Source organism: Gardnerella sp. KA00127 (genome assembly GCF_049244125.1).
In the GTDB taxonomy this organism is placed as follows: Bacteria; Actinomycetota; Actinomycetes; order Actinomycetales; family Bifidobacteriaceae; genus Bifidobacterium; species Bifidobacterium swidsinskii.
This window is the reverse complement of sequence record NZ_CP058377.1, coordinates 576714-807399: the sequence shown is the minus strand read 5'-3', so window position 1 is coordinate 807399 and position 230686 is coordinate 576714. Positions and strand designations below refer to the sequence as shown.

The 230686-nt window shown below is 43.2% G+C and carries 200 protein-coding genes, 4 tRNA genes, 5 pseudogenes and 3 riboswitches (2 of these 212 only partly in view); of the genes and pseudogenes, 75 read left to right on the top strand and 134 right to left on the bottom strand.

Features of this window, described 5'->3' with window-relative positions:
* The 8 genes from tsf to uvrA form a co-directional block, all read right to left on the bottom strand.
* Positions 1 to 584, bottom strand: the 5' portion of a protein-coding gene (gene tsf / locus HXT48_RS03145; RefSeq protein WP_004106601.1) for a translation elongation factor Ts. 268 nt of this gene lie to the left of the window's left edge; only the first 584 of its 852 coding nucleotides appear in the window; its start codon is at positions 582 to 584; its stop codon lies beyond the left edge, outside the window.
* 100 nt (positions 585 to 684) lie between these two features.
* Positions 685 to 1503 (bottom strand): 30S ribosomal protein S2, encoded by an 819-nt coding sequence (rpsB, locus tag HXT48_RS03140; protein ID WP_032842488.1) that lies wholly within the window; start codon positions 1501 to 1503, stop codon positions 685 to 687.
* Positions 1504 to 1812: 309 nt separating this feature from the next.
* Positions 1813 to 2301 (bottom strand): peptide deformylase, encoded by a 489-nt coding sequence (locus HXT48_RS03135; RefSeq protein WP_004108893.1) that lies wholly within the window; start codon positions 2299 to 2301, stop codon positions 1813 to 1815.
* Between the two features lie 62 nt (positions 2302 to 2363).
* Positions 2364 to 4403: an AMP-dependent synthetase/ligase gene (locus tag HXT48_RS03130; protein ID WP_076002885.1), complete on the bottom strand. Its 2040-nt coding sequence runs from the start codon at positions 4401 to 4403 to the stop codon at positions 2364 to 2366.
* Positions 4404 to 4690: 287 nt separating this feature from the next.
* Positions 4691 to 5281: a hypothetical protein gene (locus tag HXT48_RS03125; protein ID WP_004108888.1), complete on the bottom strand. Its 591-nt coding sequence runs from the start codon at positions 5279 to 5281 to the stop codon at positions 4691 to 4693.
* Between the two features lie 363 nt (positions 5282 to 5644).
* Complete coding sequence (locus tag HXT48_RS03120; protein WP_004108887.1) at positions 5645 to 6775, bottom strand: GuaB3 family IMP dehydrogenase-related protein; 1131 nt, start codon at positions 6773 to 6775, stop codon at positions 5645 to 5647.
* Positions 6776 to 6830: 55 nt separating this feature from the next.
* Positions 6831 to 9170 carry an excinuclease ABC subunit UvrC gene (gene uvrC / locus HXT48_RS03115; RefSeq protein WP_421793178.1) on the bottom strand — a complete coding sequence of 780 codons (2340 nt, stop codon included), beginning with the start codon at positions 9168 to 9170 and terminating at the stop codon, positions 6831 to 6833.
* A 102-nt stretch (positions 9171 to 9272) separates the two neighbouring features.
* Positions 9273 to 12164: an excinuclease ABC subunit UvrA gene (gene uvrA, locus HXT48_RS03110; protein WP_421793194.1), complete on the bottom strand. Its 2892-nt coding sequence runs from the start codon at positions 12162 to 12164 to the stop codon at positions 9273 to 9275.
* Between the two features lie 283 nt (positions 12165 to 12447).
* Here uvrA and HXT48_RS03105 point away from each other — a divergent pair, with 283 nt between their 5' ends.
* Together HXT48_RS03105 and HXT48_RS03100 are read left to right on the top strand one after the other, a co-directional pair.
* Entirely contained in the window at positions 12448 to 14049 is a 1602-nt protein-coding gene (locus HXT48_RS03105) for an ABC-F family ATP-binding cassette domain-containing protein (protein ID WP_421793176.1), read from the top strand.
* 46 nt (positions 14050 to 14095) lie between these two features.
* Entirely contained in the window at positions 14096 to 16312 is a 2217-nt protein-coding gene (locus HXT48_RS03100; protein WP_421793175.1) for a beta-carotene 15,15'-monooxygenase, read from the top strand.
* A gap of 19 nt (positions 16313 to 16331) precedes the next feature.
* On the opposite strand, the gene HXT48_RS03095 is transcribed toward HXT48_RS03100, so the two are convergent.
* From HXT48_RS03095 to HXT48_RS03085, 3 genes are all read right to left on the bottom strand, one after another.
* Positions 16332 to 17519, bottom strand: coding sequence for a pyridoxal phosphate-dependent aminotransferase (locus HXT48_RS03095; RefSeq protein WP_004108878.1), 1188 nt, complete (start codon positions 17517 to 17519; stop codon positions 16332 to 16334).
* Between the two features lie 93 nt (positions 17520 to 17612).
* Positions 17613 to 18386: a polyphosphate--glucose phosphotransferase gene (gene ppgK, locus HXT48_RS03090; RefSeq protein WP_004108876.1), complete on the bottom strand. Its 774-nt coding sequence runs from the start codon at positions 18384 to 18386 to the stop codon at positions 17613 to 17615.
* A gap of 93 nt (positions 18387 to 18479) precedes the next feature.
* Entirely contained in the window at positions 18480 to 19514 is a 1035-nt protein-coding gene (locus HXT48_RS03085) for a glycosyltransferase family 2 protein (protein WP_064621409.1), read from the bottom strand.
* Positions 19515 to 19586: 72 nt separating this feature from the next.
* Positions 19587 to 19733, top strand: a riboswitch (FMN riboswitch).
* 6 nt (positions 19734 to 19739) lie between these two features.
* On the opposite strand from HXT48_RS03085, the gene HXT48_RS03080 reads away from it, so the two are divergent.
* The 3 genes from HXT48_RS03080 to HXT48_RS03070 all read left to right on the top strand — a co-directional run bounded on the left by HXT48_RS03080 (position 19740) and on the right by HXT48_RS03070 (position 23177).
* On the top strand, positions 19740 to 20309 hold the full coding sequence (locus tag HXT48_RS03080) for an ECF transporter S component (protein ID WP_064621408.1): 570 nt from the start codon (positions 19740 to 19742) through the stop codon (positions 20307 to 20309).
* A 47-nt stretch (positions 20310 to 20356) separates the two neighbouring features.
* A complete protein-coding gene (locus HXT48_RS03075; protein WP_119504446.1) occupies positions 20357 to 22681 on the top strand; it encodes an energy-coupling factor transporter ATPase in 2325 nt (774 codons plus the stop codon).
* Positions 22682 to 22871: 190 nt separating this feature from the next.
* Positions 22872 to 23177, top strand: coding sequence for a YhbY family RNA-binding protein (locus tag HXT48_RS03070; RefSeq protein ID WP_004108863.1), 306 nt, complete (start codon positions 22872 to 22874; stop codon positions 23175 to 23177).
* A 13-nt stretch (positions 23178 to 23190) separates the two neighbouring features.
* Here the strand turns inward: HXT48_RS03070 and HXT48_RS03065 are convergent, their stop codons facing one another.
* The 4 genes from HXT48_RS03065 to HXT48_RS03050 all read right to left on the bottom strand — a co-directional run bounded on the left by HXT48_RS03065 (position 23191) and on the right by HXT48_RS03050 (position 30220).
* Entirely contained in the window at positions 23191 to 24579 is a 1389-nt protein-coding gene (locus HXT48_RS03065; RefSeq protein ID WP_012914206.1) for a replication-associated recombination protein A, read from the bottom strand.
* 87 nt (positions 24580 to 24666) lie between these two features.
* Positions 24667 to 27195 carry a DEAD/DEAH box helicase gene (locus tag HXT48_RS03060; protein ID WP_012914207.1) on the bottom strand — a complete coding sequence of 843 codons (2529 nt, stop codon included), beginning with the start codon at positions 27193 to 27195 and terminating at the stop codon, positions 24667 to 24669.
* 50 nt (positions 27196 to 27245) lie between these two features.
* On the bottom strand, positions 27246 to 29450 hold the full coding sequence (der, locus tag HXT48_RS03055) for a bifunctional cytidylate kinase/GTPase Der (RefSeq protein ID WP_102155121.1): 2205 nt from the start codon (positions 29448 to 29450) through the stop codon (positions 27246 to 27248).
* Positions 29447 to 30220, bottom strand: a complete 774-nt coding sequence (locus HXT48_RS03050; RefSeq protein WP_041160499.1) for a pseudouridine synthase — start codon at positions 30218 to 30220, stop codon at positions 29447 to 29449. Before HXT48_RS03050 ends, der begins: the two co-directional genes overlap by 4 nt.
* A 246-nt stretch (positions 30221 to 30466) precedes the next feature.
* Between HXT48_RS03050 and HXT48_RS03045 the strand changes: the two genes are divergently transcribed.
* The gene (locus tag HXT48_RS03045) at positions 30467 to 31438 is read left to right on the top strand and encodes an MIP/aquaporin family protein (protein WP_004108851.1); all 972 of its coding nucleotides are present in this window, start codon (positions 30467 to 30469) and stop codon (positions 31436 to 31438) included.
* Between the two features lie 8 nt (positions 31439 to 31446).
* Here HXT48_RS03045 and HXT48_RS03040 read toward each other — a convergent pair whose 3' ends face one another.
* The 15 genes from HXT48_RS03040 to HXT48_RS02970 all read right to left on the bottom strand — a co-directional run bounded on the left by HXT48_RS03040 (position 31447) and on the right by HXT48_RS02970 (position 46439).
* Complete coding sequence (locus HXT48_RS03040; RefSeq protein ID WP_012914210.1) at positions 31447 to 31764, bottom strand: hypothetical protein; 318 nt, start codon at positions 31762 to 31764, stop codon at positions 31447 to 31449.
* 141 nt (positions 31765 to 31905) lie between these two features.
* Positions 31906 to 33576, bottom strand: a complete 1671-nt coding sequence (gene purH / locus HXT48_RS03035; protein WP_102704464.1) for a bifunctional phosphoribosylaminoimidazolecarboxamide formyltransferase/IMP cyclohydrolase — start codon at positions 33574 to 33576, stop codon at positions 31906 to 31908.
* Between the two features lie 33 nt (positions 33577 to 33609).
* A complete protein-coding gene (locus tag HXT48_RS03030; RefSeq protein WP_102703138.1) occupies positions 33610 to 34983 on the bottom strand; it encodes a DUF6350 family protein in 1374 nt (457 codons plus the stop codon).
* Positions 34984 to 35072: 89 nt separating this feature from the next.
* The gene (locus tag HXT48_RS03025; protein WP_012914213.1) at positions 35073 to 35654 is read right to left on the bottom strand and encodes an adenine phosphoribosyltransferase; all 582 of its coding nucleotides are present in this window, start codon (positions 35652 to 35654) and stop codon (positions 35073 to 35075) included.
* A 140-nt stretch (positions 35655 to 35794) separates the two neighbouring features.
* The gene (gene yajC, locus HXT48_RS03020; RefSeq protein ID WP_004108823.1) at positions 35795 to 36196 is read right to left on the bottom strand and encodes a preprotein translocase subunit YajC; all 402 of its coding nucleotides are present in this window, start codon (positions 36194 to 36196) and stop codon (positions 35795 to 35797) included.
* Positions 36197 to 36255: 59 nt separating this feature from the next.
* Entirely contained in the window at positions 36256 to 37260 is a 1005-nt protein-coding gene (ruvB, locus tag HXT48_RS03015; RefSeq protein ID WP_217431467.1) for a Holliday junction branch migration DNA helicase RuvB, read from the bottom strand.
* Positions 37261 to 37354: 94 nt separating this feature from the next.
* Positions 37355 to 37984 carry a Holliday junction branch migration protein RuvA gene (gene ruvA / locus HXT48_RS03010; protein WP_421793172.1) on the bottom strand — a complete coding sequence of 210 codons (630 nt, stop codon included), beginning with the start codon at positions 37982 to 37984 and terminating at the stop codon, positions 37355 to 37357.
* Between the two features lie 87 nt (positions 37985 to 38071).
* A complete protein-coding gene (ruvC, locus tag HXT48_RS03005) occupies positions 38072 to 38653 on the bottom strand; it encodes a crossover junction endodeoxyribonuclease RuvC (protein WP_012914216.1) in 582 nt (193 codons plus the stop codon).
* A gap of 6 nt (positions 38654 to 38659) precedes the next feature.
* Complete coding sequence (locus HXT48_RS03000) at positions 38660 to 39418, bottom strand: YebC/PmpR family DNA-binding transcriptional regulator (protein WP_004108813.1); 759 nt, start codon at positions 39416 to 39418, stop codon at positions 38660 to 38662.
* A gap of 62 nt (positions 39419 to 39480) precedes the next feature.
* Positions 39481 to 40137, bottom strand: a complete 657-nt coding sequence (locus HXT48_RS02995) for a CDP-alcohol phosphatidyltransferase family protein (protein WP_004108811.1) — start codon at positions 40135 to 40137, stop codon at positions 39481 to 39483.
* Positions 40138 to 40320: 183 nt separating this feature from the next.
* A complete protein-coding gene (thrS, locus tag HXT48_RS02990; protein ID WP_012914217.1) occupies positions 40321 to 42351 on the bottom strand; it encodes a threonine--tRNA ligase in 2031 nt (676 codons plus the stop codon).
* Positions 42352 to 42533: 182 nt separating this feature from the next.
* A complete protein-coding gene (locus HXT48_RS02985; RefSeq protein WP_004108805.1) occupies positions 42534 to 43427 on the bottom strand; it encodes a metal ABC transporter permease in 894 nt (297 codons plus the stop codon).
* Positions 43428 to 44384 (bottom strand): metal ABC transporter permease, encoded by a 957-nt coding sequence (locus HXT48_RS02980; protein WP_012914218.1) that lies wholly within the window; start codon positions 44382 to 44384, stop codon positions 43428 to 43430. It lies immediately after the preceding gene.
* 6 nt (positions 44385 to 44390) lie between these two features.
* A complete protein-coding gene (locus tag HXT48_RS02975) occupies positions 44391 to 45113 on the bottom strand; it encodes a metal ABC transporter ATP-binding protein (RefSeq protein WP_041160582.1) in 723 nt (240 codons plus the stop codon).
* 144 nt (positions 45114 to 45257) lie between these two features.
* Positions 45258 to 46439, bottom strand: coding sequence for a metal ABC transporter substrate-binding protein (locus tag HXT48_RS02970; RefSeq protein ID WP_004108796.1), 1182 nt, complete (start codon positions 46437 to 46439; stop codon positions 45258 to 45260).
* A 472-nt stretch (positions 46440 to 46911) separates the two neighbouring features.
* Between HXT48_RS02970 and HXT48_RS02965 the strand changes: the two genes are divergently transcribed.
* The 4 genes from HXT48_RS02965 (at position 46912) to HXT48_RS02950 (ending at position 50578) form a co-directional block, all read left to right on the top strand.
* Entirely contained in the window at positions 46912 to 48051 is a 1140-nt protein-coding gene (locus HXT48_RS02965; protein ID WP_081378937.1) for an ADP-dependent NAD(P)H-hydrate dehydratase, read from the top strand.
* Positions 48052 to 48149: 98 nt separating this feature from the next.
* Positions 48150 to 48800, top strand: a complete 651-nt coding sequence (locus tag HXT48_RS02960) for an HAD family hydrolase (RefSeq protein ID WP_012914222.1) — start codon at positions 48150 to 48152, stop codon at positions 48798 to 48800.
* Positions 48801 to 48980: 180 nt separating this feature from the next.
* Positions 48981 to 49913, top strand: a complete 933-nt coding sequence (locus HXT48_RS02955; protein WP_012914223.1) for a LysR family transcriptional regulator — start codon at positions 48981 to 48983, stop codon at positions 49911 to 49913.
* A gap of 215 nt (positions 49914 to 50128) precedes the next feature.
* Positions 50129 to 50578 carry a Panacea domain-containing protein gene (locus tag HXT48_RS02950; protein ID WP_012914224.1) on the top strand — a complete coding sequence of 150 codons (450 nt, stop codon included), beginning with the start codon at positions 50129 to 50131 and terminating at the stop codon, positions 50576 to 50578.
* Positions 50579 to 50776: 198 nt separating this feature from the next.
* Here HXT48_RS02950 and HXT48_RS02945 read toward each other — a convergent pair whose 3' ends face one another.
* The 3 genes from HXT48_RS02945 to lepA are packed head-to-tail and all read right to left on the bottom strand — an operon-like array spanning position 50777 to position 54489.
* Positions 50777 to 51232 (bottom strand): hypothetical protein, encoded by a 456-nt coding sequence (locus HXT48_RS02945; protein WP_012914225.1) that lies wholly within the window; start codon positions 51230 to 51232, stop codon positions 50777 to 50779.
* Positions 51233 to 51289: 57 nt separating this feature from the next.
* Positions 51290 to 52612, bottom strand: a complete 1323-nt coding sequence (gene hemW, locus HXT48_RS02940; protein WP_004108768.1) for a radical SAM family heme chaperone HemW — start codon at positions 52610 to 52612, stop codon at positions 51290 to 51292.
* Complete coding sequence (gene lepA / locus HXT48_RS02935) at positions 52609 to 54489, bottom strand: translation elongation factor 4 (protein ID WP_012914227.1); 1881 nt, start codon at positions 54487 to 54489, stop codon at positions 52609 to 52611. Before lepA ends, hemW begins: the two co-directional genes overlap by 4 nt.
* A gap of 262 nt (positions 54490 to 54751) precedes the next feature.
* On the opposite strand from lepA, the gene rpsT reads away from it, so the two are divergent.
* Positions 54752 to 55012 carry a 30S ribosomal protein S20 gene (gene rpsT, locus HXT48_RS02930; protein ID WP_004106518.1) on the top strand — a complete coding sequence of 87 codons (261 nt, stop codon included), beginning with the start codon at positions 54752 to 54754 and terminating at the stop codon, positions 55010 to 55012.
* 97 nt (positions 55013 to 55109) lie between these two features.
* Here the strand turns inward: rpsT and HXT48_RS02925 are convergent, their stop codons facing one another.
* The 6 genes and pseudogenes from HXT48_RS02925 to HXT48_RS02900 form a co-directional block, all read right to left on the bottom strand.
* A complete protein-coding gene (locus tag HXT48_RS02925) occupies positions 55110 to 55388 on the bottom strand; it encodes a hypothetical protein (RefSeq protein ID WP_033888441.1) in 279 nt (92 codons plus the stop codon).
* A gap of 1 nt (position 55389) precedes the next feature.
* Entirely contained in the window at positions 55390 to 55947 is a 558-nt protein-coding gene (locus HXT48_RS02920) for a hypothetical protein (RefSeq protein WP_012914229.1), read from the bottom strand.
* Positions 55948 to 56256: 309 nt separating this feature from the next.
* Positions 56257 to 56652, bottom strand: a pseudogene (locus HXT48_RS02915) (transposase-like zinc-binding domain-containing protein); the annotation flags it as partial.
* 154 nt (positions 56653 to 56806) lie between these two features.
* The gene (locus HXT48_RS02910) at positions 56807 to 57520 is read right to left on the bottom strand and encodes a trimeric intracellular cation channel family protein (protein ID WP_041160500.1); all 714 of its coding nucleotides are present in this window, start codon (positions 57518 to 57520) and stop codon (positions 56807 to 56809) included.
* A 140-nt stretch (positions 57521 to 57660) separates the two neighbouring features.
* Positions 57661 to 58830 carry a branched-chain amino acid aminotransferase gene (locus tag HXT48_RS02905; protein ID WP_004108753.1) on the bottom strand — a complete coding sequence of 390 codons (1170 nt, stop codon included), beginning with the start codon at positions 58828 to 58830 and terminating at the stop codon, positions 57661 to 57663.
* Positions 58831 to 59075: 245 nt separating this feature from the next.
* Entirely contained in the window at positions 59076 to 59699 is a 624-nt protein-coding gene (locus HXT48_RS02900; protein ID WP_012914231.1) for a 50S ribosomal protein L25/general stress protein Ctc, read from the bottom strand.
* Between the two features lie 326 nt (positions 59700 to 60025).
* On the opposite strand from HXT48_RS02900, the gene HXT48_RS02895 reads away from it, so the two are divergent.
* On the top strand, positions 60026 to 62074 hold the full coding sequence (locus HXT48_RS02895) for an AMP-dependent synthetase/ligase (protein ID WP_012914232.1): 2049 nt from the start codon (positions 60026 to 60028) through the stop codon (positions 62072 to 62074).
* A 180-nt stretch (positions 62075 to 62254) separates the two neighbouring features.
* On the opposite strand, the gene era is transcribed toward HXT48_RS02895, so the two are convergent.
* The 6 genes from era to HXT48_RS02865 all read right to left on the bottom strand — a co-directional run bounded on the left by era (position 62255) and on the right by HXT48_RS02865 (position 67892).
* A complete protein-coding gene (gene era / locus HXT48_RS02890) occupies positions 62255 to 63316 on the bottom strand; it encodes a GTPase Era (RefSeq protein ID WP_004108744.1) in 1062 nt (353 codons plus the stop codon).
* A 22-nt stretch (positions 63317 to 63338) separates the two neighbouring features.
* On the bottom strand, positions 63339 to 64838 hold the full coding sequence (locus tag HXT48_RS02885) for a hemolysin family protein (RefSeq protein WP_004108742.1): 1500 nt from the start codon (positions 64836 to 64838) through the stop codon (positions 63339 to 63341).
* Positions 64839 to 64858: 20 nt separating this feature from the next.
* A complete protein-coding gene (ybeY, locus tag HXT48_RS02880) occupies positions 64859 to 65419 on the bottom strand; it encodes an rRNA maturation RNase YbeY (protein WP_012914233.1) in 561 nt (186 codons plus the stop codon).
* 3 nt (positions 65420 to 65422) lie between these two features.
* Positions 65423 to 66616, bottom strand: a complete 1194-nt coding sequence (locus tag HXT48_RS02875; RefSeq protein WP_012914234.1) for a PhoH family protein — start codon at positions 66614 to 66616, stop codon at positions 65423 to 65425.
* Positions 66617 to 66619: 3 nt separating this feature from the next.
* Complete coding sequence (locus HXT48_RS02870) at positions 66620 to 66982, bottom strand: histidine triad nucleotide-binding protein (RefSeq protein ID WP_421793171.1); 363 nt, start codon at positions 66980 to 66982, stop codon at positions 66620 to 66622.
* 112 nt (positions 66983 to 67094) lie between these two features.
* Positions 67095 to 67892 carry a 16S rRNA (uracil(1498)-N(3))-methyltransferase gene (locus HXT48_RS02865; RefSeq protein WP_004108731.1) on the bottom strand — a complete coding sequence of 266 codons (798 nt, stop codon included), beginning with the start codon at positions 67890 to 67892 and terminating at the stop codon, positions 67095 to 67097.
* Positions 67893 to 67986: 94 nt separating this feature from the next.
* Here HXT48_RS02865 and HXT48_RS02860 point away from each other — a divergent pair, with 94 nt between their 5' ends.
* Positions 67987 to 69063 carry a succinate dehydrogenase/fumarate reductase iron-sulfur subunit gene (locus HXT48_RS02860; protein ID WP_012914235.1) on the top strand — a complete coding sequence of 359 codons (1077 nt, stop codon included), beginning with the start codon at positions 67987 to 67989 and terminating at the stop codon, positions 69061 to 69063.
* Between the two features lies 1 nt (position 69064).
* On the opposite strand, the gene HXT48_RS02855 is transcribed toward HXT48_RS02860, so the two are convergent.
* The 5 genes and pseudogenes from HXT48_RS02855 to HXT48_RS02835 all read right to left on the bottom strand — a co-directional run bounded on the left by HXT48_RS02855 (position 69065) and on the right by HXT48_RS02835 (position 72871).
* Complete coding sequence (locus HXT48_RS02855) at positions 69065 to 69865, bottom strand: TIGR00730 family Rossman fold protein (protein ID WP_012914236.1); 801 nt, start codon at positions 69863 to 69865, stop codon at positions 69065 to 69067.
* Between the two features lie 72 nt (positions 69866 to 69937).
* Positions 69938 to 71176, bottom strand: a pseudogene (locus HXT48_RS02850) (Na+/H+ antiporter NhaA); the annotation flags it as partial.
* Positions 71177 to 71355: 179 nt separating this feature from the next.
* A tRNA-Arg gene (locus tag HXT48_RS02845) sits at positions 71356 to 71429 on the bottom strand.
* A 153-nt stretch (positions 71430 to 71582) separates the two neighbouring features.
* Positions 71583 to 72257, bottom strand: a complete 675-nt coding sequence (locus HXT48_RS02840; protein WP_004106323.1) for an ATP-dependent Clp protease proteolytic subunit — start codon at positions 72255 to 72257, stop codon at positions 71583 to 71585.
* A 2-nt stretch (positions 72258 to 72259) separates the two neighbouring features.
* Entirely contained in the window at positions 72260 to 72871 is a 612-nt protein-coding gene (locus HXT48_RS02835; RefSeq protein ID WP_012914239.1) for an ATP-dependent Clp protease proteolytic subunit, read from the bottom strand.
* A 214-nt stretch (positions 72872 to 73085) separates the two neighbouring features.
* On the opposite strand from HXT48_RS02835, the gene HXT48_RS02830 reads away from it, so the two are divergent.
* Positions 73086 to 73658 (top strand): hypothetical protein, encoded by a 573-nt coding sequence (locus tag HXT48_RS02830; RefSeq protein WP_421793169.1) that lies wholly within the window; start codon positions 73086 to 73088, stop codon positions 73656 to 73658.
* Here HXT48_RS02830 and HXT48_RS02825 read toward each other — a convergent pair.
* Positions 73573 to 73782 (bottom strand): helix-turn-helix domain-containing protein, encoded by a 210-nt coding sequence (locus tag HXT48_RS02825; RefSeq protein ID WP_415685169.1) that lies wholly within the window; start codon positions 73780 to 73782, stop codon positions 73573 to 73575. The two genes, HXT48_RS02830 and HXT48_RS02825, sit on opposite strands and share 86 nt — an antisense overlap.
* The gene (locus HXT48_RS02820) at positions 73779 to 74201 is read right to left on the bottom strand and encodes a sigma-70 family RNA polymerase sigma factor (RefSeq protein ID WP_000804885.1); all 423 of its coding nucleotides are present in this window, start codon (positions 74199 to 74201) and stop codon (positions 73779 to 73781) included. The genes HXT48_RS02825 and HXT48_RS02820 overlap by 4 nt, the downstream gene beginning before the upstream one ends.
* Positions 74202 to 74704: 503 nt before the next feature.
* Here HXT48_RS02820 and HXT48_RS02815 point away from each other — a divergent pair.
* Positions 74705 to 75058, top strand: a complete 354-nt coding sequence (locus tag HXT48_RS02815; RefSeq protein ID WP_001227347.1) for a helix-turn-helix transcriptional regulator — start codon at positions 74705 to 74707, stop codon at positions 75056 to 75058.
* A gap of 59 nt (positions 75059 to 75117) precedes the next feature.
* On the opposite strand, the pseudogene HXT48_RS02810 reads toward HXT48_RS02815, so the two are convergent.
* The 12 genes and pseudogenes from HXT48_RS02810 to HXT48_RS02755 all read right to left on the bottom strand — a co-directional run bounded on the left by HXT48_RS02810 (position 75118) and on the right by HXT48_RS02755 (position 90048).
* Positions 75118 to 75284, bottom strand: a pseudogene (locus HXT48_RS02810) (cysteine-rich KTR domain-containing protein).
* 118 nt (positions 75285 to 75402) lie between these two features.
* On the bottom strand, positions 75403 to 77322 hold the full coding sequence (gene tet(M), locus HXT48_RS02805) for a tetracycline resistance ribosomal protection protein Tet(M) (RefSeq protein WP_000691736.1): 1920 nt from the start codon (positions 77320 to 77322) through the stop codon (positions 75403 to 75405).
* 15 nt (positions 77323 to 77337) lie between these two features.
* Positions 77338 to 77385 (bottom strand): annotated as a pseudogene (locus tag HXT48_RS02800) (hypothetical protein); the annotation flags it as partial.
* Positions 77386 to 77698: 313 nt separating this feature from the next.
* Positions 77699 to 78634, bottom strand: coding sequence for a conjugal transfer protein (locus tag HXT48_RS02795; RefSeq protein WP_001224320.1), 936 nt, complete (start codon positions 78632 to 78634; stop codon positions 77699 to 77701).
* Positions 78631 to 79398 (bottom strand): annotated as a pseudogene (locus HXT48_RS02790) (lysozyme family protein); the annotation flags it as partial. The pseudogene HXT48_RS02790 and the gene HXT48_RS02795, both read right to left, overlap by 4 nt.
* A gap of 382 nt (positions 79399 to 79780) precedes the next feature.
* Positions 79781 to 81175: a chloride channel protein gene (locus HXT48_RS02785; protein ID WP_415685168.1), complete on the bottom strand. Its 1395-nt coding sequence runs from the start codon at positions 81173 to 81175 to the stop codon at positions 79781 to 79783.
* A gap of 146 nt (positions 81176 to 81321) precedes the next feature.
* Positions 81322 to 82671: a trigger factor gene (tig, locus tag HXT48_RS02780; protein WP_004106328.1), complete on the bottom strand. Its 1350-nt coding sequence runs from the start codon at positions 82669 to 82671 to the stop codon at positions 81322 to 81324.
* A gap of 53 nt (positions 82672 to 82724) precedes the next feature.
* Complete coding sequence (locus tag HXT48_RS02775) at positions 82725 to 84155, bottom strand: HRDC domain-containing protein (RefSeq protein WP_076002909.1); 1431 nt, start codon at positions 84153 to 84155, stop codon at positions 82725 to 82727.
* Between the two features lie 203 nt (positions 84156 to 84358).
* The gene (locus tag HXT48_RS02770) at positions 84359 to 84706 is read right to left on the bottom strand and encodes a hypothetical protein (RefSeq protein WP_155760807.1); all 348 of its coding nucleotides are present in this window, start codon (positions 84704 to 84706) and stop codon (positions 84359 to 84361) included.
* Positions 84707 to 84850: 144 nt separating this feature from the next.
* A complete protein-coding gene (gene pflA / locus HXT48_RS02765; protein WP_016635604.1) occupies positions 84851 to 85732 on the bottom strand; it encodes a pyruvate formate-lyase-activating protein in 882 nt (293 codons plus the stop codon).
* A 110-nt stretch (positions 85733 to 85842) separates the two neighbouring features.
* Positions 85843 to 88218 (bottom strand): formate C-acetyltransferase, encoded by a 2376-nt coding sequence (gene pflB, locus HXT48_RS02760; RefSeq protein WP_076002910.1) that lies wholly within the window; start codon positions 88216 to 88218, stop codon positions 85843 to 85845.
* Between the two features lie 117 nt (positions 88219 to 88335).
* The gene (locus HXT48_RS02755) at positions 88336 to 90048 is read right to left on the bottom strand and encodes an NAD+ synthase (RefSeq protein ID WP_004108689.1); all 1713 of its coding nucleotides are present in this window, start codon (positions 90046 to 90048) and stop codon (positions 88336 to 88338) included.
* Positions 90049 to 90269: 221 nt separating this feature from the next.
* Between HXT48_RS02755 and HXT48_RS02750 the strand changes: the two genes are divergently transcribed.
* The 4 genes from HXT48_RS02750 (at position 90270) to thiC (ending at position 95652) form a co-directional block, all read left to right on the top strand.
* Positions 90270 to 91103, top strand: coding sequence for a MetQ/NlpA family ABC transporter substrate-binding protein (locus tag HXT48_RS02750; protein ID WP_004106340.1), 834 nt, complete (start codon positions 90270 to 90272; stop codon positions 91101 to 91103).
* A gap of 192 nt (positions 91104 to 91295) precedes the next feature.
* Positions 91296 to 92144 (top strand): methionine ABC transporter ATP-binding protein, encoded by an 849-nt coding sequence (locus HXT48_RS02745; protein ID WP_004108686.1) that lies wholly within the window; start codon positions 91296 to 91298, stop codon positions 92142 to 92144.
* 2 nt (positions 92145 to 92146) lie between these two features.
* Positions 92147 to 92827, top strand: a complete 681-nt coding sequence (locus tag HXT48_RS02740) for a methionine ABC transporter permease (protein WP_004108684.1) — start codon at positions 92147 to 92149, stop codon at positions 92825 to 92827.
* Between the two features lie 64 nt (positions 92828 to 92891).
* A riboswitch (TPP riboswitch) is annotated at positions 92892 to 92997 on the top strand.
* Positions 92995 to 95652: a phosphomethylpyrimidine synthase ThiC gene (thiC, locus tag HXT48_RS02735; protein WP_421793168.1), complete on the top strand. Its 2658-nt coding sequence runs from the start codon at positions 92995 to 92997 to the stop codon at positions 95650 to 95652. It overlaps the preceding riboswitch by 3 nt.
* A gap of 330 nt (positions 95653 to 95982) precedes the next feature.
* Here thiC and HXT48_RS02730 read toward each other — a convergent pair whose 3' ends face one another.
* From HXT48_RS02730 to hrcA, 8 genes are all read right to left on the bottom strand, one after another.
* Positions 95983 to 96519: a peptidylprolyl isomerase gene (locus HXT48_RS02730; protein ID WP_004108678.1), complete on the bottom strand. Its 537-nt coding sequence runs from the start codon at positions 96517 to 96519 to the stop codon at positions 95983 to 95985.
* Between the two features lie 235 nt (positions 96520 to 96754).
* Positions 96755 to 102409 carry a GA module gene (locus tag HXT48_RS02725; protein ID WP_421793167.1) on the bottom strand — a complete coding sequence of 1885 codons (5655 nt, stop codon included), beginning with the start codon at positions 102407 to 102409 and terminating at the stop codon, positions 96755 to 96757.
* Positions 102357 to 102530, bottom strand: coding sequence for a hypothetical protein (locus HXT48_RS02720; protein ID WP_174182567.1), 174 nt, complete (start codon positions 102528 to 102530; stop codon positions 102357 to 102359). The genes HXT48_RS02725 and HXT48_RS02720 overlap by 53 nt, the downstream gene beginning before the upstream one ends.
* A gap of 462 nt (positions 102531 to 102992) precedes the next feature.
* Positions 102993 to 103823 (bottom strand): inositol monophosphatase family protein, encoded by an 831-nt coding sequence (locus HXT48_RS02715; protein WP_004108666.1) that lies wholly within the window; start codon positions 103821 to 103823, stop codon positions 102993 to 102995.
* Positions 103824 to 104049: 226 nt separating this feature from the next.
* A complete protein-coding gene (gene serB, locus HXT48_RS02710; RefSeq protein WP_174182566.1) occupies positions 104050 to 104724 on the bottom strand; it encodes a phosphoserine phosphatase SerB in 675 nt (224 codons plus the stop codon).
* Positions 104725 to 104728: 4 nt separating this feature from the next.
* Positions 104729 to 105712 carry a methionyl-tRNA formyltransferase gene (fmt, locus tag HXT48_RS02705; protein ID WP_421793166.1) on the bottom strand — a complete coding sequence of 328 codons (984 nt, stop codon included), beginning with the start codon at positions 105710 to 105712 and terminating at the stop codon, positions 104729 to 104731.
* 69 nt (positions 105713 to 105781) lie between these two features.
* A complete protein-coding gene (dnaJ, locus tag HXT48_RS02700; protein WP_004108655.1) occupies positions 105782 to 106933 on the bottom strand; it encodes a molecular chaperone DnaJ in 1152 nt (383 codons plus the stop codon).
* Between the two features lie 90 nt (positions 106934 to 107023).
* The gene (hrcA, locus tag HXT48_RS02695) at positions 107024 to 108040 is read right to left on the bottom strand and encodes a heat-inducible transcriptional repressor HrcA (RefSeq protein WP_004108653.1); all 1017 of its coding nucleotides are present in this window, start codon (positions 108038 to 108040) and stop codon (positions 107024 to 107026) included.
* A 219-nt stretch (positions 108041 to 108259) separates the two neighbouring features.
* Between hrcA and tkt the strand changes: the two genes are divergently transcribed.
* Entirely contained in the window at positions 108260 to 110359 is a 2100-nt protein-coding gene (tkt, locus tag HXT48_RS02690; protein WP_415690025.1) for a transketolase, read from the top strand.
* A gap of 268 nt (positions 110360 to 110627) precedes the next feature.
* A complete protein-coding gene (tal, locus tag HXT48_RS02685; RefSeq protein ID WP_012914254.1) occupies positions 110628 to 111731 on the top strand; it encodes a transaldolase in 1104 nt (367 codons plus the stop codon).
* A gap of 259 nt (positions 111732 to 111990) precedes the next feature.
* On the opposite strand, the gene HXT48_RS02680 is transcribed toward tal, so the two are convergent.
* The 17 genes from HXT48_RS02680 to efp all read right to left on the bottom strand — a co-directional run bounded on the left by HXT48_RS02680 (position 111991) and on the right by efp (position 133633).
* Complete coding sequence (locus HXT48_RS02680; RefSeq protein ID WP_102155102.1) at positions 111991 to 113622, bottom strand: RNA-binding domain-containing protein; 1632 nt, start codon at positions 113620 to 113622, stop codon at positions 111991 to 111993.
* A 260-nt stretch (positions 113623 to 113882) separates the two neighbouring features.
* Positions 113883 to 114710 (bottom strand): HAD hydrolase family protein, encoded by an 828-nt coding sequence (locus HXT48_RS02675; RefSeq protein WP_076002913.1) that lies wholly within the window; start codon positions 114708 to 114710, stop codon positions 113883 to 113885.
* Positions 114711 to 114857: 147 nt separating this feature from the next.
* Entirely contained in the window at positions 114858 to 115106 is a 249-nt protein-coding gene (gene secG, locus HXT48_RS02670; protein WP_004119067.1) for a preprotein translocase subunit SecG, read from the bottom strand.
* Between the two features lie 61 nt (positions 115107 to 115167).
* The gene (tpiA, locus tag HXT48_RS02665; protein WP_421793165.1) at positions 115168 to 115974 is read right to left on the bottom strand and encodes a triose-phosphate isomerase; all 807 of its coding nucleotides are present in this window, start codon (positions 115972 to 115974) and stop codon (positions 115168 to 115170) included.
* Positions 115975 to 116137: 163 nt separating this feature from the next.
* Positions 116138 to 117343 (bottom strand): phosphoglycerate kinase, encoded by a 1206-nt coding sequence (locus HXT48_RS02660; RefSeq protein ID WP_102155099.1) that lies wholly within the window; start codon positions 117341 to 117343, stop codon positions 116138 to 116140.
* A 684-nt stretch (positions 117344 to 118027) separates the two neighbouring features.
* On the bottom strand, positions 118028 to 118975 hold the full coding sequence (gene whiA, locus HXT48_RS02655; protein WP_012914259.1) for a DNA-binding protein WhiA: 948 nt from the start codon (positions 118973 to 118975) through the stop codon (positions 118028 to 118030).
* Positions 118976 to 119248: 273 nt separating this feature from the next.
* A complete protein-coding gene (rapZ, locus tag HXT48_RS02650; RefSeq protein ID WP_100066708.1) occupies positions 119249 to 120124 on the bottom strand; it encodes an RNase adapter RapZ in 876 nt (291 codons plus the stop codon).
* Positions 120125 to 120204: 80 nt separating this feature from the next.
* A complete protein-coding gene (locus HXT48_RS02645) occupies positions 120205 to 121398 on the bottom strand; it encodes a shikimate dehydrogenase family protein (protein WP_076002916.1) in 1194 nt (397 codons plus the stop codon).
* A gap of 22 nt (positions 121399 to 121420) precedes the next feature.
* A complete protein-coding gene (locus tag HXT48_RS02640; protein WP_012914261.1) occupies positions 121421 to 123841 on the bottom strand; it encodes a primosomal protein N' in 2421 nt (806 codons plus the stop codon).
* A gap of 72 nt (positions 123842 to 123913) precedes the next feature.
* Entirely contained in the window at positions 123914 to 125131 is a 1218-nt protein-coding gene (metK, locus tag HXT48_RS02635; protein ID WP_012914262.1) for a methionine adenosyltransferase, read from the bottom strand.
* Positions 125132 to 125269: 138 nt separating this feature from the next.
* Positions 125270 to 125554, bottom strand: a complete 285-nt coding sequence (gene rpoZ / locus HXT48_RS02630; protein ID WP_004108619.1) for a DNA-directed RNA polymerase subunit omega — start codon at positions 125552 to 125554, stop codon at positions 125270 to 125272.
* 82 nt (positions 125555 to 125636) lie between these two features.
* Positions 125637 to 126245 (bottom strand): guanylate kinase, encoded by a 609-nt coding sequence (gene gmk / locus HXT48_RS02625; RefSeq protein ID WP_012914263.1) that lies wholly within the window; start codon positions 126243 to 126245, stop codon positions 125637 to 125639.
* A 15-nt stretch (positions 126246 to 126260) separates the two neighbouring features.
* Positions 126261 to 127172 (bottom strand): orotidine-5'-phosphate decarboxylase, encoded by a 912-nt coding sequence (gene pyrF, locus HXT48_RS02620; RefSeq protein ID WP_004106386.1) that lies wholly within the window; start codon positions 127170 to 127172, stop codon positions 126261 to 126263.
* A 3-nt stretch (positions 127173 to 127175) separates the two neighbouring features.
* On the bottom strand, positions 127176 to 130571 hold the full coding sequence (carB, locus tag HXT48_RS02615; protein WP_076002918.1) for a carbamoyl-phosphate synthase large subunit: 3396 nt from the start codon (positions 130569 to 130571) through the stop codon (positions 127176 to 127178).
* 32 nt (positions 130572 to 130603) lie between these two features.
* Entirely contained in the window at positions 130604 to 131815 is a 1212-nt protein-coding gene (gene carA / locus HXT48_RS02610) for a glutamine-hydrolyzing carbamoyl-phosphate synthase small subunit (protein WP_102155098.1), read from the bottom strand.
* A 607-nt stretch (positions 131816 to 132422) separates the two neighbouring features.
* Entirely contained in the window at positions 132423 to 132902 is a 480-nt protein-coding gene (gene nusB, locus HXT48_RS02605) for a transcription antitermination factor NusB (protein WP_102155096.1), read from the bottom strand.
* A 167-nt stretch (positions 132903 to 133069) separates the two neighbouring features.
* A complete protein-coding gene (gene efp / locus HXT48_RS02600) occupies positions 133070 to 133633 on the bottom strand; it encodes an elongation factor P (protein ID WP_004111770.1) in 564 nt (187 codons plus the stop codon).
* Positions 133634 to 133762: 129 nt separating this feature from the next.
* Here efp and HXT48_RS02595 point away from each other — a divergent pair, with 129 nt between their 5' ends.
* Complete coding sequence (locus tag HXT48_RS02595) at positions 133763 to 134152, top strand: YccF domain-containing protein (protein WP_421793164.1); 390 nt, start codon at positions 133763 to 133765, stop codon at positions 134150 to 134152.
* On the opposite strand, the gene pyrE is transcribed toward HXT48_RS02595, so the two are convergent.
* From pyrE to leuS, 22 genes are all read right to left on the bottom strand, one after another.
* Positions 134128 to 134820: an orotate phosphoribosyltransferase gene (pyrE, locus tag HXT48_RS02590; RefSeq protein ID WP_012914267.1), complete on the bottom strand. Its 693-nt coding sequence runs from the start codon at positions 134818 to 134820 to the stop codon at positions 134128 to 134130. The two genes, HXT48_RS02595 and pyrE, sit on opposite strands and share 25 nt — an antisense overlap.
* A 96-nt stretch (positions 134821 to 134916) precedes the next feature.
* The gene (locus tag HXT48_RS02585) at positions 134917 to 135918 is read right to left on the bottom strand and encodes a dihydroorotate dehydrogenase (RefSeq protein WP_421793163.1); all 1002 of its coding nucleotides are present in this window, start codon (positions 135916 to 135918) and stop codon (positions 134917 to 134919) included.
* A 5-nt stretch (positions 135919 to 135923) separates the two neighbouring features.
* Positions 135924 to 136820 (bottom strand): dihydroorotate dehydrogenase electron transfer subunit, encoded by an 897-nt coding sequence (locus HXT48_RS02580; RefSeq protein WP_012914269.1) that lies wholly within the window; start codon positions 136818 to 136820, stop codon positions 135924 to 135926.
* Between the two features lie 94 nt (positions 136821 to 136914).
* Entirely contained in the window at positions 136915 to 137958 is a 1044-nt protein-coding gene (gene pyrF, locus HXT48_RS02575) for an orotidine-5'-phosphate decarboxylase (protein WP_012914270.1), read from the bottom strand.
* 34 nt (positions 137959 to 137992) lie between these two features.
* Positions 137993 to 139405, bottom strand: a complete 1413-nt coding sequence (locus tag HXT48_RS02570; protein WP_012914271.1) for a dihydroorotase — start codon at positions 139403 to 139405, stop codon at positions 137993 to 137995.
* A 55-nt stretch (positions 139406 to 139460) separates the two neighbouring features.
* Positions 139461 to 140696, bottom strand: coding sequence for an aspartate carbamoyltransferase (gene pyrB, locus HXT48_RS02565; RefSeq protein ID WP_012914272.1), 1236 nt, complete (start codon positions 140694 to 140696; stop codon positions 139461 to 139463).
* A gap of 143 nt (positions 140697 to 140839) precedes the next feature.
* Entirely contained in the window at positions 140840 to 141037 is a 198-nt protein-coding gene (locus HXT48_RS02560) for a type II toxin-antitoxin system RelE/ParE family toxin (protein ID WP_231130979.1), read from the bottom strand.
* Between the two features lie 135 nt (positions 141038 to 141172).
* Positions 141173 to 141406 carry a hypothetical protein gene (locus HXT48_RS02555; RefSeq protein WP_004108587.1) on the bottom strand — a complete coding sequence of 78 codons (234 nt, stop codon included), beginning with the start codon at positions 141404 to 141406 and terminating at the stop codon, positions 141173 to 141175.
* An 80-nt stretch (positions 141407 to 141486) separates the two neighbouring features.
* On the bottom strand, positions 141487 to 144675 hold the full coding sequence (locus HXT48_RS02550; RefSeq protein ID WP_076002920.1) for a bifunctional [glutamine synthetase] adenylyltransferase/[glutamine synthetase]-adenylyl-L-tyrosine phosphorylase: 3189 nt from the start codon (positions 144673 to 144675) through the stop codon (positions 141487 to 141489).
* A gap of 846 nt (positions 144676 to 145521) precedes the next feature.
* Positions 145522 to 152439, bottom strand: coding sequence for a peptidase (locus HXT48_RS02545; protein ID WP_421793162.1), 6918 nt, complete (start codon positions 152437 to 152439; stop codon positions 145522 to 145524).
* Between the two features lie 714 nt (positions 152440 to 153153).
* Entirely contained in the window at positions 153154 to 154008 is an 855-nt protein-coding gene (gene metF / locus HXT48_RS02540) for a methylenetetrahydrofolate reductase [NAD(P)H] (protein WP_116440468.1), read from the bottom strand.
* Positions 154009 to 154011: 3 nt separating this feature from the next.
* Positions 154012 to 156366: a 5-methyltetrahydropteroyltriglutamate--homocysteine S-methyltransferase gene (metE, locus tag HXT48_RS02535; RefSeq protein WP_410310351.1), complete on the bottom strand. Its 2355-nt coding sequence runs from the start codon at positions 156364 to 156366 to the stop codon at positions 154012 to 154014.
* Between the two features lie 713 nt (positions 156367 to 157079).
* Positions 157080 to 157637, bottom strand: a complete 558-nt coding sequence (locus HXT48_RS02530) for a SixA phosphatase family protein (protein WP_410310350.1) — start codon at positions 157635 to 157637, stop codon at positions 157080 to 157082.
* Between the two features lie 9 nt (positions 157638 to 157646).
* Entirely contained in the window at positions 157647 to 158783 is a 1137-nt protein-coding gene (locus HXT48_RS02525) for a tRNA (adenine-N1)-methyltransferase (RefSeq protein ID WP_076002925.1), read from the bottom strand.
* Positions 158784 to 158843: 60 nt separating this feature from the next.
* A complete protein-coding gene (gene tsaD / locus HXT48_RS02520; protein WP_119522722.1) occupies positions 158844 to 159887 on the bottom strand; it encodes a tRNA (adenosine(37)-N6)-threonylcarbamoyltransferase complex transferase subunit TsaD in 1044 nt (347 codons plus the stop codon).
* 21 nt (positions 159888 to 159908) lie between these two features.
* Positions 159909 to 160439, bottom strand: coding sequence for a ribosomal protein S18-alanine N-acetyltransferase (gene rimI, locus HXT48_RS02515; protein WP_004108249.1), 531 nt, complete (start codon positions 160437 to 160439; stop codon positions 159909 to 159911).
* A gap of 25 nt (positions 160440 to 160464) precedes the next feature.
* The gene (tsaB, locus tag HXT48_RS02510) at positions 160465 to 161292 is read right to left on the bottom strand and encodes a tRNA (adenosine(37)-N6)-threonylcarbamoyltransferase complex dimerization subunit type 1 TsaB (protein ID WP_004108251.1); all 828 of its coding nucleotides are present in this window, start codon (positions 161290 to 161292) and stop codon (positions 160465 to 160467) included.
* Between the two features lie 113 nt (positions 161293 to 161405).
* Positions 161406 to 161978, bottom strand: coding sequence for a tRNA (adenosine(37)-N6)-threonylcarbamoyltransferase complex ATPase subunit type 1 TsaE (tsaE, locus tag HXT48_RS02505; RefSeq protein WP_102703169.1), 573 nt, complete (start codon positions 161976 to 161978; stop codon positions 161406 to 161408).
* A 111-nt stretch (positions 161979 to 162089) separates the two neighbouring features.
* Positions 162090 to 163088: a DNA polymerase III subunit delta gene (holA, locus tag HXT48_RS02500; protein WP_421793161.1), complete on the bottom strand. Its 999-nt coding sequence runs from the start codon at positions 163086 to 163088 to the stop codon at positions 162090 to 162092.
* Between the two features lie 66 nt (positions 163089 to 163154).
* Positions 163155 to 164846, bottom strand: a complete 1692-nt coding sequence (locus tag HXT48_RS02495; RefSeq protein ID WP_421793160.1) for a ComEC/Rec2 family competence protein — start codon at positions 164844 to 164846, stop codon at positions 163155 to 163157.
* A gap of 7 nt (positions 164847 to 164853) precedes the next feature.
* Entirely contained in the window at positions 164854 to 165669 is an 816-nt protein-coding gene (locus HXT48_RS02490) for a ComEA family DNA-binding protein (RefSeq protein ID WP_248893411.1), read from the bottom strand.
* A gap of 382 nt (positions 165670 to 166051) precedes the next feature.
* The gene (gene leuS, locus HXT48_RS02485; RefSeq protein ID WP_421793158.1) at positions 166052 to 169036 is read right to left on the bottom strand and encodes a leucine--tRNA ligase; all 2985 of its coding nucleotides are present in this window, start codon (positions 169034 to 169036) and stop codon (positions 166052 to 166054) included.
* A gap of 240 nt (positions 169037 to 169276) precedes the next feature.
* Here leuS and HXT48_RS02480 point away from each other — a divergent pair, with 240 nt between their 5' ends.
* The 4 genes from HXT48_RS02480 to HXT48_RS02465 all read left to right on the top strand — a co-directional run bounded on the left by HXT48_RS02480 (position 169277) and on the right by HXT48_RS02465 (position 172966).
* Positions 169277 to 169717 (top strand): hypothetical protein, encoded by a 441-nt coding sequence (locus HXT48_RS02480; RefSeq protein ID WP_012914287.1) that lies wholly within the window; start codon positions 169277 to 169279, stop codon positions 169715 to 169717.
* Positions 169718 to 169791: 74 nt separating this feature from the next.
* A complete protein-coding gene (locus HXT48_RS02475) occupies positions 169792 to 170235 on the top strand; it encodes a DUF2871 domain-containing protein (protein ID WP_012914288.1) in 444 nt (147 codons plus the stop codon).
* 82 nt (positions 170236 to 170317) lie between these two features.
* Entirely contained in the window at positions 170318 to 171133 is an 816-nt protein-coding gene (locus HXT48_RS02470; protein ID WP_076002930.1) for a fructosamine kinase family protein, read from the top strand.
* Between the two features lie 123 nt (positions 171134 to 171256).
* Positions 171257 to 172966, top strand: coding sequence for a hypothetical protein (locus tag HXT48_RS02465; RefSeq protein ID WP_421793156.1), 1710 nt, complete (start codon positions 171257 to 171259; stop codon positions 172964 to 172966).
* 122 nt (positions 172967 to 173088) lie between these two features.
* On the opposite strand, the gene HXT48_RS02460 is transcribed toward HXT48_RS02465, so the two are convergent.
* Positions 173089 to 174900 (bottom strand): AMP-dependent synthetase/ligase, encoded by a 1812-nt coding sequence (locus HXT48_RS02460; protein WP_421793155.1) that lies wholly within the window; start codon positions 174898 to 174900, stop codon positions 173089 to 173091.
* Between the two features lie 142 nt (positions 174901 to 175042).
* A complete protein-coding gene (locus HXT48_RS02455) occupies positions 175043 to 175660 on the bottom strand; it encodes a M23 family metallopeptidase (protein WP_234025927.1) in 618 nt (205 codons plus the stop codon).
* 206 nt (positions 175661 to 175866) lie between these two features.
* Here HXT48_RS02455 and HXT48_RS02450 point away from each other — a divergent pair.
* Both HXT48_RS02450 and HXT48_RS02445 read left to right on the top strand, forming a co-directional pair.
* A tRNA-Asn gene (locus HXT48_RS02450) sits at positions 175867 to 175942 on the top strand.
* 181 nt (positions 175943 to 176123) lie between these two features.
* On the top strand, positions 176124 to 176972 hold the full coding sequence (locus HXT48_RS02445) for an ATPase (RefSeq protein ID WP_416091155.1): 849 nt from the start codon (positions 176124 to 176126) through the stop codon (positions 176970 to 176972).
* A gap of 116 nt (positions 176973 to 177088) precedes the next feature.
* Here the strand turns inward: HXT48_RS02445 and HXT48_RS02440 are convergent, their stop codons facing one another.
* Positions 177089 to 178480 (bottom strand): amino acid permease, encoded by a 1392-nt coding sequence (locus HXT48_RS02440; protein WP_421793192.1) that lies wholly within the window; start codon positions 178478 to 178480, stop codon positions 177089 to 177091.
* Positions 178481 to 178629: 149 nt separating this feature from the next.
* A riboswitch (Lysine riboswitch) is annotated at positions 178630 to 178816 on the bottom strand.
* Positions 178817 to 179144: 328 nt separating this feature from the next.
* On the opposite strand from HXT48_RS02440, the gene HXT48_RS02435 reads away from it, so the two are divergent.
* Positions 179145 to 180323: a tyrosine-type recombinase/integrase gene (locus tag HXT48_RS02435; protein WP_041160504.1), complete on the top strand. Its 1179-nt coding sequence runs from the start codon at positions 179145 to 179147 to the stop codon at positions 180321 to 180323.
* Between the two features lie 237 nt (positions 180324 to 180560).
* On the opposite strand, the gene HXT48_RS02430 is transcribed toward HXT48_RS02435, so the two are convergent.
* Together HXT48_RS02430 and HXT48_RS02425 are read right to left on the bottom strand one after the other, a co-directional pair.
* A complete protein-coding gene (locus HXT48_RS02430) occupies positions 180561 to 181412 on the bottom strand; it encodes a hypothetical protein (RefSeq protein WP_421788785.1) in 852 nt (283 codons plus the stop codon).
* 307 nt (positions 181413 to 181719) lie between these two features.
* Positions 181720 to 181962, bottom strand: a complete 243-nt coding sequence (locus HXT48_RS02425) for a helix-turn-helix domain-containing protein (RefSeq protein ID WP_421793154.1) — start codon at positions 181960 to 181962, stop codon at positions 181720 to 181722.
* Between the two features lie 206 nt (positions 181963 to 182168).
* Here HXT48_RS02425 and HXT48_RS02420 point away from each other — a divergent pair, with 206 nt between their 5' ends.
* From HXT48_RS02420 to HXT48_RS02325, 20 genes are all read left to right on the top strand, one after another.
* Positions 182169 to 182402, top strand: coding sequence for a helix-turn-helix domain-containing protein (locus tag HXT48_RS02420; RefSeq protein ID WP_012914298.1), 234 nt, complete (start codon positions 182169 to 182171; stop codon positions 182400 to 182402).
* 118 nt (positions 182403 to 182520) lie between these two features.
* Positions 182521 to 182703 carry a hypothetical protein gene (locus tag HXT48_RS02415; RefSeq protein ID WP_119522692.1) on the top strand — a complete coding sequence of 61 codons (183 nt, stop codon included), beginning with the start codon at positions 182521 to 182523 and terminating at the stop codon, positions 182701 to 182703.
* Complete coding sequence (locus tag HXT48_RS02410) at positions 182687 to 183061, top strand: hypothetical protein (RefSeq protein ID WP_421793153.1); 375 nt, start codon at positions 182687 to 182689, stop codon at positions 183059 to 183061. The genes HXT48_RS02415 and HXT48_RS02410 overlap by 17 nt, the downstream gene beginning before the upstream one ends.
* 99 nt (positions 183062 to 183160) lie before the next feature.
* Entirely contained in the window at positions 183161 to 183436 is a 276-nt protein-coding gene (locus HXT48_RS02405) for a hypothetical protein (RefSeq protein ID WP_288231167.1), read from the top strand.
* Positions 183437 to 183808: 372 nt separating this feature from the next.
* Complete coding sequence (locus HXT48_RS02400) at positions 183809 to 184102, top strand: helix-turn-helix domain-containing protein (protein WP_288231166.1); 294 nt, start codon at positions 183809 to 183811, stop codon at positions 184100 to 184102.
* Between the two features lie 192 nt (positions 184103 to 184294).
* Positions 184295 to 184507 (top strand): DivIVA domain-containing protein, encoded by a 213-nt coding sequence (locus tag HXT48_RS02395; RefSeq protein WP_119522682.1) that lies wholly within the window; start codon positions 184295 to 184297, stop codon positions 184505 to 184507.
* A gap of 237 nt (positions 184508 to 184744) precedes the next feature.
* Positions 184745 to 185095: a hypothetical protein gene (locus HXT48_RS02390; RefSeq protein ID WP_421793152.1), complete on the top strand. Its 351-nt coding sequence runs from the start codon at positions 184745 to 184747 to the stop codon at positions 185093 to 185095.
* Positions 185085 to 185243 (top strand): hypothetical protein, encoded by a 159-nt coding sequence (locus tag HXT48_RS02385; protein ID WP_288231165.1) that lies wholly within the window; start codon positions 185085 to 185087, stop codon positions 185241 to 185243. The genes HXT48_RS02390 and HXT48_RS02385 overlap by 11 nt, the downstream gene beginning before the upstream one ends.
* Positions 185244 to 185254: 11 nt before the next feature.
* A complete protein-coding gene (locus tag HXT48_RS02380; protein WP_421793151.1) occupies positions 185255 to 185566 on the top strand; it encodes a hypothetical protein in 312 nt (103 codons plus the stop codon).
* Complete coding sequence (locus tag HXT48_RS02375; RefSeq protein WP_119522676.1) at positions 185559 to 186089, top strand: hypothetical protein; 531 nt, start codon at positions 185559 to 185561, stop codon at positions 186087 to 186089. Before HXT48_RS02380 ends, HXT48_RS02375 begins: the two co-directional genes overlap by 8 nt.
* The gene (gene bet, locus HXT48_RS02370) at positions 186082 to 186981 is read left to right on the top strand and encodes a phage recombination protein Bet (protein ID WP_119522674.1); all 900 of its coding nucleotides are present in this window, start codon (positions 186082 to 186084) and stop codon (positions 186979 to 186981) included. The genes HXT48_RS02375 and bet overlap by 8 nt, the downstream gene beginning before the upstream one ends.
* Positions 186981 to 187478: a single-stranded DNA-binding protein gene (locus HXT48_RS02365; protein ID WP_421793150.1), complete on the top strand. Its 498-nt coding sequence runs from the start codon at positions 186981 to 186983 to the stop codon at positions 187476 to 187478. The genes bet and HXT48_RS02365 overlap by 1 nt, the downstream gene beginning before the upstream one ends.
* A gap of 10 nt (positions 187479 to 187488) precedes the next feature.
* Entirely contained in the window at positions 187489 to 187833 is a 345-nt protein-coding gene (locus HXT48_RS02360; RefSeq protein ID WP_147396499.1) for a hypothetical protein, read from the top strand.
* Positions 187830 to 188159 (top strand): hypothetical protein, encoded by a 330-nt coding sequence (locus HXT48_RS02355; RefSeq protein WP_012914308.1) that lies wholly within the window; start codon positions 187830 to 187832, stop codon positions 188157 to 188159. Before HXT48_RS02360 ends, HXT48_RS02355 begins: the two co-directional genes overlap by 4 nt.
* Positions 188156 to 188560 (top strand): hypothetical protein, encoded by a 405-nt coding sequence (locus tag HXT48_RS02350; protein WP_012914309.1) that lies wholly within the window; start codon positions 188156 to 188158, stop codon positions 188558 to 188560. The genes HXT48_RS02355 and HXT48_RS02350 overlap by 4 nt, the downstream gene beginning before the upstream one ends.
* A 638-nt stretch (positions 188561 to 189198) precedes the next feature.
* Positions 189199 to 189915, top strand: a complete 717-nt coding sequence (locus HXT48_RS02345) for a hypothetical protein (RefSeq protein WP_421793149.1) — start codon at positions 189199 to 189201, stop codon at positions 189913 to 189915.
* A 108-nt stretch (positions 189916 to 190023) separates the two neighbouring features.
* Positions 190024 to 190233: a hypothetical protein gene (locus HXT48_RS02340; RefSeq protein ID WP_155104752.1), complete on the top strand. Its 210-nt coding sequence runs from the start codon at positions 190024 to 190026 to the stop codon at positions 190231 to 190233.
* A 9-nt stretch (positions 190234 to 190242) separates the two neighbouring features.
* Complete coding sequence (locus HXT48_RS02335; protein ID WP_012914311.1) at positions 190243 to 190620, top strand: DUF3310 domain-containing protein; 378 nt, start codon at positions 190243 to 190245, stop codon at positions 190618 to 190620.
* On the top strand, positions 190610 to 190876 hold the full coding sequence (locus HXT48_RS02330; protein ID WP_119522664.1) for a hypothetical protein: 267 nt from the start codon (positions 190610 to 190612) through the stop codon (positions 190874 to 190876). The genes HXT48_RS02335 and HXT48_RS02330 overlap by 11 nt, the downstream gene beginning before the upstream one ends.
* 179 nt (positions 190877 to 191055) lie before the next feature.
* Positions 191056 to 191676, top strand: a complete 621-nt coding sequence (locus HXT48_RS02325) for a hypothetical protein (protein WP_288231160.1) — start codon at positions 191056 to 191058, stop codon at positions 191674 to 191676.
* A gap of 95 nt (positions 191677 to 191771) precedes the next feature.
* Here the strand turns inward: HXT48_RS02325 and HXT48_RS02320 are convergent, their stop codons facing one another.
* The 5 genes from HXT48_RS02320 to HXT48_RS02300 form a co-directional block, all read right to left on the bottom strand.
* The gene (locus tag HXT48_RS02320) at positions 191772 to 191921 is read right to left on the bottom strand and encodes a hypothetical protein (RefSeq protein ID WP_012914315.1); all 150 of its coding nucleotides are present in this window, start codon (positions 191919 to 191921) and stop codon (positions 191772 to 191774) included.
* A 488-nt stretch (positions 191922 to 192409) separates the two neighbouring features.
* Positions 192410 to 192736 (bottom strand): hypothetical protein, encoded by a 327-nt coding sequence (locus HXT48_RS02315; protein WP_421793148.1) that lies wholly within the window; start codon positions 192734 to 192736, stop codon positions 192410 to 192412.
* Between the two features lie 388 nt (positions 192737 to 193124).
* Complete coding sequence (locus HXT48_RS02310) at positions 193125 to 193742, bottom strand: hypothetical protein (RefSeq protein WP_421793147.1); 618 nt, start codon at positions 193740 to 193742, stop codon at positions 193125 to 193127.
* Positions 193743 to 193756: 14 nt separating this feature from the next.
* Positions 193757 to 194041, bottom strand: a complete 285-nt coding sequence (locus tag HXT48_RS02305) for a transcriptional regulator (protein WP_421793146.1) — start codon at positions 194039 to 194041, stop codon at positions 193757 to 193759.
* A 177-nt stretch (positions 194042 to 194218) separates the two neighbouring features.
* Positions 194219 to 194938, bottom strand: a complete 720-nt coding sequence (locus tag HXT48_RS02300; RefSeq protein WP_421793145.1) for an ArdC-like ssDNA-binding domain-containing protein — start codon at positions 194936 to 194938, stop codon at positions 194219 to 194221.
* A 1059-nt stretch (positions 194939 to 195997) separates the two neighbouring features.
* On the opposite strand from HXT48_RS02300, the gene HXT48_RS02295 reads away from it, so the two are divergent.
* From HXT48_RS02295 to HXT48_RS02180, 24 genes are all read left to right on the top strand, one after another.
* Positions 195998 to 196522 carry a hypothetical protein gene (locus HXT48_RS02295; protein WP_012914320.1) on the top strand — a complete coding sequence of 175 codons (525 nt, stop codon included), beginning with the start codon at positions 195998 to 196000 and terminating at the stop codon, positions 196520 to 196522.
* On the top strand, positions 196512 to 197642 hold the full coding sequence (locus HXT48_RS02290; protein WP_244261705.1) for a terminase: 1131 nt from the start codon (positions 196512 to 196514) through the stop codon (positions 197640 to 197642). Before HXT48_RS02295 ends, HXT48_RS02290 begins: the two co-directional genes overlap by 11 nt.
* Positions 197639 to 198298: a terminase gene (locus HXT48_RS02285; RefSeq protein WP_041160517.1), complete on the top strand. Its 660-nt coding sequence runs from the start codon at positions 197639 to 197641 to the stop codon at positions 198296 to 198298. Before HXT48_RS02290 ends, HXT48_RS02285 begins: the two co-directional genes overlap by 4 nt.
* On the top strand, positions 198295 to 199671 hold the full coding sequence (locus HXT48_RS02280; protein WP_421793144.1) for a phage portal protein: 1377 nt from the start codon (positions 198295 to 198297) through the stop codon (positions 199669 to 199671). The genes HXT48_RS02285 and HXT48_RS02280 overlap by 4 nt, the downstream gene beginning before the upstream one ends.
* Positions 199661 to 200806: a hypothetical protein gene (locus tag HXT48_RS02275; RefSeq protein ID WP_421793143.1), complete on the top strand. Its 1146-nt coding sequence runs from the start codon at positions 199661 to 199663 to the stop codon at positions 200804 to 200806. Before HXT48_RS02280 ends, HXT48_RS02275 begins: the two co-directional genes overlap by 11 nt.
* A 27-nt stretch (positions 200807 to 200833) precedes the next feature.
* On the top strand, positions 200834 to 201460 hold the full coding sequence (locus HXT48_RS02270) for a hypothetical protein (protein ID WP_421793142.1): 627 nt from the start codon (positions 200834 to 200836) through the stop codon (positions 201458 to 201460).
* Positions 201461 to 201480: 20 nt separating this feature from the next.
* Positions 201481 to 202335: a P22 phage major capsid protein family protein gene (locus tag HXT48_RS02265; protein WP_421793141.1), complete on the top strand. Its 855-nt coding sequence runs from the start codon at positions 201481 to 201483 to the stop codon at positions 202333 to 202335.
* Between the two features lie 2 nt (positions 202336 to 202337).
* A complete protein-coding gene (locus tag HXT48_RS02260; protein ID WP_012914327.1) occupies positions 202338 to 202916 on the top strand; it encodes a hypothetical protein in 579 nt (192 codons plus the stop codon).
* On the top strand, positions 202913 to 203377 hold the full coding sequence (locus HXT48_RS02255) for a DUF6093 family protein (RefSeq protein ID WP_012914328.1): 465 nt from the start codon (positions 202913 to 202915) through the stop codon (positions 203375 to 203377). The genes HXT48_RS02260 and HXT48_RS02255 overlap by 4 nt, the downstream gene beginning before the upstream one ends.
* Entirely contained in the window at positions 203364 to 203735 is a 372-nt protein-coding gene (locus HXT48_RS02250) for a hypothetical protein (protein ID WP_421788794.1), read from the top strand. The genes HXT48_RS02255 and HXT48_RS02250 overlap by 14 nt, the downstream gene beginning before the upstream one ends.
* Complete coding sequence (locus HXT48_RS02245; RefSeq protein ID WP_119522521.1) at positions 203732 to 204133, top strand: hypothetical protein; 402 nt, start codon at positions 203732 to 203734, stop codon at positions 204131 to 204133. Before HXT48_RS02250 ends, HXT48_RS02245 begins: the two co-directional genes overlap by 4 nt.
* A gap of 8 nt (positions 204134 to 204141) precedes the next feature.
* A complete protein-coding gene (locus HXT48_RS02240) occupies positions 204142 to 204723 on the top strand; it encodes a hypothetical protein (RefSeq protein WP_421788795.1) in 582 nt (193 codons plus the stop codon).
* Positions 204724 to 204868: 145 nt separating this feature from the next.
* Complete coding sequence (locus tag HXT48_RS02235) at positions 204869 to 205369, top strand: hypothetical protein (protein WP_119522524.1); 501 nt, start codon at positions 204869 to 204871, stop codon at positions 205367 to 205369.
* A gap of 128 nt (positions 205370 to 205497) precedes the next feature.
* Positions 205498 to 205734 (top strand): hypothetical protein, encoded by a 237-nt coding sequence (locus tag HXT48_RS02230; RefSeq protein WP_049762331.1) that lies wholly within the window; start codon positions 205498 to 205500, stop codon positions 205732 to 205734.
* On the top strand, positions 205735 to 209256 hold the full coding sequence (locus HXT48_RS02225) for a phage tail tape measure protein (protein WP_421793140.1): 3522 nt from the start codon (positions 205735 to 205737) through the stop codon (positions 209254 to 209256).
* 3 nt (positions 209257 to 209259) lie between these two features.
* Positions 209260 to 210009, top strand: coding sequence for a phage distal tail protein (locus tag HXT48_RS02220; protein WP_012914334.1), 750 nt, complete (start codon positions 209260 to 209262; stop codon positions 210007 to 210009).
* A 3-nt stretch (positions 210010 to 210012) separates the two neighbouring features.
* On the top strand, positions 210013 to 210726 hold the full coding sequence (locus HXT48_RS02215; protein WP_041160520.1) for a phage tail spike protein: 714 nt from the start codon (positions 210013 to 210015) through the stop codon (positions 210724 to 210726).
* Positions 210723 to 212747, top strand: a complete 2025-nt coding sequence (locus tag HXT48_RS02210) for a hypothetical protein (protein WP_421793139.1) — start codon at positions 210723 to 210725, stop codon at positions 212745 to 212747. Before HXT48_RS02215 ends, HXT48_RS02210 begins: the two co-directional genes overlap by 4 nt.
* 12 nt (positions 212748 to 212759) lie before the next feature.
* Positions 212760 to 212960 carry a hypothetical protein gene (locus HXT48_RS02205; RefSeq protein WP_421793138.1) on the top strand — a complete coding sequence of 67 codons (201 nt, stop codon included), beginning with the start codon at positions 212760 to 212762 and terminating at the stop codon, positions 212958 to 212960.
* Positions 212950 to 213096 (top strand): hypothetical protein, encoded by a 147-nt coding sequence (locus tag HXT48_RS02200; protein WP_012914336.1) that lies wholly within the window; start codon positions 212950 to 212952, stop codon positions 213094 to 213096. Before HXT48_RS02205 ends, HXT48_RS02200 begins: the two co-directional genes overlap by 11 nt.
* Entirely contained in the window at positions 213089 to 215059 is a 1971-nt protein-coding gene (locus HXT48_RS02195) for an alanine-zipper protein (RefSeq protein WP_421793137.1), read from the top strand. Before HXT48_RS02200 ends, HXT48_RS02195 begins: the two co-directional genes overlap by 8 nt.
* 9 nt (positions 215060 to 215068) lie before the next feature.
* The gene (locus HXT48_RS02190) at positions 215069 to 215761 is read left to right on the top strand and encodes a DUF6273 domain-containing protein (RefSeq protein ID WP_421793136.1); all 693 of its coding nucleotides are present in this window, start codon (positions 215069 to 215071) and stop codon (positions 215759 to 215761) included.
* Positions 215762 to 216283: 522 nt separating this feature from the next.
* Positions 216284 to 217279 (top strand): GH25 family lysozyme, encoded by a 996-nt coding sequence (locus tag HXT48_RS02185; protein WP_012914339.1) that lies wholly within the window; start codon positions 216284 to 216286, stop codon positions 217277 to 217279.
* A 19-nt stretch (positions 217280 to 217298) separates the two neighbouring features.
* Positions 217299 to 217775: a phage holin family protein gene (locus HXT48_RS02180; RefSeq protein WP_119522535.1), complete on the top strand. Its 477-nt coding sequence runs from the start codon at positions 217299 to 217301 to the stop codon at positions 217773 to 217775.
* Positions 217776 to 218033: 258 nt separating this feature from the next.
* Here the strand turns inward: HXT48_RS02180 and HXT48_RS02175 are convergent.
* From HXT48_RS02175 to HXT48_RS02165, 3 genes are all read right to left on the bottom strand, one after another.
* Positions 218034 to 218106, bottom strand: a tRNA-Ala gene (locus tag HXT48_RS02175).
* A 166-nt stretch (positions 218107 to 218272) separates the two neighbouring features.
* Positions 218273 to 219349, bottom strand: a complete 1077-nt coding sequence (locus HXT48_RS02170) for an ATPase (protein ID WP_421793135.1) — start codon at positions 219347 to 219349, stop codon at positions 218273 to 218275.
* Between the two features lie 190 nt (positions 219350 to 219539).
* Positions 219540 to 220547, bottom strand: a complete 1008-nt coding sequence (locus HXT48_RS02165; RefSeq protein ID WP_004108292.1) for a DMT family transporter — start codon at positions 220545 to 220547, stop codon at positions 219540 to 219542.
* Positions 220548 to 220892: 345 nt separating this feature from the next.
* On the opposite strand from HXT48_RS02165, the gene HXT48_RS02160 reads away from it, so the two are divergent.
* Positions 220893 to 221297, top strand: coding sequence for a pyridoxamine 5'-phosphate oxidase family protein (locus HXT48_RS02160; protein WP_004108294.1), 405 nt, complete (start codon positions 220893 to 220895; stop codon positions 221295 to 221297).
* 315 nt (positions 221298 to 221612) lie between these two features.
* On the opposite strand, the gene HXT48_RS02155 is transcribed toward HXT48_RS02160, so the two are convergent.
* The 10 genes from HXT48_RS02155 to HXT48_RS02110 all read right to left on the bottom strand — a co-directional run bounded on the left by HXT48_RS02155 (position 221613) and on the right by HXT48_RS02110 (position 229537).
* Positions 221613 to 222062: a DUF3021 family protein gene (locus HXT48_RS02155; RefSeq protein WP_004108296.1), complete on the bottom strand. Its 450-nt coding sequence runs from the start codon at positions 222060 to 222062 to the stop codon at positions 221613 to 221615.
* Between the two features lie 90 nt (positions 222063 to 222152).
* Positions 222153 to 222662 (bottom strand): LytTR family DNA-binding domain-containing protein, encoded by a 510-nt coding sequence (locus tag HXT48_RS02150; protein ID WP_004108298.1) that lies wholly within the window; start codon positions 222660 to 222662, stop codon positions 222153 to 222155.
* 149 nt (positions 222663 to 222811) lie between these two features.
* Positions 222812 to 223630 (bottom strand): histidine phosphatase family protein, encoded by an 819-nt coding sequence (locus HXT48_RS02145; protein ID WP_064621533.1) that lies wholly within the window; start codon positions 223628 to 223630, stop codon positions 222812 to 222814.
* Positions 223631 to 223654: 24 nt separating this feature from the next.
* Positions 223655 to 224059 carry a ribosome silencing factor gene (gene rsfS / locus HXT48_RS02140; RefSeq protein WP_004108303.1) on the bottom strand — a complete coding sequence of 135 codons (405 nt, stop codon included), beginning with the start codon at positions 224057 to 224059 and terminating at the stop codon, positions 223655 to 223657.
* A 36-nt stretch (positions 224060 to 224095) separates the two neighbouring features.
* Complete coding sequence (glmU, locus tag HXT48_RS02135; protein ID WP_421793134.1) at positions 224096 to 225505, bottom strand: bifunctional UDP-N-acetylglucosamine diphosphorylase/glucosamine-1-phosphate N-acetyltransferase GlmU; 1410 nt, start codon at positions 225503 to 225505, stop codon at positions 224096 to 224098.
* A gap of 114 nt (positions 225506 to 225619) precedes the next feature.
* Positions 225620 to 225690: transfer RNA gene (locus tag HXT48_RS02130), tRNA-Gln, on the bottom strand.
* Between the two features lie 91 nt (positions 225691 to 225781).
* On the bottom strand, positions 225782 to 226804 hold the full coding sequence (locus HXT48_RS02125) for a ribose-phosphate diphosphokinase (RefSeq protein WP_032837849.1): 1023 nt from the start codon (positions 226802 to 226804) through the stop codon (positions 225782 to 225784).
* A gap of 96 nt (positions 226805 to 226900) precedes the next feature.
* Complete coding sequence (nadD, locus tag HXT48_RS02120; RefSeq protein ID WP_012914348.1) at positions 226901 to 227713, bottom strand: nicotinate-nucleotide adenylyltransferase; 813 nt, start codon at positions 227711 to 227713, stop codon at positions 226901 to 226903.
* Entirely contained in the window at positions 227703 to 228221 is a 519-nt protein-coding gene (locus HXT48_RS02115) for a phosphoribosylglycinamide synthetase (RefSeq protein ID WP_421793133.1), read from the bottom strand. Before HXT48_RS02115 ends, nadD begins: the two co-directional genes overlap by 11 nt.
* Before the next feature lie 38 nt (positions 228222 to 228259).
* Complete coding sequence (locus HXT48_RS02110; protein ID WP_064621530.1) at positions 228260 to 229537, bottom strand: glutamate-5-semialdehyde dehydrogenase; 1278 nt, start codon at positions 229535 to 229537, stop codon at positions 228260 to 228262.
* A gap of 200 nt (positions 229538 to 229737) precedes the next feature.
* On the opposite strand from HXT48_RS02110, the gene thrC reads away from it, so the two are divergent.
* Positions 229738 to 230686, top strand: the 5' portion of a protein-coding gene (gene thrC, locus HXT48_RS02105) for a threonine synthase (protein WP_421793132.1). 578 nt of this gene lie beyond the right edge of the window; only the first 949 of its 1527 coding nucleotides appear in the window; its start codon is at positions 229738 to 229740; its stop codon lies beyond the right edge, outside the window.

Below are 230686 nucleotides of genomic sequence, written 5' to 3'. Positions count from 1 at the left end.
TGCGCACCCATAGCGGAAATCTGCAAAGCAGCTTCGTGAGCAACCTTTGCACCAGCTTCGTCAGTAGCAATCATGGAAACGATGCTTGGAGGCAATTCCACAGACTTCTTGTGAGCGTAAATCTCAACGTGTGGACCGCTTACCTTAGCAACCTGACCAACCTTGACATGCTCGCCGAACAAAGCTGCTGCTTCTTCAACAGATTCCTTAACAGTTGCACCATCAGCTGGGGCTGCAAGTACTTCTTCAGCAGTAGAAGCATTAGCTTCAACAGCATGGTCAAGAACAGTGTTTGAGAATTCCACAAACTTTGGTGTCTTTGCCACAAAGTCAGTTTCAGAATTCAACTCAACTGCGTAACCAGTTTCGCCTTCAGCAGACTTAACAACCTTAGAAGCGATGGTACCTTCCTGAGCCTTACGACCTTCACGCTTACCAGCTGCCTGAATACCCTTAGCACGGATGATTTCCTTAGCGCGGGCAACGTCGCCTTCAGCTTCAGTAAGAGCCTTTTTAACGTCCATCATGCCGGCGCCAGTTTCTTCGCGCACCTGCTTAATCAACGCTGCAGTAATTGCTGCCATTTTGTTCTCCTCGTATCAATATGATTCTTAAAAGCTGCAAAAAGCAAAATCAATTGGATTTTGCAGCTTCTAAATAAGAATCTGGTTGCAAATTAGCTTATCAGGCGTTTGCCTCAGTATTTTCTTCCTTGGCAGGCTTAGCTTCAGCTTCGCCTTCCTTGGTGAGCAATTCCTTCTCCCAAGCTGCCATTGGCTGAGCATCATTACCTTCAGACTTAGCGCCCTTACCGGCATGCTCAAGCAAACCTTCAGCTACAGCATCAGCCATCAAGCTAGTCAATAACTCAATGCCACGAATAGCATCGTCGTTGGCAGGAATTGGATACTCAACAGCCTCAGGATCAGTGTTGGTATCAACAATTGCTACAACTGGGATACCAAGCTTATGAGCTTCTTCAACAGCCAAAGCTTCCTTGTTAATATCAACAACGAACATGGCGGATGGAGTGCGGTTCATGTTGCGAATACCACCGAGCTGCTTGGAAAGCTTGTCCTTCTCGCGCTCGAGAAGCAAAAGTTCCTTCTTAGTCAAGCCGGATCCACGAACATCGCTAAAGTCCATTTCCTCAAGTTCCTTCAAGCGCTTTACGCGAGTAGAAACAGTCTGGAAATTAGTCAACATACCACCAAGCCAACGCTCGCAAACATAAGGCATGTTTACGCGAGTTGCCTGATTCTGTACAGCTTCCTGAGCCTGCTTCTTAGTACCCACGAAGAGAACAGTGCCGTTGTGAGCAACAGTCTGCTTGATGAAGTCATAAGCCTTGTCGATCATGTCGAGAGACTTGAACAAATTGATGATATGAATACCATTGCGCTGGGTAAGAATGAACTGCTTCATCTTTGGGTTCCAGCGACGAGTCTGATGACCGAAGTGCAAACCAGCCTTCAGCATTTCGCTCATGGTAATCTGTGCCATATCTATATACCTTTCTTGTCGGTTATTTCCTGGCCATGTCTGTTCGCATGCAACTTGGTTAACACATGTCTAAATCCAAGCCGACCGACACGAACGGACGCGTACATGGCGCGTATTTGCGAATCCGTGTAGACAATAAAAAGCGAGCAATCATACAACGCGGCAATACTCATGCTCAAAATGGACACGCAAAGAGCGATTATATCAGATGCTCAATACTAAAAATCGGCATTCTTGTAGTGATAAAAGCAACAAAAACGCCGATAATTTTTAAAAAATTATTTACGCATAAAGCATAAAAACTAAAACTTAGTTACGCATATTATTGCGCAACTCACGCAACGCTTGACGGCGCACGTCCTTTTCAAGCCTATCTAAATAAATATGACCATCTAAATGATCACACTCATGCTGAATCATTCTAGCCATAAGACCTTCACCTTCAAGCACTACAGTCTTACCATCTAAATCAATTCCACAAGCTCTAGCATAATTTGCACGCCTAGTTTTGTACCATAATCCAGGAACAGAAAGGCAACCCTCGTCGTCGTACTGTTCACCTTTTAGCTCTTCAATTACGGGATTTAAAATATAGCCGATTCGACCATTTATATTGTAAGAAAAAGCTCTAAAACTTACACCAATCTGATTAGCAGACAATCCAGCTCTACCTGGGTCATTTACCGTTTCCAATAAATCATCAACTAAATGTTTCACAGCTGGCGTAATTTCACGAATCTCATCACAAGGAGTTCGCAATACGGGATCCGGAACAATACGAATTTTTCTAATAGACACTCGATTACTCTTTCTTTTATGTAAGTAGAAATAACGAAAACAACTACAAATATGTAAGCTTTTTACTCGACATGTTCATTATGATCACTATGCGATGTCGAAGAGGAATCTGATGAAGATTCTTCACCAAAACGCTTCAAATGATTCGCAGCTTGATCGATAGCTTGACGTACTCGAGGAGTTACAGCTTCCTGAGCTTGCTTAACAGTCTCCTGTGCTTGCTTAACAGTCTCAGTAGTTTTATCGAGAATCTTTACAGTTGCTGGCAAAGGACGAGTATTAGGCTTTGGAGCATACAATTGCGTTTCGATAATATCAGCATAGCGAGCAAGAATCTTCGGACGAACAATCTTCATACTTGGAGTCAAGGTTCCAGCATCTTGAGTAAATTCATCTTGCAAAATAACAAACTTACGAACAGACTCAGCGCGAGAAACAGTACTATTAGCTTGGTCAATAAATTGCTGAATTACTGAACGCACTGCTTCGTTAGTAGCAATCTCACTCATAGTAAGGTTAACATCCATACCCTTATTCTTTAGCCAAGAACGAACCATATCTGGATCAAGCTCAATTAAAGCAGAAACGAATGGCTTACCATCGCCCACTACTACAGCATGAGAAACTAATGGGCATTGAGCAATAATACCTTCCATAGGAGCAGGACTTATATTCTTGCCACCGGCAGTAATAATAATATCTTTTTTGCGACCAGTAATAGACAAGAATCCTTCATCATCTATTGAGCCAAGATCGCCTGAATGCAACCATCCATCTTCATCAATAACTTCTGCAGTGAGCTCAGGCTTATTGAAATATCCCATAAATACGTTAGGACCTTTAATAAGCACTTCATCGTCGTCAGCAAGACGGATAGCTATACCAGGACCAGGTCGACCTACAGATCCAACTTGATTTGCATGCTCAAAATTAACTACACAAGGAGCGGCAGTTTCAGTCATTCCATAGCCTTGAATAAAAGTAATGCCATCAAGACCATTAAAGAAATGAGCCAAATCAGCATCCATTGGAGCTCCACCGCAGGCCAACCATGAAAGATTAGGGCCTAAAGCTGAGCGAATAGACGAGCCAACTGTTTTCATATACATCGCATGATTCATGCGTGCAGCAAGAGAATGAGTTTTACCTTCAACATTGTCGCGAGACCATTGAATGAAATGTTTTACAGCTTTAGCAAAGATACGACCCTTTATACCAGCACCAGCTTTTTGTGACGCAGCATTATAAACTTTTTCAAAAACTCTAGGCACGCCAAGTAAATACGTAGGCTTAAAACTACGCAAATCAGCCAAAAGATGCTTAGCATTAGGCACATATCCAATAACACCGTGAGCACCAATAGCAACATATTGAATGTACCGAGCAAAACAATGCGCCAATGGAAGGAATAAAAGCAAACGATTTGGCTTGCATAACATATCGTTAAGAACATCATAACCAGCAAAAACAATATGCGTAAAATTACGATTTGAAAGCATTGCGCCTTTAGGTCTACCAGTCGAACCAGAAGTGTAAACAATAGTAGCTAAATCATCTGCCTTAACAGCATCAACAGCTTTATTAAGCTCATCATCAGTAGTAGATTTACCAAAATCAACAACGGCTTCCAAGCCACCAGCTTTGAAATTAAATACGGTTTTCAAAGTTATATGTTTATGATCCTGACGAACACGCTCTAAGCATTGAGCATGCGCATCGTCTCCAGCAAAAGCAATAACTGGCTTAACTTCATCGATAATGTCAGCTGCCTGCAATGCTGAATCTGTTTCATAAATAGGAATGCTTACAGCACCAATACATGCACAAGCAAAATCGACAACACCCCACTCATAGCATGTAGCAGAGTAAATAACAACTTTGGAGCCATGCTGAACTCCGAGCGCTATTAAGCCTCGAGCTACTGCACGAACTTTCGCGAGCATTTCAGATGAAGTAACATCATGCCAACGACGAGTTTCATCGTCTTGCCATTGAGCAACCAAGTCTTGTGGGCTACGCATAGCACGATTGGCAAGTAAGGAATAAATGGTATCACCGTCTTGAGTTGGGTGAATGGCTTCTACAGCAAATTCTCGGAGCATATTATTTATTGTACTTGATAACAGAATCGACACGACTGCACGAAGTACAAAAAATAATACTTAATATTGTCATTTACAAACAAACACTGGGAAAAAACTTAGATTCTACAAGTCGTACAAGTTAGAATGTTTAATCTTACAAAAGTGAACCCCTTTATTGCTAAAATTGTTGAAAAATCAGCAAATCAAGCAATAAGGGGCTCATATTTATTTGAATATATGTACATAAGTCTTCAAACGCATTATCATAGATGTCTTATTTCAGCTACCTACTATAAGCGACGATTTTATCCTAGATCTGCATACGTGCAAATCCAACGATTATTTTTCAATTCCAAAGATAACGACGCCCAGTATTTCACAGGTCCTGCACAAATGCGCACAACACCTTCAAAATGATTCGGGCTGACTAACATTCCATTAAACAAACTCGGAACTGCAGGAAAACTACGCACAGCAGAGCGAGTTTCCGAATCGTTATTATCAGTGAAATACTCATCCATCAGTTTCCACATGTTAGTTAATTTAGTAATACAACTTTTTGTTAGAAGCTGCGACATTGCTGGAGAAATAGGCCTACCTCTCGAAATATCTGCAGCTATACAAGCAATTTGACAAGTTTTTAAAGCTAAATTAACAAAAGCCTGCTCATCTCTACTGTCGAAATAACACATTCCAACATGGTATTTCAAGCATTCACGAGAAAAACCAACACTAACTTCACCCTCATATACAGGCAAGCTAATACGAGGTCTACAGAAAACATGTGGAGGATCCTCGTCATTGTTTTTCTTAGTCTTTGAGGACTTATCTTTCAGCTCATCATCACTGTAATCGTTATCATCCATGCCATAGGCATCAGCAAAATCTATCTTCATGTTTCTCTCCTGTTTTAACAATTATTTAAAACTGTTGTTATTTAAAACTTGTTAAGCTTATATTTCTACAAACTAAACGAGTTTAGATAAAAGCTTACAACGTAATTTTTCTCTAACTGCGTAATTAATAAAAATGTGGATAAATTACAAAATATTCGTCGTTTTCATTGAAAATAAACGATTTTATGCGTGTTGAATTATACACATTACGGTTTAAAAGAATAGCAAATATAGCTAAAAATCATATTTATACATGAATCAATAGAATGTTCATATAGATATATGCATTTTGAAAACAAAAATAGCGGTTCAGAACAAATTACTGAACCGCTATATTTCATGCAATAAGCATCATACTTAACACTAACGAATATCTTGATGGAATGGATTAAATACTACGCTACAACGCTGGAAGCTCTTAACATCAACATAACCTGTAGAAGCCATTGTTCTGCGCAATGCACCAACAAAGTTTGTAGTACCATCTGCTTCATGACTTGGGCCAAAAAGAATATTCTCTAACGGAGCCACAGTGCCAACATTTGAGCGCATCCCGCGAGGAAGCGATGAATGACGAGCCTCAGCACCCCAATGAGTGCCATGACCAGGAGCCTCAGTTGCGCGAGCTAATGGAGTACCAAGCATAACTGCGTCAGCTCCAACTGCAAGAGCCTTAATAAAGCTGCCGGAATTACCCATTCCTCCATCAGCAATAATTTGCACATAACGGCCGCCGGATTCATCCATATAATCCCTACGAGCTTCAGCAACATCCGCAATAGCAGTAGCCATAGGTGCTTGCACACCTAAAGTATTCATGGTTGCGGATACTGCTCCGCCGCCAAATCCAACTAAAATACCTGCAGCTCCAGTTCTCATCAAATGAAGAGCAGAAGTATAATCTGCGCAACCTCCAACAATAACAGGAACATCGAGATCGTAAATAAACTTCTTTAAATCAAGAGGTTCATGATCTTTAGAAACATGTTCCGCAGATACTGCTGTTCCGCGAATCACGAATAAATCAACACCAGCTTCTAGAACAGTGTTATATAATTCTTGCGTGCGTTGTGGAGAAAGAGCTCCTGCTACTGTCACTCCAGCATCTCTGATTGTATGCAAACGCTTTGCAATCAATTCTGGTTTGATTGGCTCAGTATAAATCTCCTGAATGCGGCGAGTTGCAATGTTTGACGGCAACTCAGCTATTTCTTTTAACAAAGGTTCTGGATTCTCATATCGAGTCCATAAACCTTCTAGATCAAGAACTCCAAGACCACCCATTTGACCAATTGCAATCGCGGTATCCGGACTAGTAACCGAATCCATCGGAGCAGCAATAATTGGGATATCAAACGTATAAGCATCTACTTGCCATGAAGTAGATACAGCTTGAGGGTCACGCGAGCGACGCGAAGGAACAATAGCAATATCGTCAAGCGAATATGCAACTCGGGCTTTTTTGCCCAAACCAATTTCAATTTCCTGAGACATACTTCTTAGGCTAGTGCCCTATGCTGACGAGTTGCGACTCATAGTAATTCAAAAGCTACTTATCATTATTTTTACGCAAAGCACTGTATATAGCTTTTGCTTTATTCTCACCAATTCCAGGCACTTTTTGCAAATCTTCTAATGAAGCATTTTTCAAAGATTTTATTGAACCAAAAAATGCAAACAAACGCTTGCGATACACTGCTCCAATTCCAGGAATTGCATCAAAAGTAGAATGCAATGAACCTTTTCTTCGCAATTTACGATGATACGAAATAGCAAAACGATGAGACTCGTCTCTAGCGCGCTGCAATAAATACAATCCTTCTGAGCTTCTCTTAAAAATGATTGGATAATCTTCGTCAGGAAGCCACACTTCTTCAAGCTTCTTAGCTAAACCACAAACAGTAATATCACTTACGCCAGCATCTTTCATAGCTCTTTTAGCAGCTTTTGCTTGTTCTTTTCCTCCATCGACAATAATTAATTGAGGTTTATAAGCAAAATGCCGCGCACTAGTCAATGAATTAGCTGAAAAATGCTTATTAGAAATACTGTTAGCATCGCAAATATTAATATCAGATGAGTCAGATATATCTGATGAATCTGATGCATTTGTATCAAGCCTATCTTCTACATAAACATCTTTATGCTTAAATCTTCGCAATAATGTTTCATAAACAGCACTTAAATCATCTGTTTTACCATCACCATGTTCACCTCGAACCGCAAAATGACGGTACTCACTAGGACGAGCAACACCATCTTCAAAAACAACCATAGAAGCAACTTGATAACTGCCATCAACTGTATTTGAGATATCATAACATTCAATTCGCAAAGGAGATTTACTCATTCCAAGCACTTTTGCTATTTCATTCATAGCTTCTGTTCTCATATCTATGCTGTTGATACGACTAGATTTTATTCGTTTCAATTCCTGACTAGCATTATCGTTTGCACGATCCATAAGAGCACGTTTTTCTCCGCGCTCTGCAACTCTAATACTTACTTGAGAACCACGAATATTGCTAAGCCACAATTCAAGCTCTTGCTTACGTTCATCAGAAATTTTAATTGGAACTATAATCTCACGAGGAACAGGCGAAATAGGAGCAAGTAAATCCTCACGACCTGTTCTCTCTTGACGTTCACGACGAGTTTTAGTAGCTTGCGCTCGCAATATTACATCAGTTGCAGTAGCTTGTTGCGTAGAGCTAACAGCGTCGCGAACTTTCTTAATGCTAATAGTATCTTCATGGTTTTGTGTGTAATTTTGTTCATATTCTGCGTATACGCGAGTTAATAAATCAGCTATAAGATCACTGTCACTAATATGCTCATTTCGTTCTACCGACCAATTTTTCTCTCCACGAATCATTCCAGCTCTGACAAAAAATACATGAATTGACGCTTCAAGCTCATCTCCGCAGAATCCAAAAACATCTGCTTCTACATCATTGTCAAACACAACTGCATTTTGTTGCAAAATAGTGTTCAAAACAGCAATTTCGTCACGCAATTTAGCTGCACGCTCAAATTCTAGCTCTTCACTTGCTTCTTTCATCTCATTCTTAATTTGTGAAATATAAGACTCTCCAACACTGCCTGTAAGTATGCCAACTACATGTTCTACCATCTTGCGATGTTCGCTAGGATCTATGTTTCCTATACAAGGAGCTGAACATTTACCAATCGAAGCAAATAAGCAAGGTCTACCAGTCCTATGAGCTTTGCTAAAAACAGAGGATGAGCATGTACGAATAGGAAAAGTTTTAAGTAAAGAATCTAAACTATGACGAAGAGACCACACTTTTGCATACGGACCAAAATATCTAGCATGCCGCGCACTACGATTTCTAGTAATCCATACTCTTGGAAAAGTTTCCTCTAGCGAAACTGCAACATAAGGATATGTTTTATCGTCACGAAAAACTACATTAAACCTAGGGTTAAAAGCTTTAATCCAAGTATATTCAAGTGTAAGAGCCTCAAATTCAGTGCTTACAACAGTCCATTCCAAACTGCGAGCTGTAAGAACCATAGATTGAGTTCTAGGATGAAGTTGGTAAAGAGGTTGAAAATAATTCGCTAAACGATTGCGTAAATTTTTTGCTTTTCCAACGTAAATAACTCGCCCCTCGCCATCACGCCACTTGTATACTCCAGGTTGCGCTGGAATATCACGAGAAGCTGGACGGAATAAATCACGAGTATCACCAAGCAATGGAGCTCCTAATGCATTTACTCTTTCATCATCAAATGATGAATCTTTCGAAAACTGTTCATCTATTATTGCTTGCGTTTTACGCCATTTTTCACTATCTCTCATCCTATTTTCTTCTTGCAAATCATATGCTTTATAAGAATTTTTATTAAGATTATTATCTTTCATTTTCACCTCCTTTCCTAAACAAGATTTATGCAACTATTCATAAGATTTGTCGAGTAAATTTCTCAGTTCAGCAAATTACAGATCGGTAACTTTTTTGAACTTTTAATGTAACATTTGCTTAAGGAATTTACCTGTCCAACTCTCGCCATTACGCGCTACGCTCTCAGGACTACCTTCTGCAACTAAGGTTCCGCCTTTATCTCCTCCTTCTGGACCTAAATCAATAATCCAATCTGCAGATTTCACAACATCAAGATTATGTTCAATTACAATAACACTGTTGCCTTTATCTACAAGAGATTGCAAAACCGCTAGAAGTTTCCTAACATCTTCAAAATGCAGTCCAGTAGTAGGTTCATCGAGAATATAAACTGTTTTACCAGTAGATCTTCTCTGCAGCTCTGTAGCAAGCTTTACTCGTTGAGACTCACCGCCAGAAAGTGTTGTTGCGCTTTGACCAAGACGAATATAGCCCAAGCCAACTTTTACTAAAGTATCTAAATATCGAGAAATAGAAGGATATGCTTTGAAAAATATTGCAGCTTCACAAATAGGCATATTAAGAACATCTGCAACAGACTTTCCGTTATATGTAACTTCCAAAGTTTCACGGTTATAACGTTTACCATGACAAACTTCACACTCTACGTATACGTCAGGCAAAAAGTTCATTTCTATTTTTAAAGTACCGTCGCCATGACATGCTTCACATCTGCCTCCTTTAACATTAAACGAGAAGCGACCAGGACCATAGCCACGAACTTTTGCTTCTGGAGTCTGAGCAAACAATGAACGTATTTTATCCCAAACACCAGTGTAAGTTGCTGGATTAGAACGAGGAGTTCTTCCTATAGGATTCTGATCGACATGCACTACTTTGTCACAAAGCTCAATACCATCAATACGTTTGTGCTTTCCTGAAACAATTCGAGCACCATTTAGTTTGTCTGCAAGAACAGGATACAAAATTGAGTTTATAAGTGTTGATTTACCAGATCCAGATACACCCGTTATGCATGTGAATACTCCCAAAGGTATGCTTACATCAATATTTTTTAAATTATGCTCATGGGCATTAATTATATGAAGCATACGATTTTCGTCTACACTACGACGTTGTTTTGGCACATCTATTGAGCGTCTGTGAGCAATATAATCTCCAGTAATTGAACGCTGAGCTTTAATAATTCCATCAGACGGACCTGAATATACTACTTCTCCTCCGTGCTCACCAGCTTCTGGACCAATATCAACAAGCCAATCAGACTGACGAATGGTATCTTCATCATGCTCAACAACAATAAGCGTATTACCAAGATTTCGCAGATGATGCAATGTTGCAATCAAACGCTCATTATCTCTTTGATGCAATCCAATAGACGGCTCATCAAGCACGTACATAACACCAACTAAACCTGATCCAATTTGAGTAGCTAAACGAATACGTTGAGCCTCTCCACCAGACAAAGTTTTTGCAGCTCTTGAAAGAGTAAGATAGCTTAAACCCACATCGTTCAAAAAACCAAGTCGAGCACGAATCTCTTTTAATATTTCTGTTGCAATTACTGCTTGAGAACCATCCAAATGCAAAGCATTTACCCACGCTAGACTTCGCTCTACTGGCATATCGCAAACTTCAGCTATGGAAGTATTAGATACTGTAACCGCAAGAACTTCTGGGCGTAAACGCTTTCCATTACATTTTTGGCATGGAACTTCACGCATATACGACTCATAATATTGACGCATTTGATCAGAATCAGTTTCGTCATGTTTGCGCATAAGCGTACGAACTACACCTTCAAAGCCAGTAGAATATTCACGCTGACGCCCCCACCTATTTGTGTAGGAAACTTGAACCGTGAAATCATGACCATACATGATGTCATATTTAACGTCTTCCGCTAGATCCTTCCACGGAGTATTCATATCAAAATGCAAATCTTTAGCAAGTCCTGAAAGTATGTGCTGATAATACATTCCAGCTGACTTATTCATTGCCCACGGCTCAATAGCTCCTTGCGCAAGAGATTTGTCTGGATCCGGAATAACAAGTTCAGGATCAATTTCGAGATTGTATCCAATACCAGAACATTCAGAGCAAGCACCATAAGGAGCATTGAATGAAAATGTTCTAGGCTCGATCTCATCAAGCTCTAATTGATGATTATTTGGACATGCACGATGTTCCGAAAATGATTTACGACGCGTTTGCGAGTCTTCTGGTTCGTCAACAAAATCAGCAATTACTACTCCTTTAGATAGTTTTAATGCTGTTTCAATCGAATCAGTTAATCGAACACGAATGCCATCTTTAATAACTAAACGATCTACTACTACTTCAATTGTATGTTTCTTCTGTTTAGTAAGAGTAATATCTTCAGAAAGCTCATGCATTTGCCCATCAATAATCGCACGAGCATAACCATCTGAGCGTAAAAGCTCAAGCGTATCTTTAAATTCTCCTTTACGTCCACGAACTACTGGAGCAAGAATTTGCAATCTCGTACGTTCTGGCATAGCAAGCAATGAATCTGTCATTTGCTGAGGAGTTTGAGAACTTACTATTTGACCACATTCAGGACAGTGAGGCACACCAATCCTAGCAAACAATAATCGCAAATAATCATATATTTCTGTAATAGTTCCAACAGTAGAACGAGGATTGCGATTCGTAGTTTTTTGATCAATAGAAACAGCAGGACTTAGACCCTCAATAAAATCAACATCAGGCTTATCCATACGCCCTAAAAATTGGCGAGCATAAGCACTAAGCGACTCAACATAGCGTCGCTGACCTTCTGCAAAAAGCGTATCAAACGCAAGCGAGGACTTACCAGATCCAGAAAGACCAGTAAAAACAACCATACGATTCCTAGGAATCGACAAACTTACATTTTTTAGATTGTGCTCTCTAGCACCCTGGATAGTTATTTTCCATTCAGAAGGAATACTAGATAAATCAGCTATAAAAGTACCGTTGTTAGCGCACATAGGAGCATTATCAAGCAATTCTTGCAACGAGTCGTTTTGTTCATTCGCCTGTTCTGACACAATTACCTCCACACTTCCCCATAATCACTTGAATATTCCCAACCAATACCAAATTTTATCACTAACAAGAAATTATAGAACAAGTGTTCGAAAAAGTAAAGTATTTGACTATCAACCACTTGCTGTATTCGTTACCAGTAAGCAGTATAATAGTGAGTTTGCTTATGACTTTTATAAGTAATAAATACTAACAGCCTAAATTTTGGGGAACGGAACAGACATTATGCCTATTGACGCACAAGCTTTAACCATTCAGATTGGTGCGCGAACGCTGTTAAATCCTACCGATTTTCACATCACAAAGGGAGATAAGATCGGTTTAGTCGGCAGAAACGGCGCAGGCAAAACTACGCTTACTCGCGTTATTACAGGAGACATGCTGCCAGCAGGAGGCTCGGTTAGAGTTAGTGGAGGTTTAGGCTACTTACCTCAAGACACACACGCAGCAGACCCAGAACAAAGCGTTATAGATCGCATTATGAGCGCTCGAGATATTGCTTCTATCGTTTCGCGTATTCGCAAAGCGGAAAAAGAAATGACAGATCCAGATCCAGACATAATGACTAAAGCTATGAACCGCTACGACAAAGCAATGCAAGATTTTGAAAAAGCAGGCGGTTATTCAGTGCAATCTGAAGCAATATCGATGGCAACAAGCTTGGGACTTCCACAAGAAGTTATGCAACAAGCTTTAGGCACACTTTCAGGTGGTCAACGTCGCCGCATAGAACTTGCTAGAATTCTGTTTTCTGACGCAGACACATTAATTCTCGATGAGCCTACAAACCACTTAGACGCAGACTCAATAATATGGCTTCGCAATTATCTTAAACGATTTGAAGGTGGTTTCCTAGTAATTTCTCACTCCACAGAATTACTAGACGAAGTAGTAAACAAAGTATGGCATTTAGATGCTCAACTTGCAAAAATAGACATGTACTCAATGGGCTGGAAAGCATACTTGCATCAGCGCGTAGTGGACGAAGAAAGACGTCGTCGCGAACGAGAAGTTGCAGAAAAGAAAGCTGAACGCCTTATGAAACAAGGCATTCGCTTGCACGCAAAAGCTACAAAAGCAGTTGCTGCTCAAAACATGATGCGAAGAGCTGAACGCTTATTAAGCGAAACAAGTGAAGCTCAAAAACAAGAAAAAGTTGCAGATATTCGTTTTCCAGAACCAGCTGCATGCGGAAAAACTCCAATTATGGCAAAAGATATTTCCAAAGCGTATGGTTCTAATATTGTTTTCGCTGGAATTAATCTTGCTATAGACAAAGGTTCACGTGTTGTCATTCTAGGCTATAACGGTGCTGGAAAAACAACAACATTACGAATTTTGGCAGGAGAAGAAACAGCAGATACTGGTGAAGTTCAATACGGACACGGATGCAAAATCGGTTATTTTGCACAGGAACACGATACATTAGACTTGGATTCTACAGTTTTGGAAAACCTTCAGCATGTTGCACCAAACCTGGATGACACACAAGCACGTTCTATGCTTGGCAGCTTCCTGTTTTCTGGCGACGACGCAATGAAGCCTGCCAGAGTGCTTTCAGGTGGCGAAAAAACACGTCTGGCACTTGCAACACTAGTAACTTCCAAAGCCAATGTGCTACTGCTGGACGAACCTACTAACAACTTGGACCCAGCATCTCGAGATGAAATACTTAAAGCTATTGCAAAATATGAGGGAGCAATCGTTCTTGTTACACACGATGAAGGTGCAGTTCAAGCCTTACAACCTGAGCGAGTGCTACTCATGCCTGATGGCGACGAAGACTTGTGGAATGACGAATATCTCGATTTAGTTGCCGAAGAGTAAAATGTTGAACTGAATTACTTGAATTGTACAATAGAATGGTTAAGCAGTGATTTCAACATACGCGTCTAAGACTTTGCCAAATACGACGAATAGTGCCAACAGCCGTATAAGCAATCAAATTGACAATCATTGCATAAAACGTGCGCTACATTTTTTGCGAACACCATTCATCGTAATAATTCTTATAACCTTATTTGAATGTTCTATTGGAAATCTGCCATTTTGGAGCAGTGTTACAGGAAGCACAGATAGCATTTCTGCGCACAACGATATAGGTTCTGGAATTAGACGCTTAGATTCTGGCGGCATTCTTATAACGGATCCTTCAGAAGCATATTTAGAAGTAACATCCGACGGAAGTTCGCCTTATATTCGCTTAGAGCCTGCAATTATTAAAAAGAAAAGCAAAAATAATAATCTTATTTCAAACATCAATGTTTTAGTTGAAGCAAACAAATACTTAAGCAAACCTCAAAGCACAAACACTGCTTCTTTAGACCCATCTTTGCTTAAACTTCCAAAACAAGCAGTAGGAAAATCTTGCATTGTAAGAGTATGGCTGCAACATCCAATAGGATCAATATTAAATATTGAAGACTCAAGAGCAAACGTTCGAGTGCCTTTTAGGTGGTCATGGGGTCGCGTATTAATACTTGCTATTTTTGCATTTCTTGTTACGCTTTGGAATCCTTGGTCCAAGCTTTGGAAAATTAAACTCAACACTCATAGTCTTATTCAACGTTGCTGCTTTGCTGCTTCTCTTCTTCCATTTATTGCTGTTGGTTTAATAACTATTTTTTGGAATTTACGAAACGCAACTCCTATGCATTTTTACACAAACGGTAATTATGCATATGATTTTGATCAATATGCCCACACTGCAGACGCATTGTTAAAAGGTCAAGTGCATTTAAATCTTCCTGTTCCTAATGAGTTAGAACACTTGCAAAATCCTTACGACCCTACGGCTAGAAATAATTTGTTAAACCACTCAGTACAGCATATGTATTGGGATTACGCATACTACAAAGGTCACTGGTACTCCTACTTTGGAGTTCTTCCAGCAATATTGCTATTTTTGCCTTATCGCATTATTTCAAGACTATGGACTCCTGAAGGCTCTATGCTTCCAACAACAGTAGCTACGATAATATTCTTAATTGGTTTTCTTATCGCAGGCTCCCTATTGGTTATTCGAATTATTGAGCAGACTTCAAAAAAAGTATCTTTAGGAACGACATCTATTGTTCTTGCTTTATTCTTCATTACTTCAAATACAGTGTATTTGTGGTTTAGAACGTCATTTTATTCCGTACCTATGGCAGCCTCACTTTTCTTCACATCTCTTGGATTGTGGTGCTACCTAGGTTTTAATAGAACACACTCTTTGCTAAATATTGTTTTAGGTTCTTTCTTTATTGCATTAAATTTAGGATGCAGACCTACTTTTTCTATAGCTGTTCTTTTTGCACTTCCTGCAATTTATTCACACATAGAAAAAGATTTACCAAATATTTTGCGCAACTGGAAACAAGTTTCTTCATGGTATAAGCCTTTTAAATATTTTGCAGCTTGGATACTACCATGCATAATTACTGCAATTCCATTTGGTATTTATAATCTTTTGCGCTTTGGCTCACCGTTAAATTTTGGCAATGAGTATCAAATAACTATTACTGACATGACGACTATGCGCTTGCCGTCACAAAATATTTTGCCGTCTATTTTTAGCTATATTGCGCTACCTTTGCGTTTTATTCCAACTTTTCCTTGGATTGGTATTCAGCCTATCGCATTTGACCGTTGGCAATATGCAGAGCCTATGATTGGCGGAATGCTTACACTTTCACCATTAGCATTGGTTGGCATAGTATGCGTATTTATTATGAAAAAACACTGCCGTACGCATATTGCTTGGCGCACAAGCGTAATAGCTATAATAGTTGGGCTTGTTCTTATTGTTTTTGACAGTTTAAAAGCTGGTATCGGATGGAGATATATTGCTGATTTTGCATGGGCTTTTGCCATAGCTGCCGCAATTGGAATTAGCTTGCTTTTAGAGTATGCGTCCACCTTGCAATCAGAAAATTCTTTACATAAAAAAACTATTGCTTACACAATACGCTTACTTGTAGCAGTATTGCTATTTGCTTCTATTGCTATTGCTGTACTCAGTTGGTTTGTTACAGGACGTGAAGACAGCACGCTTCGTTTTAATCCAAACTTATGGTTCGCGTTTAGAAGTTGGATGACATTGTTTTAAATAATTATTTATATAATTACTATTCTTCTAACAATGCATCTACAGTTCGAAGAAGCGCATGTAATCCGCTAATAAACTGTTGCGGCTCTGGCAATAATGACAATGCTAAATACCCATTAACTGGCATATCGAAATAATATCCAGGTTGAGAAACTAGATTATAATCTTTCATCAATCTCAAAGCTAATACATCATCGTCAATGCAAGATGGTACACGCAATAAAATATTCCATCCGCCTTCTGCACGCAACGCGCTAACACAGCATTTAGGCGTGGATACCAACGTTTCTCGAAGCGTATGCAGATTATTAATAACACGATTCCGTACAATAGCGCTTTGAGAAGATGCATATTGCAATAATTCTGGTATTCGCTCAGAAACAGTATTACCAATAGGCAAAAAATCATCCGCTATAACGTCAAGCCTTTTTTGTGCTTCATAAACATCATCTTTAGGACCTGAAACTTCAATCCAACCAACTTTGGCGTGAGGAGCAGCAAGCATTTTGGAGAATCCATCAAGCGCAAAAACTAAAGTAGAAGATTCTCCAGCAAAACGAGCATTGCCAGCAAAAGATTCAAGCGAATATTCATAAAATACTTCGTCTGCAATAATCGCAACACCATTATCACGACATAATTGCAATAGTATTTCACGTTCTTCAGGCTTGACATATGAGCCTGTAGGATTATTTGGATTAATAAGCACAAGAGCTTTAATACGCAAAGACGCATCTTCTAAAAGTTCTCTAACACGCGCAATATCAATAGTCCAAGAACCATCATAGTGCAAAGGATACGGTATTGCATTCACGCATTGCAAGCGTGCAATAGACTCTATAAGAGGATATCCAGGAGTTGGTCCCATAACAGCATCCCCTGCATCGCATAAAAGCATCATAAGCCATGCGTAAGCTTGAGAAGTTGAAGAAAGCACATAAAGCTGATCTGGATTAAGCTTTGGTGGAACAGACTTTTCAGTGCGGTTATCTCGCTTATTGATGAAGTTTGAAAGAATATCGCGAATTTCCTTAGGACCTCTAGGGTCTGCTGTGTAACATCCGCTTAAACATTGAGGAGCTAAGCCGTGAGACGTTGGATTGGAATCATTTAATTTAGTAAGCTTTACGCCATTAAAAATAGCTTTTCGCTGAGCTAAAATAATAGGATTTGGCTCACTCACATCTACTCTAGAAGAAAATCGCACGAAACTACCCTAACACTTGGCATAACAAAAGCTGGGCTGCAGTATAAACTGCTCACCCAGCTCAATAGATAATAAATAATATTTAGTTATTTTTTAGTTTTGCTGCATTTTTTGCATTGCATAGTAAGCTGCACCAATAATTCCAGCCTCATTATGCAATGTTGCAACAACAATAGGAGTTTTAATATCGATATGCGGCAAGAACTTTTCGCTTACGCGGCTAACGCCACCACCGACAACAAACAAATCTGGGTTGAAATACTTTTCCATCAAGCCGTAGTACTTAGTCAAACGCTTAGCCCACTTCTTATAGCCCATATCCAACTTTTCACGAACAGAAGAAGCAGCGTACTTTTCAGCATCGCCCTTACCTTTTTCAAGCTGAATATGACCAAGCTCAGTGTTTGGAATAAGCACACCGTTGTAAATCAAAGCCGTGCCGATACCAGTGCCAAGAGTAGTAGCAATAACCAAGCCATCCTTGTCTTTTGCCGCACCAAAACGCTGCTCAGCTAAACCAGCAGCATCAGCATCGTTAACTACTGTTACAGGACGACCACACGCCTCACTAAAGACTTCAGTAACATCAACACCAATCCAAGACTGGTCAAGATTTGCCATAAAATCGAGCTTCTTACCAGGCTTAATTGGAGCAGGGAACGCAATTCCAACAGGAACATCTGCAGGTACTTCAAAATGTTCAAGCTGCTGACGAACAATATCTGCAACTGCTTGAGGCGTAGAAACCGCAGGAGTGAGAATTTTGTATCGAGGTTCTGCGAACTCTCCCTTTTCCAAATTTACTGGAGCAGCCTTAATACCGGATCCACCAATATCGACGCCAAATGCTTGTGCAGTGTCAATCATTTCACTAACACTCCCCTCTGAATGTGTGCTGTATGGACAATTACCAGTATTCTATCGTATATTTGATACGACACGCTTACTGTTTACTAACTTCTACTTCAACGAAGGCATAGGTTTCCAGTCTTGATCGTGCAAAATTTTTCGAGAATCAATCCAGCCGGTAAACAATTTACCAATACCCGAAATAATATGCTCACGATCGACAGCAATCAAACGAATAATCTCTTTAGCAGCTGTTAAAGCAGTTCCAAGCGCAAACATAAACGGACGAAAATCGCCATGAACCATAAAGTAGCGAGCCATAAAGCCTCTATTTCGCATAATATGATAACGATTCATGTCAGATGTTGAATTTAGCTGACGCACTCCTGCAATATCCCAATTAGGAATATCACGAGTGCGACGAAGAATAATATCCGGAACAACAATAGGGTTCGTAACCTTACTCGCAAGATACCCGTAAGTAGTATCATCCCAGTAAATAAAGTAGCGCGAATCCGGGAAGCCGATTTTTTCAACTATATCTCGACGAATCAAGCCGCCCTCAAAACACATCGTATTCATAACTTTGTATCCAGCTCTGCCGAAAGCAGCAGGAGCAATAGGATTTGGAATACCAAGCGGAACCAAAAAATCATACTGCCAGTAGAAATTACCGCCGTCGTAATCTAAACGACTTCCTTGAACAACAGCGTGACGCTTAGTCCAAGGAGCAAGACGCTCAATAGATTCAGGCACTGTTTCAACATCGTCATCCATAACCCAGAACCACTTAGCTCCAAGTTCATAAGCTTTTTTAACACCAGCACTAAAACCGCCAGCACCACCAAGATTTTCATCTTGCGGAGCATACACAACATGAAGTTCATTGCCTTCACAATCTTTTTGAGCTTTACCCCAACGATTAGTTAAAGAAGCTTCAAGACGAGCAACCATTTCGCCGGTTGTGTCACTGCACTCATTGTCAACAACGACAATACGCCAAGGGCATTCTTTTAAACATTCAAACGAATGAAATAAATTCTCCAAAAGCTCTTGACGCTTATAAGTGACAACAACAATAGCTAATTTATCAATGCTAGTTGCGTTATTAGTACTAATTTTTTTTGATGCACTCGTATTGCTCATACTTGTATTCTCGCACCTACCCTCGCCACACAATTATCACAACAATGTTCTTAGCATGAGATACAAAAGAATAGTTAGTTTCAGGGAAGGTGAAAATCCTTACTGGCGGTAACAAAATACGTGTTTCATGCGTTTTTGAAGCCCGCGAGCAGCTTACAAGCTGCTGATTCGGTTAAATTCCGAAGCCAACGGTTACAGTCCGGATGAAAGAAACGGAGACCCATCATGGGCATTTCTAATACAAATAATCACCAAACTTATGCAAAGAACTCTAACTGGTCTAGCGAAAAAATAGCAAAATACGCTCTATTCGTGGCACTTTCAATGGCTGTAAGTTTCATAGAATTTCCACTTATTCCAGACCTCAGCTATCTTAAATACGATCCTTCTGGAATCGTGTGTCTCGTAGCAGGATTCGCGTATGGTCCTGCAGCTGCAGCAATCGTAAGCATACTCGGCTTTGCACCACACTTATTTACCAATCCACTCGGCACAGTTATGGCAGTGCTAGTATCTTTAGGAGCTAGCGTTACAGCAGCAATCGTATACAAAAAAATGCATACCAAAAAAGGCGCAATCATTGCACTTTTGGCAGGCTCGATTGCTGCTATTGCTCTTGCAATAGGTGGAAATCTTGTTATTACTCCTCTTTACGCTCACATAACTGTTTCGCAGGTTGCGGCTCTTATTCTTCCAGCATTACTGCCATTTAATATTATTAAACTTGCTTTGCACGTAGTAGTAACTTTGCTTATTTACAAACCAATTTCTAACCTGCTACACGAAAATAAATAATTATCCCAAACGGAATAGTTATGCATAATATCAGCACAAGTAATAGCATGAACGAAGCTAAGAAGCACATGATTGAAAACAATGCGCAAGTAGTGTTGCGAAATATTTGCTTTAGCTACGATGATGGAAAAACTTGGACGCTTAATAATTTAAGTCTTACAATTAATCCTGGCGAACGCGTGGCAATTGTGGGATTAAACGGTTCTGGTAAATCAACCTTAGCAAAAATTATTGCAGGTTTAACAGCTCCAGATAGCGGTTATGTTACATTGTGCGGCGAAAAAGTTTTTGAAAATACTACTGCTTGTGCTGAATCATATAAAAATGCACGAAAATATATTGGTGCACTTTTCCAAAGTCCTGAAGACCAGATTATTACCACAATTACTGAAGAAGATGTTGCTTTTGGACTAGAAAATTTGCAATTCCCTCAAAAAGCAATGTATGAGCGTATCAGTGAAGCTTTAAAAACTGTTCATATGGAAGATAAACGTTACGCTGACCCTAGCACTATGAGCGGCGGACAGCAGCAACGAGTAGCTTTAGCAAGTGCTATTGCTATGAATTCTAAACTGCTTGTTCTTGACGAACCTACTTCTATGCTCGACTCGTTCGCACGTAAAGACGTTGATGCTTTATTTGATAATTTGCACAAAAATGGCACTACTATCGTTCAAATTACACATAATTTTGAGGAATGCAAACGCGCAAATCGCATACTTTTACTAGAAAATGGTAACCTGAAAGAAATAAGCTTTAATGGTTTAAAAACTTACTTTTCTAATATTGAATTAGCAAATAATCATGTAACTAAAATTAGCGACAACAAGAACTTAACAGATAGCAGATTCAAAGAAAATAAGTCAGATATCGCTGTAGAAATTTCCGGACTAACTGTTCAATATGATAAAACTTCTCCAGCTGTTATTGACGATTATTCACTAACTGTTAAAAGCGGCGAAACAGTTGCAATAATGGGCGAAAACGGCTGCGGTAAATCAACTCTTGCTAAAACAATGTGTGGATTGTTAAAAGCCAATTCAGGAAATATAACAGTACATGGCATATCTGTTAAAGGTAAAACATCTAGAATAATACGACAAAAACTACATCAAACAATTGGCTACGTTATGCAACTGCCAGAACAACAGCTTTTTGCTGATACAGTACGGAACGATGTCGCTTATGGGCCAAAAAATTTTGGGCTAAAAGACAGTGCTCTTAAAGAACGTGTGGATGAAACACTACGCTTACTGAACCTTGAGAATTTGGCTGAAAAATCACCTTTTGCGCTTTCTGGAGGTCAGCAGCGTCTTGTTGCAATAGCTGGCGTTTTAGCTTGCAAGCCACGCGTACTCGTACTGGATGAGCCAACAGCTGGATTAGATTTTGAAGCTGCGTTACGTATCCGAAAAATTCTTGGAATGCTACATAATCAAGGCGTAACCATAATACTTATTACGCATAATCTTCAAGAAGCAGAAAATTTAGGCGCAAGACTAGTAACATTAAAAACAAGGAATAAAGCAAGCAATAAAGAATGCAGCACAGCAAAAAATATTGAAAATACCAAAAACAAAGAAAGTTCCACAAAAGCAAAAACAACTTCACTACTTAAATCTTTTGACCCACGCGCGACGCTTCTATCATGCTTTATTCTTATGCTAAGTGCTTTTAGTATTACTAACTACATACAGTTAGCTATTCTTGCTTTTGTAACATTTACTCTAACTGTTGCTGCAAAAATACCATTCGTTAAACTTATTGCTTCGCTGCACATGATTATTGCAATATTTGTTTTCTCCGGACTACTGAACATTCTCGCAGTGCGAACCGGCACAGTGCTAGCAAATATTGCAACTATTCCTATTACAACCGATGGAATTAACTATGCAATACTTTTTGCAACACGATTCTCGCTTGTTATTATCATTGGAGCAGTTCTAGTATTAACAATGAGTCAGACAACGCTTAACGAATCTTGCACACGATTACTATCACCACTTCGACATATTGGAATACCAACGCAAGAAATAGCACTTATTATGAGCCTAGCGCTACGGTTCTTGCCAACACTTAGTGCAGAAGCGCACTCTGTGGCACTAGCGCAAATCGCTCGAGGAAGTAGCATTCGAGATGGTTCTTTTAAACAACGAGTACACGCCATAACAGCTTTAATTGTGCCAGGTTTTGCAGGAGTAATTCGCCATGCTGACATTCTTGCGCTCGCATTAGATGCACGCTGCTACGCGCCTGGAGCTGAAAGAACTCACTTGCACTCATGGAAAATGCATATAAAAGATGTACTGCTATTAGTAGTTACTCTTTGTGTTGTAAGCGCGATTATTGTGTGCAAAATGCTACCTTTGTAATAAAAAATTTTGAAAATATTTCACCTTTTGCAGCAAGCGCAATAAATACGGAATAACTACGGAATAAATGCGCAATAAATAAATTTGTATTATCACATGCAACAATTCGCAATATACTGTATAATCCGTTAAGCACTATGTAATTTATGTAATATTTGCGTTATAAAACTTGCATTTGAAAGGACTCCTTATGGCATTGACAAAGAAGCAGATTAAGCAGCTTCGCGCGCTCGCTAATACGCTTAGCCCACTTTTATACGTTGGCAAGAACGATATTACTGATGCAGCTGTGAAGCAAGCAGACGAAACCATGCAGTACCACGAGCTCATGAAGTGTGCTGTGCAAGATGGTTCCGGATTAAGCGCCAAAGAAGCTGCTGATGCACTTGCTCAAAAGCTCGGTGCCGAAGTCGTGCAAGTAATCGGCAATCGTTTTGTTTTGTTCCGCGTATCCCCATTAGACAGCGTTGAACACATTATGCTTGTGCGTGAATAAATGAATAAAACATTTACGAATTAGTTTTATTATTTTTATTTTCAGAATTGTGAAGAATGGCACGGATTTGAGATAAGCGTTGAGTAAGCTCATGCTCGTAGCCACGATTCGACGGCTGATAGTATTCGCGACCAACTAGCTCATCTGGCATATACTGTTGCGATGCCACAGCACCCGGATAATCGTGAGCATACTTGTACCCGTCATGGTTTCCCCAACTTTTCATCAAAGCAGTCGGGGCGTTGCGTAAATGAAGAGGCACTTGACCAATATTTCCAGCATCAACGTCTTGCAAAGCCTTATTAATAGCGTTATAGCTTGCGTTTGATTTAGGAGCAGTTGCTACAGCAATCACAGCTTCAGAAAGAATAATGCGCGCTTCCGGCATTCCGATTAAAGCAACAGCTTGAGCTGCAGCAACAGTTACTTGCAAAATTTGCGGAGCTGCCATACCAACTTCTTCTGCAGCAGCAATCATAATTCGCCTTGCAATAAAACGCGGATCTTCACCAGCTCTAAGCATTCGCGCTAAGTAATGCAAAGAAGCGTCAACATCACTTCCGCGCATCGACTTAATAAAAGCAGAAATCACATCGTAATGATCGTCGCCATCTTTGTCGTAACGAACTGTAGTAGTATCCATTACGTTAGAAACAATATCATCAGTAATTACAGGCTTCTTTTTGCCATGCTGCAACGCAACATCTCCTGTTACTGCCCCTGCAGCCGCCTCTAAAATAGTGAGAGTTTTGCGAGCGTCCCCCCCGCTTAAGCGAATAATAGAATCTATTGCGTCATCGTCGATTTTAAGCTGATTATTAAGACCGTTTTCGCTAGTTAGCGCACGTTCAATAAGCGTATGCAAATCTTCAACGCTAAGCGACGCAAGTTTAACAACTACTGATCTGCTAAGTAACGGCTTAATGATTGAAAAGCTCGGGTTTTCGGTAGTAGCACCAATAAAAGTTACGTCGCGATTTTCAACGCTTGGAAGCAAAGCATCCTGCTGAGATTTAGAAAAACGGTGAACTTCGTCAATAAATAAAACTGTTTCTTGACCATTACTCACTAAACGCTCATGCGCGCGATCAAGTACCGCACGAACGTCTTTAACTCCGGACGTTACAGCAGAAAGCTCTTCAAACACTCGACCAGACTGACGAGCAACAATATAAGCGAGCGTAGTCTTACCGACTCCCGGAGGACCAAACAACACAACAGAACTTGGAGCAGTAAGAGAACCTTTAGATTGCGGATTTGCAAGCCTACGCAAAGGCGAACCTTCTTTTAGAGCATGCGACTGCCCTAGCACGTCTTCAATACTGCTCGGGCGCATACGCACTGCCAACGGACGAGTTACATTACTCGGTGCGCTGCTTGCTGCAAATAAATCCTGCTCCATAAATACCAGCTTACACTACATATAGAACAAACGTTCGATTGCATTTTGCGTCTTGCATTTCGCATTCTGTTAGCACATTTTTAAAAATCACACGTGCGAAACTTGGTAATCGAAGAACACAACTTCACCTTCATCTTGCGTTGTATCTAAATCGACAACGCCAGTAATAGCCCAATTATGATCCCCGTCTGAATCGTCGATTATCTGCCGAACTTTCCACGAATGTTCACTCTTCTCAAGCGAATCATCCAAAATAAACAAGTCGCCACTTCGAGCCTTGGCATCTATTCCAACATACTCGTGCTCGTCGTAGTAATCGTCAAGAACATCATTCCACTCGTGAACTCCGTAACCCCAAGCCTTGTCAAGCTCTCCTAAAGTATCCGCATCTTCCAAATCCATAAGCTGCACGCGACGAAACATTGCGTTTCTAATCAACACAATAAGTCCACGACGATCCTCAACTACAGACTCAGAAGTTGAAGGCGCAGCCGTAGTTACAGCGCTAGCTTCAGCATCCGATCCTCCAGCACTCTCCCACTCGTCAACAAGACTAGAATCAATAGAGCGCACAACAAGACGAAGCCACGAAATAATGTCACGCAATTCTTCGTTAAACATATCTTCTGGCACAGTGCGAGCAAGCGAACGGTAAGCGTCCGAAAGATAGCGAAGAAGCGTTCCCTCACTTCTAGCAATGCCATAGCGCGAAATATATCCAGTAAAATCGGAAGCAGTTTCAACCATGTCTCGAAGCACAGATTTAGGCTTAATCCAGTAGTCGTTTGCCCAAGGAACATCCTTGCGATATTGCGCAAAAGCAGGCTCAAGCAAATCTTCAAGAGGCTTAGGGTAACTGACTTCCGCCAAGCGTTCCATGCGCTCCTCGTAGTCAACGCCATCGTCTTTCATTCCAGCCATTGCAGCATCGCGAGCCTTACGCTCCTGCGCGCGAAGAACAGGCTTAGGGTCATCTAAAGTTGCTTCAACCATAGAAATTACGTCAAGCGCATAGCTTTGAGATTCTGGGTCAAGAAGTTCCAAAGCTGCGAGCAAGAACGGAGAAAGCGGCTGATCCAGCGCAAAGCCTTCAGGCATTGCAACATCAAGCTCATAATTGCAAGAACCGTTCGCGCGCTTTTTAGATTCAATAACTTGAGTATCGAGCAGAGTTTGGAAAATATCGTTGCAACGCTCAAGCAATTTCTCTTTATCTTGCGGCTTTTGCGCACTATCTTCAATAAGTTTTTCAACGCGTGCTCTAGCGTCTCCGCCTTGCGTAACTTCGTTCAAAATCATTGAATGCGTTACAACCATATGAGGATTCAAAGTTTCTGGAGCACTTTCAATAAGCTTAGTAAACGTTGGTTCGCCCCAAACAACAAAGCCCTCTGGAGCCTTCTTACGCTTAACTTTTTTAAGCTTCTTAGGGTCATTGCCAGCTTTTGCAACAGCGCGCGCGTTTTCAATCTCGAACTCTGGAGCCTCTGCAACTACTAAGCCCTCTGTATCAAACCCCATTCTGCCTGCACGACCTGCAATTTGATGAAACTCGCGAGCGCGAAGCTTGCGACTACGATTCCCATCAAACTTTGTTAGCGCTGTAAGCACAACAGAGTGAATTGGCACGTTAATACCAACGCCAAGAGTGTCTGTGCCGCAAATAACGGGCAACAATCCTTGCTGAGCTAGCTGTTCAACAAGCCTGCGGTAGCGCGGAAGCATGCCAGCGTGATGTACGCCAACGCCTGTGCGCAGTAGCCTTTGCAAAATTTTGCCGAAGCCTGTAGTAAATTTAGTGCCTTTAATCGCTTGAGCAATTTTGTCTCGCTGCTCTTTGCTAGAAACTCCCGTACTAGCTAGCGCTTGAGCTGTTTCTAGAGCTGCGTCTTGCGAAAAATGAACTACGTAGATTGGCGTTAAACCCTTGTTAAATAAGAGTTCTACAGTTGTGGCAAGTGGCTTATCTGTGTACTCATATTCGAGTGGGATTGGTCTTGGAGCGTCTGCAATAATATCGACGTTTCTTTTTGTTGATTTTTCTAAGCGTTCCGCAATATCCGTTACGTCTCCAAGAGTTGCACTCATAAGTAAGAATTGCGTATTTGGAAGTGTAAGCAGCGGAACTTGCCAAGCCCATCCACGCTCTGGATCACCATAGTAGTGGAATTCGTCCATTGCAACGCAATCAACTTCAGCATTTACGCCTTCACGTAAAGCTTGATTTGCTAAGATTTCCGCCGTGCAGCAGATTATTGGAGCATCCGCATTAATATGCGAGTCGCCTGTAATCATACCAACGTTGTCACGCCCAAAAATAGCTACTAAATCGAAGAATTTTTCGGATACGAGAGCTTTAATTGGCGCAGTATAGTAGGAGCGTCTGCCGGTGGCGAGTGCTGTGAAATGCATGCCGAGTGCTACTAGAGATTTTCCAGAACCTGTTGGAGTGTTTAAAATAACGTGGTCTCCTGCAAGCAAATCCATGATGGATTCTTCTTGATGCGGCCACAAATCTACATGTTTGTTATCTTTAACCCAATCAACAAATGCTTGAAAAATCTCATCTTCGCTAGCATGATGCAAATCGAAAGCTAACTCGCTCAAACCAGCCATATACGCTCCTACTTTACTTAACACCAACTTACTTGTGACTTAATCGCGCTTTATTTGCGCTTCTTCTTATCTCGTACTTTTACGGAGATTTGAATAGGAGTTCCCTCGAATCCAAATTCTTCTCGAAGTGATCGCTCAATAAAGCGACGGTATCCGTGCTCTAAGAAGCCAGTTGTAAATATTACAAAACGCGGTGGGCGCGTAGAAGCTTGCGTGGCAAACAAGATTCTCGCTTGCTTTCCGCCTCGCAAAGGATGCGGATGAGCAGACTGAATACGCCCTAAGAAAGCGTTGAGCTTGCCTGTAGGAATGCGCTTATCCCAGCTGTCTAAAGCTGTTCGCATAGCGCGCGCAAGACGATTCGTATGCCATCCTGTTTTTGCAGAAAGATTTACGCGCTCAGCCCAAGTTACGCGCTCAAACTCAGTTTTCCATAAGCGTTCCATGCGCTGTCTGGAAAATTCGTCCATCAAATCCCACTTGTTAAACACAAGTACGATTGCGCGACCTGCATCCACAGCCTGGCTCATAACTTTCAAATCCTGCTCTGCAATAGGCTGGGAAGAATCGAAAAGAATCAAAGCAAGTTCCGAGCGTTCAATCGCAGCTTGCGTACGAAGTGAAGAATAGTATTCAGCACCCGTAAGCTTGTGCTGCCTGCGCTTAATACCAGCAGTGTCAATAAACAGCCAATCCTCGCCGTCAACTCGCACAACCTCATCAACAGGGTCACGAGTAGTTCCAGCCAAATCGTTTACAACAGATCGCTCTTCATGAGCTAAATGATTCAAAAGCGAAGACTTACCAACGTTTGGACGACCCACTAAAGCAACTCTGCGAAGTCCTTCTGGAGTTAAGAATCCTGAAGTTTTATTCGCTTTCTTCAAAGAATTGAGAGCTGCATCAAGCAAATCTCCAACGCCTCTGCCGTGCATTGCAGAAATTCCGTAAGGCTCACCCATTCCGAGCTTCCAAAACTCTGCAGTCAAATACTCGCTTCTAGCATCGTCAACCTTGTTAACTGCCAGAGTAATAGGCTTACCTGCAGCACGAAGCATTGAAACAATACGCTCGTCTGTAGCTGTTAAACCAACTTGACCATCTACTAGGAAAATCACAGCATCGCTTAAACGCACTGCTATTTGCGCTTGTTGAGCAATAGAAGAATCAATGCCTTCAACATCTGCTTCCCAGCCGCCAGTGTCAACCAGCTTAAAGTTAGTTCCAGCCCACTCAGCGTCGTAGCTTACGCGATCTCTCGTAACACCTGGAGTATCTTCTACAACAGCTACACGATGGCCCAAAATACGATTGACAAGCGTTGATTTTCCAACGTTTGGTCGACCTATAATGGCGATTACTCCAACAGCTTTAGAGTCTTTTGCATCGTCTTGACTTACTTCGTCGCCTCGAAGAAGCGCACGGTCTTCATCGTCAAGATCGTAGCCTTCAAGATTAGCAGCATAGCGGTCGTACTCATCTTGCTCGATAGCAGCGTCAACCATTTCAACAAGAGCATCGAGAGTCTGCTCAAAAGTCAAATCAGAATTATCTAGCGTTGTAACACCGTCTGCTGCTTGAAGAAAATGCGTAACTTTAGCATCTTTAGCGTCACGAGCGTGAATATCGTCTTCTTCAGATTCATTATTTTTAGATTCATTATTTTGCAAATTTTCTTGCGCAATATTCTGCTTGTTTCTGCGAGCTTGACGCACTTCTTCGCGTGCAGTAAGAAGCACTCGAACTTGAGCATTAGGAGCAACAACAGTAGTAATATCGCGTCCTTCTGCAACTATTCCCTCTCCGCCTGAGAAAGAATCTTCATCTGACTCTGAAGCAATATACGCTCGCTGAGCAGCAATAAGCATACGGCGAACTGCAGGAATCGAAGATACAGTAGACACATGCGAAGAAACTTCGCTGGAACGCAATTCTTCGCTAATATCCTCACCTTCGACAGTCACTACAGGATTCTTAGGATCAACACTAAAGTCAGCGTCACTTTCAGTAAATAAGGCTCCAACAGCTTCAATAATTTGATTAAAACGTTCAGTATCCGCTGGATTTACAGGATTTCCTTCTTCATCCAATTCAAGCTTCGTGCTTAAATCAATACCTTGTTTCAAGCACCACCAAGCAGCAGCTCTATACATTGCACCCGTATCTAAATACGCAAAACCGTAGTATTGTGCTAAAGCACGAGAAGTAGAAGACTTACCTACTCCTGCTGGTCCATCAATTGCTACACAAATCACAGGCCAACCTCCTTAGAAAGCGAACGCACTTCTGTTTGAGAAAGCACGCGATACGATCCAGCTTTTAAGTCACCCAATTTAATAGGGCCAATTTGCGTACGAACAAGACGCTTTACAGGGAAACCAACGGCTCCAAAAATCCTGCGAACAATACGATTTTTGCCAGAATGCAACACAATTTTTACCATGGTTGTGTCGTGATTCTGGTCGATTATTGCGCAACGGTCGAGCTTAATCCAACCATCTTCAAGATTCACGCCTTGCGAAACCAAGCGGCGGCAAACCATACCGTTGATTTTGCCTTCAACAGTTGCAATATAAGTTTTCTCAACCTCATACTTTGGGTGCATTACGTGCTGGCTTAGCTCGCCATCGTTGGTCATTAAAATAAGACCTTCAGAATCGTAATCCAAGCGTCCCATGTGGAAAATTCGCTCGTACTTGTCTCCAACAATATCTCTTAAAGTAAAGCGACCTTTTGGATCGTCCATTGCGCTAAGAACTCGCTTAGGCTTATGCAATGCGAGCGTTACTAGCTTTGTGTTGAACTTTACGCGAGATCCATCAACGCGCACTTTTTGACGTTTTGGATCTACTCGAGTACCAAGTGTTGTAACCAATTCGTCGTCTACTTCAACACGCCCGTCAAGAATAATCTCTTCACACTTGCGTCTTGAACCAAATCCCGCTTCAGCAAGCAGCTTCTGCAGTCGAATGGCGTTGTTGTCATCTGAATGCGCCTGATTGGCGCGGGAATATGCGTTTGGCATCGTTCTCCCAACGTGACCTAAAGAATTACATACATACTTGCGCCAGAATTTACTCAAGAATACGCAGTATAAGCAATTCATTACTCATTAACTTACTAATGCATGTGGCAATTTATTAAATTTTCAATAAATCAAAAAACACCACGTCTTTCTATGTTACCGTATGGCATAGCCGTGATAATATAGCCTAGGTTTCATTGTGTTGCAATCATTAACAAAGCGGCACAACTAAAATTAAGGAAAGTTATGATTAAAACTACAGATACACCGTGCAGCACAACTAAAACTGCTGCGCCACTTATTGTTCGTATTGGTACTGAATTTATTGCTACAGCTTTAGCGATGTTCGTTGTTTACACTTTTTATTCTCTTACTACTGTAATGTACGGAATCAATGTTTTAATGATTGCCGCCGGCACTGGTATCGCTTATGCTGCAGCGACATATATTGCATCTAAAGTTTCTGGAGGCCACCTTAACCCTGCAGTAACAGTTGCTTCGATGCTTACTGGACGCACTTCATACACTGCAGGATTATGCTACATTGTTGCCCAAGTTCTTGGTGCTATTGCAGCTGCAGGATTGTTTATTCTTATTATTCCTCAGCAGAATTCAAGCATTAATCCATCACAAGTTGGCCAAGGCTCAGGTTTTGACAAAAAGTATTGGTTTGTTTCAATAGTAAACGGATTCGAAAAGGCATCTCTTTCTGCACGTCAACTAAAAGAAATAAACTTGTCTTTCGGAATAGTATCTGCGTTATTAGTTGAAGTTATTGCTGTTATTTTGATTGTTGCCACTGCATTGCGCAGCACAGACCATGAAGGTAATACTAAATGCGGTTATGCAACACACATCGGTATTGCATACGCAGCTGGTGCTTTCATTACATATCAAATTACAGGAGCTGGTTTGAATCCTGCTCGTTCTACCGGCATTGCATTATTCGCAAACTCTCATGATTTGGAAGTTAAACCACTAAGTCAATTGTGGGTATTCTGGATTGCTCCAATTTTTGCTGCAGCGCTTGTTAGCCTAGTTTTGCTATTAACAAAGCTTCTTTCAAACTCAGCACAAAAACCTGCTGTATCAAATGAAACAAATCCTGCACCAATACAAAACTTTGCAGACACAAAAGCAGATGCTCCTGTAGCACCAGATATGAGCTATGAATACGTTCAAAACGTATCTGACAATAACGTTGCGAACAATCTTTAAGAATAAAATTATAGCAAAAATATAATTGAAGCGTATGTTATAAGCAAACCTATGCCGAGCGTAATACTGATGAAAGAATCAAAGCCAACTGAGCGAACTTTCCAAGGGCTACGCTGACGCATAATTAAGCGCATAACTCCTAGAAGTACAGCCGTCACAGAAATAACAACTGTGGCGGCTTTTACATATCCTATAAATGCCAATAATGCGCAAAGTCCAATAATAATTGCTACAATCCATTCAGCATAAGGTTTACCCTCACGTTTTTCCGACACGTACGGATGTTCCGTTTTAGTGCTTCTAGTCTGATGCTCACTATCTGTCATACTTGTATCATACCTGCTCCGCGATAAGAAAACATGAGTTGTTTTAGGCACTAACACAAAGATGCAGCGCTTGAAGCACACAAACGCTGCATCCATAATATTGATTAATTTATTTGTCTATGAATCTTAGCTAAAGCAATTTTAGTGGAAGAAGTGACGAGTACCGGTAGTGTACATCGTTACACCAGCTTTGCGCGCAGCTTCGAACACTTCTTCGTCGCGAATAGAGCCACCAGGCTGCACGATTGCGCGAACGCCAGCTTCAATCAAAATTTGCGGACCGTCAGCGAATGGGAAGAAAGCATCCGAAGCCGCAACAGCTCCACGAGCACGTTCAGCACCATCAGCCAAAGTATTCGCACGTTCAACAGCCAAATGGCACGAATCCACGCGATTAACCTGCCCCATACCAATGCCAACAGTAGCATTATCATGCGCAAGTAGAATTGCGTTAGACTTTACACAACGAAGCGAACGCCAGGCAAATTGCAAATCGCGCAAAGTATCAGCATCAGCAGGATCTCCAGAAACAAGCGTCCAGTTTTCAGGATTATCACCAACTGCATCAATCTTATCTGCAGACTGAACTAAAGCACCGCCGTCAATAGGATGAACTTGCAAACCTAAAACTGGCGGAGTTGCAACCTTCAAAATGCGGAGGTTCTTTTTTTTAGTGCGAAGCAATTCCAAAGCTTCAGGCTCATAGTCTGGAGCCACAATAACCTCTGTGAAAATTGGACGCACACTTTCTGCCATTTCTAAAGTGACTGTAGTATTTGAAGCAATCACACCACCATAAGCACTTACAGGATCGCAAGCGTGAGCTTTCTTGTGAGCTTCAGCTGCATTAGTTCCAATAGCTAAACCGCATGGATTATTATGCTTGCAAACAGCAACTGCAATTTGTGGAGCAAAATCCCAAACCGCACGCCAAGCAGCATCCGCATCCACATAATTGTTGTAGCTCATAGGTTTTCCGCCAAGAAGCTCAGCTTGAGCTAAACCGCCCTTATGCAGAGGATCTAAATACAATCCTGCTTGCTGATGAGGGTTCTCGCCATATCGAAGCGTATGCTCTAAGCTCCAAGTGCGCGTGTAGTTTGCAGGAAGCTTCACAGATTCAGCATTTTTACTATCTTCTTCATCATTTGTGTTCAAACTTTCAGGCTTCTGCCATGCTTTACTTGTCCACTCAGATATAGAAGCATCGTAAGCTGCTGTATGAGCAAATGCTTTACCAGCCAAATATTCGCGCTCTTGCAAATTAAAGCCTTCACCTGAAACGATTCTATTAGCTAAAAGCTGGTAATCTGCAGGATCTGTAATAACGACAACAGACTTATGATTCTTTGCTGCAGCACGAATCATAGAAGGTCCACCAATATCAATTTTCTCAATAATTGCGTCACTATCAGCACCGCTCATTACAGTGTCTACGAACGGATACAAATTAACTACTACAGCATCAAACGGCTTTATGTTTAGCTTTTCAAGTTGCTTTACATGATCAGCATTACTCATATCTGCAAGAATTCCAGCGTGAATATGCGGATCTAAAGTCTTCACTCTTCCATCAAGACTTTCTGGGAAACCAGTAATGTCAGAAACTTCAATAACATGAACGCCAAGTTCCGCCAATTTAGCAGCAGTAGAGCCGGTTGAAACTACTTCAGTATCAGCCTTTCTAAATGCTTCAGCTAATATTTCAAGTCCTTCTTTATGAAAAACTGAAACAAGAACTCTACGAATTTGCTTTTCACCTGTGGTTATCAGCACATTTGCGTTTGATTCTTTGCTCTGTGTCTGTTGCACGGCGGCCTTCCTTCCCAAAATAGTAGTGAGGAATTATTTTCTTTTAGCCTTCGATGAAACCGTCCTAGGAGCGGCTTTTTTCAAAGGCAAAGGTTGATTATTTTTATTACTAGCCTTATTTTCGATTAATTCTGCAAATTTTACAGGTTTATTCGACTTACTAGCAGCAATAAGATTTAAGCAATATCTCGCACCACAAATAAGTAGAATACTAAAAATTGAAATAACCAATGCTACAGCAGAAGCGTATAGAGTAAGATGACCAACAGCTCTAGTACTTTCAATAATGTCAACTCCAATATAAGAAAGTCGACATTCCCCTAATGAACCATTTGCTATTGAAAAAACAACAGTCCACATAATTGTAATTAAAGCGGATACGCCAACACTATCAGTTGCAGCTTCTATAGCGTTCAACATAAAAGACTCACGCTCAGTTTTATCAATAATATTTTTTATGCGCAAGCCACAGCCGCTTTTATGCAATAAAGCTACAAGCATTACAATAAAGCATAAAGTTGGAACTATAGAGTAAAAAACAGTGCGATGCACAACGTCAATAACAGCATCAGGAAATATTCCAAAAACCGGAATAGGCGGCAAAGATTTACGTTGAGAAACTGTTAAAGTAAATTGTGCAACAGATCCAATATTAAATCCAGATCCACAAATCCAAGATAATGCCCAAATAGCAACATTAGGCAACCAAACTAAGCAAGCAATAGTTGTAAGAATACGCGAACCATTTTGCATGCCTAATTTATTGAAATATGAATTAACATAACCAAAATTTGTACAAGCCCAAACCACAACAGTTATTAGTGCAACAAAAGCATATAAACCGAACAAAATTACCGCAGTTCGCTTAGTAATACGAATATTTTTTTGAATATACTCAGGACATATTTGCTTATAACGCTGCTTAGCAGATACAAACAGTGAGCTGCTTGGAAAAACCGCTATAAGTAACGAAATTAAATAAACACAAGAAGATTTACAAGCAACAATAAAAGTAGAATCAAGTAAAGTAACATGCGTATTTTGAGAAAGTATCGCATTAATAGCAGCCCAGACTACAAGCCCAGTAAAATATGCTATATTCCCACCTTTAATACGACGAATTAAGCATACAAGCGTTGAAATAAGTAGAAAAGTAAGGCCTAAAGGAATAATCGTAAGAATGCAATTTCCAAAAGTAAGACCCACGCCTTGAGCAAACATAAACACAGCCCAAGTCATAGACATTGCAGATTCAGAAAGATTACCTGTTCCTTCTTCGATAGAAACCACAAGAAGTGTGAGAGATAAGAAAAGACCTATCGTAAGAGAAAAAATAAGAATAACAATAACAGGAGTTATTACACCTTTAGACATGTTTATTAAGGATGACTTAAGCTTTTCAACCATGCCTTTTCCTTTCAATTCTTTTAGGTGCAAAACCAATATATTGTTTTAAATAGGATATTACTTTAATAATAAGCGATAATAATAAACTTTTAAGCTGGCATAGTAATTAAACTGCTGCAAGGATAATCGCATAATTCACTCATTCCACTAATACCAGTAAGTTCAATAACAAAACTAAAACCTGCAACTATTCCTTGAGCGCGCTTGACAATATTTGCAGCAGCTTTTGCAGTGCCTCCAGTTGCAATAAGATCGTCAACAATAAGCACACGTTGACCTGGCTTAATAGCGTCGCTTTCAATTTCAATACTTGCCTGACCATACTCAAGCATGTATGACTCAGTAATAACTGGAGGAGGTAGCTTACCAGCTTTACGAATAGCAAGAAAACCTTTGCCTAACCGAGATGCCAATAATGGTCCAAAAAGAAAGCCTCGAGCTTCAAGCCCAGCAATCAAATCAATTGAATCAGCTGGCACAGGCAAGGCATCAATCAAAGAATCAATAAGAATTCGCGAAGAGCGCGCATTTGAAAATATAGGAAGAAAATCACGGAATATAATACTAGGATTGGGGAATCCTGGAACGGTACGAATCAAAGAAGCAAGATAAGCGGCATCATCGTTGCTTACTGTTTTCAACGTTTTCACTGTAATATCCGTTGCTGTCATAATCCTAACGTTCTTTTCTTCACAAGACTTGTTATTGGAATATGGAAAGAATGTCACATATTCGCGTGATGCGTGAGACATGTGCTGACTCACACATCACGACTTAAGTATTAAATTATAAATTTATGAGATAAAAGTTATTACTTTTCAGAAGCTGCAGATTCTGATACTGGCTCGTTATCTTCGTTTACAGATTTATTTGCATCATCTTGCTTAGCTTCTTCAGCTTGTGCAGCTTCTTCTGCTTCTTCATCGCTAATAAATGCTGGACGCACATACAATCTGTTCACAGCGCGGAAAGATACTCGCATCAAGCTACCTTCTGAATCGATAACAATCTCTTCATATTGAGTATCTACGCTTACAATCTTGCCGATAATGCCGCCGATTGTAATAATTTCAGTACCTGGTTCCAAAGATTCATGGAAGGAACGCATTTCAGCTTGACGCTTCTTAGCATTGCGAGTCTGGAACATCATCATGCAAACCATTGCTACAACGAGAATAATAAGCATGCCATACTGCTGGAAAAATTGAGGCAAAGTAAACTCCTTAAGTATCCAACCCTAAGACGGTCGAAATGCCGTCCAAGTTAATTATTTTAAGCTAGCTCACTGACATTACTAGGCTCTTTAAAGCCCAAATGTTTCCAAGCTTTACTAGTTGCAACACGACCTTTAGGAGTGCGAATTAAGAATCCTTCACGCACTAGATATGGTTCACATACTGTTTCAACAGTTTCAGCTTCTTCACCAACCATTGCAGCTAGATTATTAAGACCAACCGGTCCACCGTTAAACTGACAAACCATAGCCTTCAAAACTGCAATATCAAGTCGATCAAGACCTTGTGTATCAATCTGGTATAAAGCTAACGCTTCAACAACAGCTTCATGATTTACTTCTGACAAATCATGCACAATAGCCCAATCTCTGACACGTCTCAACAAGCGATTCGCTATACGAGGAGTGCCACGAGAGCGTAACGATAGCTCTTTAGCAGCTTGATCTATAAGGCGAATTCCTAAGACTTTAGCAGATCGCTCAATAAGTTTTTCAAGCTCTTCGTGAGGATAAAAATCAAGGTGAGCAGTAAAACCAAAACGAGCGCGCAATGGAGAAGGCAACATTCCTTCCCTAGTGGTAGCTCCAACTACAGTAAAACGAGGAAGAGTTAGCGGTATTGATGAGGCACCAGGACCTTTGCCGACCATAACGTCAACGCGAAAATCTTCCATAGCAATATAAAGCAACTCTTCTGCAGCACGAGGCAAACGATGGATTTCGTCAATAAACAACACCTCACCTGCGTCAAGCGCGCTTAGTATAGAAGCTAAATCTCCAGCATGCTGGATAGCAGGACCTGAAGTAATTCGAATAGGAACTTGCAATTCATTAGCAACAATCATTGCTAATGTAGTTTTTCCCAATCCAGGAGGGCCAGCCAATAACATATGGTCAGGCGCAACATCACGCTTTTTAGCAGCATCTAAAAACAGTTGCAATTGCGCTTTTAAAACTGGTTGACCAATAAAACCTTCTAATGCGCGAGGACGAAGTTCCTCATCACTGAGTTGCTCATTTCCTAAAGGCGTTGAAGAAACCATGCGTAAGGATTCTTCAGCAACACCAGTATTTAGCGCAGAAGTATACTCTTCACTCACTTCAACTCCCCCAATACTAGATTCTTTACAAACATGATTACCTACCCCTATCAAGTGAAGCTAATGCCATTCGTAAAACATTAGGCAAATCTGCATCAGATATAGGAATTGAAATATTATTCTCTGCACAAACTTGCTCAACTGCTCTTTGAGCGTCAACTTGTCTCCAACCCAATGAAACAAGACCCTCTATTACGCATTGCACGCTAGAATCAACAATCTGCTTATTAGATTGAGTAGAATCATTAGAACTATCTGCCAGTATTGAAGAATCAAGAGAACCCTTCAATTCCAAAATAATCTTCTGCGCACCCTTTTTCCCTAAACCAGGAGCAGAAGAAAGAGAAGTTACATCTCCCTCAGAAATAGCTTGTAAAAGACGATTAACATTCAAAGTTGAAAGCATAGAAAGAGCAACTTTAGGACCAATTCCACTAACTTTTTGCACTTGCAAAAACATTCGTTTAGCAGCTTGAGTTGTAAAACCATAAAGAGTTAAAGCATCTTGCGAAACTTGAAGCGACGTATAAACGCGAACTTCCTGGCCTTCATGCAAAGAAGACAAATCTTGAGAAGGCATATAAGTCTCATAGCCAACTCCAGAAACAACAATAAGAGCAGAACGAGCATCAATTGACGCAACTTGTCCAACAAGCATTCCAATCATAAACTCACTCCCACTTAACAAAAACTCATAGCTTAAAGCACATAAAGTCAAATACAATTATAATAGAACATCTGTTCTATTAATATCCTACATGCCTCGAACGACAGAAGAAGATTTACGCGCCTGAGCTTGAGCTAAAGCCCACTGTTTCTGCGCAGCAGTTAGATGCTGCTCGCGCTCGCCACCTTGTAAAGCACCAGAAGGACGAAGAGCATGACAAATAGCTTGAGCTAAAGCGTCGGCAGCATCAGCAGGAGTAGGCAAAACATTAAGTCCAAGTAGTCGCGCGACCATGCGCTCTACTTGAGGTTTTTGAGCTTTTCCGTTTCCAGCTACAGCAAGTTTAACTTCAGTAGGAGTGTGTAAAGCAACAGGAATATTGCGCTGAGCTGCAGCAAGCATTGCAATACCTGCAACCTGTGCAGTGCCAAGAACAGTATTTCGATTTTCTTGCGCAAAAACACGTTCAATAGACACAGTATCAGGCGAAAAACGCTCGATTTTTTCAACTAATCCATTATAAATCTTTAAAAGTCGCAAATCTTGCGAAAGATCAGGCTCAGACCTCAACACATCGACGTGAATAAAAGAAAGCCGACGCGAGACGCCGGCTTCAATCACGCCGACCCCGCAGCGAGTAAGCCCGGGGTCAACGCCCAAAATCATCATAGGAGACTACTCAGCTTCCTCAAGCTGAGCCATAACTTCATCTGAAGCGGTCCAGTTGCTGTAAATATTCTGAACATCGTCCAAGTCATCGAGATTATCGATTAAGCGAGAAACCTTTTGAGCATCTTCGAAGCTCAATTCAACCTCATTATTTGGATGCATAATAATATCTGCAGAATCATAGTCGAAACCAGCTTCCTGCAAAGCCTTACGCACAGTTACCAAATCACTGGAATTGGTGTAAACAGAATAAACATCGCCATCATCAGCAACATCTTCAGCTCCAGCTTCAGCTGCAACTTCGAAAAGCTTATCGTAGTCAACACCTTCGGATGGAACTTCAATCAAACCTTTACGTTCGAAGTTGAAGCTCACGGAACCGCTTGTTGCCAAAGAACCGTTGCCCTTAGTAAGAGTTGAACGCACATCAGCAGCAGCACGATTACGGTTATCAGTAAGGCATTCAATAATCAATCCAACACCTGCAGGAGCGTAACCTTCGTAAACAATCTCTTCATAGTTTGCGCCGCCAGCTTCTTCACCAGAACCACGCTTTACAGCGCGCTTGATATTGTCAGCAGGCATGGAAGCCTTCTTAGCTTTAACGATGGCATCGTACAGCGTAGGGTTACCATCAGGATCGCCACCACCCAAACGTGCAGCAATTTCAATGTTCTTAATAAGCTTGGCAAAAAGCTTGCCACGCTTTGCGTCGATAGCGGCCTTCTTGTGCTTTGTAGTCGCCCACTTGGAATGACCTGACATGATACTCCTAAAACGTACAGTTAATCAAACGAAACGATTTTATTGCGCTTTCGCGACAAATTTTATTTATCTTTTATATCAAGCCCATGCTTTACTTCAAAAATACGCTGGAAAACTGTAATAATACCGCCAATAGCAAGCAGAATCATAGCAAAACTTAACCAAAAAAGTTGATTTGTAAGACCAACAAGCCCCATAGCAACAAGAATCACAGCAACTCTATCTGCACGAGTTATTAAACCTTTTTTAGGATCTACATTTATTGACTGACCGCGAGCGCGAGTGTATGAAGTTACGAAAGCTGCCATAAGAGCAACCAAACAGCTTAATAATCCCACACACTTTATTGCATTGCCATTCAAAGTTGAAATCCAAGTGCACATATCTTTTTCGTGAGCTTCATACAAACAAATGCATACAGAGGAAAATAATGACCAGTCTGCAATGCGATCGAGAGTTGAGTCAAGAAATGCACCAAATTTTGTGCCGCCTGTTGTCAAAGCAGCAACAGAACCATCTAAACTGTCTGCAAGCACAAAAATAGTTAAAAATATAGTGCCAACAACAAACTGTTTAGTAAAAGCAGTAACAAAAGCAATAATAACTACAGCTATTGTGCCGACAATTGTTACACAGTTAGCACTTATGCCTAATCGGACTAGCAATTTTGCAATTGGAGAAATAGTGCGCTTAAACCCGCTGCGTAATGATTCCAACATTGAATGCAACCTTCCTAGCGTAATCAAGCAAATAAAACTTGGATTCAATAAACAATCCCATATTAGTCAACCATACTATCCAAGCGACTGTAAGAAGATAGTAAAAACCCACACAACGCTAAGAAGTGTGGGCTTTTTATTTACGATTCAGCTTACATTTAGATTTAGGCTAGCCAGCTTAAATCACTTAGTGTAACGCTCGAAATCTTCTGCAGTATTGACCTGAACGCGCTGCTTAATGATGGACAAAATCCACTCTTTAGCTTGCGAAACAGGAACGCCATTCAATTGGCTGCCATCGCGGAAGCGGAAGCTCACAGCATTGTTGTTCACATCCTCTTCTCCAGCAATCAAAGTGAATGGCACCTTAGACTTAGAAGCGTTACGAATCTTCTTGCCGAAGCGATCGTCAGAGTTGTCCATTTCGCAACGAACCATATTCTCTTCCAAATCGCTAATCAATTTTTGCAAGTGTGGAGCGAACTCGTCTGCAACAGGAACGCCAGTTACCTGAACTGGAGCCAACCATGCTGGGAACGCGCCCGCGTAATGCTCGAGCAAAATAGCGAAGAAACGCTCAATAGAGCCAAAGAGTGCGCGGTGAATCATCACAGGACGCTGGTGGCTACCGTCAGCCGCAATGTACTCCAACTTAAAGCGCTCAGGCAAGTTGAAGTCGAGCTGAATAGTAGAAACCTGCCAAGTGCGACCGATTGCGTCTCGAGCTTGCACGGAAATCTTCGGGCCGTAGAATGCAGCTCCACCTGGATCGTCCACGAGTTCCAAACCAGACTCTTTAGCAACCTCTGCCAAAGTATTAGTTGCTTCTTCCCAAATCTCGTCGGAACCGACGAACTTATGCTCATCCTTAGTGGAAAGCTCCAAGTAGAAGTCGTTCAAACCGAAGTCTTTAAGAAGACCAAGCACAAAGTTAAGCAAGCTCTTCAACTCATCGCGCATCTGCTCGCGAGTGCAATAAATGTGCGAATCATCCTGAGTCAATCCACGAACACGAGTTAAACCATGCACAACGCCAGACTTTTCGTAGCGATACACAGTACCAAACTCAAACAAGCGCAAAGGAAGCTCGCGATAAGAACGCTGGCGAGACTTGAAGATCAAGTTATGCATTGGGCAGTTCATTGGCTTCAAGTAGTAGTCAGCACCTTGGCGAGTTACGTTACCGTTTTCGTCGCGCTCTTCGTCAAGCTTCATTGGAGGATACATGCCATCCTTGTACCACTGCAAGTGGCCGGAAGTCTCATATAAGCCACCCTTAGTAATGTGCGGAGTTTGTACGAAGCTGTAGTGATGCTTTCTGTGCTGCTCGCGCGAATAATCTTCCATTGCGTTAATAATTGCAGCACCCTTTGGATGGAATACGGCTAAGCCTGGGCCAATCTCGTCTGGGAAGGAGAACAAATCCATCTCTTGACCAAGCTTGCGGTGATCGCGCTTAGCAGCTTCTTCCATGCGAGTTGTGTAAGCTTTAAGCTCTTCCTTGCTAGGCCAAGCAGTGCCGTAAATGCGCTGAAGCATAGGATTCTGCTCCGAGCCACGCCAGTAAGCTGCAGCCACACGCTCAAGCTTAAAAGCCTTAATGTAACGCGTGTTTGGAAGGTGAGGTCCGCGGCACAAATCGCTCCAAACCTTGTTTCCTTCGCGATCTACATTGTCGTACATGCTAAGCTCATGCTTGCTGATTTCGCCAGAGGCAGCAGGATCAAGAGCTGCTTCCTTATCCCCAATCAACTCCAACTTATAAGGTTGATTTGCTTCTTCTTCGCGCGCTTCGTCCTCTGTTACAACGCGACGACGGAAGCTTTGAGACTCTTTAATAATGTGCTGCATATGCTTTTCGATTTGCTTCAAATCGTCTGGCGTAAATGGAGTATCAACATCGAAATCGTAGTAGAAGCCGTCTTTAATTACAGGACCTACGCCCAACTTTGCGTCTGGTCGAATTTCTTGAACAGCTTGAGCCATCACGTGAGTAGCGGAATGACGCATGATTGCGATGCCATCTTCACTATCAAGGGCCACTGATTCCACGGTATCGCCGTCATGAAGAGACGTGTACAAATCACGCAACTCGCCATTTAAACGCACAGCAATAATATTCTTATCTTCCGCGAAAAGTTGGGCGCCAGTGAAGCTTGCATCCACCTCCTTGCGTTCCTCGTTTACGGTGATGGAGATGGTATTTTCAGCCATAATTGTCCTTTTCTATCGGGGTCTTGCGTTACTAATGTGCAGACCTGGACTTGTGTGGCGTCGATAAACTTACGCGATTAAACAATCAACAAAACGCGCAAAAACGACGTCAATCGCGCGCATTTTTCACGCGCAATTCGTTGACATTCTAGGACAACAGAGCGACTTTTAAAACTCTTTTGCTAAATAGCGTTTTCGGCTACTTTTTCTCGCCTTGCATGCAATCTTGATGAAAAATCATTAATTTTTATAAAAATGCTTTCGCCAATCTTGACTATTAAGAAGAAAGCTCCAGCGCAAATAGCAATAGTGCCACCGGCAGAAAGCTTCAGTATTACAGCTAAAGCTAGTCCAATTAAAGCAATTGAAACAGCAGTAATTACGCATGCAAGTACGAATTTATTTATAGAAGCAATTCTTCCCTTTAATGCTGCAGCAGGAGCAGCAATAAGAGATACTGAAACAACTGTACCAACTGCTGGAATAATAACGGAAACAGTAATAATAATCAAAGCAAGAACCATGCCCTGTATAAAACCTGATCTTCCGCCTGCAGCACGGTAATTAATAGGGTCAAACGAGCAATGCACAAGATTAGCAGAATTAAAAATCCATAATCCCAAAACAAGCAAGAAAGCAACAGAGGCTGAAATTACGTCTGCAGGAGTGCAATTAAGCAATGATCCAGTTAAAAATCCCTCAATACGCAATGGCAATGGAGCAAACCACTTATTTAAAAAGTATCCACTAGCAAAGCCAACAGTTAAAGTAATACCAGCTGCAGCTTGCGAAGAAATGCCTTTAAGATGCGAAAGTGCATACATTACTAAAGAAAGTACAACACACGCAACAGCAGCACCGACAAAAAGCCCAAGCGACAAAATATTTTGATCTATTGTATAAGCAGAAGTTAAAACTACACCTAATACTGCTCCAGGAAAAGCAGCATGAGTAATAGATTCAGTAAAGAATATTCGCTGATTAAGAAGCGCGAGAGAGCCAACAAAACCACATAGAGCACCTACAACAATTGCTTCAACTATAGGTAGAGCAATAATTTGCCAAATACTTACCATCTATTCCCTACCTTTACAAGATTTTGCTAAAACATGCATATCGGTACCGCTTGTATGAGTTTTATGCGCAAAAACTATAGATGAAATAACTTGGAATAGCCAGCGTACAATAAGCACAACTACGAACATTGCACACATGCTTAATGCAATTGCAGCTTGAGGAGAAATAGGATGATCAAGCTCCAAATTCATAACGTACATACCAAGAACAACTCCAGCAATACCAACAAAGATACCAACTGCAACCATGCGCCCAACTGTTCTAGACACTAAACGAGCACTAGCTCCTGGAATAATAAGGTACCCGATCACAAGAAGAACACCAACAGCTGAAGATGCAGAAACAACAACCGCAGCAATACCAACGTTAAGAACAATATCGACAAAAAGAGTATGCACTCCCATTAATGGAGCACTAGCTCGATCGAAAGCAACAATAATCTGCTGTTTCCAAGTTGCCAAAAGCACAATAATTGCAAACAAGCAAATCCACATTGCTTGAGTCATTCGCTCATCAGTGACATCGAGCAGCCTACCAAACATCAATGCCTCGAGCTGACCTGACATATCACCTTTTTTTAGTGAAATTACTACACCAAGAGCAAAGAAAGTAGTTAAAACAGTTGCGATAATTGATTCATTTATGCGAGTTGAACGAGAAGCCCACACTAATGCAGCAACTAAAAATACTGAACAAATTGCAGCACCAGGAATAATTTGATCTATGCCACCGTATAAAGCGCCTACAACAATTCCAGGAAATATGCCATGCACAATAGCTTCCGCATTAAATTCAGCACATCTCAAGTTCACAAATACACCAACGATTCCGCTAGCTATAGATAGAACTATAAGTAAGCAGAACGGGCGAAAAATATAAGGAGCAGAAGCAATAAAATCAAAACCAGGAATTGGTTCCAGAACTTTTCTTAATGACTCAACTAATTGGGCAAGCATTGAAAATCAGCCTTCCGCAATTTCCGAAAAAGTAAGACCTGCAGAAGCAGCAGGCATGCTTCCACCATATGCACGAGTAATATTTTCTTTAGTCATTACTTCTTTAAGCGCGCCAAAAGCAATCTGCTTGCCAGCTAAAAGTAGCGCTTTTTCACAAATAGCATCTGCAATAACTAAATCGTGCGTAGATACAACAAAAGCAATACCTTCTTGCTTTGCTGATTTCATAATATTAAGAAGTTCTCGGCGATTCGGTTCATCAAGACCATTAAAAGGTTCGTCGAGCAAAATAAGCGTTGGCTTTGCAACAATCGCGCGCGCAAGAAGAATGCGCTGGCGCTGACCGCCAGAAAGGTCACCAAATCGCACATCTGCGCGATTGAATAAACCAACATGATTAAGAGCATCCTCAACAGCTTTTTTCTGATCTTTTTTAAGCAATCCAAGAAAACCTGTCTGTCTACTTAAGCCCATTGCAACAACTTGCCGTGCAGTAATCGGGAACGTTAAATCCAAATCAACCTGCTGTGGAACATATCCAATAGACAAAGCCTTAGGCATTTTCAGTTCACCGCGACTTACGCGCACGATACCAATAATAGCCTGCAAAAACGTTGTTTTCCCAGAACCATTTGGACCTATTAAAGCCAAAGCTTCCCCGGCTTGCACACTGCCATTAATACCAGTCACTACAGTTTTATAACCGTATGCCAGGTCGCAATTTTTCATTGCAAGGACGCTCTTATTCACTATATTTCCAGTCTTTTCAGTTTATTAATAAGTATTCGTAACAGTAACTTCTTGCTTTCGCTATTAAACTTTCGCTACTAAAGTTACTGTTACGATACTATTATTTTTACTGTTATTTATATGTTACTTCTTCAATGCAGTCTTAACTGAATCTGGAAGTTCAGGAACATTACCATTCCAAGCTTTCACCAATGTTTCAACATTGTGAACAATGGAACCGATGTAAGTTTCGCCTGCAGATCCGACTGGTCCAAGCGAATCTCCATAAAGTGCGTCGTCGCCAATAACAGCCTTTACTCCTGCTGCTGCAGCAACAGCCTTGATAGACTTGGAATTGTTAGAATTCTCAGCAAAAATCGCAACAGCTCCGGACTTCTTGACATCTTCTGCAGCTTTCTGAATATGATCTGCAGTAGCATCCTGCTGGCTGTTGAAATCAGAAAGTGCTGCACCAATGAACTTCACATTGTAGTCACGAGAGAAGTAACCGAATGCATCGTGAGAAGTGAAGAGAACACGATGCTTTTGTGGCACACTATTCAAAGCTTTAGTTGCCCAAGCATCCAAATCAGTCAAAGACTTAACGAACTTTTCAACATGCTCATCGAAAATAGATTTGCTCTTAGGAAGAGCTTTTCCGAGGAAATAACCGATATTCTTAACCTGAATCATCGTGTTCTTCGTGCTGGTCCAAATATGTGGATCGTACTGGAATTCAGGCTCCTTCTCGCCTTCTTCTGGAGGGAATGGCCACTTTTCAGCATGCACCTTAGCGATACCGCGATCAACCTTGTATGGAAGATCCTTTTCCTTAGCAGTCTCAGCCTTTGGATCCTTGATTTCGTCAGCAGTGAGAATACCGGAAGTTACACCCATAGTGCCCTTAAAACCGGTAGCTTTCACAGCTTGATCCAAGAAGTGCTCGAGATCTACACCAGAAACAAGCATCAAATCAGCCTTAGAAAGAGCTTTAGATTGAGCTGGAGTCATTTCATGCTCATGAGCAGAAGCGTTTGGCGCAAGCAAGCAGGTCAAATTAATTGTTGACTTTGCTTTGTCTTGAGGAGCTCCGATTACAGACTTCTTGCCCTGAGAATCAGTCTTATTGAGGCTCAATCCAGATTTTGCGTCAGCAGTTGAAGCGATTTGAGTTACGTAATCGCAAATTTGAGTTGTAGTTGCCACTACATTTACTTGATTGCCCTTCGCCTTATTTTCGGCATTTTTTGCGGAGCCGCAAGCACCCATAGAAGTTGCTAATAATGCAACCGCAGCTGCAGTTGCGAAAATTCGTGAAGTTTTCACACTCGTTCCTTTCGGGAATCTTTAACTGTTATTGCATGGGTTGATTGTGAGAGGTACTCATGAAAGCTATTCATGAAAAAAATAATCATTCGCAATAACGCTTATAGCATAAGAAAAATATACGTGACGGTCAATAAAAAATGTGAAAAAATATAATTATTTTTGCAAAAATGCGTTTCGTGAATTTTTCATCTGCTATAATGCAAAATTTCAAAAAAGACCATGCTGCTTTCTGCTTTATCTTGCATTAAAAAACGTTAATATACCAACGAAAAAATAAATGTGATTATAACATTTGGACAAATTTATTAATCAGGCATTTTTGTTTATTTTTTACGCAAAACTAGTAGCGACACGCCATAATATTCACGACACGCAGAATAACAAAAAAATTACAAATATTTTCAAAATGTTTACAAATTGTAACAATACATAAGTTTAGACAGTAATACACATGTTTAGCCAACTCTGCATGTGCTTAATGACGATTACACTTAATACTATGTTTGGCAATACAGATGGTATGAATTACATTGCAAAACCTGACAGTTCGCACACTGACGCTAAAAACTCTGCAAATAATGAAATATCAGTAGATATTCATCTTGCTTCCACACCATTGCGCACGCCTCATGCAAGCGATAATAAATATTCAAGAGGCGTTCTAGGCGTAATTACCGGTTCAAACGACTATCCCGGAGCAGCAGTGTTAAGCACAAGCGCTGCAATACATGCAAATATTGGAATGGTCCGTTATTCAGGTCCTCTTCGTGCACAAAATTTAGTATTGCAAGCATCCCCTGAAGTAGTAGCATACGAACAATTAAACGGAAAAATCGACGCAATAACAGTTGGATGCGGCATACCAGACGAAAGCCATTGCAACGACGAAACGGCTTTATCTCAAAGAAAATACATTGCTAGCATACTTGCAAAATACTCCAACGAAAACGAAAACGACAACAAAAACGACAACGCTGAAACGCAATTAAATAACAATCTTCCGCCAATATGCGTAGATGCTGGAGCATTAGACTTACTACCAAAACAAGTTTGCGAAAAAGTAGTTCTCACACCTCACGCAGGAGAATTAAGCTCGCTTTTTACTAGATACGATTTAGAAGTAAGCGCACAACAAATAGCCAGCAACCCAACACACTACGCTCAAAAAGCAGCCGATCTTACTGGAGCAACTGTGTTAGTTAAAGGCGCAACAACAGCAGTTGCATCACCATCAAAATTGCACTCTCCTATTTATATTGCACAATACGCTCCATCCTGGCTAGCAACTGCAGGTTCAGGAGATGTTCTAGCAGGAATTTTAGGAGCATTGCTGGCTCAGCACGAAAAAGATAACGAAAACAACGCGAACAACAACGAGAAAAACAATGCGAACAACAAAAATTACGCACTTATTGCAGCGAGCGCAGCTGTGATTCATGGAGTTTGCGCAGTATTTGCGTCACGCAGTAGCGGAGGAAACAATTACACTCAACTAGTGCAAGACATAGTGAAATCAAAGCGTGCTTTAACTTTGGAACATCCAATTGTGGCAAGCGACATTATAAATGCATTACCGCATGTTCTTGGGATTCTTATTAATATAAAGTAGCGCGCGGAATAATATCAGCAGTGTACAAAATTAACGCATGAAACAAAATACGCGAATGTAAAATAACGTATGAAACAAAATAGAAGGAGTAGAAATAAATGACTAACGCACAAAATATTGAGATCCATGACGTCATGTTTGATTATTGCAGAGTTCTACTCGAATGGAATTGCCGAAACTGTTTGCAAAACCAGTTCCCGAATTTAGTTGATACTATTTGCCCTAATGGAAGCTTTGGAAAGAACGATTTAGCCGGGTTCTATGAATTTGAGGACCGCATGGATGGCGGCGAGCTTTTGAAAGATCTTATGCCTGAATACGAACGTCGCTTTGGAAGCGAACTTGCTGAAGCTTTCCGTTGGTATTGCGCTCATTATGACCAAGTTTTGACACGAATGATGCCTGGAATGGTTGATTTATTGCATGATTTACGTAAAGCTGGATACGGCGTATGGGGCTTAACAAATTGGTCTAAAGAAACTTTCCCACTTGCGTTACGCAAATTCCCAGAACTTTCTACTCTTTTGCAAGGAACCATTATTTCCGGTGTTGAGCATTTGCATAAGCCAGAACCGGAAATTTTTGAACTTGCTATAAGTAGATTTGGATTAAATCCGCAAACAACTGTTTTCTTCGACGATAAGCCAGCAAATATTGATGGAGCTCATAGAGTTGGCATGCATGGATTTGTTTTTACAACTGCAGAGCAAGCGCGTAAGGATTTAGCTTCAATAGGAGTAAATCTTTAATAATTGCTTAAATATTTAGCTTATACTACTAAGATTATATATAAAACTATGGTTATGTGGAACTATGGTTATGACAACTAAGAATTAGGTTATGCCTATACCTTTTGCTAGATTCGTTAGCGGCTCATTTATGTGATTTTTGATGATTATCGTAACTTTTAGCTCACGAAAGAAGCTCGTATGACTTTGCTACAACTGAAGTATATTGTAAAAATCGTTGACTGCGGTTCAATGAATGAAGCAGCACGAGCACTATATATTTCACAACCAGCATTGAGCTCTTCTGTAAAAGAGCTTGAAAGAGAACTTAACATTGAAATTTTCACTAGATCCACTCAAGGAATTGCATTAACAGCTGATGGAGCTGAGTTTTTGACGTACGCTCGACAAGTAATTGAGCAGGCGGATCTTCTTGAAGAACGATACAAAAGTACGAAGCCTCGCCCACAATTATGCAGCGTTGCAACACAACACTACATGTTTGCTGTTGAAGCATTCGTCGATATGATTCGCAGTATTCATTCTAACGAATACGAGTTTTCAATTCGCGAGACGCGCACAAAAAATATCATTAAGCAAGTAAGCGATATGCGCGCAGACCTTGGAATTCTTTATCTTTCTGACTACAACAAGGATGTAATCGGCAAGCTGCTTCGTGAAAAACATTTGGAATTCCACCCGCTTTTCCGAGCAAAATTGCATGTTTTTCTTTCTAGAAATAATCCGCTTGCAGTGCGAAAAAGCTTGAGCTTGGAAGATTTGAAACCGTATCCGTTTATTCAATACGAACAGGGAGAAGAAGGAAGTTTCTTCTTCGCAGAAGAAGCGGTTTGGCCTACTCGCCCACCGAAAAAGATCAACGTTTCTGACCGCGCTACCATTTTAAACTTTATTATTGGGTTGAATGGTTACACTGTTTGCACTGGAATAGATAACGGCGATTTAAACAATGAAAAAATTGTCACTATTCCGCTTGAATGTGATGACACTATGCTTGTTGGCTGGATTACCAACGAGCGCACGAAGCTTTCAAGAGCTTCACTCGCTTATCTTACGCAACTTAAATCTGTGCTTGTAAGACATGGTTACGCGCTTATAGATTCACGAAATTAGTTTATTAACTTACTCGCTTATTAACTTATTGCATGTTGAACTATTAAATGATTAGTTCGCAAAACAACAATCAAATAAGTTGAACTTGCAAAATAACACAAACTAAAAAATAACTCATAATACAAGTTGTCCACATTTCTTTAATCGAATTGACGCTCACTTTTTCCATTCATAAAATCGCTATTAATTTGTTGCAAAGAAAAAGGAGATGCGTGATGGGCATTATTAATGTAGCGGCAAAAATATTGGAAATTATGGGACCAATGACAACTATGAAGCTGCAGAAGCTTGTGTATTATTCTCAAGCGCACAGCTTAGCTACAACTGGATTGTCACTATTTCCGGAAGATTTTGAAGCTTGGACGAACGGTCCGGTTTCATTGGAACTATTTAACAGGCATCGAGGAAGATTCACAATTCGCAAAGAAGAACTACTGATTTCTCTTCCAGAAAGATGCGCAACTTTAGAATATGAGCAGGTCAAGATTATAGAGGAAGTGTGCGCAAAACTTGGAAATCTTACAGGAAATCAGCTCAGCGAAAGAACGCATAAAGAAGATCCGTGGATTCGCGCGAGAATCGGCATATCTGCAAATCAAGGCAGCGAGGAAATAATTTCCAAGAAGTCAATGCGAGATTATTATTTGAAACATCCGATTGCGTAGTAGCAAAATCCTTCTTGAAATAGCACTCGCTAAAAAGTACGTAATCGCAATAGACATAACAGGTAGAAAGTGCAACATACAAAAAGCAGAGAATACACAATGCACAAATTGTAACACACAAATAATTAAGGCGAGCACGTTGTTATTAGCAAGTGCCCACCTTAATCATTAAAAAACATTCTTATTTTATAAGTACATCTAAATCGCAGTGCCGTGCTCGTCAAGGCGCGGATTCTGCCTAGAATTACTAAAGCTAAAGAACAAGCCAAACACGCCTAATGCAAACAAAACGGAAACTACCACAACAAGCACAATAGGCTGGCTAGGAAGCCACATAATCACCAAGAAAGCAAGCGCGGAAAGCAAAATCACAGCCCAGGAAAACACTCCGACAACTTTACGAACAACATTCCAAGTATCATCGCCCAACTGAGATCGCTTAACATTGCGAGCCAGTCTCTCCTCCTCAGCTGTCACGTTAGAAGTTGGCTTCCAAGGACCAGTTCCCCTCTCTTGAAGTCTTCTAGAGCGTTCTTGTAAATTGTATTCGTCAATCATGCCTCCGCGAGCGCGACCTTTTGTTTCATCATATTGAGAAGGAATCCCCTTGCGGCTCTGCCTTTCCTTCGCGCGACGCTCTTTGCGGTTTGCCATGATTGTTCCTTTCTACATTGAATTTTCGTATATCAAGCATTTATGACACAATACGCACTATTTTAGCACGGTAAGGCCTTCTTCACACGCGTCGACAATTCTTTCTATTAATAAATCGTTGAGCAGCCTACCTTTGCGTGTTGCGATAATGCGATTTTCGTGCAACACTGCCAAATCTTCCTTACACACTTCGCGTAACACTTTTTGCAAATGCGAATCATCGAACACCTTATTAGTTTCGCGCATCTTTTCGCACAATTGCAAAATATTAAGACCTTCTTTAATGCGAAGCCCAAGCATTACTTCTTCAATAAGCGCATCTTCAGCATTTATACACTCGTAGTTTTGCCACGGCACATTTCCAAGATTTATAGCATGCGCCCATCGTTTTGGGTGCAAAATATCCCATGAGCGAAGGTTATAAAACTCGTTTGGATTAGCTAAAGAAGCACTATCATCCATGCTTTGTTTACTAATACGATTGGCAGCATTGTAGTGCGAATGTGCTCCAGGACCAATTCCAGCCCAATCAATATTTCGCCAGTAGCCAAGATTATGTTGAGATTCAAAACCCGGACGCGCCCAATTAGAAATCTCGTACCATTGTAATCCAGCAGAGTTAAAAAGTTCGTCTGCCAACTCGTATTTTTGAGCTTCATCATCGTCGTTTGGCGCTTGAATAGTGCCAGCAGCGATTTGACGACCCATTTTTGTGCGCGGCTCTACCGTTAGCGCATATGCAGAAATATGGTTAACACCTAGGCTTAAAGCCATTTCTACTGACTCTCGCCAATCGTCTAGACTCTCTCCCGGAGCGCCATAAATCAAGTCAACACTTGAACGCAAACCACATGCGTTTGCTGCTTTTACACCGCGAGTTACGTTTTCTGGAGTATGCGTGCGGTCAAGAGTTTTAAGAACATGCGGCACTGCTGATTGCATTCCGAAAGATATTCGCGTAAATCCGCCTTCTGCAAGCGTTTCAATATACTTTTCGTCTGCAGTATCCGGATTTGCTTCAGTAGTTATTTCCGCGTCTTTATTAAACCCCCACAAGTTGCGTATTTCTTGCAAAATTCGCACTAAATCTTGCGCTTTAAGAACTGTTGGAGTGCCTCCACCGAAGAAAACAGATTGCGCTTTAGGTTCGAAAATTCCGTGATATTCCTGCCATTTTTTTACAAGACGCATCTCTTGAATCGCAACATCCGCATAACCTTCGCGACTTGCACCTTCACCCAAATCGCGAGCAGTATACGTGTTAAAATCGCAATAACCGCAGCGGCGCAAGCAAAACGGCACGTGCACGTACACTTCAAAAGGCATACTTTCAGTTTGCATAGCTGATTTATTTAATTCAGCATCCAACTCTAAACTCATCCTTCAGACTTTTGCGCTGCGCGAATCTTATCTTTAGTATCGCGATCGTTTGCGCTCTCGTCTGTAGCCAAAGCCGCAACGAATGCTTCCTGCGGAACTTCAACATGTCCGAGCATCTTCATGCGCTTCTTACCAGCCTTCTGCTTTTCAAGAAGCTTACGTTTACGCGTAATATCGCCGCCGTAGCATTTAGCGAGCACGTCTTTTCGAAGAGCGCTAATAGTTTCACGAGCAATAATTCTAGAGCCAATTGCAGCCTGAATTGGAATTTCAAACTGCTGACGAGGAATAAGTCCACGAAGCTTCTTAGTCATCATAACGCCGTAAGAATAAGCCTTATCTCGGTGCACAATCGCACTAAAAGCGTCAACCTTATCTCCCTGAATAAGAATATCAACTTTCACTAAATCGGCAGCTTGCTCGCCATCTTCGTGGTAGTCAAGAGAAGCATAGCCTTTTGTGCGGCTTTTAAGCTGATCAAAGAAGTCAAAAACGATTTCTGCAAGAGGAATCCTGTAATGCATTTCCACGCGGTCTGCACTAATGTATTCCATTGTGCCCATTTCTCCGCGATGATCCTGGCACAAATCCATTACAGCACCAATAAATTCTTTCGGCGTAATAATATCTGCAGCAACCATTGGCTCAATAATGCGCTTAATCTTGCCTTCTGGAAACTCGCTAGGATTTGTTACGTGATGTTCTTTACCATCTTCGCTAGTGACGTCATAAGTTACGTTAGGAGCAGTGGAAATAAGATCCAAGCCAAACTCGCGGCTTAAGCGCTCTGAAACAATCTCCATGTGTAGAAGACCTAAGAATCCACAACGGAAACCAAAGCCCAACGCAACAGACGTTTCTGGCTCGTAAATAAGAGCTGCATCATTAAGTTTTAGCTTGTCGAGAGCATCTCGAAGATCTGGGAATTGAGCGTTATCAATTGGGAAAAGACCTGCGTAAACCATAGGTTTAGGGTCGCGGTAGCCATCCAAAGGCTCAGATGCAGGATTTACGGCGCTAGTAATAGTGTCGCCGACTTTAGATTGACTCACGTCTTTTGCGCCTGTAATTACGTAACCTACTTCCCCAGCTCCAAGCGCCTTTGTTGGAGTCATATCTGGGCTAATAACGCCGATTTCAATAGGATCGTGCGTCATGCCGATTCCCATCATATGCAATTTTTCGCGCGACTTAAGTTCGCCATCAACCATACGAATATAGGTGACAATTCCGCGATACGAATCATATACTGAATCAAAAATGAGCGCGCGAGCAGGAGAATCAGGATTTCCGCTTGGGGCTGGAACTTCCAGCACAATTTGATCAAGTAAGTCTTTAACACCTTCGCCGGTTTTACCAGAAACGCGCAACACGTCCTCCGGCTTGCAACCAATTAATCCAGCTATTTCTTCAGCATGCTTGTCTGGCTCTGCGCTTGGCAAGTCGATTTTGTTAAGCACAGGAATAATCGTCAAATTGTGGTCGATTGCCATATAAAGATTAGAAAGCGTTTGCGCTTCAATGCCCTGAGTTGCGTCAACAAGCAGCACCGCACCTTCGCATGCTGCCAGCGCGCGTGAAACCTCGTAAGTAAAATCGACGTGACCAGGAGTATCAATCATGCCAAGCGAATACTCTTTGCCTTCAAAAGTCCACGGCACTCGAACAGCCTGAGATTTAATAGTAATACCGCGCTCTTGCTCAATATCCATGCGATCCAAGAAACGGTCTCGCATTTCACGCTCTGGCACGATTCCTGAAAGTTGTAAAATGCGGTCAGCTACAGTAGACTTGCCGTGATCGATATGCGCAATAATGCAGAAATTGCGTATCAACGATTGATCCGTAAATCCTGGCTGGTTATGCGGTGTAATCAAGGCAAATATCTCCTTTTAAGAATGCGAATACATGAAAACATGCAAACATAAATCAAGCACTATAACTAATCAATATTAGCAAATCTACTACCTTAGCGTAAAGTGCAAAATACGAAAGTTATTTATTAAATAGCATATTCAATAAGTTTTTAATTAAACCAACAATAACAAATTAATTATATAAACTACTATATTTATCTAATAAGCATGATACACTTATCATTTGTATGTCCTTATATAGCAAACGTCGTTTGGAGTAACAGTGGCAAACATTAAGTCGCAGAAAAAGCGTGTTCTCACTAACGAGAAAGCACATAAGCGTAACGTAGCAGTAAAGTCTGCTTTGAAGACTGCTATTCGTGCTACTCGTGAAGCCATCACCGCTGGTGATAAGGCTGCAGCGCAGGCCGCTTTCGCAGTAGCCGCTAAGAAGCTTGACAAGGCTGCAGGTCGTGGCGTGATTCATAAGAATCAGGCTGCAAACCGCAAGTCTGGTCTTGCTGTAGCGATTAACGCTCTGTGAAGTTTGTGCAGGTAACTGCATAACACAGCATGTAAGGAAAATCCCCAGTACCAATCGGTGCTGGGGATTATTTATATCACTCTATCGGCAACGTAATTTAGACGATATACGCCAATACGAGTACCACTACGAGTATAACTGCCACGGCAGCAGCAAACACCACGTAATCCATCGGCTTCACATGGTGATGCTGCAACAATGCATGGCATACAAACGCTGCAATCAGCAAGATTACCCCTGAAATAGCATTGGCATACCAAGGTAAATGATTGATGCACGAGAAAACAACACTCGTCAGCCAAATGGTAGCAAACGAAGCAAGCCATGACCGATGCCCTGTTGTGGCATGCTTCTTCGAAATAGTTGCATCATCCATATTAACACCCCAATGCTGCTGTCAAAGTGCCACCTGCAGCGCTACAAGCTATATCAGCCGAAACACCAGCAATTGGTGACGCCAATCCAGAAATACCAAGTGATAATGGAGTACAAACTGTTGCATCCCATAAAACATTCCATCCCACACCAATCCATTTAGGAATACAATGATGTTTCTTTCCACCACGTTCTAAAGCTGTCTCTAAGGAAACAGTAGGAGCAATCCTATGAAGAACTTTGCTATAACCAAAATCAACATGCTGCCCGTCATGAACTGTTAAATTGATAGTTGCTATAGTATGATTTGTTGCATCTCTCCAAGTAGCTATATTATTCTTTACTACGATAGTATCACCAGCTAGCGTATGCACATTCAATCCTTGTCCAGATACTGGAACAATTGAACGTCGACCATCTGGAGAACGCAATCCTCTCATTTCAGACTTAAAATTCCCATATTGTGATGTTGATTGAACTGCAAAAGATGGAGTTGCAAACACCATACTTCCAAGTAATGATGCTGCAGCTATTAACAATGAACTAACTTTCTTCATCATAAGATGACCTCTCTAATATTGGCCTTATCAATTAGTGAGTAAGCGTATTCCAGTAAACAGCATGTTGGCCAAACATGTGGTGAGTGATTCACGTTGTTATGCTCACAAGGCGATAATATAATACTTGATTGATAGAAACGCCGTCATAATCAGGTAAGCGGCAAAAGTGTGTCTGTAAACGTGTTTATTCAGGCGTGTCGTTAGTGTAGTGTTCCTTTTCTAATTGATATATCTGGGTAGTAATCTGCCCTACATAAGTCAAAGCTTGTATCGAAACCCGAAGACCCAATTGATTGCTGGTCATCAATAATTTTCTTTGTTACACCATTGCAAAGCAATAACTTTACCCTTGCTTGCCGCGGTTAATAAACACCACCCGTATGGAAGGTATGTTCCATCGATTTGAACATAGTCATAAATTTCGCCTGTCTCGGGTAATTCTGGTTTAACATTCCAATACCATTCAATCCGATATCGCCATGTTCTATCAGAACCACTAGGACAGGCTTCACATTGAGTCTGGTTTCCCATAATCCAATGAATGAATTTATCAAATTGTGCTACATGTGTAATATCTTCACGTTTCCTTGTAAAAGACATTCCACATGCAGTACATCTCCAACGGATAGCACCTTTACGTGTTCTACCATTTCTCTTCATTGAATGAGAGCATATTGGGCAGCGTTTACTACTTAATCTAGGCATGTATTAAGCACATCGCACGCCTTATACCTCTATTTGTTTTCAATGTCAAGTAATACTAAATGTTAAGCTTTTTAGCTTAATGACAGCGAGCTTCCCTTGGTATTTCAACGAAAACTCGGGTTTTTAGACACACTTTTTTGCCGCTTACCCAATATTAACGATGACGACGATTATTAATACGACGAATACGAGGACGTCTAACCTTAATAGGTTCCGTGCGGTTCATTGCTCCAAATAAAGTTAAATCTAGTTTCACAGACAACAAACGCATTGCAACAACAAGAGCAACAATAAGGACATCAAGCAATATTTCAACAGTTAAACCAAAATAACCTGCATGCCTTGCTTTTACAACAAAAACGGTTAGTACACATCCCACTGAAGCAGGGAAAGCGTACCAATGCTTATCCCGCACAATAACAGGAACTTGGTTCAAAATCATGTCGCGAATCAAACCGCCTCCTAAAGCAGTTGCCATTCCTAAAAATACTGAAGCCATACCAGACATGTGGAAATCCAAGCCTTTTGCTGTGCCATTCACCGCAAACAAACCCAATGCCAAAGCATCAAGCGTAAGCATAAGCCAACGCCATTTATCAATCTCAGGGTGAGCAACAGCCACAATAACACCAGAAAGCAAACCTGTAATAACAAAACCACGATCAGCAATACCAACAGGCGGCAATGCTCCAAGCAACACATCACGAACAATACCGCCACCCAATGCAGTTATCCAAGACGTAGTAATAATCGCAAAAACATCATAATTCTTACGAATAGCCCACATGCCGCCAACCATGCCACAACATCCCATAGCAACATACTCAACTATAAGAAAAAAGATGTTATCCCCTAACGCACCTTCCAAAGCATTTCCCTTCAAATAAATTCACCAAAACACTGCGCGCATAACAAACAAACGCGTTGTACTCTATACGATATCTAAATATAGAGTACAACGCGCCATAAGCAACATTAGATTAGATAATATTAACTAACTTATATAAATCAGTCGCAAACTTTCCACATCCAGTTATGCTTATCTTCGACATCACCGAGTTGAATGCCAAGTAACTCATCGCGCAAAGCCTGAGTCAACTCACCAACACCACCATCGGCAACCTTAAGATCGAATTCATCGGACTTAAAGCGACCAATTGGCGTAATGATTGCAGCAGTACCGCAAGCAAAGACTTCAGTAACCTCGCCAGAACGAATGTCGTCAAGCAACCCTTGAAGAGGAATCATGGTTTCAACAACCTTATGTCCTGCTTCCTCAGCAAGCTGAATCAAAGAACGACGCGTAACGCCAGGAAGAATACTGCCAGTAAGAGATGGAGTTTCCAAATGGCCATCCTTGTGGAGTGCGAACATATTCATGCCACCAAGCTCTTCCAAATAAGTCTTAGTTGCAGCATCGACGAAGCACACCTGCTCGCAACCGTGCTCAATACCCTTGTATTCACCAAGCAAGGAAGCAGCGTAATTTCCACCGCACTTAGCAAAACCAGTACCACCAGGACCAGTACGGAACCACTGATCTTCAACCCAAATGCTAACAGGCTTCAAACCACCCTTGAAGTATGGGCCGGATGGAGAAGCGATAACACAGTATTCAACTTCGTGAGCTTCGCGCACACCGAGGAACGGCTCGGAAGCAAACATGAATGGACGCATGTAAAGCGTATACTCTCGACGGCTCGGAACCCATTGCTTATCTCGCTTTACCAAGGCTGCAACCGATCCAATAAAATCATCAATAGAGAGTTCCGGCAAATACAAACGCTTAGCAGAATTTTGGAAACGAGCAGCATTAATATCTGGGCGGAAAAGCCAAATAGAGCCGTCGGCGCGCTTATAAGCCTTCAAACCTTCAAAGCACTCCTGAGCATAGTGCAACACAGATGCACCTGGATCCATTTTCAATGGACCATAAGGCTCTACACGACGATCAGACCATCCTTCGCCTTTAGTCCAAGACATATGAACCATATTGTCGGAGAAAATCTGACCGAAAGCAGGCTTATCAATAAGTTCGTTGCGCTTTGCGTCCGAAACTGGATTATCATTCGGCAGAACTTCAAAGTTGCCAGCCAATTTGTTCAACAGAGTTGTATCGCTATGATCATAAGACTCATAAGCGTCAGAAAACTCTGGAGCTACTTCTAAATCAGCCATTATGTCTCTTTTCTATGTGGATTATTTCTACTTGCCTTTTACCGCAATTAACGTATAGAATAATACGATTCTTGTTTTTCGCAAAACTTACACGCCAAAATTTTTCAAAAAATATTTCAAGAAATACGCTTTAAACTAAAATTTATTTAGCAAATTCATTGATTTATACAAAAAGCCGCATAAGAACTGACTTATGCGGCTTAAAATTTTAAACTATTTTATAAGTTATAAGTGAATACGTTAACTTACTTTTCTTCTGCAGCAGGAGCAGCAGCTGGAGCGGCGGCAGCAGCATCTGCAGCAGGAGCAGCAGCTTCGGCTGTAGCAGCATCTTCAGGAACAGTGACGCTCACAACGGATTCTTCGCCATCCATATCGAGCTCAACACCCTCAGGAAGCTTGACATCCTTAGCAAACACCTTGATGCCGTCGGTCAAACCATCAACGTTAACAACCAAACGCTCTGGCAAGTTAGCAACGTCTGCGCGAACCTTGAGCTCCTGGACATCCACGAATGCAACTGCAGCACCCTTTGGAGTGCCTTCAACGAAGACTGGAACTTCAACGTCAATCTTTTCGCCAGCCTTAACTTCGTAGAAGTCAATGTGTTCTACAATGCGCTTAACAGGGTTACGCTGAACATCCTTAACAACTGCAATGCGAGATTCCTTGCCAAACTTAATAGTGAACAAAGCATTAGCGTGACGCAAAGCCAAAGTGGTTTCGCGCATTGGAAGAGTAACATGCACTGGTTCAGCACCGCCAGCATAAAGGCTTGCTGGAATCAGCTTAGCTACGCGCAAACGACGAGCAACACCCTTACCAAACTCAGTGCGCAATTCGCCTTCAAGAGTAATTTTTGTAGCCATATCGGTCTCCTTATGGTCTGGATAGTTTAGTTTGTTAATCCAGCTTCAGGCGCACCGACGCGCCGAAAACCATAAGAGGCTATCAGCCCAGTCGATAACGGAACTCTGCCACAAAGCTAGCGGCATATTCCCTCGCCAAAGCAACTTTGCTATTCTAACGACAGGCTACGACTTATGGCAAATACAAAATTATTACTAATCAAATCGAATATAACTGCTACTTGAGCATACGAACGATTATTATAGTTAATAGTATGCAAGTGCATAGCATGATACTATGATGTGCGCTTAATCCGCAAGCCGTTTGGCATAATGAAGGAGCAAATGTGTCCGTTTTTAATGCACTCCAACAGCAAGCGTTTAATCTTGCCCGTAAAGCATTGCGTATTGGCAGTAACTTCGCGCACCCAGTCAGCGATGACCGTGCAGGCGAACCAGACTACCTTAATACGGATCAAGAAAACACAAATACTTTACTTTCACAAAAGCAACGCCTTCCACACGTAGAAGAGTGGGGCGCGCAAATGCCAACAACGACGTTTATCGATCCGGAAACAGGCTTGCTGACCACAAAAACCGAAAGCGCAGCACCTCTTGACGAAGGCACAAGCATTTATGACTTATATGCAGATCGCGCAGCACGTATGGGTGACGATCCGCTTTACACTTATAAAGAAAACGATAAGTGGGTCACAAAAACAGCTAATCAGTTCCTTCAAGAAGTACGCGATGCTGCAAAAGGTTTGATGCACTACGGATTGCGCAAAGGCGACGCCGTTGCCCTTATGTGCAAAACATCATATGAGTGGGACGTCACCGACGCAGCAGTTATGGCTTGTGGTGGTGTTCTTGCAACTATTTATGACACGGATTCAGCTGAGCAAATTCGCAATATTGTGAATAATTCCGACTCGCGTTTCCTTATTGTTGAAACAACTGACATGCGAGATAAAGCTGATGGAGCTATTGAAGAATGCCCAAGCTTGGAACGCATTATTTGCATTGAAACAGGCGGTTTAGCAGAACTTCAAGCTTTCGGATACGCTGTTAGCGATGAGGAACTAGATGCTCGCATTGATTCTGTAAAGAAAACAGACTTGTGCTCTATTGTTTACACTTCTGGTTCCACAGCTGCACCTAAAGGCGTGGAAATGACTCACGAACACTATTGCACTACAGCGTTGAATTTGCCTGTTTACTTGCCAAATTTGCTTAGCGAAAAAGACGGTTCTGTGCTTTTGTTCCTTCCTCAAGCACACTCTTTTGCAAGAGCAATTAACTATATTGTTGTTGCAAGTACGTTGCGCATTTATATTGCTCAAGGTATTCCTACTTTGATTTCTGATTTGCAAGTTGCAAAACCTACGGTTATGATCGTTGTCCCTCGAGTTCTTGAGAAGGTTTATAACGCAGCTTCGCAGAAGGCTGGTCACGGTGCTAAAGGCTTGGCTTTCCAGGGTGCTGTTGTGACGGCTCAACAGTATATGAAGGAAGTTCAGGAATTTGGTGATGCTAAAGCTCTTACTAAAGCTCGCCGCACTGCTTACGATCCGCTTGTTTATCGTCCACTTCGTCAAGCTCTTGGCGGTCGCGCACGCTGGATTGTTGCAGGTGGAGCTCCTCTAGATCCTGAATTGCTTTCATTCTTCCGCGGAGCAGGAGTTCCTGTCTACGAAGGTTATGGTCTTACAGAAACTACTGCACCATGCGCGTTTACTCCTATTGGAGTTCCATTCCGAGAAGGTTCTGTTGGCATCGCATTCCCAGCTTTTACTTTGCGAATCGCATCCGACGGCGAAGTTCAAATTAAAGGCACTTGCGTATTCCATAAGTATCACAAAAACGATGAAGCAACAGAAACTTCATTTACTAAAGACGGATGGTATGCAACAGGCGATTTGGGACGAATTGACGACGATGGCATGCTTTATATTACCGGACGTAAGAAGGATTTGATTATTACTGCTGGCGGTAAGAATGTTGCTCCTGGACCTATTGAAGAGATGATTAAGAGATGCGAACTTGTGTCTCAAGCTCTCGTTCTTGGAGATAAGCGTCCGTTTATTTCTGCACTTGTTACTTTAGACGAAGAAACTTTACGAAATTGGCTTAAACTCAAGGGTCTTGACGCCACTATGAGCATGGAAGAGGCTGCTAATAATGCTGTTGTTCGTGCTGAAGTGCAAAAATTTATAGATCTTGCCAATGAAGGCGTGTCACGCGCAGAATCTGTGCGAAAGTTCATTATTTTGCCAGAAGAGTTTACGCAAGAAAACGGCTTAATGACTGCGTCTATGAAGATTATTCGTCCACGAGTTATTAAGCGTTACACTACTTTACTTAATACACAAATGTATACGACGCGCAAAAAGTAGTTTGTTTAAATTAACTTAACTAAGTGCATATCGCAAAACCGCGGCTTAACTTGTTTTATTCAACTTGCTCGCCGCGGTTTTGCATTAATTTACGACAATTTTGTGCAAACACATTAGGCTTAAGGCACAATAAAATTAAGTAATTGTCCAATAATATCGAAATAAGCAAAATATGCTCTACTAGAACCCTAAACGCTCAAGCTTCTTAGGGTCGCTCTGCCATCCTTTTGCAACTTTCACGTGCAATTCAAGCACAGCTTTTGTTCCAGTAATACGATTTACCGCCGTGCGCAAACGCTTCTTTACGCGCACTAAATGCTCCGCACGATGACCAATAATAATCGGCTTTTGAGAATCACGCTCAACATAAACAGATACAAGCACATGCGCTTTGTTGTCTTCGTATTGAGTATCTTCGCCATCCCCCGGATACACAATATCGTCAACTACAACAGCTAAAGAATGAGGCAACTCGTCGTCCAACTCTTCCAAAAATGCGCCGCGAATAAGCTCCGAAATCATGCTTTCTGTGCTTTCCTCACTAAGCTGATCCGCCGGATACATTTGCGGACCTTCCGGCAAGTTTTGAATCAAAACATTCTTAACTTCGTCAACATTGTCACGTTCCAACGCACTCACAGGCACAATATCCGTAAAATCAGCAAACTGCTGAATTTGAAGCAAATGCGTAACTAACTCACTGCGACTAAGCGTATCGATTTTCGTAACAATACCGATAAGCGGAACTTTCCAAGTCCAATTGCCCTTCTCATCTTTTTTAGCAAAATCAGAGCGAAGACGGCTTAAAATTCGCCTATCTCCTGGTCCTATTTCCTGGTCTGCTGGGAGCAAAAATGCAATCGCGTCAACATCTGCAAGCGACTCGTCAACAATATCGTTCAAACGCTGACCAAGAAGCGTACGAGGACGGTGAATACCAGGAGTATCAACCAACACCATTTGTGCATTATCGGTAGTAACAATCCCTCGAATAGCCTTACGCGTAGTTTCCGGACGAGAAGACGCAATAGCAATTTGCGTACCAATAAGAGCATTCATAAGCGTAGACTTACCAACGTTTGGTCTACCAACTACAGCTACGAAACCGGAACGATAACCGTGAAAATCAGGAGTAGAAATCGTTGCGCAAGTTGAAGCGTCTAGATTTGCAAACATCTCGTCGTCAAAGTCATCAGTGTCATCGAAGTCATCAGTATCGTCAAAGTTGTTAATATTATTCACGTTATTCTTACCGTCCAGTTCTTTATTTCAGCATATTCGTTTGTTTCATAGTACTAGCTTGCTTCAAAGCATTGGTTTGTTTGCTTTCAGCAGATTTTTCGGAAGAGCTAATGTCATTTTGATTATCCTTAGACTCTTCCAAAACTTGCGCATCTCGTTCTACTAAAATAGTAGATACTTTCTTTCGCCTACCAGCTGAATCTACAGCAGTTAATTTTAGTCCTCTTGTAATAGCACTGGAACCAACAATCGGCACATTACCAATCAACTTCGTAAGCAAACCAAACACAGTATCCACATCGTCTTCGTCAATATGAACTTCAAAAATATCTTCCAAATCTGCGATTGACGTTCGAGCAGGCATCTTCCACACGCCGTCACGTATTTCTTCCGGATCTGCATGCTGAGTGCGATCGTGCTCATCTTCCAACTCGCCAACAATTTGCTCAATAGCATCCTCAATAGTAACCAAACCAGCAATTCCACCATATTCGTCAACCACTACTGCCACATGCTGGCGAATTCGCTGCATTTCGTGGAATAAATCGTCAACCGGCTTCGACTCAGGAACAAGCATAGGGTCTCGGCTAATTGTTTCAACTGCTCTAGAAGATGCTGCAGGATTAAACACAGTAGCGCGTACAGCATCCTTCAAATAAGCAACACCTACTAAATCATCTACAGAATCTCCAATGACGGGAACTCGAGAAAATCCTGAGCGAGAGCATAATTTAAGGAAATTTTCCAGCGTTTCGTCGCTTTTTACGCAAATCATATCGGTTCTAGGTACCATTATTTCGCGAGTCAAAGTATCTGAAAGCGTGAGCACATTGCGCATCATTTCCGAAACTTCCGGATCGAAATCATTCGCTTCAACAAGTCGGTCAATACTAGCCTTTGCTTGATCCAGCTGAATATCTTCCAAAGCTTCATCATCTGACGGATCAACATGCTTTTTCCTAGAAGTGACGTCAACATCGCTAGCAATATGCACTAAAGGATTAATCGCAATAGCAATAGACACAATGCGAGAAAGCCGCATCAACTTTGCTACAGGTTGAGCCGCACCAACCGAACGTGGGCGAACAAGAATAGAAATCACAGCTACAACTACTGAAACAACAACACCAATAATAAGAGTTACCCATAAAGGCGAGCCGAAAAATGCAGCTAAAGAAGCAAACAAAACTCCATCTAAAACGTTACATAGCACACGCACAAAAGCGCATGCTCCAGAAGTTGTATAACGGTCAGCAATCAGTTTTTTTACACGATGGATTCTAGCAATTCGACGCATACGCACTATGGCACTAGTTTCATCATCATGCGTTTGCGCTTCAATCATAAGATTATTTAAGCTTGCACGAGTAACTCTAGGCACTGCACCTTCTGCAGCAGCCATCGCAAGCGAAAGCCATACAAGCAGCATTGCCAGCACAAGCAATGCGGCTAAACCAATCCAGACATGCAACGGCAATTGCGGAACTGATATGCTAGAAAATATTCGTTTAATATATTCCATAATTATGCTCTTAATGCGCTTTAATGCTGTTTTTTATTTTTATTTTTGACGCTACTCGCTTCATGCTCAGCATCGTAACGCTCAAGCTCGTTTATTGCACCTTCCGGCAACGTAGCATCATACAATTCTCCAGATCGAGCAGCGAAAAAAGTAAGCATTAGTTGACGTTGCAAACCAAACATTTGCTTTTCTTCTTCCGGAGTAGTGTGATCATAGCCAAGCAAATGCAAAATACCGTGAATAGTTAGCAACAACATTTCTTCCATAGTACTGTGCCCAGCTGCGAGCGCCTGCTGTTGAGCAACCCACGGGCAAATCACCAAGTCTCCAAGCATTCCTTCAGAAACTTTTTCATCGCTTCCAGGAGTAAGCTCGTCCATTGGAAAACTCATAACATCCGTTGGGCCTTCTAGGTTCATCCAACGTTCATGCAAACAGGCAATTGGCTCTGGATCAACAAAAGTAATCGATAAATCCGAATGCGTACTTACTTTCATTTGTTGAAGAACCCACATTCCAAGATCTGAGAAGATTTTAGCGTCAATATTCCACACTGTTTCATTCATGACTTCAATGCTCATGATTTATCTGTTATTCCTCTCAGTAGATTCTTTAGTACGTTCACGTTTTTTATGTTCAAGCATTGCATCGTAATTTTCGTATGCTTCCACAATACGACCAACCAAAGCATGACGCACAACGTCTTCTGCTTGCAAATGCACAAAAGCAATATCTTTAACTTCGCCCAAAATCTTCTCAATAGAAACAAGACCAGAACGCACAACTGCTAAATCAACCTGCGTACTATCTCCTGTAATCACCATGGTTGTATTAAAACCGAGTCGAGTTAGGAACATTTTTAATTGCTGAACAGTCGCATTTTGCGCTTCATCAAGAATAACAAAAGCATCGTTTAATGTGCGACCTCGCATATAAGCAAGAGGAGCAACTTCAACAACATTCTCGTCAAGATAGCGTTTTAGTTGTGCAGATCCAAGCATATCAGAAAGCGCATCATAGAGTGGACGCAAATATGGATCAACTTTATCGTTTAAAGTGCCAGGCAAGAATCCTAAGTTTTCGCCAGCTTCAACAGCAGGACGAGTAAGAACAATTCTGCGGACTCTTCCATCTTCCAATGCACGAACAGCTTTAGCAACTGCTAAATACGTTTTTCCAGTGCCAGCAGGACCAATTCCAAACGTTACAATATTGCAATCCATTGCTTGCACGTACGCCGTTTGACCAGCAGTTTTTGCGCGAACAGGATTTCCTCCAGCAAACGTAATCACGCCTTTACTCATTCGAGCTCTTCTGCTCATAGCACGGCGATGCGCTTCTTCACTAGAAGGCAACAGCTCACTTGAATCTCTTGAAAACTCATTTTCAGCGCGCGAAACAGAATTATTAATTGCATACGACGAAGAAATAATACTATTCCCAAGCACTCCACCATCATGACCGATACGGTTTATACGCACATTGTGTTCATCGTTATGCAAAATATCACGCTCAAGCATGCGTCTTACTTCGTACGCATCCATAGGTTGCTCGTAAGCTGCATCAATCATGCGCCTAAACGCATACTCAGCTTTAGCTGCATCTTCATCTGCTCTAGCTGAACGAGCAACAATTTGAACATCTTTGCCTCGCACAGTAATATCTGCTTCTGGAAAAGCATGTTCTACTTCACGCAAACCAGCATCTGCAGCACCTAAAACTGCAACCGAGCTTAATTCGCTAGGAATTTGCACAAAACGCGTAGTACTTTTCGTCACGGTTTACAAGCTACCTTCTACAAGTTTTTCGCCAGTCAATACATGAGCATGAACATGAAACACTGTTTGACCAGCATCAATACCAGTATTAAATACGAGTCGATAATCACCGTTGAATTCATCATCAGCAATTTTTTGCGCAACACCAGCAATATGAGCCAAAGTTTCAGGAGCCTTACTAGCAAGCTCAGCAACATTCTTATAGTGATTGCGCGGCACAATCAGCACATGCACTTTTGTTTGCGGATTAATATCTTTAAAAGCAACTACCGAATCGTCTTCATAAACTCTGCTGCTTGGTATTTCTCCAGCAACAATTTTACAAAAAATGCAATCAGCATCAGTATTGTAAGTGATACCACTCATGGTTTCTCCCCTATTTGTTACTAAATGAAATCAATGCCTTAAACCAAAAGCAATCGACATGCTTCTTACTATTTTACACAATTATGAGCACTTTTAGATACGATTTATGCGATTATTCGTAACGTCCTAAAGCGCGCGAAAGAAGAGAAAGAGCTACAGGTCCTGCAGTAGATGCGCGAAGAATATTACTGCCTAAAACGCAGCTTTTAGCACCAGCATCAATAAACATTGACACTTCGTCATCACTAATACCACCTTCTGGCCCAACTAAAACGTAAACAGTGCGCTCTTTACCATCCTCCAAACAGCGCTCGCTAAGAGTATTTACTGCTTGTTCTATTTGATTCCAGCAATCAGTTGCGTCTTGATGCAATACAATTACGAGATTTCCGTAAACGCACGCACGCCTACATATTGCCACTATTTGCTTGCTTGAAACACATTCTTGAAGTTCAGGCATCCATGCGCGACGAGATTGCTCTGTAGCAGACTGTAAAACTTGGCTCCAACGCTTATCTGTGCGACCAGGTTTCCACTTTGCAATTGAACGATCCGCGCACCAAGGGATTACTTCATCCACGCCAATTTGCGTAGCCATATCAATTGCTTGCTCATCGTGCCCTGTTTTTGCCAAAGCTTGAACAAGTGCAAGTCTAGTCATTCGCGGAGCTTCCCTAGTAAACGCTTCTACACGAACTAAGCCATTTTCAACATCCGTCACCTTTGCATGAATGCGCAAGCCTTTGCCGTCAGAAAGTTGCAAAGCATCGCCTTCTAATAGTCGCATGGCAGATATAGCGTGACGTTTTACTTGCGATGGAAGCGTAATCGTCCACCCTTCTTCGATTCCTTCTGCAAGCACAGGAGCATTATCGTGATCAGTATCAAGCAAAAATAAAGCGTCAGTCATAGTTCAAGCCTAACGTGAGGATGCGCCAAGTACTAAAAAATGTTTCTGTGCAAGTATTGTGGCAAACTAGAACAGTACGTATTGGAGGTTTGCAATGAGTAATGAGCTTGGTGATAACACTGCGCTTGTTACTTTGCGTATTTCACGCTTTACTCCATTTAATAAATCTGAAGATGATTCAAACAGTAAACAGACAGGGCGCAAGCGCAGAGAAAGTCCTTTTGCACGTAGAAAGCGCAGTAATCCTTTCGCAAAACTAGATTCTTCAGAAAATAACATAAATAATTCTTCCGAATCTAGTGAATCCAGTGAATCTTCCGGATCTTACGAATCTTCTCCAAAACGAATTCAAGGTAAGCATTGGGTTCAAGATTACAGTTTACGCGTTCATTCTACTGACACTATTCTTGACTGTTTACTAGCTATTAAACGCACAATCGACCCAACTTTAGCTTTCCGCTACTCGTGCGGTCACGGCGTTTGCGGTTCTGACGCTGCAAACGTAAATGGCATGCCAACCTTACTATGCAGTGCAACTATTGGCGCAAACGCACGTCCTGAAAGCACAAATAGCGTGCAATCTCGAGGCTTTAGAAAAACTGGCACTACTAGCAGCTCCGCACAGTCGACAAAATCGCCAACTTTACAGCAAAAATCTAAAGAAACTACCACTTTGCAAAATGGCACTTTTGGTGTTATTGAACTTGCTCCACTTTCAGGATTTGCAGTTCAGCGAGATCTTATTTGCGATATTTCGCCTATGATTTCGCAAATAAAACGCTTAGAACCTTATTTGCAAGCATCTAACGTTTCTACGAGAAATACTGAAGGGAAACTCCAGCTTATTGAGTTTTTGCAACATCCTGAGGAACTTAAAAAATTTGAGCTTTTGAGCAATTGCATTATGTGCGGTGCTTGCGAAGGAATTTGCCCAATTTATGCAGGCGGAGAAGCCTTTATTGGACCTGCAGCATTGGTTAACGCGGCTCGTTTTATTTATGATTCCAGAGACAACGCAACAGAGCATCGCCTTGATCTAATAGACAGCAGCGACGGTATTAGCGCATGCCAGTCAGTTAGAGCATGTTCAAGACAGTGCCCTCGCGGAATTGATATTGGCGAAGAAATTTGGCAGCTTACAACGCTTGTAAACGAGCGCAAGAACTCTTAGATTATTCAATTCCAGATGCTATTCGCACCGCCTCTATTGGGTCGTCTGTGACAGCAAATAAGTGCGGATCTAATGAAGAAATAAAACCTCGTTGAATTACTGTAGACTTCAGCCAGTCAATCAAACCATTCCAATACGAAGTACCGAAAAGAACAACAGGCACGCGCGCAACTTTATGCGTTTGCACTAGAGTCAAAGCTTCAAACATTTCATCCATCGTGCCAAAACCGCCAGGGCACACAATAATTCCAGAAGAATACTTCATAAACATTGTTTTACGCACGAAAAAATACCGAAATTGCATGCCAAGATTAATCCACTTATTCAAACCCTGCTCATGAGGAAGCTCAATCCCCAATCCTACAGACGTACCACCAGCTTCTGCAGCTCCACGGTTTGCAGCTTCCATAATTCCAGGACCGCCACCTGTAATAACAGCAAAACCACGTTTTGCAAGCTCTGAACCCATAGTACGAGCTAAAGAATACTCAGGATCATCTTCTTTTATTCGAGCAGAACCAAAAATACTAACAGCTTTACCTAACGATGCGAGCGCGTCAAAACCATCAACAAACTCAGCTTGAATACGAAGCGCACGCCACGGATCCGCGCTACGCCAATCCCATTTCTTATCTACTTCTACACCAACTCCAGAAACAAGCTGCTGATTGTTATCGTTACGAAGAAGCGTTTCTGTAGTGCTCTCCTTAGGAATCATAGAACCGCGCATTACAACAGAACCACGATGATACGTGTTATTCCAAGGTGGAACATCTACTGAAAAATCTTTACTATTAGACATGACTTCTCCTAGAAATTTACTTTCAAATATGTTGAAAATAATAATTAAAAACTATTCTTCAACCTCATCTAATTCTTCTTCCATATGCTTTGCTTGCATAGAAAGTAAGAAGCCAGAAACTCCTGCAGCAACAATAGAAGCAACAAGAACGCCAAAACGTGCTTCAGCAGACAAATCTGCGTCAGAATACGCAAGAGAAGCAATAAGAAGAGAAACAGTGAAACCAATTCCACACGCACATGCTGTAGGCATTAAGTCTACTACGCGAAGACCATCAGGAACTTTCAAACCTAGAACACGCTTTGATATCCAAGCAGTTACCATAATTCCAACAGGTTTACCAATAACAAGAGCAATAGTGATAGCAATCAAAATTGGCGAGAAGAACAACTCCCAAGTCAATGTTTCAAAATGCACTCCTGTAGCGAAAAGAGCGAAAATTGGAAGAGCCAGTAGCGCAGAAACAGGCTGAATTTTTTCGCGATAGCGTTCAGCACGAAGCGTTTTTTCGCCATGAACTAAATGCGCAGGAGTTAGCAAACCAACCATCACTCCAGCTAAAGTTGGATGCACGCCAGCTTCATACATCATAACCCAAGCCATAATTCCTACTATTGCAACCAACGGCCATGGGACGCGCTTCAAACGCACTAAAGTAGTCCAAATCAAACCGCAAGCAATTACTCCAGCAAACCAATACCACGCGTTAAGAGATGAGAAGAACACAGCAATAAGTGCTATTCCAAGCAAATCGTCTACTGTAGCAAGAGTCATAAGAAATGCACGCAAAGCGTGTGGCAAAGTTTTTGCAAATAAAGCAAGAACAGCAAGAGAGAAAGCTATATCTGTTGCCGTAGGTATTGCCCACCCGTCACGAACCATATCAAGCGAAGGTAAAGCACCAGAAGTAAGACGCATAATCTCCTGCCCGGCATGCAATTCAGAAAATACAGTTACTGTAGCAACAAACAGTAAAGGAGGCACAATCATTCCGCCAACAGCACAAATCATTGGCATTGCAGCTGCTCGAGGATCAGAAAGCGAACCAGCAATAAGTTCGTGTTTTAAATCTAAGCCAACTGACAGGAAGAAAATAGTGAGCACGCCGTCTTGCACCCAGTGACCAATTGACATGTGTATATTCGTCCACGGAATGCCTACATGAGTATGCGATACGGCTTCAAATATTGGCGCGGTTAAAGGAATGTTTGCAAGCAATAGGCCGGTAAGAGCAAAACCAAGCATAATTAATCCAGAAATTCGCTCATTATTTGCAATATTGCAAGCTATTCTCCAACTGCGTCGTATCATATTGTAAATATTTCCTCCACTAAATGCATTTATAGCGTTTATACGTTTATATAACGTTTATAACGTTTTATAGTGCAAAATATGTGATTCGCACTTTTAAGTATAACCGAGAGGCATAAACCGAGCGAGTTGCATACGAATTAAAAAAAACGCGGAGCAAAAGCTTCGCGTTTTGTTTGTGCGCCAGACAGGATTCGAACCTGCAACCTTCTGATCCGTAGTCAGATGCTCTAATCCGTTGGGCTACTGGCGCATGTTTCCAGCCTCAAGAACCATGTCCTTGTTTCCGGCAACTTGACTAATATACAACCATCCGCACTAAAACACAAACCCCGGCGTGTCGACCGGGGTTTGTTGTTAAGGAATGCAAGAATTGATAAATTCTCGCTAAGTTGTAAAGATTGAATTATGCTCTGCGCTCAAGCACTTCGTCAACCATTCCATAAGCTTTAGCTTCTGGAGCAGTCAAAATAGTATCCACTTCAATATCTTTACGGATGCGCTCAATATCTTGACCAGTATGCTTTGCAAGAGTTGATTCTAACCAAGAACGCAAACGCAACATTTCCTTAGCTTGAAGCTCAATTTCAGTAGCTTTACCAAAATCTTGACCCATTGCAGGCTGATGAATAAGCACACGCGCATTCGGCAAAATCATGCGTTTACCAGCAGCTCCAGCAGCAAGAATAATAGCAGCAGCAGAAGCAGCCTGACCTAAGCAAACAGTTTGAACATCTGGATTAATGTATTGCATTGTGTCATAAATCGCAGTCATAGCAGTCATCGAACCGCCAGGTGAATTAATGTACATCATCACATCGCGATCAGAATCCATGCTTTCTAAAACAAGCAACTGAGCCATAATGTCGTCAGCAGAAGTGTCATCTACTTGCACACCCATGAAAATAATGCGATCTTCAAACAGCTTAGTGTAAGGATCTTGCGTTTTCATGCCGTATGGAGTTTGCTCGCCAAATTGAGGCAACACGTAACGATTAGTAATGCGCTGGGCAGAAGTGACACCGCCAAAACCAGCTAAACGCTCAGCACGCGCAACAAACTTTGCTTCTTCACTTGCCATAATTACTCCTCACCGCGCATAGAAGCAGGAGTGGTCACAATCTTATCTACGAAACCATACTCCAAAGCTTGCTGAGCTGTAAACCAGTGATCATATTCGTTATCTCGGTAAATCTCCTCTACCGTATGACCAGTCTGCTTTGCAGTCAATTCAGAAAGCGTTTTTTTCATATCCATAATAAGCTCTGCGTTAATTCGCACATCCGTAGCAGTGCCACCGACACCGCCAGAAGGTTGATGCATAAGCACACGAGCATGTGAGGTAATATAACGCTTACCAGGAGTGCCAGAACTAAGCAAGAACTGGCCCATAGATGCAGCCATTCCAACAGCAATAGTCGCAACATCCGGCTCAATTAATTGCATAGTATCGTAAATTGCCATACCAGCAGTAATTGAACCTCCAGGCGAATTAATATACAACCAAATATCCTTCTTAGGATCTTCCGCAGCAAGCATTAACATTTGCGCGCAAATAACATTAGCATTCTCATCTTTTACTTCAGATCCCAACCAAATAATTCGATCTTTTAGCAACCGATTAAAAATAGGATCAGTTGATGTAGGTGCTTCAGCCTGTTCCATCACGGGAGAAGCTGTAAAAAGTTCAGTCACTATATCTCCTTGCTACCACGTAATTATTTCTACACTACATTGTGCGCATGACCGCATAGAAAATATTGCGAATATGATTTGATTTGAATGTTTTACACCAAATTTCTAAAATTTTATTTATATTAACAGATGTAATTTTTACTTATTACCTCACGTTAGTATGCATTATTGAGTATATTTTTATTGGATCATCAATTCATTATAAGGAGTAATTATGGATCCTAACCAATTGCCAGACAACAACTACTCGCCTGCTCCGATGCCAAATAACGAGTATCCAAATAATGGTTACCAAAATAATACATACCCTAATAATGTAAATCCAAACAATGGGTACCAAAATAATACATACCCAAATAATGTAAATTCAAATAATGGGTACCAAAACAATGGTTATGGAAACAATGTGTACCAGAACAATAATTACCCTAATAATGTAAATCCAAACAATGGTTATCAACCAAACATATATCAAAATAATCAACAACCAGTAAATAACTACCCAGCAAACGCTTATCCAAATCCAACAAATACAATTGCTCATAAGTCAAAATACATTTGGCTTATTACTGTCATAGTTGTAGCAATAGTTGCAGTAGGTGGATACGTAATTCTTAAACCGCATTACAATTGCTCTGCACTAAGAAGCGCAAATATTGAAGAATATGTACACTGCCATCCAGAAAAAATTGAAAAAGCAACTAGTGCATTAGCCAGTAACGGCTCACCATTCCACGTAAGACTTCATCAACGACCATACTTTGATTGCCATATTCATCTTTCATAAGTCGTAGGGAACGCTTCGTTATGTACCCTCTGTAATGATGTAGAATCTGGTTAATCGCTTCGGTATCGCCATCTGTTGCCTTTACAATGAGAGGAAAGGGAATCATAGGATATTGTGTTTTCATTCTTCAAATTCCTCCATAAACTTTTTAATTAAGGCTAGTCCACTGGTTCTATGCCGATAGACAGTAGAACGGTTCAATTTCAACAGGTCTGCAATTTCTGAATCGCTCATGTCCATAAAGTAAAACAGCAGTAGAATTTCACGTTTCTTGTCTGGCAACTCACGTAATGCTTCACTCAACAAATCATTTTCAACGCCTACTGATAACCCATTGAGTGTAAAAATCTGAAAGTCAGTTGAATAGTTATCTGTTGTCGCAAACTGGCTAACAAGATAATCGCCAACATCCGAAAAGGACACCTCACGCTTTGCAATCCTTGAAAGATAAAGCATATAATTCTTTCGCTCGTCTTCCATAGCACGTTTACAGATATAGTCAAACTGATTTTCTATTGTGGTCTGAAAAGAAGATGGTTTCATGTTTCTCACCCCCTTTCTGTCTAGGAAAGGAAGTGAGCCTTGCTCGTTTATCTCCTTTCACTCTTAGTCCCAATGTGAAAGGGGGATTTGTTGCATTACTGATAAATAAACTTTGTAAAAAAGTTCTGAATAGCCAAAAAAGCATATAAACAGATTTATTTCTCTGTTTACATGCTTCTGTTATTCTATCTATATGATTTATAAAACCACATTGGTGGACGTACTTATCTATTGCAGATAGACGACTTTTTTTGACAAGAACCCAATGTAAGGAAATTTATTGTATATGATGTACTTCATGGCGACGTTGACCTCCAACAAACCGCCATTTGGAAGTAATATACAATATTTTAACAGCGTAAATAGCACTACCATATAACGGTTTTTTTATTGGCGTTTAGTAGTGCTTTTTATTAAATATAAACCTATAAACCATATAACACGTTTTTCTATACCTGTTTTTAATTCAGTAGGAACAATAAAATGTATAGAGGTGGTCTACTATGCGTAAAAAAGAAGATAAATATGATTTTAGAGCCTTTGGTTTAGCCATTAAAGAAGCTCGATTGAAACGAGGTTTAACTCGTGAACAAGTGGGAGCATTGATTGAAATTGACCCACGGTACTTAACTAATATTGAAAATAAAGGGCAACACCCCAGCATACAAGTTCTTTATGACCTTGTATCGTTACTTCATGTTTCCGTTGATGAATTTTTCTTACCTGCTAATAACTTGGTAAAAAGCACCCGACGATTACAGATAGAGAAATACATGGATAGCTTTACAGACAAAGAACTATCCTTAATGGAATCTTTAGCCAGCGGTATCAACGAAGCAAGAAACATCGAAGACTAATTAAAAGAATCCATACATAACGGAAAGAGCCGATAAAATGAGATTGTATTAATCTCATTTTATCGGCTCTGCGTCTTTGCGTCTGGCTCTGTAATCACAGTTACTTTGAACTGCTTTATTTCAATTAAATTTTCTTGTCTGCATTTCGGACAATAGAGGGGGAATTTTTTAATTCAGTATCTTCCCTTATCTTTAATCGTGTTTTATTTCCACATACAGGACACAATATCCACTTGTAGTTTATAATAACTATCTCCTCCTTTACACTTTAATTCAAATCTTTATTAAAAAATATTTCATCTTATTTAACAAGAAACCATATTTATATAACAACATAAAATACACTAAGTTATTTTATTGAACATATATCGTACTTTATCTATCCGACTATTTGGACGACGGGGCTGGCAAACAGGTTCACCGGTAGTAACATGGTACCCTTTTAACTCTGTTAAACAAACACTACGTCCATTTGTAAAGAAAGTTAAATCACTACGATATTCTTGAATACACCGAGCAGGGATTTCTCCACTAAGAATGACCTCATTATTTTTCAATTGAGTGTCTACGATGTTCGCACAATATTTAGGAGCATCGTTGTATGCTCGTGAAAGATATTCCTGTGGCGCATAAATTTTAAAACTAAGATATGGCTCTAACAATTCTGTTCCAGCTTTTTTTAAGACTTGTTCCAATACAATAGGAGCAAGCATCCGAAAATCTGCTGGGGTACTAACAGGGCTATAGTATAAGCCATACTTAAAACAGATTTTACAGTCCGTCACATTCCAACCATATAATCCTTGTTCGCAACCATAGCGTATCCCTTCCATAACTGCATTTTGAAATGATTGATTTAAGTATCCAAGAGAAACCGAGCTCTCATACTGCATTCCACTTCCCAACGGAAGCGGTGATACAGATAAACCAATGGAAGCCCAGAAAGGATTTGGCGGCACTTCGATGTGAATGGTATATTCTGCATTTTTTAACGGTCTCTCCATATAAATGACTGTAGGCTCTTTTAGTTCTATCTCCACATGATACTTTTCTTGCAACAGTGCACTAATCACTTCCATTTGTACTTTCCCTAAGAAAGAAAGTATAATTTCATGTGTCGTAGAATCCACGTAATATCGTAGAAGCGGATCACTATCTGAGATTTCCAAAAGGGCATCAAGCAACATTTCTCTCTGTTCAGGTTTACTCGGTTCAACAGTTGTTTGTAGTAGAGGGTGCGGATTTTCAATCTTTTTTCTCTGTGGCAATAGTTTTGTATCTCCAAGAACACTATTTAACTTCAAAAACTCATTTTGCAAAATAACAATTTCTCCAGAATAAGCTCTATCAATCTTACATAATTCACCATTTATTGAAGTATACATTTCTGTAACTTTTATTTTTTCTTTTTCTGATACTCTAACCGAATCTCGTAAATGTAGTACTCCACTATAAAGGCGTATATATGCAAGACGTTGTCTTTTTTTTGTATATTCAATTTTGAAAACATTTCCGCAAAGTTCAGACGGACCTCGATGTGTTGATGAATAAAATTTATTAGTAATAACTTCTATAAGGTTATCAATCCCTATATTACTTTTTGCACTTCCATGATAAAGAGGGAACAGAGAACAATTCTGAAATCTTATGCTTTCCTCTTGTTCGAGTTCCAATGCTTCTAATGATTTACCGGACATATATTTCTCTAAAAGGTCATCGTTTCCCTCTATTACCGTATCCCATTGTTCAGATTCGGTAAAGTTCGTCACACACATATTAGGATACAGTTCTACCTTCTGTTTGATTACAATTTCGGCAGAAAGTTTCTCTTTAATATCCTGATAAACCGTTGATAAATCAATTCCATTTTGGTCAATCTTATTGATAAAAAAGATTGTGGGAATCCCCATTTTCCTAAGTGCATGAAATAATATACGAGTTTGTGCTTGTACGCCATCTTTTGCAGAAATCAGTAGAATTGCCCCATCTAAAACTGATAATGAACGATATACTTCTGCTAAGAAATCCATATGTCCTGGCGTGTCTATGATGTTCACCTTCGTATTTTCCCACTGAAAAGAGGTTATTCCTGTCTGAATTGTAATTCCTCTCTGACGTTCTAAAAGCGTATTATCCGTCCTCGTTGTACCTTTGTCCACGCTTCCTAATTCTGTAATCGCTCCACTGTTATATAATAAGCTTTCTGTTAAGGTAGTTTTTCCTGCATCAACATGAGCTAAAACTCCAATATTAATAATTTTCATGTGATTTTCCTCCATTCAAAAACCCAAAAGGGCATAAAAATCCCAGTGATAAATACTTTTATCACTGGGATTTTTATGCATAACCATAGGTATACAAAGCATACAGATATTCTCTGGATACTTTAGAATCACATGATAAAGGTATTCTTAAACTGGGTACAAAAAACTAAGCCCTCCTAAAAAAGGACATCCAATTATTTGTTCCCACTATCAAATTGACAGTTTATTTAAGAATACCTTGCCGCATATTTATTAACTCCTTTTAAATAGATACTTAAATAATAGCACGTAAGAGCATATTTGTAAAGGAATCTCCAATTTTTTATCAAAGAGAGTACGTGATTACAAAATAGCTGTAATAATGTACCAATATTTGTTATTCTATAATCTTCCAATTACTCCCGTTCTTTTCAAGTACCAAATCAAATTGAGATACCTGCGTTGCTTTGGTCTGCTGGTCGATATACTCCACTGTCAGCGATACCGTGACTTGATTATCCTTACGATTGTGAATAGGATTTACCAGTTCTTGAAAGATGTACTCTTTTCCGATTGGTTTTAATATCCCGTCATTCACATAGTAGGAAAGTTCACTGGCTGTCGCTGTAGGATAGAGCTTGAAGAACGTCGTTAAAAACTCATTGATTTCATTGGTTGTAATGGAATCAACCGTCCCCTCACTTTCAATGGCTTTTGGTTTATAACTTGATTTCTTAGGTATGTTGGTAATGGTCGGATTCTTAACCAGTACCATATTTCCAGAACCATCTACATAGACACTCACTATATAAGCAGAGTGGACGGTCTTTGTATTTTCTCCCTCTGTAATGAGCTGGTCTACACTGTAGGTTACATTAAACTCATTGTCGCCAGTTGGCTCTACCGTCCATATCTGAAATCCTCTTACAGAAGACGATACAGGAATATCTTTGCGTACTGTATCAACATTGAGAGCTTGAAGTTCATCTGTCAGATAGCCTTTTAGACTTTCCATTCGATTATCAATGGACTTATCGGATTGCTCCCATGAATAGTAGACTTTCGCAAAGTTCTCTACAAAATTTTCTACATGATGAGTATCAACGTATTCCTTTTCTATGATAGTTGTTTCGTGAATAGTATGAGTATCTATAGCTGTAAAGTGCTTGAATATCGCAAAGCTGAAACTAAGCCCTAAAAGTACCCACAAGGCAATCACAACCTTTTTATGAGGATTGACCTTATAGTAGACACGAGGTTTCTTTTCCTTTGGTATCTGTTTTTCTTTATTCTGATTTTTTCTAAATTTCATCATTAAATCTTCCTTTCTCATTGTTTGATTCGTCCTGCTCCCACTAAATGCTGTTGCCAGTAGGGGCTTGTTAAGTCGGCATAACCGATTGGGTCGCCTGCATGAAACATACGGTTATTGCCAAGGTATATCCCAACATGAGTAATATAAGAGCCAGCGTTATAGGTAGAATGAAAGAAAACCAAATCGCCAGCTTGTGCTTCCGATAGTGGGATATGCTGGGTCACATCATATTGCTGTTGTGCGGTTCGTGGTAAGTTAATTCCAGCTTTTCCATACGTCCATTGTGTCAGTCCGCTACAATCAAAAGAAGTAGTCGGGGAAGCTCCACCGTAAACGTATCGCCAGCCCTCATATTTCAGTGCTTCGTCCATGATGGCTTGTACCGTATCATCATCAAACTCTGTTGTGACAAGATACTGCGTTACCAGTTGCACATAAAACATATTGCCATAGTTGTATCGCCAGCCCCCATTGATAGGTATGGCTATGGGATTGGGGTAAGACACTTTTTCGCCACCTGAATACTCTTTTGAGAAACTTTGAGCCAGTTCAAAGGTATATTTATTTCCACGATTAGCCACATACCCTAAGAAACCACCACCATAATTGTAGGACTGGATAACCGATTCTAAATCTACACTGAGCCTTTCGCTACTGGCTAATAATTCACTGAAATACTTCACACCTTGCTTAATGGATTCTTCTGTACTCAATGAATTAGGTGGAAGACCGAGGGATTCCGAGGACTGCATAACATCTTCCGCAGTACCGCCCGATTCAACGTAACGTTTGATGCTAAAGGCGATCAGCTCAATATAAACGCAAAGTCAAAAAAACACCTATCTGATTGGGAAATTACAGAATTAAGGAATGGAATACAATCGTACGGCGATAGCTTATCGAGCATGATGTCACAATCAGCGAAGGATGAAATGAAAGAAAAAATTATTGCACCAGTACGAGTGCATTTCATCTTCTCAAACGATGATGGAACTTTTATAACAGATAAAGAATTCAGTTATAATAATTAATTAAAAAATAACTAAAATAATCAACATAACTAAAAAATATTTACTTACAATAAATGCGCCTTTGCTAATACTGAACTAGCATAGGCGCATTTATTTTGCACATATTGTATTTTCCATACTAAAAATTCAAACATTATTTGCGCATAAAAATTTTTGGTATTATCGCTATGCTTCTAGATACAGCACAAGAAACAGCCATCGGAATAATCATAATCATAGGCACATTCACTAATTGCGCTACCAAAAAAAGCGCAAACCACAATGACTTTCGGCTTGCAGTTAGCAGACTTGCAGCGCCAAAAATAGCAGCTATTATCAATAATTTTGGCTGACTTGATAACATGCTACCAACAAACGGAATGTTCATACTTATAAAACCTACGATTAGCCCTACGCAAGCTCCAGACGACATACTCGGCTGAAGCACACCACCACTTGCTCCAGCTCGAAGAGTGCAACTTGTTAAAATTATTTTTGCAACAAATAGTAGAAGCAAAGTTACCAAAGAGTTTTTGTCAATTGCAATACTTGTTGCAATGTTATATGCGTATTGTGCTAAAGCTCGACCGTTGCCCATAATTGCTGGATTCCACGATGCAACTAATCCCGTTACTAAGCCCATTAGCGGCAAAAAATATAAGATTTGGTAATTGTGAGCACACTTAGAGCGAGCCCAATGAATCATCTTATGGAAAAGAGTGCCAACAATACCGCAAGCAATGCCAACTATAATTGCAAGTAGCAACACAGTCGCGTTGACAATATGGATGTCATCAAGACTTGGCAAACAATAGTAAGGTTCATCCCCAAGCACAAAAATAGTAGTCAATGATGCAATTTCACTTATAAATAACGCAATAGCAAAAATACTAAATTTTTGTATAAGCCAATACCATTTCAAACGCTTTAAAGAAGATTTCGATTCGTTAGAAAAACGTGGAATTGCAACCAAACCTAGTGCCATAATCGCACCCGCTATTGGAGTACGATAAACTCCAGCTAAACCAGCACCAGCAGCACTTGCAACCAAAACGCGAGCTTGAAATTCACTGACTCGAATAAAGCGGAGTAACTTCTGAGTAAGCATTGCAGCTAATTCTCGAGGCGCAACTTCCCTACCTAAACTTGCGCCAGAAGCAACTATAAAAATTTGTAAACATACATGGATAATCGTCGTATTAAATGGCATCGATTGGCCACTAACAGCATGAGCTATATCGACAATATGATTAGAAGATTTTGTCCATAACCACATCCAAATAATTGCAGCAACAGACATCACAATTAATACAACAGCAACGTAGTGGAATATTGGCAATCCAACTGGCGAAGGTTTAAGAGCGGATTCTGAAAATCCGAACATTACGTTTTGCACAGCATGTAGTAACAGAGTTAATAATATTGCACCAACCCCAGCCATAACTGCAACAAAAAAAGCAATAAGACTTAATCGTAAACATGTAAAAACATAGTTCAAACACTTACCAGGTTTTTTACTGCCTACTATTTGCAAATTGCGTTTTTCCATTAGCAGCAGCCTTCCTTATGTATTTGTTTTTAATTTTATTTGTTTTTCCCTTATTTAAAGTATAACAACAACACAAAAACCCAGAGCAAAAGCCCTGGGTTTTAGCAAATATGAGAAAGTATAAACTTTCTCTTGTTTAAAAAATACTACTTAGAAAGTTCGTCAGCAACTTCTGCAGCAGCAGAAGCAGCCTTCACGCTTTCGTCTTCGTCATCATCCTCAGACAAGAATGCACTCAAGTCAAGAGCTTCTCCGCCGGAAACGAACTTTACAGCACGCATACCAGCAAGCAAGCCCTTAGAACGAGCAACTTCCTGCACAGCAGAACCAAGCTGACCGTTATTAACGATTGCGTTAATGAACTGGTTTGGATCCATGCCGTACTGCTGAGCAACGGAAACCAAGAAGTTGGTGACGTCAGCCTGGGAAACAGTCACATCCATCTGTTCAGCCAAAGCGTCAAGAACCATCTGGTCGCGAAGTTCCTTCTCAGCAGCCTGCTGAGCTTCGTCCTTCTGCTTCTTGGTAGCTTTTTCAGGATCAGGGGTCATGCCCTTCAAATGCTCTGAAACAGCCTTGTCCAAAACGCCCTTTGGCACAGGAATTTCAACTTCTTCCTGAAGCTTAACAAGGAATGCGTCACGGGCATTAGTTGCCTGACGACCTTCAGCAGCCTGCTCGCAAGCCTTGCGAATATCTGCCTTCAATTCCTTCAAAGTATCAAACTCGGAAGCTTCCTGAGCAAAATCATCATCAAGCTCTGGCAATTCCTGAGTCTTTACGGAATTAACCTTAACCTTGATCTGAGCCTTCTCGCCCTTGTGCTTGCCGGACTCGAGAGTACCTTCAAAGGTGGTTTCTTCACCGGCGGAAAGGCTATCCAAAGCCTCATCCAAACCGTCGAGCAACACACCGGAACCGATTTCGTAGCTTACGCCCTCTTGTGCATCAACTACTTCGTCATCGATACGAGCTTCCAAATCAATGTTAGTGTAATCACCCTTAGCTGCAGGACGGTCAACACCAACCAAAGTAGCAAAACGCTGACGGAGGCTTTCTAAGCGCTCCTTGACATCCTTGTCGGAAACCTTTGGCTTCTCAACTTCAATCTCAACGCCCTTGAACTTGTTCAACTTGAAATCTGGACGACGCTCAACTGTTGCTACAAACTTAAGACTTGCATCTGCATCAGTCGACGTTGGAACTTCCTGAACGTCAAATTCTGGCTGATCCATTGGGCGGATCTTCTTTTCTTCCAAAGCCTTGGAATAAAGCTCTGGTACAGCGGAATTTACGGCTTCGCCAGCAACAGCTGCGAAACCGACGCGCTGATCTACAATCTTGCCTGGCACATGTCCCTTACGGAAACCTGGCACGTTAATTTGCTTAGCAATCTCCTTACGAGCTTCTTCCAAGAATGGTTTGAAGTCTTCGAGATCTGCGGTAATGGTGAGCTTAACCTTAGTTGGCTCAAGATTCCTGACGCTGATTTTCACGCTTGCGCTCCTGAAATTACGTTTTTTCTAGCTTCTGCCGTATGGCACAACCGTTACATGATAGCGCGAGTTACGGACTCAGCTACCAATCGGGTTTGCCATTCGCGAGCGCCATGCTCACTTAGGAATGTTTTAACATCAATATCTTGCGCATCATCATGCCAGCAAAGATTACGAATAATCTGTGGTTTGATAATAATTTCTGCAGGAGTATGAGTGTATTCAGAAATTTGATTTAACTCAGCTTTTACTCTTTGTAAACGCTCGTAACGCTTAGGATGATGTTCTCTCCAATATTTCATAGATCTAGGAGCACTTTGGGAATCTTGCATATCCTGTAAATACTGCGAATCTGATGAATCATGGCAATCCTGACAATCGTTAGAACCTTGTGACTCGTCAGTATCTGTTGATTTAAGTACGCTCGTTTTACGAGATTCGCGCGAATTAAGTTGAATAGCTCCATTCGGTAATACTGGATGCACATCATCCATGGCTGTTTCACCAGATTTAGCGCGCAAAATAGCATTCTCTATAACGTTTTTCCAAATAGATGGTTTAATTTTGCGCTGAATTGGAGCGTAACGCTCGAACATTTTGTCTTGCTCACTGCCAGTGTGCACTCGCACTCGCTCATTCAAAGAACGAATAGCACGAAACGCGCGCGCATTACTAGGTTTACGCTTACCAGCTTCAATAATCGCAGCGTCAGAAAGTAGCAGAGTTGGCGCAATATCATATTCACGCGCTAAAGCATCTCGCTTTTGCCACAATGCTTTCGCAATAACTAAACCAACACGATCGTGCATAAGCACACTTATATGCGATATTTTAAGCCATGGACGCGGATGCGGAGCTTTCTTTTGTGCACCCTTACTAAGTAAGTGTTTAAATTCTTCTTCCGCCCAAGAAAGTTTACCTTGCTTTTTTAGCTCACCGCGCATTACTTCTTCTAATTCGATTAACAATTCAACATCTAAAGCTGCGTAATTTCGCCAATCCCTAGGAAGTGGGCGGTAAGACCAATCCGCTGCAGAATGTTCTTTTGCGAGCGTCAAACCCAAATAATATTCAGTTACAGAGCTTAAACCAAAGCGCTTTCTACCAAGTAATTTAGCCGCAATCTCGGTATCAAATAAAGCACGCGGGCGCAAACCAATATCAAAAAATCCTGGCAAATCTTGCATCGAATCGTGGATAATCCAAGGCGCATCTCCTACTGCCTTGTTAAATTCGTTCCAATCAGCTCCAAGTTTTGTAAGTTCTATTGGATCCAGTAACCCTATTCCTGCACCTTTGCGTTTAAACTGAATCAGCCAATCTTCATGACCATATCTAAAACCGGAAGCTCGCTCGGCATCTGCAGCTAAGGGACCAGAGCCTGCTGCCAACAAGCTGCAATAATCTTTATATGCTTCAAGCGTATCAATGACTTCTGGAACTCCTTCTCTCGGCTCTTTTAAAAGCTTTGGTTCCTCGTTCAAGTACGCCTCCCGATTTGCATGCTTTAGCCAAATTCTTACGTTTTTTGCAACTTATTCTGTACTTTTTGCAAAATATCCGTAAAAAATATTTAAGCCGTGTTATAGATTATGCATCTTTAACACGGCTTCAACTTTCGCACACAACTGCGACTAATCAAAAATAAGTAATCAATTAAATAATCAATCTGTTTTATTGTTTGATCTTATTGAGTTATGCTCTTAACAAGCTTGGTTTTAAGGAATCTAGTAAGAGTAAATGCGACTGCCGAAACTAAAACTGTTGGAATAACGTAGATAGTATGTAAACCTAAATCTCTTATTGGGAAAGTGGCAAGTTCTGTAGCAATGGTTATAGCAATAGATATTATTGGCACTTCAATAAGAAGTTTCTTATCGAAAGCCGCAACGATATTTATCGGCAACAAAATTATCGGCAAAACAATTAAAATAATAAGCGCTGTGCCAAAGCCAAACTGATCGTTACACCGTGCAAAAATAGCTAACGCTAATGCAAAAGCTAATGCAATCCAACAACCTATTCTGCGCTTCATTGCGTATCCTTTCTCTAAAAAGGGTGTTTGTGTAATTATACAAAATCCTTTAAAAAAAAACAATACAATACGCAAAACTCGACTAGATTACAATTACATCGTTAATGCAATATAAACGCAGCCTAAATGCAGCCTAAACACAATCTAGTACACAACAAAACCGTGATCTTTGAACTGGTTTACAACTCGCTCTTTTAGTGCCCTAGAAGGTCCTTTTTGATTCTCAAGCGGGTACGGTATTCGAAGCTCATGCCACTTTGGACGGCCTAGTTGATGGAATCCAAGCACGTCAATATGCTCAACAGCATCCCCAAACGAATCGCAAATCTCGGCAACTTTTTCAACATTTTCTTCGCTGTCTGTCAAACCTGGAACGAGCACAAAACGCACCCAAATCTTCTTACCAGCCTTCGCTAATCGCTGACCAAAGTCAATAGTTGGTTGAAGCAAGCCGCCAGTTACTTTTTTATACGTTTCTTCAGTTCCGGATTTAACGTCTAGCAAGCAAAGATCGATGTCGTCAATCATTTCGTCTGTATAATTGCGATTCAAAAAGCCGGAAGTATCCAAGCAAGTATGCACGCCCATTTCTTTTGCAGCACGAAATACGCGAGATACAAAAGCTGGTTGCATCATTGACTCTCCGCCAGAAAATGTTATTCCGCCGCCTGTTGCTTTAAAAAGACTTTGATAACGGTCAACTTTTTTAATCATTGCATCTAAATAAACTGGCTTGCCGTCGCGCATTTTCCAAGTATCAGGATTCTGGCAATACTGGCAGCGCAGCGGGCAACCGCTCATAAACACTGTCATACGAGTTCCAGGTCCATCAACAGAAGTGTTAATATCCCACGAATGCACAAATCCAATATCGCCAGTTTTAAGAGCTACCAAGCGATCTTTACGATCCAGCCCAATTGGCGACTCAAATCCAGAAAGACCACCCATTAAAGTTTGGCGAGCATACTCTTTTGACTCCTTCAACATATGCTGAGTTGTAGTACGAAACGCTGTGTTTTCAGCCATCTAACTGCCCTCCAAACTATTTATAAATAAATAATAAATAATATACGCAATTAACAAAAGCCGGGAGCGAAACTAGCCTCGCTCCCGGCGGTATTTACCAATCGACCAAATCAGTCAGTAACTGAACCCTGGTGGAATGTACGAGAAATAACGTCGAGCTGCTGCTCCTTAGTGAGCTTCACGAAGTTCACTGCGTAGCCGGAAACTCGAACCGTCAAATGCGGATACTTTTCTGGGTGCTCAACAGCATCTTCAAGCTGTTCCTTACGCAACACGTTGATGTTTGCGTGGTACAAACCGTGACCGTTGCCAGCATCCAAAATGCCAACCAAGTTGCTGACGCGCTCGTCTTCGTCACGACCCAAACCATCAGGAGTAATGGTGTTCGTAAGCGAAATGCCGTCAAGAGCATCGTCGTAATCAATCTTTCCAACGGAGAACATAGAAGGAAGCATGCCGTGCGAATCCATGCCGTTTTCTGGGTTTGCGCCTGGAGCGTACGGAGTACCCTTCTTGTGACCGGATGGGAAGGAACCAGTGTTCTTGCCATACTCAACGTTAGAAGTAATAGTCAAAATGGACTGAGTTGGTACAGCATTACGGTACACAGGCAAACGCTTTACCTGACCCATAACAGTGCTCACAACCCACTTAGCTAAGTCGTCTGCACGATCGTCGTCGTTACCGTAAATTGGGAACTCGCCAACAGTCTTGTAGCCAACGATTAAGTCGTCGTCTCCACCCTCAATGTACTCGTACTCGTGGCCTTCAGCGGTCTTAGCATCCTTGTTGTAGATTGGGTAAACCTTTGCATACTTCAAAGCAGCCAAGGAATCTGCAGCAATAGACAAACCGGACATGCCGCAACCAAGCGTACGATAGACTTCCCTATCATGCAAAGCCATTTCGATGGACTCGTAAGCGTACTTATCGTGCATGTAGTGGATGATATTCAAAGCCTCAATATAGGTTTCGGAAAGCCATTCCAAAGCCTTCTCGTAGTTAGCCTTAACCTTCTCGTAGTCGAGAGTACCGTCAGCTTCTGGCTTGATTGGGTCAATAACACCCTTATCAATAACCTGCATACCGGTCATTTCATCGCGACCGCCGTTGATTGCGTAAAGCAAAGCTTTTGCAGAGTTCACGCGAGCAGCGAAGAACTGCATTTGCTTACCGACGCGCATTGGAGAAACGCAGCAAGCAATAGCAGCGTCGTCACCCCAGTGCTCACGAATGTCTTTATCGGACTCGTACTGGATTGCAGAAGTGTCGATAGAAATTCGTGCGCAGAAACGCTTATAAGCTTCTGGAAGCTTTGGATCCCAGAAAATAGTGATATTTGGCTCAGGACCAGGTCCCAAATGCTCAAGAGTCAAAGTGTTGAGCAAACGGAACGAAGTCTTGGTTACGAAAGTGCGACCATCCTCGCTGAAGCCTGCATCGGACCAAGTTGCCCAGTAAGGATCACCAGAGAAGATTGCGTCGTAATCCTTGGTACGCAAGAAGCGCACAATACGAAGCTTCATAACAAGAGCATCAATAATTTCCTGAGCATCGGTTTCGTTAATTAAACCTGCCTTCAAATCGCGCTCAAAGTAGCAATCAAAGAATGCAGAAACGCGGCCAAAGCTCATTGCAGCGCCATCCTGGCTCTTAACAGAAGCAAGATAGCCCATGTAAGTCCACTGAACAGCTTCCTTAGCGGTCTTAGCTGGACGAGTCAAATCCAAACCGTACTCGTTACCCAAGTTAATAAGCTGCTTCAAAGCCTTAATCTGCTCGTCATGCTCTTCGCGGAAGCGAATCCAATGCTCAATTTCAGTCTCGGTAAAATCGTTACGGTATGGAATCGAATCCTTGTCGCGCTTCTTGAACTCAATAAGCATGTTCACGCCGTAAAGAGCCACACGACGATAATCGCCAATAATACGACCACGACCGTAAGCATCTGGCAAACCGGTCAAAATCTTGTTGTGGCGAGCAATCTTAATATTCTTGGTGTAAACGCCAAATACACCATCGTTATGAGTCTTGCGGTAGACGGTGAAGATCTTCTTGATTTGAGGATCTACTTCCTTGCCAGCTTCTTTAATAGCTTGCTCAACCATGCGCCAACCGCCGTTTGGCATCATAGCGCGCTTGCAAGGCTCATCAGTTTGCAAACCGACGATTACGTTATCTACTTCTGGGCTTTCAATGTAGCCTGCTGGCATTGCGTCAATGCCTGCTGGGATATGAGTTTCAACATCATAAACACGACGTTCACGTTCAACAGCCAAGTAGTTGTCGTCGAGATACTTCCACATGTGCTTCGTTTTTTCAGTGGCATTTGCCAAGAAGCTTTCGTCACCTTCGTATGGCGTATAGTTCTTTAATATAAAGTCGCGTACGTCAATGTCTTTTTTCCAATTGCCGTCAGTAAAACCATTCCACGCTTCGGTACGAAGATCCTCTTCACTGAGAACTGGCGCATCAACTGATGTCATGTTTAGACTCCTTTTGTACCCGCAACGCATCTTCACGCTGCCTTAATAACAATGTTAGAGCATAAGTAAACGCATACACGAGTAGTTTTGCAAAAAATCTAGTGAAATATATCACATTTATTCACGAAAAGCTGTGGTAACAGGCATTCTGCGATCCCTGCCAAAAGCAATAGCACTTACTTTTGGTCCAAGCGGATACTGCCTGCGCTTCCATTCTGCGCGATCAACTAAACGCATAACCGTGTCAACAGTATGCTCGTCAAAACCATCTTCAAGCAAATCCGCTCTACCATGAGCAAGCTCAATATGAGCCTCTAAAACACGATCAAGCAAATCGTACTCAGGTAAAGAATCAGAATCCTTTTGCCCTGGACGCAACTCTGCACTCGGAGGCTTAATAATAGAATTAACCGGAATAAGCACACCATCTTGCGGAGCTTTCGCTTTCGTAACTTCTGTTTGCTCAGAATCCTCATATCCAACAATTGGCAGCATACCAATGCCTACTCCAGCATTCGCAGCGCGATTCCTCCAACGAGAAAGTGCCCAAACGCGCGTCTTAAACAAATCCTTAATAGGAGCATACCCTCCTACCGCATCGCCATAGATAGTAGAATATCCGCAAGCAAGCTCCGATTTATTACCAGTTGCGAGCGCCAAAACACCGCGCGAATTCGAGTAAGCCATTACGATTACGCCACGAACGCGAGCTTGCAAGTTTTCTGCTGCAACACCTTCTAATGAAAGTTGCGATTGGAAAGCTTTAAAAAGCGGTTCAATTGGTTGCACATCATAGTGAGCGCCAATTCGCTCTGCTAAATCGCGCGCATCGTCTTTAGAACCGTCCGAAGAGTACATGCTTGGCATAGAAATGCCATACACATTTGCTCCACCGCAAGCATCGGCAGCCATAGTAGCTACTAAAGCAGAATCAATTCCTCCAGAAAGTCCTAAGCACACACCCTTAAAACCATTCTTACGCATGTAATCTCTAAGACCTACAACACACGCACAATACACTTCTTCGTCTGCGTCAAGTTTTGGAGCAATGCTTGAAACTTTCTGCTTTTTCAGCGAGTTATCAAAATCAACAAACGACAAATCTTCATCAAACATTGCCGAGCGTTCAAGTAAAGTTCCGTCAGCATCAACAACAAAACTTCCACCGTCAAAAACCAAATCATCTTGGCCGCCGACTTGGTTCACATATACGACTGGCGCATTGACTTCAACAGCGCGCTTTTGAGCCAAACTCAAGCGCACATGAGTTTTACCTTCCTCATATGGAGAACCGTTCATAGTTATTAGCGCATCGATACCAAGTTTTGCCAAACGCGCAACAGGACCGCCGTCTTGCCAAATATCTTCGCAAATAGCAAAACCTAGACGCATTCCATCTACTTCCAGCAGCTCACACTTATTGCCAGAAGAGAAAATACGAAACTCGTCAAAAACACCATAATTTGGCAAGAAATGCTTGTCGTATTGCAACACAGATTTACCTTCATGCAATACGAGAAGCCTGTTTCGAGGCTTTCCAGCAGACTCGTCAAAGCCAACAGTTCCAACTACTACGTAAAGCTCCCCCAAGCCTTCTTCCGCAAGTTTTGTTGCAAGCAAGTCTGCAGCTTTTTGTGCAGTTGTGCGGAACGTGGCACGCAAGGCGAGGTCTTCAATAGGATACCCAGTCAAAGTCATCTCAGGAAACACAACCATGCGAGCACCCGACTGCTTTGCGCGCGCAGCATACTTCAAAACTTTTTCAACGTTGCTATCAATGTTCCCAACGCAGGTATCTATCTGCGCTAACGCCAATCGCAAAAAACTCATACATTACAGTCTAGTAGATAGCTTCATTGCAAGTAAGCGACGTGTTGAAAAACTTATTTTTTCTCTTTCCACACTGCAAGTATGCGAATTATTAACACGTCATAAATAATACTAATAAGCAAAGTGTAGAATTATTGATTTTTCTCGCCTATATTGATAATTCGTTACTCGCGAAGGGGATTTAACTTTAAACGAATTTCACCGAACAAGGAGCAGGAAATATGCGAAAAATTAAAGTTATTGCATCAATTACAGCACTGGCAGCATTAGCGACTTTCACTTTAAGTGGCTGCGGTAGCTCAAAAGCAGGCGCAAAGGATGACAAGACCATTACTGTTGCAGCTTCACCTACCCCGCATTCTGAAATCTTAAATAAAGTTGTAAAGCCAATCTTGCAAAAAGAAGGCTACAAGCTAGTAGTAAAGGAATTTACTGACTACGTGCAGCCAAATACAGCTACTGAAGAAGGCGAAGTTGACGCAAACTACTATCAGCATTTGCCTTATCTTGACAACTTTAATAAGGAAAAGGGAACTCACCTTGTTTCAGTAGGTGGAATTCATTTTGAACCATTTGGATTGTATCCAGGAAAAACCAAGACGATTAAAGCATTAGCAAACGGAGCAACTGTTGCAGTTCCAAATGATCCTACTAATGAGGCTCGCGCATTGCTTCTTTTGCAAGATGCCGGATTGATTAAGTTGAAGAATCCAAAGGATATTAACGCTACTACAAAAGATATTACTGAGAATCCTAAGAATTTGAAGTTTAAAGAACTTGAAGCGGCAACAGTTCCTACTGCCATTAAGGATGTGGATCTTGCTGCCATGAACGGCAATTACGCTATTCAAGCTGGTTTTAACCCAACTAAAGACCCACTTACTTCAGAAAAAGTTGGAGGCATTGCGGCTAAAACTTATGAAAATATTATTGTAGTAAAGAAGGGCTCTGAAAAGTTTGCAAAAATCAAAGCCTTACTCAAAGCTTTGAAGACAAGCGAAGTGCGCGACTATATTACTAAAACTTACAAAGGCGCTGTGCTCCCTGTTTTCTAAAAAATACTCACAATGTAGCCACCTAATGCCGCATGTGTATGCTTCGTGTATGCTTTGCGGCATTATTTTATAAGCGTGTAATATACGTAATGTGCGTGCTAGTTAATAATCTAGTTAATGACGCTAGTTAGTAACTCTAGTTAGTAACGAAGTATATTTCACACAGAAAGCAATAATCTGTTAAGGAAAAGCATGATTCAGATCGAACATCTTCACAAAAGCTACGGCAAAGGTAGCAAAGCGAACGAAGCATTACACGACATTAATCTGACTATTGAATCGGGAGAAGTATTCGGAATCCTTGGTTCTTCTGGTGCAGGAAAGTCTTCGCTAGTTCGTTGCATGAATCTGCTTGAGCGACCAACTTCCGGCAAAATTATTATTGACGGAAATGATATTAGCGAAGTAAAAGATAAAGAACTTGCAAAAGTACGCACTAATATTGGCATGATTTTCCAGAATTTTAGCCTTTTCCAGCAGCGTACAGTATTGCGAAACGTCACTTTCCCATTAGAGCTGAATCACACTGCAAAAAAGGAACGAGAAGAACGCGCAAACTACTTACTTGACTTAGTTGGTTTACAAGATTTTGCAAACCGCTACCCTAGCCAGCTTTCAGGCGGACAGCAGCAGCGCGTAGCAATTGCACGAGCATTGGCGAATAATCCGTCGATTATGCTTTGCGACGAAGCAACAAGCGCACTTGACTCCACAACTACTGCGCAAATCCTTGATTTATTGAGCCGAATTAACCGCGAACTCAACGTAACGCTTGTTATTATTACGCATTCGCTGGCTGTAGCACGAAATATTTGCGACCGAGTTGCAATGATTGATGGCGGACGCATTGTGGAATTAGGTGACACTGATACGCTTTTTGCAAATCCACAAAGCGATATTTTGCGAACTCTTATTGCAGATGAAAAACAGGAAAATCATCGCGCTAAAATTACAAGCACGATTGCAAGCGAGCTTAACAATAAGCCAGAAAACGCACAAACAGACGAACAAACAAACGCGCTTACCAACGAGGTGAAATAACAATGTTAGAAGCTGCTACACAATTTTTTAACGACTACGGCAACTTACTTATTGAAGGCGTGCAAGACACACTCGTAATGACATCAGTTGCAACACTTTTTGCATACCTTATTGGACTTCCAGTTGGCGTACTTCTCATTACATCAAACAAAAAAGGTATTTGCCCTAACGCGCCAATTAACGCAGTTCTAGGCTGGATTGTTAACATCGTGCGTTCAGTGCCGTTTATTATTTTATTAGTTGCAATAATTCCTTTCACTCGTCTCATAGTTGGCACTTCTTTGGGAGTTCCTGGAGCTATTGTGCCTCTGGTGATTACGGCTGCACCATTCGTTGCTAGAGTAGTTGAACAATCTTTAGCCGAAGTTGACGGAAGCTTAATTGAAGCAGCACAAAGCTTTGGAGCAAGCAAATTGCAAATTGTTTGCAAAGTATTGCTGTGGGAAGCTTTACCTTCGCTAATTCGCGGAGCTGCGCTTACATTTATTACGCTTTTTGGATTCTCCGCAATGGCTGGAACAGTTGGCGCAGGCGGACTCGGAGATATTGCAATACGATACGGATACCAGCGTTATCAATACGATGTGATGACAGTGGCTGTTATTCTTTGCATTATCCTCGTGCAGATTGTGCAAAGCTTGGGAGATTTTATTTCACGCGCAATCAATCATCACGAACGCTAAAGAAATTCGCAACATACCCACCACCAATTAAATGCACATAATCGTGTAAACTTGCTGGTAATTCGACATTTTGCAGGGGTGCTTTCGAAAGAAGGCTGAGATGGTATTAGTTTGCCTAACCCTTCGAACCTGTTAGTTAATACAACGTAGGGAGCAACGATTTTAGTATGACATCGAATTATCCGTACGCATCAATGCGTAATCAATTTAATCTAAGCGCCTGCTTTATTGCAGACCCACAAGCTTGTAATAATCGTCCGCTTACCGATATTGTCGATGATGCTTTGCGCGCTGGAGCGACTTTTATTCGTCTTCATTGCAACAATGAAAACGCTAAAGAAATCACTACTATTGCACGCGATATTGCACAAATCATCGAAGACAATAACAAATGCGATTCTGTAACTTTTGTTATCGACGAGCGTGTTGATGTCGTTTGGCAAGCTCGCAATCAAAGCATCAAAGTTGACGGAGTGCATTTAGCACAAAGCGACATGGAGCCTAGAGAGGCTCGCGCTCTTCTTGGCGAAGATGCTGTAATCGGCTTATCTGTTGAAACCGAAAGCTTAGTTAAAGTAATAAACGAACTTCCAGATGGATGCATTGATTACATTTGCGTAACAGCAATGCGCAATCCTGAAGAAGGATGCGAAAGCACTACTGCCGCTTACGAATTGGAAGCAAATCACACAACGCTGGACGAAGCGAAAATTAATACGATTTGTTCCGCAAGTGATTTTCCAGTTCTAGTTGGCGGAAGAACTGCACTCGACGATATCGATACAATCGCTCACACCAAGGCTGCAGGATGGTTCGTTTCTGAAGCATTGTATTCTTCAGAAACACCAGAATCAACTATGCGTGAATTTGTTGAACATTGGAAAGCTGTGCGAGGTGAAGAAAAGCACGGCTACGCTAAGCGAGTGATAGTTGCAGAAAATTCTGAATCAAAATCTTCAGAAACTCAAGAAAAGAAGCCAACTTTTATTAATGCGAAAGAAGCAAAGGATGCTGCGAAATTAGCTAAACAACAGCGAGTTGACATTGCAGCTCGCGGATGCACTCAGCGCGATAAAGCTCATATTCGCAAAACAACTCCAATTCATTTTGAGTATGAATATGGTTCTTATGATTTGGAAGTTCCTTATACGGAAATTAAGCTTTCGGATACTCCTGGCGTAGGTCCTAACCCGCCTTTTAAGGATTACAATACAGAAGGTCCAAAGTGCGATCCGAAGGAAGGTTTGGCTCCGCTTCGCCTTGACTGGATTCGCGACCGCGGTGACGTTGTGGAATATGAGGGTCGCAGGCGCAATCTTCAAGACGACGGCAAGCGCGCAATTAAGCGAGGCAAAGCTTCTAAAGAATGGCGTGGACGCACGCATAAGCCAATGAAGGGCGCGGATCATCCGATTACACAAATGTGGTACGCTCGCCACGGAATCACTACTCCGGAAATGCAATATGTTGCAACGCGCGAAAATTGCGATGTAGAGCTGGTTCGCGAAGAAGTTGCAGCCGGACGTGCTGTAATTCCTTGCAATATTAACCATCCTGAAGCTGAACCTATGATTATTGGCTCGCGCTTCTTGACTAAGCTCAACGCAAACATGGGTAATTCTGCTGTTACGTCATCTATCGACGAAGAAGTAGAAAAGCTTACGTGGGCCACGAAGTGGGGTGCGGATACCGTTATGGATCTTTCCACCGGTAACGATATTCACACAACGCGCGAATGGATTTTGCGCAACTCCCCTGTGCCAATTGGAACAGTGCCAATGTATCAGGCTTTGGAAAAGGTTGAGGATGATGCTTCTAAGCTCAGCTGGGAGCTTTTCCGCGACACTGTTATTGAGCAGTGCGAGCAGGGCGTTGACTACATGACTATTCACGCTGGCGTGCTTCTTCGCTACGTGCCGCTTACTGCAAACCGCGTAACCGGTATTGTTTCTCGTGGTGGCTCAATTATGGCTGAATGGTGCTTGCAACATCATCAAGAGAGCTTCTTGTATACGCACTTTGAAGAATTATGCGAGATTTTCGCAAAGTACGATGTTGCATTCTCTTTGGGTGATGGTTTGCGTCCAGGTAGCTTGGCTGATGCTAACGATGCGGCTCAGCTTTCCGAGCTTATGACGCTTGGCGAGCTTACGAAGATCGCTTGGAAGCATGACGTACAGGTGATGATTGAAGGTCCTGGTCACGTGCCATTCGACACTGTGCGTATGAATATTGAGATGGAAAAGGCAATTTGCCAGAATGCTCCATTCTATACGCTTGGTCCTTTGACTACGGATACCGCACCTGGCTATGACCACATTACTTCCGCAATTGGTGGCGTGGAGATTGCGCGATACGGCACCGCAATGCTTTGCTATGTGACTCCTAAGGAACATTTGGGGTTGCCTAACAAGGATGACGTGAGGCAAGGCGTGATTGCGTATAAGATCGCTTGCCACGCAGCTGATCTTGCTAAGCATCATCCACATGCTATGGATCGCGACAACGCAATCAGTAAGGCTCGCTTTGAGTTCCGCTGGTTGGATCAGTTCAACTTAAGCTATGATCCAGATACCGCAATCGCCTTCCACGACGAAACACTTCCTGCAGAACCAGCAAAAATGGCGCACTTCTGCTCGATGTGCGGACCAAAGTTCTGCTCGATGGCTATTTCGCAAAATATTCGTAAGCGTTTTGGCGGAGCAGCTCAGCAGGAGCAGCTCGTTGAAGAAGCACGCAGTCAGGCAATTGCCGATGGTATGAAAGAGATGAGCAAAAAGTTCCAAGAATCCGGCTCATCGTTGTATCAAAGCGTGAAAGCATAAAATGATGAGGTACGGAAGTGCGGAAGCAAAAACTGAATTGCAAGTGCTTCAATAACAATACTTACAACGAATAATAATAGAAGAAGGTTGATATGAACCAAAGCGAGTTTTATAGTGAGCTATTATGCTTGCTATAAGACTCGCTTTCTTTATATCCGCATTTAAATTCTATTAATACAACCTTTCCGTTGCATGCGTTGTAAAGTTTCTGCCGCCTTACAGCAAAAATCCGACATTTTCTGTACACAAGCGTATAGAAAATGTCGGATTAGCAATTAAGAACTTTAGTATTAAAGAATATTAAAGAGTATTAAATCAAATAACGTTTAATCACAAAACTTCAATAGAAATAATACCTACAGGCTCAAGAGGAGCATCAGATCGATCCGTTGCGACAGCCTCGAGCTTATCGACAACCGCCTTCGATTCATCGTCAGCAACTTCGCCGAAAATTGTATGGTGGCCATCAAGCCATGGAGTTGGCACAGTTGTAATGAAGAACTGCGAACCGTTAGTGCCATGCAAACGACCGTCACGACCGCGACGCTTTCCAGCATTTGCCATAGCGAGCAAATAAGGCTTATCGAACTTCAAGGATGCGTCAATTTCATCGTCAAACTCGTATCCAGGACCGCCAGTTCCATTGCCGAGTGGGCAGCCACCCTGAATCATGAAATCCTTAATGATGCGGTGGAAAGTTAAACCATCGTAGAATGGCTCATGCGAAGGTTTTCCACTGAATGAGTCAAGCCACTCGCGCTCACCAGTAGCTAAGCCAACAAAATTTTTGACGGTTTCAGGCGCTTTACTGTCAAACAAATTGATTTTTATATCGCCTTCAGAAGTATGCATAATAACTGTAGTCATGTGGTAATTCTCCCATATTTTCACGACTGTTTCAATTCGTGTTAGATAAAAATATTCGCATACAAAAATGCCTCACTTTGCGTAGTAAAGAAAGACGCAAAGTGAGGCACATTTTACATTAACTTCATTATGCTAATTAACTCAATACTCAGCAAACTTACTGAATACAATTAAGCAAACATTAAACAGCTCTAAACTAGCTGATCTGCAATAACCAGACCAGCTAGCAAATATTCTACTTACTACTGTGACGAGAAGTACCACGACGCTTAGCTGAGAAAAGCGCAGCACCAGCAGCACTAAGAGTTGCAGCAAACAAGCCAAACACAGACACGTCACTACCAGTCTTACTAAGCTGAGCAACACTACCACTCTTCAACACCTGAGCGCGCACAGAAGCACGAACATCAGCCGCATGAGCCTTAGCAGCAGCCAAAGCCTTACGAGCAGCAGAAAGATTCTTAACCGCAGCATCAACCTGAGCCTGGGTAGCATTCGGATCAGCAGCAACCTTCTTAGCCTCAGCCAAAGCAGCATCCAAAGCCGCCTGAGCCTTAGAAACTTTAGCATCCGCCTGCTTCACAGCAGGATTATTCTCAACAGCAGCGTTCACAGCAGCAGAACTTGCGCCATTAGCATTATTAGCGTTAGCGTTGGCAGCATTGGTGTTAGCAGCGTTACCTGCATTACCCGAGTTTACGCCAGCACCAGCGTTACCATTACCAGCATTTCCAGGCTGTGAATCAGACTCAGCACCCTGAATCTGAACATTCAACTCACCCTTATCCACAGTAGTAGGCGCATTATCATTCACACCATAACCAGCTTCAGAACCAGAACCAGGAGTTGGTTTCTTACCGTCAAGAGCCTCTTCAGCTGCCTTAAGCTTTGCAAGAGCAGCGTCAACAAGCTTCTGCTTTTCAGCTTGAGTCTTAGTTGTTACATCTTCCTCGCCTGCAGCAGCCTTCTTCGTACCAGTTAGCTTATCGATAAGATCCTTAGCATCTTGAAGAGCCTTATCAAACGCAGTCTTCTTTTCCGTCGTAGTAGAATACGTATACCTATCTGAGTTCTTAACGTTGCTATCCTTATCAATCTCATCTTGCAACGGCTTGGTATCAACACCATCAAGCGCCTTACGCGCATTTTCAAGCTTCTGAAGTGCGTCGTCTACCGCTTGTTGATCTTTAGCCTCTTGCTCGGGAGTGCGCGGAGTAGAGTCTAGATTCTTATCGTTTTCGTTATCTTCTTTAGCTTTCTTCAATGCCGCTTCCGCGTCAGAGAGTGCCTTGTCAAATGCTTCTTTCTTCTCCTTAGAAGCGGTCGTGTACAGAGGATCGCCAGGTGTAGCCGGCTTAGTGGAATCGTTAGGATCAGCTGGCGTTGGCTTAAGCTTAGAATCGTTATCTACTTCAGCCTGAAGTAAATCAGTGCTTACGCCCGCACCCTTAACTTTGTCATCAATCGCCTGCATTGCCTTAAGAAGATCCTTATACAGCTCATTAACCTGATCCGCATCCTTAGGATCGCCATTAGCTTTGTCTAGCACGGCTCCAGCAGCAGTAGCAGCATCGTCAAACGCTTTCTTTTGCTCATTGCCTTCTTGCAGACCCTTATACTTGTCGCCCTTAGCGAACTTATCAGCGATCTCTTTCAGCTTTTCAAGACGAGCCATGGCAGTATCGGTTGCAGTAGCATTGGCAAGCGCGTCGTCGATGTCGTCAGAAGTTGTACCGTCAGCGTTCTTGTGATCAGAAGCATCAGTATCTTCAATAATCTTCTTGAAAGCTTCCTTCTGCGCATTGTTCAAATGATCAAGCGCAGCAATCTGCTTCTTAGCATCCTCTATCTTCTTAGCCTTCAAAGCGCGATTAGCAATAGCAGTTGGGTCGCCAATCTTCTTTGCATCATTGATGTCATCAATAGCCTTCTGCTTTTCAGCATCTGGAAGATCACTATCTTGAATGCGTTTCTTCTGATCTTCCTTTTCTTTATTAAGTACAGACTGATCATCGTATGTGTTCTGAGAAATATCGCGCTTGCCCTTAGCATCTTCGATTGCCTTGTTTGCGTCATCAAACGAAGTTTTCACGCCATCAACAGCATCCTTGATTTCAGAAGGCTTTGTTGCACTGTTAACAGTGTTCTTGGCATCATCGATTGCCTTAGTGGCAGCTTCATACTTATCTTTAGCTTTTGCTTTCTGCTCATCATTCAACGCCTTGTATGCTGCATCAAGTTCTGCCTTCTTAGCATCAAGCTTGGCAATACCAGCATTCTTAGCATTCTGCTCGTTAATCGCATTCTGGCGCTTGGCTGCGTCAAGATCATTCTTAATCTCTTCTGCAGTAGCAGCAGGATCCTTCTTTGCAAGAGCATCTTCCAAAGCAGTGAGTGCTGCATCCTTCTTGCTTGGATCAGAACCAATTAACTCCTTAAGAGCCTTATCGTCCTCGCTACTAGAATTGCCGTGGCTTAGGAACGGAAGCGCGCCAGCACTAACATCCTTGTGCGCTTCATTAAGATTATTAGCTTCATCTAAAATCTGCTGAACTTCTTCAGGAGTCTTAGCACCAGGCTTGGTAGCATCCCCACTCTTTCCATTCAGCTTTTCCTTGAGCTTATCCTTTTCATCTTGAGTCAGATTGCCAAGACCATCAATTGCATCAGAAGCTTTCTTTTTCTTATCCTGTAGCTCTTGCTTCTTCTGGTCCTCCTGCTTTTTATCTTCCTCTTTTTTCTGCTCTTTTTCCTTATTTTCTTTGTCTTTCTTTTCTTTTTCCTTTAACTGTTCAGGAGTTACATTATTCTTGCCAGCCTGCTCGTTGGCCTTCTTAAGAATATTCTGAATATCATCAGCACCTTTAGCATTATCAATCTCATTCTTATACTGGGTTTTTTGCTCCTCAGTAAGCTTTGGATTGCGGTCGATAAGCTTCTTCGCATCATCCTTCATCTGCTGGAGTTGACCAGCATCAGGCGTTGGCGCAGGGGTTCCCGCCTTCTTATAAGTTACCTTAACGGAGAACAAATCATTATTAGCAGAATCCTGGAACACAAGTGTTGTAAAATCACTATTCTTATATGTAACCTTTGCAATGCCATTAGCATTAGAAGTTGAGCTAAGCTCCATCTTAACTGTATCTGTTTTTGGCGTGAGACTCGTAGGAACGTTATACGGCGCCTTATCTTCTGCTAGTGAATCCGTGCCATCGTAATTGGCTTTCAAGAATGCTTCCGCAGCTTTCTTGAAATCAGCTTCAGACAGATTTTCTGGGTCGGTAACTTCAATCTCAGGAATTGGATTGTACTTGCGCTCAGCCTTCTTGGCATCGGTGAGCTTGCGAATAAGATCGCGCAGGTCCTTCTCGGCTGTTTGACCTTGAGCCATGCTATCGATCTTGGAATCATCCAACTGATCAGGATTGTCGATGCCAGCGCGCTTCAAATCTTCGTTAGTGAGATTGTCAGGAGCACCTTTGCGCTTCTTCAGCAAATCCTTAGCTTGCTGCTTTAGATTGTCAATCGTATTATCTTTTTGAGGTTGAGAGCTGTTCTTTTTAACATACAAATCGTTAGCTTGGATGGTAATCAATTCGGTTTGCGAGGCAGAATCCCAATCTCCCCCATCATCGTTGTCAGCCCATGGACGACCAATAACCTTGATACCCTTATCATCGCGTAAACTGATACTAAGCATCGGTCCACCATTCTTACCAGATACACCGTAAGGACCCATATTCTTAGTACCGGCTTTTGGAGTCCAAGTTTTTTTAACCTCAACGCTGTCTGCAACAGTAGCTAAATCATCTTCAGTTACATTATCGTAATTGTCTTTTACAAACTGCTTTAATGCCTTCACAGCTTCTGGAACAGTTGGTGTATTACCCTCAATCTCAGTCTTTGTAACTTTATAAGTAAAGGTATTCCCTGGATTGTCTTTGTCAGTTTCCGTCTTAGTTTCCGTAGAAGGTGTCTGAGGCGTTTGCTTATTTGCCATTTGCTTAAGGAATACGCTCATTGGGTATGTAGCATCTTTGTAGTTGTCAGCATGGAATACTACTACGCCCTTACCCTCTACTATCTTAAATTCAACACCTTTGATTGTTACAGACGTATCAGGATTCTTAGCATCCTTAGCTTTAAGCTTCTTCATAAATTGAGAGACAATAGCATCAAGCTGCGTCTTATTATCATTTACGTCTTTTTGTGTAGCGTTAAAGGGATCGAAATTAACCCTTGATTGTTGTTCAGGACGTTCAACGATGAACTCTTTTTCAGCAGCAGGAGTTGGAGCAGGCGGCTTTGGAGTTGGATTTTCCTCAGCAGCCTTTTGCTTTAAGAATTGCCAAGAAGGAATCTCTGTTGTTGAACCGTCTGCCCAAGTGATGATGGCGTTCTTGAAGTCTTTATCGAAGCTTACAGGAGTTTTGCCATCCTTCTTGGCTGCATTATAAACATCCAAGTCAGCGTTTGCTTTATCAAAAGCATCGGTTACTTGCTTTTGCTCTTCTGTAGTCAAGCTAGAAAGATTCCCAACCTCAATTGGATCAGGTACCACGTAAGGCGCCCAATCGGAGATTTTTGGCCCTTGGAACACAAGCTCAGACGCAGGAATCGTAGCTTTTGAGCCATCTTCGTAAGTCACAACAAGGTTCTTGCCGTCTTTATCGAAAGCAATAGCATTATCCTTGGCAAGATGCTTGCTAAATTCGCTGCTATCAGGGTTCGCCTTCTTGAACGCATCAATAACAGCCTTTTTATCATCATCACTTAACGAATCAGGCTTTACAACAGGTATGCGATCTGGCATAACTGGCTTATATCTGTCGCTGTCGGATTCATCTTGTGCAACAAGAAGGCTTGCAGGAATCGTGCGAGTCGTCTTGTCTTTGAAAGTGATAGTTGCAGAGCCATCCTTATTTACCACAACACCATTATCAGCAACTAATTCCTTGAAGTACTTGGTGTTTTCATTCGCTTTTTCAATTTTTTCTTTAATAGCCTTTTGCTCGGCTTCACTTAAAGCGTTAGTCTTCTTAACCTTTGTAACCTCTGGATACGCAAGCTTCAAATAATCCGCAATCTTTGGCGTATTGTGCTTTTGACCAACCGCATAGTGCCAGTTACCTGCAAAACGGTAAACGCCAGCGGCAAAACGAAGCGGATTGGTGTCACGCTCTTTCCATGCATTGTCTTCCATCTCGGAAACGTAAGTCATGTCATACCAACGCTGACCAGCAGACTCCCAGTCTACGAAAATACCCTTAAGGCCTTGAGTTTGCTTTTGGTATTCTTCCCATTGTTGTGCGGTATTGCCCGCATTATCGTAGCCTTTATTGTCTTTGGTACCCAAGCCCATAAGCTGTTTCCAGCCTTTGCTGGCAAGAATATTTTCGTCACTAAAATAATAATTAGAAATATTAGTCCATTCCTTAGGACTATTAAAATGTTTGTCAGAAACAACGCCATAACCGTTTGCGTCGGTTGTAATATATTGCGAAGAACCAGCAGGTTTAACCTGCTCCTTGCCATTTTTTGTTAACTTTTCAATACGCTTAAATTGAATATCTTGAGGATCTTTCAAACCAGCAGGAACACCAAACCACCACATTGGACGGAATCGCCAATCGTCAGCTGTAGCATTGTTGTGGCAATTAGAAAGATAATGAACGCGAACAAATTTACCAAGAGGGTCTATGCCTTCAGTACCGCCAGCTTTGGCGTGCTCAAAGGTATCGTAATATTCAACGTCAATGTTGAAATGAGCCTCGGCATATTTTGCATCAGTTTTGAAACCGTAATAAACATTGTTGCCAGTGCCGTCTACATAACCGTCAGCATAGGCAGGCGAGGAAACGAATACCCCCCCCCCCGAGCACCATAGCACCTGCGAGCATAGCTGCGCACACGCTCTTAGAAAGTGGCGCGTAAATAACGCTGTTACTCGACTTTTGCATAGACTTTTGCAAATCGGCAAGATGCTTCGCACTCATAATCTTCTTCGTCATTATTCCTCATTTCAATAATGTGTCTTCTTTATGTTTCTGCTTATGCATAACTTGTAATATGCAATAATGCAGCAGCCAAACAAATTAGCATTCGCCTCTTTGTTTCATACCAATTTGCTATTTACACAACGCTTCATACTCTCTTAATACGTTTCAAGCATGCATAAAAATGTGCAAACTGACATTCGTACAAGTTATATGGTACTCAACTATTCATACATTGCAAACCTTTTCATGCAATAATTTGTGTAGCGTAAATCACATAATTCGCAAATCACGCATGAATACGTATAAATTACATGTTAAGACGTCATAATATTTATGAAAAAAAATTACGATACGCCGCAAGATAATTGAATGCTTACGCAAGGCTACGAGTTACTTGCGTAATGTTATTGACTGCTTACGTAAGACTATTAACTACTTACGCAAGAATATTAGTTACTTACGCAAGAATATTGCTTATTTAAGATACGGCTTTAACTCGTTAATAAGCAAACCGTTAGAAGCAACTACGTCATTTTCGCGTCGCCAATGAATAGGGTTTCCATCCCACTGGCAAACCTGACCCTGCGCTTCTAGCACAACCACGGCACCAGCAGAAACAGCTGGAATATCCCAATGATGCAAGTGAGGCTCAAAATAAGCGTCATAAGTGCCATCTGCCACCTTGCACAAGTCGAGCGACGCAGGTCCAATACGCTTAATATCCGCAGGGCAGCCCTCTTCAACAGAAGCGACTACGTCAAGCGCGCGCTTAGATTCACCAGGTATATAAGACATTCCATAACAAACCACAGATCCTTGCAAAGTAGAAGTTGTGGAAGGCGTAATCTTCTCACGCTTCTCTCCTTGCGGAGTTCTACGAATACGAATAGCACCCTGACCCTTTGCAGCCAAATAAGTCAATCCCAACGCAGGAGCGTGCACAACGCCAAGAACCGGACGAGCGGAGCCTTCATCGTTAAACTCAAAAAGCGAAACCGTAAGAGTCCACTCAGCCATATCGCGATTAAAATTAATAGCACCGTCAACGTTTCCAACGCACCAAAAACGTTCTCCTGGATTGCACTGCTCCGGCTTAGTTTGCCAAAAACCTTGGAAAGGATTCACATAAGTCAAACGATTTTGAATAAAACGCACGAGCTTATCGCCAAAACCAGATTCAGATTTATTAGGATCACCCAACGCAATCGACGTCATATCTTGAGGGCTTAATTGATCCTGATACGCATGTTTACCAACATCTTCCAAAATACGCGCAACTTCAAGCGCAACTTCTCGTAAATTCAACTTACACTCCCTACCCTAAATGCATAAATTCCCGTATTTATGCACACTCTCTCTCCCATAAATTAACTTTATTTTACTCAACAATAGAAAGATTCACCAACACATTTAAGCTCTGCGGTTAAAAGATACAGAACTTTCACAAAAAATTTAATCATTAATCTTTAATCATCATTCGCAATTTTACATTGCCTACGTACATTACTCAACTTTTACTTTTAAAAACGTATTAATTCGCATTCAAAAAACGTAAGACAGCGCTTAAATCGCGAGTAAGAATGCAGTAAGGAGTAGCCGCTTGAACTGTTGGTTTTGCGCAAAAAGCTACGCCTAATCCAGCGAATTTAATCATTGAAATATCGTTCGCTCCATCCCCCACTACAACAGTTTGTTCGCGATCAATTCCAAGATTAGTTGCCCAAGTTCTAAGCGCTTCAACTTTTGCATTAGCATTAACAATATTTCCAAGTACGTTGCCAGTAAGCTTGCCGTCAATAGACTCTAAATGGTGAGCCGCCCAAAAATCAATATTCAAACTCGGCAAAAATTCGTCCAAAATCTCATGAAAACCGCCAGAAACTGCGCCAACTTTCCATCCGTGCGCATGAAGCGTGTCAATTAAAACATTCGCGCCTTTAGTTACATGAATTTTAGAAATAATACGCTTTTTGCACTCGTCAATATTCAAATCGCGAAGCATACTCACGCGCGAACGCAAGGAAGTATCGAAAGTAATTTCGCCACGCATTGCTCGCGCTGTAATCGCAGAAAGCTCATCGCCGCATCCAGCTTCTGCACCGAGCAAATCGATAACTTCTTCCTCAATAAGCGTTGCATCAACATCCATAACCAAAAGCCCTGGTTTAGACAAAGTTGGCAACACCGAAGAAAAGTTCATAATCATAATTTTATGCGCAGTAAGCTGCTGCCGAAAGCCTAGCTCCGCGCGCCCAGTCTGCCGCTTTCATAGCTTTCTTACCTTGCGCTTTTACTTCCAAAAGCTCAAGTGCGCCGCTTAAAGTACCGACCCAAACTTGCTTCTTACCAGCAAGCAATTTTCCAGGATCAAGCTGATTAAAATCTTGAGCATGCGGATCGTTAGCATCTGCCGGAACTGCGCGTAAAACATGCAAAGTAATCGGATCCGCATTATGTTCATCGTCCGCATGAAGCTCGCACCACGCGCCCGGATTTGGCGTACAAGCGCGAATTTGACGATCGACTGCAAAAGCTGGCGCATGAAAATCAATATGAGCATCTTCAACAGTGATTTTTTGCGCAACTTCTTGAGGAGTTTGATCTTGCTCAACCGGCACAATTTCACCAGTTTCCATGCCGCGAAGAGATGCTGCAAGAAGCGGCGCGCCGTCGTTTGCAAGTCGTGCAAGAAGATCGCCAGAATTTTCGCGAGACTCAATTTTTGTAGTAAACTGCGCCAAAATAGGCCCACAATCCATGCCGCGCGTAATGCGAAAAACCGTAGCACCTGTAATATCATCCCCAGCCCAAATTGCGCGCTGCACAGGAGCTGCACCTCGCCATTGCGGAAGAAGCGAAAAATGAAGATTATACCAGCCGAGCGGCAACGCGTCTAAAACATTCTGTCGCAAAATCTTGCCGTATGCTACAACTGCTGCAGCTTTTGCACCGGTTGCCGCAAGCTGTTCAAGAAACACATCTTCATTTTTAGGATCCGACTCAAGCACTGGCAAGCCGAGCTCAAGAGCAGCCTGTTTCACAGGGCTTGGCACAAGCTTTCTACCGCGACCAGTCGGAGCGTCCGGTCGCGTAAGAACAGCGCGAACATCAAAATGCTCACTATCTTTAGTTAACTCGCGAAGAGACGGAACCGCAACTTCCGGAGTTCCAGCAAACAATATTGGTAATGCCATATTTCCCCACTATTTTAAATCAAAGCCGTAAATTAAAGCCGTTTAAAGCAGTAAATTAAATCCGTAAAATCAGCCAGCAAAAGCTTCCTTTAATTTACTAAAGAAACCTTTACGCTCACTCGACTGCTCACTTAACGAATGCTGCTGCACTTGCTTCATAGAACTATCATGCAATTTAGCAAATTTTTCAATCAAAGCACGCTCTTCATCATTCAACTTAGAAGGCGTTTGCACTAGCACATGAACCACGATATTTCCGCGATCTTTAGAACGAAGCTTCGTCACACCAAGATTTGGCAAAGTAATAGTGTCTTCATTTTGGCAGCCTGCAGGAATCGTTATTTTCTGAGCACCATCAAAAGTGTCGATTTCAAGACTACGACCAAGAACAGCCCAGCTCATAGGAACTGTAATCCAACAATGCAAATCATCCTCGTTACGAGTAAATTGCTTATCTGCACGAATATGAATATCAACGTACAAATCGCCGGCAGGACCGCCGCACTCACCAACGCTTCCTTGGGAAGCTAAGCGCAAACGACTACCGTCACGAATTCCAGCCGGCACGTTCACTCCAACTTCACGAATTGAACGCACACGACCATGACCGTGGCAGTTTTGGCAAATATTCTTAATAATCGTGCCGTGACCTTCGCAATGCTCACAAGGCATCGAAGACATCATTTGACCGAGCATAGTGCGCACAACTTTTTGGCAGAAGCCAGAACCGTGACACACAGAGCACTGTTCTGGAGCGGAATTGTCGGCAGAACCGGAACCAGAGCAATCCTTGCAAACGCCAAAAGTAGTTAACCGTACGCTAACATTTCCGCCAAAAATAGCGGTTTTCAAATCAATACGAGCCTCAGCTAACGCATCATCGCCAGGCTGCACACGCGAAATTGGTCCTTGCGAATTACCGAAAGAACCGCCAAAGAACTGGCTGAAAATGTCGCCCATGCCCATATCTGCAAAACCAGCACCTGAAGCTCCGGCACTTCCTGCAGAAGGATCGTTAGGATCAACACCCATGTCTACCATTCGACGCTTTTCAGGATTAGAAAGCACGTCGTAGGCAGCATTTACTTCCTTAAACTTTTCTTCAAACTCAGCGCCTGCAATATCAGGATGATATTTGCGGCTCATTTTGCGATAGGCTTTGCGAATTTCGTCGTCGCTAGCATTGTGATCAACGCCTAGAACTTTGTAGTAATCAGTCAATTAATTCCCCTTTTACCTTTTTCTAAAATCATTCTTGCATAAGGCACAGCCAGACATAAGCCGAATAACCAGCCATAAACCAGCCACGTTTTATGAATTTTCGGATATAAACGAATTAAGGTAGCGCGCAACAGCCTTAACAGCAGTCATCGTTGCAGCATAATCCATATGCGTAGGACCAATTGATCCAATAAACGCAGAGTCAGAATCAGCATTGTATCCGTAAGTGCTTGTTACAACAGAAGCGTTAAGCAAACCAGGAGTGTGCGTTTCCGAGCCGATTGCAACACTAACACCACTTGCACAATCGCTTGCTTCCTCACTTAACGAAGTCATCAGTCGCATAATAACAGCCTGTTCTTCGAGTGCGTCAAAAAGTGAAGCAAAATCAACAATACTTTGTCTATGCGCAAGTTGAGAAGCTCCAGCCATATATAAGTCGTGAGTATGCTCACCGTCATGCATATCTTCTAAAGCGTTAGCAAGTTGACTAATAATTTGCAAAGCTGACGCTAAATCCTTGCGATTTGCGAGCGCATAAACGCGTTGTGAAGCAGATGAAAGAGATAGCCCAATGCAGCACTCATTAACCATATTAGTTAGATGCAATAAGTCATTTGAATTTATAGTAGTTGCTTGAATCATGTGCTGAGCTACGCCTCCAGCATCTGTAATCACAACAACCAAAAGCGTAGAAGACGATACTTGAACAATCTCAATTCTTTTTACTTTTGACTTAGACAATGCTGGAGATGCTACGAGAGCGACTTGACCCGTAATACTTGCAAGAAGACGCGCGGAACGTTGCAAAGTATCTTGCAAACTAACAGATCCGCTTAAAAAGTTACGTATAGCGCGACGCTGCGGTTCAGAAAGCGGAATAACAGAAGCCAAACCGTCAACAAAGTAGCGATAGCCTTTTTCAGTAGGAATACGACCTGCAGAAGTGTGCGGTTGAACAAGGTATCCCTCCTCTTCCAAAGCCGACATATCGTTACGAATAGTAGCTGAACTCACACCAAGCTGATGATGCTTTGCAAGAGCCGCAGAACCAACAGGCTCTTGAGAACGAATATAATCCTCAACAACTGCGCGCAAAATCATCATGCGTCGTGACTGCATTACCACTCCTTACAAACACTCTAAATACTATATTCCTATAGTAGTCTATTTCTTAGCACGCAACAGAACATAAAAGCAAACTTTTGACACACTTTGTAACATATTCGTCGCGCGCGAAAGATAGGATTGAAGGGCAATGAGAGGGTAAAAAGCCAGCGTAAGCTGTGCTTAAAAACCCGGATTATTGGAAGGAAAGTAGATCACATGACCGATTTCAACTGGTCTGCATTAGACGAGCGCGCCGTAAAAATGGCGAAGGTTCTCTCGGCTGATGCTGTTGAGCGAGCAGGACACGGACATCCTGGCTCCCCTGTTTCATTAGCACCGATTGCGTACACATTGTACCAGCATTTCATTAAGCACGATCCAGCTGACCCAAAGTGGGCTGGCCGCGATCGTTTTATTCTTTCTGGCGGTCACGCTTCGCTTACGCAATACGTGCAGTTGTTCTTCTCTGGATACGGCTTGACTCTTGACGATCTCAAGTATTTCCGTGGCGGTGCAGACACGCGTACTCCAGGTCACCCTGAATACGGCTTGACTCCAGGCATCGAAATGACTACTGGCCCACTCGGTCAGGGTCTTGCTTCTGCTGTTGGTTTCGCTTACGGCCAGCGCTTTGAGCGCGGTCTTCTTGATCCAGAAGCTCCAGCTGGCACTTCCCCATTCGATCACAAGGTTTGGGTTATCTGCGGCGAAGGCGACGTTGAGGAAGGCGTTTCTTCTGAAGCTGCTTCCTTGGCTGGAAACCAGAAGCTTGGCAATTTGACTGTAATCTTCGATGCAAACCACATTCAGATTGAAGGTGACACTAAGCTCACCTTCTCTGAAGATATTCTTGCTCGTTACCGTGCATACGGTTGGTACACCGATGAAGTTAGCTTCATCCAGCCAGACGGCTCCTACAAGGAAGACGTTCAGGCTTTGGCTGCTGCTATTGAAAAGGCTCAGGAAGTTACCGATAAGCCTCACTTCATTAAGGTTAATACTTTGATTGCTTGGCCAACCCCAGGCAAGACTAACAATGAAGCTTCCCACGGCTCCAAGCTTGGCGAAGAAGCTGTTAAGGGCTTGAAGGAACTTTGCGGTTTCGACCCAGAAGTTCAATTCCCAATCGACGAAGAAGCTTTGGCTCACGCTCGCAAGGTTGCAGAGCGCGGCTTGGCTGCTCACAAGGCTTGGGACGAAGCTCTTGCAAAGTGGGCTGCCGCCAACCCAGATAAGGCTGCTCTTTACGAGCGTCTTAAGGCTGGCAAGCTTCCTGAAGGCTTCGACAAGGCTATTGACGACTTGGTTGCTGGCTTCGAAGTTGGCTCTAAGGTTGCTACCCGTAAGGCTTCCGGCGCAGTTCTTAACGCAATTGCTGCTGTTATGCCAGAACTTTGGGGCGGTTCCGCTGATTTGGGCGGCTCCAACAACACCAACATTAAGGGTGCTGACTCCTTCGGTCCATCCGAGGATGCAACCCGCACTTGGCCAAACGTTTCCGAGCATGGCCGTCAGCTTCACTTCGGTGTGCGCGAGTTCGCGATGGGTGCTATTACCAACGGTATTTTGCTTGGTTCTGACACTCGCCCATTCAACGGCACCTTCTTCCAGTTCTCTGACTACGAGCGTCCAGCAGTTCGCTTGGCTGCTTTGATGGAGATTCCAAACCTCTACGTTTGGACCCACGATTCCGTAGCTTTGGGCGAAGATGGTCCAACTCACCAGCCAATCGAACACTTGGCTGCTTTCCGCGCTATTCCTCAGCTTGAGGTTGTGCGCCCTGCAGATGAGTACGAAACTGCTGAAGCTTACCGTTACTTCTTCGAAAAGAAGAACAGCTACCCAACCGCTATGATTTTGACCCGCCAAGGCGTTCCAACCCTCGCTGAGACTGCTGGAAAGGCTCGCGAAGGCGTGAAGCACGGCGCTTACGTTTTGGTTGATTGCGAAGGCACTCCAGACGTAATCATCATGGCAACCGGTTCCGAAGTTCAGTGGGCTGTTGCTGGTGCCAAGACTTTGGCTGCTGAAGGCATTAAGGCTCGCGTTCTTTCCATGCCATCTCTCGAATGGTTCGAAGAGCAGGACGAAGAGTACAAGGAAGCAATCTTGCCAAAGTCCGTCAAGGCTCGCGTTTCCATCGAAGCTGGCTTGGCATTGCCTTGGTACAAGTATCTTGGCGATTGCGGCAAGGCTGTTTCTATCGAACAGTACGGCTTGCAGGGTGACGGCGGTCAGAACATGATTGACTTGGGCATTACTGCTGAGCACGTAGTAGAAGCTGCTAAGGCTTCTATCGAAGAAGCTCGCGCCTAAGCGAAACTTGCTACTAAAAGTAGATTGCTACTAAAAGCAAATCGCAAATAGTAGAGAATCGCAAATAGGTAGCGAATAAAAAGCTTGATGTATCAAAATAAAATTGGTATGTCACAAAACTAGAAGTGCTAACGAAACACTTCACAAGAGACAGCGACGGCGTGTTGATGCCGAGCTACCGTTGGTTCGACATCAACCGCTGTTTCTTGTAAAAACGCCAAAATACCGACGTGCCCCAATTAGTGGAGCACAGTGTTAAGGAGATAACATGACTGAAGCAACGCAGCGCACCAGCGATTCCGGCGTTTCTATTTGGTTGGACGATTTGTCCCGTACCCGCATTGAGTCCGGCTCTTTGCAGGATTTGATTGCTAATAAGAATGTTGTTGGCGTTACCACCAACCCATCCATCTTCCAGAAGGCTTTGAGCCAGGTTGGCCCATACGATGCACAGCTTAAGGAACTCGGCAAGGTCGACGTTGAAACCGCTATCCGCGAGTTGACCACCACCGACGTTCGTAACGCAACCGATATCTTCCGCGAGATCGCTGAAAAGACCGACTTCGTTGACGGCCGCGTCTCCATCGAAGTTGACCCACGCTTGGCTCACGATACTGCTAACACTGAGAAGCAGGCTGAAGAGCTTTGGGCAAAGGTTGATCGTCCAAACGTTATGATTAAGATTCCAGCAACTTTGGAAGGTCTTCCAGCTATCACCGCTACCCTTGCTAAGGGTATTTCTGTGAACGTAACCTTGATCTTCTCCCTCGAGCGCTACGAGCAGGTTATCGACGCCTTCATCGAAGGTATTGCTCAGGCAGATGCTAACGGCCACGACTTGAAGCACATTGGTTCCGTAGCTTCCTTCTTCGTCTCCCGCGTTGATAGCGCTGTTGACAAGCTCCTCGAAGCTAACGGCTCCGATGAAGCTAAGGCTCTTGAAGGCAAGGCTGCTGTTGCTAACGCTCGCTTGGCTTACGAACTCTTCGAAAAGAAGTTCGCAGCTGACCCACGTTGGGCTGCTCTTGAAGCTAAGGGCGCTAAGAAGCAGCGTCCACTTTGGGCTTCTACCGGCACCAAGAACGCAGCTTACTCCGACTGCAAGTACGTTGACGAGTTGGTTGCTGAGCATGTTGTGAACACCATGCCAGAAAAGACTTTGAACGCTCTTGCTGATCACGGCAACGGCGCTGCTTCCGTTAAGGGCACTTACGAAGAGAGCCACGCTGTTATGAACAAGCTTGCTGAGCTTGGCATCAACATTAAGGACGTTACCGACAAGCTTGAGGCCGACGGTGTTGCCGCCTTCATCAAGTCTTGGGATTCCGTGATTGCTGACGTGCAGTCCGGCATCGATCGCGTAAACGCCTGATTTGATTAATCAGTAATAAATAAACATAAACCGCACATGTTCGTGGATTAATTCACACATGTGCGGTTTTTGTTTGCGGAGCACTCCAAACGAGAGGAAAACTCCCTACAATTGGAGCACTCAAGCAGATTAACCAACTGAGAAAATAACGGTGATTACTTGCCAGAAAGAGTTTGCCAGCGAGATTTGGTTAAAACGTTACGATAGCGCACGCGAGTTTCGTGCATAAGCGATTAATTCACACATGTGCGGTTTTTGTTTAACTGCGGTTAAAAACGTAGGTAGTAGCTCGACCTTTTCCACAAACTGAAATATCTCCTCTACTAACTAAATCAGATAACAATTGCTTAGCCTTGGTACTACCCACGTTAAGAATATTTTGCACTTGCTCACGCTTTATTGTTCCATGATTATGTACTGCTTCAATAATCTTTTTATAGCAATCGTCAACGCTCATACGTTTATGCGAGTTATTAGAATCTTGCGAAAGTGAATTTGTAGTAAGTTCTGAATTATAAGTACTGTTCACTAAATTCAATGAATTAGCATTAAGTTCAGTTTTGTTTTTTGAAGAACCAGATACAAAGTTATTCTTATCGCTTACAAAAAATTCAAGAGTAGTACGGTCTGGATTAAAGGACTCACTTAACATTGGATAGCGTATTCCAGCCCAATCACAACCAGCTCTCATAGCATCAAATCCGCTTCCAGCACGTTCAACAACAGAAATCAGCGCGAACATTTTAAGCAGTGCTGGATTCCGAGAATCAGAAAAACCTCCAGCTAAAGCCACTTCTACAGGCATACGTAAGCAACCCGGGTTTGCAAAAGAAAGCTTAAAACCATCATTTGCGCTATTTGTTTCTATAGAAGATTGTGAAGAACCATCAACATCAGTACTCACAGCATCATTATATGTAATAACAGTATTACCTCGCATATAATAATCAGCATGAATCAACGTGTTTGCAAGGGCTTCTCTAACTGCCATATGCAACGGAGTATCATCAACTCGTAATGACTGCGAATTAAGCAAAAATGGTACATCAATTTTACGAGAAAGACGCTGCCATACAATACTCCAAAAATCATAAAGATTCCCACTCCACGAACCATCCGAGCTGACAATCCTATGACTCCACCTACTATCAGCATTGGTAATTTCTCTGTAGTCGAGAAAATAGTACGGAAATTCCGTAATAATGCACCACTCCTGACCAAACATTAAAAGACCCGATCGAGTAGGATGCAATTTATTCGACTCGTCTTTTGCTAACGCTCCGATTCTCATAAGAAATTCATCTGTATCAAGCGTAAGCCAAGGATGTTGAGGACGCACTGCACTTAGCATATTGCGGTAAGAGCGCACAGTCTCCATATCAAAATCGTCAACACTGTGTTGCAACAGTGGAGATTGATCCATAGAATTTACGCTCGAACCATTGTCTCTGACCATCGCTTGATACTCTTCTTGCGAACATTTGTAGTCGCCTTCGAAATTACGACGATACGTACCGCCTATAGGATTTCCATTAATATAAATCGGTTTATCAGAACGATTTGCTCTTGGAACGGTTATGCGAATAATAGATTTGTTATCATCCATCTGTTCAATAGAAATATTTTCTTCAATAAGAATATTCGAACTAATTTTATTCTTATTATTTAGCGTATCCCAAATATCTTTTACCATATGTTCAGGGTTATTTACGCCAACAAGCTGTAAATTATGCTGAGCATCTTCGCCTACACCCAGCAAGATAGTTCCACCATTCGTATTAGCAAAAGCACAATACGTTTCCCACATACTTCTCGGCGTACCGTTTGAAGCCGCTTTCGCTTCTAATTGATTACTCTCTCTTAGTAAAGACAGCGAATTTATATTGAACATTGCAGTCTCGCTTCGTAAGTTAGGTTTGTTGCAATATCGTTTTTAGTTAAGTTTGTATTTATATTTGCATTTAAAATCGGACATTTTAAAGCTTAAAAATATTTTTTGCGTCCGATTTTACATCCTTTTCGTCCGATTCTACTTGTTTTGCGTCCAAAAAACAAGAAAACGTCCGTAAATTTTGCCTAAACGTCCGTATTCTGTAGAACGCGTCCGATTTACTGCTATTTGCGTCCGATTATGATGATTGCAATAAACCGCTAGAGCAATTCGTTTTGAAGCCAGCTGGCAACACCGTCGTCATTGTTGGAATCGCAAACTTCGTCCGCAATCGCAAGCAAACGCGGATTACTATTCGCCACCGCTACCCCATAACCACCGGCACGGAACATATCGATGTCAATAATGTCGTCGCCAAAAACAACAGTACGGCTAGGCTTCACGCCCAAACGATCGCAAATAACGTTCAGTGCATGTCCCTTGTTTGCAAGAGGATTCGTAAGCATCCACAAAACATCTTCGCTAATATGCAAGGAAAAATCATCCGGAATAATACGCTGAAGCTGTTCCTTCTCGCAATCTCGCGGCACAATAATGATTTTGTCTGCTATGCCACTTGGAACATTGGAAAAATCTGTAATAATAAAATCCTGCTCGTTCCAAAGCATACGAACATCAAAATTAGTGTAACGAACGTCGTTCATCACAATACCAAGACGGAGCGTAGGTATTTTATCAAGCAATCGCAGGCAAACATCAGCAGCAAGATTAGAGTCAAAACCAAAGCGAGTAAGAGTATCAATGCTTCGCTGCGAAGTAAGTTCAGAAATAGTGCTGTGAACGCAATCAAAATCAATAAGCGCACCATTGAGATACGCGCAAACTTGAGCTTTTAAATCGTGAACAAAATCAAAAGCGCTTCCAACAGGACGAGCCGTAATAATAGCAAGCGGAATACCAGATTCGTGCAAACGCTCAGCAGCCTGCACAGTTTCGCTGCTTAAAAAGCGGCCTTCAAAAGTATCGGAATCGTGAAGCATTGTGCCGTCAAGATCAGCAATTACTAAAGAAGGAGAAAAACGAAGCATTATAGTTACCCACTATTTTTAATGTGCATAATGAATTTGTAAATCGCACAAATGCAAGCGCGTACGCAAGATCACACACAAGCCCATAAATTTTGATTTATAAAATAAAAAGCGCGCAATCTTTCGACTATGCGCTTAAAAGAATACTTAGATAAGTGAGAACTTAGTCATAAGGTTCAAGGCAACAATAACAGCCACCCAAATCAACGCTATAATAACCGTCCAACGATTTAAGTTCTTTTCTGCAACACCAGAGCTACCAGCGTTCTTCGTTAAACCGCCGCCGAACATGTCGGAAAGGCCGCCGCCCTTGCCCTTGTGCATCAAAATTAACAATGTGAGCAAAATGCTAGTGAGCACAAGCAACACCTGCAAAATAATCTTCACAGTGGACACAACCAACCTCCTGTTTTACAGTACCCGATTAAGTTTAATAATAACCTTTGACCGCTTAAGCTTATTTAGTCTCTAAACGTGTTTGCGCAGCCGTTAGTCGCACAATATTAGCAAGTTCTTGCGCATCAAGAGAAGCGCCACCAATTAAGAATCCATCGACATCTGGCTCCGCGATAAGACTTGAAGCATTAGAAGAAGTTACAGATCCGCCGTAAAGAATACGGACAGTATTTGCAACATCGTCACCGAACGTAACGCGCAAGTCTTCACGAATAGCCAATGCAGCTTCCTGAGCTGAATTAGCAGTGGCAACCATACCAGTACCAATTGCCCAAACTGGCTCGTACGCAATAATTAAACGCTTAGCTTGCTTCGCGTCTAAATCGCGCGTTACATCATGCACTTGCCCTACAGCAAAATCGAGCGCAACACCCTGTTGACGTTCTTTAAGACTTTCACCAACGCAAAGAATTGGCTGCATTCCTGCGGCAAGAACAGCTCGAACTTGATCAACTATATTTGCATCATCTTCAGGATGATACTTGCGTCTTTCAGAATGACCAACAATAACCATTGAACATCCAAGACTTGCAAGCATATCTGCAGAAACATCACCAGTAAAAGCACCTTGAGCAGTAACAGAAACAGCTTGAGCTCCGTACAATATTGGCAAATGGTCAGACTCAACAAGAACTTGCACGCTTCTTATTGAAGTAAAAGAAGGCATAAGTGCAATTTCACAATCGTGATAGTCGTAATGCGCGTCACGCAGTAGCCACGCAAATTTTTGTATAAAATGCGTAGCTTCGCGGTGATTGAAATTCATTTTCCAATTACCAGCGACTAACGGCTTTCTTTTGGAAACCATAATCACCCTTAAAAATTTACGATTGAGATTAATAGTATTGCGCAAATTAGTGTTATGCCGACCTCGATTTACAAAGCGGATTCATAAAATCGAAAGTCGGCATAAGCGAAAATATTTAGTTTATACTTGCTCGCGTAAATATTACTTACTCAAGCAATATTACTTACTCAAGCACACTCAAACCTGGAAGAGTCTTGCCTTCCAAGAACTCGAGAGAAGCGCCGCCGCCAGTAGAAATGTGCGAGAAGCCATCTTCTGGGAATCCAAGATTGCGCACTGCAGAAGCAGAATCACCACCGCCGACTATAGTGAAAGTGCCGTTCTTAGTTGCATCGACCAAGCCCTGGGCTACAGCGCGAGTACCGGCTGCAAACTCTGGAACCTCGAACACACCCATAGGACCGTTCCAAACAACAGTCTTGGAGTCAACAATCTTGTCGTGGAAAAGCTTCTGAGAGTCAGGACCAATATCCAAGCCCATCTTGTCTGCAGGAATAGCGTCTGCTGGAACTACTTCTGGAGCAACTGGAGTATCCCCTGCTGGGAAGCCAGCGTTCACAACAATATCGGTTGGAAGCACAAGCTCAACGCCGTTCTTCTTAGCGGTTTCAATGTATCCTTTAACCTTCTCGAGTTGATCCTCTTCAAGCAAAGAAGTACCAACTTCGTTACCCAAAGCCTTGAGGAATGTGAACACCATACCGCCGCCAATAACAAGACGATCAGCCTTAGAAAGCAAGTTTTCAATAACGCCGAGCTTGTCGGAAACTTTAGAGCCGCCGAGAACAACAGTCAAAGGACGCTCTGGGTTTTCAGTTGCGCGAGAAAGTGCCTTAACTTCCTTCTCAACAAGCAAGCCTGCAGCTGCTGGAAGATCGGCAGCAACATCGTAATTTGAACCCTGAGCGCGGTGCACAACACCAAAGCCGTCGGAAACAAATACTTCGCCAAGAGAAGCAATCTTCTTAGCGTAAGCTGCGCGCTCGGAAGCATCCTTGCTGGTTTCTTCCGCGTTGAAGCGCACATTTTCAAGCAAAACAACGTCGCCATTATTCATGGCAGCTACCTTAGCTTGAGCATCTTCGCCGTAAGTGTCTGCAGCCAAAACAACATTTGTGCCGAGCAATTCACCCAAACGCTGCGCAACTGGAGCCAAGGAAAGCTCTGAAACAACCTGACCCTTTGGACGACCAAGGTGAGCCATCAAAATCACCTTAGCACCCTGCTCACGCAAAGCCTTAATGGTTGGTAAAGCAGCACGAATACGACCATCATCAGTAATCGTCGTACCCTTGAGAGGAACGTTAAAATCAGCGCGAACCAATACGCGCTTACCACTCAAATCTCCCAAATCTTTCAGTGTCTTCATTGGTATCCTTTCCAAACCATATTGGCTTACCATATTTGACTTACATACTGGCTTACCGTGCCGGCTTACTTCGTTCAACAAAACGCAAAATCAGCCTCAAACATCAACACATTGCCGGGTGCAATTATACCGCACATCTTCAACAATCCCTATGAACAACGCAGCTTTGCACCAGTGCTCTGCTGACGTTGCGTCTGTAGCTTTGCAGTAATGCTTCTGCGAAAAGTGGTTTTGTAGCTTTGCAGTTGCGCTTTGCAAACGTTGCGTCTGAAGCTTTGCAGTAATGCTTTGCAAACGTCGACTATATGTTGCTTAGTGAACTTTGACATTAATGCTCTGCAGACGTTGAGTATTTATTGCTTGGCGAACACTAACATCGGTGCTGCTGCACACTCCACACCAATCACTCTTCCTACCACACCAAAAACAACTGCGATTGGAATTAACGAGTGAGGGGTGGGTGTTGCTTGGTCGAGCAATATAAAAGCGGAACGATAGTAATAATCTTGTTGACGAATACTATTTTTGCAGAGAAAGTAAGTAAAAAACTAAACTTAACTACGCAACCGCTAAGTCCAAGTAAGGTATAAGAGCGGAGCGCTGCGAGACAAGTAACACCCACCGCTCACAGCCACATAAAAAAACCCGACAGCCAATACAGCTACAAACCACGCAAAATCAGCATTAAAGCTGCTGCATACGCGACTTCTCAACCTTCGCTGAAAGCTGCAAAAGTCTACGAATTCGCCCTGCAATCGCATCCTTTGTAATAGGAGGATCAGCCAAGTGACCAAGCTCTTCCAAACTTGCGTCGCTATGCTCAAGACGAAGCTTTCCAGCCATCAACAAATTATCTGGAATATCGTCGCCCAAAATATCGAATGCGTGACGAACCTTTTCGCATGCCTCAGCAGCAGCCTTAGCACTACGACGCATATTCGCATCGTCAAAATTAGCCAAACGGTTTGCTTTTCCGCGAGCTTCACCGTCCGAACGCTTACCGGTCCATTCGCGAGCAGAACGAGGAGCACCAATCAAAATCAACATTCGCTCAATTGCGTCAGAATCGCGCAACGTCACTCGCTCAGAGCTACGAACCTGACGAGCCTTGGCGCTAATGCCAAGTCGCGCCGCCATAGTTTGCAAAGCATTTGCAGCCTCATGAGTTGGGCAAACAACTTCCAAATAGCTAGCTTTGCCAGGGTCGGAAATAGCACCGTGAGCCAAGAAAGCACCACGCCAAGCTGCTTTGATTTGGGCGATACTTCCACCAACAATCTCAGGTGCAAGACCTGCAACAATTCTCATACGTCGATCAAGAAGACCAGATTGCAAAGCCAGTGCTGCAGCACCACGCTCAACTACCACGTCATAGCGAACTACAGTGCCCGTAGGAGTTTGCCGAGAAACTTGAGCAATTGTTGCTTCCCTCTGGAAATAAGTTTTCAATACCTCAACAAGCCACTGAGCTGCGCGCTGAGAATCCAACTGAGCGCGAATAACAGCTTGATTATTTACTGGCCTTAAGCCGCCAGCAAAGCGCATCATTGCTGCAGCTTGAGCCATAATGACAGTCGGGAGCTCATTGTTGTTTGAAACGAGTTCATTTTTGACGTCGTCAAGAAGAGCCAAGGGACAACCTCCTACTTTTGTTCTTCTTAAAATATGAGTGCTGTTGGGTACTTGCATGATGCTGTGGCACACGACATGCCCGGCTTTCTGTGATACAGAATACGTTGGACATTTTACCGGTTTTTGCACATGCTTTACATGCTTTTAGTACAAGATTTTTTATATTTTATATAATTTACACAATTTTTATTTAATTTTTTAATTAATTTTAATTGATTAGTTTCATAATCGCATTTCACTACTTTACTTTTTGCTACTTTACTTCTCCACTTACTATGATCTTCTCTGTAGCTCTCTTGCAGATACTGTAACTTGCAAACCGTGCAATCTCAAACGTCTAGCAAGCTCAATACTTACGGCAACAGAACGATGCTGACCGCCAGTACATCCTACAGCAATAGTCACGTAATGCTTGTCTTCTTTAGCGAATCCGTCGATAGCTGTAAGAAGCGCATTTTCGTAAGAATCTAAGAATGTAATTGCCGCAGAATTCGATAAAACATAATCTTGCACAGCTTGATCCTTACCTGTAAGCTCCCTTAATTCAGGAACCCAGAAAGGATTCGGCAAAAATCGCATATCGGCAACAAAATCAGCGTCCATTGGCATGCCGTATTTAAATCCAAAGCTGAAAATATGCACAGAAACAGTAGAAGAGCCTTTTCCAAGCAATCCTTCGTAAAGCTTTGTAGAAAGTTGGTGAATACTAAGTGCAGAAGTATCGATAATAATATTTGCGCAATCTTTCAGATGACTGAGCAGCTCTCGCTCTTCTAGAATACCGTCAATAAGTCTGCCACCGCGCTGCAAAGGATGCGGTCTACGCACAGACTCGTAACGCTTGATAAGCACAGCATCTGAAGCATCTAGAAACAGAATTCGCGTTTTTACACCAAGGTCATCAATATGCGCAAGAACTGCAAACAGGTCGTCGAAATATCCTCTAGAACGCACGTCAATAACAGCAGCAAGCTTATGCACTTTAGAACCGGATGAAGTCATCATATCTACTAGCGGTATGAGCAGTTTTGGCGGAAGATTATCGATAACATACCATCCCATATCTTCCAACGCGTTAGCAGCGTGCGAGCGCCCAGCTCCGCTCATGCCTGTAATTAGCATAACTTCAAATCTGTCAGATAGTTGCATACTAGTCGACGCGGAACGTTGCGTAGTATGTTGCGCATCACGTTGCACATCACTTTGCGTAGTATGTTGCGTATTATCGCTCATAATGCCTCCTGTAAGGCTTTTCGCATGAGACTACTTAAGTCATCGTAATATCTAGCCTTGTCAGCACTAGGTTTATAACCAAGCTCAGAACCAGTCTCAGCACAATCCTCAGCGCCAGTCTTAGCACAATTCCCAAAATTTTCTTTAGATTGCCTGTACTCAATCGTCATAAGACTTACTTGTGCTAAAGCTTGTTGCAAAAGCATTTCTTCTCCGCCAATAGCGCAACCGTATTGTTGCCATACACTAAGTAGCATGCTTGGGCGAGGATCGTAAACTACGTCAAGCAATGTTCCTAATTTCGTTTGATTATTCGCACTATCTTGACAGTACGCTTTCAACGCAAGCGCAATTGGATCTGCTACATGCGCTGGAACTGTGCTTATGACTATGTCTGCTTCTGCGATTGCACGAACAGCTTCGAGTGAATTTAAAGATTTCAAAATGAGAGATTTATCACATTCTGACAATTTTTCTGCACTCAATTTTTCTGCGCTATAGTCTGCAAATTTTGAAAATACTTCTTCGCTTATTGTTGGGAACTCAATACCTTGCACAGGCTCATACATAGCGTCATTTTCTTCGCTTTTATTATTTTGACCTATGCTTATTTTATTTGGAAAATCAGCGCAATACTTTTGTATAAGATTATTAAAACGTTCAACGCCTTTTACACTACCGTCATCTTCAGTTCTAGCAACAACTTGCACTTGCTCAAGCTTTGCTACTTGCGCAATTTCAATTAAAGCTGCCAATGCAGAGGACGCAGTGTTGCCACTGCCAATAATAACAGCCTTTTTTACTTCGCATATGCGCTCATGTAATGCTTGCATAAATGTTATTAATATGCCACTTACGTCAGTGTTGTATAGCTTTATTTGCGATTGCGAAGCGGTTGCTGGGTTGCTAGTAAAAACTGCAGTATTTGCCACGTTAAGCGCGCGCGACCAGTAGTCGCAAGGTGTACCGAGTTTCATTACGGTTTTTTTAAGCGGCATAGTAAGGCTTAAGCCTTTCCAAGAATCGTCAAGATGCGCAATAAAATCGCGAAGCTCTGTTTCGCTTACTTTTTCCTTACTATATTGCCAATTTGTAAGACCTAAAACCTTATAAGCCGTGTTGTGAAGCACAGGAGACAGCGAATGCGAAATAGGATCTCCCAAAACTGCGCAATGATATGTTTTTAACATTTTTCTCTCCCCTATTAGTAAGTTAGTACGCTAATAAATCTTTTGGATCAACACAAAAACGCAACTCTCCTGCAGCACGTGTTGCTACGTGACGAGCTACTTCCTTGTGCAATCGGTTCACTAATTCTTGTCTTAAATAAAGCGGAACTCTTACTACAGCTTTTACACGGTCGTAAATATCGTCAAAATGCTGGTATCTGTCTGTAACAGGCGGATGCATTGGAACAATTCCTAATAATGGAGAAATTGCTGAAAAATCAGCATCTTGACTACTTTCGCACCCAAGATTTTCTTGCATTGCACCAATGTTTTCAAGCGCACGCATAACCGCATCACGAGCACCCCATACGCATGCTGCAGTTACACAAGGCGGCAATATTGCTTGAGCTCTTTCTGAAAGCTCATTGCAAGAAAGTTGAGTCGTATCCCACAATGTAAGCGCACGCGCAAGAACAGGATACGTTTCGCCAATCAAAAGCACACTTCCTCCGCGCGCTCTAGGAGCACATAAAGCAGAAGCTTTCATCCACGAATTAAGTGTATCTATTCGCGCATCAAGCCCCGAAGCGTACAAACTTACCCACGTATCGAGTATTGCTACAACACCATATTCTCCGTTACAATTTGCGTCTTGCGTTTGTACGCGAGGCTCACATCCAGGAGTTGCAACAACAATTACAGGTTTTTCATCAATACACTGGATAATTCCGTTCGGTTGGTGTTGTGACGAAATAATAATAGGCACGTTGCGAAATAGTTTAGATAATTCTTCTGCAACACCAGCAGCGCCAACTTGTATAACTCGCATATTGCTACTGCCACAATTAGAACAAGACCAATTTATTGCACTAGCACCACACCACGAGCAACGTGCTGTTTGCTGACTATTTGCAACATCGAGAGGCCCGGTACATCGTCTACAGCGCGCTTGACGTTTGCAAGAAGAGCATATAGCCGATTGCGTCACGCCATCTTGCGCAATAGAAAGCAGCACAGGCTTACCATCCGAAAGAGCATCATTAATAGCTCTTACTGCGCTATGCGGTATGCGAGCGCCAATACTTGGGTCAGCTAATTTCAATAAAGCTTCACGATTAAGCCAACGAACCCACGGAACTAACTTTTCGCGAGCAAGTCTACTCGCACTTACAGGGATGCTAGATCCGCTTATTGTTTCAGCAGTTTTAGCAGATTGAGTAGTTTGAATAACTTTAGTAGTTTGAACGGATTGCTCACCTTGCGCATCTTGCGCATTCGACATATAGCAGTCTACTTCACTTTGACTAAGCGCGCTTCTGGAATACGACATTGACACAAATACGCCGCCATGCCTTTTCGCACGAAGCCGCATAACGCCACGCGCTTGAGCATACGGCATCATGCCATCAGCATATTGGTACGCGCAATCTTCAACAATCGCAAATAAAGCATCTCCCTCAACTGGAGCATACATTGCAGCTCTAGTGCCAAGAACGCAAGGAACTATTCCGGACGCGATTGCACGCCAAGCTCTATATCTATCAGCTGGAGGATCCGCAGCACAAAGTCGAGCAACATCGCCATCAAAACTTCCAGCAGAAAAACCACGATGATTCTCACTGACGCGCTTATATGGCTTTAATCCGTAAACCATTAGCGCGCGCATTACATCATTTACTTCTCTTAGCGTCGGCAAAACTACAACAGCTTGCTTACACGCGCTTAAAGCAGTGACAATCATCCACGCTAAATCTTGTGCAAGTCGGCAAGAACCTGGTAAAGCGTCTACAATAAAAGATTGAGAAGAATTATTTTCTGCTTGCTTGACTAATTGATTTTCTGTTTTATTTTCACTAAAACTTGCGTCAATAGATTTTTTGATTAATGCATTGTATAAAATATTTGCATTTTCGTAATCATAAATCATGCGAGAAGTTGTAGCGTAACCTGGGTTTGTATTGTTATCGTTTTGCAAACGCTTCTTAAGATTTTCACGCCACTGTTTTCTGCGTTGCAAGCGTATGTTGTCAAAAACTTCCTCATGCTCAACACGAGCTACGCGTTGAGGCACAGCAAGACGCAAAATATTTGAGCTAGTTCCACCATAAGCTTTAGCTATGGCGTCAATATCGTCTCGCAAAGATTTAGAAAGCAAAACATCTGAAGGAAACACGCGCTCTAAAAATCTTAAAGCAGTATGAGGGGTGTCTGTATGCGAAGAACGAGACCAAATAACTCCAGTGAGCTTTTGTGCTCCAAAACGAACGCGTACAAACGCCCCAGGCTGAGCAGATTCATCTTGATCTTGCGATATCAAGTAATCAAAAGTACGACCTAAATGTGAAGCTTGAACATCAAGCATCACATGCGCAATAGGGCATTCATTAGCAGGCACTAGAGAAACAGCATTGCGCTTACGTCTTGTTTTACGCGCTAAGCCGTCTAGCGAAGGTTGCTCTGCCATAAATAACCCTTAGTTTTACTTGAATTACATCACATAATTACTGTTATTTTACAGCAAAATTTATCAATAAAACTACTTTTTTAGCGCATCTTTCAATTGCTCAATACGATTCGTTTCTTCCCAAGGGAATTTGACATCCGTACGACCAAAATGACCATAAGCTGCGGTTGGAGCATAAATTGGCTTAAGCAAGTTAAGCTCATCAATAATCGCAGCTGGACGCAAATCAAATACTTCACGCACAGCACGCGCAATATCTGCACGCGTAATACCTTCAGCTTCAGTTCCGAAAGTTTCTACGTTTACGCTTACAGGATCAGCAATACCAATAGCATAAGCAACTTGAACTTCTGCCTTATGAGCTAAACCAGCTGCCACAATATTTTTTGCAACCCAGCGAGCTGCATAAGCTGCAGAACGGTCAACTTTGCTAGGATCCTTACCGGAAAAAGCTCCACCACCATGATGAGCAGCACCACCATAAGTGTCAACAATAATTTTTCGACCAGTTAAGCCCGAATCAGCTGCAGGACCTCCCAAAACGAAGGAGCCAGTAGGGTTTACAAGCATACGGTACGAATCGTGCGCAACTTTTTGAGCAAGAACTTCGTCCAACACAGGATTAACAACATGTTCAACAAGCTGATCTTGTAACCAGTCTCTAGAAACTTCTGGGTCATGCTGAGTAGAAATAAGCACAGTATCCAAACGTTTAGGCAATCCTTTTGAATCATACTCAATCGTTACTTGAGTTTTCCCATCTGGACGCAAATGCGCAACAGTGCCATCTTTACGAACTTTAGCAAGCTTTTGAGCTAAACGATGAGCAAGATAAATCGGCAAAGGCATTAAAGTATCTGTTTCGTCGCTAGCGTAACCAAACATAACACCTTGATCGCCTGCACCTTGAGCAGCGTAGTGCTCCTCACGAGAAGATGCACTCTCGCAAGAAGCATCCAACCTAGCAACACCTTGATTAATTTCTGCACTTTGCTCAGTTAAAGAAACCATAACACCACAAGAATCAGCATCAAGACCAATTGTGGAGCTCGTGTAGCCAACATTACGAACAACTTGACGCACGATTCCCGGAATATCGCTATAAACTTCACCACGCACTTCGCCAAAAACCACAAACTGACCAACGGAAGCACAAACCTCTACAGCAACATGCGCATGAGAATCCTGACGAAGCATATCGTCCAATATAGCGTCAGCAATTTGATCGCATAACTTGTCAGGATGACCTTCAGTTACAGATTCTGCAGAAATTAATTTACGTTCTTCCACATTTCCCCCTTACGTTTATAGTCGATAAGGCTAAATACAGGCTAAATAAAGTGAAAAACGCAGCCGTGCATCCGCTTTATTGAGCACGGATGATACGCGACTGCGAATACCCATAAAGACGTTTATTAGCAAGGCTTATTAATTACCTTCGCTTAAATCGTCCTCACCAAGAGTCTCTTCAAGCAATCCAGCATTAATTTCGCGGAAAGCAATAGCTAAAGGCTTTTCTTGATTTTGATACTCAACTAGTGGGCCAACATTTTGAAGCAAACCTTCATTAAGCTGAGTAAAATAAGCATTAATTTGACGTGCTCGTTTTGCAGCAAATAAGGCAAGCGCATACTTGGAATCCGCATGTTGCATTAAATCATCAATCGGTGGATTCGCAAGACCAGTAGGTGTTGGCTGAGTGCCTAATGCCATAATATTCTCCAAATTCTATGGTGCCACAATAGTTCCAAAAGGCTTATTATATGCTATCGATTGGATATTGCGTAAGTTTTAACTATAAGTCGTATTCGCTTGCAATAACATTCCACAGTTCATCTGCGGCACGCTCAGCATTATCGTTCACAATAACAACATCAAACTCTTTAGCTGCAGCAATCTCAACTTTAGCGGTTTCCAAACGTTTTGCTTGCTGCTCAGGAGTTTCAGTACCACGACCAATAAGACGACGCTTAAGCTCTTCAAAGCTCGGAGGCGCAATGAACACGTACACGACTTCTAATCCAAGACGAGCTGCCTCTTGTTTTACACGCCTAGCTCCTTGCAAATCTATTTCCAACAAAGTAGGAATATCTTGCGTAAGATGATCCAAAACAGGCTGAAGAAGGGTGCCATAATGAGCCATGCCATGAACCAGCGCAGTTTCCAAGAATTCGCCATTACGCTTACGACGCTCAAATTCTTCTTCATCTAAGAACCAATAGTGAATACCATTAAATTCACCAGGTCTAGGCGCACGAGTGGTAGCAGAAACAGATAGCCAAATATGTGGATGCTTCTCACGAAGTATGCCTTCTACTGTGCCTTTACCAGCCGCAGTAGGACCCGTTAATACGATTAATCGACGTCTAGACTGCGAAACTGCAGTCTCATCCGTGGCACCCATTTGTTTACCTCTCGTTTACACACATTCGCCTGAATCAACAAGAGCCTGACGAATATCCAATGCTATGCGTTCAGTTGCAGCCGAAAGTTCACCAATATTTGGACCATGCGACGCAATCGAACGCGAAACAGTTACCAATACATTACCATGTGTACCAGCAAAAACACGCTTTAAATCGTCAGCTTCTGCACCTTGCCACCCATAACCAGGAGAAAGAATTGGACCAGTAAAACTGGTTACGTCAATTCCACCACCGTTCATCCAGTCGCCAATAGTCGCTCCAACAATTAAACCAACAGAACCCATTCCTTTAGTTTTATTGTTAAAACTTTGAGCCGTTTGAGCAATTCCGTGAGCTACAGTAGTTCCGCGGTAAGTTCCGCTTTGCCTAATAGCAGTTTGCAAACTTGCGCCTTCGCGATTAGAAGTTAGAGACGCAATAAAAACACCGCGACCGTTATTAAGAGCTTCGTTAATTAAGCCGCCCATAGAACGTGCACCATAATAAGGAAGCAAAGTAATAGCATCAGCAAGAAGCGGAGCTCCAGGCTTAAAATATGCGTCTGCAAGCGCAGAAATAGTAGTAGACAATCCTCCATGACCGCAATCAACAATAGTAATAATATCCATTTGACGAGCGGCATACAGCACACGCTCAAGCGCTGCGAAACCCTTAGAACCATAGCGCTCAAACATGCTGGATTGGAATTTAACTGCCGCTGCCCTACCATTCATAGCTTGCAGCATGCGCATAGAAAAAAGTTCAGCTCCAAGAGCATCCATGTTGTATCCCCAATTAAGCAGCATTTTGCGATGAGGATCGATTCCAACACACAATGGTCCATATTTTGCCATAGCGTTCTTCAAACGCAAACCAAAATCGGATCGTTGCGCCTGCACTTCTTGATCACGAATGCTCTCGGTCATGTATTAAGCCCGACTTTCTTGACTTTCTGCCTGTTCAATTGCAAACAACTGCTGAGCATGTTCTTGTATGCTCATCACCTGATAATCGTTGTTCTTAACAGCTTCAATAGCCATTAATACTGGTGCGAATTCGGTAATAGTAGTGAATTGCGGAAGATCAGCTGCTACAGCTGCTGCACGAATGGCATAACCATCAGTGCGCGATCCCCTTGAATTCGGCGTATTCAATACCATATCAATCTTACCATTTTCGATAAGCTCTACAACATTCTTACCGATTCTTTCATGTGCTTTCTCACTATTTGGCATATCCTTCGCCGTGTCGCCCTGACTAGAAAGCTTATCGACAATCACGGAATCAATACCATAACGACGAAGCACAGAAGCTGTACCTTCAGTAGCCCAAATCGTAAAACCAAGCTCCACTAATCGCACTGCAAGAAGCGGAAGTTGACGCTTATCTGCATCACTTACAGACACAAACACGTTGCCGCTGGTAGGCAAACCACCCTTGTATGCTGCAAGCTGGCTCTTAGCAAAAGCATGTGGGAAGTCACGATCGAAGCCCATAACTTCGCCGGTAGAACGCATTTCTGGTCCGAGCAAAATATCAACCGTACGACCAACAGGAGTGCGGAAACGCTTGAACGGCAGCACAGAAGCTTTAATAGCAACTTGCTGACCTGGATGAATATCACCACCATCGCCTTGCGGAAGAAGAAGTCCACGCTTGCGCTGCTGTGCAATTGTTTCACCAGCCATAATTCGAGCAGCAGCTTTAGCAAGAGCAACACCAGTAGCTTTAGAAGCAAACGGAACAGTACGAGACGCTCGAGGATTTGCTTCAATTACATACAAAGTGTTTGCCATAAAAGCGTACTGCACGTTAATCAGACCGCGAACTGAGCAGCCGCGCGCAATCGAAAGCGTGCCTTCGCGAAGGCGGCGAATTTGATCGTCCGAAAGCGTGCTTGGAGGAAGAGTACAAGCAGCGTCACCAGAGTGCACGCCAGCTTCCTCAACATGCTCCATAATGCCGCCAATATAAAGCTCGTTGCCGTCGTAAAGCGCGTCAACATCAATTTCAATAGCGTCCTGAAGGAACTTATCAATCAAAAGCGGCGAAGGCAAGCGGCCAGAAACAACAGTGTCTGCTCGAGCTTCATCCAATGCGCGATCAACATACTTTGCAAGCTGAGCGTCGTCGTACACAATCTCCATTCCGCGACCGCCGAGTACGTAGCTTGGACGCACAAGAACTGGGTAGCCGATTGCGTGAGCTGCATCTTTTGCTTCCTCAAGGCTTAAAGCTGTGCCGTATCGAGGAGCGTTCATGCCTTCTTGACGAAGAACTTCGCCGAAAAGCTCACGATTTTCAGCCAAATCGATAGCCTCAGGAGTCGTTCCCAAAATTGGAACTCCTGCAGCTTTAAGACGAGCAGCAAGCGAAAGTGGCGTTTGGCCACCAAGCTGCACAATCACGCCCTTAACAGGTCCAAGCTTCTTTTCTGCTTCGTAAATTTCAAGCACATCTTCGAAAGTAAGAGGCTCAAAGTAAAGGCGGTCAGACATGTCGTAATCTGTAGAAACTGTTTCAGGATTGCAATTAACCATAATGGTGTCGTAATCCTTGCCCAATTCCTGAACAGCGTGAACGCAAGTGTAATCAAACTCAATACCCTGGCCGATTCTGTTTGGACCAGAGCCAAGGATAATCACAGCTTCGCGATCGCGCTTCTTCAACTCGCTTTCGTCAGCGTAGCAAGAATAGTAGTACGGAGTTGCTGCGTCGAACTCAGCTGCGCAAGTGTCAACAGTCTTGTAAACAGGGCGCAAACCGTAAGCCCAACGAAGCTCACGAACCATGTTTTCGCCTTCGTCGCCAAGATTACGCAAATGCGCAATCTGCACGTCCGAAAGACCAGCAAGCTTAGCACGCTTCAAAACTTTAGGAGTTAAGGTTTCAGCTTCACGAACTGCGAGCGCAGTTTCGTTAATTTGAGCCAGCTGCTCTACAAACCAAGGGTCGATTTTTGTTGCTACAAAAATTTGATCTGGCGTTGCTCCACCCCAAAGCGCGCGCTGGATTTGCAAGTAGCGATGCTCGGTTGGAGTATGCATTTCTTCAAGAAGCTTATTAACTTCTTCCTTGCTTGGACGCTCGCCATCCCAGCTAAAGCACGCGTGACGCTTGTCGATTGAGCGCATTGCTTTTCCAAGGGATTCCTGGAAGTTTCCAGCCAAAGCCATTGCTTCGCCAACCGACTTCATAGAAGTTGTAAGCGTGGTGTCTGCTCCTGGGAACTTTTCGAAAGCAAAGCGCGGAATCTTCGTTACAACATAGTCGATTGTTGGCTCGAAGCTTGCAGGAGTTGAACGCGTAATATCGTTTTGAATTTCATCCAAAGTGTAGCCTAAAGCAAGTTTCGTTGCGATTTTTGCGATTGGGAAGCCAGTTGCTTTAGATGCGAGCGCGGAAGAACGAGACACACGCGGGTTCATTTCGATTACGATAATGCGACCAGTTTGAGGGTTGATTGCGAACTGAATATTGCAACCGCCGGTATCGACGCCAACGCCTCGAATAATAGCGATACCGATATCGCGCATCTTTTGATACTCTCGGTCGGTAAGCGTAAAGCAAGGAGCTACTGTAATCGAGTCGCCAGTGTGCACGCCTACAGGATCGACGTTTTCGATTGGGCAAACAACTACGACGTTATCTTTTGCGTCGCGCATAAGTTCAAGCTCAAACTCTTTCCAGCCTTCAATGCCTTCTTCAATAAGCACTTCGTTTGTTGGAGAATAGTGAATGCCGGCTCCTGCAATGCGGTGAAGCTCTTCTTCGTTATGAGCAATACCAGAGCCCAAGCCGCCCATTGTGAAGCTTGGACGTACTACTACCGGGTATCCTAAAGTTTCAACAATTTTGTCTACTTCTTCAATCGAGTGAGCAATAAAGGATTTTGCTGACTCAGCTCCGGCTTTTTCAACGACTTTTTTGAAAAGCTCTCGGTCTTCGCCGCGGTCGATTGCTTCCAAAGAAGCGCCAATAAGCTCAACGTTATATTTTTCTAGGATTCCTGCACGACCCAAATCCATTGCAGCATTAAGTGCAGTTTGACCACCAAGCGTTGGAAGAAGCGCATCCGGACGCTCCTTTGCAATAATTCGCTCCAAAATCGAAGTGTCAATTGGCTCAATATATGTTGCGTCCGCAAGTTCCGGGTCGGTCATAATCGTAGCCGGGTTAGAGTTGACCAAAATTACGCGAATGCCTTCTTCGCGAAGAACTCGGCAAGCCTGCGTTCCGGAATAATCAAACTCTGCAGCCTGACCAATAACAATCGGGCCGGAACCAATTACCATAACCGACTTAATATCAGTACGTTTTGGCATAGTAAACTTCTCTTTCCGTAAATCTTAAAATCTTACTTGCTTTTTCGAGTGTTTTCGCGCATCAATTGCACAAAACGGTCAAATAGATAGGAAGCATCGTGCGGGCCTGCTGCAGCTTCCGGATGATATTGCACTGAGAACGCTGGAATATCAAGGCATTGCAAGCCTTCTACAACATTGTCGTTCAAGTCAATATGCGAAACTAGCACGCGACCAAAGTGACCGTTTCCATAAGGAGATTGGACAGGACCGTCAAGAGGAGCGTCCACTGCAAAGCCGTGATTATGAGCTGTAACTTCCACTTTTCCGGTTGTAACGTCTTTTACAGGCTGATTAATACCGCGGTGACCAAACTTCAGCTTGTAAGTGCCAAAGCCGAGCGCGCGACCAAGCAACTGGTTTCCAAAGCAGATACCAAAGAACGGGTAGCCTGCATCCAAAACTTTACGCAAAAGCTCAACTTCGCGATTTGCTTGGCCAGGATCTCCAGGACCATTCGAGAAGAATACACCGTCTGCGTTAAGAGCTTGCAGCGATTCGAAGCTTATTGAGGAGCTTACGACGTGCACACGGCAGCCGCGCTCAGCCAAACGGTGAGGAGTCATGGATTTAATACCAAAGTCAACTGCTACAACCGTGTAAAGCGGATCTTTTCCTTCAAAATCACCGCAAGGCTCAATCGTATACGTTTCTTTAGTGCTGACTTCATCCGTTAAGCGCAAGCCTTGCATTTGAGGAGTCTGCTTAATTTCGTCAACGAAAGAAGCAACGGTACGAAAAGCCCCGGTTGACGAATCAACCAGGGCCTTATTAGAAAAAATGCCGGCACGCATAACGCCTACCGAGCGTAAATGACGTACCAGCTTTCGAGTATCAATACCACTAATGCCAACGATACCTTGCTTTTGTAAATCGTCTTCCAAGGAACCTTCAGCTCGCCAATTGCTAACTACTGGGCTTGGCTCCTTAACCACGTAACCTGCAACCCAAATGTGGGCAGATTCTGGATCTTCATGATTCATTCCCGTATTACCTATATGTGGGAATGTTTGAACTACGATTTGTTGATCATAACTTGGATCAGTTAATGTTTCTTGATAACCAGTCATGCCCGTGGAGAACACAATCTCAGCGCGCGTAGAACCTTGCGCACCAAAAGGCTTACCAACGTAAACCTGACCATCCTCCAACACCAATACTGCATCATCACTGCCGAATCCGGCAAAGGTGTCGTTGTAATCCACCTTAACCCCCTTATGGCTTTAGGATATTCGTGGTAAGTCTACTCAGGTTGGCGGACGGGCGACGCGCCGGCAATAAGTTATTGCGCGTTATGTGTTCTTGAGTATCGTCTATGAGTTTTGTAACTGATTTAGTTTTTTGGTTTTGACGAGGCTAGAAAAATTGTGTTTGCGCTTATAGCGCTCGTACACTTTGCGTGTACTCGCTGCTGAGCTTGCGTTGAAAGCACACCGTGCTTTCAACTTGAGCAAGCTCACGCTCCGAGTTGCCTTCGCGCGCTACGCTTTAAGCGCTTCGGCAGGTCGTCACGCCCAGTCCTTCGGGCGCTCTGGCTGCTAAAAGCGCTTATTGTGTTCGCCTATATTTAAAGAATGTAGCTTCTCAGTCCTCTTTTAGCACTGAACACAATTTTTCCAGCCTCTCAACACACTAACCAACAACACAAAACTCATAGACTCGTGCAAAAAGTTACGCAAAGTGCGTGGAATAGCGCAATAACTTACACTTTGTCTTGTAATTGATAGGAATGTTTAGCGTGGCGTAAGCAGAGCATTAATGCTAGTGTTACCCAATCAACAGAAATCGATGTCTGCGAAAATACTAACTCAACTACTCCTGAGTGTCAGCAGTAGGTTCCGCAGCCTCGTCGCTAGAGTCTTGAGATTCGCCATTAAACTTTGCCAAGCAAGCATCTTTATCTGCCATAATCGCGCTTAGTAAGCCGTGAATAAACGCAATAGCTTCGTCATCGCTATACATTTTTGCGAGCGCAATCGCCTCGTCAATAGCAACTTTATCTGGAATCTCATCGTTAAGAAGCATTTCCCACACCGCAATGCGCAAAATATTGCGATCGATAACAGCCATTCTGCCAACTTTCCAGCCAGTCGAATAGCGGTTTAGCGTCTTGTCGATTCTGTTACGTCGCTCTCCTACGCCTCGAACAATCTCAATAGCGTACTCTGGGAGCGGAGTTTGAGCGCCAGGCTCCTTAACTCGCTCCTCAAGCAAAGAAAGAATATGCTGATTCTTCTCATCCGCCTCATACAGCGTATTCAAAGCCCTTTTACGAGCGGTAGAACGTGCCATCGTAACGCCCTTCTGTGTAACGTATAAAAATTACTTAATAAAGTTGTATCAAAAATTACGCGACCCAGCAACGAATAATCGCCACCGGGTCACTCTATAAAAATTATTGAGAAATAAATAGCTAATTTAATTAGATAACTAATTATTTTAATTAGATAATTAATTCTTTAGTTTTCACGACCAAGATAAGAGCCGTCACGAGTGTCGACCTTCACCTTTTCGCCTTCACCCACAAAGAGTGGAACCTGGATTTCAGCACCGGTTTCCACTGTTGCAGGCTTAGTACCAGCGTTAGAACGGTTGCCTTGCAAGCCTGGCTCAGTGTGAGTAATAGTCAAAATCACTGAAGCTGGAAGCTCAACGCTCAAAGGAGTACCGTCATGGAAGCTTACGATGCAGTCGGTGCCCTCAAGCAAATACTTGCTCTGCTCGCCAACTAAAACCTTAGGAATATAAACCTGGTCGTAAGTGGTCATATCCATAAAGACGAAGTTGTCGCCATCTTCGTATGAATATTGCAACGTGCGGTTATCAACGGTCTCGAACTCCATCTTCATGCCGGCATTAAAAGTCTTGTCGACAATCTTGCCCGAGAGCACGTTCTTAATGGTGGTACGCACAAAAGCAGGACCCTTGCCTGGCTTCACGTGCTGGAACTTAACGACGGTCCAAAGCTGACCGTCAAGGTTCAAAACCGATCCATTCTTAATATCATTGGTAGTCTGTGCCACGAGTTACCCGTTTCTTTCGCTAATAGGCTGCAAATTAAGCAGCTAAGAAATAAACCTTGCTTATTATGCCACAAAGTGTCAACTTATGCATTCGTGTACCGATAGCAGCGAAATTATATACTTAATAATATGAAACTTCTTGGCAATATTGTGTGGCTGATATTCGGCGGTCTCTTCATTGCTGCAAGCTGGTTACTTATAAGTTTCCTTCTTTGCATAACCGTTATTGGCGTACCATTCGGTATTCAAACATTCAAAATGGCAAAGCTCACACTCACGCCATTTGGAAAACACGTTATTTACCGAGGCGGCACTAGCACAATTTGGAACATATTATGGATTGTATTTTTCATTGGGCCAATGCTTGCATTAGGTTATATCGTTTCAGGATTCATTTGCTGCTGCACAATTGTTGGCATTCCATTTGGCATACAATCTTTCAAAATGGCAAAACTTGCGTTGTGGCCGTTTGGTTCCGAAATTGTAGAAGATAGTTACGCACCATACGTACGCAAGTAATCTGCAGCGCGCGAAGCTAATTCCTCATCCATAACTGGCTTACCGTCACTATTAGTGAGTTTTTGAGCTGCAGCGAAAATTTCGCGCACATTTGCAATTGGCAAAACTGGGAATCCAAACTCCTGCTCTACTGCTTTTACTGCAGAAAGCTCACTGTCTTTCGTGCGTTCCATTCTGTCTACTGCCAAAATCAAGCCAACAACTTGCACATTTGCTTCCGCTTTAAGCTTTGGCAAAGTTTCGCGAACTGCAGTTCCAGCAGTCATCACGTCGTCAACTAACAGAACTTTCATGCCGTCTTTTAACGGTTTTCCAACCATAATTCCGCCGTCGCCGTGGTCCTTTCGTTCTTTGCGGTCGAAAGTAAAACCAACAGGCATATTGTGATTATTCGTCAAAGCCATTGCCGTAGAAACTGCCAGCGGAATGCCCTTATAAGCAGGACCGAAAACAGTGTCGATATCTTGCGGAAGTTTGCCGTCTTCGATTGCTGCAACAACGCGCTGAGCATAGTACGCGCCTAAGCTCGCGATTTTCATGCCGTCGTCAAAAGCGCCAGCGTTAATAAAATAAGGTGATTGACGACCAGATTTCAGTGTAAAGTCACCAAATTTAAGCGCGCCTGAATCAAGCAAAAACTTTGTAAAACGTTCGTCTAATTCTGCCATAATTAGCTCTCTTTCTTAAAATATTTTTAAATACTTTCTAAATAATTTCTTAAATATTTTCTAAATACTTTTTAACTACCTTTTAAATACTTAATTTCAGCGCCAAGTCTTTCCTTCGGCAAGTAAAGACGCAAGCTTTGGACGAGAATCAAGCAAATCATCAAGCTCGCGAGCAATGCGAATAGGAGCAGTAGGATCCACCAAAGCGGCAGCACCAACTTCTACAGCATTAGCGCCAGCATACAAGTATTCCAAAGCTTTTTCGCCGGAATCAATGCCACCAATGCCAATAATTGGAATATCTGGCATAGCTTGACGAACTCGCCACACAAATCCAAGACCAATCGGGAAGATTGCAGGACCGGAAACACCGCCTGTGCGGTTTGCAATAATAGGCTCGCCTGTTCGAATATCAATTCGCAAACCAACAAGCGTATTAATCATGCTTAAAGCATCTGCTCCAGCATCAACTGCAGCTTTGCAAATCGAGACAATATCCGTCACATTTGGCGTCATTTTTACAATCATTGGCTTATCTGTCATTGCGCGAAGTCGCTTAATTAAGCGGTGTAATGCCACCGGATCCGTGCCAACGCTCATTCCGCCGTGAGTTACGTTTGGGCAGCTTACGTTAATTTCAAGCATGTCTGCAGCAGAATCTGCAAGCTTTTCAACAACTTGCGCATAATCGTCGTCACTGTGCCCTGCAACATTAGTAATAACAAGCGCTCCCATTTTCTTTAGTTTCGGAAGCTCGTCTACTAAGTAGTGGTCGACGCCAGGATTTTGCAATCCAACTGCGTTTACCATGCCAGAAGGAGATTCTGCAGTGCGCGGAGAAGGATTTCCTTCCCACGGAACAGGTGAAACGCCTTTTGTGCAAATTGCGCCGAGTTGGCTTACGTCGTAAAAACGTCGGCAAGCTGCAAGCTGGAAAGTTCCAGAAGCTGTACCAACCATGTTTTTCCACTTAACGCCTGCAACTTGAGTTGGATGTTTCCAAACGTGGCTAGTGTCAAAGCCAAGAGTTTCAGCGGAATTTGTTGCGGAATTTGCGTTATTTACAGAATTATTTTCGTCATTATTTACAGCATTCATATTTTTTACTCCCAACCCAAACGATTCGCATCAAAAACAGGACCGTCGTTGCAAACTTTCAGCCTGCCTTCCAAAGTGTCAACAACGCAAGCAACGCAAGTTCCGTATCCGCAGCCCATACGCGCTTCCAAACTGAGTTGGCATTCAATATTTCTTTCATGCGCCCAGTGAGCTACGGCTTTCATCATAGGCAAAGGACCGCAAGACAAAATCACCGTTGGTAAATCGTCTCCAAAATTAAAATGCTGACTTTCTTCAAGCTCGTCTAGCAGCGTAATAACAGTTCCTTCAGCATTCGTAATACTGTGTACGTCTGAAATATATTCTTTCGTTAAATCATCTGCAAAACGCTTATTACGGTAGCCAAGCACTGCCGTTACGCTAGAATCTTCACACTTTGAAAGCGCTTGAGCAGCACACAAAATAGGTGGCACACCCAAGCCGCCACTGACCAACAGATAATGTGCAGGTTTGGAAATATTAAAGCCAAGTCCCAAAGGTCCAAGAGCGTCAATGCTATCTCCTGGCTTAAGCTCAGCAAACTTAGCAGTGCCTTTGCCAATCACAGCAAAAATCAAAGTAAAAGTATCGCCTTCTACGCTTGCAACTCCAAAAGGACGCGGAAGCATAGCAGTCGGGTCAGGGGAATACAAGTTCACAAATTGCGCAGGAGCAGCTTTTTTAGCAATCTCAGAATCTCGCAAAGTCAAACGGTACACGCCTTCGTCTAGCTTCTCATTATTGAGTACTTCTACAGCTCTACGCCCCCAAAGGCGCGAATATTTTGCATTATTGCTTTCGTCTGCAGAACTTGAGCCGGAAGAATCAAAAGCGTCTTCACGTAACGTAATTATGGCGTTTCCAGAGGCTTTTCGCGTTGGAATAAACATGCCATCACTCATGTGGTTTCCCCTACCCTTGTATGTGTTTTGTACCGTTGCGTTTTATTTTTAATTTTAATTATATTTTTAGTTATATTTATTTTAGTTATACATTCTAGCGATACACTGCATTTCTCAAGTCGTCACGCATATTTTTCGCAGCAACAGCTGCAGAATCACGCACAATATCAAGAATGTCATCGAGAGACATGTGCCCTTGATTTTTAGCGTAATCTTCAGACTTTTTCCAAGCACCAATAATACCGCGCGAAGAATTGACAATAGCACCTTCAGAATTTGCATCAAACATTCCAGCAACATCTTGAGCAGTACCGCCTTGAGCACCATAGCCTGGAACCAAGAAGAAAGTGTGCGGCATAATCTCGCGCAAATGCTTGCCCTCCTGCGGATGCGTGGCACCTACAACTGCACCAACTCTTGAATAACCGTGCTTACCAATGCTTGAAGCACCCCAGTTCTCAATCAAATCAGCCATATGCTCATACACTGGCTTGCCATCTTGCAAAATAAGCTCCTGCAGCTCTTTGCTAGAAGGATTCGAAGTGCGAAGCAGCACAAAAATGCTTTTATCGTGCGCTACCGCTTCATCGATAAAAGGCTTCACGCCATCCGAACCCATATAAGGGTTTACTGTAAGCGAATCTTCATGCCAAACGTCAAGATTTTTAGAGCTTTTTAGAAGATTTTTAAGAGATTGAGGAAGCGCGTTACCAGTAGCATTTTCGTCTTCAAAATATGAAGAAAGATTAGCGAAACCGCTTAAATGAGCAGCATACTGACCAGCTGTAGAGCCAATATCTCCGCGCTTTGCGTCACCTATTACAACTAATCCTTGCGATTTTGCGTATTCGCAAGTCATTGCGTACGTGTCCATTCCAGCGGAACCTAGTGCTTCGTACATCGCAATTTGCGGCTTTACAGCCGGCACAAAATCTGCAACCGCGTCGATAATAGCGCGATTAAACTCAAAATAAGCTGTAGCTAAAAGCGTTGGCAGCGCATCCTCGCCTTCTACTTCTTGCAAAACTTCGTCCGCAAGAGAGCTAATAATTTCGGCTGGTACAATACCTGGCTTAGGGTCCAAGCCCACAACACTAGGATTTTGCTTGGCTGCAATCGCTTCAATAAGTTCGTCCATAATTTACTACCATTCCAAATTTATATTTAATCAATCACATTCTCGAGAAAGCAATTTCTGAACCAATAATCGTCGCAACAGGTCTGCCTGTAAGTTGCCATCCCTCAAAAGGAGTGTTTCGAGCTTTTGAATGGAACGAATTTGCGTCAACCGCCCAATTTTCGCGCATATTAATCAGCACTAAATCAACGTTTTCAGGGTGCTCAGTAATACTTAAACGCAGCGTTCGCTTGTTTGCGCATCGCGAAGAAACGTTAAGCAAAGCCGCAATATCAGTAGGTCTTCTGCTCATCAATTGCATTGGATTTACTGCCATCAATTCGATTAAATGCTTATCGTCCGTATATCCTGCATCAACAAGCACTTTGCGGCACACACCATACGCGCACTCAAGCCCAATAATTCCGTTAGGAGTGCTTGCAAAATCTCCTGACTTTTCTTCCGCAGTGTGAGGCGCGTGATCTGTTGCAATCATGTCAATTGTGCCATCCGCAATAGCAGCGAGCGTTGCTTGCCTGTCCACTTTTGAACGAAGAGGAGGATTCATCTTAGCCATAGCACCATATCGCAAAACATCCTCATCACATAAAGCTAAATAGTGAGGCGCAGTTTCGCATGTAATTGGCAATCCCTCTTTCTTCGCTTTACGAATCGCCTCAAAAGCAGCAGCAGTGCTCACATGCTGGAAATGCACGTGTACGCCAGTTTCGCGGGAAGCATCAATATCTCGCTGAACAATTGCAAGCTCAGTAGAAGCTGGAATTCCACCAACACCAAGCATTTTTGCAATCGGACCCTCGTTTACAGCTCCCGTATCATGATGCTCACAATGCTCCACGAATGGCAAACCAGTTTGTTTTGCCATAGCTAACACATCTCGCAAAATTGGCTCAGGCACTGCAGAACCGTCGTCGCTTATGGCAGTAATTGGATGCTTTTTCATTGGAGACGTTTTTTCTGCGTCTTCAATTCCAGCAACATACTTTTTCCAAAGCTCAATATTGCTTGGTTTTAAGCCTTTACGACCCAAAGATGCGCACACGCTTAAATCGTAGCGAACCGGCAATTTTACGCCGTAAATGCAGCCGTAACGCTGCAAATAGTCGATTACGTTTTCTACATCAAAAGGAGCGTCATTCCAAGGCTCACCGTCTACCGCAGGAACAGTATTTGGCATAATCAAAACTTGCGTATAACCGCCAGCCGCAGCAGCCTCACTGCCTGTCATCATTGTTTCTTTTGCGGTTTGCCCTGGATCTCTAAAATGTACATGCGGATCTGCAAAGCCAGGAGCAACAACCCAATCGCTTGCGTCAATGTCGCCAGTAACGCGCGCATTCTGCTCTATAAGGGCATCCTGACGAACGCCATCAACAATAAGATCAATACGTTCGCCAGTATCCCACACAGAGATATTGCGCAAAGTTAAGGTGCCTGATTCGTTCATTTCACTCCTGGTTTTGCGTAATTTTTACAGTTATATAATAATATTATTAAATTTTTTACTTAGTTTCTGCTTCTTCGTCGCAATACATGCAGCGATACTCGTGCCTTACGGAATCAGCTTTGTAGAACTTGCGTTTAAGAGTTAGTTCGCTGTTTGTTATGCAACGAGGATTCGGGCATGTAAGAGTTTCAGGCGCATTCTCGTCGGTTGTGTGAACGCGAGGATCCGTTAATGAAATTCCGTGTGCATCAACCGCTTGCAATTCGTCTTCTGGAACGTTCACAAAATCAGTTGGCCCGTAGCCGCAAAGCTCGTCGCCAAGAACGGAACTTTCCAAAGCCATACGCATAAGCATACCGTTTTTAACCTGCTCAAAGTATGCTGCGCGCGGATCGTCGTCAACATCAACAGCAATCTCGTTAATTCGAGGAAGCGGATGCAGCACAGGCATATGCGACTTTGCTTTTTGCAATTTTTCTTCAGTCAAAATGTACGTGTCACGAAGTCGCAAGTATTGCTCGCGATCCGTAAAACGTTCTTCTTGCACGCGAGTCATGTAAAGCACGTCAAGCTTGCCAATAACTTCCATCAAGTCGCGAGTTTCTTCATAAGTGCACGAAGGAGTGTCAATAATACGGTCGATTACGTACTGCGGAGTTTTAAGCTCATCCGGGCTAATCAGCACAAAATGAACGTTTCCAAAGCGGCACAAAGTTTCAATAAGCGAGTGAACCGTGCGACCATATGTTAAGTCGCCGCACAAGCCGACAGTGAGATTATTAAGGCGGCCGAAACGCGCAAGAATCGTTGCCAAGTCTGCAAGAGTTTGAGTTGGGTGCATGTGACCGCCGTCGCCAGCGTTAATAATAGGCGTGCTCACAGCTTGCGTTGCAACAAAAGCAGCACCCTCCTTTGGGTGACGCATTGCAACAACATCGACATAGTTAGACACGACTTTCAAAGTATCGTTTACAGTCTCACCTTTGCTCGCGCTGGAAAGTTGCGCACCTGCAAAACCGATTACTTTTCCGCCTAAACGCAGCATTGCTGTTTCGAAGCTTAAGCGAGTGCGCGTGCTCGGCTCATAAAAAAGAGTGGCCAACACTCTGCCATCGCAAGTGTGAGCCACTTCTTTACGGTGCGAATCAATGTATCGCGCTTTGTCTAAAAGCATTCGTATTTGCGCAGTTGAAATATCGTCTAATGTAACAACACTTTTGCCAGCTAGAGAATTTGCAATTGTGCTGCGAGAAAAAGTTTGATGTAAAGAACTAGAAATTGCGTTCGTCATAATAAGTACCGCTCACCTTCCGTCAATTGGCAAACGGTCGCAACCACACGCGACCTACGTAATTTTACTGATTAGCGTTGACGAATCCCCCACCCCCGGAGTGGCGGAGAACTATAACTTATTATGCAACATTTAATAAGTACTTAATCCAATAAATCTATTTGTTCCAATACAGTTTGTTGATTACGTTTACCATAAGTAACCTTCAAAATATAAACTGTATTTTCTTCTAAAACAACTCTGTAATAAACAAGAAAATTCTTTACAATAATACGACGCACACCAAGTGAATTCCAAGGCTCATACTTAACTACAGGTGCAAACTGAGGAAAAAGAGACAGTCTTTCGATACTAGATTTAATAAAATTAATAAATTCTTACGGAAGTTTTCTTAGAGATATTAGATGCAATATAGTCTCTTATATTTTTTAAATCGTTTTCTGCATCTTGAGTAACAAGAATATCAAAGGAACTCATTACAAGCCCTTTTCTAACTCAGCAAAAACATCCGCATACGGACGCACTAAACCAGAAACTGACTGCTTATAACTATGCATAAGTTTTGCAGCAAAACCAGTAGATAATAATTCGTCATTTTCTTCTAAATTTTCACCACTGACTGCTTGTTTTATAGGCGCAGAAACATCAGCATAAAAAACTGAAGTGTTGGCTCTTTCTTTTACATTATTACTCATTACTGCATTTTTCATTAAAATCACCTCCCGTCCTGCAATTATAACCTAAAGAAGAGAATGCAACAATAAATGTGAAGCGACTAAAGATTGAGAAATTAGCGAGCGTAGAAAAGACGAGACATGATTTCACGGCACTGACGCATAGTTGCTAAAAGATCGTTTTCAAAAACGCGGCCCTGGTTCGGCTCGTAGCCAAGGTAAGTTGCAATTCCGCCCAAAGAATACGAGTCAGTTGGAATAATATCTGCGCGAGCCATTGAGCCAGACCACAAGAAGTTTGAGTTGCGCACCGCGGAACACATATGCCAGCAGCGGCTTAAAACTTCAGCATCCTCGTCGCTTATAAAATGCTCAGATTGCAATGCTTTCAACGCTTGCATAGTTCCAATTACTCGTAAAGACTCATGCTTTGAAGCATATTGCAATTGCATCAATTGCACAGTCCACTCAACATCGCTTAAACCGCCACGACCAAGCTTCAAATGCCTGTCCCTACTCACACCTCGAGGCAAACGCTCCGCTTCCATGCGCGCTTTGATCTTACGAATTTCAGCAAGCTGAGAATCACTAAGAGGATTTGCAGCGTAACGCAATTCGTTTACAACGCCATCAAGCAAAGCATCCGCCAACTCCTTAGAACCTGCAGCAAAACGCGCTCGCAACAACGCTTGATGCTCCCAAGTGCTAGCCCATTGACGATAATACTTTTCGCAAGATTCTAGCGAGCGAACAAGCGGACCGTCTTTCCCTTCCGGACGCAAATCCAAATCGACCATGATTTTTGGTTCAAGCGTAAGAGGACCTTGCAAAATATTACGCAAAATATCTACAGTTTTTTGCGCAAAGCGGTGAGCTGCGTTTAAATCGCAATCTTCACCAACAGGCTTGTAAATTACCATAATATCTGCGTCAGAACAGAAGTTTACTTCTCTACCACCGTAACGACCTAAAGCAATAATAGCAATTTCAGCTTGAGGAGCATTCAAATTCATGACTGACACAGCTTCACGCATGGACCATTGCAAAGTCGCATCTAAAATAGCATCAAACACATCACTCATTGCAAGCATAGAAGTATCGTCATCAATTAGACCACACATCCAAGCTAAAGCAACTCGCTCAATTTCCTGCCGGCGAAGAGCACGCAAAGACTGCGCAAAATCCTCAATATTACTTGCATAACGCGCAACCATTGCGCTAGTTTGCATGTCGAGACTTGCCCTATCTCGCGCAGATAACGCTTCGTCGTCACCAAGCCAAGTAATAGATTGCATCGACTGCATCATAGCGTCGCCCAAGTAGCGCGAATCCGCCAAAACGTGGCAAAGACGCTGAGCTGCAGAAGGAGAATCACGCAAAAAACCAAGATACGTGTTCTTTCCGCCAAAACGCTCAGCAAGACGCCGCCACGCAAGCAAACCCATATCTGGATTCTGCCCATCGCCAAGCCACTTCAACACTGCTGGAAGCAAAATTCTGTGAATTTTAGCAGCCCTAGAAAGCCCCTCCGTAAGCGCTTCAACATGCAATTGCGCGGCGCGAGCATCCGCAAAACCAATAGAAGCAAAACGCGCGCAAGCAGCCTCCGGCGAAAGCACAATAGGATCCGCATCCGTTTGAGCGTTAATAGGAAGCATCGGACGGTAGTAAATATCCTTATGCAAGTGCCGAATTTCACGACGAGCTTTATCAAAACGCGCAACTAACTCTTCCGGACGAAGCCGCACAGCACGAGCAAGACGGCAAATCTGATCATTATTGTTAAGCTGCTCTGTAGAAATTGTGCGCGCACGATCCAAGCCGCCGTTTCCTTGCGCACCCAAATCTGGGAACAAATGCGTGCGATGCATACTCCACATTTGCTGACGATGCTCAAGAACACGCTCAAAACGGTAGTGTTCTGCCAAAAGCGCCGCCTGAGACCTAGAGACGTAGCCACCTTGAGCCAACGCTTGCAAAGCGGAAATAGTATCCCTTACTCGAAGCGACTCATCCTCACTTCCGTGCACAAGCTGCAACATTTGCACAGTAAACTCCACGTCACGCAAGCCGCCGCGACCAAGCTTCATATCCAAATCGCGTTGAGAAGCCGGAATAAGCGACTCCACACGCTGACGCATATGCTGGCAGTCAGCTACAAAATGCTCACGACCAGAAGCCTTCCAAATAAACGGCTCGACCATATCGCGATAAGCTTTTCCAAGATCCGCATCCCCTGCTGCAGGGCGCGACTTCAAAAGTGCCTGAAACTCCCAGCTACTCGCCCACTTTTCATAATATTCCATATGAGAATCAAGCCTACGAACAAGAGGACCATCCTTACCTTCCGGGCGAAGCGCAGTATCAATCTGCCAAAGTGGAGGCTCCACAGAGCCCATAACCACCGACTGGCATACTTTTTGCAAAACCATCGCCATAGAAGCACCAACACGCAAAGCAGCATCCTGGTTCTGCTTGTTGCTTAAATCCGCAGGCTCCACAACGTAAATCAAATCAATATCGGAAACGTAGTTAATTTCTTGCGCGCCAAGCTTACCCATAGCAATAATCGCAAATCTGCATGCGGAAGAACCAGTAACCTGTCCGCGCGAAATAGACAACGCTGCCTCTAGAACAGCATCGGCAGCGTCGGAAAGCTTACGACTAATATCTGGCTGCACTTCAACAGGGTCAGTGCTCGCTAAATCAGCTGCCATAATTGTAGCAACATGCTCACGGTAGCGCGCACGAAGCGCAGAAACTGCTTGCGCAAAGCCGAGGGATGTTAAGTAAATTGTGTTGGAATTGCTGCTTTCAGAAGAAACAACTGTTGCAGTATACGCTTGTATTGCCTCGAGTAAGTCTTTTACACGCTCTTCCCTAGTCATTGCAAAAAGATGATTCGGGTCGTTTGCAGCGGCTTTTATAAGATTAGGTCTTGTGCGCATAAGCATTGCCAACGCGTTAGACGCACCTAATACTTGCATTAGGCTTGTTAATGAGTCAGATACTTGCGAATTTGAAGTTGAAATATTATTTATTATTTCGGGGTATGCTTCACTTAAATCTTGCAATGAAAGCAATGCAGAATCTGGATCTTCAACTGTAAGCGCGCTTCTTAGTAGTGTTTCAAAAGATATTTTATTGCAGTTTTTGCATATTGCTATCATTGCGCAACGTGCGGCATCCGGGCGAGAAAAACCGGCTTTAATAAGGCTTCTTGAGGTGAGTGCGGAAGAGTTTGTGCTGCTTTCGTTGCAGTTGGTTTCAGTAGTTGCACTATCTGTTCTGTTCGCACTTTCCATACCGCAACTTTACATTGTGGTGGTGTACAAGGCTGCGAAACTACCTGCTTTCGCGCTCATAGCGTGGCGAGTTTTAGGCATCATTCTTAACGTGGCGCAAGTTTTGGGGGATTTCTCTCCTCGCACGTCCCGTCCTTCAGTCGCTTTGGCTGTTAAAGACTCTCATGCATACTTTGTTCTCTACGAACGTTGCTCCATCAGTCCTCTTTTAGTGCTCGTAAAGAAATCCCCCAAACTCTGCGTATTTAATCGTTAATAACCGTGTCTATCGCAGAGATTTTTCGATTTTTCTTCTTCGCTTGGCGAATCAGCAGCCTGCGGCTCTGCGCGACGACCTGCCGAAGCACTTAAAGCGTAGCGCGCGAAGGCAACTCGGAGCGGAAACTCGCTTAAGTTGGAAGTCCAGTGGACTTCCAACGCGAGTTTCGTAGCAAGCGCGTTACCCGCGCGAGCGTCCGCGCTCAGTGCGAAAAATCTCAAATCTCACCACGCTAATATTCCTGCAACTAAGCTGATGCGGAGTGTGTAGTATGAGTGCCTGGCGTGATGTGTGCGACGACCTGCTTTCGCGCTGCGATTTAGCGCGCGAAGGCAACTCGGAGCGGAAACTCGCTTAAGTTGGAAGTCCAGTGGACTTCCAACGCGAGTTTCGTAGCGAGCGCGTTACCCGCGCGAGCATGTCTTCGCTCAGCACGGACGCTAGTGTTCTTTAAGCAACAAATAGTCACCGTTTGCAAAGCACTGGCGCAAAGCTACAGGAACAGCATGTGCAGCAGCATGAAGAAACAAAAATCCCTCGCGGATTATCGGAAGATAACCTGCGAGGGATTTTAGTTACGCGATAGACTACTCGTTAGAGTGCTTACGACGGCGAGAAGCTACGCCAGCAGCACCAAGACCGGAGAAGATTGCAGCAAGACTTGCAAACAAGCCAGTTGCAGCACCCGTCTTAACAAGACCACCAGCATTACCGGAAGCATTACGCAACGCAGCCTTAGCAGCCTTAAGATTCCTCAAAGCATCATCAACCTGAGCCTGAGTAGCATTCTTATCAGCAAGCACACGCTTAGCCTCAGCCAAAGCACTCACATAAGCTCTAGCAGCAGCAGTATTCGCCTTAGACGCAGCAGAAGAATCTGCTTCAGAATTATTAACCTCAACTCTCAAAGCAGTCTTATCAACCGAAGCACTCTGAGAATCACTAGCATCAGCATCATAGCCGCTACCGCTTCCAACACCACTGCCTATGCCAAACGGGTGATTAATCTTATACTTAGCCGCCTGAAGCTTCTTCAAAGCCGCGTCAACCTCAGCCTGAGTAGCATTCGGATTCTTAAGCACACTGTTAGCCTCAGCCAAAGCCTTGTTATAGGCGTCAATATCCTCAGTCATTCCAATCATAAAGAATACAGAATCACGGAACTTAGCATCAGCATCTGCTTCTGTTTTCAGCTTGGAAGGATCAGTCTTGTAATCATCGGCAATCTTCTTCTTGGCGGCTTGGAGATCCTTTAGAGCATCGTCAAGTTGCTTTTGAGTTGGGACTTTAGTACCATCTGGAAGATCAGTCTTTGGCTTTCCAGTAGTGCGATCAAACTTATCAAGAAGATCCTTGGCAGCCTTGAGCTTCTTGTTATAGTCGTCAAGAGCTTTCTTAGCAGCGTCATCACCCTTAGCAGTCGCATTCTTGAACTCTGGAGTATTCTCGAACACGTCGGTTCTGGTGTCAGTATCTCCGCCCTTCGACTTATCAACTTCTTCTTGCAAGTCATGCGGGCTGGTGACGTAGTTCTTAGTAATCTTATCCTTAATTTCCTTCAGATTCTTAAGAGCCTCGTCAACTTCTTGCTGAGTTGGGAGTTGCTTTCCAGCTGGAATGTTGGCTTTTGGATTGCCACTCTCGTCGAATAGATCAAGAAGTTCATTGGCTTTCGCTAAAGCGTCATTGTACGCTTGTATGTCTGCGTTATCCTTGCTGTCAGCACCCTTCTTGGCAAGAGCATTCTGGTACTCGGTAGACTTTTCGAACTTCTCGGTGTCTGGCTTAGCTCCGCCGTCGTCCTTAAGCTCTTTCGTTTCTTTCTTAAGAGCGTCGACTTTGGTCTTGAAGTTGTCGTCGATATCCTTCTTGGCCTTCTTCAAAGCCGCAAGAGCATCATCAACCTGCTTCTGAGTTGGACGATCTTCTGGCTTTGCGTTTGGATCAGGATTCTTGACCTTTTCAATAAGCTCGTTTGCTTTAGCAAGCTTCTCGGCATAAGCTTTAAGCTTTTCCGTTGCAGTAGCGTCACCAGCGTTCTTCTTTTCAAGCGCGTTCTTGTACTCAACCGACGCCTCGAATGGAGGTGTTACAGGTTGACCCTGTGCGTCCTTATCGCCGACTTCGTTTTCAAGAAGCTTTGCATCAGTCTTGTAGTTGTTAGCAATCTTGTCTTGAGCTGCTTGCAGTTTCTTTAGCAAGTTGTTTACAGACTTCTGAGTTGCTGTCTTCTTCCAGTTATCATCATTAAGCTTCTGCTTGATTTGATTGAGAACATTCTCGAAGCCAGTGTCTTTGCCAGTTTCACCCAAGTCATTTGTAGCACCTGGATCACCAGCAGTCTTCTTAGCAAGAGCATTCTTGTACTCAGGCGTCTTCTTGAAGCCATCATCTGCAAAGTCTTTGGCAGAAGTCAACGCTTCAAAATTCGTCTTGTAGTTGTCAGTAATTTGCTTCTTAGCTGCAGTAAGAGCATCGAACGCATCGTTAATCTGCTTTTGCGTTGGACGTTCGCTGTTCTTCTTGTTTGTATCCTTTGCATCACTTACTAACTTGCGAGCATTTGCAAGAGCATTCTTGTAAGCAGTAACGTCTGCATTTTCATTACCATCGCTTGTCTTAGCTTGAGCATTCTTGAACTCTGGAGTAGCTTCAAAGTCGCCTTCAGTAACAGCAGGAGCATGTTCAGCAGTAGACTTGTTAATTTCTGTCTCAAGACCAGTAGTAACAGTCTTATAGTTATCCTCAAGCTTCTTGCGAGCTTCGTCAAGAGTCTTCAGTGCGTCGTCGATTTCTTTTTGCGTTGGCTTTGCATCTTGCGGCGTGTCTTTATCATCATGCTTCTTCAAAAGCTCCTGAGCTTTTGTTAAAGCTTCATCATACTCCTTCTTAGCCGCTTTGGCATCATCATTTTTCTTAGTATCAGGCTTGCCATCAGCAGTTAAGAAGTGAGGATCAGACGCATTGCGATACGCATCAGAAGTTTGCGTGCCTTCCGTAGGCGCAGGACCCTCTGTAGAACCGTGCTTTTTTACGCTTTCCGCAAGCTTGGTGGTGTCGGTGTTGTACTTGTCAAGCTCTTTGCGAGCGTCGTCAAGCTTCTTCAACGCATCATTGACTTCCTTTTGCGTAGCATCAGGCTTCTTGAGCAAGTCTTTGGCTTCGTTGAGTGCTTTGCCGTAGGCATCTGCTGCCGCTTTAGCAGCAGCGTTCTTGGCATCATCCGGTCCCGAGCCATCAGGCTTTTGGAAGCTTGGCTGCGACGCGTTCTTAAACGCAGGGCTTGGATGAGTGGTTGCGTCCTCGTTAATCGACTTAATCAGCTCGTCGGTCTTAGTCGCAAACTTATCCAGCGCCTTCGCTGCTTCGTTCATTTCCTTAAGGATTGTGTCAACATCCCTGTTCAGCGGCTCACCGTTTTTGTGCGCCTGAATGTCTTTCAGGTAGTCCTTATCGTTAGGGTCGCCATCTTCCTTTGGGATAATGTTATCAGGAATATCATGACCATTTGCTTGATCCTTCGGAAGCGTGTTAGTAAGCGCAGCTGTTAGTTTCGCTGCTGCCTTTTCATACGCTTCCTTAGCCTTTTTAGCAGCTTCTACCTTAGCTTTTTCTTCTTCACTAGGATTTTGCTTTTCGGCAAGTTCTTTCAAATTCGCGTAGGCTGGGCTGTGTTGTATTGCAAAGTCATTAAGCGCAGCAGCCGAAAGTCTGCTGGTGTCGGTTGCGTAGGTGTCAATAATCTTGCGAGCAGCGATTAGCTGCTCTTTAACCGCATCAACCTTTTTCTGATCTACGGTGCTCCCAGGCTTATTTAATTCATCCATCAAGTCTTTTGCAGCGTGATAAGCGTCGTTATAGGCTTTGAAGTCTTTCTTAGCCTGCTCGTCGCCTGCTTGCGCTTTATCAAACGCGTTGAAGTAGGCTGGCATCAAATAACCGCTGAAGTTGTCCGCAATAGCTTTACCAAGATCGGTTTTATCGGTAGAGTATTTGTCGGCATGAAGTGCTGCTTCAGCGTCTTCAAGCGCTTTCTTAGCGTCCTCAACGTCTTTCTTGGTAGCGTTTTTGTCTGCGAGGACGTCTTTAGCTTTCTTTAGCGCGTTGTCATAATTTGTGACAGCTTGCTGAGCAGCAGGATCGTTAGTCTTAGCCTTAGCGTTCTTGTAGAACACACTTTGCTTGGTAGTATCGTTTGGATCAGGATTATCGAAGCTCTTTTGCACCGCAGCGGCAAGAGGAGCCTTGTCGGTTGCGTTGGCATCAAGCGCTGCCTTAGCTTTCTTAAGATCATCAATAGCCTTGTTTACTTCTTTTTGAGAAGCGTTTGGATCCTTGGAGACCTTATCTGCTTCTGCTACAGCGTCGTCGTAGGCTTTGCGCTCTGTCTCGTTAGAGTTCTGGTAAGTTGGGTCGGCGGTCTTAAGCTTCTCGTCGCCTCGCTTAGACGCATCGCCCGTGTTCACCTTACCATGCTGAGCGATGGCATTATTCAACTCATCCTTGTTGGTGGTAAAGTCGTTAAGCTTTTCGCGCGCAGCATCAAGCTTAGCCTTAGCGTCGTCAACAGCCTTCTGCGTGGCGTTCTTGTCTTCCTTTACCTTATTAGCTTCCTCAAGAGCCTTGTCGTAATCTGTCTTTGCCTTCTTAGCAGCTTCGTTTCTGTCCTTATCATCAGAACCGTCTGCCTTCTTGAAGTCAGGGTCGCTTACGTTCTTGAACTGGTTCGTTGCTTGTGTACCAGTTGCGGCAGTACTACCTTCAGCGGCCTTGCCGTTGGCTTCAATCGAGGCGTTCAGCCCGTCCTTGTTGGTGTCAGGACCATCAAGCTCGGCGCGTGCCTTATTAAGGTTAATCGTAGCGTTATCGATTTGCGCCTTCTGCTCTTCGGTAAGGTCTTTTTCTTGCTTGTCCTTAACAGTTGCAAGCAAGTCTGTTGCAGTCTTTAATGCCTTTTCATATGCCTCTTTCTTATCAGCAGACGCGTTGTAATACTTCGACTGTGTTGGAACATCCTTGCCCTCAACGTTTTCGGTCTTGTGCTCGCCAATCGAATCCGAAAGGTCTTTCGTCTTATGATTCGTCTGCGGCACAAAGATAACGTTAATTGCTTTTGCTGTATTGCCTGGATTGCGGCCTTGCTCCAGATAAACATGCTTATAGTATGTCATTGCATACGGCTCAACAAACAGACGCGCCTTGAAAATCTTGCCCTTTTTAGCAGCCACCGTTACAGAGCCAGCCTCTGTATCCCATGAATACGAACCAGCATCTGATAAATTATCACCGAGGTCTACGTCAGAATTAGAAACTTTCTGATTCCCAGACCAATAAGCGCCACCCATATTGCCAAGCGTAAGCTCGCCCGTTGGCTCTTCATTTTGCAACGCATAGTTCATGTGCGACTTGCGCGAATGATTACTTGTACCTTCATAGGCAAGCGTCTCGCCGCCTGTAAGGTCGCGCAAACCAGACTTTGGATCCTTTGGTTTAGCTTTCAGCAAACCAAGAATCTTTGTTGTATCAAATTCTTCTGCTTTAGTTGGATCGTAACGGTAGATAATAGTGGTTTTCTGATCATTACTCCAAGAAATACCTTCGTCGGTTTCGCGACCATCAATCTTGGTTTTAGTCCAAGTAACGTCGTAATCCGTACGAATATTTGGAAGCTTTGTAAGCTTATTAGCCTTTATATCAGACGTAAACTCGGCAACTGCCTTATCGGTCTTGATCTTAACGGTAATCTTGTTTTCCGCCTGACCATTAGAGATACCCTTATTAGCATCACCAGATGCAGTAAGATCGCCAGTAAGGTACGAAAGCGAAATCTGATCTGTGCTGGTAAGGCCAAGCTCTTTGTTGTCTTTGTTAGCTTCGAAAATAGCCTGCTTGATTCGGTCAAGTTCAGCATTTGAGTATCCAAGTGGGTTAGCCACAAAGACTGCTTTCTCGCCAGCTGGAACGACGACATCCTTCTCAGCAAGCTTCTTCAACACAAGGTCACTGAGTGCAATCTTAGGAGCGTCCTTAGCATCCACGCCAGCAAAGTTGATAGTGACTTCACCCTGGTCGTTAATGGTCACCTGATCTTGGCTTACGTGATTAAGGTGCGCAAGCTTGCGTTTAATTTCGGTTTTTACATCATCGGAAACCTTGGACAGGTCGTCCACAATCGGCTTTTCGATACGCGTATCGTAGCGCGCAACAGTAAGTGGAATAGCTTGCGACTTAAAGCCCAAATCCGTAACCATATAGGTGTTAAGCGTATTCGCGCCAGCTACGTAAGTCTTATCCGTTGCGCCTTGAGCTGAGGTTTCCTTATTAATAGCCTCAAATGCAGTCTTGTCGTAAGCACCATCAGCTTTTACGTTAATATTTTCTGTAAATTTATCAGAAAGCTGATTATTTACAGACTTCTTATCACTACGCGCTGTCTCAATATTGCCAGCGGCAGTAATTGCTGATTGAACCTTTTCAGGAGTAAGCTGCTCGTTATACTTAAGCACCACAGAGCCGGAAGTTTTTGGCGGCACAAGCGTTACAGCACGGAATACGTTTGTTTTATAAGCAACAGTTTCGTTATTATCTTTAGTTACGTACACGAAAATAGAGCGACTGGCTGTATACTTCTCAGCGCCTCCATTAAGGTTACCATCCCTAAAAAGAGTTGTCATCTTAAGGTCAGCAGAACCATCATTATTCGCAGTAAACTCATATTCGCCAGAATAAGCTTGGTGTTTACCTGAATTTTTCGAGTAAAAATCAATACCTCTCTCACTTTTCTCATTATTGAAACCATTCGTCTTAGCAGGGAAAATAGCGATACTGGTAATATTGCCATCTTTTGGCTTTGCAAAATGGAAAGTAATAGTATGCTTTTCACCATCTACGCTGTATGTATTGTCTGAGCTTCCCCAGCCATACACGTTCGGCATAGTGTCAGCGTTATTCTCGTCAATATCAATCTTGGTATTAGAGGTATCCGTTGTGTCTGGATTAATTTTATTAGGATCTTGACCTGCTGAACCATCAGAAGCGCGATCTTGATTTTCAGTTGCAGTCTCGTCGGTTGGCTGAGCATCAGGCAACGAGCGCTTACCACGAATCTTTACAACAGTCGATTTATTTTCAGTACCATCAGTATTTACAGTATTCTCGGATTTCTGCTCAGCCTGCTTATTGGTATTCTCAGCCTTATACCCAGCCTCTTTATTAGCTTCAGTCTGATTCTTATCGCCAGCTTCAGCCTTCTTACCAGTCCCAGCATTCTCACCAGCAGTCACAGGCGTCTGAGCTACATCCGGCTTAGTATCAGGAGTACCACTCACCTCCGCCGCCATTGCCGGAGTTGCACCAAAAGCGAACGACGCACCAGCTAACACGCCTGCAGCGCCAACCGTAAACGCCGCCACCTTGCGAGCATCCACAGCCTTCGCAATCGCGTTACTTACTGCAGCATCCAATGTAACCTTGCGTGCGTGCTTTCCGGAATTTGAATTTATCATAATGATATCTCCTTAATATCGATTCTCTCTGAATAAGTCTTTATGAATTTATTAGTGAAGAGCTTTATGTAGTAATCAAACGCTGATTGAACTACAATCAGATACATATAAAACTTCCACTCAGCTTTCAAAAGCACGAATCCCTTGTTGAGATTTATGTTCAATAATACCTAATATATGAATATTTTGCAATGTATCTGTTATGATGCATAGCCTACTAACCCCCCCCCGCGAGACTTTATTTCAACGTTTTCGGCAGGTTTTTGCGGTCAAAATTAATATAGCAAATGTAAGCTAGATTACATTTTTAACGTCGATTCTAAACACATGTTTAGAATAAATTGCATTTATTTTGTGCATATATACATAGATATACATTTATATACACTCACACACTCTATGTTAAATTTCAATACTCACTGCCTGTTGTTCAAAGAACACTAACATCATCGCTGCTGCACACGTCACACCAAGCACTACTACCGCACCACAGAACACTAGCGGCTTTACTGGTAGTGAGAGTGGGTGTTGCTTGGTCGAGCAATATAAAAGCGGAACGATAGTAATATCTTGCTGATAAATAATATTTCTGCAGAAAAAGTAAGTAAAAAACTAAACTTAACTATGCAACCTATAAGTTCAAGTAAGGTATAAGAGCGGAGCGCTGCGAGACAAGTAACACCCACCCTCACAGCCACTCCAAAACGCTGCAACCTACCCAATCTTCGTAAACAGCGGCTTCACATTCGCCCAAATCCTGCGCGCAATGCCCGGGTGATTCATGGTATACAAGTGAATGCCATCCACACCTTCAGCAATTAAATCGTTAATCTGCTGAGAAGCAAAAATACTGCCAGCATCGCGCAAACAATCAGCATTACTCCCCCAACGATCCATCATTGCGGAAACTTGCGAAGTAATGCGAGACGCACACAAACTCGTCATGCGCTTAACTTGCGAAGCGTTCGCAACAGGCATCACGCCAGCTTCAATTGGCACATTAATACCAGCGGCACGAGCTAAATCACGGAAACGCAAAAAATCCTCGTTATCGTAAAAAAGTTGCGAAATTAAATGCGTAACACCCGCATCAACCTTGCGCTTCAAATTATCAATATCCGCTTGCAAACTTTCCGCTTCCGGATGCTTCTCCGGGTAGCAAGCACCCAAAATCGGCAAATCCGGGTGCTTTGAACGAATATAATAAACCAAGTCGCTAGCGTGCTCAAAAACGCCTGCCGCTTCCTGGCCTGCAATCACGTCGCCGCGCAAAGCCAAAACACCGGAAACACCAGCATTATCAAACATTTCCAAAGCTTCATCAACAGCATCGTAATCAAGGTATCGAGCTGTTAAATGAGCAACCGCATCAATGCCGTATTCGGAGCGAATAGTATTCGCAATACGCGCAGTAGCAGTGCGATCCTGCAGCTTTCCAGTGCCGTAAGTAACCGAAATAAAATCCGGGTCAAGGCCTTTCAACCCATCCAAAGTATCGTAAATCGTACCAATAGGAGATGTGCGCTTAGGTGGGAAAACTTCCAGCGAAAACTTTGGTTTATATGGCATAACTCACCCCTTGCACTGAGAATTGCACTGCTGATTGCTTAGCTTGTTAGCTTGCAATTGCGCGCGAACCTCTTTAGCTGCAGAAACAAGATTCTCCAAGCTTGGCCAAGTTTCAGCGTCACCTCGAGTTTTAAGACCGCAATCCGGGTTAATCCACAGCTTCTCGGCAGGCATCTTGCGCAAAATCTCGTGAATACGCTCCACAAGCTCCGTCTCACTAGGCACGCGAGGAGAATGGATGTCGTAAACGCCAGGGCCAGCCTCAGTCTCAAAATGCGCGTCGTGAATAGCGTCAAGCACAACCAAGTCACCGCGAGAAGCCTCAAAAGAAATCACATCCGCATCCATAGCGTCAATGTCACGAATAATGTCATTAAACTCCGAATAGCACATATGCGTGTGAATTTGCGTAGTCGCAGCCACAGCAGAATGAACCAGGCGGAAAGCAGCAATAGCCCAATCCAAATACTTCTTATGCCAATCAGAACGACGAAGCGGCAACTTTTCGCGCAAAGCAGCCTCATCAATCTGAATCACGCGAATACCAGCGCGCTCCAAATCCAACACTTCATCGCGAATAGCAAGAGCCAACTGCTGAGTCTGCTCCTCGTGCGTAATATCCTCGCGAGGCCAAGACCAGTTAAGAATCGTCACAGGACCTGTAAGCATGCCCTTAACAATATGCTTCGTGCAGCTTTGAGCATAAGCACTCCACTCCACAGTAATTGCAGACTCGCGAGAAACATCCGACCACACGATTGGAGGCTTCACGCAGCGAGTGCCATAAGACTGCACCCAAGCGTTCTTCGTAAACTTAAAGCCGCGCAAATGCTGGCCAAAATATTCAACCATGTCGTTTCGCTCAAACTCGCCGTGAACAAGCACATCCAAGCCAATTTGCTCCTGATGCTCAATGCACTGAGCAATGCGATTGCGCATAAACTCGTCGTAAGCTTCGCGAGTAATTTCGCCCTTACGAAGATCAGCACGAGCGTTACGAATATCCTTAGTTTGCGGGAAGGATCCAATAGTTGTCGTTGGCAAATCCGGCAAGCCAAGAGCTTCTTTTTGCAGACGCTGACGCTCCGCCCTCTTAGGCAATCGCACAAAATCAGAATCTTTAAGATTCGCAAGACGATTAGCAACAGCAACATCCGCTTTCACGCGTGAACCGTCAAACAAAGCCTGATTTTTAGCCAAAACGTTACTAGATTTGCGGCTTTCGTCGCCTTCTGCAGAAAGATTGGCAATATCGCGAATCTCTTGCAACTTTTCAACAGCAAAAGCAAAATGTTGCAACACATCCGCCCCCAAAGCATCCTCACCAACAGTGCTAAAAGGCACGTGAAGAAGCGAGCAAGCAGTAGAAACAGCCACGCGATCCGTAATATTCTCGCGCAAAGCGTCAACCAAACCAAGGCTTACAGCATAATCGTTGCGCCAAATATTACGGCCGTTCACAACGCCTGCAAAAAGCGTAGTTTTTTCGTTCACACCATAATGCTCAATGGCTGCAAGATTTTCTTCCTTGCCTTCCACCAAATCAACGCCAACGCCGTCAAAACCAAGATCATTCACAGTTTCGTAAGCGTCAGCAATATTACCAAAATACGTGTTAAGAAGAAGCTTAACTTCCGCACTCCTGGCTTCAAGCAAAGGCTTATACAAAGCTTCAAAAAGCTCCAAATCGCCTTGCTCTTTATCCAACGCCAAATAAGGCTCATCAAATTGCAACCAAGTTGCGTGAAGCTCGCCAAAACGCTTAACAATACTCGCATAAGCAAAAGCCAGAGCCGAAATCACAGACTCTGTTACTTCCAACTCCTGAGCTTCAGGAGTACGAGCCAACTTCAAAAAAGTGTACGGACCAATCAGCACAGGCTTCGTTTCCAAACCCTGCGCGCGAGCCTCCAAAAACTCGTCAAAAGGCTTAGTTCCAGCCAAATGCAAGTCTTGCGGATTCTCAACTTCCGGCACAATATAGTGGTAGTTCGTAGTAAACCACTTCTTCATAGGCAAAGCCGTCACATCGCCGCGCTCACCCTGGTAGCCGCGCGCGATGGCAAAAAGCGTATCCTCAGCATGCTCAAAATTCAAAGCATTGTAACGCTCAGGCACAGCACCAAGCAAAATAGCAGTATCGAGCATTTGGTCATAGTAGCTAAAATCATTACTTGGAATTAAATCAATCCCAGCTTCAGCTTGCAAACGCCAATGCTTAGCTCGCAAAGACTGAGCAACTTCACGCACTTCATCCAAAGAAGCATCCTGCTTCCAGTAACGTTCAATAATCTTCTTCAACTCACGATTAGCGCCAATACGTGGAAAACCGGAAACCGAAGTAAAAACCGTAGACATACATCCTCCAAAAAATTTCTTTGACTCGCTTTAGCCTAGCAAAGAAATGCTTGAATGCGGTCATTCAAGAACTTGGGGTGTCGTTATAAGATTAATTTATATGCTTAATTTCGTGCGCGTTTCTTTTCCTTGGCGAAATGTGAGCAATGGAAATTACCAGCGCGCCGAATTGATTAACGTGGCGCGAGTTTCGGGGGATTTCTTTCCTCGCACGTCCCGTCCTTCAGTCGCTTTGGTTGTTAAAGACTCTCATGTCTACTTCGTTCTCTACGAACGTTGCTCCATCAGTCCTCTTTTAGTGCTCGTAAAGAAATCCCCCAAACTCTGCATGCTAGCCTTTAATAACCGTGTCTATCGCAGAGATTTTTCGATTTTTCTTCTTCGCTTGGCGAATCAGCAGCCTGCGGCTCTGCGCGACGACCTGCCGAAGCGCTTAAAGCGTAGCGCGCGAAGGCAACTCGGAGCGGAAACTCGCTTAAGTTGGAAGTCCAATGGACTTCCAACGCGAGTTTCGTAGCAAGCGCGTTACCCGCGCGAGCGTCCGCGCTCAGTGCGAAAAATCTCAAATCTCTACCACACTGGTATTCGTGCAACTAAAGTCACGAAATTAAGCTACGGGTGGGTGCGCAGCGGGGGGATTATTTTTTGGCGTGGTGTGGGCGGCAGCACTGATGCTAGTGTGCCTTGAACAACAGAAATCAGCGCATTCTTAGCTAGGCAAAGGATTTGGGCGTAAGGATTGCGAGAGCAGTAGCACCGCGCAATCCGCAAGTCGCGAATGGACGATCAGACACAAGCACCACAACCGACGCATTAGCAAGCCCCAAACGCATCGCCCCAAGCACATCCGGATCCGATTCAGGCGAAGAAAGCCACTGCGCAGCCATCGACATCGTCGGCTCATGCCCAACAATCATCGTCGTATGAACATCGCCTCGAATCGCTTGCAACTCGTCCATAACAGATTGCATGCCGCCATCATAAAGACTTTTGCGCGACTCAACCACAGGAGAGTCGCCAAAACGCTTCAACATGCGTTTCAAAGTTTGCTCAGTGCGATTCGCACTAGAACACACAATATAATTCGGCACAAGCTTCAAAGATTCCAAGCCTTTTGCCATAATTTTCGCCTGCTTCAAGCCCTTATCAGTAAGACCACGACCCCAGTCGTCGCCCATTTCAGGAGCTTCAGCCTTCGCATGACGCATCAGCAACAAAACGTACTTACTATGATGTGCTTTCTTCATAAGCTTTTTCATTGGTGATGCCATAATGCTCTCCTACTTAGCTTGATTATGCGCTGATTGTTGTGCAGACTGCGAATCTTGCAAATCTTGCGACTGCGAATCTTCCGGCAATTGCGCAAGCTGCACGTCTAAATCACGTAAAACTTTACGCAATTTACGATCCGAAATATCGCGCAAAGACAAGTCTTCCAACTGTTCAGCGCGCTCTTCTGCTGTCATATCGTCAATATCGCTCACAGTATCTTTAGTACCGTGTTCACGCTTCTTCAAAGCACTAAAACCTTCAGCCATTGCGCGTGAAACAATCAAAAATCCAGTGTGACCAATCATCGCGTGATCCGGGCGCACAGCCAAACCTTGAGCTTTCCAAGTGCGCTCCAATGTTTCTTGAATTTCTGGCTCAGTCCACATGCCACTTTCTCGCAAAGCTTCAGCCATGCGAGACATTTGCGTAGTAGTCGTAACATACGCAATAAGCACGCCTCCAGGCACAATAACGCGATGTGCTTGTTCAAGGCGATTCCAAGGGTCAAGCATGTCTAGCATAATGCGATCCACGCTGTGCGCATCTAAGGTTTTTGCAACAGAATCAAAATCGCCAGTAAGCAAATTCCACCATTCTGGTCGCTTTCCGTAGTACAAAGTTGCGTTAGATTCAGCAATTCGTGCAAAATCCGGGCGAAGCTCAATCGTAGTAAGCTTTCCGCACTCCCCAACTGCGTCCAAAAGGCTTAAGCTCATCGCGCCAGAGCCTGCCCCCGACTCCAAAACGCGCATGCCAGAACGAATATCTCCTAAAGCGATTACTTGCGCAATATCTTTCGGATACATAATTTGCGCACCCCTAGGCATAGAAAGCACGTAGTCAACCATGCGCGGCCGCATAACTACATAATCCCAGCCACCAATAGCGCGCGCCGCCTTCCAAGGTTTGTTGGACGATTTAGAAGGATCAACAATAGTTTGTTGCGTTTCGCGCTTTGCGCTAACAGTAGTAATTACAACGCCTTCGCTTTGACCAATCACGTCGTCGTGACAAATAAGACCGTGCTCAGTTTGCGTAACCCCGCCTGCAACAAGCTGTGCAGTAATTCGCTTACCTTTACGATCGGTGAACTGAATCTTCTCACCTACTCGTAACACTCCACTACGCGAATTAACTGACTGCACAAAACACCTCACTTATTTTTAGAGCACGATTTCTTAGCGCGACTTTTATTATTTCTACTATTATAAGCTCACCGTCGTAAGCGGCATAGCAGAATCGATTGCAAAATCAGGAGCAGAAGGACGAACCCCTGCTTCTACCAAATTCACGCCTAGCATTGCAACCATCGCACCGTTATCCGTGCAAAGCTTAAGCTCTGGCAAACGCACTTCAATTCCATGCTCCTTGCCGCAAGCCAACAAATGCTCGCGAAGCTGCGAATTAGCGGAGAATCCGCCACCAATCATAAGCGTTTTAGAACCGTACTGCTCGCAGCCCATCATAGCTTTTCTAGAAAGCACTTCCGCCACAGAATTAGCCAAAGAAGCACACACGTCATCAACTGGAATTTCAAGACCCTGAGCTTCACGCGCTTCAACCCAACGAGCAACAGCAGTTTTTACACCCGAGAAGCTGAAATCGTACGGATGCTCTTTGCCGGAACGACCTTGCGTTAAACCTTGCGGAACTTTCAAAGTATTCGGATTTCCAAGCCTTCCATGCCTATCAATATGAGGACCACCCGGGTATGGGAATCCAAGCAATCGCGCAACCTTATCAAAGCACTCGCCGGCAGCATCGTCCAAAGTTGTGCCAACAACGTCAATACTTTTAGCAATATCGTTCACGTGAAGAAGCGAAGTGTGACCGCCGGAAACAATTAAAGCAAGTACATCTTCCGGCACATCGCCGAATTGCAATTGCGTTACTGCAATATGCCCAATTACATGATTAATACCATAAATCGGCTTATTTGCAGTCCAAGCTAATGCTTTAGCTCCCGAAACTCCCACAGCTAAGCAGCCAGCAAGACCAGGACCTGCGCTTACTGCAATCGCGTCAACATCGCTTAAATCCATGTTTGCGTCTGCTAAAGCTTTAGAAACAACCGGCACAAAAGCTTCAGCGTGCGCACGAGAAGCAATTTCTGGAATCACACCGCCGTAGCGCGCATGCTCTTGCATTGAAGATGCCACCACATTTGACACCAGCGTGCGTCCGCGCACAATAGCTGCGGCAGTTTCGTCACAAGTTGATTCAATTCCCAATACGATTGCTTCGCTCATTTTATTCCTCGTTATTCCTCGTTATTCCTCAGTTCCGTTATTTTTTGCGGTTAGATCAGCGCACATTGTGTACGCATCCACACCTTCCGGCTGATAGTAACGTTTTCGCAAACCCATTTTCTTAAAACCAAAACGTTCATACAACGCGAGCGCAGGAACATTGTCAACTCGCACTTCTAGCAGCATGCGTTTGGCACCAATTTTTTCTGCGGTTTTGATCATAGTTGATAAAAGTTCCGCCGCTAAGCCTTTTCTTTGATATTTTTTCGCAACGCCAATTGTCATTATTTGCGCGTCGTCGCCGTCAAACCAGTAGCCAGCATACCCGCATAACGTATGCGTATTTTCGTCGATTTGAGCGTAATACGCGCGCATAGGAGCTTGTAATTCTTGCGAAATCATGCTCTCATTCCATGAGCCTTTGCCAAACAAGTCAGCTTCAATAGGCGCTATTTTTTGCGCTAACTCATCGCAAGTAAAATCGCACTTTGGAACTATATTGCAATTCTCGGCTACTGCTGGAAATTGAGAACGCGTTATATCAACAATCATAATTACTCAAATCGTTAAAACGCTTCTATTTCTCTTTTGCCTTATTCGCTTCGCCAGAGCCAAGCACATGCTTAAGCGGATTTGGCACAGACACGTCCGGACGGCGCAAATACAGCGGTTCAACAGCTTTTACGTACTCATCTTTATTTGCACATTCCAAAGAGCATTGCTCGAAAATTTGCAAACCTTGCACACCCAAGTCAAGCGCGCAAACTTCAGCAATAACGCCAACATTGGCAATATTGCGCCAATCTTCAACGTATTTTTTAGCACCGTGACCGAGCACATCCACGCAATAATTTTCGCAATTTTTGCTTGCTAAATACTCATTCACACGAGCCACAACATTTTGCGGATAGTCAATATCCATATTTATCAGCGCATTGCCTTCGCCGTCATACAAGGACATGTACACTTGGCGACGGCGCGCATCATTTAGTGAAAGCACGTAGTGACGAATATTAGAGTCGCAAAAATCCACAGAATCCGGAATATTTAGTAGCAAATCCTTGCAAATAACGCCATTTTTGCGAGCTTTTTCAAACGCACCAGAGCGCATCATCAAACTTTGAGGAAGAAGACTATCACACCCCAAAATTTCAGCATTATTTGCAAACGCGATCGCTTTCGCTGCAACCAATCCCGCGCGAAGACCAGTAAAAGGAGCAGGACCTACTCCCACAACCACGCGATCAATATCCGAAGGCTTAAGTCCCGCGTCCTCCACAACTTTTGCAATATTTACTTGTAAACGCTCCACGTGAGTGCGCGAGTCGGTTTCAACAATCGGCTCATGACCCACAATTCCGACAGTAGAGCCAAATGATGTGTCAATAATCAGCGTATTACTCATATTTATTCCTCGAAATCACGTACCAGACTAGCTTACTCGCTTAGCACAACTTGCGTTATTTACTGCGTTATTTACTTATGTATTACTCACGTATTACTCTGCCTATTTCTTAATTACAATTTTGCAAGTCGATTAAGCCAATCCTTGCCGACAGCTTTCAAAGTTACGATTCGCTCACCGTCGCTAGTAAAATCGTCTACTTGCGAAGAATCAATAGGTCTTGCAATATGAACTTCTAAACGCTCAGCAGCAAGCACTCCAGCCATTTGCTCACCCCACTCCATAAGCACAACAGTGCCGTCTCCCGGCTCTTCCAAAGCTTCGTCAAGCCCCAAAGATTCAAGCTCGTCAAGTAAACGCGAAACAGTATCTTGACCCGGAGCAAAATCTTCGCCACCCAAACGGTAAGCGTCAACGTGAATTAAAGTCGCAGGCTTGCCATCCGCAAAAGTGCCATGCAATTCTCGCGCAATCGTAAAAGTTGGAGACACAATCGGCTCACTAATTGAAAGCCCTGCGCCAAAACCTTGCGCAAACGTTGTTTTACCAGCTCCAAGAGGGCCAGAAAGCAGCAGAACGTCGCCTTCTTTAACTAGTTTTGCCACAGCTTTGCCAAGCTCACGCATATCAGCATCCGTAGGCACAGTACAAACTTTTTGCTGTTCTGACACCGTTTCTTCTTTCATACTTAACACAATCTTTCTAATTTGCAGTTATTAATTTACGATTTTTAATTTACGTTTCCTATTTACGATTCCTATTTGCGATTCTTAATTACGATTCTTAATTTACGCTTTCTAATTTCCTCGAGCCGCAATGAGCATAATACATTTTTCAAGCGCATAATTCGCGTCACTAGATCCGCCTTTGCACTGCTCATCCGCCCAAGCTAAAGATTGTAAACATTGAGAAACACCTGCACTATTCCATCCAGCAAGCTGACGCATTGCCATTTTAAGCGCCCACGGGTTTACTTTCGCTTCAGCACTAGAAATCGTGCCGTTGCGAATTGCCATTGCGAGCGCAATTACGCGTACTTTTGCAGCCAAAGCACCTATTAATGCTATGGCGTCAACTCCTTGAGCAATTGCAGTTCTTGCTGCAAGCACAGCAGAACCTGCATGACCTGCAACAGCTTTATCCGCAACAAAAAAGCCGGTAACTTGCGGATCTGCAATCAAGTATCGATCGACAATATCAAGCGTTATTGGATTATCATCATAATCGAAGCATAATTGCGAGCATAATGCTGCAAGCTCTCCTGTTTTACTTCCCAAAACTGACACAAGACGTTGTGCTGCTTGAGGCTCAACGCTTCGATTGTGACGCTCAAATATGCTCATAACGAAATTGAGCTTTGCATCGTCTTTTTTAAGATCCGGTACTGTAATTGTGTTTGCGCCAGCTTTCGTAAGGCGCGTAATAATAGACTTTCCTTTAAGCCCACCTTCGTGACGTGCAATAACCCAAGTTGCAGAAGAGTCTACAAAATTATTTTCACTATTTTGCGCTTGTTTGCAGAAATTTTCGATTGCGTCTACTAAAGACTCGTCTGCTTGTTGCAAATTATTTATTATTACAATCGTTCCGTCACCGAAAAGCGAAGGACCTACAGCTTCGTCAAATGCGTACTGATCCGCAGTTGACGCATCGAGTTCAATAATTTCAGCATCCGGAGCACTTTTTTGAACTTTTTCACGCACATTTCGAGCATTGAGCTCGTTTAAGTAAGCGTCACCTCCAACTACCAGCGTAACTGGCATAACGCGTTGCGCACGCTTATCATTTGCTGCCATAATGCTCCTTAAACCAACCAACTCTTAACCATCATAATATTGCATTCGAATATGCGTGCGTGTTTGCTACTCTTCGAAAATTTTCTCTGCTTCTCGTAACGTTCGCTTTGCCGAAGCAGACCACAGTTGACCAATTATGCTAGCTCTTTGAGCATAATACTTATTGCGAAAAGCGCGCAAAGCTAACATAAACAAAGCCAATATCACAAATTCTGCACACAACATTGCCCACGCTCCTGCAGCACCTTTTATCCATGGAAACACGCCAAAAGATACTTCATCGCACCAACACGCGCACTTTTGCATAAAGCTTGTTCCAATTGATGAAGCTCTAGCGAAAATAAGCGATAATCCATCGTTAAAGCTCGCACAAACTAGTGAAATTAAGCCGCACACTGTTGCCCAATCCATAAGAGGCGCAACTATTAGATTAGCTGGCACAGACATAAATGACACTTCCGGTTGCATAAGAATTTGCACTGGCATAGTCCAAAATTGTGCAGAAAGCGTTATAGCTAGCGCAGAAGCAACACAAGATGGCATATATTTTGCAAGCGTTTTAGAAATCGGCACTCCCATAACAACAATTCCCAAAGTTGCTGCGGAAGAAAGAGCAAAAGCATAGTCCCAAGCGTATGAGGGATTTACCACAAGCACGCCTATAACAGTCCAACTTAAAGCACTAGCTGACTGGTATGGTCGTTTACAACACCATGCAACAGCGGATATTATTCCCATAATTAACGCTCGAAGCACAGATGCAGAAGGGTAAACTATTGCAGCCAAAGCAATTTGCAACGTAATTTGTATTAAAGATATAGACCAATGAGGCAACAGTAATCGTGCGCAAAACTTGCGAATAATCATACTAAGTAGCAAAAAGTGTCCGCCTGAAACTGCCATAACATGCATGATTCCAGCATGTTGAAAATGTTGACGCGTCATATTCGCATAAGTTTCGTCGACCGGCTCAAGTGAACTTGCATCCTCTACTGGCACATATTCTTGCCCAAGCATGCCAACAGTTACTCCAGGAACCAACATTCTGCCTTGCATATCGAGCTTATTTGTTACGTCATAAAACGATTTCCACAAATTACTAACGGCTTTGTGCCAAAAGTCTGAGTCTTGTACAACATGCAAGTTTCGTTGAGTTTTTTCTACATGCAATTCAGGCTTACTACTATCAAATCTCGAAGCTTTCACGCTAACAGGAACGCTTAGGCTCGAACCATAGCTAAGTTGCTTGCATATTGGCGAATACGCATACAGTCGCGCTTGAACATAACTTTTTTGCGCATCAAACTTATGCACTTGAACATTCGCTTGGCAATCTCCTTTAAAACTTCTAGACGAGCGCACAGGAGCAACTACTGTAAATTCTGCAAAATGCGCGTGCTCGGCATTATTTCCTTGAAAATACAGTGCTTTAGTAGGATTATTGCCGCGTATTTCTCGCATAATAACGTCACCAGATATCACATATTGAGTTATGTACGAAAGCATGCACGCAGCTACAAAAACGTTTATTGCTACTAAAACTGTTCTGCGCCATATAAAAAACTTAAATTTTTTGCAAAATATAAAAATCGAAACTATAGTTGCATTGAATAAAACTATTGAAATGCAATAAATTATAGTAAAATTGCATAAGAATTTTCCAATTAAGCACCCAGCCCAGCACGCTGCAGCAACAGGAATCATACGAAAATCACGACTTCCAGAAACGTTTTCTACTTTTTCTACGTTTTCTCGCATAATTCACCTATTTGACGTCAACATTCCCACGGAATTTATTCAAGGTTTTAGGCCCAATTCCTTTAATTTGCATCAAATCTTCTAAACTGCGAAAATAACCAACTCTTTTACGCTGAGCAATAATGCGCGCAGCAGTTTTGGGTCCGATTCCTTTTAAGGTTTGTAGCTGATCAAGCGTTGCAGTGTTTATATTGATTCTGCCAGTGTTACTTTGATGAGAAGCAGTATTCTCGTTGCTTCTGTCGCTTTTGTTATTACTGTCACCTTTGTCGCTTTTGTTATTACTGTCACCTTTGTTGCTTTTGTTGTTGCTTTTACTTCCGTTATTGCCTTTACTTACATCATCTCCGTCACTTACATCACTTCCGCTGTTTTCGTCGCTTTCATTACTTACGCTTTTTTCTTCATCATCATTTTTATTCTTATCTTTTACATTATTAAAAGAAGGCTTTTCGCGACTAGTATCGTCGTTTTCTATTGCAAACGCGCCTGCTTTTTCGTTCTGAACTCGTTGATATGTTAAGGATTGAGAAATGAGCATTGTCAGGCTTGCACAAAGAGCTGCAACTAGTATCAGCATTAAAGCAAGCGTATGTACAGGCTTCATGTGAAATCTAGGAGAAGTTTTGCTACTTATAATTTCTTCATCAAAAGAATTACAAGCTTTTTCGCAATAGTCGTCACTAAAATTTTTACCAAAATTACTGTTAGAAAATTCTTCTAAAGACGTTGCAATTCGTCTCCGAGGCAAATCAGACGCAGGCTTATTAAACCTAAAATTATGCGCATAATTCTGCCCAAAATTCTGCCCAAAGTCTTCCATAAATCCCCCAACTCTTAAAGTTCTTAACTTAACTATTGGGCAACTTATAACACTTCGCAACAAAAATACGCGCCTGTGGTTAAAAGCAAAAAATTAGCAACACCGCTATCTTTTACAATCGTATTACTAACGCAGAAACCGCACTTCGCGAGTAACGTATAACCCCACTTATTCGTTACTAACGCAGAAACCTCGAAAAAAAAATGCTGTGAAGCACGAAAAATCGCTCGCGCGGTTAACGCGCTCGCTACGAAACTCGCGTTGGAAGTCCACTGGACTTCCAACTTAAGCGAGTTTCCGCATTGAAATGCCTACGCGCGCTACGCTTTGAGCGCTCCGGCAAGTCAATGCGCAGCTTAATTAAGCCGACTTTAACCTTGACTCAGCTTTCGTCCGGCACAATAGACACAATCTTCGGAGCCTTCACAATCACCTTGCGCGGAGCCTTACCGCCCAAGCGATCAGCTACAGCTTCTAGCGCAAGCTTTTCAAGCTCAGAAGCGTCAATATTTGGATCAACTTCAAGCTTTGCACGAACCTTGCCCTTTATTTGCACAACGGCAGTAACAGTATCCTCACCAACGTAACGAGCATCTGCAACAGGCCAATCTGCGTGAGCAATAGACTTATCATGCCCAAGCTTGCTCCACATTTCTTCGCAAATATGCGGCGCAATTGGAGCCAACATAAGAACCAGCGGCTCAACAGCTGCTCTCGGCACGTGAGGAAGCGAAGTCAAGTGGTTGTTAAGCACAATCAGCTTAGCAATTGCAGTATTTGGACGCATTGCTTCCATTTCCACAGTCACTTCTGCAATTGTGTTGTTAAGAATCTTCAACGTCTTCTCATCCAAAGCGTCGTCAGTTACCACGCAAGCTCCGGTTTCTTCGTTCACAACGTTACGCCACAAGCGCTGCAAGAATCGCATGCCACCAACAACGTTACGCGTGTTCCACGGACGAGACTCAGAAAGCGGACCCATGCTCATTTCGTACAAGCGGAACGTATCTGCACCGTAGTTCTCGTACATGTAGTCTGGAGTCACAATATTCTTTAAGCTCTTGCCCATTTTGCCGAACTCGCGGTTCACGCTCTCGCCATGCCATGTAAAGGTTGGCTCACCAGCGCTGTTTGAAGCACCTTCTTCAACCTCGTCAGCAGGAACGTACTGTCCGCGCTCATCCGTATAAGCGTAAGCCTGAATCATGCCCTGGTTAAACAAGCGGTGGAATGGCTCAGCAGAATCCACGTAACCTAAATCGTAAAGCGCCTTATGCCAGAACCTTGAGTAAAGCAAGTGCAAAACTGCGTGCTCTACACCACCAACATAAAGGTCAACACCGCCAGAAACATGCTCTTTGCCTGGACGGTTCGTACCCATCCAGTAGTCGTATTCATCACTGTCAACCATGTGCTCAGCGTCGTTTGGATCCAAGTAGCGCATGTAATACCAGCAAGAACCAGCCCAGTTTGGCATAGTGTTGGTGTCGCGATAGTAGGTTTTTACGCCGTCGCCAAGGTCGAGCTGAACTTTTACCCAATCTTCGTTTCGACTCAAAGGTGCTTCAGGCTCCGAATTTGCGTCGTTTGGAGCGTAAGTTTTTGGCTGATAATCAGGAACGTCCGGCAATGCAATTGGAAGCTCACTATCTGGCACTAAGTGAGCAACACCGTCCTCATCGTAAACGATTGGGAATGGTTCACCCCAGTAGCGCTGACGAGAGAACAGCCAGTCGCGAAGTCGGTAAGAAACTCTACCTTTTCCTACGCCTGCAGCTTCAAGCCAAGTCGTCACCTTTTTAATAGCTTCGTCCACGCGCAAACCGTTAATAGACAAAGCATCGCCAAGCTTATGAGTATGTTCTACTGCTGAATTAATAACAATTCCGTCGTGAGAAACAAACGGAGCTTTACCCTCGTAATCCTCCAACTTTTCTTCGGAATCAGGCAAAGGCTCAACAGTGTAAATTACTGGCAAACCGAATGCTTTTGCGAAATCATAATCGCGCTGGTCGCCGCCAGGAACTGCCATAATTGCACCTGTGCCGTAGCCCATAAGCACGTAGTCAGCAGCAAACAGTGGAAGCTTTGCTCCAGTTACAGGATTAATTGCATAAAGACCCGTAAACAAGCCGGTTTTTGCTCCTGCGTCTTCCGTGCGATCTTTAGCAGTCTTCGCGCGAGCTTGAGCTTGATATTCTGCCAAGCCTTCTTTAAGACTTGCGTAACCGCCCTTCCAGCCTTCTGGAACGTCTGCACCCCAAGCTTCTGGAACATGCTCAAGAATTGGGTGATTCACAGAAACAACAGCAAAAGTTGTGCCAAAAAGCGTGTCTGGACGAGTAGTGTACACTTCCAAATCGCGCGTTTCGCCATCCGCACATGGCACTTCAAAGTGCACAGATGCACCGTGAGATTCACCAATCCAGTTTCGCTGCATAAGCTTAACTTTTTCTGGCCAATCAATAGTGTTCAAATCTTCAACCAAGCGGTGTCCGTAAGCGGTAATTCGCATGGACCATTGGCGAAGGTTGCGCTGAAATACTGGGAAGTTTCCACGCTCAGATTTTCCTTCTGCAGTAACTTCCTCGTTTGCAAGCACAGTTCCCAATCCTGGGCACCAATTTACAGGAGACTTAGAAATGTAGGCAATACGGAAGTCGTTTAATACATCCGCCTGCTCTACCTTGTTAAGCTCTTCCCACTTTTTGCCTGCAAATCCTGGGATTTCGCGCTTTCCGCTCTTAAACTCATCAACAAGCTCAGCAATTGGTCGAGCAGAACCTTTTCCGCCGTCTTTGCGCACAAAATCAGTGTCATACCAAGCATCATAAAGCTTCGAGAAAATCCATTGCGTCCAACGCACATAATTTGTGTCAATCGTTGCAAAAGACCTACGAGCGTCAAAGCTCAAGCCCATACGATGCAACTGTCTGCGCATATTAGCAATATTTGTCTCAGTGGTGATGCGCGGATGCTGACCAGTTTGAACAGCATACTGTTCCGCCGGCAAACCAAAAGCGTCGTAACCCATTGCATGAAGAACATTCTCACCCTTCATGCGATGGTAGCGGCTTACAACATCCGTTGCCAAATATCCAAGAGGATGTCCAACGTGTAAGCCTTTGCCGGAAGGATACGGGAACATGTCCATTGCAAAGAAAGAAGGACGACCGTCAGCAAGCTTGCCTTCACCATCCTTCAAATCGCCTTTAACATTAGCAGCCCAGAACGTGCCTTGTTCATCCCAGGTTTTTTGCCAGCGCTGCTCAATATCTTGTGCGAGCTGCGCGTTGTAACGAAAAGCTGGCTCAGCAATAGTAGCTTTGTTGTCAGCTGTTGCATACTGTTGATCGTTGTCGTTCATACCCTAGGACTATAGCGTCTAATATCGTCATTACGCAACACTTTTTACAAGTTTTGTTGATATTTTATTAAGAAAATATGTGGTTTTAACGTAAGTTTTCCTAATATGCGCACAAGATTAAGATTTTATGATTATTTCGCAAAATAAATCATTACAATAGTAAATAAACTTTTTGAGCAAATAAAGATTAGAAAATTAGGTAAAATTCAATAAAACTATAAATATTAAAGAGGTTGTGAATTGAAAGTACAAAAAAATACGTTACTTCTTATTGCTTGCTTAGTTTGGGGAGCTGCTGGTTTTAATATTCTTAAGATTGGCTTATTGGCATACCCAAATTATTTGCAGCCACTAAATTACGCTTTATCGTTATTAGTTTTTGCAATATTCCAATTCCTTATTTTTGGAAAACTCGTTAAAAAACATACTCAAAGAATTAACGGCTATGTGGAAGAAAAGCAGTTTTTCCTTAAATTCTTTGACGTTAAATCTTTTATAATCATGGCTTTTATGATGACTTTTGGAATTGTTCTTCGTGCAACAAATATCGCTCCAGAACGCTTTATTGCCGTGTTTTATACGGGATTAGGCTCCGCATTAGCCTTAGCAGGATTGCTTTTTGGATATCAATTTGTTAAAACTGTATGTCCGCATTACAAAAACACTCATACTATGCAATAGTGCTTACAAACACTTGTAACACCAGCAACATTACTAAGGAATATTTGACTATCACTCTACGTAAGGAAGTTACTATGAATCATGTTATGAAACGTTATATTAATACGTCTTTGTTGTATGCTGTCCTCGCCATGATTGGCGGCGTCTTTTATCGCGAATTTACAAAATTTAATGCTTTCCATGCAAAAAGTATGCTTGCTGTAGTTCACACACACTACTTTATGCTTGGCATGGTTGTTTTTCTGTTACTTATATTAGTTGAGAAAAACTTCAGTTTTAGTAACGAAAAAACTACACGAATCTTAGTAACTTATCATATTGGACTCAACCTCACAGCACTAATGATGGTTACTCGTGGAATTGCACAAGTACTACGTCTACATCTCAGTCCATCTATAGATTTTGCCATAACTGGTTTAGCAGGAATCGGACACATCCTACTTGGCGTAAGTATTGTACTAATCTTATTGCAAATTAAACGCAGCATCGCTCATTGTGCTAATGCTTCAGTAAAATAGTGAGTTTGGGAATAAATCAATAAATATTTTATTAAGTGTGTAGCGCATGTTTCGTATGCGCTACTACGTTAAGAAGGCTTCTATGAACAACGCTGTATATAAGAAAAGTAGATTATACGCTCCTGAGCGTTTCTTTGAATGCGAAGGTAAAGGCTTAAAATGGCTTTCTGAAGCTCACAAATATGGCGGTCCTAGAGTGGCTGAAGTATTTGATTGGGGAAACAGTTACCTTAATATTGAGCGCATTGACACTCACTCAGCAACACCAATGGCTGCATTTGAGTTTGGTGCATCGCTCGCTCATATGCATGATTACGGTGCAAAATATTTTGGGGAGCCACCTGCAGATTACGATGGCACATGCTATTTTGGACCTTTAAGTGATCCAGTTGAAATGCCAACTGGCACTTGGAGTAATGTTATTGACTACCTTGCGGACGGACGATTGCGCCCTATGGTTGAGCTTGGTATTGCTCGCGGAGAGCTTACTCAAAGCGATTTAGATCTTACAAACGAAGTTATTAATGCGCTGCCTGATTTATTAGGAAAAGCTGCAGAAGATAAGCCTGCTCGAGTTCACGGAGACTTGTGGAGTGGAAACGTGTTATGGACTAAAAGTTCAGACGGCGAACACACTGAAGCTGTTCTTATCGACCCTGCAGCTCACGGCGGACACCGCGAAGAAGATTTAGCTATGCTTCATCTGTTTGGAATCAGCTATTTTAGGCAGATTTTAGACGGCTATCAGTCTGTTCATCCACTTAAAGCAGGTTTTGAGCAGCGCATGATTATTTGGCAGCTCTACCCTATTGCAGGACATTGCGTGTTCTTTGGTGGAGGTTACGTGAGCGAATACCGTAATATGTGCGAAAGTCTTATAAAAAGTTCTATAAGATAATTTTGCTCACTAAAATAGCAATGTAAGTATTTAGCACATGGCTATATACAATGTTAGAAGATAGTTACAAGTAGATCACATATAGACAGCAACAGATAGACCACGAAACGAGAGGTCACTACTATGATTCGTTTGTGCAACAAAACTATGCATCGTTCTTTAGTTATGCTGGCAGCATTAGTTACGATGCTTTTTGTTGTTAGCTCGTGCGCAAGTTCAACAAAAACTTCTTTAAAATCTGAAAATAAAGAACAAGCGAATCACGGTAACGTTATTGTTTTTACTCCATCAGACGGATTAGTAATAACACGCAATAAGCCTCTAAGCACGTGGGACATATTGGTTCCAGAATTAATAAAATCGTTAAAAGATAAGGGATTTGACGATAATTCTATTACTACTAAAACTTCTTCTAGCCTTTCAGAACAAAGCCGCGATGTGCAAGATTATGTAGTAAATTTGCTAAGCTCATTGAACAATGCAAAACAGAATAATTCAGGAAAGCACAATTCTGTTTCTGAAAATTCAAAAATCAAAAAACAATTAAGTAAAACGACAATTGTTATAGCTCCATGGACTAGCAAAAACGGCAATAATAACTATGGAGATTATGCAACGTTGCCTGCGTCTAATTCTGAAAATACACAAAAATCAAATACTCAGGACTTAAATTTACAAAATGACGATAACTCTCAATCATCTAAAGATGAGCTTAATGCAGAAAAACGATTGGCATCCTCACTTCGCCTAGCAAAAAAGGCGGGAATCCACGTTGTTATGCTCTCACGGAATGTTAGCGGTTTCAAACCTGATGTGATGTTCCATTTATCTGACGCAAGAACCATTGGCGAAATTCAAGCAACAACTCTGATACAAAAAATCGCTCTAGATCGTGCAACTAAAGAAAATCCACGCTATATTGAAGTTCTTTTGCCATGTCACAATCAAAAAAATATTAATGCAAACAATAATAATCAACAAAATAACAGCGACGAAGCAAGCGAAGATGATGATTCTAACAACAATACGCATGCAAATAGCGAAACAGCATTCCATGATGATTTTGCTAAAGAAGCATTCGCTGGCATTTGGAAAGTTTTGAGACCATATTTTGCTTCTGGAACATTAATAAGCACTTCTGGAAGATTGAATGTGAATAGTAGCGAAAAAGACTGGACCAATGTTGCTTTCGACGCAGATGTAGCTGACTCTGTGAAAAATGAGTTAACAAAACGAATTACGAAAAGTACAAGTCTTTTTTCACACTCAAGGCATCGCGTTGATGGAATTATTGCGCTCGATGATCAAATTGCTTTACAAGCCGTACAAGCACTAAACAATCTCGGTTATGAAGGAAGCGCAGCAGATATAAACCCATCTTTCAATTTGCCGGACGTTATCGGAAACTTCATAGGGAAACGAGATCTTAATAAAAGACCAGTTCCTGCTCCAAAAGATTCTGCAAAGAAATACGAAAAAGAATTACAACAACAGCAGGAAAAAGATGAGGAAGAAGAATCAGAAGCAAAGAAATGGCCAGTAATAACTGGTTATGGCGCGTACAAAAATATTATGCCAAACATTGTGAGCGGAAAGCAATGGATGACAACTATAGAAAATCATAAGCAGATTGTTCAAGATCTTACTGCTACTTGTTATTCTTTGAACAGAAACGGTAAACTTGACAAAAAAATCGCTACAGTGCAAATAAAAATTGAACACGGGGAAACTGTACCTACTGTTAACGAGCAATTAGTGGCAGTAAGCGCAACAAATCTAAAGTCACGTTTAATTGACCCAGGTTACGTATCATTAGCAGACGCAGGCTTGTAAATACAATTTTTGAACGCAAGTTATGGAACGCAAGTTGTGAAATATAAGTTGTGGAACGCAATCTGCAGCTTGAATATAGCTTCAAGCTAACTTCAAGTTATATTCCACGAATTTACACGCAGCTAACGTTTGCGTGGAGCATAAATAACATGTTCGATAAGGTCGTTATAACGCTCTACAACAACTTGACGACGCGCCTTTAAACTTGGCGTAATCAAACCGTTTGCCTGAGTAAACTCATCTGGAACTATTTCGAACTTGCGAATAGACTCAGCTCTAGAAACTAGCTCATTTGCTTTGCTAACAGCACGCTCAACTTCTGCTCGCACAATACCGTTACGTGAAGCCTCTTTTAAAGACCGTACAGGGCATGCGCCACGCGAAGAAAGCCAAGTATTTACTTCTGATAAATCGAGCGCAATAATTGCTGAAACAAACGGCTTCCTGTCTCCAATAACAACAGCTTGAGAAATAATAGGTGAAGACATTAATGAAGCTTCTAACGCATTTGGAGATAAGTTCTTACCGCCAGCAGTAATAATAAGATCTTTCTTTCTGCCTGTAATACGCACAAAACCGTCATCGTCTAAAGACCCAAAATCTCCCGTATGCAACCAGCCATTTACAATCTGCTGTTTGGTAAGCTCAGGATTATTATGGTAGCCTTTGCATACTGCAGGACTCTTAATGCACAATTCACCATCGTCAGCAATAGCAACAGATACACCCTTTACAGGCAAACCAACGGTACCAATGCGATAACCTGTCGTAGGATTCACCATAGAAGGAGCACAAGTTTCTGTCATTCCATAGCCTTCTAGAAGAGGTAAACCAATGCCATTAAAGAAATGCGCAATCGACAAATCTAAAGGAGCGCCGCCCGAAATAGCGTATGAAACAGAGCCTCCAAAGACGTGCAACAGTGGAGCATACACCAATTTTTTACATATTGAATGGCTAAGAGCAAGCATTGGAGGAACCATTGAACTAGACTGCTGAGCGCGAGACCATTCGCGAGCAACCTTAGACGCATAAGCAAAAATAAAACCTTTTACTCCCCTGCCTGCTTTTTGAGAAGCAGCATTGTAAATCTTCTCAAAAATGCGTGGAACACCAAGAATAAATGTTGGTTTAAAAGTTTGAAAATCAGACAATACAGTTTTCAAATTACTCGTCAAACCAAGAGTTATATTTCCAGCAAAGCAGAACAATTGCATAAACCTAGCAAAAACGTGCGCAAGAGGCAAGAACAGCAAAAGACGCGGGCTGTCTTTTATCGCAATATCTGGCATAGAAATAACACCTGATTTAGCAATAAAAACAAAATTGCTATGAGTAAGCTCAATTCCTTTTGGCTCACCAGTTGAACCTGAAGTGTATACAATTGTTGCTATGTCACTTCCATTAACAGCGTGCACTCGCTCATAAAATTCAGCATCAGTTACTGCTTTACCGTATTCAATGCACGCGTCGATAGCACCACGATTCATTACATATACGTCGTGAAGAGTAGGACATTCTTCCTGAACAGCCTCTACTTTTGGCAACATTTCAGGAGACTCCACAAATATTGAACATACTTGAGAATCTTGAACAATATGTTGTATTTGCAGCGAAGAGCTTGTTTCATAAATTGGCACTGTCAATGCGCCTATAGACATAATAGCCATATCAAGAACTGTCCATTGCCATGAAGTGTGAGCAATAATTGACACAGCGTCACCAGGCATTACTCCTCTAGCAATAAAGCCTTTAGCAACAGCTATTACTGTATCTCTAAATTCTTGAGCAGTATATGACTTCCAAACGCCGTCAGTTCCAACGTATTCAACCAAAGAACCATTAGGATTGCGCTCTGCTCGCTCTTCTAGCAGTGAGAAAACATTAACATCTGTATTAATAGACTCATCAAGTGGACGAGAATATTCTTGCATATTAGCTCCTCTATCTGCTGAATTGACGTATATCTTTACTATACGCGATTTGCAAGCCTTCGCATATGCGAATATCTACAAGATTGTAATCAATTTTGTTCATTTATCTACAAATATCTACGATATAAATATATTATTTTGCTCATTCCACAGGCTTAAGCACAATGCGACGCTTAACAGTCATTCTTTCAGGATTAACATATGTGCGATTTTTACGCTTTAAACCCCACTGCACACAAGTTGTGCCGCAATGGTCCGAATCTCCTTCGACATGTGCAAAATTCTGACCTTTTTTCACAAAAACACCAACGCTAAACTTTGTTACAGCAGGCTCAAAAGTGGATGTCAGTTCACCATGCCTAATAGTCACAACTGATTTACCAGCGACTTTACCAGCAAAACTAATAACGCCATCTGCAGGCGCAAATAAAGGAGTCCCTGTGCTTGCAGCTAAATCTACGCCACGATGCCCAGCCATCCAAGGTTTAGGCGGAGGATTAAAAGCTTTTACTATTTGTGCAGGTTTCACAGGCCATTGCATAGCTGACTTGCATGTTTTTTCACTATAATCACCTTTAGAAAGAGCACACTTGTGGCAACATGTCACAGCAGATTCTACAACATAATATTTAAGATGATGATTATTTTGCGAAATTTCGGGTTGTAAAAACAGCGCATCTAATAAAATAACTGAGATTATAAAAATCCCCAAACAGGCAGATATTTTGTAATATAATCCATAATTTTTGCGAATACACATATATTCCCCATCCATATTTTTATAAAACGACTTTTATAAAAGTTTTGCAGCTAATTTGCGAAAATCATAAGCTTTTAAAGCATTGTGGATAAAACATATGCTTATAATCACTGTTTCGACACGCCAAAACACGCCATATTTGCATCTTTGAAAATTACGTGTAATATAAATGTCTTGTGCACAGCGCTTAGTTGAGTACAAGATATTCCTGCGTAGCTCAGTTGGCAGAGCGTTCGACTGTTAATCGAATGGTCGCTGGTTCAAGCCCAGCCGCAGGAGCCATGAAGCCACTGGTTTTCCAGTGGCTTTTTGCGTTAAATATTACGACTTGTATCCACAAGCAAAATCTTGATTGTTTAGCGCTCATGAGCGTGGCTAACATAAACATTTTGGCGTATTATATAAACGAGTTGCGTATTCAAATGCGCTAATGTTGAGCAGCAATAGATAACAGAGGACAAATATGAATCAACATAGCTCCGATAGTGTTGAAAAGAGTCAAAAGAAAAAGCTCATTATTCTCATTGTGGGAATTGTTGTGCTAGCTTTAGCTCTTGGCGCAGTTGGCACACTTTGGTATATGAAGCAGACTGAACGCACTAAAGCAGCTCGCAAACAGTGCGAAATAAAAGTTGCACAAATTTCTAAAGCCAAAGCCGTATGGAAAAGTTTAGTACACAACAGCGTAATAACAGATCTCACAAAAGGTGACTCTGATAACGCAAAAGAACTTGCTAAAATCATGAGCGAAAAGGTTCCTGACGCAGTATCTTGCACAGCAAACTCTCCTGAAGAACTTGGTTCCCAAAGCGTAGAAGCTTTAGCTGCTTCTGAATGGTATGCAGTCAAAGCAAAAAGAGTGCGCGAGTTGGCTGTTACATTAATCGATGAAAATAACAAAAAAGATAAAGACAAAGACAAGCAAGACGAAGAAACAAAGAAGCAAGAGATAAATGAATCGACTGGAATTGTAATTCAGCGTTCAAATGTTGTCCCACCAAAGCCAAAGCCAACACCAGCGCCGACGACAAATACTCAAGACACTAAGAAACAGAAGACTGAGAAGAATAAGAATAAAGACAAAGACAAGAACAAAGACAAGAACAAAGATAAGGAAAAAGAACAGGAAAAGAACAAAGAAAAAGATAAGGATACAAAAGGCAGCGAAGACGGATCTGGCGACGGAAACCATAAAGGAAATGATGGTCAAGAAGATCCGAATGATAAAGCAAAAAAGGGCGACCAAGATTCCTCTGCTAAAGCGGATCTAATAGGACCTCCACCATCTTCAGAATCTCCACAAAAACCATAAAACATATTCCTCTGTTATCTAACTCAATAATAAAAGCTCCCAGTGATATACGCTGGGAGCTTTTACATTATCTAACTCTACATCGTAAACGATGTTGAACTTTATAAACTATTCGTTCATTTTGCTACTCGAACATGAGTTAAATCGACTTCTTCAAGAGGAATTACTCGAGTATGATTTTTAATCTTGTAGCCAATGTATAGAACGATAAATAGCGGCACGGACATGTACGTGATTCCAATAGCCTGCCAGTTAAGCGTTGCAAATGAATGCAAATCCTGACCAACAATAACAAGAATACATAAGAAGAACGCAACAATAGGACCAAACGGATACCACTTTGCTCGATAAACTAATTCATCTAAGGAATGACCTTGAGCCAAGTATGCTTTACGGAAGCGATAATGAGCTGCAGCAATACCAGCCCAAGCAATAAAACCAGTCAAACCACTTGCAGCAACCAGGAACATGTAAATTTGCGAACCAAAAATACTCATAAAGAAAGTAAATAAAGCAACTACAAATGTAGCAATCAACGCAGGAACAGGAATACCACGAAGACTTACCTTGCCAAATACTTTTGGAGCATTATCTTCTTTTGCGAGCGAATAAAGCATTCTTGTTGAAGCATACATGCCGGAATTTGCTGCAGAAATAACAGAAGTCAGAATCACTGCATTCATAACTGCCGCTGCAGCTGCAAGCCCTGCACGTTGGAACACAAGCGTAAACGGACTAATAGCAATATCAGTTACATCAGAACCAAGTAAGTTCTTGTCAGTATAAGGAATAATGCAAGCAATAACGAAAATTGCAAGAATGTAGAAGAGAAGAATACGCCAGAACACTTGCTTTACAGCTTTTGGAATACTCTTTTCAGGAGTTGCAGACTCTCCAGCAGTAATACCAATAAGCTCAGTTCCTTGGAAAGAGAAGCCTGCAATAGCGAACGCACACAACACTGCAGGAACACCGCCTGCAAATGGAGCGTCCTTATGAGTGAAGTTTTGCAAGAATGGCGCTTTGCCACCAACAATGCCAACAATCGTAAGCGAACCGATAACAAGGAATACGATTACTGCCAACACTTTAATAATAGAAAGCCAATACTCAGTTTCTCCAAAGCACTTAACTGTAAGCACATTGATAATCAAAATAAGCATAAGAACCGACAGTGAGAAAATCCATATTGGCACTGTTGGGAACCAATATTGCAGAACTATTGCTGCAGTACTAACGTCCACCGCAACCGTAATAGCCCAATTAAACCAATAGTTCCAGCCCATTGCGAAACCTAGTGCAGGATCAATAAAACGTCCAGAATACGATGCAAACGATCCACTAATAGGCATAAATGTTGCCATTTCACCAAGGGAAGTCATAAGGAAGTACACCATAATGCCAATCGCACCATAAGCAAGCAAAGCACCACCAGGACCAGCCATATGGATTGTTGCACCACTAGCAACGAATAAGCCGGTGCCAATGCTGCCACCTAAAGCAATCATGGAAATATGTCGGGTTTTTAATCCTCGATGGACATCGTTATTTTGATGAGTATTCTGCTGAGTATTCTGTGCAGCAGTAGATGATAATGAGCTACTCATTTTTCCTCCTTTCATGACAATCAGAGGCAAAACAAGCAAGCAAAAGCAAGCGTGTCGATAGCTCTCCGCAGCGAATGCCGACTCGCTGCGACAGTCCTTGGTATATTAAGCCAAGTCCCAGCTCACTACTTTTGGGATTAAGCAGTAAACTTCGGCGCTCTCCCCTTTTGTAAGCAATTAACGCTTTCCCTGGCTCATGCTTACTACTCTTGTCGAGCGCGACCTCTGGTCGATGGTGTTCATTATTAGTACGACTTGCAGACAAACAGTAAAAAATACGGCGTGGCGCATAAAAATTAAAAAATAATAACAAAAAACGCCACCCCAAAAAGAGGTGACGTTTAAAATTTGTGGAGCTAGGGGGATTCGAACTTGTTGGGATTCCGCCATTTCTTGTTTTCGTTGGTATTGCAACGATTATCGTTGATATTCCGCCATTCTTACGGCGTGTCACAAGCTTTCTGACTCCGGAAAACACGCGCGGATTGGGTATAATTGGTGTGTCGTTTGGTGTGTCGTTTGTGTTTCGTCGACTCATCAGTGATTAAAAGCAAGGAGCATAAAAATGGTACAAGAATTTGGGACGCTGAGCTATCGTCCCACGAAAGAGAATCCGACTAGAATAGTCGCACGATACCGTACACCAATGTACGCATTCAGCCTGTGGCAAAACTTACCTAAAGTGCAATCCAAGAGTTTCCCTATCCATCAGAAGCGCGCCGCAGAGGACTGGCTGAGAAAAGCAGAGTATGAGATAGAAGAACGAATATGGGTGCCACCTCAAGAGGTAAAAAGACGCGAAATAGCAGAACACACAACGCTAGACGCGTACTTTCCTGAATGGCTTGAAAAACGGCGCGTGCGCGGCAAACCGCTTAAAGATAGCACAAAATACGCGACAACGAAAACGTATGAGAATCATATTAAACCGGTGCTTGGTAGTGTTGCGCTCGCAGACTTGAGTACGCAAATGGTAAACGATTTTAGAGACGGCTTGGACGCGGCGCAACCGGACATGGTACGCAACACTATGAAAGTATTGCGCGCTATTGTAAACAGTGCGCTGCGACCGGATATTAACGGCAATCCGCCAATCTTGAAGAATAATCCGTTTACTGTTAGTGAAGCTAAAGTTGAGCGTCGCCATGAGATAACAATCGCAACACCTGAAGAAGTTAAAACAATATACAGTATGATGCCTGACTCTTACGCGCCTACTGTTCTGCTAGCTTCGCTTGGAGCGTTTCGTATTGGTGAGATTTGCGCGCTCAAGGTCAGTGATATTGATTTCAAGCATAATACGGTTACGATCAGTAGGACGCGCGCGACTACCCCTAACTCGACTGTGCTGACGACCGCACCGAAAACTGAGCATAGTAATCGTAGTGAGGTGATACCAGTCTCGCTGGTTGATGGTTTAAAAGAGTTCGTGAAAAAGCAAGAGTTAAGCAAGGATGATTGGCTGTTTCCTATGAGAACAGATAGGACAACGCCTATCCGTACGAATACGCTACGAGATTACTATGATAAGGCTAGGCTTGCTGCGAACCGTCCTGACTTGCATTTCCATGATTTACGCCATACGTGCTTGACGTGGCTTGCACAAAGCGGAGCGACTGTTAAAGAGCTAATGGATATGGCTGGTCATGCTGACCCGAAGATTGCAATGATTTACCAGCATGCGGCGGATGAGAGACGGCGCTCGCAAGCTGAAACGCTTGGCGGCAGGCTATTTGGAGAGTAATTATGTGTAGCTCGTCTACCGTGTGTAGAAGGAGTTTCCTACATCGTTGCGGCGATGTTTGTTAACTCGCTTGCCATGTGTAAGTGGAGACTCTAGGGTACGGCGTTAAAAACCGTGCCCTATTTTTATAAGTAAAGCGCGCTGGTAGAAAATGGGATAAAAACTACTAGCGCGCTTTGCTTGGTTTGAGAACCTATTCAATTATGCAGAGAGAAAGAGATAGATAAAAAAGATTTATCAGTTTCTATTATAGCATGTTTCGTGGTTTTGTTGTTGTGTTTCTTTGCGAGTGTCTGGAGCGTTGTGCCCGTATTTTACGAAGTATTGGCGTGGTGTGAGTCCTTCGTGTTTGCGTTTGAATTGTTCAATTTCTGGGTTGATTGGCTTACCGTACATTTCGTCCTCGGTTTCTTCTTGTAGCGGTGTGGTTTCTTCTTCTATTTTATCGTGTTCAATGGCTTGCTGCATTGTTTTTGTTTGTGTTTTGAAGAGTGCTAGTAGTGTTTCGTTTGGCGTGCTGTTCCCGGTTGGTGCCGTTGGTGCGGTTGGAGTAACCGTGCGCGCCGTATGTTTAGGCATACCGTTGTTGGGTTGCGGTTGAGCGTCCGGTGGCTTGTTGTCTAGGTTGAGCGCATACCGCACGTATTTTTCACACTCCCGGTTCTCGTCCTCGTCCCCTATGGTTAAAAGCCACACGGCACTACTACGCTTGCTGTACCTACTGGTTTTTAAACACTTCACAAGACCTTTAGCTTGTAGTTTTTTCATAACTCTACCAATGCGAATGCGCGCGGTTTCCTCTTTTCTCAAGTCGCGTGGCTCATTGCTTATAACGCTTACATTCTCAAGAGAATCAGCAATAGTCATGCCTAAAGATTTTGAGAGTTCACGCCATCCGTACATGTAAATTCTAGGCATCAGCTTTTTCTTTTTAGCCTTAGCATCAAGAGGATAATCAGCGGACGATAATGCTAATTCCATTAAGACCGTGTTTTCGATAGAGTTAAAAGAGGTTACTGATCCTCTTTTTGAATTAAAGATGCCTTGCCGCGTCAAAGTTCTGACGATTTGAGCGTTTCTTATTCCCATTATTGCTACGCTTTCCGCTTCCCCATGGCGTGTGGTAGACTACATGAGGAAACTTGTTGAGAGTTTCTTTTGCCCTATCGCAAAGGTGGTTTGATTTTGCGATAGGGTTTTATTTTTCCCGTACATTGATGTTACATATACTTAGTAAAAGAGCGCGTGAAATCCGTACATTGATGTACGAAATCCGTACATTGATGTTACATCAAGATGTAACTTTGATGTAACACCTTTGGGGTTACATTGATGTAACACCTTACATATATACATAACTATTACATATACTTTCATATACGCGTTTTCGCGCTTTTTAATTTTTCTCATCAATATTCTCCAACGCGTCTTCTGTTAGGTAAAGCTCGGCTTTGTCGGCAATATCGTTGATTGTTGTTCCTAACGCAGTCGCGATTTGGTATAGCTGAGAAACGTTTATATCACGCCTACCGTGGACTACTCTATCAAGCGTTGTAGGGGGTATGCCTGCTTTTTTAGAAAGCTCTTTAAGGGTCATGCCCTTTTTTAAGCGCTCATCTGTAATTACTTTCGCAATCATTATATTTATTCTGTTCATGCTTTATATGTTACATCAATGTACGTGTTTAACACCCCCATTTGGGGGGATATTTTTTAGCAAAACACCACAAACGGCGGAATATCAACAATTAAATCAAGTATATAAAATTGTTGCTCTTCGTTTTAACACCCCCATTTGGGTGTGTCGTAACTTGACACACCCCCATTTGGGGGTATTATGAAAGTATGACAAACGAAGAAACAAACACATACATTGCACTTAATGTGCAAAAAGCATTAGAGAGAGCCGGCTACACCATTGCTGAAGCATCAAGGCAAACAGGCATTGCTGCTACCACATTGAGCCGCAGACTCCAAACACCAACAGAAAGCTCATTCAGAATGAACGAACTCATTGCGCTCGCAAATCTTACGAACCGTTCCCCAATAAGCTTTCTCAAAACACCAGCAAAGGAATAACAATGAGCGCGAAAGAAACAACCACAACAATAATCAACCAACACGCTAAAAACATCATCTACATAACAAACGTCAAAAACATAAACGAACTGGAAAACGAACCAAACGAGGAACAACAATGAACAACAAAATCAAAGAACTAAGAGAAAAGCGCGCCGCCGCTAATTTTGAAAAACATGTAGCGCTTTTTGCTAAACAAAACGCCGACGCAGACTACCGCGAAAAATTAGAAACCTTCAACAAAATAAACGAAGAACTAGAACAAGCCAAAGAAGAAGCCAACAATGACACCAGAAATTGAAAAAGCCACACAAGACTGGATAACAGCCGAACGCGAATACAACGAAGCCGAACAAGGCTTCATGGACATAAAAGACCAACTAACAAAACAAAACCTAGACGACGCCAAAGCAGAACAAAAGATAGAACAACTCAACAAACAGCTCGAAGAACTAAAAACAAAAGAATACAAACTCGAAGAACAAATAAGCATCGAACAGCGCAAAGCCTACAAAATCTTCGGAACCCTAGAAAGCAACTGGGACTACAAAATGGCGAAAAACAACCTCATAGGCGCAAGAGACAAACTCGACATCGCGCGAAACTACCTAAAACGCCTAATCGCAAAAGAAGCAGAAAATGACGCCACAAAACATTAACCACCTAATCGACGCAACAACCGCGGTTATTGCCGGGCTAGGCATCTCAGGAATCTTCGCATACGTACTCTACCTAATCCTTAAAAACATAGACTAACCATGACACCGAAACAAACCCTCGCACGCGCAAAACAAATCGACCAACTCGCACAAAAAGAATACGAAAAAGCCGACAACCACTGGCTAACAGCAATAACAAAATACGCGCAAACCAAAAAACAATACGAAAACTACCCAAACTTCACAAACAAGAAAAAACTACAACAAGCCGAACACAAAAAACAGCAAGCACTAGACGAAAGAGAATACGCGATCAACAACGCGTATGAAGTAAGACAAAACCTACTACAAGCAGAAAAGGAAAACCAAAAATGAAACACCCATACACCAAACTACTAGCAAACATAATCGCATACGCTGCAAGCATCATCCTATACGCGCTCAACGCAGGCGGTAGTATCAACGGCTTAACAATCCTCAGCATCACACTCGCAACCATAGCAAGCATCAACCTAGTGCGCGCAATAACCACAATCACAGAAAGAAAACAACAATGAGCAAAACCACAGCAACAATAAGCATCATCATCAGCATCCTAATCGCCTTAAGCGGCATCACACTCGTATACGAAACCGCACACAATCAAATAGACAGCATCAACCTACCAATCGGCTTCTTCCTCATCCTCATAGGCGTAACAGCAACCCTAAGCGTATGGAACGAGTACATGATCCAGAAAGACATTCAATGTGTGAAAAACAGTACACAATCAAAGACATCATCCAACGATTCGACAAACTTGAACAACGATTCGACAAACTCGAGCAACAAATCAAACAGCGAACAGTAGTTAAAAAAGCGTACACCATCAGCGAATTCGCCAAAGCCTACAACATGACCGAGTTGAAAACGCGTGAACTAATTCAGCGCGGAAAAATCAAAGCCACAAGCGATACAAACGGGCGCGGCACACGCTACCTAATAGACGCAAAAAGCATAGAAGACTGGTGGAGTAAACAACTCGGCAAACCAATCAAATAACAATTTTAAGCGCGTAAACGGCACTCTAGAAAAGACAGCAACCAGTTTTTTGTACCGTTTCTGGTTACTCAAGCCGCTAGAGGTGCGAAGTTCGACTCTTCGCACGCGCACAAAGGGCATGATGAATGGGGGACGCTCCATGTACTTAAACTCGTCAAGCTGCATCATGCCCCCATTATGAAAGGAAAACTAATGCTCATAACACCACAAGAAGTCCGAGACGCGCAAATAAGCACGCGCTTCTTCGGCACAGGATACGACATTGAAGAAACCGACCGGTTGCTCGACAACTGCGCGCGCACTATCGAAGTTGTTGGCGCGCACTGCGTCGAACTGCAGTCGGCACTGCTTACTATGAAACGCTTGCTTGAAGCGCATAACATTCCAATCCCACAAACAATCTGAGGTATAAAAAATGAGCAACAAACCAACATACGAGAAAATTCTCGCACACATAATTTTCGCGCTTATTCCTACTATTTTCTGCGCCATAGTATGCATTAGCACCGCGTTCACTCACGCTTTAGACGGCTGGTTACTCCCATGCGGAATATACATGGTATTCACGGCTATTCTTGAGCTAATTAGCGTGATTCTTAGTGCTGTTGTTGCTTATGTCAATAGTTAGGCATGGTGGTGAAAGTGAGCAACATCATGACAACGGACGAAGCATTAAAAGCATTCGTAGAAACATGTGACACGCCTGGCAAAACACTAGGCGAGATGACAAACGCATTCAAAGAACTAGAAGCAACCATTCCCCACCCTCTACAATGCAACTCAGAATTCGCTTACGCAACATTAAGCAAAAAAATCAGAATGTTTGCCGACTACATGAAAATGGAACGCGTTAAAAAATTCGTTAAATTTATCAACCTAAAACCGGACGAAACAGACGCGCGCGCTGAAACATTGCAAGAGATAAAAGAAACTTGCAAAACCTATCAAATAGCCTTAACGCTGGAAGCGAGTGTTAATCCGAATGAAAAATAAGAAACGCGTTCTCAAAGCGGCGAAGAAAATGCGTAAAGCATTAAAACAGCAGCACCAAAACCAGATAGGCGAAAGCGGCGTAATCGAATACTACACGCAGAAATACCAGAAAGCCTACAACAAACTACTCGACCTACTAATCGACTAAAGGAGGGAACGATGATTAGCACAGAGCTAGATGAAGCGTTAGCACAGCTTAAAAAAACAGACGGAAAACACGCGCAATTACAGAAAGAATACGATTCCGCACGAGCAAAATGTCAGCCACTCACACATGCCCAAGCTGAACTCGACAAAGCCAAACGCAAACACGAAGACGCACTCGACAAGTGGCACGAACTCGATAAACAATTCGATGATGAGCACGCTTGGCTTATAGATGCGATAGATGACGCGTGCAACAAGTGGTACGAAGCAAAACAACGCGTCAACGGAATAATCCGCAAACTAACTGGAGCAAACAATGACTAAAGAAATCACAGACTTGGAAGAACAATTAAGCAACCTCAGCGACCACGACTTATACGCGTTAATCGCCACACTAACCAAGTGGGAAAAACGAATCAAAGAAACACTAGACAAAGCCAAAGATGAGTACAAGCGGCAAAGAAACTCAGGCGACAGTGACGAACTACGATTCAACAACAAAACCGTAGGAACAATCAGCATAAGCAAAGGCAGTGAAGGTTACTACATTGTGAAAGACCCGAAAGCCTACGCCGCAATCCTCAAACAAATTCAATGGACTTTAGATGACGGGCGCGACGCATGGTACACAACAATAATGCCATGCCCCGAAGCTTGTACGCCAGACTTTCTCGACGAACTAATTCGCGCTCACGATGGAGAGATCCCTAAAGGTGTCGAATACAAGAATGGTAGAGGCTCAGTCACGACAGTGAAATTAGACCGTGACTATGCTAACTCACCACTCGAACTCAAGGGCATCATAAACCCAGTCACACTACAACTCGAAGCAGGCAAAAATGAGTAGTGAACTTACTATTACTCAAGACCAAACCGACTGGACGCAGCAGCAGGTTGCCGCGCTCAAGACGCTTGGCGTATCAAACGATGTTACGCAGGCTGACCTTGCTATTTTCCTCACGCAGTCCAAGCGCACCGGTTTAGACCCGTTCAGCCGCCAAATCTACATGATAGGGCGCAAACAGAAAACAGCTAACGGTTACGAGACCAAGCAGACGATTCAAGTCGGCATTGACGGTTTGCGTGCAATCGCGCACAGAGTAGCGCAACAATGCCACGAAGTTTTCAGCATGAGTGACACACTGTGGGCTGATAAAACCGGCGTATGGCATGACGTGTGGTTATCCCCCGAACCACCATCAGCCGCAAAAGTAAGCGTCAAGCGCGGCGGCGGAGTATTCAGTGCCGTAGCAATCTTCAAAGAATACGCGCCAATATACAACGGCAAACTCAGCGGCATGTGGTCATCAAAGCCAGCCTTAATGATAGCGAAATGCGCTGAAGCGTTAGCGTTGCGTAAAGCGTTCCCATCAGATATGAGTGGCATTTACACGGACGACGAAATGAGCAGAGCTGAGGATGTGTCCGCGCCAACAGTTGTTGAAACGTCCGCGCAACAGCAAGCAGAAACAATAAGCCACAGAAGACCGCAAATATCGACACAAGAGCAGAGAGAACAGATTTTCGCAATGCTTGCAGAAGCAGGAATCAGCGACAAGCTCAAAGCAATAAACTATTTGAAACACGCAGCTCACATTCCACCGACAAAACAGGAAGCAGAATTCCTAATCGCAAACCGTGAGACTGTAATTAAAAAAGCTAGTGCGTGGGTACGTGAGCAAAGCACGAAACGCACTCAAGAACTAGCCGAACAACAACAAAAAGAAAAGGAACAGTAATGGCTGGAGAAACCACAATAACAATCGTAGGCAACCTAACTTCAGACCCTGAGTTGCGCATGATCCAATCAACCGGCGCATCCGTCGCCACATTCTCAATCGCATCCACCCCACGCACATTCGATAAAAATCAGAATCAGTGGGTAGACGGTGCCGCATTGTTCATGCGATGCCAAGCATGGCGAGACTTGGCAGAACACATTGCCACAAGCCTAGCCAAAGGCATGCGAGTAGTCGCAACCGGTAGGCTCAGTCAGCGCACTTACGATGAGCAAACAGGTACGAAGCACACGGTAGTGGAAATGACCGTCGACGAAATCGGAGCAAGCCTACGATACGCCACATGCCAAGTCACAAAAACAAGCACAAGCACAGGCTTTACAGGCTCAACCCCCCAAACGGCACAAGCATCAGCCGCACCACAAGCCAACGCGTGGACGCAAGCCGCACCAAGCAAAGACCCATGGGGGAACCCAGAACCCGACCCGGAATTCTAGGATGCAAAAAATGAAACTCACACTAGGTCAACGATTCAAAATCCTCTTCACCGGCAAAATATCCGTAACGCAACCAACTTTGACACATGATCGTAAGAGTACGAGAGTAAAACGCGCGTGCGGCAAATACGCAGAATTAGCTAAAAAAAGCCGTCAAACACCAACCGAATGGGTTCAAATCGCTGTAATGCCTTTAGGTAGTGCGCGCACACTCGCATCAAGAGTAAGACGCGGCGGAGTCGCAGCATTCCGCAAGCCACGCGGAGGAGTTTACGAAGCGCGCATAACACCATGCATGAGCGAATACGTCGTAGAAATGCGTTTTATACCAAACAAAAAGGAGAACAAGAAATGAAAGTAAACGAATACTATATCGATGCCATTAACGCTGACAAAGTACTGGACATACTAAAAACCAGCATAGAGCCAAAAGACAATCCACGACTCAACCTAACAAAAATTCGCTCACCATACAACGTCGCATACAAAATTGACTACACGGCGTACGTTTCAAAAGAAGAGTATAAGCAGATAAAAGCAATCGCAACAAACGAAACCTCCACCGACAACGAAACCAATTCGCCTAACTTTGCCGGGCTGCCAGAAAACGTGAAAGATGCTTTAGAAAAACAGTGCGCAATTTTTTTCGCTATCGCTAATCATGAGGACTGCGAAGAATGAGCAGGCAGAAACAGAAAGGCACGGCGTTTGAAAGCGCAATCGTAGAATACTTGCAAAACAATCTCTGCGATGACACTATCGAACGTCGCGCTTTAAACGGTACGTGCGACCGTGGCGACATCAGCGGCGTAACATTCTGCGGCAGCCGCATGGTACTCGAATGCAAAAACGAAAACCGCATGCGACTAGCCGAATACATGCGCGAAGCTGAAACCGAAGCCACCAACGATAACGCACCCTACTATGCGGTAATACACAAGAAACGCGGCGTAGGCATAAGCACAGCGCAAACCGTCGGGCAACAGTACGTGACAATGCCACTACACATGCTAGTAAGCATCATTTACGAAGCAAACTACTGGTGCGAAGAAGCACACGAAAACAAGGAAAACAAGAAATGAAAAAACAACACCTAACACAAGTAATCACCGGAGGGCACAACACAACCGCAATCCCAATATGGGCAAGGTACGGGCAACCTCACGCAATACCTACAATACCAATGCAAACCTACTTGTGTCAGCGTTTAAGCACAAGTAACGACTTGTACTCAAGCAATGACTTAAAACAGTACATGAACAAATTAACAGGCAGCACACAGCGAGCGAAGGCGAGCAAATGGTAGTAAAAAAGATGACTGATCTAATACGCAAATGGTATGCGGACGGAATGCCACTCAGCTACATATGCAAACAAACAAGATTAACAGAGCAGCAGATAAAAGCAATAATTAAAAACACGACAACCGCAGAAGAATGGAAAAGAACAATATTCAGCAACCACCGCTAGACCTAACGCGAGCATTGCGCGCGCTAGGATACACGCACCCGAGCGACCTAGACGGCGCGAGCGTAATCGCCATACGCACCAACGGTGAAATCGTCCACGACTACCTGCAAGGCGTGACAAACGCGCGCGCACAAGTAGTCACATGGCGGTTGCGCGGCAACGGCGAGCGCATCATGGAAAGCATACGCACAACAAGCGCATGGCGAACCATGCTGGATAGTAGTTGGAAAACAATAAACATACTGGAGAAATGATGAACGCAGTACAAGCTAAATTAACGGACTATGATGGATTTGTTGAAAAATTCAAGCCTAAACTAACCACAGACGACTGTTACACGCCGCCGCAAATCTATGAGATTATTAAGAATTGGGCGGTTGAAAGATACGGTTTGCAGGGGCGTACTATTTTGCGACCTTTTAAGCCCGGTGGTGACTATGAGGCGGAAGAGTATCCGGAAGGTTGTGTGGTTATTGATAATCCGCCGTTTAGTATTCTGAGGAAGATTAAAGATTTTTATATCACGCATCATGTTGATTTTGTGCTTTTCGCGCCAACGCTCACGCTTTTCAGCTCAACGGATAATGTTGTAAACTACATACAAGTCAACATGCCTATCCGGTACCATAATGGCGCAGTCGTGAACACTAGCCTTGTGACTAATTTAGGCGATAATCTCGTTGAGACCGCGCCAGACTTAAGACGCAAAATCGTAGAGACTCAGAAAAAGTCGGGCGTTAAGTTTAACACCGTTGCAAAATACGTGTACCCCGAGCATGTAATATCCTCCGCGCTACTCAATAAGTATGTGAAGCACGTGCAGCCGTTCGTATTAAAGCGCAGTGAAGCGCTCTTTGTGAGAGCACTAGACTCGCAGCGCGCAGCCAAGAAAAGCATTTATGGGGGGGGTATCTCATTAGCAGCAAAGCCGTTGAAAGGCTTAAGCAATGCTTACAAAGTCCGCTAGTAGAAGGCTGCACAGACTCAGAGCCCCCAACAAAATGGGAGCTAAGCGGACGCGAAAAACAAATAATCAAAGTACTAGACGAACAGTCACAGAAAGACAACGACAATAATGGTAGTAAACATCAGTCAGAAAGATAAGACGATTGAGCACGTGCGAGAACGCTTGAGTCAAGCCTACGGTGAAATATCGCCGCACGTGCCAGACAGTGCAATCCAATACTTGGACGCGTATGATGCGCTAATCCGCAAATACTTAACTGAAGATTACGAGTACAGTAACCCAAGCATGCCGTTAGAAGAACCAAACCACACAAAATAGGGGGGTATCATGAGCACACCAGACTACTACAAATACGATGACGGCGAAACACGCTTCGAATGCTTCGATATAAGCCGCTACTACTCAGTCGACTGGGCGCAAGTAATACAGTACGTTTTCCGCTGGCAGAAAAAAGGCGGCGTGGAAGACCTAGAAAAAGCGTTAGTGTGCGCAAAAGACGCACGAGACAACGGCATAACTCCCAAGCCAATCACAAAAAGCCACATACTTCGCCGAACAATAAAAAGAAAACTTATAATTCTCAGTAAACAAGATTTTAGCAATGCCCACAAAGTGTGGGAAGGCATTATAATGCGCTGCGACGCCACAGATGAGATTATTGCCGCGTTAGAAGAAATGATAAGGGACGCAAAAAATGTTGGATGACGATAGGCTGAAAATGCTCAGGGAAGCCATTCAAATCGACCAAAATATTCCCACAATTCTACACAACGAAGCAACAAGCGAATACATAAGCATTCCACTATGCTTAATCTACGGCAATAGCTACGAGAAAGCACTCGATAATCCATGGTGTTGGACATCGCACGCGCTAAAACAATGGCAAGATACAGTAAATAAAAGCATCGAAGAGTACAATAAGAAGAGCATCAATAAACAGAAAGAAAGGAACAGCTCATGATGGGCACAATAATGGTAATCAGCATAATACTATTCATCGCAGTGATGATATTTGGATTCGTTGCTTGGATCTACGACTTGCTCCATTGCAAGCCACACAGCGAACTCGGGCAACGTATTCTACGACTCGATGAAAACAATAATCCAATCGAAGATAAGAAAAAATAGTAAAGGAAACGAATGCACGATAGTAGTGAACGCAGACTATGCCGTGAATGCCGTCACACTTACGCGAAAATAATCCGCGCGTTGCCAGCGCAGACTACTATCGTGCGTCAAATCGCTTATAAGCAGGTTAGGCTCACGCACCTTGGTCATACTCCGTCGCGTGGTATTCCACCAATGCCGTTGAACACTCGCGCGTTGAATCTCATTGACCGTATCCATGCACAGTGTTGTGTTGTGCTTGGTCAGATTGATGCGCGTTACGCGCAGTTGCCGCTTAACCCGGTGTTACGGTTGATGGTGCAAAACGTGAAAAAAATTCCGCAGTTGCCGGCGGCAGTCTACGACTTGAAAGAATGGCAAGCCATTGAGCGTGATTATGATACGCTCACGACCCCGGACGAAATTAAACACCCTATAGGGGTATGCCCGAAATGTAACATGCCAGCCGCGGCGCACACATGGGATAGAACCTACACGTGCGCACATTGCGGTTGTAGTAGTATTGTGACGGACATGGTAACAAAAGCTAAAAAAGCACTCAAAAACAATAGGGGGGGTCTTGGAATAAGTCCAAAAAAAGTCAAGAAAAACCCCGGTCATATATACAAGCCATCGAACAATTCACAGTGCTAACACACTACAAACAGCACAAAAACGTTTAAACAACAACCCATTATCAAAACATTAGAAAACTTTAATCAAAACAATCCTAAACAAACTACTGAATTTTAAACATTCAAAAAATTACATAATTCGCCCACATCACACTCTAAAACAGTGCGCCAATCAGCCAGTAAGCCTTTAACGTATGCGCCACTAGCTTCTAAATGCCACACCAACGCGCCAATACCACCAACGCACCCAACCGTTGGAAACATTAGGGGTTCACTACACCCCACACTCTCCCCCCACCGTCCCCAGCCTTAACATGCGAACGTAGCTTATGATCCCAACAACAAGCAATACTAGAAAACACTTAACAAATACTCTAACTGTTAAAAATGCAACAACTTTTCACACAAACAAACCAAAGCCATACAAGACAAGACACAATAGTAAAAACAGTACGCTTACCCTAAACTCGCTCGTTTATCAAAAGTACAGCACAACACAGAACGCAGCCATAATAACCAGTCAAAGCATTACGCGGCAAAAGCAAAACCAAACCAAACCCAAAATTTTTGCACAAAAATTCGTGAGATTATGCCATATATTTTTTTAATAAATTATGAAGCCCTTCAAAACCCCAAATCCGCCTTATTGTTAATGAGAATCATTATCAATAACTGAAAACGTTTGCAAAAAACATGATTATTGAGAAGATTCTCATTATCAATAAAAGCGAAAAGAGCCATCGGAAAGCCCCCTAATCCTTCGCGTCCTCACTAAGCTCACGCAGCAATGCTAAGCCCTCAACCTCAGACACGGGCAAGCACACGGGCGCGTAGGGGCGGCGCGCCGCCCAATCGCGGATAGTATCATAACGCCACAATGGCGCGCGAAGCTTAAACCCAGCCAGCGCGTCAGGCAGCGGCAAATCAAAAGGCTTCACACAACCGTCCTTATAGTGTCGCCGCGCCGTCGTCAAATACCGTAATACCGCGCTTTTTTTCAAATCCAACAGCACAGCCACGTCGCGCGCCATCAGATACATTGGCGCGCCTTTTTTAGCTCTAAAATCATATTCACTCATAATTCATCGTCTCCTGATACTCTAGCGCGGTCAAACTACTTGCGCTACTAGCTCGCTTTTTTCTGCTCCCATGCCAACACCGCGCCGCGCTGCGAGGGAATAGACACCATCTATGATACTATCGGCGCGCTCCCTACCTGTAGGGGGTATCCAAAAAAGTACAAGCCGCAAGCCCCCCAATCGCTCTATAATGTCGCGCGTCTCTAAATCCTTTTCAACCCTTCCCTATATGTCGTACTAATCTGCATTCTTGTCCTTTCTTTTGATACGCTAAAGTGCCGCACGCCTACACGTGCAGCACTTACGCTATTTCTGCTATTTTAAAAGTTTTTGTAATTCTTCGGCTAGGCTTGCGCGAAAATCATAATCCGGCATTTTTGCCCCTCTCTTAAATAAAAACCGGCTTAGGGGTGCGCGAATCCCAGCGTACGCAAACTACGCATTTTTGCGAGCCATCAGCATTACGCATGGTATGCCCGATGCTCCAGTCGCGTTTTAATGCCTCGTGGAGTAAATCCTCGCGCAACCCCCGCGCTTTGAAATAACGCCAAGAGTAGAAACAAGTGCCAACAATATCAAGGGAATCACCTTCACTGTCAGACTCGTTGGCACAGCTCTCTAAAGCGTATTTGCCGTTCTTGTAAAAAGTGATTTTCACGCCAGCGTCTTTCTTGAAAAGCTTAGCTACTTTATGAGTGTAAATAACGTAAGAGTACACGGTTTTCTTCGCGTAGACGATTCGCTTTTCCTCATCACGATTCACTTCAAAGCCAAACACCTTCAGATTGCTTTCAATTAAAGACTCTAAAGAGCCTCCTTTTTCGCTCTCTTCCTTCCAGTCGTCGCGAGTGATGTCTATCTCAGTAAGGGCTTTGCCATTGTTGCCATCGTGTTCATCTTTAATGTCAACGCGCCCATCCTCATAAAGGACAATCCTTAACTTCTGACGATGCAGAAACATCATGGTAACGTCTCGGGCGTTGATAGTGTAGGTAATCTCTTGCATTTTATGCTCCTTTTTTAGTTTCTCGCTTGTTTAATAGCTTGGTAGGCTTTTTGGATATCCTCATCCAAAGTTTCAGCATCTGCAAAAAGTTCAAATTCTTCACTGTTTAGCTTTCCTTCGCTAGCCTTCCAGAGTTCCTCATGGGCTTTCAGAGCGCACGTTTTTGCTGTTTGCGCAATATCGAACATACTAATAGCCGAACCAATTTTTCCTTCTTCAGCTTTTTTGATTGCGTTTAACGCGTAGCGGCGGCAGTTTTTAACTTCGTTTGTAAGTCTTTGTAAAATTTCTTTTTTCATTTTGTTTTCCTTTGTTTTTGAGCTTCCGCTCTTGTTTTCCTTGACATTTTCTATATTACCACATGTCGCGCCTTTGTCAACCTCGGCGTGTCGCGTGATAGGCTAGTAAAGCCGTGGTGCAAGGGCGAGTTTTCCTTTTTCGTCCTCTTGACAATGACGCGCCACGGCGCTTTTATATCAAGCCACAGCACACAATGCGCAAGCCTTCGACTTATCAAGCAAAACCTCAATAGCAGCCGCATAATCACTCAGCGCAGCGCTAGTATTTCTAGCAAAAATATTACAAACGCCAGCCACACACTCAGTCGCTAGACGCTCTAAAGTCACGCCATCAACACCCCAAGAAATAGACACTTCAGGCACTTGCGGCGCGCCATCAACCTGCGAAGAATCAAAAACATAAGCCAAACCAGCACCGCACATTGCATCCTTAACCACAAGCTCACCACTAGCCACGCGCGCCTTCTCAGCATCAGAAAGACGCGCAACCGCACCTACAGGCTTGCCGCTCTTCGTATAAGCGCACTTGTAAGTCTTAGGAGAAACAAGCGCCAAGCCCTTACTGCCTTTCTTGACCATCACGTCCGCTTTCTTCCACTCAGAAAAACCACGCACGCGACCAACCTTCGGCATTTGCGCAATAAGCATCAACATGTTACGCATACTATAGTGCTTGTCCGTGTTTATAGCCTTAAAACGCGCCACGCTACCAACAAGACCAATAACGCCATCAACAGACTGGAAAGCCTCATGAAGCACGGCGGCAACTTGGCTAGTAATAGAATCCGCTTTCTCTTGAGCCTTCGCGCGCGCCTCTTCCTTAGAAGGCTTTACAGTCTTAACGTCAGGCTGAGCGGTCGTAACAGTTTCGTCGAAAATATCGAAAGTATCCTGCATCTTAATTTCCTTTGTTTTTGAGCTTCCGCTCTTGTTTTCCTTGACATTTTCTATATTACCACATGTCGCGCCTTTGTCAACCTCGGCGTGTCGGGCTTAAACCCGTCACATGATAGCATGGAAGCAAAGCGACAAGCATATATATAAAGAGCTAACAAAGGGGACGGCGTTTATACCGTCCCCTTTTCTTATACCCATCGACACCCCTAAAAAAGAAAAAGCAGAGCAACGCCGCGCACTACCCACCTATTACAACTCCACTAGCCCCCTAGCCCCCCCCCCTAGCACCACACCCACACACACAAAGCAAAGCAAAGCAAAGCGCACACAAGCCACAAAGAAAAAGCTTTATCACCCCAACCCCACTCACTCACACACCCTATATATAGAAAGAGGCACGCCCATGCTCAAGCCATGCCCTACCCCAGGCTGCCCCACCCTCATCCCCCCCACCACCCGAGCATGCCCCAAATGCCTAAAGAAGCTAAGACACACCACCAACGCAAAGCCCTACACTAGTGCAGGACATCGCAAAGCAAGAGCCAAGCTCCTCGCACTTCATCCTTACTGTCAATGCGAAGGATGCAAAGCACACAAAGGATTATGCACACAAGAAGCCACAATCGCTGATCACTATCCTTTAGAGCGTTTCGAGCTTATCGCAGAAGGCAAAAATCCTAATTCTTTGCGCTACATGCGTGCATTGTGCAAAAGATGTCACGACATCAAAACCGCGCGCACAAGACCAGCAGGAGCCGTGCTACAGAGATACCAATAAACACCCCATAAGACATTGCAAACGTTTGCAAAAAACACCCCCCAAATACCCCAAAAATCGGTAGGGGATAGGGGTATTGGGTATCGATTTCCAAAAGCGCTGCCTAACTCTCTTTTTGTTGCGCCGGGTTCAAAAGATTTGGCAAGAATGGCTTATTTTCAACGTTTTCAGCATTTAAGAGAGTGTTACTTTAATAATTACCCCTACCTTTTCTCTAAAAATCCCGGGAGTGTCGCCATCCGGCAAAAATCGTTGGAAACGTTAGCATTTTTGGAGGTTTTATGAGTTCTGGACGTGGTGGAGCTAGAGTTCGCAGTGGTCCCGCGCCTGACCCACATTCGCGCAATAGTTTGCGAAAAGGAGTTAAAGCTCTAGTACTTTCCGCTGATGGTTTTGCTGGCGAAATCCCTAAATTCCCCTTGCCGCAGTTTCGTGTTGTTGATTCTGAAGGAGTTAGGGATACTAATGGAGAAAAGCGTTTTGCTAGTCGCGAGAAGACTGTTTGGAGACATTTGTGGAGTTTGCCACAAGCTGAAGCTTGGAGTATGCCTGAGTATTCTTACATGTTTTTTGAGATTGCTTTATATGCGCGTCAGCTTGTGATTTGTGAGCAGGCTGGCGCGAGTGCTGCTGACCGTGGCTTGTTGCCGCGTTTTGCTGATCGCATTGGTCTTAGTGAAGCTGCTATGGCTGGTTTTGGTTGGAGTATTCGCCGTGATTCCGTTGTTGATTCTGCTCGCGATTTGAGTGTGATTGATGGTGTTCGCGTGTTACCTCGTCGTATGCGTGGTGGTGATGATGCTTAGTTCTGATAATTGGCATGTTGATTTTCCTACTCTTGCTGATGTTATTGATGCGTGGATTCAAGCGCATTGCAAACAACCTGATGGCTTTAATCGCGGTAAGCCATTTGTGCTTGCTGACTGGCAGTTTTGGTTGGCAGCGAACCGTTGGCGTATTCGCGAGGATGCTAAATTCGTGCCGCCTGAAGAGGTCACGACTGATAATCCTATGGTTTTGAATCAAGCGTTTACGTATCGCCAAACATTGTGTGTTGCTCCTCAGAAGACTGGTAAAGGTCCATGCGCAGCGGCATTTGTTGCTGCTGAAGCTGTTGGCCCTACTGTTTTTAACGGTTGGGCGAAAAAGGGAGATGTTTACCGTTGCTCTGATTGGGGTTGTTCTTGTGGTTTTGAGTATGCGTACTTGCCGGGCGAACCTATGGGTAGACCTCAACCATCACCTCTTATTCAGTTGACTGCTAACAGTGAAGACCAGGTACTTAACATGTATCGTCCTTTGAAAGCTATGGTTTTGCTTGGCTCTTTGAAGGAACGTTTGCGTGTGCGTGAGGGTTTTATTCGTGTGCTTAATGGTGATAGTGATGTGAGTGATGCGGCTGACCTTGACCGTATTGATATTGTTACTTCTTCTGCTCGTAGTCGTTTGGGTAATCCTATTACTGACGCTGAACAGGATGAAGCTGGCTTATATACGTCTTCTAATGGCATGGTGCAGGTTGCTCAGACTCAGCGGCGCGGCGCGGCTGGTATGGGTGGGCGCACTCACGCGTGGACGAACGCTTATGACCCTACTGAGAATAGCTACGCTCAGCAGATTGTCGAGAGTGGTGACCCTGACGTTTTTGTGTTTTATCGTAATCCGGATTTGGCTCCTGAGTTGAGACGTGAAGATGGTTCTTTGATGTCTTTTTTGAAGCGTAGTGAACGCCGCAAAATCCTTGAATACGTATATAAGGGTTCGCCTTGGGTTGATTTGGACAGTATTGAAGCTGAAGCAGCTAGCTTGCTTAAGACTGACCCATCGCAAGCGGAACGCTTTTTTGGCAATCGTCTTGTTCAAGGTGCTGGAGCTTGGATTGAGGAAGCACAGTGGGCTGAAGCTTATGGGGGGTATCAAGATTGAGTAAAAAACATGAGTTATGGCTTGAGAACCCCCCAGCAGGCACTAGCGTGTGTGGTGGTTTTGATGGTTCTGAAAATGATGATTTTACGTGTTTTAAGCTCGAAACGTTGAGTGGTTTTATTTTCACACCTCGCTATGGGTATGATCAGCGTCCTACGATTTGGAATCCTAAAGAGTGGGGTGGGCGTATTCCTCGTGGTGAAGTTATTGCTGCTATGGATGAGCTTGCTCACAAGTATAAGTTTGTGCGTATTTATTGTGACCCGGGGTTTAAGGATGAGATGAGTTGGGAATCTCAAATTGATGCTTGGGCGCGCGCGTATGGTGAGCGTGTTTTTGTTCCGTGGGTTATGAACGGTAGTAATCGTATCACGGCTGTTTATAAGGCGTTGCGGCGGTTTGAGGAAGATTTAAGCACACACCGTATTACGCATGATGGTTGTCCTATTACTAACGCTCATATTGTGAACGCGCGGCGTATCCCTAAGACAGCTGAAAGATACGGTCTTGGTAAACCTCAGCAGGATAGAAAGATTGATGCTGCTGTTGCAACGATTCTTGCACATGAAGCAGCGTGTGACGCGCGCATGGATGGTTGGGGTGAAGAAAAGCCGAATCTTATTTATTCGCCGTCTAATATGAGGAGACTTAGATGACACTTAATATTGATGATGTAAATGTGCTTCTTCGTAGGTTGTTGATGCAGGTTATTGGTCGTCAAGCAGATATTACAAAGCATGTTGAGTATTTTCGCGGACGCCGCGGTAAACTGCCGTTTACTAGCCGTGAGTTTAAGAAGTATATGGAGAATCGTTTTAACTCGTTCTCTGATAACTGGTGCTCTACCGTGGCGCAAGCGCCGGTTGAGCGTATTCATTTTCAAGGGTTTATTACGCCTGATAGTAGTGTTGCTCCTGATTCTTTGCATCGCGTGTGGCAGGATTCTGATGCTGACCGTGGTCTTAGTGAAGCGGCACTTATGATGATGGTTGCGCGCCGCTCATATGGGTTGGTTACTCAAATGGCTGACGGTCATGCGCGTATTACTTTTGAGAATCCTGATTCTTGCGCTATGGAGTTTGACCCACGTACAGGCGCGCCTACTGTAGGCTTAACTCTTGGTGGCGAAGGCTCTGACACTGGCGTACTGTATTTTCCTGACTGTTATATGCTTGTTCGTAAAAATGCTGATATGGCGTTTGGTTCTACTGGCGTGGAGAGTTGGGCGGTAGACGAATCTACTTTTCAGCCGAATCCGCTTGGTGTTGTTCCTATGGTTGAGTTTCGCAATCAGTGTATGCTTGACCGTTCTCCAATTTCTGATATTGAGCAAGTTGAAGCTATGCAGGATACTGTGAATGTTATTTGGGCTTATCTTCTTAATGCTCTTGATTATGCTTCTATGCCGGCTCGTGTGATTCTTGGCGGCGAACGTTTGCAAGAGGGTGTTTATGATACTAACGGCACTCTCGTTGGTAGTCGTCCGGCTGACCTTGAAAAGCAGATGATGGATAGGATCTATCAGATTACTGGCGATGGTGTGAAAATTTCAGAATGGCAGCCAGCTAATTTAGACGCGTTTTTGCCGGTTATCAAGAAGGCTGTTGAACATATTGCGGCTGAGACGCGTACACCGTCTCACTATTTGCTTACGTCTACTGAAGTGCCAGCGACTGGTTATGAGGTTGCCGAAGCAGGTTTAGTCAATAAGATTCTTGATCGTATTTCTTATTTGCGTGGCGGCGTGAAGCAGTTATGTTGGCTCGCAATGCTTACTGAAGGTGATAAAAATGCTGCTTTGCTTGTGCGTAATAGTACTGTGAAGTTTGCTAATCCTCAGTATCGCAGTGAAGCGCAAATGATGGACGGACTTATTAAAATGCGTCAAGCTGGGTTCCCGTTTGAATATGTTGCTGAATATGCTGGGTTGAGTCCTCGTGATGTTGAACGCGTTCTTATGATGCGTGAGAAAGAGATGAGTGACCCGACACTTGAGAAGATTGCAGGGCAGTTGAAGCATGACGCGTAATCTTCAAGCTGTGGACACGTTCCATAAGCGCGTGACGGCTCGTGAGGCTGTTGCTGTTCGCGCTGCACGTCACGCGTGGAGTCGTGTGGATAAGAACGATATTCGAGGTTCCTGGGCACGCGTTAAACAGCCTTTAGTGGACGTGTTGAGTGACGTGCAGGAGCAGGCTGTTGACGCTGGCTTGGATGCGAATGTTGATGTAATGGCTGAGATTGGTCAATATTCGGCGCCTGAAGCGCTTGTAGATTCGCATGCTTTTTCAAAGTTTAGCGCCGGCGGCGTGCCGTTGGACGAGTGGGTTGACCGTCCAGCAATTCGCACTCTTGAACTTATTAAAGAGGGTGTTGGTGTTGATGAAGCGTTAGGACGCGTCGGAGGTTCGTTTAGTTCTAGTGTTGCAACAAACCTTGCTGATGTGATTAGACAAGCGCAACAAGCGGATATTGCCACTCGCAGGCATATGGGTTTTATTCGTTGTTGCAATGCGGACGCGTGCAAATGGTGCATCGTATTAAGCGGCAAAATATACCGTTATAACACTGGCTTTGAGCGTCATATGAATTGTCATTGCTACCATTTGCCCGTCAACTTGGACGATGTTGGATCTGTTATGGATATTGCTCCATCTCCGATTGAACTGTTTAACAGAATGAGCGAGTCTGAGCAGAATAAAACTTTTGGAATAGTTGGTGCAAGAAGCATTCGTGCTGGTGCCGATATTGGACAGATTGTGAACAGCAAGCTTGATAGCGCACGCATTACCAAGTCTAGCCGTTCTTATTTCGCATTACAGCTTAAAGATAAGGGGTTTACTCTCCCCTCTGCTAAAGACAAGTCGCGCAAACCATTTAGAAGGCTAACTGTTGATGAATGTTGGGCATCTGGGAATCGTAAAGAAGCCATACAGAGACTTAAGGATAACGGTTACATTCTTCCTCGCGATTTTAGGTATGAGCACAGGAAAAACATTAGCGGATTGTGGGAGTTAAACCCAGCTGTTAGACGTGCTGAGCAGATTTATCAAGAAGCTGTTAAGAGTGAAGATTTAGCGCGTATTGCGCAGGCTGAAAAAGGTTTGCGTGAAGCGTATGAGAAGATTTCCGATTCCATGTCAAACGGCATGGGTTATAGGTGACGAAAGGTCAAGGAAAGGAGAAAAACCATGCAAGATGGTGAAAACAATAATGAGCAAGCACAGGATAAACAAGAGCCTGAGCAGATTCAACAGGATGCTAGTCAGTTGACTACTGAGGAAGCTATTGAAAAGTATAAGGCACAGCAGCATGTGAATCGTGACCTTGAGCACAAGTACAAGGATGCAATGAAGAAGCTTGACGGGTACAAGGGCATGGAAGAGCAATTAGCAAAGCTGCAAGGTCGCGAAGCTGAGTATCAGAAAGCTGAAGAACTCGCAAAAATTCAGCAACAGGTTATTGCGAGCGCTAATCAGCGTGTTCTTAAGAGTGAGATTCGCGCCGCCGCTGCTAGCGTGTTAGAGAATCCGGCAGATGCAACAATTTTCCTTGATCTATCAAAATTCACCGTTTCCGATGATGGAGAAACCAATTCTGAGGAAATTAGTAACGCTTTGGGCGCGCTTGTTAAAGAGCGCCCATATTTGGCGAAACGCCAACCAAACACTGGTGTCGTGAGCACGCCTCCTAGCGGCACGCGTGCTCAGACTGTTCAGCAGCTTACACGTGAGCAGCTTAAGGGTATGACACCAAGCGAGATTGCAAAGGCTGATGCGGAAGGCAGGCTGCGCAACATTCTAGAAGGCAAAAAATAATAATTACTTAAGGAGAAAATATGACGGGTCTTAACAATTTTATCCCAGAAATATGGAGTGCTAATATTCTTGTCACTCTTGAGAATTCTCTCGTGTTTGCAAATCTGGCAAATCGTGAGCATGAAGGCGAGATTAAAGCGTACGGCGATACCGTGCATATTACAGGTATTGGCGATATCCAGATTCAGGATTATACAAAGTATGGCAAGCTAACAATTCAGCCTGTTACTGATATTGATGCTGGTGTACTTAAGATTGACCAGTCTAAGGCGTTTGCTTTTGAAGTAGACGACTTGGACACAGTTCAGGCTCGCGATGATTTGCGAGGCAAATTCCAGGAGCGCGCCGCATACAATCTTGCTGCTGAGGTTGATAAGTATGTTGGCGGACTTATGGTTACTGCCGCCGCCGGTAAGGCTTTGAAGAAGACTTACACGAAGCCAGAAGACGTGTATGAAAGCATTGTTTCTCTTGGCGTGAGACTGAGTAAGCAGAATATCCCAACTACTGGTAGATTCCTTGTGGTTGACCCAGATATTTACGGAATGCTGCTTTTGGACGACCGTTTTGTTAAGAACACTGCTGTTGAGTCTGCAACATTGCACAATGGTTTCGTTGGTAACGTGAACGGTTTCACCGTGTATCAAACTAATTGTATGCCAGGCAATACTGATACGAAGCATACTATGCTTGCAGGTTCTACTATTGCTACTACTTTCGCACAACAGATTTCCAAAATGGAATCGACACGTAGAGAAGAAAGCTTTAGTGATCTTATTAAAGGCTTGCTTGTGTACGGCGCTAAGGTGATTCGTCCTGAAGCTCTTGCAACATGCGAACTCACCACTACTGGCTCTGTTTCTAGGACTGCCTGATTATGAGTTTGGCGACGATTGACGATTGCCGCCGTTTCAAAGTGCAGGTCGACGGGCGCGAAGCGGAAGCTGAAGCACTGTTAGAAGTTGCCAGCAGCAGCATTACAGCGGCTGCTGGCTCTCCTATTATGCGCGGAACTCACACGGTTGTTTTACCGGGCGTTGACCGCAAGCGCCTACCATTACCATTCCGTCCAGTCACTCACGTTGAGTCAGTTCTCATAGACGGCACACTTGACACTAATTGGAAACTTATAGGAGATTCCTTATATCGCGCCAACGATTGGGCGTCTCCTAATGAGCCAACTAGTGTACAAGTAACGTTTACAGCCGGCTTCGTGAACATTCCAGAGGATATTAAACGCCTTTGTTGTTCCATGGTTGCGGCTGGTTTAGCTCAAACTGAGAACGGCGGATTGCAAACACACACTGGCGTAGCGTATGAGCGCATTGACGACTATCAGATTGGTTACACGCAAGGTGAAAACGCTCTAGTAGACGCAATGCAACTGCCCGAAGCAACATGCAAAATGTTGCGCTCGCGGTTTGGTTCTCCCGGTTTGGCGGTGAGGATTATATGAGTGCTCTTAGCGTTGTACGTCGTGCTCAACAGGCAGCTGAGTGTCTTATGGTTGATACTGTGCTAGTGAAACGGGTAACGGGTTATGTGTTAGATGAGCAGACTGCTTTGCAGAAGCCATCGTATATGAAAGTGTATGAGGGCAAGTGTAAGTTGCAAGCTTACGATTCTAATGGTGCGAATAGTGCTAATAGTGCGAACGGCGTGAGGTTGAGCGATAAGGTGAATTATGGTTCTCCTATGCTTTCTTCTACGCAAGGTATTCACTTTCCTATGAGTGTGTCCGGGCTTGCCCCGGGTGACATTGTGGAAGTCATACATAGTGTCAATAAGGCTCTTGAGAATCGCGTGTTTAAGCTGGCTTTGAATACTAGTGCTAAAACGTTTACTTCGGCGCAACGCTGGGTATTGAACGCGAATCTTGAGACTGTAGAGGCGGTGGAGAATAATGTTTCGTCTTGAATCTTCTGAGCTTTCACGGTTCGCAGGTGCTTTGCATACGGCTTTTCGTGTGAAAGATGAGCAGGTTGAAAAAATTGTTGCTCACGCAGCACTCAATGTGAAGAAAGCTGTTAAAGCTGATTTAGCAAAATCAGACTACTGGTATTTTCGCGAAACGCCTATCACGTATGAGATTGAGAAAAAGTTTCATGAAGTTACAGCTACTGTAGCACCGTCAAAAGGCAGACCGGGTAGTGTTATTAACTTCGCTTTTTTTGGCTCTGAGCGTGGTGGTGGCACTCACAAATTCTATGAGTATGCTCAGCCTGAGTTTGACACGATGATTGAAGAAATGAGAAAGGTTGGTGTTGAAATATGACAACTTTTCTTGAAGCTCGAAAAGAGGTTTTAAGCATCATAAAACTACCCGACGGGTGGAAACGTTACGAGGACGGGCAAGCACCGTTGTCAAAAACCACTCTCCCACCGTGGGTAATTTTTACCGTCAAACCGCAAAACAGATTCCACTGTGAAGCTGGCGAAACGCGATTGCGATACGCGCTCATAGAAGCACGCATTGTAAACGCTTCACAGTTGAGCGTTGATTTGCTCGCTGAAAAACTCATAGACATGGTTGAAGCTGCAAAACTACAAAACATTGAGGGTATGAGCGTCTACAGGGATTCTGGCTCATACCCGGGAGATATGAAGAATCTCAGTCAGAATATGAATTATGTTGTGCGAGTCGTCGAATGGCGGTTCGCATTTAATATTTAGGAGACATTATGACAGTTGAAATTGCTAAAGTTCCAACACATCTTGCTGCTGGCTTACACCGTACTATTTGGGTGCCAGCTTCTAATGGTATTGCTGATATTCATAAGCCTACTGTGGCTGAATTGGAGAAAGCTGGCAATATTGATTTGAGTATTTACTTGGGTTCTCATGATGCGTTTAGTCTTGATCACTCGCAGGAAACTTTTAACGATGAGCGTGAAGCTTATGCTGTAGCTGGCAAGATTAACGGCATGGAAAAGTATGAGAACGGCAAGCTGCACGTTATTGATAACACTAACACTAAGGATGCTGAGAAGTACAACGAAGCTATTAAAACGCTCACTAAGGGTGCTCGTGGTTTCTTTGTGCGCAGGCGTGGTAAGAAAGCGTCTGAAGAGTTCGTGGCAGGCGATGTTGTTAGCGTGTTCCCGGCAACTATTGGTTTGAAAACTGCGTTTAAGGATAATCGACAAATGAGTTTGATTAACTTTGCCGCTGACCCATCTTCTTCTGATGAGGAAAGTGTTGTTGTGGATTCTGCTAGTGCTGTGCCTGCATCTTCTACTGTAGTGTCGAACTCAGCACAGTAGTAATAATTCTTTCTTGCCGGTTTTTGTGGTGGATTGGCAAGAAGTATAGGGGAAGCGCGTGCGAGTTTTTGTTCCTTTCCTCGCACGCGCCTTTACTTTCTAACACCACAACATACCCCACCCCCCTATTAATTGGAGTTTTATTATGCCTATTAAATACATTCAACCACAATTAACTGTTGATATCGTAACTGACCTTGTATCATTGCAAAAAACGCTCATGCTTACTCAAGAGCTTGTACTTATGCAGCAGGACGAAACGAACGCTATTCGCGATGGACGCTCAGCTGACGAAGTACTGGAAGAAATACATAAGACAAAAGAACTCGCAGACCGTAGCGTTATTACTATCACTTTACAGGGCTTAAACCACTCTAAGTGGAGTGAATACGTTATTAAAAACACAGAAAACAAAGAGGACGAAGATACTCCAACAATCAACGTTAAACAGGCTGCGCTTGAAGCGTTCCCGGCAATGATTGTTAAAGCGCAATACAAACTGAGTAAACGCAGTGTGAGTAATGATGATGTGAAAGAGTTATTGCCAAAGCTTGCTGACTCGCAGATTACAGACATTGTTACAACTATTCAAAATCTTAACGAACCAACAACCGCATTCCCAAAAGAATTAACGCAGCTTATTTAGAATATTTCCCTAGTCTCGTAGCGCAATTAAAAACTGCACGTAGGCTAGGGATTTCTTATAAGCGATTCTGCGGATGGCAGCCAACTGATGACGATCCTATCGAGTGGGATGAAACAGAACGCGCATGGATGCTCGCACTGGATGAGTATGAGAACACAGTTCTTTGCCCACTGTGCGGAATGCCGTCTAAGTTCTGCCATGATTATTTGAAAGTAAATGACACGTTTGAGCGCGCAAAAATCGAAACATGTTTCGTAAGTGCTATGCGTGAGCAGGCGATGGAAAAGTATTTGAAAGATGACCGTCCGGGCACTACGCGCTCGCAAACTACTAAGCTAGTGCCGTTTGGAGTTGAGGAGGAGTAAATGGCGCAAAACGAGAATATTACTATTCGCATGACCGCGGATATTGCTGACTACTCGGCAAAACTCCAAACGGCAGCACACTTGACTGGAAAGTTTGACAGTTTTGTAAAGAGTGCTGGTACTACTGGGGAAAAGACCGGTCGCATAATGAGGGCACTTGCTATTGGTGCTGGTGCAGTTGCTGTTGCTATTGGTGTTGATGCTACGCGTCGCTTTGCCGAGTTTGACCAAGCTATGGCGGCTGTTAGGGCTAACGTCACTGAGAATGTTGGAGAGTTAAAGAAGCTTGAGACAGCAGCGTTGGATGCTGGGCGTAGTGGCATGTTTTCTGCAACTAAAGCTGCTAATGCTATCAATGAGCTTGGTAAAGCCGGTGTGAGCGTTAAGGATATTATTGGCGGCGGTTTGAAGGGTGCTCTTGATTTGGCAGCTGCTGGTGAGATGAACGCTGCTGATGCTGCTGAATTGACGGCTTCTGCATTGAATCAGTTCGGGCTTGCTGGTTCTAAAGCGTCTCATGTTGCAGATTTGCTTGCAGCTGGCGCAAACATGGCACAGGGTGGTGTGCAAGATATGGGCGAGGCATTGAAGAACGTTGGTGTTAACGCTCACATTCTCGGAATGAGCGTTGAGGAAACTGTTGGCGCTCTAACACTGTTTGCATCTAAAGGTTTGGTTGGTTCTGACGCTGGTACAAAGTTTAATGCTATGCTTCAGAATCTTGTTGCACCGTCTATTCGAGCGCAGGGTACTATTAAGAAGCTTGGATTGCAGATTTATGATTCTCAAGGCAGATTTGTTGGCTTAGCGAGTGTTGCTCAACAGTTGCATGATAAGCTTGGGCATTTAACTCAGGCGCAACGAAATGCTGCTCTTGGACGTATTTTCTCTAACGCAGCATTGACAACCGCTAACACTTTGTATGAGCAGGGCGCAAAGGGTGTTGAAAAGTATACGAAGATGATTAACCAACAGGGGTTCGCGTCAAAAGTTGCTAACACTCAGATGGATAATCTCAAAGGTCAGCTCACTCGCCTTGGCAATGCGTGGGATACCATGCTTATTAAAATCGGCAGCGGCGGCAAAGGTATTATAAGCGGCATGATTGGGGCTGTTACCGGGCTTGTTAACGCATTCGCAGCCTTACCTCCTGAAGTTCAGCAAGCCGTCATTGCAATAACCGCGCTAGTCGGTATTGGTGCTGGACTGTATGACATGTATCGTAAAAGTTCTAGATATGGTGGCGTTGTTGCTAAGAGTTTTGACTTTATAGGCAGTAAAGCAAAGCGGCTATTTACGCTGTTGAAGAGCACAAAACTTGGTGCAGGACTTGAATCAGCCTTTAGGAGCTTAAGCAGTACTGCAACTGATACTTTTTCAAGTATTGGGTACAAGATTGCTGGGGCTAGTTCTGGGTTGAGTGTTTTTAAGGCTGGCGTTCTCGGATTAACTGCTGTCACAACAGGAGTTCTTGTTGCTGCATTAGCGGCAGCAGCGATTGGTTTTGTGATGTGGCAAGCTAAAGCTGATGCTGCCAAAAAGCAGACTGATGCACTAAAAGATACTGTGCGTAATAGTGGTGACGTATATCGTAAGCTTGCTGATGAATTAAAAAACGGCAATGATGGAGTCAGCTGGTTTACAAAAGGCACTCAGAATTTTACTGACGCTCTTAAAACTTGCGGCGTAAGCATGGACACGTTTGTTAGCGCAGTCAAAGGCAGCAAAACCGCTGTCACGTCTTTCAATAAAGCCTTAGATAAGACTTGGAAAAACTCTACTCCAGACAGGTTCGGCGGAATCACAAAACAATCTGTCAACATTCTTAAGGAAGCGTTTGATCAAGCAAAAAAGAGCGTTAAAGACGCACAAAACGCGATGAAAGAGGAACAAGCGCAGCAGAAAGCAAATGCGCTAGCTTCTTCGCAGCACGCGGACGCGCTCATGAAGGGCGCGGAAGCCGCAGCCAAAAACAGTGGTGAAATATTAAAAGTCGCTAAAGTAGAAGACATTCTTATAGCAAAATTCGGTGCTAGTAAAAACGCTATCAACGCTCAAGCAGAAGCCATCAACAATAATGTTGAAGCAATGCAAAAATACTACGGTTTCGCAATGGACGCTGACCAAGCACTCACAAACTTGGATAAAACAATACGCGAAAGTAGTAAAAGCGTTGCAGAAGCCGGTAAACATTGGATGGATAACACTGATGCTGCCGATAAAAACATGAGCGCGCTCACAAGCCTTGCTAAGCAAACATTCGAAACCGCTGAAGCGATGGCTAAAAACGGTGAAAGCGTTGAAAATGTAACCAAAGCATTCGACAAAGGCAGTGCCGCGTTCGTTGACCTTGCTCAAAAAACAGGCATGAGCAAGGATAGAGCAATTGCGCTCGCAAAAGCTTGGGGTATTAGTCATGATGCGCTCATGAAGCTGATTGGGGCTGCGAAACAGTCTAATGTTGAAGCAAAAGTTACCGCAAAAGACAACTTTAGTGAAGTGTTTAAAAAACAGAATCTATCTGTAAAAAACCTTAAAGGCGGTAAGTTTGAGATTACTGGCAACAACAAGAAGGCTCTTGATGCTATTGCTAAAGTATCAAAAGCAAAGCTTGACCCTAAAAAGCTGACTCTTACTCTTGATAAGAAACAGCTTCAGACCGCTCTTGATGCGGTTAAAAAAATGAAGCCGGTTGAAGTTAAGGCAAAAGTTAAAGCTGACACTAAGCAGGCTAAAAAAGCTATTGCGGATGTTAGTAAGGCTAAAGTGCCGGACAAGACTGTCAAACTCAAAGGTGATAAGCGTAATCTTGACTCGACTATGTCTAAAGCTAAAGCAGCTAAAGTGCCGGACAAGACTGTCAAACTCAAAGGTGATAAGCGTAATCTTGACTCGACTATGTCTAAAGCTAAAGCAGCTAAAGTGCCGGACAAGACTGTCAAACTCAAAGGTAATAAAACTGATTTCCAAAACAAGTTTAACAGCGCACAAAGCGCACGGTTAAGAGATAAAACTGTGTATTTTAGAGCGAACGCCAATGAGGTTTGGAGTGCTATAAATGCGATTAATAACGCTAGCGTACACGTCAATGCTCGAGTTCATCGCGCGAATGGTGGTGTCGTGTATGGTGCTGGTACTGGTACATCAGATAGTATTCCAGCGATGCTTTCTAACGGTGAGTACGTTATGACAGCCGCCGCGGTTCAGCGCATTGGCGTGAACATGCTTGACCGTTTAAACTACGGGAACTCTATTGCAGGATCTGAGAAACCAGCATCTAATACTGGTGGGGATATGCTCGTGAACGCTGTGAATGGGTTACGAAACGATATGCGCGCGTTAAACGACAGGCTGGTCGCGTCAGGGCGTGTGGCTAATTCTAACGTTGCTGAAGCAATGCGCAGCGTTTTTGACGATGGAGTAAAACTCAAGCTTGATGCTAACGGTCGTGAAGTAATGGCTGGGCTGCTTGCTACGCCTATGAGCCGAGAACTTTCTCACATGATAGATTTAGGAAGGTGAAAAATGAGTTTTGAAGGCGCAGTTAGAATTAACGGCTCCCCTATTGAAGAACTAGGCTTTTCAGTATGTTATCCGGGCATGCGTGTAAGCGCGCCTGAGCCTATAGTTAAATTTCAGCGCGTACCCGGCAGCAGTATTGCCGTGGACACGACGCTTCGCGACGAGGATGGTAACGCTCCGTTAAAAGAGCGTACTGTTACGCTAACAATGTGCACTATTGGGCATGTTGAAGATATTGCACGTATGCAAGCTAATCTTGCAGCGTTAACCGGAAGTCTTATGACTGTTCAGTGTGGGAGTTCTCCAACTTGGCGAGGGTATGCGACTTTTAAAAACTGGCAGCCAGTGTTCGCATTCGGCAATACGGCAAAGTATAAGTGTGATCTAGTTTTAACGGCTGAGCCGTTCGCGTACGGAGTTCCAACGACTGTGAGTGTTAGTGGTGATGTTCACATTGCTGTTGATGGTGACCGTCCTTGTTTCCCTCATTTTAAGCTCAAAGCAGCTAGTGACGAGGTTATTATTAACTGTTCTAGCTCGTCAAAACTTCTAACGTTTGAGGGGCTTTCTGACGGTGCAACACTAGAGATTGAGTCAACTCCGCAAGCACGAGTTGCAAGAATGAATGGGACTATTGTTGTTCCGACTTTGCAAAGTGACTTTTTCCCCCTCATACCGGGGATTGTGGATTTAAGTGTTACTGGTGCTAGTGGCGTGATGAGTTTCACGCCACTTTTTGTTTATGGAGTGTGATGTATGGAATTTTTCTGCAGCAAGTGTGACGGTACGCTGGTTGGTGTTCTTAATGGTGTAACTATGGCAAAACGGTGTCGTAGTGTTGACGGTTCTGACACTCTTGACATTACTTGCTCTAATTGTCCTGTTACAAAAGGTGACAGGATTGTTTTTACTGACGGTCAAGGCATTGGAGCTGAGTATTTAGTGCAGTCTGTGCAAGCTATTAGGGGTGAAGAACAGCCTACTATTACAATTCAATGCGCGAACAGTATTGCTGAACTTAACAGTGTTTATGTTGAGGATTTGCGTGGAACTGCGGCAACTGCTGAAGGTCGTTTTAAAGATTTATTAGCTGGCACACGGTGGGATGTTAAATATGTTGAAAATGGTGCGACTGAAACCGCTCAGGGGAACTACGCGTTTTATCACACTAATGTTCTTAAAGCATTACAAGCTACTTGTAAGACTTTTAACCTTGAGTTGTATACGAGTGTAGAGCTTGATGGAAATCATGTTGTTTCACGTAGCATTAATGCTGTTGAGCATCGTGGCGGTAAAACACCGGTGAAACGTTTTGAGTATTCGCGCGATTTGAAAAGCATTAAACGCACTATTAATTCTGCGAATGTTATTACACGCTTGTACGTGTGGGGCAAGAGTGTTAGTCAGGTGGAACAGAAAACAGAGAATAGTAAAACAGGTTTTGAGGACAATGAGGGGGTTGAATTATGAGTGGGTTTGATAATTGGAATCCGAATTACGTTCCTTATACTCCTCCAGCACAAGGTGGCGGCAGGAAAGCTAATGGTAGTGGTAAGAATTTTGATGCCGCTAAACGCAGGTCGGCACGGAAAGCACTGATAGCTCAGAATAAGGCTGAGCGTGCAGCACGTAAAGCTGAGAGACAACGGCGCGCTGCAGAACGTAAGGCTGCAGCAATTGTACGACGGCAGCAGGCTGCTATCAGGCGCGCTGAAAGGAAGCGCATATCAGAGCAGAAACGTTTAGAACGTTTACAAAACGCACAAATACGTAAACAAAGGGTTGAGGAGCAGCGGGAAGCTCGGCAGCAAAAACATCAGCTTGTTTTAGAACATAAGATTGAGCGCGAAAAAGCTCATCGCCTTGAGCAGGAGCGCCGCGCCGCATGTAAAGCGTTATCAGAGTTGCGTAAAAAAACTATGGGTGGCGGCGATACTCAATCTCGTGTGAGTATTGTTGATGTTAATAATGATTTACCATACGTTGAAGATGTTGCAGCTACTCGGCTATGGGGAGTTCCTGACGGGCTTGGAGGTATGCTGCCTCTTGATGGTGAAGTTATTTTTGATGATATTTCTGACGCTAACTTGTTATTTAAAAAAGGCAAAGAATGTTTAGATAAGCTGTCAAAACCTCAATTAACTTATGAAGCAGATGTGGTTTCGCTTGGTAAAATTGGGTTTAGTTCTGATGCTGTTGGCGTTGGTGACACAGTGCAAATTGTTGATGCTACGTTCACTCCTCCTATTCGTGTTGAAGGGCGCGTGTTGAAGATTGAGGAAGATTTACTTGATTCGGTTGATGCTACGCGTATTACGCTTGGTAATATTCACGAGTCTTACACACAGAAGCGCCGCGCTCAGGAGCAGAAGCTCGATGCGCTTATCGCTCAATCTGACGAGTGGAATGCGGTTGCTGATGGTAACAGTTTGTATGTTCGTGATCTTATTGGGCGTTTGAATGAGGTTCTTAATGCTCGTGGCGGTTATACGTATTTTACTCCTGATGAGGGTATTTTTGTTTATGATAAGAGCGAGGACGCTCATCCCACTACTGTTACTCATATTGGTGGCGGTTTTTGGCGTATAGCGGATTCTTTGAAACCTAATGGCGATTGGGATTGGAAGAATGTTTGTGATGGTCATGGACTGTTTGCTGACCGTATTTACACTGGTATTTTGAGTGACGCTGTAGGGCGTAATTTTTGGAATTTGGACACCGGTGAGTTCTCATTGCAAGCGTCGGTGAAGATTGGTGGCAAGACGGTACAAGAGATTGTTGATGATAGTTCTGCTGGTGTGATTTCGAAGATGAACGAGTCACTAACCCAGGAAGCTATTTTCAACAAACTCACGAATGGCGGGCAAACGCAGGGTATTTATTTGAGCGGTGGTCAAGTCTATTTGAACGCGTCTTATTTGAAAACTGGCTCGCTCAACGCGGGTTTGATTAAAGCTGGGTGCATTCAGGATTATGTGAATTCGAACTGGTGGGATTTGACAACGTCTACTATTCACATATCTCGTGGTGAGATTGGTGGCATGACGATTGCCAATAATAAGATTCACAATCGCACGCTATCTTTGGACGAATATGGCATGCATTTCATGTCAGGCAATACCAAGTATGGTCGAATTGGCATTATTGATTACGCGGATTCTCGGCATAAAGTGCTTTTCTTTGGGTCGCGAAGCGATGACTGTTTGATTGGTTTTGGCATACAGTCTAATGGAGTCGGCGCGTACGGCGCAGCGTTAACTTACTCACCAACGTCTTTAGGCACCTTGGAACAAGGGCTTAACTTCAGCGCGGATTGTAATTTTGGGTATCATAAGGTTAGTAGAGCCGGGCTTGCTAGTGACTGTGTTTATGAGGATGGCGCGAATATGGATAGTCGAACTTTTTATTTGCCTACTAGCATGAACAAAGACGGTACAGCTAGAGAATGGGTACCGGTTACTTTTGGCTTTAGGCATGGCTTCGTCATTTAGAAAGGAGGTTGAGTGGTGGATATAAAAATTGTTCCTTCAGAGCCGGCTCCGGTGTTAGCGACACGAACTATTAAGGCGGAGACGCATTATGCTATAGCGTCTACGGACGAGAGTCCTTGGCAAAAAGAAATGAATTTGAAGCTTGATGTGATTATGCGCGCGTTGGGCGTTGGGTTAAATGATAAAGAGAAAGGTAAGTCTGATGAATCCTGAAGTGAAACAAACTATTACGAATTTGCAGTTGATGATTGCGAATTTGAGTTTGGATAATGCGCGCTTACAGGCGCGCGTTTCTATTTTAGAGACTCAAGTTAAAGAAGTGAAAGCTGAGGAGACTGATCATGAGTGATTTTCAGAATGCTACGTGGAGCGTGATCCAATTGGATTATGCGAATGCGTTTATTCCTGACGTTCGTTTGAACGGTGGCGACGAGAATGGGCGTATTATCCGCGTGCAACTTCTTGATAATGGTGTGCCGGTTGATGATTCGACTGTTGAAGTGCTCTTATGCTGGAACAGGCAGCCGGGTGTGCTTATTGGTGACCGCGTGAAAATGGAAGCGAAGGATTCTGATGATGGTCGTATTTGGCAGGTGGCGGTGCCGGTTGCGGCTTGTCGTATGCCGGGCGTGGTGACTCTTGGTTTTGAAGTGAAACGTGATAAGACGATCGTTTGCTCGCGTAGTTTTACTGCTATTGTCGAGCAGCCGGTTTTTGATGCTGGTTCGCCTGAGGGTAAGTCTTACAGGCAGGAGCTTGAAGACGCGGCACAACAAGCAAAGGACGCTACTGGTAAAGCTAACGCTTTAACTGATAAAGTTTCACACCTGATTGAACAGAATGAAACAGTATCGCGGAATGCTCAAAATGCGGCTGATGCCGCTAATAATGCTATTAGCGCGGCACAACAGGCGGCACAACAAGCAAAGGACGCGGCAAGTGAAGCATCACAAGCTGCTCAAAACACTCAAAACGTGATTAGTCACGCTACTGAAGTTGCCCAACAGTGTGACGCTAGTAAACAGACTGCTGACCAAGCAGCAAAGCGCGCTGATGATGCTGTGAATGGGTTAAAGCAAACTGTGCAGAATGCTGCTGCTGATGCGGCTAGTAAAGTGCAGCAGGCTGTTGAGCGCGCTAACAGTGCGACTCAAGCCGTGGACGCGGTTCGTGAGAAAACAGAAGCTGCAAACAAACAGACTGAAACCGATTTAGCAGCATTAAGAGAAGAGGTTGTTAAAGCTCAGCGCGCCGGGTTTACCGCGTCGTCTAGCGCGCAAAAGTGTGATGAAGCAGCACAAGCTTATAGGAACGTGTCAGGTGAGGCAGCTCAAGCTAAGCAGACTAGCGAACAGGCGGTTGAAGCGGCTAATCAGGCGTTGCATACGGCTCAGGAGTCTGCTGCTGCGGTGGCTCAAGCTCAGAGCGTTCTTGACCAAGTAAAGGATGCTAGCGAGACTGCTAAGCGTGTGGTGAGTGCTGTTGAAGAGTTGAAGCAGACGAATAACGCGGCACTTGAAGCTACTCGTACGGCTAACGCTCAAGCGTCTGCAGCCGCTGATGCGGCTGGCAAGGCTAATAATGCTACTAGCACAGCCAACAGCGCAGCGCAAGCGGCGAATGATGCGGCTGGCAAGGTTACGCAGACTTTGCAAGAGTCTGAAACACGTTTTAAAGCTGTTGAACAGGCAGCGAATGATGCTAAAAGCGTGGCTGGTACGGCGAATAGTACAGCTGAAGCGGCGCGCTCTACAGCTGAGCAGGCTCAGAGCAAAGCTAACGACGCGGCGGGATCAGCTCAACGCGCTCAAAACACAGCTAACAGTGCTATTGAAGCTACTGATAACAATAAAAATCGCATTGACTCTATGGAGTCGGAGGTTAGTTCGTTAAAAAACTCTTGTAGCGCAGCACAGAGTAAGGCGAATGATGCGGCTCAGACTGCTAGTAAAGCACAGTCGGTAGCGGATAGTGCTAATAGTGCGGCGCAAGCAGCTGCTAGTAAAGCTGATAGCGCACAACAAGCAGTAAACAACATTCGCACACCAATAGTAAAACCCCAATCATTGACCGGTTACACGAATCCAAGTTCTTGGGATTTGACTCTAACAGATTTAAAAGAATTACCACATGGGGGGCATATTCTCATCTACCCACAAGCTGATGGTATTAAAGAGTATATGAGACAGCAGCCAGAGTTCGAGATTGAAGAACAGAATGGTGTGCGAACAGGGAAAATAACTATAACAACTCACCAGAAGAATGATAACGGTTCTGCTCTAAAGCTTGTTTTTGTTTGGTTTGCGGACTAGGAGACTGGGATGACTGTTTTTCAAATGCCGTTTTATTCTGCGTATGAGAATAAGCGCATCACACCGGATTTTGAACCAATCCCCGGGTGGAAGCCGTTCGCAAACTATGGTTCAAGTCCGGCGCAGATTATTGCTCATTGTGTGCGTAATAAGGATTTTAGTGTTCTACACGCTGGTGATTACTTTGATGAGACTGTGAATGGTACGACTTACCGTTGGACTATTGCTGAGTTTAACCACTACGGGCGCGGTGAAGCGTTGCTCGTGCCGGACAAGCTGATGCCAGACAATATGAAGTTCTCAGACGTAGATAATCTTTATATTGACTCTACATTGGATTGGAAGTTTAAAGATTTTTATCGTGTGATGCCTGATTCTTTGAAGCCTTACGTGCTTAAAATGAGCTTGCCATGCACGAACGTTAATGGCAAAGTAGACTACTTTGATGAGCATGTTTTCCCACCGTCTGAGATTGAAGCGTTCGGCACAGCGAAGTATTCTAATGAGTCCTCTAGAACTTACACGCAGTGGGCTTGCTTTACTGATAATAGCAGTCGCATACGCTCAAACCGATGGTATTGGTTGCGAAGCACGCACGCCAATAGTAATATCGCGATTCCGGCTGTCAACACTGATGGTTCAGCCGCCGCCGCTAGAATCCGCGCAGCAGGCGGCGCACTCCCGTGCTTCTGCATAGGGTGACCGTAGGCTATGCGCATCTTTAATTCTAGGGGTCGCTTTTTGTGCGATCCCGAATCATGAACGCGTATTATAAGCAGCTCAAAGCGAAAAATAAGACACTTTAGGACAATGTAGGACAAATAGGAAAAAACAAAACTGGACTTTTCAATAGCGTTTTTGGACAAACTGGACAAAAACTGGACAAACTGGGACTTTTGGTACTAATTAAGGTACTAATTTCAGAAACTACGGTAAAAGTACAGTAAGAGTCCAATAAGGACAAAAACTGGAAAGTATGATACGTTCCGTCCGAATCCGTCCGAAACCGTCCGAAGAATCCGAATTTATCCGAAACCACTCGACTACAATACGCACGATTAACTCACGATTAATCGAAGTAGAAACCGCGGAAAACCAACGTTCAATAGAATTTTTCGCACGATTAACTCACGATTAGATTTTGAACATGTCGGAATTTTTGACAAGTTCACTTTTTAGCCACGCAAACAGCGTGGCTTTTTCAATATCCAAAGGAGGAAGAATATGGCATTAAACGGCATTGATGTATCCTGGTATCAGCGCGGCATTAATATCGCAGCAGTACCAGCTGATTTTGTCATCGTTAAAGCCACCGAAGGCGCATGGTATACGAACCCGTGTTTTCATGCTCAAGCAGACGCAACGCTAAACAGTGGCAAACTGTTGGGCATTTACCACTATATTAGTGGCGGCAACGCTCAGGCTGAGATGCAATACTTTGTGAACGCGGTAAAGCCTTATATTGGGCGCGCAATACTCGCACTCGACTTTGAAAGCGGCAGCAACAGCGCTTACGGCGATACAGCGTACTTACAACAGTGTGCGCAAACAGTTTACAATCTTACTGGCGTGCGTCCTCTTCTTTACGGCAGCCAATGTGACTACGGTAGGTTAGCTCGAGTAAGCAAAGCAACAAACTGCGGACTGTGGATAGCACAATACGCTAACTCCGCTCACACAGGATATCAGAGCGAGCCTTGGAACGAAGGATCTTATAGTTGTGCAATACGCCAATATTCTAGTGCTGGAGCGTTGCCAAACTACGGCGGCAACCTTGACCTTAACAAGTTCTACGGTGACCGCACGGCGTGGAATAAATACGCTCAATCAGACCATGCAACTCCTCCACCGGCACCGAAACCAGCACCAAAACCGGACGTGTCACCGATAGAGCACGACGGGGACATTAGCAGCTTTACTATGCACATTCCATGGGGTACGAACCAAGACCAGCGCATGGGGATCACACGATGCGGCAACGTTGTCACAGTGAATGGGTGCGGTTGCGTGGTTTGCGGCGGCGGCTCATGGATACACGCGAGAGAGCAAGTCCCTGAAGGTTTCCGACCAGTTTCTTTGGCAACAATCCGCTTATCCGGCAATGGCACAGGAAGCATCATGGTAAAGCCAGACGGAAGCATCTGCTGGGATGGCGACGGTAAAAACTGTTTCACGCACATCAACGCGACGTGGATAACCAAAGACAACCAGCCAAAATAACAAATAGGAGAAGAAAAGAATGAATGACGTTGAAATATTTTTCCTCGAGCTCGCAGGCGCAGTAGTGTTGCTCGATTTTATCAGCGGATTTGCAAAAGCAGTCTATACTCACAGCGTGGCTAGTAGCAAAATGCGCGACGGATTGTTCCATAAGTTCGCGTACGTGCTAGTTATTGCCGTTTGCATCCTGTTTGACTATGCACAAGCTAAAGTTGACCTCGGTACGCACGTTCCACTTGTGCTGATCGCATGTGCGTATATCGTCATTACAGACACTGTTAGTTTCTTCGAGAATGTTACAGCGTTCAACGTGCAGATTGCGAACATGCGAGTCGTAAAAGTTATCTTATCTGTTCTTGATTGTGTAAAAACTTATGTTGATGGGCAGGCAGACAATGCTATCAACAATGGGAAGCATGCAGCCGCAACCGAAACTGACACCGAGTTGGACGGGCGCGGCAAAGAGATGAACGACACGCCTACTGAAAATAAATAGCGTGCAGTATACTCAAAGTATTCTCTAATTGAGAATACAAGTTGAAAATTAGCAATTACCCCTCGCTTCATGCGGGGGGTAATTTTTTATACTTTTAAAGAATGGTATAATAGTAGTAAGCGTGTTGAAGCTCATTGCTGAGTGGTTTAACTCGCGCTAATTGCCTATAACTATGGTGATTTGGTGTGTCGTTTGGTGTGTCGTCACTGTAAGACACACGCTGAAAACGTTGGAATAAAGCCATTCTTAACAATATTGTGGAGCTAGGGGGATTCGAACCCCCGACCCCCTCCATGCCATGGAGATGCGCTACCAGCTGCGCCATAGCCCCGTTTTTACTTATGCCGTTCAAACGAACCTTTGATAGGTTACAACAAATAGCCGTTCTATCCAAATGCGGCGTGTCGAATTCAACTTACAAATTCCAAAAATCCTGCGAATTCTACTAACAATTTAGTCGCCAATTCGGCAAACCAATTCAAGAACCAATTCGAAAATTAGTTACCATTGACACTCCCAGATTGATCACCATTACCAGGAGAAGTTACATTGTTTGAAGAACCAGTAGATCCCGAAGATCCAGCAGATCCAGCACCTGCATCAGAACTATCAGCACCCGATCCACTATTCCCACTAGCAGCATCACCTGAATTCGTTCCTGAATCATTGTTAGTGTCACTACCTAAATCATTATCGGAATGACCACCTGTCGAACTATCTGCATTTTCATTGCCATGCTCATCATTTTCATCTTCATTACCATCTTTACTATTAGAATCATCATGAGATTTCTTATGGTCTTGATTAGTATTCGTATTAAGACGTTGCTTAGGTTGTGGTTGATTTTGCTGTTGCTCATGACTAATTTCTTTAGGCTTATCAATATTGTCTGTGCCTTTTCCTTGTGTAAACAAAAGAACAGCACCTGCAGTAACAATAACAGCTATAAGAGCACTTATAACAGCAACAACAATTGTTGTACGATGATCGTTTCTATTTTGGTAAGATCCAGAAGAGTAACCGTAGTTTTCACTAACAACCTTAGATAACGGCACCGGCTCTGGAATTGTGCCTTCCGACAGTTTCATGTCTTCTTCATGCTGTTCACGTAATTTCGACAATTCCAAAATACGCGTATTTTCTAATTCTGGATTACGGACTTGCGAACTAACAGTGCGTCCAAATCTTGCATCTTGAACAGCCATATTTTTGTCATCTGAAGGATCAGTATTACATTGCAACAAATTTGATGAATATTGCATATGAATATCATCTCCAATTCTTTTAGAATCAACATTCTCTAAACTATTTGAACGCACGCTAGAATCTGACACATTACTAAAATTAGACTGTTCTGTAGAAGTATTCGGATTTACTTCCGAAAGTTTACGCGATGAAGCGTGAATAACATTCTGATACAACTGTGATGCTACTGCTGAGACAATAGAACCAATAGCTACGCCAATAACTGAACCAGCAATACCAATTTTCGAAGCAAGTAAAAACGAAGTCACTGCAGCGAGCGATCCAGCTAATACTTGCGTAAACGATATGCCTTTGAAGAAATTCTTCACTTATGCACCTTAACTATTTATGCGAATATAATGCCAAAATGCATGGCAAATATGCAAATTCCACTACCAACATCATTACAACAATGATGGTATCACTCCACGCAAAAATTGCACAGTATTGCCAGAGCATTCTTACAACAAAATCACAAGTCTTATATACATAAAACTTAGCTACACAAAACTGAAATGCCTAAGACTTAGCAACCTCAAAATCTCTATCTTTGTAAGAAAGCTCACAATTCGCTTTTTTATCACAATAATGCTCACCTAAGCTTGCAGTAATAATTGCAGCAAATATTAAAGCAAATCCCACAAAAGCCATATTAGAAACATGCTCATGAAAAAGAACAGTAGAGAATAAAAGCGTGAACAAACTTTCAGTGCACATAATCACAGAAGCGTTTGCAGTAGAAAGATTCACCAAACTATAGTTTTGCATAATTTGTGCAACTACTGTTACTACTACTGTAAGGTAGAACATATTAGCAAAAATAGAGAAATGATCAGCAGCGTTAAAGTTTGGCAAAGGCTCACAAATAAGCGCACCAGCTACAAAAAGTACGCCTGAAACAACAAATTGCCCAAAAGTTAACGTAACTGGATTATATTTACGAGAATAATACGCAAGGAACGTAAGATTAAAAGCAAAAATTGCAGCACATAATAGAGTAAGAAAATCTCCATAAGACAATGTGAGCACAAGCATTCCAGGTTTTAATGCCACAAAACCTACTCCAGCAACGCACATAACTGCAGCTACTAATCCTAAAAGAGTTGGCTTTTTCTTGACGATTAACCAAGCAGAAAATGGCGTAATTACGCAATATGCTGCTGTCAAAAACGCGCTACGACCTGGATCAATTGAACGTAACCCTTCAGTTTGCAAAATTAAAGTAGCATAATACGTAATTCCAGTTAGCAAAGAAGGAACAATAAGCTTTTTTGTAAAAGTTTTACGAAGCGTACCGAAAAAAATAACAGCCATAATTGTGCAAGCTCCAACCATACGAACGCCCATAAGCCATTGCACAGGAAACACTTCAAGAGCATATTTTGAAGAAACATAGCTGCCACCCCAAATAGCAGCACAAATCAACAACATAATCTGAGCAGTATGAACACTTTTGCCTTGAGGCATGCCCGATTTATCCGAAAGCGGTTCAGCTATAGATTTAGCTGTTTCATATTTCACCTTCATAATGTTTCCCCTTCAACTATAAAAGTTGATTCTTTAAAATTTTTCTTTTATAAAGCGTTTTAGCTTATAAAATAGACAGAATAGCCGTAAAATCGTGAAAAGTACAACTTTCTGGCGTTCCTTCGTAAAATTTCCGATATACACTTCAGAAAACAGTGGCAATCAAGTATTTTGCTGTATAAATTTCGCCCACGAAACTATTGAAGAATTGGGTGATTTATATCACAACTTACAATTTTTTTACGCTACACACTCGTATACACTTTTAAATCAGCGTAATGTAGCAATGTAGGCTTATAAATTGCGTACGAAGAAAGTGCGCAATCTTGTTAGGAAAGGAATATTATGGCAACTCTTAGCTCAGATATGAAAGAATTTATTGCAAATAATTTGGCTTGGATTGCAACAGTAAGCAAAGATGGCGAGCTTGATTTAGGACCAAAAATGTCTATGTTCGTACTCGACGACAACCACCTTGCCTACCACGAACGCACTGCAGGTCAGCATTATAAGAACTTGCAAGACGGCAGCCAGCTGGTTGTAGCAGTTGCTAATTTGGCAGAAAAGAAGGGCTATCGCTTCCGCGGAACCGTTACCCTTCACACTGATGACGCGATTTACGAAGAGCAAGTGCGTGTGGCTGAAGAAAAAGGTACGAAGAAGCCGGCTGCAGTTCCAGTTATGGAAATCACTGAGATTCAGGACTTGACTTCTGGAGCTACTGCCGGCAAAACTATTGCAAAAGATTAGTGCGTAGTTATTCAGTCGTGTGGATATTAGTGTGGTAGAGATTTGAGATTTTTCGCACTGAACGAAGGACGCTCGCTCGGTTAACGCGCTCGCTACGAAACTCGCGTTGGAAGTCCACTGGACTTCCAACTTTAGCGAGTTTCCGCGACGACCTGCTTTCGCGCGCTACGCTCTGAGCGCGAAAGCAGGTCGTCGCGCAAAACGCCGAATTAGTACGTCTATAGTAGGCGTCATACAATATCGAGTGGCGTTCGTCCTCAACGGCGAAGATGAACACCACTCAATTCTTTACTTGATTATTTAGTTGTAACTATTTTACTTGCTTTCTTTACGCAATGCTTGCAGTCTAGTGTTCATTTCTTCCGCTTTCTTCTTCTCGAAGTAATAAATTATTGCAGCAATCGCAATCGGGAAAATAACAGTGAACGCAATCCATCCGCAAATCACAGCTGGCTCATCTTTGAACGAAATCCACCCAACAATCACCGATACAATAAATTGAATAGCAATTGGTGGTACTAGTGCAAAAACGAACTTTGCAAGATTTGACATACGCTCATTCGACCAAAAAATAGCGAATACTCCATAGCTTATGCCTATAACAAACGTTGCTACAGCATAAGATGCAATTCTGTTTCCAACCGCAGTATTTGCTAACAAGCTCGACACAAAACTGATTGCAGTAAAAATAGTGCACCCTATGCCAATGCCATTAACAATGTTTTTTACCATTGTTTTACCAAAAGTTGTAACTTGCTTTTCCATAATAATCGTTTCCTTTTTAAGTATTAAAATCTTGTATTAAAAAATTAGTATTAAAAATTTTGATAGTTTTATATTCAACTACGCTTAAAACTACATTCCTAAGCGCTTTTTGAACCCTGCTAAGCATCTGCGACTAATCCACTCAACGCTTCCGTCGTCCATTTTTACGCTCATACTTCCGCCGAATCCTGGATCGACTCGAACAATGCGATTCAAGTTCACGATTGCGGATTTAGATATGCGCACAAACGACGCGAATTGCGGATTGTCGAAATCCATTAGGCGCTTGTAAGAAACGCACTCACCTTTATCACTGTGAATGATTACGCGCGAATTTTCAACGCAAATCATAATCACATCCGGCTCGTGCATAACAATAATCGAATCGTTAATATAACCGTATATGAATGGATTATTATTGCTTAATTTATCTGAAGTATTAATTTCAGTATTATTTTCAGCACTTCTTACATTTGCATCATTTGAGTCAATGCTTTGTAACTGAGCGATAATGCGCTTAAGCTCATCGTCAATATTGTGAATTGACAACTGAACTGACTGCTCTTCCTCAGGCGGAACAATAGCAATAGTTACTTTCATCAAGCCTCCTTTCCGTGCACTACTGTTAGCGTTTGTTAGCTTTTTGTTTTGTAATTTTGACTATACGGCACTGTAAATAGTCTGTCTTTACAAAATCGCTAAACGGTAGCTTTCGGTAATTAAGCGGTAAAAAGGAGATATTACGCAGATTAAGCCGCCCCCCAAATGCGAATAAGGCGCTGGCTTGTAGGGTCAGCTGCAGGACCTTGATCATAAGCATCCAAACGCCAATGAATCGAACCATCCGCGTTAAGACTTGGAATTAAGCGCGCCCAGCGACCATTTCCCATGCCACCAATCGTTTTGTAAGAAGGATCTACTTTATCTAATCCAAGCAGCTTATGAACAGTTTGCGAAAGGCAAGAGCCATGCGAAAACACTAGCAAATCGCGGTCTGCGCCAGTTTTGCGAGTCCAATCTTCTACTGCAGTAGCAGCGCGCTCTCCTACTTCCTGCTTAGCTTCAGCACCATGACGAAGCTCCCCGCCTTTACCTTCGACCCAAGCTTTGAAATCTTCCGGCCACTGTTCGCTAATCTGCTGGCGATTCAAACCTTCCCACTCGCCAAAGAAACGCTCGCGCACACCATTTTCAACTTGCACATGAAGCCCAATCTTATCTGCAAAAGCATGAGCTGTCTGCTGCGCGCGAATAAGCGGAGAAGCAATCGCCACAAAACTCGCGTCCGCTTCTTCCGCTGTAATGCGCACATGCTCAGCGCTGTTCGGATCCTTTGGATCTTCTAAGTCAGAAGCACCAAAAAGCACGCGCAAAGCTTTTCCAGAGCGAGTTACCTGATCCATTCCAGACTCATCCAAAGCAATATCAATCATGCCTTGCAAACGGAACTGTGCATTATACGGAGTTTGACCGTGGCGAATAAGCATAACAGAACGAGCAATTCCTTCATGCGCACTATTAATGGAATTATTTACGTTACTCGCAACATTTTCTACGAAATCAACCATGGTTTGTACCGTACTTTCTTCTTATTATTCAGTTTTGCTAGAATCTTCAGTTTCGCTAGCATGCTCTGGCAGCTGCAAATCGATTGCCGGGCAATCATTCCACAGGCGTTCCAAGCGGTAGAATGCTCGTGCTTCCTCATGCATTACATGAACTACAAAATCGCCAAAATCAAGCAAAATCCACTGTGCTAATTCCAAGCCTTCACGAGATAAAGCCTTGCGTTTGTTGTCTTTCAAGTACAAGTCTTTTTCGATTTCTTCTGCAACAGCTAATACTTGACGCTCATTTGAAGCAGAAACAACTAACATAGCATCCGTAATACCAAGCAAATCGCTTACATCAAAAGCCTGCTCGTTCGTTGCTTTCAAACGGTCTGCAGCAGCGGCAGCAATACGAATTGCACTAATTGAACTTTCTAAAGCTGTCATAACGTTACTACTCCTTAATTCTCCAACAAACGCTTTTTAGCGTTCCCAAGCTGGCTTCCAATTTTCGATTACATGCTGAGTATTTTCCGAGTACACCATAGAATCAGCCGGAACATCGTGACGTACCACCGATCCAGCACCGGTAGTAACATCATCTCCCACAGTAACCGGTGCTACAAACAGGTTTCCTGCGCCAACGTGAGCACCAGAACCAATCGTAGTATGATTCTTATGCACTCCGTCATAATTTGCAGTAATCGTACCGCCACCAATATTCGTATGCTCACCCAAATCAGCATCGCCAATATAGCTTAAATGAGGTACTTTAGTGCCATTTCCAATATGAGCTTTCTTCATTTCTACGAAAGCTCCTGCTTTACTTTCCTCACCAAGTACGTTTCCTGCACGCAAATACGTCCAAGGACCAATGTTTGCAGCCCTACAAATATGCGATTCCTGTACACGCGAACGTTCAACCACAACATCCTCATCAATTTGCGCATCAATAAGAGTTGTGTAAGGGCCAACTACAGCACCACTTGCAACCGTAGTACGACCTTGAAGGAAGCACCCAGGAAGCACAGTAACATCTTGTGCGAGCGTAACACTATCTTCAATCCAAGTAGTATCAGGGTCAAGAATAGTTACACCTTCAAGCATCCATTTTTCGCACACGCGCTTATTATGTGCTTTTGCGAGCGCAGCTAATTGCACACGATTATTTACGCCCTCTACAGTAAGCGGATCTGGAGCAGACATTGCACCAACATGACCAAACTTTCGGGCATGTTCCAAAGCATCAGTCAAATAGAACTCACCTTGGGCATTTTGAGAGTTAAGATCTGCAATTGCGTCACATAATACAGTCGCATCGAATACATATACAGAAGTGTTCACTTCATGAATAGCAAGCTCTCCAGCATTTGCATCCTTATGCTCAACAATACGCAAAACGTCACCGTTTGCTTCGCGCACAATACGACCGTATCCAGTTGCATCGTCTAATACTGCTGTAAGAACTGTTGCCACATTGTTATTATTATTGTGAAAATCAACTAAAGACTGCAAAGTTTGCGTATCAAGTAGCGGCATATCGCTTGCGGCAATCAGCACAGCTCCTTTTAATGCTTCACCAGTTTCGTTTTTAGCAATTTCGTTAAGATCTTTAATAGCACATTGCACTGCTCTGCCGGTTCCAGGAGTTTCGTCCTGATTTACAATATGCACATTTTCGTTATAGCTAATAGCAGCAGCAGCTACGCGTTCAGCTTGAGCATGCACAACTACAGCTAGTTTTTTAGGATTTACGCCATTCATGGCATCCATAACACGATTGAGAAATGTTTTACCAGCAAATGGATGTAGTACTTTCGGAGTTTCTGAACGCATACGCGTCCCATCGCCTGCTGCCAAAATTATTGCCGCAGTTACATCATGCTTTTCCACGCATACGCTCCTTATACTATTTTAATAAATTTCGCTGTATGTAATTCTATTACTTATTAGCAGCGTTCAAAACAAAAAACGCCACTCGATTCAACGAGTAGCGCTTCAAGTAAGCTCCCTCACCTGGATTCGAACCAAGACAAAGGGTTCCAAAGACCCGTGTGCTGCCATTACACCATGAGGGAACGGCGGAAAAACCGCCAAGTCACTATTATGCCATAATATCGAAAAACGTCAAATTGGCGTGCCGAAAAGCAAACCGTACGAAATCAATACTTAAGCAAATAAGAATCCTTGTCCGTGATGCTCAGGATAAGTGTCAAAAAGCTTAGCAACCGAACCATCCTCAAACACTGCTTTAATAGCACTTGCAAGAAGCGGAGCAATTGAAAGAACAGTCAAACCATCCCAACGCTTCTCTTCTGGAATAGGCACAGTATCAGTCAAAACAACTTCCCTAGCACCACAAGATTTCAAACGTTCGACTGCAGGACCAGAAAGCACGCCGTGAGTTGCAACAACTGTAACAGACTTAGCTCCAGCTTCCTTCAACACATTGCAAGCTCCTGCAATAGTTCCTGCAGTATCGATCAAGTCGTCAACCATAACGCAATCGCGTCCAGCAACGTCACCAACGACGCGATTTGCAACCGTCTTATTAGGGCAAGTGATATCGCGAGTTTTGTGCACAAAAGCCAAAGGACCGCCACCTAAGCGCTGAGCCCACTGTTCTGCTACGCGAATACGACCAGCATCAGGAGACACAACAGTTACGTTTGCAAGATCATCGCGGAAACGATCACGTACGTAATCAACCAAAACTGGCATAGCAATCAAGTGATCAACAGGACCGTCGAAGAATCCTTGAGACTGAGCTGCATGCAAATCGACGCTCATAATGCGATCAGCACCAGCAGTCTTTAGCAAATCAAACATCAAGCGGCAAGAAATAGGTTCGCGACCGCGATGCTTTTTATCTTGTCGAGAATAACCAAGCAACGGGCATACTGCAGTAATTGAACGAGCAGAAGCCCTCTTCAAAGCGTCAATCATAATTAACTGTTCCATAATGGACTTGTTAACAGGATCACTGTGGCTTTGAAGCACGAATACATCTGTACCACGCACAGATTGCGTATAGCGAACATACATTTCACCATTAGCAAAATCGTATGCCGTAGTTTCAAGTACATCAATTCCAAGCTGATCAGCTACATCACGAGCAAGCTTCGGATGTGCGCGACCGGTAACGAGAACAAGGTTTTTATCTGGCTTTCCTTCAAGGACGATGCTCACCATATCTCCAAACATTAGTTCGCTTTAATTCGCGAAATGAACATAATCAATACTAACTTTTTGCACAGACGATAAACGACAAGCCTACAAAATCAATAATTACGCACGATATAAACCATGCTTAACTATGTATTGAACTACTCCATCTGGAACTAAATACCACACCGGCTCACCATGCTCAGCTCGACGACGAACATCAGTAGAAGAAATAGACAACGCTGGAATCTCTAAAATATCAACCGGCAAATGCGTAGAATCACAATGAACCATATCGTCACGATTCGCTGCAATACCAGTATCATTCGTATGCATTTGGCGAGGCATTAACGGAGAATTAGAATCTGCTAACTTTTCTGGCCTCGAATAGCCAGGACGAGTAACAGCCACAAATCGAGCCAAATTCCACATTTCGCGCGCATTTTTCCATTGCATTATTTCAGCAATAGCGTCAGCTCCAGTAATAAAGAAAAGTTCCGCATCAGGATGTTGAGCACGTATATCTCGCAAAGTATCGATAGTATAAGTAACTCCAGGGCGATCAATATCAACCCTAGAAACAGTGAACTTTGGATTTGAGGCTGTGGCAATAACAGTCATTAAATAACGATCTTCTGCATTCGTAACTTTTTTATCAAGCTTAAAAACAGGCCTACCGGTAGGAACGAAAATAACTTCGTCAAGATCATAAACCCAAGCAACTTCCGAAGCCGCAACCAAGTGACCATTGTGTATTGGATCGAATGTGCCGCCCATAATTCCAATGCGCTGACGTTCATGCACATTGCCACGAGCAGAAGTACGTTTATGAACTGAATTCACAACCGCAGGAGGAGCCGCTTCTTTACCAGTAAACGCGCCATGAAATAGGTCAGACATGCGACGTTCTGCATCTTCGTGAATTTCAGGACTCATTCGCTTCAGATTCCTTGTCTTCCACTTGAGTTTCATTCACTAATCCAGATGCAACATTTGCACTATCCGGATTAATGTTGCCCATTTCTTCATCCCACTCATCTTTTACAACACGCTGGATTTCAGCAAAAGTTGGAAGAGGGAAATCTGGTTGATACGCACCACGAATTTTCGCTACAAATTCCGAAATTTTAGCAAGCATAGATGTCATGCCATCAACATCATGATCACGTTCTAATTCGCTAAACTTAATAATATTCTTTTCCATATTGCGAACATTTTTAAGAACATTATTAAACGAAGTTTCATCAGGAATAGTCACATCATTCGAATCAGAATCTGGCCAGCCCATCAACACTGCGTCAGCATACTCAAGCGATGAACGTTGCGATGCAGAAGCAATACCATCTTCAATTTGCACCAAAAAAACATATCGCACAATGGACAAACGTTCAGCAGCAACATCAAGCGCCTCAGCTGTACTCAAATTCACGTCATTATTAGGCATACTCTTACCTTACCGCCACGTAACTATTAAAACCAGTACTACTCGCGTATCTGCCCATCTCCGTAGCCGATCCATTTGGTTGTTGTCATTTCAAACAAACCCATAGGGCCTCTTGCATGCAATTTTTGCGTAGAAATACCAAGTTCTGCACCAAAACCAAACTCGCCGCCATCCGTAAAGCGCGTTGAAGCATTTACCATAACTACAGCGGAATCAACACTTGCAATAAAACTTTGAATAGTTGAATAATCTTCAGCAATAATGGTTTCAGTATGACCAGTAGAATATTTCGCAATATGAGAAGCTGCATCAGTATAATCATTTACAACTTTCACACCCATATTCAGCGACAAATATTCTCGCTTCCAATCTTCCTCAGTGGCACACTCAAGCTGCAATCCTTGAATATTAGCGGATTGTAAAATATCGTAAGATTTATCATCTGCATGCAAAATTACATTATGCTCAGCTAAAGCAGCAGCGATTTTTGGCAAAAATTCTTGCGCAACAGCTTTATGCACTAATAATTTTTCAGCAGCGTTGCACACGCCCACTCGTTGCGTTTTTGCATTAATAATAATCGGTACAGCTTTTTTAATATCAGCGCTTTTATCTACATAAATATGTACGTTTCCAGCTCCAGTCTCAATAACAGGAACCGTAGATTCTTGAACAACTGCTGCAATAAGATTTGCGCTACCTCTAGGCACAAGCACATCAATATGACCGTGAGCATGCATCATTGACGTAGCTCCGTCTCTTCCTAAATCATCAACAGACTGAATCAAATCAGCACTAAAGTTAGAATTTTTAAGAACCGATTGTATAACTTCAATACTCGCCTGATTCGTATGGAGAGCCGCGCTTCCACCACGCAAAATCGCAGCATTTCCAGATTTAATACACAAAGCAGCTACATCAATAGTTACGTTTGGACGAGCTTCGTAAATCATTCCCATAACGCCCATTGGAACTCGAATTTGCGAAAGTTTAATGCCATTAGGAAGAGTGTATCCGCGAACAACCTCTCCTACAGGATCTTGCAATTGTGCAATTTTTCGCACGCTTTTTGCAGAAGCTTGGATTCGCTCTTCGTCAAATTTAAGCCTGTCGAGCTTTCCAGCATCCATTCCTTTAGCTTCAGCTTCTTTAAGATCTTTTTTGTTAGCCTCAGCAATATTTGAAGCTGCATACTCTAAGGCATCTGCCATTTTTTCGAGAAGCGCATTTTTTGCGCGAGTGTCTGCATGAGCAAAATTACGCCACGCTTTGCGCGCACAATCCGCACGAGCATTCACTAAATCATCAACAGACAACGTTTCCCCCTATAGATTATTTGCCTAATCGCCAATTAATTAATAGTAAAACAAAAGCATTTATACATATGAGATTAGCACACGCCCATTCGCCCAGCACTTCAGGTACCATAATTTGATATAAGTTGTGTAAATAATTTACATAAATAATCTATGTAAGTAAAAAATATTCTCTATAAACAGACGGTTACGGAGTTATTATGGCATCAGATACAACTATTTTCCATAGCACTCGTTCGCTTAAACCAACATGCACTTCAAAAGAAGCAATACGTAAAGGAATTGCTGAAGATGGCGGATTATTTGTAGCCGATAGCCTTGGTAGCGAGCGTTACGATATTTCTAAATTGCAAGGCAAATCGTATCAAGAAATTGCGCAAGATATTTTACAACTGTTACTGCCAGATTATACTTCAGAAGAGCTTTCTTCTTGCATTAAACTGGCATACGGCAATCAATGGGCTAATAACGCTATTACTCCACTCCAGCAGCTTGGAAACACTCGCGATTTTGTGATGGAACTTTTCCATGGTCCTACATGCGCGTTTAAAGACGTTGCTTTGCAAATGTTGCCACAATTAATGTCTCGCACTAAAACTCAACACGAAAACGAATCTGATATTGAAAAAAGCGTTATGATTCTAACTGCAACTTCTGGAGATACAGGTAAAGCTGCTTTGGCTGGTTTTGCTGATGTTCCAGGCACTTCTATGGTTACTTTTTATCCAGAAGGAAAAGTTAGCCGCGTTCAAGAATTGCAAATGACTACGCAGGTGGGCGAAAATGTGAAAGTTTGCGCAGTTCGAGGCAATTTTGACGATGCTCAAACTGGCGTAAAACAGATTTTCACCAATAGTGAGCTTAATAAAAATATTGAAGAATCTGCGAATACTGAATTGTCTTCTGCTAATTCAATAAATGTTGGACGACTCGTGCCGCAAGTCGTGTACTATTTTGCGGCTTATAAGCAACTTGTTGAGCGTAAAGCAATAGCTCTTGGAGACAAAGTTGAGTTTTGCGTACCAACCGGCAATTTTGGCGATATTCTTGCTGGATATTACGCAAAAATGCTTGGTCTTCCTGTAAAACATCTTATTGTTGCAAGCAATAGCAATAATGTTTTGTTTGATTTTTTGGTAAGCGGCACTT

Bases quoted from the DNA above. Each gene is read 5' to 3' on its own strand.
- rpsB (WP_032842488.1), bottom strand. From the start codon at position 1,503: ATGGCACAGATTACCATGAGCGAAATGCTGAAGGCTGGTTTGCACTTC.
- HXT48_RS03130 (WP_076002885.1), bottom strand. From the start codon at position 4,403: ATGCTCCGAGAATTTGCTGTAGAAGCCATTCACCCAACTCAAGACGGT.
- HXT48_RS03125 (WP_004108888.1), bottom strand. From the start codon at position 5,281: ATGAAGATAGATTTTGCTGATGCCTATGGCATGGATGATAACGATTAC.
- HXT48_RS03120 (WP_004108887.1), bottom strand. From the start codon at position 6,775: ATGTCTCAGGAAATTGAAATTGGTTTGGGCAAAAAAGCCCGAGTTGCA.
- uvrC (WP_421793178.1), bottom strand. From the start codon at position 9,170: ATGAAAGATAATAATCTTAATAAAAATTCTTATAAAGCATATGATTTG.
- uvrA (WP_421793194.1), bottom strand. From the start codon at position 12,164: ATGTGCGCTAACAACGGTACTTTTATAGCTGATTTATCTAGTATTCCT.
- HXT48_RS03105 (WP_421793176.1), top strand. From the start codon at position 12,448: ATGCCTATTGACGCACAAGCTTTAACCATTCAGATTGGTGCGCGAACG.
- ppgK (WP_004108876.1), bottom strand. From the start codon at position 18,386: ATGATTGACACTGCACAAGCATTTGGCGTCGATATTGGTGGATCCGGT.
- HXT48_RS03085 (WP_064621409.1), bottom strand. From the start codon at position 19,514: ATGAGCAATACGAGTGCATCAAAAAAAATTAGTACTAATAACGCAACT.
- HXT48_RS03080 (WP_064621408.1), top strand. From the start codon at position 19,740: ATGGGCATTTCTAATACAAATAATCACCAAACTTATGCAAAGAACTCT.
- HXT48_RS03075 (WP_119504446.1), top strand. From the start codon at position 20,357: ATGAACGAAGCTAAGAAGCACATGATTGAAAACAATGCGCAAGTAGTG.
- HXT48_RS03070 (WP_004108863.1), top strand. From the start codon at position 22,872: ATGGCATTGACAAAGAAGCAGATTAAGCAGCTTCGCGCGCTCGCTAAT.
- HXT48_RS03065 (WP_012914206.1), bottom strand. From the start codon at position 24,579: ATGGAGCAGGATTTATTTGCAGCAAGCAGCGCACCGAGTAATGTAACT.
- HXT48_RS03060 (WP_012914207.1), bottom strand. From the start codon at position 27,195: ATGGCTGGTTTGAGCGAGTTAGCTTTCGATTTGCATCATGCTAGCGAA.
- HXT48_RS03050 (WP_041160499.1), bottom strand. From the start codon at position 30,220: ATGCCAAACGCATATTCCCGCGCCAATCAGGCGCATTCAGATGACAAC.
- HXT48_RS03045 (WP_004108851.1), top strand. From the start codon at position 30,467: ATGATTAAAACTACAGATACACCGTGCAGCACAACTAAAACTGCTGCG.
- HXT48_RS03040 (WP_012914210.1), bottom strand. From the start codon at position 31,764: ATGACAGATAGTGAGCATCAGACTAGAAGCACTAAAACGGAACATCCG.
- HXT48_RS03030 (WP_102703138.1), bottom strand. From the start codon at position 34,983: ATGGTTGAAAAGCTTAAGTCATCCTTAATAAACATGTCTAAAGGTGTA.
- HXT48_RS03025 (WP_012914213.1), bottom strand. From the start codon at position 35,654: ATGACAGCAACGGATATTACAGTGAAAACGTTGAAAACAGTAAGCAAC.
- ruvB (WP_217431467.1), bottom strand. From the start codon at position 37,260: ATGGTTTCTTCAACGCCTTTAGGAAATGAGCAACTCAGTGATGAGGAA.
- ruvA (WP_421793172.1), bottom strand. From the start codon at position 37,984: ATGATTGGAATGCTTGTTGGACAAGTTGCGTCAATTGATGCTCGTTCT.
- ruvC (WP_012914216.1), bottom strand. From the start codon at position 38,653: ATGATGATTTTGGGCGTTGACCCCGGGCTTACTCGCTGCGGGGTCGGC.
- HXT48_RS03000 (WP_004108813.1), bottom strand. From the start codon at position 39,418: ATGTCAGGTCATTCCAAGTGGGCGACTACAAAGCACAAGAAGGCCGCT.
- HXT48_RS02995 (WP_004108811.1), bottom strand. From the start codon at position 40,137: ATGTTGGAATCATTACGCAGCGGGTTTAAGCGCACTATTTCTCCAATT.
- thrS (WP_012914217.1), bottom strand. From the start codon at position 42,351: ATGGCTGAAAATACCATCTCCATCACCGTAAACGAGGAACGCAAGGAG.
- HXT48_RS02985 (WP_004108805.1), bottom strand. From the start codon at position 43,427: ATGGTAAGTATTTGGCAAATTATTGCTCTACCTATAGTTGAAGCAATT.
- HXT48_RS02980 (WP_012914218.1), bottom strand. From the start codon at position 44,384: ATGCTTGCCCAATTAGTTGAGTCATTAAGAAAAGTTCTGGAACCAATT.
- HXT48_RS02975 (WP_041160582.1), bottom strand. From the start codon at position 45,113: ATGAAAAATTGCGACCTGGCATACGGTTATAAAACTGTAGTGACTGGT.
- HXT48_RS02965 (WP_081378937.1), top strand. From the start codon at position 46,912: ATGTGCTTAATGACGATTACACTTAATACTATGTTTGGCAATACAGAT.
- HXT48_RS02960 (WP_012914222.1), top strand. From the start codon at position 48,150: ATGACTAACGCACAAAATATTGAGATCCATGACGTCATGTTTGATTAT.
- HXT48_RS02955 (WP_012914223.1), top strand. From the start codon at position 48,981: ATGACTTTGCTACAACTGAAGTATATTGTAAAAATCGTTGACTGCGGT.
- HXT48_RS02950 (WP_012914224.1), top strand. From the start codon at position 50,129: ATGGGCATTATTAATGTAGCGGCAAAAATATTGGAAATTATGGGACCA.
- HXT48_RS02945 (WP_012914225.1), bottom strand. From the start codon at position 51,232: ATGGCAAACCGCAAAGAGCGTCGCGCGAAGGAAAGGCAGAGCCGCAAG.
- hemW (WP_004108768.1), bottom strand. From the start codon at position 52,612: ATGAGTTTAGAGTTGGATGCTGAATTAAATAAATCAGCTATGCAAACT.
- HXT48_RS02925 (WP_033888441.1), bottom strand. From the start codon at position 55,388: ATGGATGATGCAACTATTTCGAAGAAGCATGCCACAACAGGGCATCGG.
- HXT48_RS02920 (WP_012914229.1), bottom strand. From the start codon at position 55,947: ATGATGAAGAAAGTTAGTTCATTGTTAATAGCTGCAGCATCATTACTT.
- HXT48_RS02905 (WP_004108753.1), bottom strand. From the start codon at position 58,830: ATGGCTGATTTAGAAGTAGCTCCAGAGTTTTCTGACGCTTATGAGTCT.
- HXT48_RS02900 (WP_012914231.1), bottom strand. From the start codon at position 59,699: ATGGCTACAAAAATTACTCTTGAAGGCGAATTGCGCACTGAGTTTGGT.
- HXT48_RS02885 (WP_004108742.1), bottom strand. From the start codon at position 64,838: ATGGAATATATTAAACGAATATTTTCTAGCATATCAGTTCCGCAATTG.
- ybeY (WP_012914233.1), bottom strand. From the start codon at position 65,419: ATGAGCATTGAAGTCATGAATGAAACAGTGTGGAATATTGACGCTAAA.
- HXT48_RS02870 (WP_421793171.1), bottom strand. From the start codon at position 66,982: ATGAGTGGTATCACTTACAATACTGATGCTGATTGCATTTTTTGTAAA.
- HXT48_RS02865 (WP_004108731.1), bottom strand. From the start codon at position 67,892: ATGACTGACGCTTTATTTTTGCTTGATACTGATCACGATAATGCTCCT.
- HXT48_RS02860 (WP_012914235.1), top strand. From the start codon at position 67,987: ATGAGTAATGAGCTTGGTGATAACACTGCGCTTGTTACTTTGCGTATT.
- HXT48_RS02855 (WP_012914236.1), bottom strand. From the start codon at position 69,865: ATGTCTAATAGTAAAGATTTTTCAGTAGATGTTCCACCTTGGAATAAC.
- HXT48_RS02840 (WP_004106323.1), bottom strand. From the start codon at position 72,257: ATGGCAAGTGAAGAAGCAAAGTTTGTTGCGCGTGCTGAGCGTTTAGCT.
- HXT48_RS02830 (WP_421793169.1), top strand. From the start codon at position 73,086: ATGGATCCTAACCAATTGCCAGACAACAACTACTCGCCTGCTCCGATG.
- HXT48_RS02825 (WP_415685169.1), bottom strand. From the start codon at position 73,782: ATGAAAACACAATATCCTATGATTCCCTTTCCTCTCATTGTAAAGGCA.
- HXT48_RS02820 (WP_000804885.1), bottom strand. From the start codon at position 74,201: ATGAAACCATCTTCTTTTCAGACCACAATAGAAAATCAGTTTGACTAT.
- HXT48_RS02815 (WP_001227347.1), top strand. From the start codon at position 74,705: ATGCGTAAAAAAGAAGATAAATATGATTTTAGAGCCTTTGGTTTAGCC.
- HXT48_RS02795 (WP_001224320.1), bottom strand. From the start codon at position 78,634: ATGAGAAAGGAAGATTTAATGATGAAATTTAGAAAAAATCAGAATAAA.
- HXT48_RS02785 (WP_415685168.1), bottom strand. From the start codon at position 81,175: ATGGAAAAACGCAATTTGCAAATAGTAGGCAGTAAAAAACCTGGTAAG.
- HXT48_RS02770 (WP_155760807.1), bottom strand. From the start codon at position 84,706: ATGAAGCGCAGAATAGGTTGTTGGATTGCATTAGCTTTTGCATTAGCG.
- pflA (WP_016635604.1), bottom strand. From the start codon at position 85,732: ATGGCTGAAAACACAGCGTTTCGTACTACAACTCAGCATATGTTGAAG.
- pflB (WP_076002910.1), bottom strand. From the start codon at position 88,218: ATGACATCAGTTGATGCGCCAGTTCTCAGTGAAGAGGATCTTCGTACC.
- HXT48_RS02755 (WP_004108689.1), bottom strand. From the start codon at position 90,048: ATGAGTTTTTTGCGATTGGCGTTAGCGCAGATAGATACCTGCGTTGGG.
- HXT48_RS02750 (WP_004106340.1), top strand. From the start codon at position 90,270: ATGCGAAAAATTAAAGTTATTGCATCAATTACAGCACTGGCAGCATTA.
- HXT48_RS02745 (WP_004108686.1), top strand. From the start codon at position 91,296: ATGATTCAGATCGAACATCTTCACAAAAGCTACGGCAAAGGTAGCAAA.
- HXT48_RS02740 (WP_004108684.1), top strand. From the start codon at position 92,147: ATGTTAGAAGCTGCTACACAATTTTTTAACGACTACGGCAACTTACTT.
- thiC (WP_421793168.1), top strand. From the start codon at position 92,995: ATGACATCGAATTATCCGTACGCATCAATGCGTAATCAATTTAATCTA.
- HXT48_RS02730 (WP_004108678.1), bottom strand. From the start codon at position 96,519: ATGACTACAGTTATTATGCATACTTCTGAAGGCGATATAAAAATCAAT.
- HXT48_RS02720 (WP_174182567.1), bottom strand. From the start codon at position 102,530: ATGACGAAGAAGATTATGAGTGCGAAGCATCTTGCCGATTTGCAAAAG.
- serB (WP_174182566.1), bottom strand. From the start codon at position 104,724: ATGATTATGAACTTTTCTTCGGTGTTGCCAACTTTGTCTAAACCAGGG.
- fmt (WP_421793166.1), bottom strand. From the start codon at position 105,712: ATGGCATTACCAATATTGTTTGCTGGAACTCCGGAAGTTGCGGTTCCG.
- hrcA (WP_004108653.1), bottom strand. From the start codon at position 108,040: ATGATGATTTTGCGCGCAGTTGTTGAGGATTATATTCGTTCTCAAGAG.
- tkt (WP_415690025.1), top strand. From the start codon at position 108,260: ATGACCGATTTCAACTGGTCTGCATTAGACGAGCGCGCCGTAAAAATG.
- tal (WP_012914254.1), top strand. From the start codon at position 110,628: ATGACTGAAGCAACGCAGCGCACCAGCGATTCCGGCGTTTCTATTTGG.
- HXT48_RS02680 (WP_102155102.1), bottom strand. From the start codon at position 113,622: ATGTTCAATATAAATTCGCTGTCTTTACTAAGAGAGAGTAATCAATTA.
- HXT48_RS02675 (WP_076002913.1), bottom strand. From the start codon at position 114,710: ATGCTTCGTTTTTCTCCTTCTTTAGTAATTGCTGATCTTGACGGCACA.
- tpiA (WP_421793165.1), bottom strand. From the start codon at position 115,974: ATGGTTTCCAAAAGAAAGCCGTTAGTCGCTGGTAATTGGAAAATGAAT.
- HXT48_RS02660 (WP_102155099.1), bottom strand. From the start codon at position 117,343: ATGAAGACACTGAAAGATTTGGGAGATTTGAGTGGTAAGCGCGTATTG.
- rapZ (WP_100066708.1), bottom strand. From the start codon at position 120,124: ATGCAACTATCTGACAGATTTGAAGTTATGCTAATTACAGGCATGAGC.
- HXT48_RS02645 (WP_076002916.1), bottom strand. From the start codon at position 121,398: ATGTTAAAAACATATCATTGCGCAGTTTTGGGAGATCCTATTTCGCAT.
- HXT48_RS02640 (WP_012914261.1), bottom strand. From the start codon at position 123,841: ATGGCAGAGCAACCTTCGCTAGACGGCTTAGCGCGTAAAACAAGACGT.
- rpoZ (WP_004108619.1), bottom strand. From the start codon at position 125,554: ATGGCATTAGGCACTCAGCCAACACCTACTGGTCTTGCGAATCCACCG.
- gmk (WP_012914263.1), bottom strand. From the start codon at position 126,245: ATGGGTGCCACGGATGAGACTGCAGTTTCGCAGTCTAGACGTCGATTA.
- pyrF (WP_004106386.1), bottom strand. From the start codon at position 127,172: ATGACCGAGAGCATTCGTGATCAAGAAGTGCAGGCGCAACGATCCGAT.
- carB (WP_076002918.1), bottom strand. From the start codon at position 130,571: ATGCCAAAACGTACTGATATTAAGTCGGTTATGGTAATTGGTTCCGGC.
- nusB (WP_102155096.1), bottom strand. From the start codon at position 132,902: ATGGCACGTTCTACCGCTCGTAAAAGGGCTTTGAATACGCTGTATGAG.
- HXT48_RS02595 (WP_421793164.1), top strand. From the start codon at position 133,763: ATGAAACTTCTTGGCAATATTGTGTGGCTGATATTCGGCGGTCTCTTC.
- pyrE (WP_012914267.1), bottom strand. From the start codon at position 134,820: ATGGCAGAATTAGACGAACGTTTTACAAAGTTTTTGCTTGATTCAGGC.
- HXT48_RS02585 (WP_421793163.1), bottom strand. From the start codon at position 135,918: ATGAATGCTGTAAATAATGACGAAAATAATTCTGTAAATAACGCAAAT.
- HXT48_RS02580 (WP_012914269.1), bottom strand. From the start codon at position 136,820: ATGAGTGATGGCATGTTTATTCCAACGCGAAAAGCCTCTGGAAACGCC.
- pyrF (WP_012914270.1), bottom strand. From the start codon at position 137,958: ATGGACGAACTTATTGAAGCGATTGCAGCCAAGCAAAATCCTAGTGTT.
- HXT48_RS02570 (WP_012914271.1), bottom strand. From the start codon at position 139,405: ATGAACGAATCAGGCACCTTAACTTTGCGCAATATCTCTGTGTGGGAT.
- pyrB (WP_012914272.1), bottom strand. From the start codon at position 140,696: ATGACGAACGCAATTTCTAGTTCTTTACATCAAACTTTTTCTCGCAGC.
- HXT48_RS02555 (WP_004108587.1), bottom strand. From the start codon at position 141,406: ATGAAAAATGCAGTAATGAGTAATAATGTAAAAGAAAGAGCCAACACT.
- HXT48_RS02550 (WP_076002920.1), bottom strand. From the start codon at position 144,675: ATGGAAAGTGCGAACAGAACAGATAGTGCAACTACTGAAACCAACTGC.
- HXT48_RS02545 (WP_421793162.1), bottom strand. From the start codon at position 152,439: ATGATAAATTCAAATTCCGGAAAGCACGCACGCAAGGTTACATTGGAT.
- metF (WP_116440468.1), bottom strand. From the start codon at position 154,008: ATGCCATATAAACCAAAGTTTTCGCTGGAAGTTTTCCCACCTAAGCGC.
- metE (WP_410310351.1), bottom strand. From the start codon at position 156,366: ATGTCTACGGTTTTTACTTCGGTTTCCGGTTTTCCACGTATTGGCGCT.
- HXT48_RS02530 (WP_410310350.1), bottom strand. From the start codon at position 157,637: ATGGCATCACCAATGAAAAAGCTTATGAAGAAAGCACATCATAGTAAG.
- tsaD (WP_119522722.1), bottom strand. From the start codon at position 159,887: ATGAGCGAAGCAATCGTATTGGGAATTGAATCAACTTGTGACGAAACT.
- rimI (WP_004108249.1), bottom strand. From the start codon at position 160,439: ATGATTGTTGATATAACGCGTTCTCAATTTCCAGCAGTAGCCGAGAAT.
- tsaB (WP_004108251.1), bottom strand. From the start codon at position 161,292: ATGAGTAATACGCTGATTATTGACACATCATTTGGCTCTACTGTCGGA.
- tsaE (WP_102703169.1), bottom strand. From the start codon at position 161,978: ATGAAAGAAGAAACGGTGTCAGAACAGCAAAAAGTTTGTACTGTGCCT.
- holA (WP_421793161.1), bottom strand. From the start codon at position 163,088: ATGGCAGCAAATGATAAGCGTGCGCAACGCGTTATGCCAGTTACGCTG.
- HXT48_RS02495 (WP_421793160.1), bottom strand. From the start codon at position 164,846: ATGCGAGAAAACGTAGAAAAAGTAGAAAACGTTTCTGGAAGTCGTGAT.
- HXT48_RS02490 (WP_248893411.1), bottom strand. From the start codon at position 165,669: ATGGAAGACTTTGGGCAGAATTTTGGGCAGAATTATGCGCATAATTTT.
- leuS (WP_421793158.1), bottom strand. From the start codon at position 169,036: ATGAACGACAACGATCAACAGTATGCAACAGCTGACAACAAAGCTACT.
- HXT48_RS02475 (WP_012914288.1), top strand. From the start codon at position 169,792: ATGAATCATGTTATGAAACGTTATATTAATACGTCTTTGTTGTATGCT.
- HXT48_RS02470 (WP_076002930.1), top strand. From the start codon at position 170,318: ATGAACAACGCTGTATATAAGAAAAGTAGATTATACGCTCCTGAGCGT.
- HXT48_RS02465 (WP_421793156.1), top strand. From the start codon at position 171,257: ATGATTCGTTTGTGCAACAAAACTATGCATCGTTCTTTAGTTATGCTG.
- HXT48_RS02460 (WP_421793155.1), bottom strand. From the start codon at position 174,900: ATGCAAGAATATTCTCGTCCACTTGATGAGTCTATTAATACAGATGTT.
- HXT48_RS02455 (WP_234025927.1), bottom strand. From the start codon at position 175,660: ATGTGTATTCGCAAAAATTATGGATTATATTACAAAATATCTGCCTGT.
- HXT48_RS02445 (WP_416091155.1), top strand. From the start codon at position 176,124: ATGAATCAACATAGCTCCGATAGTGTTGAAAAGAGTCAAAAGAAAAAG.
- HXT48_RS02440 (WP_421793192.1), bottom strand. From the start codon at position 178,480: ATGATTGCTTTAGGTGGCAGCATTGGCACCGGCTTATTCGTTGCTAGT.
- HXT48_RS02435 (WP_041160504.1), top strand. From the start codon at position 179,145: ATGGTACAAGAATTTGGGACGCTGAGCTATCGTCCCACGAAAGAGAAT.
- HXT48_RS02430 (WP_421788785.1), bottom strand. From the start codon at position 181,412: ATGGGAATAAGAAACGCTCAAATCGTCAGAACTTTGACGCGGCAAGGC.
- HXT48_RS02425 (WP_421793154.1), bottom strand. From the start codon at position 181,962: ATGATTGCGAAAGTAATTACAGATGAGCGCTTAAAAAAGGGCATGACC.
- HXT48_RS02420 (WP_012914298.1), top strand. From the start codon at position 182,169: ATGACAAACGAAGAAACAAACACATACATTGCACTTAATGTGCAAAAA.
- HXT48_RS02415 (WP_119522692.1), top strand. From the start codon at position 182,521: ATGAACAACAAAATCAAAGAACTAAGAGAAAAGCGCGCCGCCGCTAAT.
- HXT48_RS02410 (WP_421793153.1), top strand. From the start codon at position 182,687: ATGACACCAGAAATTGAAAAAGCCACACAAGACTGGATAACAGCCGAA.
- HXT48_RS02405 (WP_288231167.1), top strand. From the start codon at position 183,161: ATGACACCGAAACAAACCCTCGCACGCGCAAAACAAATCGACCAACTC.
- HXT48_RS02400 (WP_288231166.1), top strand. From the start codon at position 183,809: ATGTGTGAAAAACAGTACACAATCAAAGACATCATCCAACGATTCGAC.
- HXT48_RS02395 (WP_119522682.1), top strand. From the start codon at position 184,295: ATGCTCATAACACCACAAGAAGTCCGAGACGCGCAAATAAGCACGCGC.
- HXT48_RS02385 (WP_288231165.1), top strand. From the start codon at position 185,085: ATGAAAAATAAGAAACGCGTTCTCAAAGCGGCGAAGAAAATGCGTAAA.
- HXT48_RS02380 (WP_421793151.1), top strand. From the start codon at position 185,255: ATGATTAGCACAGAGCTAGATGAAGCGTTAGCACAGCTTAAAAAAACA.
- HXT48_RS02375 (WP_119522676.1), top strand. From the start codon at position 185,559: ATGACTAAAGAAATCACAGACTTGGAAGAACAATTAAGCAACCTCAGC.
- bet (WP_119522674.1), top strand. From the start codon at position 186,082: ATGAGTAGTGAACTTACTATTACTCAAGACCAAACCGACTGGACGCAG.
- HXT48_RS02365 (WP_421793150.1), top strand. From the start codon at position 186,981: ATGGCTGGAGAAACCACAATAACAATCGTAGGCAACCTAACTTCAGAC.
- HXT48_RS02360 (WP_147396499.1), top strand. From the start codon at position 187,489: ATGAAACTCACACTAGGTCAACGATTCAAAATCCTCTTCACCGGCAAA.
- HXT48_RS02355 (WP_012914308.1), top strand. From the start codon at position 187,830: ATGAAAGTAAACGAATACTATATCGATGCCATTAACGCTGACAAAGTA.
- HXT48_RS02350 (WP_012914309.1), top strand. From the start codon at position 188,156: ATGAGCAGGCAGAAACAGAAAGGCACGGCGTTTGAAAGCGCAATCGTA.
- HXT48_RS02345 (WP_421793149.1), top strand. From the start codon at position 189,199: ATGATGAACGCAGTACAAGCTAAATTAACGGACTATGATGGATTTGTT.
- HXT48_RS02340 (WP_155104752.1), top strand. From the start codon at position 190,024: ATGGTAGTAAACATCAGTCAGAAAGATAAGACGATTGAGCACGTGCGA.
- HXT48_RS02335 (WP_012914311.1), top strand. From the start codon at position 190,243: ATGAGCACACCAGACTACTACAAATACGATGACGGCGAAACACGCTTC.
- HXT48_RS02330 (WP_119522664.1), top strand. From the start codon at position 190,610: ATGTTGGATGACGATAGGCTGAAAATGCTCAGGGAAGCCATTCAAATC.
- HXT48_RS02325 (WP_288231160.1), top strand. From the start codon at position 191,056: ATGCACGATAGTAGTGAACGCAGACTATGCCGTGAATGCCGTCACACT.
- HXT48_RS02320 (WP_012914315.1), bottom strand. From the start codon at position 191,921: ATGTTTCCAACGGTTGGGTGCGTTGGTGGTATTGGCGCGTTGGTGTGG.
- HXT48_RS02315 (WP_421793148.1), bottom strand. From the start codon at position 192,736: ATGAGTGAATATGATTTTAGAGCTAAAAAAGGCGCGCCAATGTATCTG.
- HXT48_RS02310 (WP_421793147.1), bottom strand. From the start codon at position 193,742: ATGCAAGAGATTACCTACACTATCAACGCCCGAGACGTTACCATGATG.
- HXT48_RS02305 (WP_421793146.1), bottom strand. From the start codon at position 194,041: ATGAAAAAAGAAATTTTACAAAGACTTACAAACGAAGTTAAAAACTGC.
- HXT48_RS02300 (WP_421793145.1), bottom strand. From the start codon at position 194,938: ATGCAGGATACTTTCGATATTTTCGACGAAACTGTTACGACCGCTCAG.
- HXT48_RS02295 (WP_012914320.1), top strand. From the start codon at position 195,998: ATGAGTTCTGGACGTGGTGGAGCTAGAGTTCGCAGTGGTCCCGCGCCT.
- HXT48_RS02290 (WP_244261705.1), top strand. From the start codon at position 196,512: ATGATGCTTAGTTCTGATAATTGGCATGTTGATTTTCCTACTCTTGCT.
- HXT48_RS02280 (WP_421793144.1), top strand. From the start codon at position 198,295: ATGACACTTAATATTGATGATGTAAATGTGCTTCTTCGTAGGTTGTTG.
- HXT48_RS02275 (WP_421793143.1), top strand. From the start codon at position 199,661: ATGACGCGTAATCTTCAAGCTGTGGACACGTTCCATAAGCGCGTGACG.
- HXT48_RS02270 (WP_421793142.1), top strand. From the start codon at position 200,834: ATGCAAGATGGTGAAAACAATAATGAGCAAGCACAGGATAAACAAGAG.
- HXT48_RS02265 (WP_421793141.1), top strand. From the start codon at position 201,481: ATGACGGGTCTTAACAATTTTATCCCAGAAATATGGAGTGCTAATATT.
- HXT48_RS02260 (WP_012914327.1), top strand. From the start codon at position 202,338: ATGAGTTTGGCGACGATTGACGATTGCCGCCGTTTCAAAGTGCAGGTC.
- HXT48_RS02255 (WP_012914328.1), top strand. From the start codon at position 202,913: ATGAGTGCTCTTAGCGTTGTACGTCGTGCTCAACAGGCAGCTGAGTGT.
- HXT48_RS02250 (WP_421788794.1), top strand. From the start codon at position 203,364: ATGTTTCGTCTTGAATCTTCTGAGCTTTCACGGTTCGCAGGTGCTTTG.
- HXT48_RS02245 (WP_119522521.1), top strand. From the start codon at position 203,732: ATGACAACTTTTCTTGAAGCTCGAAAAGAGGTTTTAAGCATCATAAAA.
- HXT48_RS02240 (WP_421788795.1), top strand. From the start codon at position 204,142: ATGACAGTTGAAATTGCTAAAGTTCCAACACATCTTGCTGCTGGCTTA.
- HXT48_RS02235 (WP_119522524.1), top strand. From the start codon at position 204,869: ATGCCTATTAAATACATTCAACCACAATTAACTGTTGATATCGTAACT.
- HXT48_RS02230 (WP_049762331.1), top strand. From the start codon at position 205,498: ATGCTCGCACTGGATGAGTATGAGAACACAGTTCTTTGCCCACTGTGC.
- HXT48_RS02225 (WP_421793140.1), top strand. From the start codon at position 205,735: ATGGCGCAAAACGAGAATATTACTATTCGCATGACCGCGGATATTGCT.
- HXT48_RS02220 (WP_012914334.1), top strand. From the start codon at position 209,260: ATGAGTTTTGAAGGCGCAGTTAGAATTAACGGCTCCCCTATTGAAGAA.
- HXT48_RS02215 (WP_041160520.1), top strand. From the start codon at position 210,013: ATGGAATTTTTCTGCAGCAAGTGTGACGGTACGCTGGTTGGTGTTCTT.
- HXT48_RS02210 (WP_421793139.1), top strand. From the start codon at position 210,723: ATGAGTGGGTTTGATAATTGGAATCCGAATTACGTTCCTTATACTCCT.
- HXT48_RS02200 (WP_012914336.1), top strand. From the start codon at position 212,950: ATGAATCCTGAAGTGAAACAAACTATTACGAATTTGCAGTTGATGATT.
- HXT48_RS02195 (WP_421793137.1), top strand. From the start codon at position 213,089: ATGAGTGATTTTCAGAATGCTACGTGGAGCGTGATCCAATTGGATTAT.
- HXT48_RS02190 (WP_421793136.1), top strand. From the start codon at position 215,069: ATGACTGTTTTTCAAATGCCGTTTTATTCTGCGTATGAGAATAAGCGC.
- HXT48_RS02185 (WP_012914339.1), top strand. From the start codon at position 216,284: ATGGCATTAAACGGCATTGATGTATCCTGGTATCAGCGCGGCATTAAT.
- HXT48_RS02180 (WP_119522535.1), top strand. From the start codon at position 217,299: ATGAATGACGTTGAAATATTTTTCCTCGAGCTCGCAGGCGCAGTAGTG.
- HXT48_RS02165 (WP_004108292.1), bottom strand. From the start codon at position 220,547: ATGAAGGTGAAATATGAAACAGCTAAATCTATAGCTGAACCGCTTTCG.
- HXT48_RS02160 (WP_004108294.1), top strand. From the start codon at position 220,893: ATGGCAACTCTTAGCTCAGATATGAAAGAATTTATTGCAAATAATTTG.
- HXT48_RS02155 (WP_004108296.1), bottom strand. From the start codon at position 222,062: ATGGAAAAGCAAGTTACAACTTTTGGTAAAACAATGGTAAAAAACATT.
- HXT48_RS02150 (WP_004108298.1), bottom strand. From the start codon at position 222,662: ATGAAAGTAACTATTGCTATTGTTCCGCCTGAGGAAGAGCAGTCAGTT.
- HXT48_RS02145 (WP_064621533.1), bottom strand. From the start codon at position 223,630: ATGGTTGATTTCGTAGAAAATGTTGCGAGTAACGTAAATAATTCCATT.
- rsfS (WP_004108303.1), bottom strand. From the start codon at position 224,059: ATGACAGCTTTAGAAAGTTCAATTAGTGCAATTCGTATTGCTGCCGCT.
- HXT48_RS02125 (WP_032837849.1), bottom strand. From the start codon at position 226,804: ATGGTGAGCATCGTCCTTGAAGGAAAGCCAGATAAAAACCTTGTTCTC.
- nadD (WP_012914348.1), bottom strand. From the start codon at position 227,713: ATGAGTCCTGAAATTCACGAAGATGCAGAACGTCGCATGTCTGACCTA.
- HXT48_RS02115 (WP_421793133.1), bottom strand. From the start codon at position 228,221: ATGCCTAATAATGACGTGAATTTGAGTACAGCTGAGGCGCTTGATGTT.